At 63.3% G+C, this 188,014-nt stretch carries 175 protein-coding genes, 4 tRNA genes, 2 rRNA genes, 3 pseudogenes and 1 riboswitch (2 of these 185 running past the window's edge); of the genes and pseudogenes, 122 read left to right on the forward strand and 62 right to left on the reverse strand.

The window, feature by feature from the left end; translation table 11 throughout:
• The 7 genes from hisD to IVB19_RS03025 all read left to right on the forward strand — a co-directional run.
• On the forward strand, nucleotides 1-864 hold the 3' portion of the coding sequence (gene hisD, locus IVB19_RS02995; RefSeq protein WP_204512533.1) for a histidinol dehydrogenase. It extends 432 nt beyond the left edge of the window; 864 of the gene's 1,296 nt are visible here — the last part of the coding sequence; its start codon lies off the left edge, out of view; its stop codon occupies nucleotides 862-864.
• Complete coding sequence (locus IVB19_RS03000; protein WP_204512532.1) at nucleotides 861-1,358, forward strand: UPF0262 family protein; 498 nt, start codon at nucleotides 861-863, stop codon at nucleotides 1,356-1,358. Before hisD ends, IVB19_RS03000 begins: the two co-directional genes overlap by 4 nt.
• A 5-nt stretch (nucleotides 1,359-1,363) precedes the next feature.
• Nucleotides 1,364-1,831, forward strand: coding sequence for an arsenate-mycothiol transferase ArsC (locus IVB19_RS03005; protein WP_018453112.1), 468 nt, complete (start codon nucleotides 1,364-1,366; stop codon nucleotides 1,829-1,831).
• A gap of 156 nt (nucleotides 1,832-1,987) precedes the next feature.
• Entirely contained in the window at nucleotides 1,988-2,617 is a 630-nt protein-coding gene (locus tag IVB19_RS03010) for a Maf-like protein (RefSeq protein WP_007597557.1), read from the forward strand.
• A gap of 155 nt (nucleotides 2,618-2,772) precedes the next feature.
• On the forward strand, nucleotides 2,773-2,955 hold the full coding sequence (gene yacG, locus IVB19_RS03015; protein ID WP_007597555.1) for a DNA gyrase inhibitor YacG: 183 nt from the start codon (nucleotides 2,773-2,775) through the stop codon (nucleotides 2,953-2,955).
• A 185-nt stretch (nucleotides 2,956-3,140) separates the two neighbouring features.
• Nucleotides 3,141-3,216 (forward strand) — tRNA-Phe (locus IVB19_RS03020).
• 184 nt (nucleotides 3,217-3,400) lie between these two features.
• A complete protein-coding gene (locus IVB19_RS03025) occupies nucleotides 3,401-3,649 on the forward strand; it encodes a hypothetical protein (protein WP_247821035.1) in 249 nt (82 codons plus the stop codon).
• 13 nt (nucleotides 3,650-3,662) lie between these two features.
• On the opposite strand, the gene IVB19_RS03030 is transcribed toward IVB19_RS03025, so the two are convergent.
• Nucleotides 3,663-4,805 carry a helix-turn-helix transcriptional regulator gene (locus IVB19_RS03030; RefSeq protein ID WP_018453114.1) on the reverse strand — a complete coding sequence of 381 codons (1,143 nt, stop codon included), beginning with the start codon at nucleotides 4,803-4,805 and terminating at the stop codon, nucleotides 3,663-3,665.
• A 625-nt stretch (nucleotides 4,806-5,430) separates the two neighbouring features.
• Here IVB19_RS03030 and IVB19_RS03035 point away from each other — a divergent pair.
• The 3 genes from IVB19_RS03035 to IVB19_RS03045 are packed head-to-tail and all read left to right on the forward strand — an operon-like array spanning nucleotide 5,431 to nucleotide 8,117.
• Nucleotides 5,431-6,105 carry an FABP family protein gene (locus IVB19_RS03035; protein WP_018453115.1) on the forward strand — a complete coding sequence of 225 codons (675 nt, stop codon included), beginning with the start codon at nucleotides 5,431-5,433 and terminating at the stop codon, nucleotides 6,103-6,105.
• Nucleotides 6,106-6,124: 19 nt separating this feature from the next.
• The gene (locus IVB19_RS03040) at nucleotides 6,125-6,835 is read left to right on the forward strand and encodes a RibD family protein (RefSeq protein WP_026232465.1); all 711 of its coding nucleotides are present in this window, start codon (nucleotides 6,125-6,127) and stop codon (nucleotides 6,833-6,835) included.
• A gap of 10 nt (nucleotides 6,836-6,845) precedes the next feature.
• On the forward strand, nucleotides 6,846-8,117 hold the full coding sequence (locus IVB19_RS03045; RefSeq protein ID WP_018453117.1) for a flavin monoamine oxidase family protein: 1,272 nt from the start codon (nucleotides 6,846-6,848) through the stop codon (nucleotides 8,115-8,117).
• 58 nt (nucleotides 8,118-8,175) lie between these two features.
• On the opposite strand, the gene IVB19_RS03050 is transcribed toward IVB19_RS03045, so the two are convergent.
• Complete coding sequence (locus IVB19_RS03050) at nucleotides 8,176-8,496, reverse strand: hypothetical protein (protein WP_018453118.1); 321 nt, start codon at nucleotides 8,494-8,496, stop codon at nucleotides 8,176-8,178.
• Nucleotides 8,497-8,766: 270 nt separating this feature from the next.
• On the opposite strand from IVB19_RS03050, the pseudogene IVB19_RS03055 reads away from it, so the two are divergent.
• Nucleotides 8,767-8,894, forward strand: a pseudogene (locus IVB19_RS03055) (oleate hydratase); the annotation flags it as partial.
• A gap of 38 nt (nucleotides 8,895-8,932) precedes the next feature.
• Here the strand turns inward: IVB19_RS03055 and IVB19_RS03060 are convergent.
• From IVB19_RS03060 to IVB19_RS03075, 4 genes are all read right to left on the reverse strand, one after another.
• Nucleotides 8,933-9,523, reverse strand: a complete 591-nt coding sequence (locus tag IVB19_RS03060; protein ID WP_018453119.1) for a hypothetical protein — start codon at nucleotides 9,521-9,523, stop codon at nucleotides 8,933-8,935.
• A gap of 196 nt (nucleotides 9,524-9,719) precedes the next feature.
• A complete protein-coding gene (locus IVB19_RS03065) occupies nucleotides 9,720-11,033 on the reverse strand; it encodes a tetratricopeptide repeat protein (protein WP_247299245.1) in 1,314 nt (437 codons plus the stop codon).
• Nucleotides 11,034-11,046: 13 nt separating this feature from the next.
• Entirely contained in the window at nucleotides 11,047-12,057 is a 1,011-nt protein-coding gene (locus tag IVB19_RS03070; RefSeq protein WP_247821036.1) for an aldo/keto reductase, read from the reverse strand.
• Between the two features lie 280 nt (nucleotides 12,058-12,337).
• On the reverse strand, nucleotides 12,338-12,763 hold the full coding sequence (locus IVB19_RS03075; protein WP_026232466.1) for a PaaI family thioesterase: 426 nt from the start codon (nucleotides 12,761-12,763) through the stop codon (nucleotides 12,338-12,340).
• A 66-nt stretch (nucleotides 12,764-12,829) separates the two neighbouring features.
• On the opposite strand from IVB19_RS03075, the gene IVB19_RS03080 reads away from it, so the two are divergent.
• Both IVB19_RS03080 and IVB19_RS03085 read left to right on the forward strand, forming a co-directional pair.
• A complete protein-coding gene (locus IVB19_RS03080; RefSeq protein WP_018453122.1) occupies nucleotides 12,830-13,459 on the forward strand; it encodes an NUDIX hydrolase in 630 nt (209 codons plus the stop codon).
• 70 nt (nucleotides 13,460-13,529) lie between these two features.
• Nucleotides 13,530-14,744 (forward strand): hypothetical protein, encoded by a 1,215-nt coding sequence (locus tag IVB19_RS03085; protein ID WP_018453123.1) that lies wholly within the window; start codon nucleotides 13,530-13,532, stop codon nucleotides 14,742-14,744.
• A 159-nt stretch (nucleotides 14,745-14,903) separates the two neighbouring features.
• Here the strand turns inward: IVB19_RS03085 and IVB19_RS03090 are convergent, their stop codons facing one another.
• Nucleotides 14,904-15,206, reverse strand: coding sequence for a hypothetical protein (locus IVB19_RS03090; protein ID WP_026232467.1), 303 nt, complete (start codon nucleotides 15,204-15,206; stop codon nucleotides 14,904-14,906).
• 194 nt (nucleotides 15,207-15,400) lie between these two features.
• Between IVB19_RS03090 and IVB19_RS03095 the strand changes: the two genes are divergently transcribed.
• The 5 genes from IVB19_RS03095 to IVB19_RS03115 all read left to right on the forward strand — a co-directional run bounded on the left by IVB19_RS03095 (nucleotide 15,401) and on the right by IVB19_RS03115 (nucleotide 20,459).
• On the forward strand, nucleotides 15,401-15,880 hold the full coding sequence (locus IVB19_RS03095) for a hypothetical protein (protein WP_018453125.1): 480 nt from the start codon (nucleotides 15,401-15,403) through the stop codon (nucleotides 15,878-15,880).
• Between the two features lie 162 nt (nucleotides 15,881-16,042).
• Nucleotides 16,043-16,990, forward strand: coding sequence for a TAXI family TRAP transporter solute-binding subunit (locus tag IVB19_RS03100; RefSeq protein ID WP_018453126.1), 948 nt, complete (start codon nucleotides 16,043-16,045; stop codon nucleotides 16,988-16,990).
• Nucleotides 16,991-17,151: 161 nt separating this feature from the next.
• On the forward strand, nucleotides 17,152-19,263 hold the full coding sequence (locus IVB19_RS03105; RefSeq protein ID WP_018453127.1) for a TRAP transporter permease: 2,112 nt from the start codon (nucleotides 17,152-17,154) through the stop codon (nucleotides 19,261-19,263).
• A complete protein-coding gene (locus IVB19_RS03110) occupies nucleotides 19,260-19,637 on the forward strand; it encodes a DUF1850 domain-containing protein (protein WP_198293337.1) in 378 nt (125 codons plus the stop codon). Before IVB19_RS03105 ends, IVB19_RS03110 begins: the two co-directional genes overlap by 4 nt.
• 15 nt (nucleotides 19,638-19,652) lie before the next feature.
• Nucleotides 19,653-20,459, forward strand: a complete 807-nt coding sequence (locus IVB19_RS03115) for an SDR family NAD(P)-dependent oxidoreductase (RefSeq protein WP_204512522.1) — start codon at nucleotides 19,653-19,655, stop codon at nucleotides 20,457-20,459.
• A gap of 159 nt (nucleotides 20,460-20,618) precedes the next feature.
• Here the strand turns inward: IVB19_RS03115 and IVB19_RS03120 are convergent, their stop codons facing one another.
• Both IVB19_RS03120 and IVB19_RS03125 read right to left on the reverse strand, forming a co-directional pair.
• A complete protein-coding gene (locus IVB19_RS03120) occupies nucleotides 20,619-21,389 on the reverse strand; it encodes a hypothetical protein (RefSeq protein ID WP_018453130.1) in 771 nt (256 codons plus the stop codon).
• Nucleotides 21,390-21,467: 78 nt separating this feature from the next.
• Nucleotides 21,468-23,045: a cation:proton antiporter gene (locus IVB19_RS03125; RefSeq protein WP_018453131.1), complete on the reverse strand. Its 1,578-nt coding sequence runs from the start codon at nucleotides 23,043-23,045 to the stop codon at nucleotides 21,468-21,470.
• A 95-nt stretch (nucleotides 23,046-23,140) separates the two neighbouring features.
• Here IVB19_RS03125 and IVB19_RS03130 point away from each other — a divergent pair, with 95 nt between their 5' ends.
• The 4 genes and pseudogenes from IVB19_RS03130 to IVB19_RS03145 all read left to right on the forward strand — a co-directional run bounded on the left by IVB19_RS03130 (nucleotide 23,141) and on the right by IVB19_RS03145 (nucleotide 27,908).
• Nucleotides 23,141-23,899 (forward strand): tetratricopeptide repeat protein, encoded by a 759-nt coding sequence (locus tag IVB19_RS03130; protein WP_018453132.1) that lies wholly within the window; start codon nucleotides 23,141-23,143, stop codon nucleotides 23,897-23,899.
• 133 nt (nucleotides 23,900-24,032) lie between these two features.
• A pseudogene (locus IVB19_RS03135) lies at nucleotides 24,033-25,417 on the forward strand (tetratricopeptide repeat protein).
• 143 nt (nucleotides 25,418-25,560) lie between these two features.
• Nucleotides 25,561-27,483, forward strand: a complete 1,923-nt coding sequence (locus IVB19_RS03140; protein WP_247821037.1) for a propionyl-CoA synthetase — start codon at nucleotides 25,561-25,563, stop codon at nucleotides 27,481-27,483.
• Between the two features lie 164 nt (nucleotides 27,484-27,647).
• Nucleotides 27,648-27,908, forward strand: a complete 261-nt coding sequence (locus IVB19_RS03145) for a hypothetical protein (RefSeq protein WP_018453135.1) — start codon at nucleotides 27,648-27,650, stop codon at nucleotides 27,906-27,908.
• A gap of 119 nt (nucleotides 27,909-28,027) precedes the next feature.
• Here IVB19_RS03145 and IVB19_RS03150 read toward each other — a convergent pair whose 3' ends face one another.
• The gene (locus tag IVB19_RS03150; protein WP_007597507.1) at nucleotides 28,028-28,723 is read right to left on the reverse strand and encodes a DUF1013 domain-containing protein; all 696 of its coding nucleotides are present in this window, start codon (nucleotides 28,721-28,723) and stop codon (nucleotides 28,028-28,030) included.
• A 253-nt stretch (nucleotides 28,724-28,976) separates the two neighbouring features.
• On the opposite strand from IVB19_RS03150, the gene ispH reads away from it, so the two are divergent.
• Genes ispH through rnhA form a run of 3 tightly spaced genes read left to right on the forward strand, consistent with a single transcriptional unit; the run spans nucleotide 28,977 to nucleotide 31,396 of the window.
• Nucleotides 28,977-29,945: a 4-hydroxy-3-methylbut-2-enyl diphosphate reductase gene (ispH, locus tag IVB19_RS03155; protein WP_007597506.1), complete on the forward strand. Its 969-nt coding sequence runs from the start codon at nucleotides 28,977-28,979 to the stop codon at nucleotides 29,943-29,945.
• A 6-nt stretch (nucleotides 29,946-29,951) separates the two neighbouring features.
• The gene (locus tag IVB19_RS03160; RefSeq protein WP_018453137.1) at nucleotides 29,952-30,935 is read left to right on the forward strand and encodes a homoserine kinase; all 984 of its coding nucleotides are present in this window, start codon (nucleotides 29,952-29,954) and stop codon (nucleotides 30,933-30,935) included.
• Nucleotides 30,932-31,396, forward strand: a complete 465-nt coding sequence (gene rnhA, locus IVB19_RS03165; RefSeq protein ID WP_018453138.1) for a ribonuclease HI — start codon at nucleotides 30,932-30,934, stop codon at nucleotides 31,394-31,396. The genes IVB19_RS03160 and rnhA overlap by 4 nt, the downstream gene beginning before the upstream one ends.
• Nucleotides 31,397-31,565: 169 nt before the next feature.
• On the opposite strand, the gene IVB19_RS03170 is transcribed toward rnhA, so the two are convergent.
• The 6 genes from IVB19_RS03170 to IVB19_RS03195 all read right to left on the reverse strand — a co-directional run bounded on the left by IVB19_RS03170 (nucleotide 31,566) and on the right by IVB19_RS03195 (nucleotide 39,185).
• Entirely contained in the window at nucleotides 31,566-32,051 is a 486-nt protein-coding gene (locus IVB19_RS03170; RefSeq protein WP_018453139.1) for a peroxiredoxin, read from the reverse strand.
• Between the two features lie 107 nt (nucleotides 32,052-32,158).
• Nucleotides 32,159-32,713 (reverse strand): DUF924 family protein, encoded by a 555-nt coding sequence (locus IVB19_RS03175; protein ID WP_018453140.1) that lies wholly within the window; start codon nucleotides 32,711-32,713, stop codon nucleotides 32,159-32,161.
• 15 nt (nucleotides 32,714-32,728) lie between these two features.
• Entirely contained in the window at nucleotides 32,729-34,414 is a 1,686-nt protein-coding gene (locus IVB19_RS03180) for a long-chain fatty acid--CoA ligase (RefSeq protein ID WP_018453141.1), read from the reverse strand.
• Nucleotides 34,415-34,604: 190 nt separating this feature from the next.
• Nucleotides 34,605-36,050, reverse strand: a complete 1,446-nt coding sequence (locus tag IVB19_RS03185) for a D-alanyl-D-alanine carboxypeptidase family protein (protein ID WP_085361117.1) — start codon at nucleotides 36,048-36,050, stop codon at nucleotides 34,605-34,607.
• A gap of 202 nt (nucleotides 36,051-36,252) precedes the next feature.
• On the reverse strand, nucleotides 36,253-38,049 hold the full coding sequence (locus tag IVB19_RS03190; RefSeq protein WP_018453143.1) for a glucan ABC transporter ATP-binding protein/ permease: 1,797 nt from the start codon (nucleotides 38,047-38,049) through the stop codon (nucleotides 36,253-36,255).
• 89 nt (nucleotides 38,050-38,138) lie between these two features.
• The gene (locus IVB19_RS03195) at nucleotides 38,139-39,185 is read right to left on the reverse strand and encodes an ABC transporter substrate-binding protein (RefSeq protein WP_018453144.1); all 1,047 of its coding nucleotides are present in this window, start codon (nucleotides 39,183-39,185) and stop codon (nucleotides 38,139-38,141) included.
• A gap of 227 nt (nucleotides 39,186-39,412) precedes the next feature.
• On the opposite strand from IVB19_RS03195, the gene IVB19_RS03200 reads away from it, so the two are divergent.
• The 7 genes from IVB19_RS03200 (at nucleotide 39,413) to IVB19_RS03230 (ending at nucleotide 44,919) form a co-directional block, all read left to right on the forward strand.
• Nucleotides 39,413-39,784 carry a hypothetical protein gene (locus IVB19_RS03200; RefSeq protein ID WP_018453145.1) on the forward strand — a complete coding sequence of 124 codons (372 nt, stop codon included), beginning with the start codon at nucleotides 39,413-39,415 and terminating at the stop codon, nucleotides 39,782-39,784.
• A 121-nt stretch (nucleotides 39,785-39,905) separates the two neighbouring features.
• Nucleotides 39,906-40,310, forward strand: coding sequence for a phosphoribosyl-ATP diphosphatase (hisE, locus tag IVB19_RS03205; RefSeq protein ID WP_007597487.1), 405 nt, complete (start codon nucleotides 39,906-39,908; stop codon nucleotides 40,308-40,310).
• A gap of 45 nt (nucleotides 40,311-40,355) precedes the next feature.
• Nucleotides 40,356-40,958, forward strand: coding sequence for a YqaA family protein (locus IVB19_RS03210; protein WP_085385485.1), 603 nt, complete (start codon nucleotides 40,356-40,358; stop codon nucleotides 40,956-40,958).
• A gap of 45 nt (nucleotides 40,959-41,003) precedes the next feature.
• Nucleotides 41,004-41,540 (forward strand): hypothetical protein, encoded by a 537-nt coding sequence (locus tag IVB19_RS03215; RefSeq protein ID WP_018453147.1) that lies wholly within the window; start codon nucleotides 41,004-41,006, stop codon nucleotides 41,538-41,540.
• Nucleotides 41,541-41,570: 30 nt separating this feature from the next.
• Nucleotides 41,571-42,971, forward strand: coding sequence for an aspartate ammonia-lyase (locus IVB19_RS03220; RefSeq protein WP_018453148.1), 1,401 nt, complete (start codon nucleotides 41,571-41,573; stop codon nucleotides 42,969-42,971).
• A gap of 150 nt (nucleotides 42,972-43,121) precedes the next feature.
• The gene (locus tag IVB19_RS03225) at nucleotides 43,122-44,090 is read left to right on the forward strand and encodes an NAD(P)H-dependent flavin oxidoreductase (protein WP_018453149.1); all 969 of its coding nucleotides are present in this window, start codon (nucleotides 43,122-43,124) and stop codon (nucleotides 44,088-44,090) included.
• Between the two features lie 55 nt (nucleotides 44,091-44,145).
• A complete protein-coding gene (locus tag IVB19_RS03230) occupies nucleotides 44,146-44,919 on the forward strand; it encodes a thioesterase family protein (RefSeq protein WP_247299252.1) in 774 nt (257 codons plus the stop codon).
• Between the two features lie 10 nt (nucleotides 44,920-44,929).
• On the opposite strand, the gene IVB19_RS03235 is transcribed toward IVB19_RS03230, so the two are convergent.
• The gene (locus tag IVB19_RS03235) at nucleotides 44,930-46,492 is read right to left on the reverse strand and encodes an AMP-binding protein (RefSeq protein ID WP_018453150.1); all 1,563 of its coding nucleotides are present in this window, start codon (nucleotides 46,490-46,492) and stop codon (nucleotides 44,930-44,932) included.
• Between the two features lie 108 nt (nucleotides 46,493-46,600).
• On the opposite strand from IVB19_RS03235, the gene IVB19_RS03240 reads away from it, so the two are divergent.
• From IVB19_RS03240 to IVB19_RS03255, 4 genes are all read left to right on the forward strand, one after another.
• Nucleotides 46,601-47,575: an NAD(P)H-dependent flavin oxidoreductase gene (locus tag IVB19_RS03240; RefSeq protein WP_018453151.1), complete on the forward strand. Its 975-nt coding sequence runs from the start codon at nucleotides 46,601-46,603 to the stop codon at nucleotides 47,573-47,575.
• A gap of 137 nt (nucleotides 47,576-47,712) precedes the next feature.
• Nucleotides 47,713-47,961 carry a hypothetical protein gene (locus IVB19_RS03245; protein ID WP_018453152.1) on the forward strand — a complete coding sequence of 83 codons (249 nt, stop codon included), beginning with the start codon at nucleotides 47,713-47,715 and terminating at the stop codon, nucleotides 47,959-47,961.
• Between the two features lie 132 nt (nucleotides 47,962-48,093).
• Nucleotides 48,094-48,804 (forward strand): hypothetical protein, encoded by a 711-nt coding sequence (locus IVB19_RS03250; protein ID WP_018453153.1) that lies wholly within the window; start codon nucleotides 48,094-48,096, stop codon nucleotides 48,802-48,804.
• Between the two features lie 86 nt (nucleotides 48,805-48,890).
• A complete protein-coding gene (locus tag IVB19_RS03255; RefSeq protein WP_018453154.1) occupies nucleotides 48,891-49,604 on the forward strand; it encodes a hypothetical protein in 714 nt (237 codons plus the stop codon).
• Nucleotides 49,605-49,710: 106 nt separating this feature from the next.
• On the opposite strand, the gene IVB19_RS03260 is transcribed toward IVB19_RS03255, so the two are convergent.
• Complete coding sequence (locus IVB19_RS03260) at nucleotides 49,711-49,935, reverse strand: cysteine rich repeat-containing protein (RefSeq protein ID WP_018453155.1); 225 nt, start codon at nucleotides 49,933-49,935, stop codon at nucleotides 49,711-49,713.
• 235 nt (nucleotides 49,936-50,170) lie between these two features.
• Here IVB19_RS03260 and IVB19_RS03265 point away from each other — a divergent pair, with 235 nt between their 5' ends.
• On the forward strand, nucleotides 50,171-50,452 hold the full coding sequence (locus IVB19_RS03265) for a hypothetical protein (RefSeq protein WP_026232471.1): 282 nt from the start codon (nucleotides 50,171-50,173) through the stop codon (nucleotides 50,450-50,452).
• A gap of 116 nt (nucleotides 50,453-50,568) precedes the next feature.
• Here the strand turns inward: IVB19_RS03265 and IVB19_RS03270 are convergent, their stop codons facing one another.
• The gene (locus IVB19_RS03270; protein ID WP_247299254.1) at nucleotides 50,569-52,506 is read right to left on the reverse strand and encodes an ATP-binding protein; all 1,938 of its coding nucleotides are present in this window, start codon (nucleotides 52,504-52,506) and stop codon (nucleotides 50,569-50,571) included.
• Complete coding sequence (locus tag IVB19_RS03275) at nucleotides 52,503-53,186, reverse strand: response regulator (protein WP_018453158.1); 684 nt, start codon at nucleotides 53,184-53,186, stop codon at nucleotides 52,503-52,505. Before IVB19_RS03275 ends, IVB19_RS03270 begins: the two co-directional genes overlap by 4 nt.
• A 404-nt stretch (nucleotides 53,187-53,590) precedes the next feature.
• Between IVB19_RS03275 and IVB19_RS03280 the strand changes: the two genes are divergently transcribed.
• Complete coding sequence (locus IVB19_RS03280; protein WP_247337574.1) at nucleotides 53,591-55,399, forward strand: caspase family protein; 1,809 nt, start codon at nucleotides 53,591-53,593, stop codon at nucleotides 55,397-55,399.
• 32 nt (nucleotides 55,400-55,431) lie between these two features.
• Here the strand turns inward: IVB19_RS03280 and IVB19_RS03285 are convergent, their stop codons facing one another.
• Nucleotides 55,432-55,875 carry a hypothetical protein gene (locus tag IVB19_RS03285; RefSeq protein WP_204512507.1) on the reverse strand — a complete coding sequence of 148 codons (444 nt, stop codon included), beginning with the start codon at nucleotides 55,873-55,875 and terminating at the stop codon, nucleotides 55,432-55,434.
• A 300-nt stretch (nucleotides 55,876-56,175) separates the two neighbouring features.
• Here IVB19_RS03285 and IVB19_RS03290 point away from each other — a divergent pair, with 300 nt between their 5' ends.
• Nucleotides 56,176-58,008: a caspase family protein gene (locus IVB19_RS03290; RefSeq protein ID WP_247821038.1), complete on the forward strand. Its 1,833-nt coding sequence runs from the start codon at nucleotides 56,176-56,178 to the stop codon at nucleotides 58,006-58,008.
• A gap of 65 nt (nucleotides 58,009-58,073) precedes the next feature.
• Here IVB19_RS03290 and IVB19_RS03295 read toward each other — a convergent pair whose 3' ends face one another.
• Nucleotides 58,074-58,307, reverse strand: a complete 234-nt coding sequence (locus IVB19_RS03295) for a hypothetical protein (protein ID WP_026232472.1) — start codon at nucleotides 58,305-58,307, stop codon at nucleotides 58,074-58,076.
• A gap of 236 nt (nucleotides 58,308-58,543) precedes the next feature.
• Here IVB19_RS03295 and IVB19_RS03300 point away from each other — a divergent pair, with 236 nt between their 5' ends.
• The 5 genes from IVB19_RS03300 to IVB19_RS03320 all read left to right on the forward strand — a co-directional run bounded on the left by IVB19_RS03300 (nucleotide 58,544) and on the right by IVB19_RS03320 (nucleotide 64,245).
• The gene (locus IVB19_RS03300) at nucleotides 58,544-59,209 is read left to right on the forward strand and encodes a response regulator transcription factor (RefSeq protein ID WP_018453161.1); all 666 of its coding nucleotides are present in this window, start codon (nucleotides 58,544-58,546) and stop codon (nucleotides 59,207-59,209) included.
• On the forward strand, nucleotides 59,206-60,627 hold the full coding sequence (locus tag IVB19_RS03305) for a sensor histidine kinase (protein WP_018453162.1): 1,422 nt from the start codon (nucleotides 59,206-59,208) through the stop codon (nucleotides 60,625-60,627). The genes IVB19_RS03300 and IVB19_RS03305 overlap by 4 nt, the downstream gene beginning before the upstream one ends.
• A gap of 87 nt (nucleotides 60,628-60,714) precedes the next feature.
• Complete coding sequence (locus tag IVB19_RS03310) at nucleotides 60,715-61,791, forward strand: ABC transporter substrate-binding protein (protein WP_085350789.1); 1,077 nt, start codon at nucleotides 60,715-60,717, stop codon at nucleotides 61,789-61,791.
• Between the two features lie 271 nt (nucleotides 61,792-62,062).
• Nucleotides 62,063-63,370: an MFS transporter gene (locus tag IVB19_RS03315; RefSeq protein WP_018453164.1), complete on the forward strand. Its 1,308-nt coding sequence runs from the start codon at nucleotides 62,063-62,065 to the stop codon at nucleotides 63,368-63,370.
• A 77-nt stretch (nucleotides 63,371-63,447) separates the two neighbouring features.
• Nucleotides 63,448-64,245: a substrate-binding domain-containing protein gene (locus tag IVB19_RS03320; protein ID WP_018453165.1), complete on the forward strand. Its 798-nt coding sequence runs from the start codon at nucleotides 63,448-63,450 to the stop codon at nucleotides 64,243-64,245.
• 120 nt (nucleotides 64,246-64,365) lie between these two features.
• Here the strand turns inward: IVB19_RS03320 and IVB19_RS03325 are convergent, their stop codons facing one another.
• Complete coding sequence (locus IVB19_RS03325; RefSeq protein WP_143273402.1) at nucleotides 64,366-64,545, reverse strand: hypothetical protein; 180 nt, start codon at nucleotides 64,543-64,545, stop codon at nucleotides 64,366-64,368.
• 36 nt (nucleotides 64,546-64,581) lie between these two features.
• On the opposite strand from IVB19_RS03325, the gene IVB19_RS03330 reads away from it, so the two are divergent.
• From IVB19_RS03330 to gabD, 14 genes are all read left to right on the forward strand, one after another.
• A complete protein-coding gene (locus IVB19_RS03330; RefSeq protein ID WP_026232474.1) occupies nucleotides 64,582-65,901 on the forward strand; it encodes an MFS transporter in 1,320 nt (439 codons plus the stop codon).
• A 62-nt stretch (nucleotides 65,902-65,963) separates the two neighbouring features.
• Nucleotides 65,964-67,001, forward strand: a complete 1,038-nt coding sequence (locus tag IVB19_RS03335; protein WP_018453168.1) for an isocitrate/isopropylmalate dehydrogenase family protein — start codon at nucleotides 65,964-65,966, stop codon at nucleotides 66,999-67,001.
• Between the two features lie 4 nt (nucleotides 67,002-67,005).
• Complete coding sequence (locus tag IVB19_RS03340; protein WP_018453169.1) at nucleotides 67,006-68,328, forward strand: MFS family transporter; 1,323 nt, start codon at nucleotides 67,006-67,008, stop codon at nucleotides 68,326-68,328.
• A 75-nt stretch (nucleotides 68,329-68,403) separates the two neighbouring features.
• Nucleotides 68,404-70,062, forward strand: a complete 1,659-nt coding sequence (locus IVB19_RS03345) for an acetolactate synthase large subunit (RefSeq protein ID WP_018453170.1) — start codon at nucleotides 68,404-68,406, stop codon at nucleotides 70,060-70,062.
• A gap of 73 nt (nucleotides 70,063-70,135) precedes the next feature.
• A complete protein-coding gene (locus IVB19_RS03350; protein WP_143273907.1) occupies nucleotides 70,136-70,504 on the forward strand; it encodes a phasin family protein in 369 nt (122 codons plus the stop codon).
• Between the two features lie 41 nt (nucleotides 70,505-70,545).
• Nucleotides 70,546-72,600, forward strand: coding sequence for an acetate--CoA ligase (acs, locus tag IVB19_RS03355; RefSeq protein WP_240543312.1), 2,055 nt, complete (start codon nucleotides 70,546-70,548; stop codon nucleotides 72,598-72,600).
• The gene (ppa, locus tag IVB19_RS03360) at nucleotides 72,597-73,124 is read left to right on the forward strand and encodes an inorganic diphosphatase (RefSeq protein ID WP_018453173.1); all 528 of its coding nucleotides are present in this window, start codon (nucleotides 72,597-72,599) and stop codon (nucleotides 73,122-73,124) included. The genes acs and ppa overlap by 4 nt, the downstream gene beginning before the upstream one ends.
• A gap of 21 nt (nucleotides 73,125-73,145) precedes the next feature.
• Nucleotides 73,146-73,760, forward strand: coding sequence for an adenylate kinase (locus IVB19_RS03365; protein ID WP_026232477.1), 615 nt, complete (start codon nucleotides 73,146-73,148; stop codon nucleotides 73,758-73,760).
• On the forward strand, nucleotides 73,757-74,929 hold the full coding sequence (locus tag IVB19_RS03370) for an iron-containing alcohol dehydrogenase (protein ID WP_018453175.1): 1,173 nt from the start codon (nucleotides 73,757-73,759) through the stop codon (nucleotides 74,927-74,929). Before IVB19_RS03365 ends, IVB19_RS03370 begins: the two co-directional genes overlap by 4 nt.
• Before the next feature lie 21 nt (nucleotides 74,930-74,950).
• Nucleotides 74,951-75,625, forward strand: a complete 675-nt coding sequence (locus tag IVB19_RS03375) for a poly(R)-hydroxyalkanoic acid synthase subunit PhaE (protein ID WP_039798611.1) — start codon at nucleotides 74,951-74,953, stop codon at nucleotides 75,623-75,625.
• Nucleotides 75,622-76,743, forward strand: a complete 1,122-nt coding sequence (gene phaC, locus IVB19_RS03380) for a class III poly(R)-hydroxyalkanoic acid synthase subunit PhaC (protein ID WP_018453177.1) — start codon at nucleotides 75,622-75,624, stop codon at nucleotides 76,741-76,743. The genes IVB19_RS03375 and phaC overlap by 4 nt, the downstream gene beginning before the upstream one ends.
• Nucleotides 76,743-78,665, forward strand: a complete 1,923-nt coding sequence (locus IVB19_RS03385; RefSeq protein ID WP_247821039.1) for an acyl CoA:acetate/3-ketoacid CoA transferase — start codon at nucleotides 76,743-76,745, stop codon at nucleotides 78,663-78,665. Before phaC ends, IVB19_RS03385 begins: the two co-directional genes overlap by 1 nt.
• A gap of 4 nt (nucleotides 78,666-78,669) precedes the next feature.
• Nucleotides 78,670-79,596, forward strand: coding sequence for an alpha/beta fold hydrolase (locus IVB19_RS03390; RefSeq protein ID WP_085361111.1), 927 nt, complete (start codon nucleotides 78,670-78,672; stop codon nucleotides 79,594-79,596).
• A 62-nt stretch (nucleotides 79,597-79,658) separates the two neighbouring features.
• Nucleotides 79,659-81,137 (forward strand): NADP-dependent succinate-semialdehyde dehydrogenase, encoded by a 1,479-nt coding sequence (gene gabD / locus IVB19_RS03395; protein WP_247821040.1) that lies wholly within the window; start codon nucleotides 79,659-79,661, stop codon nucleotides 81,135-81,137.
• A 239-nt stretch (nucleotides 81,138-81,376) separates the two neighbouring features.
• Here the strand turns inward: gabD and IVB19_RS03400 are convergent, their stop codons facing one another.
• Entirely contained in the window at nucleotides 81,377-82,255 is an 879-nt protein-coding gene (locus IVB19_RS03400; RefSeq protein WP_018453181.1) for a GNAT family N-acetyltransferase, read from the reverse strand.
• Nucleotides 82,256-82,526: 271 nt separating this feature from the next.
• Between IVB19_RS03400 and IVB19_RS03405 the strand changes: the two genes are divergently transcribed.
• The 3 genes from IVB19_RS03405 (at nucleotide 82,527) to IVB19_RS03415 (ending at nucleotide 85,521) form a co-directional block, all read left to right on the forward strand.
• A complete protein-coding gene (locus IVB19_RS03405; RefSeq protein WP_018453183.1) occupies nucleotides 82,527-83,450 on the forward strand; it encodes a 2-hydroxyacid dehydrogenase in 924 nt (307 codons plus the stop codon).
• A gap of 14 nt (nucleotides 83,451-83,464) precedes the next feature.
• Complete coding sequence (locus IVB19_RS03410; protein ID WP_018453184.1) at nucleotides 83,465-83,821, forward strand: cupin domain-containing protein; 357 nt, start codon at nucleotides 83,465-83,467, stop codon at nucleotides 83,819-83,821.
• 242 nt (nucleotides 83,822-84,063) lie between these two features.
• On the forward strand, nucleotides 84,064-85,521 hold the full coding sequence (locus tag IVB19_RS03415; RefSeq protein ID WP_018453185.1) for an NAD-dependent succinate-semialdehyde dehydrogenase: 1,458 nt from the start codon (nucleotides 84,064-84,066) through the stop codon (nucleotides 85,519-85,521).
• Nucleotides 85,522-85,759: 238 nt separating this feature from the next.
• Here the strand turns inward: IVB19_RS03415 and IVB19_RS03420 are convergent, their stop codons facing one another.
• Nucleotides 85,760-86,449: a haloacid dehalogenase type II gene (locus tag IVB19_RS03420; protein ID WP_018453186.1), complete on the reverse strand. Its 690-nt coding sequence runs from the start codon at nucleotides 86,447-86,449 to the stop codon at nucleotides 85,760-85,762.
• A gap of 316 nt (nucleotides 86,450-86,765) precedes the next feature.
• On the opposite strand from IVB19_RS03420, the gene IVB19_RS03425 reads away from it, so the two are divergent.
• Complete coding sequence (locus tag IVB19_RS03425; protein WP_247821041.1) at nucleotides 86,766-88,142, forward strand: aspartate aminotransferase family protein; 1,377 nt, start codon at nucleotides 86,766-86,768, stop codon at nucleotides 88,140-88,142.
• A 93-nt stretch (nucleotides 88,143-88,235) separates the two neighbouring features.
• On the opposite strand, the gene IVB19_RS03430 is transcribed toward IVB19_RS03425, so the two are convergent.
• Both IVB19_RS03430 and IVB19_RS03435 read right to left on the reverse strand, forming a co-directional pair.
• Nucleotides 88,236-88,712: an Lrp/AsnC family transcriptional regulator gene (locus IVB19_RS03430; RefSeq protein WP_018453188.1), complete on the reverse strand. Its 477-nt coding sequence runs from the start codon at nucleotides 88,710-88,712 to the stop codon at nucleotides 88,236-88,238.
• 115 nt (nucleotides 88,713-88,827) lie between these two features.
• Nucleotides 88,828-90,153, reverse strand: coding sequence for an NAD(P)/FAD-dependent oxidoreductase (locus IVB19_RS03435; RefSeq protein WP_247299260.1), 1,326 nt, complete (start codon nucleotides 90,151-90,153; stop codon nucleotides 88,828-88,830).
• A 386-nt stretch (nucleotides 90,154-90,539) separates the two neighbouring features.
• Between IVB19_RS03435 and IVB19_RS03440 the strand changes: the two genes are divergently transcribed.
• From IVB19_RS03440 to IVB19_RS03485, 10 genes are all read left to right on the forward strand, one after another.
• Nucleotides 90,540-90,728, forward strand: a complete 189-nt coding sequence (locus tag IVB19_RS03440; RefSeq protein ID WP_018453189.1) for a hypothetical protein — start codon at nucleotides 90,540-90,542, stop codon at nucleotides 90,726-90,728.
• Between the two features lie 103 nt (nucleotides 90,729-90,831).
• Nucleotides 90,832-92,535 carry an ABC transporter ATP-binding protein gene (locus IVB19_RS03445; RefSeq protein ID WP_247821042.1) on the forward strand — a complete coding sequence of 568 codons (1,704 nt, stop codon included), beginning with the start codon at nucleotides 90,832-90,834 and terminating at the stop codon, nucleotides 92,533-92,535.
• The gene (locus tag IVB19_RS03450; protein ID WP_085361104.1) at nucleotides 92,532-94,196 is read left to right on the forward strand and encodes a peptide ABC transporter substrate-binding protein; all 1,665 of its coding nucleotides are present in this window, start codon (nucleotides 92,532-92,534) and stop codon (nucleotides 94,194-94,196) included. Before IVB19_RS03445 ends, IVB19_RS03450 begins: the two co-directional genes overlap by 4 nt.
• Nucleotides 94,197-94,268: 72 nt before the next feature.
• Complete coding sequence (locus IVB19_RS03455) at nucleotides 94,269-95,219, forward strand: ABC transporter permease (RefSeq protein WP_018453192.1); 951 nt, start codon at nucleotides 94,269-94,271, stop codon at nucleotides 95,217-95,219.
• Between the two features lie 37 nt (nucleotides 95,220-95,256).
• Nucleotides 95,257-96,135, forward strand: coding sequence for an ABC transporter permease (locus IVB19_RS03460; RefSeq protein WP_026232479.1), 879 nt, complete (start codon nucleotides 95,257-95,259; stop codon nucleotides 96,133-96,135).
• Between the two features lie 153 nt (nucleotides 96,136-96,288).
• The gene (locus tag IVB19_RS03465; RefSeq protein WP_026232480.1) at nucleotides 96,289-97,599 is read left to right on the forward strand and encodes an NAD(P)/FAD-dependent oxidoreductase; all 1,311 of its coding nucleotides are present in this window, start codon (nucleotides 96,289-96,291) and stop codon (nucleotides 97,597-97,599) included.
• An 87-nt stretch (nucleotides 97,600-97,686) separates the two neighbouring features.
• Entirely contained in the window at nucleotides 97,687-99,114 is a 1,428-nt protein-coding gene (thrC, locus tag IVB19_RS03470; protein WP_247360895.1) for a threonine synthase, read from the forward strand.
• A gap of 450 nt (nucleotides 99,115-99,564) precedes the next feature.
• Nucleotides 99,565-100,350 carry a GNAT family N-acetyltransferase gene (locus tag IVB19_RS03475; protein ID WP_018453197.1) on the forward strand — a complete coding sequence of 262 codons (786 nt, stop codon included), beginning with the start codon at nucleotides 99,565-99,567 and terminating at the stop codon, nucleotides 100,348-100,350.
• Nucleotides 100,351-100,361: 11 nt separating this feature from the next.
• Nucleotides 100,362-101,555 carry an alanine racemase gene (locus IVB19_RS03480; protein WP_198293338.1) on the forward strand — a complete coding sequence of 398 codons (1,194 nt, stop codon included), beginning with the start codon at nucleotides 100,362-100,364 and terminating at the stop codon, nucleotides 101,553-101,555.
• 83 nt (nucleotides 101,556-101,638) lie between these two features.
• A complete protein-coding gene (locus IVB19_RS03485; protein ID WP_018453200.1) occupies nucleotides 101,639-103,096 on the forward strand; it encodes an aldehyde dehydrogenase family protein in 1,458 nt (485 codons plus the stop codon).
• A gap of 146 nt (nucleotides 103,097-103,242) precedes the next feature.
• Here IVB19_RS03485 and IVB19_RS03490 read toward each other — a convergent pair whose 3' ends face one another.
• Nucleotides 103,243-104,115 carry a LysR family transcriptional regulator gene (locus IVB19_RS03490; protein ID WP_026232483.1) on the reverse strand — a complete coding sequence of 291 codons (873 nt, stop codon included), beginning with the start codon at nucleotides 104,113-104,115 and terminating at the stop codon, nucleotides 103,243-103,245.
• A gap of 74 nt (nucleotides 104,116-104,189) precedes the next feature.
• Between IVB19_RS03490 and IVB19_RS03495 the strand changes: the two genes are divergently transcribed.
• The 5 genes and pseudogenes from IVB19_RS03495 (at nucleotide 104,190) to IVB19_RS03520 (ending at nucleotide 109,273) form a co-directional block, all read left to right on the forward strand.
• On the forward strand, nucleotides 104,190-105,257 hold the full coding sequence (locus IVB19_RS03495; protein ID WP_026232484.1) for a four-carbon acid sugar kinase family protein: 1,068 nt from the start codon (nucleotides 104,190-104,192) through the stop codon (nucleotides 105,255-105,257).
• The gene (gene pdxA / locus IVB19_RS03500; protein ID WP_026232485.1) at nucleotides 105,254-106,258 is read left to right on the forward strand and encodes a 4-hydroxythreonine-4-phosphate dehydrogenase PdxA; all 1,005 of its coding nucleotides are present in this window, start codon (nucleotides 105,254-105,256) and stop codon (nucleotides 106,256-106,258) included. The genes IVB19_RS03495 and pdxA overlap by 4 nt, the downstream gene beginning before the upstream one ends.
• Nucleotides 106,258-107,292, forward strand: a complete 1,035-nt coding sequence (locus IVB19_RS40325) for a cupin domain-containing protein (RefSeq protein WP_345946341.1) — start codon at nucleotides 106,258-106,260, stop codon at nucleotides 107,290-107,292. The genes pdxA and IVB19_RS40325 overlap by 1 nt, the downstream gene beginning before the upstream one ends.
• A pseudogene (locus IVB19_RS03515) lies at nucleotides 107,261-107,605 on the forward strand (cupin domain-containing protein); the annotation flags it as partial. The gene IVB19_RS40325 and the pseudogene IVB19_RS03515, both read left to right, overlap by 32 nt.
• 345 nt (nucleotides 107,606-107,950) lie before the next feature.
• Nucleotides 107,951-109,273: an NAD(P)/FAD-dependent oxidoreductase gene (locus IVB19_RS03520; RefSeq protein WP_018453207.1), complete on the forward strand. Its 1,323-nt coding sequence runs from the start codon at nucleotides 107,951-107,953 to the stop codon at nucleotides 109,271-109,273.
• Between the two features lie 101 nt (nucleotides 109,274-109,374).
• Here the strand turns inward: IVB19_RS03520 and IVB19_RS03525 are convergent.
• Nucleotides 109,375-109,459: transfer RNA gene (locus IVB19_RS03525), tRNA-Leu, on the reverse strand.
• A 154-nt stretch (nucleotides 109,460-109,613) separates the two neighbouring features.
• On the opposite strand from IVB19_RS03525, the gene IVB19_RS03530 reads away from it, so the two are divergent.
• Nucleotides 109,614-110,153 (forward strand): disulfide bond formation protein B, encoded by a 540-nt coding sequence (locus IVB19_RS03530; protein WP_018453208.1) that lies wholly within the window; start codon nucleotides 109,614-109,616, stop codon nucleotides 110,151-110,153.
• Between the two features lie 3 nt (nucleotides 110,154-110,156).
• Here IVB19_RS03530 and IVB19_RS03535 read toward each other — a convergent pair whose 3' ends face one another.
• Nucleotides 110,157-111,242, reverse strand: a complete 1,086-nt coding sequence (locus tag IVB19_RS03535; protein ID WP_085350767.1) for an AbrB family protein — start codon at nucleotides 111,240-111,242, stop codon at nucleotides 110,157-110,159.
• Between the two features lie 98 nt (nucleotides 111,243-111,340).
• Nucleotides 111,341-111,625 carry a PsiF family protein gene (locus tag IVB19_RS03540; RefSeq protein ID WP_018453210.1) on the reverse strand — a complete coding sequence of 95 codons (285 nt, stop codon included), beginning with the start codon at nucleotides 111,623-111,625 and terminating at the stop codon, nucleotides 111,341-111,343.
• A gap of 202 nt (nucleotides 111,626-111,827) precedes the next feature.
• Between IVB19_RS03540 and IVB19_RS03545 the strand changes: the two genes are divergently transcribed.
• The gene (locus IVB19_RS03545) at nucleotides 111,828-112,319 is read left to right on the forward strand and encodes a hypothetical protein (protein ID WP_085361101.1); all 492 of its coding nucleotides are present in this window, start codon (nucleotides 111,828-111,830) and stop codon (nucleotides 112,317-112,319) included.
• A 47-nt stretch (nucleotides 112,320-112,366) separates the two neighbouring features.
• Here IVB19_RS03545 and IVB19_RS03550 read toward each other — a convergent pair whose 3' ends face one another.
• A complete protein-coding gene (locus tag IVB19_RS03550) occupies nucleotides 112,367-112,915 on the reverse strand; it encodes a TetR/AcrR family transcriptional regulator (RefSeq protein ID WP_018453212.1) in 549 nt (182 codons plus the stop codon).
• A gap of 109 nt (nucleotides 112,916-113,024) precedes the next feature.
• Here IVB19_RS03550 and IVB19_RS03555 point away from each other — a divergent pair, with 109 nt between their 5' ends.
• The 3 genes from IVB19_RS03555 to IVB19_RS03565 all read left to right on the forward strand — a co-directional run bounded on the left by IVB19_RS03555 (nucleotide 113,025) and on the right by IVB19_RS03565 (nucleotide 114,691).
• A complete protein-coding gene (locus IVB19_RS03555; protein ID WP_018453213.1) occupies nucleotides 113,025-113,453 on the forward strand; it encodes an acyl-CoA thioesterase in 429 nt (142 codons plus the stop codon).
• 3 nt (nucleotides 113,454-113,456) lie between these two features.
• Nucleotides 113,457-113,933, forward strand: a complete 477-nt coding sequence (locus IVB19_RS03560; RefSeq protein WP_018453214.1) for a PaaI family thioesterase — start codon at nucleotides 113,457-113,459, stop codon at nucleotides 113,931-113,933.
• A gap of 98 nt (nucleotides 113,934-114,031) precedes the next feature.
• Complete coding sequence (locus IVB19_RS03565; protein WP_026232486.1) at nucleotides 114,032-114,691, forward strand: DsbA family protein; 660 nt, start codon at nucleotides 114,032-114,034, stop codon at nucleotides 114,689-114,691.
• A 77-nt stretch (nucleotides 114,692-114,768) separates the two neighbouring features.
• Here IVB19_RS03565 and IVB19_RS03570 read toward each other — a convergent pair whose 3' ends face one another.
• From IVB19_RS03570 to IVB19_RS03580, 3 genes are all read right to left on the reverse strand, one after another.
• Nucleotides 114,769-114,975, reverse strand: a complete 207-nt coding sequence (locus tag IVB19_RS03570; RefSeq protein ID WP_018453216.1) for a hypothetical protein — start codon at nucleotides 114,973-114,975, stop codon at nucleotides 114,769-114,771.
• An 82-nt stretch (nucleotides 114,976-115,057) separates the two neighbouring features.
• On the reverse strand, nucleotides 115,058-116,128 hold the full coding sequence (locus tag IVB19_RS03575; protein WP_018453217.1) for an alpha/beta hydrolase family protein: 1,071 nt from the start codon (nucleotides 116,126-116,128) through the stop codon (nucleotides 115,058-115,060).
• 28 nt (nucleotides 116,129-116,156) lie between these two features.
• Nucleotides 116,157-117,128, reverse strand: a complete 972-nt coding sequence (locus IVB19_RS03580) for a S1C family serine protease (RefSeq protein ID WP_018453218.1) — start codon at nucleotides 117,126-117,128, stop codon at nucleotides 116,157-116,159.
• Nucleotides 117,129-117,411: 283 nt separating this feature from the next.
• Between IVB19_RS03580 and IVB19_RS03585 the strand changes: the two genes are divergently transcribed.
• From IVB19_RS03585 to IVB19_RS03610, 6 genes are all read left to right on the forward strand, one after another.
• Nucleotides 117,412-118,830 (forward strand): M20 family metallopeptidase, encoded by a 1,419-nt coding sequence (locus IVB19_RS03585; protein WP_018453219.1) that lies wholly within the window; start codon nucleotides 117,412-117,414, stop codon nucleotides 118,828-118,830.
• Between the two features lie 261 nt (nucleotides 118,831-119,091).
• Entirely contained in the window at nucleotides 119,092-120,882 is a 1,791-nt protein-coding gene (locus tag IVB19_RS03590; RefSeq protein WP_026232487.1) for a peptide ABC transporter substrate-binding protein, read from the forward strand.
• A 28-nt stretch (nucleotides 120,883-120,910) separates the two neighbouring features.
• Nucleotides 120,911-121,870, forward strand: a complete 960-nt coding sequence (locus IVB19_RS03595) for an ABC transporter permease (RefSeq protein ID WP_007597394.1) — start codon at nucleotides 120,911-120,913, stop codon at nucleotides 121,868-121,870.
• Nucleotides 121,836-122,753, forward strand: coding sequence for an ABC transporter permease (locus IVB19_RS03600; protein ID WP_007597392.1), 918 nt, complete (start codon nucleotides 121,836-121,838; stop codon nucleotides 122,751-122,753). Before IVB19_RS03595 ends, IVB19_RS03600 begins: the two co-directional genes overlap by 35 nt.
• Complete coding sequence (locus IVB19_RS03605) at nucleotides 122,753-123,748, forward strand: ABC transporter ATP-binding protein (RefSeq protein WP_085350758.1); 996 nt, start codon at nucleotides 122,753-122,755, stop codon at nucleotides 123,746-123,748. Before IVB19_RS03600 ends, IVB19_RS03605 begins: the two co-directional genes overlap by 1 nt.
• Complete coding sequence (locus IVB19_RS03610) at nucleotides 123,745-124,713, forward strand: ABC transporter ATP-binding protein (RefSeq protein WP_007597389.1); 969 nt, start codon at nucleotides 123,745-123,747, stop codon at nucleotides 124,711-124,713. Before IVB19_RS03605 ends, IVB19_RS03610 begins: the two co-directional genes overlap by 4 nt.
• A gap of 24 nt (nucleotides 124,714-124,737) precedes the next feature.
• Here IVB19_RS03610 and IVB19_RS03615 read toward each other — a convergent pair whose 3' ends face one another.
• The 3 genes from IVB19_RS03615 to IVB19_RS03625 all read right to left on the reverse strand — a co-directional run bounded on the left by IVB19_RS03615 (nucleotide 124,738) and on the right by IVB19_RS03625 (nucleotide 127,735).
• Nucleotides 124,738-125,385, reverse strand: a complete 648-nt coding sequence (locus IVB19_RS03615; RefSeq protein WP_026232488.1) for an HAD family hydrolase — start codon at nucleotides 125,383-125,385, stop codon at nucleotides 124,738-124,740.
• Between the two features lie 65 nt (nucleotides 125,386-125,450).
• Nucleotides 125,451-127,355: a sensor domain-containing diguanylate cyclase gene (locus IVB19_RS03620; RefSeq protein ID WP_018453223.1), complete on the reverse strand. Its 1,905-nt coding sequence runs from the start codon at nucleotides 127,353-127,355 to the stop codon at nucleotides 125,451-125,453.
• A gap of 158 nt (nucleotides 127,356-127,513) precedes the next feature.
• Nucleotides 127,514-127,735: a dodecin gene (locus IVB19_RS03625; protein ID WP_018453224.1), complete on the reverse strand. Its 222-nt coding sequence runs from the start codon at nucleotides 127,733-127,735 to the stop codon at nucleotides 127,514-127,516.
• 302 nt (nucleotides 127,736-128,037) lie between these two features.
• Between IVB19_RS03625 and IVB19_RS03630 the strand changes: the two genes are divergently transcribed.
• Nucleotides 128,038-129,039, forward strand: coding sequence for a glycoside hydrolase family 16 protein (locus IVB19_RS03630; RefSeq protein ID WP_018453225.1), 1,002 nt, complete (start codon nucleotides 128,038-128,040; stop codon nucleotides 129,037-129,039).
• A 72-nt stretch (nucleotides 129,040-129,111) separates the two neighbouring features.
• Here the strand turns inward: IVB19_RS03630 and IVB19_RS03635 are convergent, their stop codons facing one another.
• From IVB19_RS03635 to IVB19_RS03670, 8 genes are all read right to left on the reverse strand, one after another.
• Nucleotides 129,112-129,669 carry an HNH endonuclease gene (locus IVB19_RS03635; RefSeq protein WP_007597381.1) on the reverse strand — a complete coding sequence of 186 codons (558 nt, stop codon included), beginning with the start codon at nucleotides 129,667-129,669 and terminating at the stop codon, nucleotides 129,112-129,114.
• 214 nt (nucleotides 129,670-129,883) lie between these two features.
• A complete protein-coding gene (locus IVB19_RS03640; protein WP_018453226.1) occupies nucleotides 129,884-130,861 on the reverse strand; it encodes a peptidyl-alpha-hydroxyglycine alpha-amidating lyase family protein in 978 nt (325 codons plus the stop codon).
• 52 nt (nucleotides 130,862-130,913) lie between these two features.
• Nucleotides 130,914-132,701 carry a flavin-containing monooxygenase gene (locus tag IVB19_RS03645; RefSeq protein WP_247299277.1) on the reverse strand — a complete coding sequence of 596 codons (1,788 nt, stop codon included), beginning with the start codon at nucleotides 132,699-132,701 and terminating at the stop codon, nucleotides 130,914-130,916.
• A 253-nt stretch (nucleotides 132,702-132,954) separates the two neighbouring features.
• Nucleotides 132,955-133,584 (reverse strand): general stress protein, encoded by a 630-nt coding sequence (locus tag IVB19_RS03650; protein WP_018453227.1) that lies wholly within the window; start codon nucleotides 133,582-133,584, stop codon nucleotides 132,955-132,957.
• Nucleotides 133,585-133,596: 12 nt separating this feature from the next.
• Nucleotides 133,597-133,917 (reverse strand): hypothetical protein, encoded by a 321-nt coding sequence (locus IVB19_RS03655; RefSeq protein ID WP_026232489.1) that lies wholly within the window; start codon nucleotides 133,915-133,917, stop codon nucleotides 133,597-133,599.
• A 179-nt stretch (nucleotides 133,918-134,096) separates the two neighbouring features.
• Nucleotides 134,097-135,605 (reverse strand): acyl-CoA synthetase, encoded by a 1,509-nt coding sequence (locus IVB19_RS03660; RefSeq protein ID WP_018453229.1) that lies wholly within the window; start codon nucleotides 135,603-135,605, stop codon nucleotides 134,097-134,099.
• A 22-nt stretch (nucleotides 135,606-135,627) separates the two neighbouring features.
• On the reverse strand, nucleotides 135,628-136,812 hold the full coding sequence (locus IVB19_RS03665) for an ABC transporter substrate-binding protein (RefSeq protein ID WP_018453230.1): 1,185 nt from the start codon (nucleotides 136,810-136,812) through the stop codon (nucleotides 135,628-135,630).
• Between the two features lie 33 nt (nucleotides 136,813-136,845).
• Nucleotides 136,846-137,820 carry an NAD(P)H-dependent flavin oxidoreductase gene (locus IVB19_RS03670; RefSeq protein ID WP_018453231.1) on the reverse strand — a complete coding sequence of 325 codons (975 nt, stop codon included), beginning with the start codon at nucleotides 137,818-137,820 and terminating at the stop codon, nucleotides 136,846-136,848.
• Nucleotides 137,821-137,997: 177 nt separating this feature from the next.
• Here IVB19_RS03670 and IVB19_RS03675 point away from each other — a divergent pair, with 177 nt between their 5' ends.
• Nucleotides 137,998-138,885 carry a LysR family transcriptional regulator gene (locus IVB19_RS03675; protein WP_018453232.1) on the forward strand — a complete coding sequence of 296 codons (888 nt, stop codon included), beginning with the start codon at nucleotides 137,998-138,000 and terminating at the stop codon, nucleotides 138,883-138,885.
• Between the two features lie 98 nt (nucleotides 138,886-138,983).
• Here the strand turns inward: IVB19_RS03675 and IVB19_RS03680 are convergent, their stop codons facing one another.
• Nucleotides 138,984-139,637, reverse strand: coding sequence for a DNA-3-methyladenine glycosylase family protein (locus IVB19_RS03680; RefSeq protein WP_085361089.1), 654 nt, complete (start codon nucleotides 139,635-139,637; stop codon nucleotides 138,984-138,986).
• 223 nt (nucleotides 139,638-139,860) lie between these two features.
• Here IVB19_RS03680 and gluQRS point away from each other — a divergent pair, with 223 nt between their 5' ends.
• Together gluQRS and IVB19_RS03690 are read left to right on the forward strand one after the other, a co-directional pair.
• Nucleotides 139,861-140,733 carry a tRNA glutamyl-Q(34) synthetase GluQRS gene (gluQRS, locus tag IVB19_RS03685; RefSeq protein WP_026232490.1) on the forward strand — a complete coding sequence of 291 codons (873 nt, stop codon included), beginning with the start codon at nucleotides 139,861-139,863 and terminating at the stop codon, nucleotides 140,731-140,733.
• Nucleotides 140,734-140,837: 104 nt separating this feature from the next.
• The gene (locus IVB19_RS03690) at nucleotides 140,838-142,139 is read left to right on the forward strand and encodes an ATP-binding protein (protein ID WP_026232491.1); all 1,302 of its coding nucleotides are present in this window, start codon (nucleotides 140,838-140,840) and stop codon (nucleotides 142,137-142,139) included.
• Here the strand turns inward: IVB19_RS03690 and IVB19_RS03695 are convergent.
• Nucleotides 142,066-142,959, reverse strand: a complete 894-nt coding sequence (locus IVB19_RS03695; RefSeq protein ID WP_026232492.1) for a YihY/virulence factor BrkB family protein — start codon at nucleotides 142,957-142,959, stop codon at nucleotides 142,066-142,068. The two genes, IVB19_RS03690 and IVB19_RS03695, sit on opposite strands and share 74 nt — an antisense overlap.
• Nucleotides 142,960-143,163: 204 nt before the next feature.
• Between IVB19_RS03695 and IVB19_RS03700 the strand changes: the two genes are divergently transcribed.
• From IVB19_RS03700 to IVB19_RS03725, 6 genes are all read left to right on the forward strand, one after another.
• Nucleotides 143,164-143,358, forward strand: coding sequence for a twin transmembrane helix small protein (locus IVB19_RS03700; protein WP_018453237.1), 195 nt, complete (start codon nucleotides 143,164-143,166; stop codon nucleotides 143,356-143,358).
• Between the two features lies 1 nt (nucleotide 143,359).
• Nucleotides 143,360-143,932: a cob(I)yrinic acid a,c-diamide adenosyltransferase gene (locus tag IVB19_RS03705; RefSeq protein WP_018453238.1), complete on the forward strand. Its 573-nt coding sequence runs from the start codon at nucleotides 143,360-143,362 to the stop codon at nucleotides 143,930-143,932.
• Nucleotides 143,933-144,056: 124 nt separating this feature from the next.
• Nucleotides 144,057-144,806: an electron transfer flavoprotein subunit beta/FixA family protein gene (locus IVB19_RS03710; protein WP_018453239.1), complete on the forward strand. Its 750-nt coding sequence runs from the start codon at nucleotides 144,057-144,059 to the stop codon at nucleotides 144,804-144,806.
• The gene (locus IVB19_RS03715; protein ID WP_018453240.1) at nucleotides 144,806-145,750 is read left to right on the forward strand and encodes an electron transfer flavoprotein subunit alpha/FixB family protein; all 945 of its coding nucleotides are present in this window, start codon (nucleotides 144,806-144,808) and stop codon (nucleotides 145,748-145,750) included. The genes IVB19_RS03710 and IVB19_RS03715 overlap by 1 nt, the downstream gene beginning before the upstream one ends.
• A gap of 192 nt (nucleotides 145,751-145,942) precedes the next feature.
• Nucleotides 145,943-146,824 (forward strand): 3-hydroxybutyryl-CoA dehydrogenase, encoded by an 882-nt coding sequence (locus IVB19_RS03720; RefSeq protein ID WP_018453241.1) that lies wholly within the window; start codon nucleotides 145,943-145,945, stop codon nucleotides 146,822-146,824.
• A 148-nt stretch (nucleotides 146,825-146,972) separates the two neighbouring features.
• Nucleotides 146,973-147,167 (forward strand): hypothetical protein, encoded by a 195-nt coding sequence (locus IVB19_RS03725; protein ID WP_007615312.1) that lies wholly within the window; start codon nucleotides 146,973-146,975, stop codon nucleotides 147,165-147,167.
• Between the two features lie 11 nt (nucleotides 147,168-147,178).
• Here IVB19_RS03725 and tlpA read toward each other — a convergent pair whose 3' ends face one another.
• Nucleotides 147,179-147,868 carry a thiol:disulfide interchange protein TlpA gene (gene tlpA, locus IVB19_RS03730; RefSeq protein WP_026232493.1) on the reverse strand — a complete coding sequence of 230 codons (690 nt, stop codon included), beginning with the start codon at nucleotides 147,866-147,868 and terminating at the stop codon, nucleotides 147,179-147,181.
• 106 nt (nucleotides 147,869-147,974) lie between these two features.
• On the opposite strand from tlpA, the gene argH reads away from it, so the two are divergent.
• The 3 genes from argH to lysA all read left to right on the forward strand — a co-directional run bounded on the left by argH (nucleotide 147,975) and on the right by lysA (nucleotide 151,046).
• Complete coding sequence (gene argH, locus IVB19_RS03735) at nucleotides 147,975-149,372, forward strand: argininosuccinate lyase (protein WP_018453243.1); 1,398 nt, start codon at nucleotides 147,975-147,977, stop codon at nucleotides 149,370-149,372.
• Nucleotides 149,373-149,466: 94 nt separating this feature from the next.
• Nucleotides 149,467-149,757, forward strand: a complete 291-nt coding sequence (gene lptM / locus IVB19_RS03740) for an LPS translocon maturation chaperone LptM (protein WP_007615309.1) — start codon at nucleotides 149,467-149,469, stop codon at nucleotides 149,755-149,757.
• 23 nt (nucleotides 149,758-149,780) lie between these two features.
• Nucleotides 149,781-151,046, forward strand: coding sequence for a diaminopimelate decarboxylase (lysA, locus tag IVB19_RS03745; RefSeq protein WP_018453245.1), 1,266 nt, complete (start codon nucleotides 149,781-149,783; stop codon nucleotides 151,044-151,046).
• Between the two features lie 56 nt (nucleotides 151,047-151,102).
• On the opposite strand, the gene IVB19_RS03750 is transcribed toward lysA, so the two are convergent.
• Complete coding sequence (locus IVB19_RS03750; RefSeq protein WP_026232494.1) at nucleotides 151,103-151,621, reverse strand: SRPBCC family protein; 519 nt, start codon at nucleotides 151,619-151,621, stop codon at nucleotides 151,103-151,105.
• A 182-nt stretch (nucleotides 151,622-151,803) separates the two neighbouring features.
• Here IVB19_RS03750 and IVB19_RS03755 point away from each other — a divergent pair, with 182 nt between their 5' ends.
• A complete protein-coding gene (locus IVB19_RS03755; protein ID WP_018453247.1) occupies nucleotides 151,804-152,502 on the forward strand; it encodes a winged helix-turn-helix transcriptional regulator in 699 nt (232 codons plus the stop codon).
• A gap of 131 nt (nucleotides 152,503-152,633) precedes the next feature.
• Nucleotides 152,634-152,960 carry a DUF1330 domain-containing protein gene (locus tag IVB19_RS03760; protein ID WP_018453248.1) on the forward strand — a complete coding sequence of 109 codons (327 nt, stop codon included), beginning with the start codon at nucleotides 152,634-152,636 and terminating at the stop codon, nucleotides 152,958-152,960.
• A 400-nt stretch (nucleotides 152,961-153,360) separates the two neighbouring features.
• Here the strand turns inward: IVB19_RS03760 and IVB19_RS03765 are convergent, their stop codons facing one another.
• Both IVB19_RS03765 and IVB19_RS03770 read right to left on the reverse strand, forming a co-directional pair.
• Nucleotides 153,361-154,257, reverse strand: a complete 897-nt coding sequence (locus IVB19_RS03765; RefSeq protein ID WP_018453250.1) for an NAD(P)-dependent oxidoreductase — start codon at nucleotides 154,255-154,257, stop codon at nucleotides 153,361-153,363.
• Nucleotides 154,258-154,474: 217 nt separating this feature from the next.
• Nucleotides 154,475-154,858: a carboxymuconolactone decarboxylase family protein gene (locus IVB19_RS03770; protein WP_007597318.1), complete on the reverse strand. Its 384-nt coding sequence runs from the start codon at nucleotides 154,856-154,858 to the stop codon at nucleotides 154,475-154,477.
• Between the two features lie 166 nt (nucleotides 154,859-155,024).
• Between IVB19_RS03770 and IVB19_RS03775 the strand changes: the two genes are divergently transcribed.
• Both IVB19_RS03775 and IVB19_RS03780 read left to right on the forward strand, forming a co-directional pair.
• Nucleotides 155,025-156,971, forward strand: coding sequence for a TIGR02302 family protein (locus IVB19_RS03775; RefSeq protein WP_018453251.1), 1,947 nt, complete (start codon nucleotides 155,025-155,027; stop codon nucleotides 156,969-156,971).
• Nucleotides 156,959-158,122 carry a DUF4175 family protein gene (locus tag IVB19_RS03780; RefSeq protein WP_085350740.1) on the forward strand — a complete coding sequence of 388 codons (1,164 nt, stop codon included), beginning with the start codon at nucleotides 156,959-156,961 and terminating at the stop codon, nucleotides 158,120-158,122. Before IVB19_RS03775 ends, IVB19_RS03780 begins: the two co-directional genes overlap by 13 nt.
• A 135-nt stretch (nucleotides 158,123-158,257) precedes the next feature.
• Here the strand turns inward: IVB19_RS03780 and IVB19_RS03785 are convergent, their stop codons facing one another.
• Together IVB19_RS03785 and IVB19_RS03790 are read right to left on the reverse strand one after the other, a co-directional pair.
• Nucleotides 158,258-158,632 carry a response regulator gene (locus IVB19_RS03785; protein WP_018453253.1) on the reverse strand — a complete coding sequence of 125 codons (375 nt, stop codon included), beginning with the start codon at nucleotides 158,630-158,632 and terminating at the stop codon, nucleotides 158,258-158,260.
• Nucleotides 158,633-158,691: 59 nt separating this feature from the next.
• Nucleotides 158,692-159,564, reverse strand: a complete 873-nt coding sequence (locus tag IVB19_RS03790) for an MJ0042-type zinc finger domain-containing protein (protein ID WP_026232495.1) — start codon at nucleotides 159,562-159,564, stop codon at nucleotides 158,692-158,694.
• Between the two features lie 191 nt (nucleotides 159,565-159,755).
• On the opposite strand from IVB19_RS03790, the gene ftsE reads away from it, so the two are divergent.
• From ftsE to IVB19_RS03810, 4 genes are all read left to right on the forward strand, one after another.
• The gene (ftsE, locus tag IVB19_RS03795; protein WP_008135325.1) at nucleotides 159,756-160,415 is read left to right on the forward strand and encodes a cell division ATP-binding protein FtsE; all 660 of its coding nucleotides are present in this window, start codon (nucleotides 159,756-159,758) and stop codon (nucleotides 160,413-160,415) included.
• Nucleotides 160,408-161,376 (forward strand): cell division protein FtsX, encoded by a 969-nt coding sequence (locus tag IVB19_RS03800; RefSeq protein WP_007597308.1) that lies wholly within the window; start codon nucleotides 160,408-160,410, stop codon nucleotides 161,374-161,376. Before ftsE ends, IVB19_RS03800 begins: the two co-directional genes overlap by 8 nt.
• Before the next feature lie 277 nt (nucleotides 161,377-161,653).
• Nucleotides 161,654-162,358, forward strand: a complete 705-nt coding sequence (locus tag IVB19_RS03805) for a YdcF family protein (protein WP_018453256.1) — start codon at nucleotides 161,654-161,656, stop codon at nucleotides 162,356-162,358.
• A 33-nt stretch (nucleotides 162,359-162,391) separates the two neighbouring features.
• A complete protein-coding gene (locus IVB19_RS03810; protein ID WP_085361285.1) occupies nucleotides 162,392-163,165 on the forward strand; it encodes a lysophospholipid acyltransferase family protein in 774 nt (257 codons plus the stop codon).
• On the opposite strand, the gene IVB19_RS03815 is transcribed toward IVB19_RS03810, so the two are convergent.
• Entirely contained in the window at nucleotides 163,162-163,773 is a 612-nt protein-coding gene (locus IVB19_RS03815) for a gamma-glutamylcyclotransferase (RefSeq protein WP_018453258.1), read from the reverse strand. The genes IVB19_RS03810 and IVB19_RS03815 overlap by 4 nt on opposite strands.
• Before the next feature lie 110 nt (nucleotides 163,774-163,883).
• Here IVB19_RS03815 and IVB19_RS03820 point away from each other — a divergent pair, with 110 nt between their 5' ends.
• From IVB19_RS03820 to IVB19_RS03840, 5 genes are all read left to right on the forward strand, one after another.
• Nucleotides 163,884-165,068, forward strand: a complete 1,185-nt coding sequence (locus IVB19_RS03820; protein WP_018453259.1) for a DUF2125 domain-containing protein — start codon at nucleotides 163,884-163,886, stop codon at nucleotides 165,066-165,068.
• Between the two features lie 242 nt (nucleotides 165,069-165,310).
• The gene (locus tag IVB19_RS03825; RefSeq protein ID WP_247299294.1) at nucleotides 165,311-166,654 is read left to right on the forward strand and encodes a GDSL-type esterase/lipase family protein; all 1,344 of its coding nucleotides are present in this window, start codon (nucleotides 165,311-165,313) and stop codon (nucleotides 166,652-166,654) included.
• 190 nt (nucleotides 166,655-166,844) lie between these two features.
• A complete protein-coding gene (locus IVB19_RS03830) occupies nucleotides 166,845-167,072 on the forward strand; it encodes a hypothetical protein (protein ID WP_018453261.1) in 228 nt (75 codons plus the stop codon).
• A gap of 299 nt (nucleotides 167,073-167,371) precedes the next feature.
• Nucleotides 167,372-168,067, forward strand: a complete 696-nt coding sequence (locus IVB19_RS03835; protein ID WP_240543318.1) for a hypothetical protein — start codon at nucleotides 167,372-167,374, stop codon at nucleotides 168,065-168,067.
• A gap of 5 nt (nucleotides 168,068-168,072) precedes the next feature.
• A complete protein-coding gene (locus IVB19_RS03840; RefSeq protein ID WP_245288367.1) occupies nucleotides 168,073-168,726 on the forward strand; it encodes a hypothetical protein in 654 nt (217 codons plus the stop codon).
• Nucleotides 168,727-168,840: 114 nt separating this feature from the next.
• On the opposite strand, the gene IVB19_RS03845 is transcribed toward IVB19_RS03840, so the two are convergent.
• The 3 genes from IVB19_RS03845 to IVB19_RS03855 are packed head-to-tail and all read right to left on the reverse strand — an operon-like array spanning nucleotide 168,841 to nucleotide 171,754.
• Nucleotides 168,841-169,779: a prephenate/arogenate dehydrogenase family protein gene (locus IVB19_RS03845; RefSeq protein WP_018453262.1), complete on the reverse strand. Its 939-nt coding sequence runs from the start codon at nucleotides 169,777-169,779 to the stop codon at nucleotides 168,841-168,843.
• A complete protein-coding gene (locus IVB19_RS03850) occupies nucleotides 169,776-170,870 on the reverse strand; it encodes a pyridoxal phosphate-dependent aminotransferase (RefSeq protein WP_026232497.1) in 1,095 nt (364 codons plus the stop codon). The genes IVB19_RS03845 and IVB19_RS03850 overlap by 4 nt, the downstream gene beginning before the upstream one ends.
• Nucleotides 170,871-170,905: 35 nt before the next feature.
• Nucleotides 170,906-171,754: a chorismate mutase gene (locus IVB19_RS03855; RefSeq protein ID WP_026232498.1), complete on the reverse strand. Its 849-nt coding sequence runs from the start codon at nucleotides 171,752-171,754 to the stop codon at nucleotides 170,906-170,908.
• A 204-nt stretch (nucleotides 171,755-171,958) separates the two neighbouring features.
• Nucleotides 171,959-172,038, forward strand: a riboswitch (SAM riboswitch).
• A 90-nt stretch (nucleotides 172,039-172,128) separates the two neighbouring features.
• On the opposite strand from IVB19_RS03855, the gene metX reads away from it, so the two are divergent.
• Nucleotides 172,129-173,331 (forward strand): homoserine O-acetyltransferase MetX, encoded by a 1,203-nt coding sequence (gene metX / locus IVB19_RS03860; RefSeq protein WP_018453265.1) that lies wholly within the window; start codon nucleotides 172,129-172,131, stop codon nucleotides 173,329-173,331.
• A 12-nt stretch (nucleotides 173,332-173,343) separates the two neighbouring features.
• Complete coding sequence (metW, locus tag IVB19_RS03865; protein WP_018453266.1) at nucleotides 173,344-174,006, forward strand: methionine biosynthesis protein MetW; 663 nt, start codon at nucleotides 173,344-173,346, stop codon at nucleotides 174,004-174,006.
• 51 nt (nucleotides 174,007-174,057) lie between these two features.
• Here the strand turns inward: metW and IVB19_RS03870 are convergent, their stop codons facing one another.
• Nucleotides 174,058-174,921, reverse strand: coding sequence for an alpha/beta fold hydrolase (locus IVB19_RS03870; protein ID WP_018453267.1), 864 nt, complete (start codon nucleotides 174,919-174,921; stop codon nucleotides 174,058-174,060).
• A gap of 199 nt (nucleotides 174,922-175,120) precedes the next feature.
• Here IVB19_RS03870 and IVB19_RS03875 point away from each other — a divergent pair, with 199 nt between their 5' ends.
• A complete protein-coding gene (locus IVB19_RS03875; RefSeq protein WP_018453268.1) occupies nucleotides 175,121-175,960 on the forward strand; it encodes a TIGR02594 family protein in 840 nt (279 codons plus the stop codon).
• Nucleotides 175,961-176,072: 112 nt separating this feature from the next.
• On the opposite strand, the gene IVB19_RS03880 is transcribed toward IVB19_RS03875, so the two are convergent.
• Nucleotides 176,073-176,861 carry an MOSC domain-containing protein gene (locus tag IVB19_RS03880; protein ID WP_018453269.1) on the reverse strand — a complete coding sequence of 263 codons (789 nt, stop codon included), beginning with the start codon at nucleotides 176,859-176,861 and terminating at the stop codon, nucleotides 176,073-176,075.
• Between the two features lie 257 nt (nucleotides 176,862-177,118).
• Here IVB19_RS03880 and clpB point away from each other — a divergent pair, with 257 nt between their 5' ends.
• Nucleotides 177,119-179,758 carry an ATP-dependent chaperone ClpB gene (gene clpB, locus IVB19_RS03885; RefSeq protein WP_018453270.1) on the forward strand — a complete coding sequence of 880 codons (2,640 nt, stop codon included), beginning with the start codon at nucleotides 177,119-177,121 and terminating at the stop codon, nucleotides 179,756-179,758.
• Between the two features lie 100 nt (nucleotides 179,759-179,858).
• Here clpB and IVB19_RS03890 read toward each other — a convergent pair whose 3' ends face one another.
• Both IVB19_RS03890 and IVB19_RS03895 read right to left on the reverse strand, forming a co-directional pair.
• Nucleotides 179,859-181,478: an NHL repeat-containing protein gene (locus IVB19_RS03890; protein WP_085350725.1), complete on the reverse strand. Its 1,620-nt coding sequence runs from the start codon at nucleotides 181,476-181,478 to the stop codon at nucleotides 179,859-179,861.
• A gap of 158 nt (nucleotides 181,479-181,636) precedes the next feature.
• Complete coding sequence (locus IVB19_RS03895) at nucleotides 181,637-183,700, reverse strand: M23 family metallopeptidase (protein ID WP_018453272.1); 2,064 nt, start codon at nucleotides 183,698-183,700, stop codon at nucleotides 181,637-181,639.
• Between the two features lie 1,030 nt (nucleotides 183,701-184,730).
• Between IVB19_RS03895 and IVB19_RS03900 the strand changes: the two genes are divergently transcribed.
• The 4 genes from IVB19_RS03900 to IVB19_RS03915 all read left to right on the forward strand — a co-directional run.
• Nucleotides 184,731-186,219, forward strand: a 16S ribosomal RNA gene (locus IVB19_RS03900).
• A gap of 188 nt (nucleotides 186,220-186,407) precedes the next feature.
• Nucleotides 186,408-186,484: transfer RNA gene (locus tag IVB19_RS03905), tRNA-Ile, on the forward strand.
• Nucleotides 186,485-186,517: 33 nt separating this feature from the next.
• Nucleotides 186,518-186,593: transfer RNA gene (locus IVB19_RS03910), tRNA-Ala, on the forward strand.
• A 405-nt stretch (nucleotides 186,594-186,998) separates the two neighbouring features.
• A 23S ribosomal RNA gene (locus tag IVB19_RS03915) occupies nucleotides 186,999-188,014 on the forward strand; it runs 1,857 nt beyond the window's last position.
• The 16S and 23S rRNA genes sit together here with 2 tRNA genes alongside, the layout of an rRNA operon.

Consider the following 188,014-nt stretch of genomic DNA (forward strand, 5'->3'; position numbering starts at 1 on the left):
AATGCGGTGCCGGCAAAGGTCGCCGGCGTGACGCGTCTCGTCATGGTGGTGCCCTCGCCCGACGGCAAGCTCAATCCGCTGGTGCTGGCGGCGGCAAAGCTTGGCGGCGTCACCGAGATCTATCGCGTCGGCGGTGCGCAGGCGGTGGCCGCGCTCGCCCATGGCACCGCGACGATCGCGCCCGTCGCCAAGATCGTCGGCCCCGGCAATGCATATGTCGCCGCGGCAAAGCGGCTGGTCTTCGGCAAGGTCGGCATCGACATGATCGCCGGTCCCTCCGAGGTGCTCGTCATCGCCGATGACACCGGCAATGCCGACTGGATTGCCGCCGACCTGCTGGCCCAGGCTGAGCACGATGCCAGCGCGCAGTCGATCCTGATTACCGCTTCCGCGCGCCTTGCCGCCGATGTCGAAAAAGCCGTCGAGGCGCAGTTGAAGACGCTGCCGCGCGCCGTGATCGCCAGCGCCTCGTGGGCCGATTTCGGCGCCATCATCATGGTGAAGAACCTCAACGACGCCATTCCGCTCGCGGATGCGATTGCCGCCGAACATCTCGAGATCATGACGCAAGATCCCGACGCGCTCGCCGCAAAAATCCGCAACGCCGGCGCCGTGTTCCTCGGGCCGCATACGCCGGAGGCGATCGGGGACTATGTCGGCGGCTCCAACCATGTGCTGCCGACGGCGCGCTCGGCACGATTCTCGTCGGGGCTCTCGGTGCACGATTTCCTCAAGCGCACCTCGATCCTGAAATGCGGCCCGGATCAGCTGCGTGCGCTGGGACCAGCCGCGATGATTCTCGGCAAGGCGGAGGGGCTAGATGCCCATTCGCGCTCGATTGGATTGCGCCTCAATTTGTCATGACCCAGCCGCCCGAACAGGACGACTCGACCAATCGCATCGTCGGCGTCACGCTCGACGAGGACTCGATCGGCCGTTCCGGGCCTGACATCGAGCATGAGCGCGCGATCGCGATCTACGATTTGATCGAGCAGAACCTGTTCGCGCCGGAGGGCGCCGACGGGAAGGGGCCGTTCACGCTGCATATCGGGATCACCGGCAGCCGGCTGATGTTCGACATCCGTCGCGAGGACGGCACGCCCGTGGTCGCGCATCTGTTGTCGCTGACGCCGTTCCGGCGGATCGTGAAGGACTATTTCATGATCTGCGACAGCTACTATCAGGCGATCCGCACGGCGACGCCGGACAAGATCGAGGCCATCGACATGGGCCGCCGCGGCATCCATGACGAGGGATCGCGCACGCTGCAGGAGCGCTTGAAGGGCAAAGTGCGGATCGATTTCGAGACCTCGCGCCGGCTGTTCACGCTCATTACCGTTCTGCACTGGAAGGGTTAAGCGCGATGGCGGGTCCGCCACGCGCACGCGATCCGCAATCGGTGCTGTTCGCTTGCGCCATGAACAGCGTGCGCTCGCCGATGGCCGAGAGCCTGCTGCGGCACATGTTTCCGCAAGGGCTCTACGTGAAATCGGCCGGCGCCAGGCGCGGCGAACTCGATCCGTTCGCGGTGTCCGTGATGGCCGAGCTCGGCCAGGACATCTCCGCCCACAAGCCTCAGACCTTCGAGGAACTGGAGGATTGGGAGGGGTTGAATTTCGACCTGATCATCACGCTGTCGCCGGAGGCGCATCACAAGGCGCTGGAGCTGACCCGCACGCTTGCCGCCGACGTCGAGTATTGGCCGACGCATGATCCCACCACCATGGAAGGCAGCCGCGACCAGAAGTTGGCTGCCTATCGCGACGTCTGCGACCAGCTCCTGCTGCGCATCCGCCGGCGGTTTTCGAAGGTGGGCGCGGCGAACGGGTAGCATTCGGCGCCCGTAACACCCGCGTCACAGACTGCAGGCACACGCATCCTGTACCCGTCGAATCAGTAAAGTCCGGGTTCCCGGGTTGTGAAATCAGCCCCCGTCCGATAGGTTCCGCGCGCAATTCACCCCCTGCTTCATTCCCCAAATCACCTGATGCTCGGCCGCCCCAAATTCGTTCTCGCCTCCGGTTCGCCGCGGCGCCTGTCGCTGCTCAACCAGGCCGGCATCGAGCCGGACGCGCTCCGGCCCGCCGACGTCGACGAGACGCCGAAGCGAGGCGAGCTGCCGCGCGCCTGCGCCAACCGGCTCGCGCGGGCCAAGGCGGATGCGGCGCTCAAATCGGTGCAGCTTGACGACGAGCTGCGCGGCGCCTTCATCCTCTCCGCCGACACGGTGGTGGCGGTCGGCCGCCGCATCTTGCCCAAAGCCAACCTCGTCGACGAGGCCGCGCAGTGCCTGCGGCTGCTGTCGGGTCGCAACCACCGCGTCTACACCGCGATCACCCTGGTGACGCCGCGCGAGGCCTTCCGCCAGCGCCTGGTCGAGACCCGCGTCCGCTTCAAGCGCCTCTCGGAGGACGACATTCAGGCCTATATCGGCTCCGGCGAATGGCGCGGCAAAGCCGGCGGCTACGCGGTGCAGGGCATCGCCGGCTCCTTCGTGGTCAAGATGGTGGGGTCCTACACCAACGTGGTCGGCCTGCCGCTCTACGAGACCACCACGCTGCTGGGCGGCGAAGGTTTCCCGATCCGCTTCGGCTGGCTCAACGCCACCGCCGTCTGAGCCGAAAAGCCGCTCCTGCAAAAATCGCGAAAACAACCCCATGCACAGTAGAATTGCCCCGCGGAAATCTGGCCGGGACGCCTGCGCTTCCGCCGGAGGAACCCCTTTGGCGACGGGCTCTTGAACTCTCTCACCTCGTGTAAGCTGAGCACCCTATGGACGACCAGGTGAAAAAGCCCGCAAGCCCCCTCAAAACCTGTCCGATCTGCGGCAAGCCGCAGTCCGAGGCCACCCGCCCGTTCTGCTCCTCGCGCTGCCGCGACGTCGATCTGAACCGCTGGCTGAAAGGCTCCTATGTCATTCCCGGCCGGGATGACGAGGCAGACGGAGAGGAATAACCCTGTTCTATCAAGCATTTAAATTGTCGATGCACCGCTACGCGGCGTTGCCTCCGAGCCACGTCCTGCCTTGTGCACAGCCGGGCCACGCCCCGCGAAGCCATCGGCGAAGCGTGGGTGGACAGGCAGCCTTCAGCCCACTATAAACCGCCCGCTCGATGGGCTTTGGCCCCTCTTTGGAGCACGCCCAGGTAGCTCAGTTGGTAGAGCATGCGACTGAAAATCGCAGTGTCGGTGGTTCGATTCCGCCCCTGGGCACCATTTTCGCTCTCCACGGGCAACATCTTGCCCAGCGCCAAGCCTTGAGCGCCAAGCCTTGACCAGCCGGCTCGCGCAGCAATCCGTTCCGGAACCAGATCGCGCCCGCCGTTGCTGGCACTCTGCTTGCTCAGCCAGGACCAAAGTCTGGCCTTGGAAGAGAGGCCGTTTCAGGTTGAGGCAAGTGATGCAAGAAATGTCCCGTTCTGGTGCTGCCGGCGAACTCCGGCTCGATGCGTTGGTCGCCGATTTGTGGTGGCGCGTTAGACTCATCAACACCGACATTCTCGAGGAAGAGGCGAGAGCAGGGGTGTTTGACGTGCTTCAGCCGACCTATCCGCTTCTTGCGCTGAATCTTCGCGCGCGACGCGACAATTTGGTCTCGCCGATCGGCGTGCTCGAGCAGCGTGCGCGATCAACGTCGGAAGCGGCTTGAGCGCGGTCTTCTGTTACACCGGGAACGTCAGCGATTTCGCGAGCCTGACCAGATCGACCTGGCGCCGGCAGCCCGTCTTTTCGAAGACGTGAATGAGATGGCTCTTCACGGTGCTGACGGAAACGCGGAGCAAGGCCGAGATTGCGTCTCGTGTGTGTCCCTCGCAGATGAGCTCGAAGATGCGAATCTCGGCCGGCGTCAGGTCATAGAGCTGGTTGAGCGCATCGTGAAGCAATCGCGGCGGCCCGGAGGCTGACGTCACGAACACGGCGGCAGCGGCGCTCTGGATCAGACCGGATCGTGTGTGGCTGCGTCGCAGCGGCAGAACGTGGATGACGAGAGGCTCACCGCTTTGGCGAGGGATCGGGATGCCGATGCCTTTTTGCCCGAGCGTCGCCTCGTCCTTTGCCGCCTGCGCGACGGCTGATTGCAATGTGGCCGTGCTCGCCGCGGATTGAACCGCGATCCTGCCATGCCTTGCCACGATCGGATCGCCGGCCGCGAGCATCGCCGCGGCTGCGGCGTTGGTGTGAACGATCTTCGAATCCTCGTCGGCCAGGACGACGCCCACCGTCAGGGCCTCCACCGTCGCCGCGAATGTGTTGGCTTCCACCGCCTTCATGTCGAACAGATTGCTGATCGTCACGGCGCGGCGGATGTGAGGCGCCAGAAGGCGCAATCCGTCGACCTGCGCATCGTCGATCCGGCCTGCCGACTCATGCTGGCTGAATATCGCATTTCCAACCATCGTCCTGTCGCGAACGAGGCCGACGGCAACGGCGTCGAACAGGCCCCTGGGCATGGCCCATTCGCGATAGTAGCGGTTGCTGGAAATAACGTCCGGCCGGACGGCTTGGGATTGAACGACCGGCTCGCCGAGCGGGTATTGCCGAATGCGTTCGGCGCCGCCCCAGAGCTCGATGATGTCGGGGCCGTAGCCGACCCCGTTCTGGGCCATCTGGGCCAGGTCGGACCCGGAGACCGCATTGACGACGGCCTTCATGTTGGTGAGGCTGGCGACCGAGAGCGCGCCGGTGGCAAAGCCGAACTGGGCGCAGATCTGATCTAGAACTTCGGTCCAGCCTTCCGGCGCGATCACACAATCATAGACACTGCCGATGAGGTCCGAGAACTTCTCGACCGAAGCCTGCTGCATTCCAAACCACTCACTTGAAAATAACGGACGTCACGTGAACGCTAGTTTAGGAGTGGCTTCGTCGCCTATGGTGTATTTCACAATCCTGAGGTGATCTTATCATCGTGATTCCGTGGCGCAAACGGGAACACCGAACACAAATGCTTATGACGCTCTCCTGGGCAGCTGCCATGATTTTCACGAATTACGGAACGTCAACGCCTTGGCTGCATAAGCCCGACGCTCGGGTGTCTGATTAAAACTGCGGCAGATTCGACGTCGATTGCAAAATCTACCTTGTTGTCAGGTAGCTCGCAGTGATCCACCAAGCGAAAGGCAGAACTCCATGCACAACTCCATCCAGCGATCGCATTGGCGACGTGGTTACACCCTCGAGCGCGACGACGCATCGTCTGCGACCATCGCGACCAGCCCATCGTGGGCGACCATCGCAATCAACCCATCGTCCGGGACCACCGCCACTAAGCGTCCTGGCGACGGAGCCGAACTGAGGAGGTTCGGCTCCGCTTCGCGTCATGCATCGTCTGCGCGTGGCGCCTATGTCCATTCGCGATTGTGAGGCTGGAGAACGAGCCACGCCCGCGCTCTCATGCTATTGCTGCCTCGCAACGACGCGAGGACACCCATGCTCCCCCTTCCCGCCGATATCTTCACCGAGCCCGAGGACGTCTCGCCCGACGGACTTGCCAATCTCGGCCCGCTCCGCCGTCTCGCCGGTGTCTGGCAGGCCGACAAGGGTATCGACATCAATCCGAAGGCCGAGGGGCCGGAGCGGCGGACCTTCATCGAGCGCATCCGGATGGACCCGATCGATCCGCAGGCCAACGGGCCGCAGCTGCTCTATGGGCTGCGGTATCACATCCACATCAACACGCCCGAGGAAGACATCACCTTCCACGACCAGGTCGGCTACTGGTTGTGGGAGCCCGCGACCGGGTTGATCATGCAGACGCTGGCGATTCCGCGCGGGCAGGTGCTGCTGGCGTCGGGCAAGGCCGGGCCGGGCGACAAGGAGATCTCCGTGACCGCCAAGCGCGGCGACACCGCTTACGGGATCTGCTCGACTGATTTTCTGGAACAAGCGTTCCGCACCGATGCTTACCGCTGCGACATCACCTTCAACGACGACGGCAGTTGGACCTATCTGATCCAGACCGAGTTGTTCGTGCACGGCGCGCCGTTCAACCATCGCGACACCAACACGCTGAAACTCATCGCGCCGCCAAAGCTCAATCCCCTCGCTTTGATCGTGAACGATCGCGCCACGGGGAATGAGAAGGGCAATGAGCCGGCTGCCTGAGCGCGGCCCGGAGATACGCATGAAGCCTTACGTCATCTGCCTGATGCATTCGAGTCTGGACGGCCGCACCCATCCGAGCCGCTGGCGCCCGAAGGGGGCAGGAACGGACTGGTTCGAGAAGATCCACGACGAGCTCGGCGGCGACGCCTGGGTGATCGGCCGCATCACCGGCTCGGAGTTCGCCAAGGGCGATGCCTATCCCACGACGGCGGACGCGAAATTTCCGCGCGAAAACTGGTTTGTGCGACGCGACGCGAAAACCTATGGCGTCGTGCTCGATGCGCAGGGCAAGATCGGCTGGGGCCGCTCCGATATCGGCGGCGATCCGATCGTCGTCGTGTTGACCGAGAGCGTCGCCGATTCGCATCTCGCGGGGCTCCGCGGCGAGGGCGTGTCCTATATCTTTGCCGGCAAGTCCGAGATCGACCTCGCGCTGACGCTGGACATCCTCAACCGCGAGCTCGGCGTGAAGCGCCTGCTGGTGGAGGGCGGCGGTGTCGCCAACGGCGCGTTCCTGCGTGCCGGCCTGATCGACGAGTTCAACCTGATCCTCAGTCCCGCGATCGACGGTGCCAAGGGCGCGCCCTTCGTGTTCGATTCCACGGACTCGGACGGCGACCGGCGCGCACCGCTGAGCGCGATGACGCTGGAGAGCACGCGGGATCTCGGTGGCGGCGTCCTGCTGCTGCGTTATCTGATCCAGAACGATCCGCAGGCCGTGGGCAAGTAACAGCACCGAGATGTCGGCAACATCCGAGCATATCGTCATTGTCGGTGCCGGCGCGGCCGGTCTGATGGCGGCGCGCGAGCTGGCGCGCGCGGGCAGGACCGTGACAATCCTGGAGGCGCGCGAGCGCTGCGGCGGCCGCATCCACCCGCTGCCTGCTTCGGAGTTCGGCTACCCCGCCGACGGCGGCGCCGAATTCGTCCACGGCGAGGCGCCGGTCACGCGCGCGTTGCTGCGTGAAGCCGGGCTGTCCCTACAGGAGATCGAGGGCGAGCGATGGGGCTTTGACGGCGCTGACATCGTGCGCGAGGATCGCCACGATCCGCATCAGGCTGAGCTGCACGCCGTGGTCCGGGAATTGAACGACGACCTCACTGTCGCCGATTTCCTGCGCCGGCATTTTGCCGGGGATGAGCATGCGCGGCTGCGCCATTCGATCGAGCGAATGGTTGAGGGCTATGATGCGGCCGATCCCGAGTCCGCCTCCACGCTGGCGCTGCGCGAGGAATGGATGGCTGGCGGGCACTCTCCGCAGGCGCGCATCAAGGGCGGCTATGGTGGGATGATCGACTTCCTGGCAGCCGAGTGCCGCAAGCTTGGCGTGACGTTTCGCTTCGGCTGCGTGGTGTCGGCGATCGAGGAGGAGGGCGGCGCGATCGTCGTTCGCTGTGTCGGCGGCGACGTGCAGGGCTGCGATCGCGTGATCATCACCGTTCCGTTGCCGTTGTTGCGCGAGATCGGGCTGCCGAGCCGCGCGCGCGCGAAGGCGGCGGCGGCCGACGATATCGGCTTCGGTAACGTGATAAAAATCCTGCTGCGCTTCAGGCGGCCATGGTGGCGTGAGCGCAAGGAAGAGCTCGCGGACATGGCCTTCCTTTTGTCCGACCAGGCCATCCCGGTGTGGTGGACGCAATATCCGAACCGGCATCCCGTGCTGACCGGATGGTTCGGCGGCCCGCGCACGGCAGCGCTGTCGCGTCTCGACCCGCAAGCGCTGATCGATACCGGGCTCGATTCGCTTGCGATCGTCTTTGGCCTGTCGGGCCAGGACCTCGCACGCGAACTCGTCATCGCGGTCGCGACAAACTGGGCGCACGATCCCTACGCCCGCGGCGCTTATTCCTGGGCGACGCCGCGAACGCGCGAGGCGCAAACGATCCTTGCGCGCGCCGACGGTCCGGTGCTGTTCTCCGGCGAGGCGCTCTATCGCGGAGCCGACATGGGTACAGTCGAAGCGGCGCTGGCGAGCGGTCAACAGACGGCGGGGATAATCTTGCGGGAATAGGCTGACGAGCAAAGAAAGGCCCGCGTTTCGCGAGCCCTTCGTCTTGCTGCCTTTCGTCTTACCAGCGGCTGCCGCCGAAGCCGAACGTCACGCTGGGACCGCCGCCGCCGTAATATCCGTACGGTCCACCGCCGTAATAGCCGTGGTGCCGCGGATAATAGCCGTAGCTCCGGTAGTGCGGACGATGAAATCCGTGATGGTGGTGAGGACGCCAGTGATGGCGATAGCCGTGATGGTGGTGCCTGTGCTGCGCGCTGATATCGGTTGACTGGGCGGCTGGCGCGTTCTGTTTCGCACTTGAATGATTGGCCGCGTTCGCCGCGGATCCGCCGACAAGCGCCGCAGCACCGACGGCCATCGCGACAAAGAGATACTTCATGTCATCACTCCGGTTGAATGTCGTGTGACAACACATGGTCATCCGGCACGTTCCGGCCAGTGCGGGCGTCGAAACGACGCAGTTACATTGGTCCGGTTCGCGCGGCTGCGTGCGTCTCTTGAGATCTATTGTCGCATCACCGGCGTGATCGCAACTCTGCCATCACTCTGCCGCGAATGACGCAATCACGTCATCGGTGGTGACGATGCGCGCGAATTCGTCGGTGAGCAATCTCGGCTTCGACACACAGCTGGTGCGCGGCCATCTGAATTCGACCCTGGCGTCTTCGAGGATGCGATCTGCATTCCCTGCCGCATGCCCTACATCACCAGCATGTTCATGCCGCGCAGCGCGGCCGACCGCTGCCGGTGCCCAGGAATTCCGTCAATCTCGCCTTCTTCGCGACGCTGGAAAGGCGTTCACGTAACGGATGGAGCTATTTGAACGGATCCTGGATCGACGGCGCCGACTGCCTGATGCGGCGCACGCTCACCGGCGTGCCGTCGGAGACGAACAGGAGTTCGTACTTCCGGCCCTCGCTGTCGGTCGCGGAGCAGGTGACGTCGTTCACCTTCTTGGCGGCGAAATTGCCGGTCTGGCGGCAGAGGCCGGTGGAGGTCTGCTCGGCCGGCACCGGCAGCCCGTCGACCTTGGGGCGGTCCTTGGAGTTGAGCAGCATGCGGTCGATCGGCAGCTCGTAGGAATTGTCGTCGGCGCGCTTGCCGTTCTCGCCGGAGAACGACACGACGTGATTGTCATCAGCGGGATCGTCGACCGCGACCGTGAAATTGACCCGGCCCTTGTCACCATGAGCGTAGGCGACCGTCTTGCAGGGGAAGGTGCGGCCGGCAACCTTCAACGTCTTGCAGTGGCCGGACATCAGCGCCAGCAAGTCGATAAAGGCGGTCTGTTGCCCGGGCGGATTGTTGACGGGAATCGGCGCGGAAGACTCGGCAAAACAAGGGCTTGCCAAGAGGACCAAGGTGGCGACGAGGGCAGCAGCGAGGATGGGGCGGCAGAGGCGCATCGGAAGGCTCACATGCCAGGGAACGACCGAAAAGTCCCGTCGGATAACCAGCGAACCGTAAATTGGTTGCGATCCCGTTTGTTCTGCCGGACTCGTCTGAAATACCACCGCGCCACCCCAACGGCAATTCGCCCATATCGCCCAACCCATTCCCGGCCAGCACTTGCCGTCAGGCCGGTGTTTTTTTCGTGGCGGGCTACCCCATAGCCGCCCGCCAGCGCGTATCGCGCAAGGATGGGCGGCGGTGCAGGCGGGCGTCGAGCAGGGCGCGGGCGCGCGGCAGGTCGCCGCTGCGCATGAGGGCAACGACAAAAGTGTCCTCGATCAACTCGCGCTGGGCGTGGCTGCCGCCGAGACGCACGACCTCGTCGAGGACCGGCGCGAGCATTTGCACGCATGCCGCGTAATCCTCGTCCGCAAAGGCTGCCAGCGCGCGGCAGACCGCCGGCACGACGGGGCCGGCCGGCAGCTTGCCATCGGCGAGCCGCTGCTCGATCGCGGTCAACCGCGCGACAAGCGCCTCGCGATTTTGCGTTGCGGCTGCGAACAGTGCCATGTGGATATCGGCGAAGGGCAGGCTCGATTTCGGAAACAGTCTTTGCGCGGTGGCATCGGCTTCGACCCAGAGCGCTCTCGGCACGACGTGGCCGTAAGCCGACAGGCGCCAGAGCAGTGACGCACCGTCGGTGACGAGATTGAGCGGCGGCGCCTGTGTGGCCTTTGGCTGCAGCACATCGGCATAGATCGCGAGCGCCCGCGCGGCATCGCCATGCTCCAGCGCGCCGAGCGCCTGATGCCAGCGGATGTGGCCGTGCAAGATCCCGGCGCGGTCGTAACAGGGGATCCAGTCGTCGACGAGCCGGTCGGCCGCTTCGATCGAACCGTCCTCGAACATCGCATGCAGCACGGCGTGCACGGCATGGGCATTCTGCCGGCGCAGCTCGAAGCCGCGCTCGGTGACACCGCGGCCGCGACTGACATTGCCGTTCTCGGTCATCGCCCAGCCGTACATGGTGAGGAACCACCAATCCTCGCCATAGTCATGCGCGACGCGCTCGCACAGCTCCTGCCGGGCGCGGTCGTGATCGGCCATGCCGGAGAACGCGAACAGGCCGAAGGCGCCGAGCGGCAGCGACAGCACCAATGCATCGCGCGGCCACGCCTCGACGTGCTTCATCGTCGCCGCGATTGCCTCGGGCAGCCGGCCCTCAATTGAAAGCGCCAGCGTCTCGACATGCGAACGCTCGCGTTCCGTGCCGCGTGTCGCCACGAGCTCACGGGCGAGTGCCGCCTTCTGCCGTGCCAGATCGCCTTGCTGATAGAAGCCATGCAGGCGGGCGCGGGCGATATGGGCCAGCGCAAAATCCGGATCGGCCGCAATCGCGCACTCCAAGGTTTCCGCCGTGCCGGTCCAGCCCGCGAGCATGAGGTCGACGCCTTCGCGATAAGCGGACGCCGCCTTGGGCGAAGAGGTAGAGAGCGGCAGGCCGTAGCGATCTTCGAGGGCCATTCTTGTCTCCGGCTCAGGCCGTCCGCGCGCGACGTCCTTCAATCGGATAGGCCGGGTCGTTGTAGCCTGGCGTCGAGGGATGACCCGGCACGACCAGTCTGTCGATCAGCGCCTCGTCCTCGGCGGTGAAGCGATAGTCGAGCGCGCCGGTATAGCCGTCCCATTGCTCCTCGGTGCGCGGGCCGGCAACGATCGAGGAGACAAAGGCGGAGTTCAGCACCCAGGCGACCGCGAACTGGCCTGCGGTGATGCCATTTTTCTCGGCGTGGGCCTTGATCTCCTGCGCCAGCTGGAGCGATTCCGGCCGCCATTCGGTCTGCATCATGCGGGTGTCATTGCGGCCCGCGCGCGTCTCCTTGTCGGGAGCCGCGTCGGGCGTGTATTTGCCGGTCAGCACGCCGCGCGCCAGGGGGCTATAGGGCACGATGCCGAGGCCGTAATAGGAGCAGGCCGGGAAGAGCTCGACTTCGGGCATGCGATTCATGGCGTTGTAATAGGGTTGGCTCACCGCGGGCCGGTCGATGCCGAGCCGGTCGCAGATGTTGCAGATTTCGGCGACGCGCCAGGCGCGGTAGTTCGAGACGCCGAAATAGCGCACCTTGCCGGCGCGGATCAAATCGCCCATCGCGCGCACCGTCTCCTCCAGCGGCGTCGAATGGTCTTCCTTGTGCAGATAATAGATGTCGATGTGGTCGGTGCCGAGCCGCTTCAGGCTCTCATCCGCCGCTTGCAAGACCCAGCGTCGCGACAGGCCGACACGGTTGGGATCGTCGCCCATGGGATTGGCGAGTTTCGTGGCCAGCACCCAGGCGTGACGGTTGTTGCCGATGGCGCGTCCCACGACCTGTTCGGATGCGCCCTTGGAATAGGCGTCGGCGGTGTCGATGAAATTGACCCCGGCCTCGTGCGCCTTCGCGATGATCCGCTTTGAGGTGGCTTCATCGGTCGGCCCGCCGAACATCATGGTGCCCAAGCAGATCGGCGACACTTTCAGGCCGCTGCGGCCGAGTTGGCGGTATTGCATGGGCGCGTCCTTGCTGCTTCTTCTGGCGACAGCATAACCGTCTCACTCCGTCATTGCGAGCGCAGCGAAGCAATCCAGAGATGCGTCTGCGGCGGCAGTCTGGATTGCTTCGCTGCGCTCGCAATGACGCGGTTGGCGGAGATGCTTGCTACGCTCTCAGCTGTCATCGCCCGGCTTGACCGGGCGATCCAGTATTCCGAGAGGGCTGTAGTTCAATCGAGAAGCCGCGGCGTACTGGATTCCCCGCCTGCGCGGGGAATGACAGCGGTGGGTATCGCTCCTACCCCGGCCCCTTCAAGATCTTGAACACACCATTGGCCATCACCACGCAGCGGCCGTCCACCGTCACCTCGGTGCTCATGAAGATCAGGCTGCGGGTCGAGCGCACCACGCGCGGGCGGGAGATCAGGATGTCGCCGATCTGGCCGGCTTCGACGAAATGTGTGTCGAGCTGCACCGTCGCCATGAACTCCTTGCCCGAGACATAGCGGGCAGTCATGCCGCAGGTACGGTCCGCGAACGTCATCATCACGCCGCCCTGGACCATGCCGCGGCGATTGTGGTGCTTGTCCTCGGTCGCAAGTGCGAATTCGTACTGGCCGTCGACCTTGCGCTCCCACAATGGGCCGATCAGGTGCATGAAGCCCGTGGTCTCCAGGATGGTCCAGCCGTCTGCTTTCAGCCTCGCGGCGGTCTTGTTGGTCATGTCGTCCATTTCCTGAGCGGGTCGTGCGATCTCGTTTCATCGGGGCCGGACGTGGTGTAGTCAAGCATGATGAGACCGTTCGACGATGCCACACGGCGGAATATCGCGGCTGCCTGTGCGGCCTTCACGCGGCTGCCGGAGGATGAGGCGCCGGCGGCGTTGAAGCGTGCCGCTGTGGTGATTGCGCTGACCGCAGCCAGCGAGCGCGATGACACGGCGTTCCTGCTCACGCTGCGCGCATCGCATCTGCGCGCCCATCGCGGCCAATGGGCTCTTCCCGGCGGACGCTGCGATGCCGGCGAGACGCCGGTCCAGGCGGCACTGCGCGAGCTCGACGAGGAGCTTGGCCTGCGCCTCACCGGCGCGGAGGTGCTCGGCACGCTCGATGACTATCCGACCCGCTCCGGTTATCTGATCACGCCGGTCGTGGTCTGGGCCGCCGATAGTGCCGCGATCAAACCAAACCCGGACGAGGTCGCCTCCGTCCATCGCATCGCGCTTGCGACGGTCGAGCGCGCCGACGCCTTCGATTTCGTCGCGATCCCCGAGAGCACGCGCCGTGTGATCCGTTTCCATCATCAGTCGAGCTTGATTCACGCACCGACGGCGGCCCTGATCTACCAGTTCCGCGAAGTGCTGGCAGGACGGCACACCCGCGTCACCGAGCTGGAACAGCCGGTATTCGCCTGGAAATGATGCGAGGGGCGAAAACGAGGTAAACGGCGCGTTAACGTGACAGTTACCGGATGCCTGCTAAGAGGGCAGCATGCATCAATCGATTCGAAATGCCGTGAGACTGGTTCCACTCGCGCTCGTCCTGCTCGCGCCTGCCGTGCGCGGCGGCGAATCCGACGCGCTGCCGCCGGCCGTCCGCAATGCCAATGCCCAGCTGTTGTCGCAGTTCTTTGCGCAAGGCGGCGTGTCGCCCGCCGTGCTGGAATATCGCCGCAAGCTGCAGGAGTATCAGGCGGCGCGCGCGGCCTTTGACGAGGAAGCCGGCGCCTATTGGAGTCAGATCTCCGAGAAGCGGAAAGGCCGTAATGCCAAGCGGCGCAGCGGGCAGCAGGTCACGCTCGACGATTACGTGCTGGAGCATCCGCCGCTCTATAACGGGCCGAAACGGCCGGTGAATCCGGAGCCGGAGGAAACCCCGGACCGCCCGACGAAAAAGCCGATCCCGGTGGTCGCCGATCTGCTGCGCGCGGCGCAGGAGCTTTATCAGTTCACGCCACAGCGGCCGGCCAACGAAGTCGAATTCAAGCGCGTCTATGCACGCTACGCGCTGGCCTCGGGGCTGACGCGCGAGCAGGCGGTGCGGGTCTACGCGTTCGAGACCGGCGGCACCGGCAGTTACGACGTGCAGGCGGGAATCGAACATGGCGGCAAGCGCGCCATTTCGACCGCGATGGGCTACAACCAGCTGCTGACGACCAACAGCGTCGAGCTGCTGGCCGAGCAAGGCCATGAATTCATCCGCGCTCTCTCTGACAAGGTGGCGCGGACCTCAGGCCCGGCGCGTCAGTCGCTCGAGCACAAGCTCACTGTGCTCAAGAAAATGGTGGCGCACGCCAAGTCGGTGCCCGACACCTGGTCGGAGCACGAGAAGATCGGCAACACCGCGCAGGGCTGGGCCATGCATGCCATGGTGCTCGACATCGATATCGGGCCGATGCTGCAGACTCACAAGCTGCTCACCTCGGTGCTGTTCGCGCGTGCCAAGGGCTACAACCGCCCGCTCAGCGCGGCCGAGCTCGAGATGATGAACCTCACCGGCGACGGCACCGGCCTCGACATGGTGACAATGCCGCAGGTAATGCGCGAGCAGGTGCCGACTTCGAACTTCTTCCAGCGCGGCGGCTACGAGCGTAACCCGGTCGCGATCCGCCACAACACGGTGGCGAAGCTGCTGGCGGTGACGGATACGAGGATGGACAGCAACAGCAACAACGCCGGCGCGCGCGAGCTGGCGGGGGCGTTTTAGGCGGCGTCGTCCGGCGAAGGCCGGGACCCATTACCACAGGGCATAGTTTGGGAGGACGGTCGTTCGGTACTGCGGCCGTACGCAATCGAGGGATCACGCGGTATGGGTCGCGGCCTTCGCCGGGACGACAGCAGTGTGTGGCGTCGCCGCGACCTCGCCCTACTGATCCGACCCGAACTTGAACTTGCCGTCGCCTTCCAGATACGGGCCGCTGCGCATGTAGAGCTGGCCGTTGTGGCCGAGGAAGAACAGCGTGCCCTTCGGCACCTTCTTGGCGCCCTTCAGAAGTTCGCCGGCATTGCTGGTGCCCATCTTGTAGGAGAAGGTCTTGCCGTCCTTGTCATAGGCGTAGCCGGTGTCGGGCTTGAGCTCCCAAGGTGTTGCAGCGGTCTGCGCCAATGCGGGTGCAGCGAACGCGCCGAGCACGGCCGTCACCAAAAATATCCTTGTCGAAAATGCCATCACCCTATCCTCCCCATCGAGGCTCCCGGCTTGAACAAATCACGAACGGCGCTTCCAGGTCAATTTGCGAAAGCGCCGCAGCGCATCACGTCTTGCCGAGCAGTTTGTGATTTTCCCTTCGTCCCCGCGCGACTATGTTCCGCTTTCCGTCTAGAACGCAATTCGACAAAAACATTGGGTAGGGGATGATTCGAATGAACCTCGTCATTAAAGCTTGCTGGGCCGCCGGCCTGTTGCTGACGGTGCTCGCGCCGGCCGCCCGTGCCGATGATTACCAGCTCAGCCACAACCAGAGGATCTCGTGCAGCCGCGGCCTGGCCCCGGGCAAGCTGAACACCGCGACCTGCAAGTCATACACCTACCTCTTCAACACCAAGACCTCGGAATATTTCCGTTGTCAGGTCTCGCTGGCGCTGACCCGGGACAACAAGGAAGTCATCAACGTCCAGACCGACGGCGGCTGTACCAAGAAGCCGCGCATCTTCGACACCGACGGCCATTACGATTTCGACGCGACCGAGACCGAGCCGCCGAACACCAATTCGTTCTTCGGCCCCGGCGGCTACTCGGTGTGGGCCGCCGACGTCGGCGCGCAGAAGGTGCGCGGCTGCATCATCATCTCCTCCGGCCTCGGCTCCGACATCTCCAAATGCCTGGACATGACCTTCCAGTGAGGGGCTGACCAGACCTGGCTGCGCCACCTCGCCGCACCTGGCGAGTTCCCCAAAAATCGAACCAGCACAGCCATTTACTGCAGTCCTGTTTTGACTTTTGGATGGGTTGACCCGCCCCCCTCATCCGGCCAACTTCCGGCCGGTTTGGGGAGTAGAAAGATCATGAAACGAACGATTTTCGGCGTGGCCGCGGCTCTTGCTCTGGCGGCCTCGGCACCTTGCGCGCAGGCGCAATCCTTTATCAATGTGCTGACCGGTGGCACCTCCGGCGTCTACTATCCGCTCGGGGTCGCGATCGGGAAGATCTACGGCGACAAGATTCCTAACGTGAAGACGCAGGTGCAGGCCACCAAGGCGTCGGTCGAGAATCTGATCCTGCTCCAGCAGGGTCGCGGCGAGATCGCGTTCACGCTGGGTGACTCGCTGAAAGCGGCCTGGGATGGCGACGAGGAAGCAGGCTTCAAGTCCAAGCTCGACAAGCTGCGCACGATCGGCGCGATCTATCCGAACTACATCCAGATCGTCGCGACTGCCGAGAGCGGCATCAAGACGCTTGCGGATCTCAAGGGCAAGAGCCTGTCGGTCGGCGCGCCGAAATCGGGCACGGAGCTGAATTCGCGCGCCATCCTGGCGGCGGCCGGCATGAGCTACAAGGATCTTGGCAAGGTCGAGTATCTGCCGTTTGCCGAATCCGTCGACCTCATGAAGAACCGCCAGCTCGGCGCGACGCTGCAATCGGCCGGGCTCGGCGTGGCCTCGCTGAAGGATCTGTCGACCTCGAGCCCGATCGTGGTGGTGTCGGTGCCGAAGGAGACCGTCGACAAGATCGGCCTGCCCTTCATCGCGGCGACCATTCCCGCCAACACCTACACCGGGCAGGACAAGGACGTGCCGACTGCGGCGGTGGTCAACTACCTCGTCACCAGCTCGGCGGTGTCGGACGATCTCGCCTACCAGATGACAAAACTGGTCTACGAGTCGCTGCCCGAACTCGCCAACGCGCATGCGGCCGGCAAGGAGATCAAGCTCGAGACGGCCGCCAGCGGCAGCCCGGTTCCGCTGCACCCCGGCGCGATCCGCTATTACAAGGAAAAGGGGCTGATCAAGTAACGTCGGCCTCGTTATCGGACGTCATGGCCGGGCTTGTCCCGGCCATCCACGTTCTAAGGCCAGGCGAGAAAGATCGTGGATGCCCGGGACAAGCCCGGGCATGACGGCGCGGATGGACCGTGCCAATGCTATAAGCGCTCGACGATTGGGGATGGGTTGAAATGCTGGAGAAGGCAGAGGGCGCTCAAGAGCCCATCAAGGTCGAGTTCGACAATTTCGAGCACGGTTTTCCGGAAGGCTTTGGCCCGGGCTGGTGGGGCACGCTCGCCTACTGGATCGGCATCGCCTTCGCGATCTTCCAGCTTTATGTCGCGGCCTTCAATTATCTGCCGAGCCAGGTGGTGCGCGGCGTCCATGTCGGCTTCCTCATTCTCCTCACCTTCGGCCTGATCGGCAACTTCACCGCCAAAAGCGATTTCGGCCGCGCGATCGGCTGGCTGATCGGCGGCATGGGCTTTCTGTGCGGGCTCTATCAATGGATCTTCTATGCGGATCTGATCGCACGTGACGGCGATCCGACGCGCCTCGATCTGGTGGTCGGCACGCTGCTCGCCGTCCTGATCTTCGAGGGCACGCGGCGGCTGATGGGCGCAGCGCTCCCGCTGATGTGCGGCGCCTGTCTCGTCTACTGGTTCTTCGGCCAGTATCTGCCGTCACCGCTCAACCATCGCGGCTATGATTTCGACCAGATCGTCACGCATCTGTCGTTCGGCACCGAAGGTTTTTACGGCGTGCCGATCTACGTCTCGGCGACCTACATCTTCCTGTTCATCCTGTTCGGCTCGTTCCTGGAGCGCGCCGGCATGATCCAGCTCTTCACCGACGTTTCTCTTGGGTTATTCGGCAGGACCCGCGGCGGCCCGGCCAAGGTCGCGGTGTTCGCCTCGGGCATGATGGGCACGATCTCCGGCTCCGGCGTCGCCAACGTCGTCACCGTCGGCCAGTTCACGATTCCGCTGATGATCAGGTTCGGCTATCGCCGCGCGTTCGCGGCCGGCGTCGAAGCGACAGCGTCGATGGGTGGGCAGATCATGCCGCCGGTGATGGGCGCGGTCGCCTTCATCATGGCAGAGACGCTCGGCGTCCAATATTCTGAGATCGTGAAGGCGGCCGCGATTCCCGCGATGCTCTATTTCGCCTCCGCCTTCTGGATGGTGCATCTGGAGGCCGGCAAGCACGGGCTCACCGGCATGAAGCGCTCGGAGATTCCGAGCGCCTGGAAGGCCCTGGTGACGCGCTGGTATCTCGTGCTGCCGCTCGCGGCGCTGGTCTACATGCTGTTCGAAGGTTTTACGCCGCTCTATGCCGGCAGCATGGGCCTCGCGCTCACAGTGGCGCTGATCCTTGGCACCGCCATCACGACAGGCGCGTCTTCGATGGCGATCCGCTATGTCTTCTGGATCGGGCTCGCGCTCGTCGTCGCGGCGCTCTCGCGCGACGGCCTTCAGATCGTGCCGGTCGCAGGCGTCGTCGTCGCGCTGATCGTGATCACTGCGTTCGTGCGTGGCGGATTTTCCGCCCTGCGCGCCTGCCGCGATGCCTTGGCTGAAAGCGCCAAATCCGCGATCACCGTCGGCATGGCCTGCGCCATCGTCGGGGTCATCATCGGCATGATGTCGCAGACCGGCGTCGGCACCATCTTCGGCGGCTGGGTGATCGGTCTCGGCGAGAAGAGCCTGTTCCTGGCGCTGATCATGACCATGCTGCTGTCGATCCTGCTCGGCACCGGCATCCCGACCATCCCGACCTACATCATCACGGCAGCGCTCGCGGCGCCCGCGTTGGCCAAACTGGGTGTGCCCCTGATCGCAAGCCACATGTTCGCGTTCTATTACGGCATCATGGCGGACCTCTCGCCGCCGGTGGCGCTGGCCGCGCTTGCCGCAGCACCGATCGCGAAGGAGAATCCGGACAAGATCGGCTGGGAGGCGATGCGCATCGCGCTCGCCGGCTACGTCATCCCCTTCATCTTCGTCTATTCGCCGGCGCTGATGCTGCAGGGCGGCGATCCCATGGCGGCCAAGCTCGGCTTCTACGGCGCGGTGGCATTGGCGACTGTCAAGGCGCTGGTGGCGATCGCGCTGTTCGGCATGGTCGCGATCGGATTCCTGTTCACGCGCCTGACGTTCCTCGAACGTTTGGTCGCGCTCGGTGCCGCGCTGTGCCTGCTCGGCGACTTCCCGTTCAGCGACACCGCGGGCTTCCTGCTCGCCGCTGCGATCGTGCTGTGGCAGTGGCGGCGGCGGCCGCCGGCGCCGGTCGAGGCGGTGTGAGCCTCTGCCTCGTCACAGCCTCAGGCCTGAAGGCGCTGGCGCTGTCCGCGTTCACACTGGTGTGGACGCATTCGATCGCGAAGGTCGACTGGCAGGAAGACTGGCGCGTCACCCCCGCCGGGCTCGAACTGGTGCAGGCACGCGTGAAGGGCACCGGCCCCGGCATGGAGCCGCCGCCCGAGGCGCGCCTCGTCGACGGCTGGTTTCAATGGAGGCCCGCGCGCGCGCCGATGCCGGAGGTCGTGCTGGGCAATTCGGACGCGGCTGGCGAATGGCGGCTATGCCATGACGGCAAGTGCCGGACGTTGTCCGAGATTGTCGGTCATCCCATTGGTGCTAACGTCACAAAGATGATCGTCTGCAAAGAACAATAATAAGGGAGACACGCGATGGGTCGGCTCAAGGGCAAGGTTGCGATGGTGGTGGGTGCCGGCTCGATCGGGCCTGGTTGGGGCAACGGCAAGGCCACCGCGGTCACCTTTGCCCGCCAGGGTGCGCAGGTGTTTTGCGTCGATCGCAACGGCGCGGCCGCCGAGGAGACCGCGAAGATCATCGCGGACGAAGGCGGCCAGGCGAGCGCGTTCACGGCCGACGTCTCGCATGCGCGCGAGGTCGAGGCGATGGTCGCGGCATGCCTCAAGGCCTACGGCCGCATCGACGTGCTCGACAACAATGTCGGCATCGCCGAGATGGGCAGCGTGGTCGAAGTGACCGAGGAAAGCTGGGACCGGGTCTTCAGCGTCAACCTCAAGAGCGCCTATTTCGCCATGAAGCACGTCATCCCCGTGATGGTGAAACAGGGCGGTGGCTCGATCATCAACATCTCCTCGATCGCTTCGATCCGCCACATGGGCATCTCCTACGTCACGTACGGCACCTCGAAGGCGGCGATGAACCAGATGACCCGCACCACCGCGATCGAGTTCGCGCGCCACCATGTCCGCGTCAACGCGATCCTGCCCGGCCTGATGAAGACGCCGATGGTGGAACATTCCGCAGGTCTTGCGAACAGCTATGCCAAGGGCGATGTTGAAGCGATGTGGCGGGCGCGCGATGCGCAAGTGCCGATGGGCCACATGGGCGACGCTTTCGACGTCGCCAACGCCGCGCTGTTCCTGGCCTCGGACGAAGCGAAATATGTGACGGGCATCGAGCTCGTGGTGGACGGCGGGATCACGTGCAAGGCGGGGGCCTAGGCGTCGTTCCGTGTTCGCCGTCGTCCTGGACAAGCGAGCGTAACGAGCGCTGATCTAGGACCCATAACCCCAGGGAGAAGTTTGACGAAGGCTGGCGGCTCCGGCTACTTCAACATTCGGCATTCGGGGTAATGGGTCCTGGCTTTCGCCAGGACGACATCATTGCGCCAGCGCCAGAATCCCGCCGGCGAATGAATGCCATGCCGCCGTTTCGCTGATCGGCCAGTTCAGCACCTTCACCGCCAGCAGCGCGAGCGTGCCGGTGATGTAGACTGGATGCACTCGGCCCGCGGTGCGCCAGTCGCGTACCATGGCGACGACGAGCAGCAGCGAAGCGACCATCGCGGGCGCGATGGTGACGGGCACCGGCGGCGGCCCTGGCGGTCCCGAAGGCGCGAGGAAAGTGAGAAACCAGCGCGCGATCGCGGCATCGAGGATGGAGACCGCCGCGAGCAGCATCAGGCGTTTGTGAATCTCCGGCTTTCGCGTGTTCATGATCGCGAGCACGAATACACCAGCGAAGAACGCGATCCCGCTCATCGGCACGATCGAGAAGGCGATGCCGGCCTCTTTCTGGCCGAGCGCCGCGGAATGCTGCATCACATGGACGGAGGCGAGGAAGCCGAAGATCGTCATCGCGGTCGCGAGCGAAACGCCGGCTATGCCGAGCGCACGGTGATTGACCATGCGGCCTGAGGCGGCGAGCCACGTCTGGATCACGAAATAGAGAGACCAGGTGAAGAACAACAGGCCGTGGAAATGAATGACGGGGCTTGCGGACAATGTCCGGTTCGCGAGCGGCACAAAATAGGTCGGTGCGAAGCCGAGAAAGGCGGTGGCCGCGCAGGCCAGTGCCATGTGGAGATAGAAATATCGTGCGGGCGACGCATCTCGCGCGCGCACACGACGGTCGTCGATCAGGGTCGTCATGAGGGATGAGTCTGGAGAGGCGGCGTTTGGTTCAAACCCCTAGCCACCTGTGCAGGGCGCTTGTCGGGATGACGAAATCTAACCCCCCGCGCTCAGTTCCGCGCGATCGAGCTCCTCCTCGATCCTGTGAAACGCGTCGTCACCGATCACCTCGGTGGCCCGGAGGTCGAAGATCGATTTTCGCGCGGCTTCGATGGCGCGGCGGCGCAGCGGATCGGCGGGCAATTCGCCGTTGGTGATGCCACCATGGGGATCGTCGTCGGCCTGCATCAGGATGGCACGATATTCGAGCCGCAGGATTTCGGCTTCCTCCGACGGATCGTCCTCGATCGCGTCGAGCGCCGCGCGATAGGCGACGGCGCGGGCGCGCGCGACCTCGATGCCGACGGGATTGTCGTCCTTGAGGCCGAACGCCAGGATCAGCGGCCGCAAGGTCAGGCCCTGCACGACCAGCGTGCCGAGCACGACCGCAAACGCCGAGAAGACGATGAAGTCACGATGCGGAAAGTTTTCCGGCAAGGCAAAGGCGGTGGCGAGCGTGACGAGGCCGCGCATGCCACACCAGGAGATGATGAGGCCGCCCTTGGCGGAGGCGACCTGCTTCGGATCCTTGGGGTGATAGATCCCGTGCGCCACCAGCGTGCGCAGCGTCGTGCGGTAGAGCGTGACCCAGGCCAACCGGACCAGGACCACGGTGAGCAGGATCCAGGCGGCGGCCAGGCAATAGTCCCAGCGCACGTCCGCGTCCAGCCGCGTCCAGATCGGTCGCATCTGCATGCCGATCAGCATGAACGCGAGCACGTTGAGCACGAACACCATCGTATCCCACACCGCGTAGGACGGCACCCGCAACCGCGCCGGCATGCGAGCGGGTGCAGCGCGTGCCATCGTGATGGCGTACACGACGATGGTGAGGATGCCGGAGAGGCCGAGATGTTCAGCGCCGATCCAGACCATGAAGGTAGTGGCGAATTGCATGATGATCGAACTGGGAGCCTCCGTGATCCGCACGATCACCAGTGGCATGACTCGCGCGGCGAGATAGCCGGCAACGACGCTGCCGACCAGGGCCAGAGCCATGGTTGGCGCGACCTGGCTCCATGCCAGATGCTCGGTGGCGGTCGCTCCGACGGCGATGCGATAGATCAAGAGCGCGGTCGCGTCGTTGAGCAGGCTCTCGCCTTCCAGGACCTTCACCATGCGGTGAGGCAGCTTCACCTGGCTCAGGATCGCGACCGCGGCGGCCGCGTCCGGCGGGGCCACGATGGCGCCGAGCGCAACCGCGGCGGCCCAGGGCATATCAGGCATCAGCCGGTGCGCGACGTAGGCCACAGCGGCCGTGGTCAAGCCGACCGCGGCGACGACGAGGGTGGAGACCGGAACCCAATTGTTGCGGAGATCGCGCAGCGAGGTGTCGAAGGCGGCATCGAGCAGGACCGGTGCGACAAAAAGAGCCAACGCCAGGTCGGGCTCCAGCGTCCAGGACGGGCTCGACGGCACAAAGGCGATCAGTGCGCCCCCGATTGCGAGAAAGGTCGGGTAGGGGACCTTGATCCGCCGCGCCAGCGCCGATAATGCAACGGCGCCGAGCAGAAGCACGATGATCCATTCGAATGTCGACACGTTGATCCCCGAACCCGATTTGAGCGGCGCCACAAGCTAGCACCAATCCGGTCGTATGATGGATGGTGCAGCCCCAAGGCAAGACCTCAAGGCGGACCTTAACTCAAGACTTTCCAACTGTGGCGAGCATGCGTTTTCTCATTCAATGGTCCGGCGCCGGGTTGCTCTTTGCGCTCTCGTTCGTTGCGGCTCATGCTGCGACCGGCGGCGAGCCGGCCGCGGTGCCGCAGGTCGACATCGCGCCGTGCCTCGCGGCTGCCGCAGCCGACGACATCGACAAGGCCGCCACGGCCTGCGCCGCCGTGATCGACAACGAGAAGACGGCGAAAGGGGACCTGATCAAGGCGCTGATCGCGCGCGGCGGGCTTTATGCGCGGCACGACCAAGTCGACCGCGCGATCGCCGACGACAGCCGCGCGCTGGAGCTCGATTCCGGTCTCGCCGATATCTTCAACGCGCGGGGCGAACTCTGGCTAAGGAAGGGCGACAAGCCCAAGGCGGTGCAGGATTTCGGTGCGGCGTTGAAAATCGATCCGAACCACGAGAAGGCCAAGCCCAATCACAAGGCGATGGCGCGCGAGATCGAGCGGATCGGCGCGCAGATGGCAGTCGCGGGCAAGCCCAGTTTCATTTGCAAGGGTGTGCGCCGTCCCGTCGAGAAGGCGATCTGCGCCAACCGCGAGCTCGCAGATCTCGACCGCGAGATCTTTGCCGCCAACGCGCGCGTGTTGCGCGAAGCCCGCAATGCAGGCGAAGCGAAGGCGCTTCAACGCGAGCAGGACGATTTCATCGCCGGCCGCAACGCCGGGTTCGGCCGGCCGGGGTACGATTTGAAGAAGGCGATGCAGGAGCGGCTGCAGCGGCTCAACGGGGTGGACGGGTATTGAGGCTCCTCGTCTCGCTCGTAAGAGCGGGACGAAGGAGGGAAGGGATCGGTGCGCCGCTGGCACGCCTCGATTTGAACCGATTCTTTGGCTGCCGCGACAATGGTGAAAGCCTGATGTCCCGGAGCCCTATGCCATGTGCGGCACGCATCCTTCCGCGCAAATGCTCTCGTTTGCAAAAATCTCGTTTCGCTCGCTCCTGCTCAGCGCGGCAATGAGCGTCGTTCTCGTCGCCCCTGCTTCGGCCGGCGTCGATTGCGTAATCGGGAGCAAGGCCGCTCCGGCTGAGCTGATCCCGGCCTGCAGCGCCATCATCGACCAGGCCTCGAATCCATCCCTCGATCGCGCCGCGGCATTGCTGGTGCGCGCCGACGCCAATGCGCGAACCTCGGGCGCCCTCACGCAGGCGCTGCGAGATATCGATCGCGCCATCGCACTCGATGGCAAGAACGCAAAAGCCTGGCGCCTGCGCGGTGATCTCCTGCGCGAGGCCGGCGGCGATCTCAACCGCGCCGCGGCGGACCTCAGCAAGGCCATCGAGCTCGATCCGCAGGATTCGGAATCTTACGAGCTGCGCGGCGTCGTCTACACCAACCAGCACCGGCTCGACCGCGCGCTTGCCGATTACGACCAGGCGATCAGGCTGAAGCCTGACAATGCACAGGCCTGGTCCGACCGCGGCGTGACCTATTATCTCGGCGGCGACAACGAGAAGGCGATCCGCGATCTCAGCGAGGCGTTGCGCCTCGATCCGAACCGGCCGCGCAGCTACACCAATCGTGGCGCCGCCTACAAGAAGCTCGGCCAGCTCGACAAGTCGGTTGCCGACGACGGCGAGGCGATCCGGCTCGATCCGAAAGTGCCCGAATATTACGACAATCGCGGGCTGGCGCTGGCCGCGATGGGGGAGTACGACAAGGCGATTGCCGATTACGATCAGGCGCTCCGGCTGGCACCGCGGCCGAATTTCTTCACAAACCGCGGCGATTCCTACCACCTGAAGGGCGAGCTTGGCGCGGCGCTGAGCGATTACGAGGCCGCGCTGAAACTCGATCCGAATTTCGCGCTGACCTACAACAACCGCGCCGTGCTCTACAAGAAGATGGGCGAGCGCAAGAAGGCGCTGGCCGACTACGAGACCGCGCTGCGGCTCGATCCCGGCAACGACAATGCGGCCGGCGGCCGCCGAACCATGATCGCGGAGATCGCGAAATTCGGCGGCGAGCCGCTGCGGCCGCTCGCGGCGAATTCCGGCAATGGCCCGTCGTTCGATTGTGCCACCGCGAAGCGCGAGGTCGAGAAGGTGATTTGTGCCGATCCGCAGCTGGGGGTGCTCGATCGCCAGATCGCCGAGACCTACGAGCGCGTGCTGAAATCGGCCGGGTCCCGCTTGCCGGCGGCCTCCGTCGCACCCAGCGCGATTTCCTCACCACCCGCAATACGAGCTTCGGCCGCCCCGGCTATGATCTCAGGAAGGTCATGCAGGAGCGGCTGCAGCGGCTGAATGCGATGGATAGCTGAGCATTGTTCTTTTCAGCTTGAACCGCGGCCCGTTCCCGGGAAAATACCCCTCAAACAAGGCCGGTACTTGATCCCTGTCATGGCGGGACGTCTGTCCTGCAACAAGGTCAAGGCCGGGCGAATAAGGGAACGGGAGCGCGGGAATGAACGTCCGAGGAAACATCGACGGAAAAAGTCTCTATCACGAGGTTTATGCGCGCTCGCTGGCTGACCCCAAGGGCTTTTGGGCCGAGGTGGCCAAGGAGATCGACTGGATCGAGCCACCGAAAAAGATCTTCGATCCCTCGCAAGGCGTCTACGGCCGCTGGTTCAGCGGTGGCGTCGTCAACACCTGCTACAACGCGCTTGACCGTCAGGTCGAACGCGGCCGCGCCGACCAGGTCGCGCTGATCCATGATTCGCCGCTGGCAAATAGCGTCACCAAATTCACCTACGCCGAACTGCTGGCCGAAGTGCAGGCGCTTGCCGCCATCATGCAGGATTTTGGTGTCGCCAAGGGCGATCGCGTCATCCTGTATATGCCGATGGTCCCCGAGGCCGTCGTCGCGATGCTCGCCTGCGCGCGCATTGGCGCGGTGCACTCCGTGGTGTTCGGTGGCTTTGCCGCGAAAGAGCTCGCCACCCGCATCGACGATGCGCAGCCAAAGTTGATTCTGTCGGCGAGTTGCGGCATCGAGCCCGGCCGGATCGTGCAGTACAAGCCGCTGCTCGACGAGGCGATCAGGCTTGCGGGGGCAAAGCCGAAGGCCTGCATCGTGCTGCAACGTCCGCAGCTCGTCTGCGCCCTCACGCCCGGCCGCGACTATGATTGGGCGGGCCTGCGCCGCGAGGCGATGAACGACGGCAAGAAGGCGCCTTGTGTGCCCGTCGCCGCTACCGATCCGCTCTACATCCTCTATACGTCAGGCACGACCGGCATTCCCAAGGGTGTCGTGCGCGACAATGGCGGCCATCTCGTCGCGGTGAAATGGTCCATGTTCAACCTTTATGGCGTCAAGCCGGGCGAGGTCTGGTGGTGCGGCTCCGACATCGGCTGGGTGGTCGGCCACAGCTACATCGTCTACGGCCCGCTGCTGCATGGCGCGACCTCGATCATGTATGAGGGCAAGCCGGTCGGCACGCCCGATGCCGGCGCGTTCTGGCGCGTGATCAGCGAGCACAAGGCCGTCGCCTTCTTTACTGCGCCGACCGCGTTCCGCGCGATCCGGAAAGAAGATCCGGAAGGAAAATTCATCCGGCAATACGACCTCTCGACGTTCCGCACGCTGTTCCTGGCCGGCGAGCGCGCCGATCCGCCGACGGTGGAATGGGCGGAGCAGCAGTTGAAAGTGCCTGTGATCGACCATTGGTGGCAGACCGAAACCGGCTGGTGCATCGCCGGCAATCCGGTTGGCTTAGGTCAGCTGCCGGTGAAGCACGGGTCGCCGACGGTGCCGATGCCGGGCTATCAGGTCGACGTGGTCGACGAAGCGGCAAAGCCGGTCGGTCCGAACACCATGGGTTCGATCGTCATCAAGCTTCCGATGCCGCCGGGCTGTCTGCCGACGCTGTGGAATCAGGACGAACGGTTCAAGGAAGCCTATCTCACCGAATTCCCCGGCTACTACAAAACGTCGGATGCCGGCTACAAGGACGACGACGGCTATGTCTTCGTCATGGGCCGCACCGACGACATCATCAACGTCGCCGGCCATCGGCTCTCCACCGGCGGCATGGAGGAGATCCTGGCTTCGCATCCCGATGTCGCTGAATGCGCCGTGCTCGGCGTCAAGGACGCGATCAAGGGCGAGGTGCCCTGCGGCTTCCTGGTGCTCAAGGCGGGTGTGAAACGGGCCCCGGCCGAGATCGAGAAGGAGATCGTCGCGCTGGTGCGCGACAAGCTCGGTCCCGTTGCCGCGTTCAAGCTCGCCATCACCGTCGGCCGCCTGCCCAAGACGCGATCCGGAAAGATCTTGCGCGGCACGATCAAGAAGATCGCAGATGGTGAAGCTTGGACCATGCCGGCGACGATCGAGGACCCCAAGGTGCTGGACGAGATCGGCGATGCGCTGAAGGGGCGGGTGTGAGGTTTGCAATGGGGCTTGAATAGGCCGCATTTTTCCGCTCAATCCTCATCCTGAGGACCTGGCGCGCGTCTCGAAGGATGAAAGGCCCCGCTGCGGCAGCTTGGCCTGCATGGTTCGAGACGCCCGCTGCGCGGGCTCCTCACCATGAGGATGAAGGGCCTGCCATGAATTCGAAGCCGTTTCTAGCGATTGCATTTGCGGGCCTCATTCTCTCCGCCTGCTCCGCGCGCTACCAGACGCCGGTGGCGATGGGCGGCGATGATGACGACGCGGTCTGCCAGAGCCGCGGCTATGCGGCCGGATCGCCCGAATACGTGGCGTGCCGCAAGGACCGCGACGTCCAGCGCAGTTCCGCGACCACCCGCGCCGACCGCCGCCAGCGCGACCTCGGCGAATACATGCTGAACCATCCGGACCGGCCATAAAGGCTGCGCTGCGCCGCTGCGCTCGCAATGACGAGGTTGCTGAAGCTTCTTGCGTCAGACTAAAAACGCGGCGAGTTTCCCCGCCGCGTTTGCATTCGATGACGACTGAAGTGGAAGGATTACTCCTCCTCCTGGTCCTGCTTCTTGCCGCCGAGCGTCTTCAGCTTGGCGAACACAGCATCGACGTTGAGATCGTCGCTGGACCTCTCCGCGGGTTCGTACTCGTCCTTCTTGGTGGTTTCTGAGGCCGGCAGCAAAGTGGCGCCGCCATAGGCTGCGTCGATCGGCTTTTCCTTCGCCGCGCGCGCGACCTCGAAATCGAGCTCGATCTGCGAGCAGAGGCCGAGGGTGACGGGATCGATCGGCGTCAGCTGGGAGGTGTTCCAGTGGGTGCGATCGCGGACACTCGCGATCGTACTCTTGGTCGTGCCGACCAGGCGCATGATCTGGGCGTCCTTGAGCTCGGGATGGTTGCGCAGCAGCCAGAGGATGGCGCTCGGGCGTTCGTGGCGGCGCGAGACCGGGGTGTAGCGCGGGCCCTTGCGCTTGGGCTGCGGCGGCAGCACCACCTTGCTCTCCTGGAGGCGGAGCCGGTAGTCCGGGTTGTTCTCGCCCTTCTCGATTTCCTCGCGGGTCAGCTGGCCATTGGAAAGGGGATCCATGCCCTTGATGCCCTGGGCGGCGTCGCCATCGGCGATCGCGCGCACCTCGAGGGGGTGCATTTTGGTGAAATCGGCGACCTGATCGAAGGTCAGCGCGGTATTGTCGAGCAGCCAGACGGCGGTCGCCTTGGGCATCAGAGGTGCGTTGCTCATGGCAAATCTCCTTTGTGCTTCGCCCACCCCTTTGGAGGCGAAACCGGTGGTCATCAGCGATGACTGGGAATTCGCGCTATATAAGCCCGGAGGGGCTAGCCACGCAATGGTTCTGCTATAGATAGTGCCTTGACAGCGCCCGAAAGGGGGCCCAATTCCCTCTGAAGTCTCTGTAAGACCGTACCCAAGCCCTGTTCATCCATCGACCGCTTCCCGCCCATTTGGCGAGGTGATTCGGTCCCGAGATCGCTCAATGTCAGCCAAACCAGACCTCAAGATCGTGCTTTGTTCTCCCCGTGGCTTCTGCGCCGGGGTGGTCCGGGCGATCGACACCGTGGAACGGGCGCTCGATAAATACGGCGCCCCCGTCTATGTTCGCCACGAGATTGTGCACAATAAATACGTCGTCGATGGGTTGAAGAAGAAGGGCGCGATCTTCGTCGAGGAACTCGCCGAGATCCCGGAAAACACCACCGCGCCGGTGGTGTTCTCGGCCCATGGCGTGCCGAAATCGGTCCCGGCCGACGCCACCTCCCGCAATTTGTTCTCGCTGGATGCGACCTGCCCCCTGGTCACCAAGGTGCACCGCGAGGCCGCGATCCATTTCAAGCGCGGCCGCGAGATCTTCCTGATCGGGCATTCCCATCATCCGGAGGTGGTGGGCACGCTCGGCCAGCTCCCGACCGGCGCCGTGACCCTGATCGAGACTGCCGAGGACGCCAAGACCATCGCCCCGAAGGACCCGAACAACCTCGCCTTCGTGACCCAGACCACGTTGTCGATCGACGACACCGCGGAGATCGTGGCGCTCCTGAAGGAACGCTTCCCGAACATCAACGGGCCGCACAAGGAAGACATCTGCTACGCCACCACCAACCGCCAGCTCGCGGTGAAGAAGGTGGCGCCGGTGGTCGACGCCCTGATCGTGGTCGGTGCGCCGAACTCGTCGAACTCGCAGCGCCTGCGCGAAGTCGCCGAACGCGAGGGTTGCCCGATCGCCGTGCTGGCGCAGCGCGCCACCGAAATCGACTGGAAGCGGTTCGAGAACATCACCAGCCTCGGCATCACCGCGGGTGCCTCGGCACCGGAAGTGATCGTCGAGGAGATCATGGACGCGTTCGCCGAGCGCTTCACGCTGCATGTGGAGACGGTCTCGGCCGCGGAAGAGAACGAGTTCTTCCCGCTGCCGCGCCAGGTGCGCCCCGAAGCCGCCGCCGAGTAGACGTTCATGGCGGTCTACACCGACGTTGCCGCCGACGAGCTTGCGGACTTCCTCAACCAATACGATCTCGGCGAGTTGCTCTCCTACAAGGGCATCGCCGAGGGCGTCGAAAATTCCAACTTCCTGCTGCATACGACCAAGGGGTCGTTCATCCTCACGCTCTATGAGAAGCGCGTGGCGAAGAACGATCTGCCGTTCTTCCTCGCGCTGATGACGCATCTTGCCGAGCACGGCGTCAACTGCCCGCTGCCGGTGAAGGGAACGGACGGCGAGGCGTTGCGCGAGCTGTCGGGCCGGTCGGCCGCGATCATCACCTTTCTCGAAGGCGTCTGGCCGCGCAAGCCGAACGCGGTCCATTGCGCCGGCGTTGGCGAGGGGCTCGCCAGGATGCATCTGGCCGGCGCGAATTTCGCGATCAGGCGTGCGAACGCGCTGTCGGTCCCGGGCTGGCGGCCGCTGTTCGATGCCGCATCACACCGGGCCGACGAGGTGCAGCCCGGCCTGCGCGCGTTCCTGAGCCAAGAGCTCGACTACCTCGAGAGCGGGGTCTGGCCGACGCTTCTGCCCGAAGGCGTGATCCACGCCGACCTCTTCAACGACAACGTCTTCTTTCTCGGCGACAAGTTGTCAGGGATCATCGACTTCACTTTCGCCTGCAATGACTGGCTCGCCTATGATGTCGCGATCTGCCTCAACGCCTGGTGCTTCGAGCCGGATCATTCCTTCAACGTCACCAAGGCGCGGGCCTTCCTCAATGCCTATGGCCGCGTGCGAAAGCTGTCCGAGCCGGAAGAGGCAGCGCTGCCGCTGCTCGCGCGCGGCGCTGCGATGCGCTTCCTGCTGACGCGGCTGGTCGACTGGCTCAACGTTCCGCCCGGCGCGCTGGTTCGGCCGAAGGATCCGCTGGAATATGTCCGCAAGCTGCGCTTCCACCAGAGCGTTTCCAGCGTGCGCGACTACGGGCTGATGCCGTCGGGGCTGGTGGCGTGAGCGAGCTTCCGATTGTCACGATCTACACCGACGGCGCCTGCTCGGGAAATCCGGGGCCCGGCGGCTGGGGCGCGATCCTGAAGTTCGGCGACAAGGAAAAAGAACTGAACGGTGGTGAGCGCCACACCACCAATAACCAGATGGAATTGATGGCGGCGATCTCCGCGTTGGAAGCGCTGAAGAAGCCGTGCACGGTCGATCTCTATACCGACAGCCAATATGTCCGTCAGGGCATTACCGGCTGGATCCACGGCTGGAAGCGCAACGGCTGGCGCACCGCCGACAAGAAGCCGGTGAAGAATGTCGAGCTATGGCAGCGCCTGGATGCCGCGCTGAAGGCCCATGACGTGCGGTGGCACTGGGTCAAAGGTCACGCAGGCCATCCCGAGAACGAACGCGCCGACCAGCTCGCGCGCGACGGGATCGTGAAGGCGCGGTTGCAGCAGAGGCTGGCGGAGTAGGCGCGCGGTCGGCGCTCCTTCCTCATGCTCCGCCGTCATCGCCCGGCTTGACCGGGCGATCCAGTACGCAGCGGCCTCTCGATTCAACAACAACTGCTCTGGAATACTGAATGCCCCGCTTTCGCGGGGCATGACAGAGTCGTTTGTGGCTGAAAGCGGCGTCTAAAGCTTACAGCTGCCCGAGCAGCGTATCGCCGCCGGACACCTCGACCTTGCCGGGCATCGCCTCGAGGTTCAGCTTCTTGACCACGCCGTCCTCGACCAGCATCGAATAGCGCTTGGAGCGGATGCCGAGACCGTTGCCGGAGGCGTCGAGCTCCATGCCGATCGCCTTGGTGAAGTCGGCATTGCCGTCGGCGAGGAAGATGGCCTCGTCGCGCTGGTCGGTATCGCGCTTCCAGGCGTTCATGACGAAGGCGTCGTTGACGGAGACGATGGCGATGGTGTCGACGCCCTTGTCCTTCAGGGCGTAGGCGTTGAGGAAAATGCTCGGCAGATGCATCTTGTGGCAGGTGCCCGTATAGGCGCCGGGCACCGCGAACAGCGCCACTTTCTTGCCCTTGAAGATGTCGTCGGTGGTCTTCACCTGCGGGCCTTCGGCCGTCATCACGCGGAATTTCGCCTCGGGCAGTTTGTCGCCAGTCTGGATCGCCATCGTCAGTCTCCCTGAAAATCGGTCCCGCTTTTTAGACCGTGCGGCGGCGCTGCACAATGTTGCCGGTAGGGCAGGCGGTGAGGGCGGGACCCTTCACCGTTATGTCATCAGCCGGCGAACCCGCCGCCGTCGAGGAAGGCCTGCTCGTCCGGGGTGGTGTCGCGGCCGAGCAGATGGTTGCGGTGGGGGAAGCGGCCAAACCGCCGGATGATGTCGGCGTGCTCACGCGCGTATTTCAGATTTTCGGCATTGTCGGTGTTTTGAAACAGCGCGACGCAGTGCAATTGGTCGGGCAGGTGCTCGGAATGCATGAAGGGCAAATAGAGGAATTCGAGCAGGACCGGATCGATCCTTTGATCTGCGCCCCGCGCAATGGCGCGGCGGGCGACGTCGCGCGCCAGCGCATCGCTGGCAAAGGCCTGCGACGTGCCGCGAAACATGTTGCGCGGAAACTGGTCGAGCACGATGACGAGCGCGAGTGCGCCCTCATCGGTCGCCTCCCATGACGAGAGTTCGCCGGCGACCGCCTTCTGCCACAGCGCGAGAAAGCGGCGCCTGATCTCCGCGTCGAATGCGTCGTTGCGCTCGTACCAGGCATCGCGGCCGGCCTCGCGCCAGAAGGCGAGGATGCCGGCCGGACTGATGTTGCCGTCGTCGGTCATGAACGAAAGAGGCGCTTACGCCGCCTCCGCCTTCTTCTCGTCGCGCAGCTGCCGCCGCAGGATCTTGCCGACATTGGTCTTCGGCAGGTCGGTGCGGAATTCGATGTGCTTGGGCACCTTGTAGCCCGTCAGCTGCTCCTGGCAGAACTTGACCAGGGCCTCCGCCGTGAGGTTCGGGTCCTTCTTGACCACGAACGCCTTCACCGCCTCCCCCGACTTGGAATCGGGAATGCCGATGACGGCGCATTCGAGCACCCCGGGGTTGCTCGCGATCACTTCCTCGATCTCGTTCGGATAGACGTTGAAGCCGGAGACCAGGATCATGTCCTTCTTGCGGTCCACGATCTTGGTGTAGCCCTTCTCGTCCATGATGCCGATGTCGCCGGTGCGGAAATAGCCGTCCGCGGTCATCACCTTGGCCGTCTCCTCCGGCCTGTTCCAGTAGCCCGACATCACCTGCGGGCCCTTGGCGCAGATCTCGCCGGGCTGGCCGAGCGGCATCTCGTTGCCGTCGTCGTCGCGGATCGAGATCCAGGTCGAGGGCACGGGGATGCCGATAGTGCCGTTGAACTCCGGATTGGTCGTGGTGTTGCAGGTCAGCGTCGGAGATGTCTCCGACAGGCCGTAGCCTTCGGCGATGGAGCAGCCCGTGATGGCCTTCCACTGCTCGGCGACGGGGCGCTGCACCGCCATGCCGCCACCGTTCGAGATCTTCAGCTTGGAGAAGTCGAGCTTTTTGAAGTCGGGATGATGCATCAGGCCGTTGTAGAGCGTGTTCACGGCAGGGAAGTTGTTGACCTGGTACTTCGCCAATTCCTTGATGAAGCCCGGGATGTCGCGCGGATTGGGGATCAGGAGATTGCAGCCGCCGGCGCGCACCGCGAGAAGGTAGCAGGCTGTCAGCGCGAAGATGTGATAGAGCGGCAGCGCGCAAACGACCATGAGTTGATCGACATGCGGCGGCGCGGCCATCGCCGGCTGCAGCCAGGCGTCGTTCTGCAGGACGTTGGCGACGATGTTGCGATGAAGCAGGGTGGCGCCCTTGGACACGCCGGTGGTGCCGCCGGTATATTGCAGGAAGGCGACGTCGCCGGGTGACAGCTTCGGCTTGTTGAAGGCCAGAGAGCGGCCGGCGGAGATCGCGTCGTTGAAGGACACCGCGCCCGGCAGCGACCATGCCGGCACCATCTTCTTGACGCGGCGGACGACCAGATTGACGATCACTCCCTTGAAGCCGAGCAGGTCGCCCATGCTGCCGACGATGACGTGCTTGACTTGCGTCTTGGCGATCACCTGCTCGACGGTGTGGGCGAAGTTCTCGAGCACGATGATGGCTTCGGCGCCGGAATCCTTGAGCTGGTGCTCGAGCTCGCGCGGCGTGTAGAGCGGATTGACATTGACCACCGCGAAACCGGCGCGCAGCACGGCTGCGGTCGCGACCGGATATTGCAGCACGTTCGGCATCATGATCGCGACGCGGGCGCCGCGTTGCAGGCCGCGCCCTTGCAGATAGGACGCCATCGCCAGCGACATCTGGTCGAGGTCGCGATAGCTGATCGACTTGTCCATGCAGATGAACGCCTTGCGGTCGGCGAACTTGGCGAAGCTCTCCTCCAGGAGGTCGACCAGCGATGAATATTGCGTCGGCTCGATATCGGCGGGGACGCCGGGCGGATATTGCTTAAGCCAGATGCGCTCCATGGAAACTCCCCTCATTGACCAGAGCCCGTTGTGTCTCGGGCTTGCCTCGTTGCCGTCAGTATCGAGCCTGCCGGAACGGGTGGCAAGCGGTCGAGGCTTAGGACAAACGTCAGGGAGTGGCTACCGGAATCCTTGCAAATGGCGCTGCCGCAACTGCGAAGTGCGGCGCGGTCTCGCCTCGCGTCGGCTGTTAACTGTTGTTGGCGGGCTTGGCGGGCTTGGTCGCGGCCTTGGGCTTGGCGGGCTTGGCCGCCTCGCCGCTCACCGCAGGCTTTGCCACCGCATCGGGCTTGGCTGCGGCATGCTTGGTACCGGCCGGCTTAGCTGCGGACTTGCCGTCGGCCGGCTTTGCGGCCGCCGCCGTCTTGGCATCGGGCTTCGCCGCCGCCGTCTTGGCATCCTTCGGCTTGTCTGCCGCGTCGGGCTTTTTGGCGACGCGCGACTTCTTGCCACGCGGCTTTGGCGTGGCCTGCTGGTCGGCATCGGCCGCGACCGCCGCGATCAGGGCGGTCCCGGTGCGGGTCGGACCGGTATACACCAGCACGGGCTCGGCCGCCGCCGGGGCCGAGGCCATCAGCTCGGAGGCCTTCATCAGAGGCGGCTGAAGCCCGGCCGTGAAGAAGGTGACTTGGGCTTCGCCGCCGGTGGCCGAGGCGGACCCGGACGTGCCGCCATTGGCCGCGATCAGCGCGTCGTCATCGTCGCTGGCCGGCCGCTTGCGATGGCCGCCGCACATGTCGTCACGCAGGTTCGGCGGCGAGGCGTCGACCGGGACCAGCTTGTCAACGGTGCCGAGCGAGGGGCGGAGCCAGGTGAGATTATCTTGCGAGAAGCCGCGCTCCAGCAGCTGCGCCGCCTTCACCGCGCGCGCGGTCCCGGAGTTGGCGCCCAGCACGACGGCGATCAGCCGGCGGCCGTTGCGGGTGGCCGACGCGACGAGATTGTAGCCGGAGGCGCAGATGAAGCCGGTCTTGAAACCGTCGGCGCCGGGATAGCGGCCGATCAGCTTGTTGAAATTGCCGGTGACGCGCTTGCCGAAGCGGATTGCCGGAATGTGCACGAAGTACTCGTACTCGGGCAGGTCGCGCAGGAACGAGCGCGCGAGAATGCCAAGATCCCGCGCGGAGGTGATCTGTCCGTCGGCGGGCAGGCCGTTCGGATTGACGTAGCTCGTCTGCGTCATGCCGAGCTTCTGCGCCGTGTCGTTCATCAGCGCCGAGAAACCATCGATCGAACCGCCAACGCCTTCGGCGAGCACGACGGCCATGTCGTTCGCCGATTTCACCATCATCATCTTGAGCGCGTTGTCGACGGTAAGCTGCGTTCCCGGGCGAAAGCCCATCTTCGAGGGCGACTGCGAGGCTGCCGTCGGCGAAACCGTGAGCAGTGTGTCGAGTGTGAGCTTGCCGTCCTTGACCGCCTTCAGCGTCACATAGGCGGTCATGATCTTGGTGACGGAAGCCGGATACCAGGGAATGGTCGCGTTCTCCGCCTGCAGCACCTTGCCGCTATCGGCCTCGATCAGGAGCAGCGCTTCGGCGCTCGCCGCGCGCGGCGCGAGCAACGCGGCACACGCGAGTGCCGCGGCGAACAGGTTGAACAGGGATTGACGAAGCAGCGGGCGAAGAGCGTGCACTATCCGATTCCGGTCCTTGGAGACCCGCCGGTTCCGGTCGGCTCTCGTGATCTGATGTTCGGTTCTGAAATCCAGCGCCGCCGCTTGCGGCGCCGCAAACCTATACCGGCTGGTGCGTCGGGAATAGGGGCATCAGCCGGGTATTCCGCAATGAAATGGGCCGAATTTCGACGATACGATGGGGACTTGCCAAGGCGGCTTGTTAAGGCGACTTGGCGGCCGTCGCGGCAGCCTCAGCCGCTGTCACGCTGGCCCGTGCGTTCTCCTGAACCATGAATTGAGCCCTGGCGAGGTCGGCGAAATGGCCGCCTTTGGCCACGAGTTCATCGAAAGTTCCGCTTTCGATCACGCGCCCGTTCTCGAACACCAGGATACGCGTGGCATTGCGGATGGTGGAGAGACGGTGGGCGATCACGAAGGTGGTGCGGCCCTTCATCACTTCGTCGAGAGCGGTATTCACCTTGGCCTCGGTGACGGCGTCGAGTGCGCTCGTCGCCTCGTCCAGGATCAGGATCGGCGGATCCTTCAGCAGTGCACGTGCGATCGACAGCCGCTGGCGCTCACCACCCGACAGCATCCGGCCCCGCTCGCCGGCATTGGTCTCGAAGCCGCCGCTGCGCTCGATGAATTCGAGCGCCTGCGCGCGCTCCGCCGCCTTGCGCATCTCGGCCTCGGTGGCGTCCGGCTTGCCGACGCGCAAATTCTCCGCGATCGAGCGGTTGAACAGCAGCGCCTCCTGAAAGACCACGCCGATGTTCCGCCGCAGCGATGTCAGCGTCACCCCGCGCACGTCCATGCCGTCGATCCTGATGAAGCCGGACTGCGGATCGAAGGCGCGATGCAGCAGCGCAATCGCCGTCGACTTGCCGGCGCCCGTCGCGCCGACCAGTGCGATGGTCTGGCTGGGAAGCGCGGTGAAGGAGAGGTCCTCGACCGCCGGCCGCTTGCCGTCATAGGAGAAGGTGACGTCGTTGAATTCGACGAGGCCGGAGAGCCGACCCGCATCGATCGCGTCGTGCCGGTCGTGCACCGCAGGAACCGCATCGAGCACGTTGAAGAACTCGCGCAGGCGCGGGGCTTCCATGAACACGTTGTTGATGAAGCTCACGACCTGCTCCAGCTTCTGGATCAGAAGCGTCGCGAAGCTCACGAACATGACGATCTCGCCGACAGAGGTCAGCCCCTGGTCGTGCAGCGCGATGCCGAAAGTGAAGATCGCGAGCACGGTGATCGTGGTGGAGGCGCGCGTGATGACGGTGACGAGTGCCCACCACGACAGCACCGGCATTTGCGCCGCTAGCAACTCGTCGGCGACGGAGCGCAGGCCCTTCACCTCGGATTCGACGCGGACGAAACTCTGCACCAGCGCGACGTTGCCAAGGGCGTCGGACGCGCGCGCGGAGAGCTCGCTGTAGTGCTCCTCCACCTCCATCTGCATGCCGAAGGTTCTGCGCACCACGAAGGTGGTCAGCGCGGTGAAGACGATGCAGAGCACGAACAGCAGGATTGCAAGCCGCCAGTTCAGGTAGAGCGATAGCGGCAGCAGCACCACGACCGAGAGGATCGCGGCAAAATGCTCTCGAAAGAAGCCGACCCATAACCGCCACAGCGCATCTGTGCCGTTCAGCATCACCTTCATCAACCGGCCCGAATGGGTGCCCGAATGGAAGGTCAGAGGCAGCTGCAGGATGTGCTCGAAATAGTCCGTCAGGACCGCCTGCCGCTGGCGGTGGGAGAGCCGGTCGGCCTGCAACGCTACGACCGCGCTGCAGACGATGGTGAACAGTCCGAACGCGACCCATGCAACCAGGAACGGCCAGGCCGAGTTGGAGCCTGCGACCGTCTTGCCGGAGAGCACATCGACGATCCGGCCGAACAGCACCGGTTCGGCGAATTGCGAGCCCGCAAGCAGGAGATTGACGACCGCAAGCAGCCAGCCCAGCCGTGCCTCCTTACCGAGCAGCTCGAGAACGCGGGTGTAGAGGCGGAGAATGGGCATGGGCGAGGAGCTCGGGCGGCTGGAACGGAGTGAGCGCATACTCTAATCAGGGATCGCCCGTGAGATATAGCGGAAGCTGTCGGTTTTGCTCAGTTGATCAACCGCCCTGCAACTGGCGGCAAGAACCCGCTGTCGAAGATGTCGCCCGCCGCCGGCCGGTTGCGGAATTTGAAATCCTGCCCGATCTGGTCGATCGCGCGATCCATGCGCGCCGGGTCGATGTCGCCGAGGCCGTTGCGACGGACCTCGTCCGTCAGGATGTTGTCGACGAGGACGGTGCGCAGCCGCTCCAGCTCAAGATCGCGATCGCCGCCGTCGATGCGGCTCGCGGCTTCGTCCGCCGCACGCGCCGGGTCCTTGACGGTCGCGTTGATGCCGGCGATCAATGCGCGGACGAATCCCTTCACGGTGTCCGGCTTGGCCGCGGCGAAAGCCGGGTTGACCACGACGGCAAAGCCATAGGCCTCGCAACCATAATCGGCATAGCGAAGCGCGACGAGATCGCCGCCTGGCACGCCGCGGTCGCGCAGGTTCACTGCCGAGAGATAGCTGAAGCCGGCGACGGCATCGACCTGTCCCGCGGAGAGGATCGGCTCGCGCACCGCGGCGCTGATCTTGTGGAATTTCACGTGAGCCGTGTCGATGCCGTTCTGCTGCGCCAGCGCCGGCCACAGCCGCATCGACAGATCGCTATCGGCAACGCCGACGGTTTTGCCGTCCAGGTCGGGCAGGAGGTGGATGCCGCGGCTCCTGCGGGCGACGATCGCGTAGGGCGCGCGGTTGAACAGCACGAATACCGCCTTGACCGGGGTCGCATCCTTGTCGCGGAAGCGGATCAGCTCGTTGATGTCGACGAGCGCGAGCTCGCTGTTGCCCTTGGCGACGCGCGCAAGCGCCTCCGGCGATCCGGCCGCGCTGCTGAAGGAGACGTTGAGACGTTCGGCGCCGAAGCTGCCGTCCTTGGCGGCAAGAAAGAACGGCGCCATGCTCGCATCGATCGGGCGGTCGAAGGTGAAGTGGATCGCAATGGAGGGCACGACGGTCTCGGCCGCGGTAGCATCGCGCGCAGTCAGCACCGCAAGCGAGATTGCAGCGGCCAGCAGACCGCGAAGAGCAATTGTCGTGAATTCGAACATCAGTCGCGCCGGTCCGGTGTTGTTATGGCTTGGTGACGCTCGGAGCGCCGGCTGGCGACAAGCTTGTTCGCGCCAACATGAACGGCGGATGAGCGGCGGTTGCGTCACGATCACGCAACCCCGTTCAGCTTGTGTTGGGGTTGGGGAACCCAACATGGGATGCGGGTGTTTGAGAGACACGAGCCTGTCATCAGGCACCATTCGAGGTCCCAAGGAGGGTCCAGGACATGTTTGACAGATTTTCAGGATTTGCCGGCCGTAAGGCCGTTCTCGCTACCGCCGCGGTGCTGGCGCTGACCGCAATAACCCCGACCGCTTCCTACGCGGGCGGCCGTCATTGGCATGGTGGCGGCGGTGGCGCGGCGGCTGCTGCAGCGTTTGCCGGCATCGTCGGCACCGGTCTTGCGATCGCCGCGACCCGCAACGCCTACGCCTATGACGATGGCCCCTATTATGGCGGCCCCGCCTATTACAGCGGCCCTGCCTATTACGGCGACGGCCCGTATTACGGACCCGGCCCGAACTACCAGTATCAGCGTTACGGCGGCACGGCTCCGTCGGAGCTCTGCGGCCAGGGCCACCGCACCAACTGCTACTAGTTTTGGCCACAACAAAAGGTTGACCACAAACGGGCCGTCGTGCTTGCCGCGGCGGCCCCTTTTTGGGCTCTACTATCGCGCGTTAACGCGCTGGCCATGGGTTTAGAGTAGCGTCGCGTACATGAGTGATTCGCTTGAGCGGCTATATCTGGCTGTGCTCGCGGCCAGGGACCTTGATCCGGCAACATCGCGCACAGCGCGGCTGTTTCAGCGCGGCCCGTCAAAAATGGCGAAGAAGCTGGCTGAAGAGGCCATCGAGGTCGTCATCGACGCGGTCAACGGCGATAGCGAAGCCGTGATCCGGGAAAGCGCAGATCTACTCTACAATCTGACCGTGCTCTGGGCCTCGGCCGGCGTGCGCCCCGAGGACGTCTGGCGCGAGATGACGCGGCGTGAAGACATGCTCGGCATCGCCGAGAAACTGCCGAAGTCGGCTATGAAACTGCCCAAAGTTGCGTCACCGCGTGTCGCCGCCAGGCGGCCAATCGTCGCGCTCGAAGGCCGCACCGCGCGCAAGCGCCACTAGTATTGGCACAAATCGGTCCCATCTCGGCATGGACAAATCCGTCCCATGGTGCTTCATCGCGGCGCCATGCTGAAACGTATTTACGACTGGTGCATCGACGCCGCTCACAAGCCTTACGCGCTCTGGATCATGGGCGCCGTGGCTTTCGCTGAAAGCTCCTTCTTTCCCGTCCCGCCGGACGTGATGCTGATCCCGATGTCACTGGCGCGCCCGCAACGCGCCTGGGTCTATGCGGCGATCTGCACTGCGACGTCGGTGCTGGGTGGCCTTCTGGGCTACGCTATCGGTGCGCTGCTCTTCGACTCGGTCGGCCATTGGCTGATCGAAGTCTATGGCCTCGGCGGCAAGGTCGACGCCTTCCGCGCCTCCTATGCCGAATGGGGCGCCGTGATCATCCTGCTCAAGGGCCTCACGCCGATCCCCTACAAGCTCGTGACCATCACGTCCGGCTTTGCCGGCTACAATCTCGGGCTCTTCATCCTGTGCTCGATCGTGGCGCGTGGCGGGCGCTTCTTTATCGTGGCGATCCTGCTAAACCGCTACGGCGACTGGATCCGGATCAAGATCGAGAAGCATCTCGGATTGGTGGTGGCAATCGGCGCCGCGGTGCTCGTGCTCGGCTTTGTCGTCGCAATCAAATTGATCTAACGCCCAAGGCGCTTTGCCACCGCGCCTCGTTCGGCTACGGTTGCCATGATGCTTCGATCCGGCAATCCGGTCCTGCGACTGGGCACGCTGACATTTGCGGCGCTTTCGGTCCTGCTCGCTGCCGGCGGTACCGGATGGCCGCAATCCGCACCGCCGGCGCTCGGCTTGCAGGAGCAAGGACCGCAGGCCGCACCGGCGCCCTCGACAGCTCCTTCGTCGCCGCCGGCGCACGAGGAAAACCCCGGGCTGATCAACGAAATGGGCAAGCTGTTCGAAAAGCTGCCCTCGATCCTGCCGCCGATCAAAAGCCCGAGCGAGACCATGAACGATTTGTCGCGCCTGGCGAAGCCGTCGACCATGGTGTCGGGACGCGTGGCCTGTCCGGCCTCGTCGAACGGCGCGCCCGACTGCAAGCTCGCCGCCGACAAACTCTGCCAGAGCAAGGGCTACACGGAAGGCAAGAGCCTGAATGCCGACTCCGCGGAAAAGTGCTCGGCCAAGGTTCTGATCCCGGGCAGGCAACGCAAACCGGATGACTGCCGCACTGATACCTTCGTCACCAGCGCGCTGTGCCAGAACTGAGGACGTCGCGCGAGCAAGCAAGGAGCGCCCATGAGCCGCACGGAGCAGGACTTCCTCGGACAGCGTGAGATCGCCGACGACATCTATTACGGCGTCCAGACCATCCGCGGGAAGGAGAACTTCCACATCACCGGCATTCCGATGAACCAGGAGCCTTACTTCGTGAAGGCGCTTGGTTACGTCAAGAAGGCCGCCGCCATGGCCAACCGCGATCTCGGCGCGGTGGACACCAAAGTCGCGGAAGCCATCATCGTGGGCTGCGATCGCGTCATCGCCGGCGATATGATGGACCAGTTCGTCACCGACTTCATCCAGGGCGGGGCCGGCACCTCCACCAACATGAACGCCAACGAGGTGATCGCCAATCTCGCGCTGGAATCGCTCGGCTTTGCCAAGGGCGACTACCAGCACGTCAGCCCTAACGATCACGTCAATTACGGCCAGTCCACCAACGACACCTATCCGACCGCCTTTCGGCTGGCGCTGATCCTGCGGCTCGAGAGCTACATGACGGCGCTGCGTCAGCTCCAGGAGGCGTTCTTCGCCAAGGGCAGGGAGTTCGAGCGCGTGCTGAAGATGGGCCGCACCCATTTGCAGGACGCGGTGCCGATGTCGCTCGGCGCCGAATTCCGCGGCTGGGGCACCACCATGGGCGAGGAGGTCGATCGAATCTCCGAGGCCCGCGCGCTGCTGCGCGAGATCAATCTCGGCGCCACCGCGATCGGCACCTCCGTCACCGCGGCGCACGGCTATCCCAAGCTCGCGGTCCGGCATCTGAGCGCGCTCACCGGCGTCGACTTCATCCTAGCAGGCGATCTCGTGGAGGCGACGTCGGATACAGGCGCCTATGTGCAGCTCTCCGGCGTGCTCAAGCGCACCGCGAGCAAGCTGACCAAGATCTGCAACGACATCCGCCTGCTCGCCTCGGGCCCGCGTGCCGGCTTCAACGAGATCAACCTGCCGCAGCTTCAGCCGGGCTCCTCGATCATGCCCGGCAAGGTCAATCCTGTCATCCCCGAGGTCGTCAACCAGACTAGCTTCCTCGTGATCGGGCTCGACACCACCGTGACGCTCGCGGCGTCCGCGGGTCAGCTCCAGCTCAATGTGATGGAGCCGGTGATCTCGTTCGCGCTGTTCTTCTCGATCCGCACCATGGAGCGCGCGGTCAACAGCCTGCGTGAGAATTGCGTCGTCGGCATCACTGCCAACGAGGAGCACACCCGCAACATGGTGCTGAATTCGCTCGGTATCGTCACGGTGCTGAAGCCGCTGCTCGGCTACAAGGAATGCGCCGAGATCGCGCGCGAGGGCTACAAGAGCGGCAAGTCGCTGCATCAGATCGTCGTCGTCGAGCGCAAGCTGCTGACCCAGGAGAAATGGGACGAGATGTTCTCGTTCGAGCGGCTGATCAATCCGGATTTGCTTGCGTGATGTCGTCGGTCCGCGCTGAATTCCGCGGCTTGGAATTGCGGTAACGGCGTCCCTCCACGGCGCTAAAACGCAATACTTGACAGTGGAAAGATTGCCTTGTTGGTATGGCTCCCAACTTCGATGTGACCGCCAACAGAGGATCGTCTCGCAATGTCCATGCCTGCCTTGTTCAAGGGACGCCTGTCGATCCCCGTGATCGGTTCGCCGCTCTTCATCATCTCGGTGCCCGATCTCGTGATCGCGCAGTGCAAGGCGGGCGTGGTCGGCTCGTTTCCGTCGCTGAACGCGCGGCCGCCGGAGCTGCTTGACGAGTGGCTGGCGCGCATCACCGAAGAGCTCGCGGCCTATGATCGCGCGCATCCCGACAAGCCGTCGGCGCCGTTTGCGGTCAACCAGATCGTGCACAAGTCGAACAACCGGCTCGATCACGACATGCAGCTTTGCGCCAAGTACAAGGTGCCGATGATTATCTCCTCGCTCGGCGCACGCGAGGAGCTCAATCAGGCCGTGCACGGCTGGGGCGGCATCGTCTTCCACGATGTGATCAACCAGAAGTTTGCGCACAAGGCGATCGAGAAGGGCGCCGACGGCCTGATCCTGGTCGCCGCGGGCGCCGGCGGCCATGCCGGCACGATCTCGCCATTGGCGTTCGTCGCCGAGACGCGAAAATGGTTCGACGGCCCGATCGCGCTGTCGGGCGCGATCGGCAACGGCAAGGCGATCCGCGCCGCGCGCATACTTGGCGCCGACTTTGCCTATATCGGCTCGGCCTTCATCGCCACCAAGGAAGCCAATGCCGTCGACAAATACAAGGAGATGATCGCGGGCGCGACGGCTGACGACATCGTCTATTCCAACCTGTTCACCGGCGTGCACGGCAACTATCTGAAGCCGTCGATTCTCGCCGCCGGTATGGATCCGGAGAACCTGCCGACGTCAGATCCCTCCAAGATGAACTTCGGCACCGACGCCTCCGGCGAGCGCGCCAAGCCAAAAGCCTGGAAGGAAATCTGGGGTTCGGGCCAGGGCGTCGGCAGCATCGACGGCATCGTGCCAGCCGCCGAAATGATCGCGCGCTTCAAGAAGGAATACGACGAGGCGGTCGATCCGCCGTTGTGAACTTCGCCGGGACGACAGCTTTTGCTCAGCACCGAATGTGCATCACGGAGAAACGATGCCTCCCATCTACCGCATCGACGGCGACAGCGTCGTCACCAGCCCGGATGCCGCGGGCCCGTGGGACCGGCGTATGCAGCACGGTTCGGCGCCGGCCGCGCTGGTGACGTGGGCGGCTGAGCGCATTCCGACGCCAGTTGCAATGGACATCGCGCGCGTCACCATCGACCTGATGCGCCCGGTGCCGGTGGCACCACTCACGATCGCGACCGAGATCTTGCGCGAGGGCCGCAAGATCCAGCTCTGCGGAGTCAAGCTGCTCGCCGACGGCGTCCAGGTGGTCGGCGCCACCGTGCTCAAGATCAAGCGCCAGGCGCTGACGCTGCCCGAGCACGTCAAGGCGCTGCCGGTTACGCTGCCGTCGCCGGAGGACTCGCTGCTCGAGGACGGTCATGCCGCTACCAGCCCGTTCGTACGTTCAGTCTCGATGCGCGCTGCGCGCGGCCGCTTCGGGCAAGCCGGCGCCGGCGCGATCTGGTTTCGCGTCGACCATCCCCTGATCGCGGGCGAACCGCTCTCCCAGGCGACGCGCGCCGTGGTCGCGGCCGATTTTTCCAACGGCACCGCCTCGTCGCTCGATTTCCGCGCCTGGACCTACATCAACGCTGACCTCACCGTGAGCTTTGCGCGCCAGCCGGTCGGCGAATGGATCCTGCTCGACGGTGATTCCTGGATCGGCCCCGATGGTGCCGGGCTTGCGATGTCGCGGCTCGCCGACCGGCAGGGCTATTTCGGCCGAGCCGTGCAAAGCCTGGTGATCGAGAAGCGGTGAGGCACCTTATCTATCCCACCATCCGGCCCCGCCCGCTCCAAAAGCTCGCGCGCAGCATCTTCTTGTCGACCTTGCCGACGCCGGTCATCGGGAGTTGCTTGACGAACTGGATCTGCTTCGGTGCATGAGCCGAGCCTTTTCGCGTCTTCACCAGATTGATCAGTTCATCGGCGTCAGGTTTTGCGCCTTCGCGCAGGACGACGACAGCGGTCACGGCCTCGCCCCATTTCTCGTCGGGGATGCCGACGACCGCAACCATGGCCACATCGGCGTGCTGTGACAGCACGTCTTCGATTTCCCGCGGAAAGATGTTGAAGCCGCCGGAGACGATCATGTCCTTCTTGCGGTCGAGGATGAACATGTAGCCGCGATCGTCCTTACGAGCGATGTCGCCGGTGTGCACCCAGCCGTTCTTGAGCGTCTCGGCGGTGGTGTCGGGCCGCTTCCAGTACTCCGCCATCGCATGCGGAGCGCGCACGCAGATTTCGCCGGCCTCGCCCGTCTTCACCTCCTGGTCGTTGTCGTCGAGGATCTTGACCTCGCACGCCGCGATCGGGAAGCCACAGGACAGGAACAGTTCGGGCGTTTTGGGATCGTGATCCGCCTTGCGCAGCACCGAGATTGGGTAGCATTCGGTCTGGCCGTAGAGCTGCGAGAACACCGGCCCGATCCGTTCGATGCCCTCGACCAGCCGGCTCGGCGACATCGCGGAGGCGCCGTAGAGCACCAGCTCGAGCGAGGAGAGGTCGGTCCTGCTCAATGCGGGATGATCGAGCAGCACATAGACCATGGTCGGCACGAACAGCGTGAAGTTGATGCGCTCGCGTGCGATAGTCCCCAGCACCGCCTCGGGATCGAAACCCTTCAGCATGTGCACGGTGCCGCCCCGCATCAAGGTCGGTAGCACTTTCGTGCCGGCGACATGGCTGATCGGTGCCACCGCGAGGTAGCGCGCGCCATCGGGAATCTCGAAGTCGGCGAGGATCGCGGCCGCGGCTCCGGCATTTTCGCGGTGGTAGCGCAACGCGCCCTTGGATTTGCCGGTGGTGCCACCGGTGTAATTCAGCGTGGAGAGGTCGTCGGGTCGGGCGAGGCAATGCGCGCTGGCATGGCCTTCGATCTCGATCGCCTGCAAGAGATCGACGCCATAGTTGGCCGGTCCCGTGGTGAACACCGCCTTGAGCCAGGTCGCCTGCGCGGCGAGCTCGCCGCCGCGATCGTGGAAGGCGGCCGCATCGACCACCAGCACCTCGGCCTCGGAATCCTCGAGCTGGAACATCTGGTCTCCCGGCGATCCCAAAGGATGCAGCCAGGTGACGCAGAGCCGCGACAATTGCGCGGCAACGCCGGCGCACCAGGTGTCGGCGCGGTTCGCGGTGAGGAAGGCGACCCGCGCGCCGGGCTGCAATCCAAGCCGCATGAACACGCCCTGGATGCGCCCGATCAGGTCGATGGTGCCCTGATAGCTCAGCGATCCGCCGGGCCACGCGAACGCGGTTCGGCCCGGATAGCGCGACAGCGCCCGCAGCGCCTGCGCGCAAGTCGGGGACGATGCATGGAGCGGATCGGACATATGTTTCCTCGCTGCTTTGTTATCGGCTTCCGGCGTGCCAATGTTTACCGCGACGCTAGCACAGGGAATGCGGGATGGAACGACTAAGCCCGCGCGAGGGAGGCACGCGTGACGTCAGATCGGCTGCAACATTTCCACGGTCGTCTCGCCCTGCCGCTGATTGCCGCGCCGATGTTTCTGGTGTCGGGCGTCGAGCTCATGGTCGCGGCCTGCCGCAACGGCGTGATCGGCAGCTTCCCCACCGCGAATTGCCGTAGCACCGAACAACTCGATGAATGGCTCACCGACATCGAAGCGCGGCTGCGGCGGCATGAAGATCAAACCGGCCGAAAGGCCGCGCCGCTTTGCCCAAACCTGATCGTGCACCGCTCCAATGCACGGCTGGAGCAGGATCTCGCCGTGTTGCTGCACCACAGGCCGGAGATCGTCATCACCTCGGTCGGCTCGCCCACGACGGTGCTCAAGCCGCTGCACGACGTCGGCGCATTGGTGCTTGCGGATGTTGCCTCGATCCGCCACGCCGAACGCGCGGCGGAAGCAGGTGCCGACGGGCTCGTGCTGCTTACCGCCGGCGCGGGCGGGCAAACCGGCTGGCTCAACCCGTTCGCCTTCGTCCGCGCGGTGCGTGCGTTCTACGATGGCATCATCGTGCTCGCGGGGGGCATCAGCGACGGCCACGCATTGCGCGCGGCCGAAGTGCTCGGCTGCGATCTCGGCTACATGGGTACGAAGTTCATCGGGACGCGGGAGAGCATGGCGGATGAGCGTCACAAGCAAATGCTGGTCGACGGCAGCGCGGACGACATCTTGCTGACCACCGCGTTCACGGGCCTGCAGACCAGCATGCTCAAGCCGTCGATCCTGGCAGCCGGTCTCGACCCCGACGATCTGCCGGCGCGCGGTGCAATCGACGTCGGCAAGGACATCGAAGTCAACGCGCGCGAGAGCCGCCCCGAGCGCTGGCGCGATATCTGGAGCGGCGGGCATTCGATATCGGGTGTAACCGAAGTGATGGAGGCCAACGATCTCGTCGCGCGGACGGTCGCGGAGTATCGAGAGGCGGGTGGCCGCCTCTCCCCGTAAAAACCGGAGACCGACAGGGCCCGTCCCCTCCATCACAGTTAGTCGAGCGCTCCTTAGAAGCGGTCACTTAACGGCAGATTAACCATCGATCGCCCAGAATCCCCTCAGGCGCCAATCAGGACCGAGAGGGACAGGCGATGGACTTCGACTTTCTCAACGCCAAGACGGCGGCTTCGCTGGACGAAATTCGCGTTCGCGTGGCCCATGCGCTGGCCCGCCACCCGCTGTGCCGCAATGTTCGCTTCGACATCGTCAGCGTCCCCCGCACCCGCCGGGGCGGCAATTGGACGGTGGCGCTGCAATCGGTCGAGCCGCGTGGAGTCTGGGAGGCCTCGGAGATCGTGGCCGACATCCAGGACGCTTACGATCTGGCGCTAGCTGCTTGATTTTGTTGACCTTTCCAGATCATGTCGCCGCAGTCCGCGCGATTGCCGCCGCGATGGCACGGTTAAGCCTTAATTTTCGCCCAGTTTGCGGGCAGTGATCACGTGGACTTGAAGCCGGTTGCGGAGAGACGTTTGTCGAAAGCCATCACCATCGTCGTGTTGACCTGCTTCCTCGTCCTCGGCGCCGCCACCACCGCCATTCTCGGCCGCGATAGCGTGCCCAGCGTCAGCGCCGAAATGATCACGCAGGCGCCGGCGCCCAAGCTGCTTGCAACCAATCGGGCCGCCAAGGCCGACCGTCTGGTTCCGACGCTGGCGCTAGCCTCGGCCGCCATCGACCCGGTTCAGGTTCCGGCGGACAAGCTCTCGCAAATGCCCGTGCTGACCGAGCCGCTGCGTCAGGCGTTTGCCGCCGCCACGCCATCCGATTTCCCGATGCCCAAGGCGAGCGTGAACGAGGCTCCGGCCGCTGCAGAGATTCCTGCCGTCGAAGTCCCGGCCAAGCCGAAGGTCGTCGCCAAGCCGCAGCCGCAGAAATCCTATTCGCTGTTGTCCGACGTACAGATTGCGGGCATCAGGGACCGTCTGAAGTTGTCGTCGTCGCAGGAATATTACTGGCCGTCGGTCGAGACCGCGCTGCGCAACGTTGTCCGCAAGATCTCGGCAAACAAGCTGTCCAATCCGAACGTGCAGGGCGTGCCGATCGATCCCAATTGCGACGAGGTCCAGCAGTTGAAGTCGGCCGCGATGCCGCTGCTGTTCCAGCTGCGTGACGACCAGAAAGAGGAAGTGCGCAAGCTCGCCCGCATCATTGGGCTCGAGAAGGTGGCGCAGCAGATCTGACGCGCAAGTTCCTTCCGGAACTGCGGCTATATCGGGAACATCCTGCAATTGACAAGCGTTGCCCGCTCCAAAGAGGGAGTGGACCAATGCGCGCCTCGACAGCCTATTTCGTCGGTGCAGGAACCATCGTCGCAGCCATCGCCATTGGTCTCGGCGGCGGCATTGTCGCCGGCAATATCATGAATCCGGTCTCGCCCAAGCAGGGGCCTGATACCAGCAAGATCGCGCAGCGCGCTGACGCCAAGCCCGCCACGACGGAAGCGCCATCCGAGCGCCTGCAATATCTCACCGGCTCGCAAGCCTTCGGCGCCATGGTCGCCGCGCCAGCGCAGGCCGAAGCCAAATCCGACGCCAAGGCCGAGTCCAAGCCTGAGGCAAAGTCCGAAGCGGTGAAGCCCGACACGCAGACCACTCAAGCCAACGCTGAACAGCCAGCGCAACAGCCTTCGCAGGCGGCAGCGGTGGAGCCCCCGAAACCGCCACCGGCGTCGCCTCCGCAAGTCGCAAAGCCTGCCGAGCGGCAAGCATCGACAGAGCCGTCATCCTCATCCGACAACGCCTATGCCAAGGCCAGGGATTCTGACGTCAAGCGCGCCACGTCTGAACGGCGCCGGACGGAGCGCCGTGAGCGCTGGGCCGAGCGCCGCCACTACGATTTCCGCGATCCGCGTGGGATGCGCGACCGCACCGATTGGGACGACGTCGCGCGCAACATCCGCGAAGATGCCGATGCGCGCGAGGTCCCGAGCAGGCCGCGCGGCGGCTTTCCGCAGATCAGGCTATTCGGCGACGACGATTAGCGTCCATCCTCGCCGTCGTGCGCGCGCCCGACCTATGACCGGCGCATCGACGTCTATGGCCTGACGGCTTTGACGCCGCCGAGATTTGTGTTGTGGACGCGAGCACTCACCCGCCGTGTGACTCCACGACCTTGCGGCAGCCGTCCGAAAGCTTCGACTTGTTCTCGCGCAGGCAGGCATTCATCTGTGGCGGCTTGCCGATATGTTCGGCGCAGAATTTGTTCGCGTCGCTTCGGCAGGTCATCTGCTCCTGCGGCGTCGGACCGGATTGCGCAGCGGCGGTCTGGGCGGTAGCGGCGAGCAGCAGCACGGCAAGAACCGAGATCTTCATAAAACACCTCCTTGGGAATGTCGTTGGTCCCGCCTGGGATCAAGCGGGCCGGACCATCTCGCGAGCGCCGGGCGCAGGTCCATGCCATGTTCATGGCATCGGCCAGCCCCTCCCGCCGCCGTACCCCCATTTTCATGGCATGTATCAGCGCGCCGTCTTTTGTCATTCAGGCTGCACGTCGGCCGCGAGACCCGGTGATTGCATCGGGACGCCGAACGGGAAGCAGGAGAGCAAGATGTCGAAAAGAGCGGGAGCGCTGAGCGCCGGGCTGACAATTTTGGCGCTGGCAGGTGCGGCGACGGTCTCGCTGGGCACGAGCCCGGCGCAGGCGGTGGTCTATTGCAAGACGGTCGGCATACCCAAGGGCTGCGTGGTGCGGCCGAGAGCGGCAGTGGTCGCTGCGCCGGCCGCCGCAGTCGCGGTCGCGACACCCGGGGTCGGTGCGCCCGGTGTCGGCGTGCGCGCGGGCACGCCGATGAATCGCGGTGGTCCGGTCAATCGCGTCGGCGTGCGCTGAGAAAGACGAAAGAGTTCGGGCGAAGGAGCATTGCGGACGAACCCCCGTCTTCCGCAGGCAAATCATCCGGCCCGTCCCTCTCTCCGCGCGTCCCACACGTTCGGAGAGGGGGCTTTTCAGCCGACGGCGGCACCGCTGTCGGGGAAAATCTGCGGCAATTGCAGCCGCACGCGCGTGCCTGAGGAATCCGAGCTCAGATCGAGCATCGCCCCGCAGCGCGCGGCACGGCTCCTCATGTTGCGAAGCCCCCGCGCGGTCTGGCCCGCGTCGGTGGCTCTGCCGCTGCCGACCGGCGCAGAACCGTTCGCAAAGCCCTTGCCATCATCCGCGACCTTGATCACACCGAACGGCCCCTGACCTTCGTCGACCGTCTCGATGGTGACCGCGATGCGGCGGGCCTGTGCGTGCTTGACCGCATTGGTCACGGCCTCGTCGAGGATGCGCACGATCTGGATGACATGCCATGGCCTGAGCTCGGGATGCAGCGGCAGCCCCTGCGGCGTGGCCACGTGCCAGTCGAGCGCGATGTCGTGCGGTCGCAATTGCGCGGTCGCTCGCTCGCGCCAGGAGCCGAGTGCGAGCATCAGGTCGCCGCCGATGTCGTCCATGGAGTCGATGACGAGGCGGAGGTCCTTCAGCGCCGCACGGGCAGCGTCGGTGATGGTCGCGCCCTCGTGCCCGCGCTCGGACAGTGCCACGATGCTGATGAGCTGGCCGCCGAGGCCGTCATGCAGGTCGCGCATCAGCCGCGTGCGCTCATTGGCGAGCGCGGCTGCCCTTGCGCGCTCCTCCTCGCGGGCAAAGCTCGCCTTCAGCCGCTCCTCGGCCTCACGTACGCGCGTCACGAGCTGGTCGGCAAAGCTGTCGACCTGGTTCAGCGCGCGCGCGAACCGCCAGGTCAAGCCGGCGCCGATCGCGACCAGCATCGCCGAGTAGGACAGGCGCGAGAGGAAGATGCGCTCGTCGGTCACGATCTCGAACACCGACAGCATGTCGTGGACCCAGCAGATCAGCACGATGGTCACCGCGCAGCCGAGCGTGAAGCTTGCCGCGTCCTGCCGCCGCACCACCGCGGCAGCGGTGACGCAGGCCATCAGGAGCAGGCAGAGACCGACGGTCGGAATGCCAAGCAGGAGAAACAGAATGCGCGGCAGCGGCGGGCCGGCGATCAGTCCGACGCCGAACACGACGAGCCCCGGCGCGAACAGCAGCATGCCGTAGCGCGGCCAGCGCCAGCCGAAGAACAGCACGCCGAAGACGACGACCAGGGCGCTCTCGATCGGTGCGGACGCGAGCAATACCGCGGCGAGCCGGGACGTGTTGAGGGGGGGCACCGGTGGCGGCGCAAAGGCCTGCACTACGCCGAGTACCATCGCCACGGCCAGCACGCCGTAAACCGGCTCGCGGCGGCGCATCAGCCACATGATCGCCAGGATGACGGCGAGGATCGACTGCCAGGCGGAGAACACCACGGGCAACGTGACGAACATCAGCGTGCGTGTCTCGTAGGCCGGCCGCAAGGCCGCATCCAGCCCGACATAGACGGTGTCGAGAAAGCCCTTGAGCGGTCCCCAAACCAACAGCCGTACCGCGATCTCGTTCGTGCCCTCGCGCAGCAGCGAGGACGGGATCGCCCCGATTTGCGGAGTGTTGCGGTCGGGTCGGTTGGCGTTGGCATCGCGTCGGGAATCCAGGATGACGACGCCGTTGATTGAGACTTCCACCGCGTTGCTGAAGCGCGGCAGGAATACCGACCATCCCGACGCGACATCGCCGCGGCGGAACGTGAAGGCGCCGGTGTAGAGCGGCGGGTCGGCCAGGGAATAGCGTGACGACGTGAAATGCGGCAGCGTCACGGGACGTGCCACGCCGTCCTCGCGCAGCGAGAATTCGCTCAGCGCAAAGTCGTCGGGGTCGCTGGGCTGGAGCAGCCGCAGCCCGAGGACGGTCGCGACCACTATCAGCGCCTGCAGCAGCAGATAGGGCACGAGACGCGAGACCAGCAGCCGGCGCCGCCCGGGTTTGACCGGTGCCTTGGCCACGATCTCGCTCACAGCTTGATCAGGCCCTGCTGCACCGCTTCGAACACCGCTTCGCTGCGGGTGTGCACTTCGAGCTTGCGATAGATGTTCTTGATGTGGCCGGGCACGGTCTGCCGGGACAGGCCGAGATGGCTTGCGATCTCGGCGTAGCTGAAACCTTTGGCAATGCCCCAGAGGATGTCGATCTCGCGTGGGGTGAGCCTTGCGGTGTTGAGCGCGGGGCCCGGCGGAGGCTCGGCCGCATTCTGCGCGGAACCTTGCGTCCTGCGCACGATGAAGCGGGCGATCGAGGCCGAGATCGGCGAATGGCCGGCGACAAGATCGCGCACGGTGGTGGCGATATCAGTGGGGAACGCATCCTTCAGGAGATAGCCGGTGGCGCCAACCGTGATCGCGGAGATCACACTTTCTTCGTCGCCGAGCGCCGAGATCACCATGATCTCGGTGTCGGGAAAGCGTTGCCTTGTCTCGCGGATCAGCTCGACGCCGTGGCCGTCGGGCAGCCGCAGATCGGTGAGCAGCACGCGCGGCACAGCCGCGCTCAGCGCCGAACGAGCCTCTCCCAGCGTACCGGCGCTTCGCACCTCGTAGCCGGCCTTGACCAGCGCGTCCTGGAGCCGCCAGCAGGTCGGCGCGTCGTCCTCGACGAGGAGGATGGTGATGGCTTCACCCGTCTCGCCCTGTTCGGTCATGATCATCGTCGTCCTGCACCGCGTGTCCCCCGCGGCGCAGGGCCAAGTTTAGCCGCGGTGCGGGCGCCGCGACACCCATAATCATGGGGGCGCAAGGCATCGGTCTGGCGTTCCCGACGCGATGCCTACTGCTTCGTCGCACTGGCTCGTCCGGCGGCATGGGCGGGCCCGGCAGTCGCTGCACCAGATGCGCGGTACCGGCATTGTTCTTGTAGAACTGCTGATACGGCTCCTTGATCAGGTCGAGCTTCGTCGGCCGCAGTCATGCCGCCGTAGGTTTGGCCTGACGCCCACGGCGGCACCGGGAAGTGAGATAGGCCACAGACGGGTTGACTTACGGGAGGAGACCCTCGAAATCATCCCGGAGCCAGCCTAGGGCTCCTTGACGGAATGAAGCCTGCACCATGGTCGGATTGATCCTCCCGGCTCCGATGTCACGCCTGCAGCGTCTGGCCGGCCGTGTTGCGCTGGCGATTGCTCTGATGCTGGCAGCGGCGACGACCGCGCAGGCCGACAAGCGAGTGGCGCTGGTCCTTGGTGTGTCCAACTACCAGAGCGTCGCGCGGCTGGCCAATCCCGACAGCGACGCGGCCGCCATCAGCGACGTGTTCAAGCGGATGGGGTTCGATATCGTGGAGCTTCGCCGCGATCTCGGCGTCATCGAGATGCGGCGGGCGGTGCGCGATTTTGCTGCGGTTGCCGCGGATTCCGACATGGCCGTGGTCTATTACGCCGGTCACGGCATCGAGGTGAACGGCGCGAACTTCCTGATTCCGGCAGATGCCAGGCTGCAGAGCGATTTCGACGTCGAGGACGAGGCGGTCCCGCTGGACCGGATTCTCCAGGCGATAAATCCGGCGAAGCGGCTGCGGCTCGTCATCCTCGATGCCTGCCGCGACAATCCATTTGCAGAGCGGATGACACGCAGTGTCGCCACGCGTTCGATGGGCCGCGGCCTCGCCAAGATCGAGCCCGCCACGGCGGATACGCTGATTGCGTTCGCCGCCAAGGCCGGCGCGGTCGCCGGCGACGGCGACGGTGCGCACAGCCCGTTTGCGACCGCGCTCCTCAATCATTTGGCGACACCGGGCCTCGACCTTCGCCTGACGCTTGGCCGGGTTCGCGACGAGGTGCTCAAGAGCACGGGGCGGCGGCAGGAGCCCTTCGTCTACGGATCGCTCGGCGGCGACACCGTGGCGCTGGTGCCGCTGATTGCCCCAAAGGTCGATCCGGACGCGGAGTCCCAGCGAGACTACGAATTTGCGGCGCAGATCGGCACAAGGGAGGCGTGGACCTCGTTTCTCGGCGTTCACGGTAGCGGCCCCTACGCTGTGTCTGCTCATGCGGCCCTCGACAAGCTGGATGCGGCGGAGAAGGCCCGTGAAAAGGCAGACCTGCTGAGGCGGCAAGCCGAACAGCAAGCCAGGCAGAAGAACGAGGATGTCAAGAAGCAGATCGAGGAGCAGGCTGCGCGCCAGGCCGAGCAGGCGAAGCTCCAGGTCTCAGAACAGGCCCGGCGCGATCTGGAGAAGGAGCGCCAACGCATCGCCGAGCAGGCCAAGCGCGAGCTCGACGATGCCCGGCGGCAGGTTGCGGAGGCGCGCCGGCAGGCGGAGGATGCGGCCCTTCAGGTCGAGCAGGCAAAGAAGCAGGCCGCGCTGGACGCGCAGCAGCAGATCGAGGCCGCAAGGCGCGAACAGGAACAGCGCGAGCGGGAGCGACAGGCCACACTCGCCGCGCTAACTCCGCCGGCTGCGCCTGCCCCTGCGTCGGTTGTCGTGCCGGCAATGGATCCGGCGGATATTGCACGCCTGCTCCAGGCCCATCTGAAGCGCGTCGGCTGCGATCCCGGGACCACCGACGGTGCCTGGACGGCGCCGTCGCAAAAGGCGCTCGACAATTTCAACCGAAACGCCGGCACCAGATTCGACGTCAAAGTTGCCAGCCTCGATGCGCTCGATGCGGTGCGCGGCCGGCCCGATCGTGTCTGTCCGCTGGTGTGCGCCAAGGGACAAAAGGCAGAAGGCGATCGTTGCGTCCAGATCGTCTGCGACGGCAATGACGTGCTGGATGCCCAGAGCACGTGCCGCCGGCGTCCCGATCCGCCGCCGCAGAAGCCAAAGGCGGTATCGCGCCAGGAGCCGAGCCCGCGCGGTCGCGCACGTCCGTCCGGCGGAGCCGATTCATGCGGAGGCAGCTGTGAGGGTGATTGAGACCGGTGCCGAGAGCACGGTGCTTCGGCAGCTCACAGGCTGGGAACGACGTTGACGTTGACTTTCAGATTCAGGAACGTGCGCTTGCCGGCGCCGTCCTCGAAGTAGAGTCTGCTCTCGAAATGGTCGCTGCCGGTAAAGCCGGAATTCGGCCGGTACACAGCCTTCGTCGAGTTGACCAGGCTGTAAGATCCGTTCGCCGGAGAGACGACGACGTCCTGGCCCACGAACGGACCCAGGGATTGGAAATTGAACCCGCAACCGCGGTCTTGCGCGACCCGCATCGGGATGACGACATTACAACCCTGGCAGATGTTGAAATGCGGGCGACGGCAAGCTGCGTTGGCATTCAAGCCGTGGGCGTTTCCGTAGCTCTTGTAGCCCGGGCGCATCTTGTCGGCGCTCGCAGTGCCGGAAAGAAGCAACGAGGCGCTGGTTACAATCGACAATACAACTGTCATGAAAGGACGGATCATTCTGAAAACCCCTTGGCGGCCAACGAAGCAAAAGCGATTTATGCCGACATAGAAGCTCAAGCGCCCCGGGGAGGCAAGTATCTGCGGAAGGTTGCTGGACAGCTTCCCAATGCCATGCCCCTTCCACTATCATTTCGAACAGGGAGTCGCCCGGCAGGACACTGCGCGGCGGCAACCGTCTCGCCTGACGGCCGGGCCTGATGTGTGATCGATGGCACAGACCCGAGGGCGGACCGCTATCGAAATAGTACTCATATCGATTGCAGCCACATTGCTGACGCGTGGAGCGAAGCCTGCATCATGATCCGATTGAGCCCTTCAGTCCCGATGTTGCGTTCAAGCCGGTTGGTCTGCCGGCTTGCGCTGTCGATGTTGTGGATGCTGGCGGCGGCGACGACCGCGCAGGCCGACAAGCGAGTGGCGCTGGTCCTTGGTGTGTCCAACTACCAGAGCGTCGCGCGGCTGGCCAATCCCGACAACGACGCCGCCGCCATCAGCGACGTGTTCAAGCGGATGGGGTTCGATATCGTGGAGCTTCGCCGCGATCTCGGCGTCATCGAGATGCGGCGGGCGGTGCGCGATTTTGCTGCGGTTGCCGCGGATTCCGACATGGCCGTGGTCTATTACGCCGGTCACGGCATCGAGGTGAACGGCGCGAACTTCCTGATTCCGGCAGATGCCAGGCTGCAGAGCGATTTCGACGTCGAGGACGAGGCGGTCCCGCTGGACCGGATTCTCCAGGCGATAAATCCGGCGAAGCGGCTGCGGCTCGTCATCCTCGATGCCTGCCGCGACAATCCGTTTGCAGAGCGGATGACACGCAGTGTCGCCACGCGTTCGATGGGCCGCGGCCTCGCCAAGATCGAGCCCGCCACGGCGGATACGCTGATTGCGTTCGCCGCCAAGGCCGGCGCGGTCGCCGGCGACGGCGACGGTGCGCACAGCCCGTTTGCGACCGCGCTCCTCAATCATTTGGCGACACCGGGCCTCGACCTTCGCCTGACGCTTGGCCGGGTTCGCGACGAGGTGCTCAAGAGCACGGGGCGGCGGCAGGAGCCCTTCGTCTACGGATCGCTCGGCGGCGACACCGTGGCGCTGGTGCCGCCGGTTGCACCGCCGATCGATCCGAACGCGGGAGCCCGGCGGGATTATGAGCTTGCGGCGCAGGCCGGCACCAAGCAGGCCTGGCTTTCCTTTCTCGCCGTTCATGCCACCGGCATCTATGCCAACTTTGCGCATGCGGCGCTCGACAAGCTCGAGGCCGCAGAAAAAATCAGCGAAAACGCCGATGCCGTACAGCGGCAGGCCGAGCAGCAGGTCCGGCAGAAGAGCGACGATTTCAGGAAACAGATCGAGGAGCAGGCGGCGCGTGAGACGGAACGGGCCACGCAGCAGATCTCCGAGCAGGCCCGGCGCGATCTGGAGAAGGAGCGCCAACGCATCGCCGAGCAGGCCAAGCGCGAGCTCGACGATGCCCGGCGGCAGGTTGCGGAGGCGCGCCGGCAGGCGGAGGACGCGGCCCTTCAGGTCGAGCAGGCGATGAAGCAGGCCGCGCTGGAGGCGCAGCAACAGATCGAGGCGGCGAAGCGCGAGGCAGACCGGCGCGAGAAGGAGCGCCAGGCTACGCTTGCCGCTCTGACCCCGCCCGCCGCGCCCGCTGCTGCTCTCGCCGTGGCGCCGACTAGCGTGCCAGCGATGGATCCTGCGGACATCGCCCGCTTGCTCCAGGCGCACCTGAAGCGTGTCGGTTGCGATCCCGGTGCGGCCGATGGCGCCTGGACTGCACCGTCGCAAAAGGCGCTCGACAGCTTCAACAGATATGCCGGTACGAAATTCGACGTGAAGGTCGCAAGCCTCGACGCGCTCGATGCGGTGCGCGCCCGGCCCGATCGCATCTGCCCGCTGGTTTGTGCGAGGGGGCAAAAGGCGGTTGGCGACCGCTGCGTCCAGATCGTCTGTGACAACAAATTCGTGCTGGACGCCCAGGGCGTGTGCCAGCGGCGTCCCGATCCGTCGCCCCAGAAACCAAAGGCGGTGTCCCGCCACGAACCGAGCCCGCGCGCGCCGTCTGCTCCGGCCAGCAGCGAGGGCGGCAAATGTCATACCTATGGCGGAAAACAGTACTGCCAGTGATGCGGCGTTGCTCGCCCTGGGTTGACGGGGTGGCGAGATCCTCGCGTCCGTCCAGGATGGCCCCTCTACGAAGCCTCTGCCCGCGGCGGCGGATATCGCCGGGCCAGCGCCGACAACGGCAAGTGTCGCTCGCCCTCAGGTAGCTCGAGATAGGCGAGCACGAGCGGCCGTTTCCAGTCACCGACGCCGAAATCCATCGCCATCCATTTCTGCGGTTCGGGGCCCTCAAGACCGCGCACCCAGACGAAATAGCGGGGGAGATCGTCGGCTTCCGTTTCCGTCACGCGTCTCCTGGCCATCAAAGCTGCTCGCTGTATCGTTACGTGTTGCCACACGATGTGGGGACTGGCCTGGCAAAGTCGAACCGTCGAGGGAGGGGATGCCGGGAAGCACGCGGCCCTCTCCTGGCGAAGTGTCCGAAGGATGCGAGCCGTACATCCGCGAGGAAGCTCCGATTTGATCTTTCGATACTGTCCTTCTAGCCTCACGGTGACGTCTCCCGCGCACGGGTGGTGCGAACGCAAGGGTTTGTTCAGTGAGGATTCTGATTGTCGAGGACGATGCCGCCATGGCGCGCGGCCTTGCCGAGCGGCTCAAGCTGTCCGGGTTCGCCGTCGATATCGAGTCTGACGGGGCTTCGGCGGCGCAGACCGCCTTGCTGGAACCCTACAGCCTCATCATTCTGGACATCAACTTGCCGAACGTGTCGGGTTTCGGCGTCCTGCACAAGATACGGCAAGCCGGGTCGACCGTTCCGGTCATGATTCTGACTGCCCGTTACGCGACCGGCGATAAGGTCAGCGGGCTCGATCTCGGCGCCGACGATTATCTCTCCAAGCCATTTGATATCGCCGAATTTGATGCCCGCGTTCGCGCGCTCGTGAGAAGGGGACAGGGGCTTCCAAATCCAACCTTGATCTGTGGCCCGCTCGCGTTCGACCGCGCCGCGGGCACGATTACACTGAGCGGCCGGCCGCTTGAATTGCGACGGCGCGAGTTTGCCGTGCTGGAAGTGCTGATGACCCGCGCCGGCAAAGTCGTCTCCAAGGAGCGCCTGATCGCGGAGGTATTTGGCTTCGACGAGGCGGTAGCGCCGAACGCGGCGGAACTCTATGTTGGTCGCGTTCGCCAGAAACTCGGTCCTGACGGGCCGCGGATCCGAACCGTCCGCGGGCTAGGCTATCTGCTGGAGGTACAGTGATCGCCACCTGGCGGCCGTCGTTGAGGCGAACGCTCCTCACCAATCTGGTGGCGCCCGCCATTGTATTGGCGATGGTGCTTGGAATCGGCGGTATGTTGCTGATCCAGCGCGTTGTGCAGACAGTTCATGACCGGTTGCTCGATGGGTCGGTTCTCGCCATCGCCGAACGCGTCGGCGTGGAAGATGGCGAACTGACGGTCGACTTGCCGCAGGTTGCGCTCGGCATGCTGGAAAGCCAGTCGCACGACAGCATCTATTACAGCGTGACTTACCTCGGCGAATTGATCACCGGTTACAAGGATCTTCCACTATCCGGCTTCGATCGATTGAAGGCTGGCGAAACCGGCCATCGCGATGGCGCGTATCGCGGCAAAACGGTTCGTATCGGCGCGCAGGCGCGGCAGGTCTACGGCAGGCCGGAGCTGGTCCTCGTCGCAGTGGCCGAAACGGTGCAGGCGCGCCGCGTCGTCGAACGTGAAATGCTGATCGGACTGGCGATGCTCGAGGCCGGGTTGATTAGCCTCATCGCTTGCCTCGGCTGGTACGCCGTCGATCGAGGCCTGAGGCCGCTTGGCGAACTCAAGCAAGAAATCGACGCGCGCGGTATTCAGGGCGGTCCAAATCTCAGTCCGCTCGACCTTTCCCGGGTGCCGCAGGAAGCTTTAGCACCGGCGCTCGCGGTAAATTCCCTGCTACAGCGGCTGGATCTGGCCATCGGACTGGTGCGCCGATTCACAGCCGATGCCTCGCATCAGATGCGAACCCCATTGGCGATACTGCGGACGCATCTCGATCTGGTGCGACGCCTGGGGTCGGAAACGCCGGCGGGCCAATCTGCCCTCGACGAGGTCGATAACGCCATCAACCGCCTTGAACGGCTGCTCGGGCAGCTCGTGACACTGGCACGGGCCGACGAGCAGAACATTGCGCAACCGGCCGCGGAGAACGTTGACCTGAATGAGGTCGCCTTCAATGTCCTGTCGGAGCGTGCCCCACAGGCTTTCGCGAACGACATCGACGTCCAGTTCGATCGATCCGACTGTCCCGCGGTCATCGCCGGCAATACGGTCCTGATTGGCGAATTGCTGGCAAACCTGATCGACAATGCGATCCGCTACAACCGCCCCGGGGGGATGGTCCTGGTTCGCGCGGTTGTTGACGCCACGACCGCGCGAATTGAAGTCGAGGATACCGGTCCGGGAATTCCGGAGGCCCATCGGGCCCGCGTTTTCGAGCGTTTTTATCGGATTCCGATGGCGAACGGCCCTGCAGGCAGTGGTCTTGGACTAGCCATCGTGAAAGCCTTGTCGGACCGTCTCGGGGCCCAAATCGTGCTTGCACCTGGCCCGGAAGGCCGGGGTCTGCGGGTTTCCGTGAGCTTTCCTCTTGCCAAGCGTGATGGTGAAAGCTCAAGTTGAGGCCGGATTGTGCGCTGCCGTACGAATGGCTGCGGTCCTGAACAAACTGAAGTCCGCAAAGCGGCTCATGGACGAGGAAACGTCACGATGGCGGCTGCCAAAGCCTTGGCCTTGTGCGTTGGGATCTTGCTGACGTGGCCTGCCATGTCGGAGCAGGCGCAGCTCGGCCCTCTCAAAGGGCAAGCATCCGCTATCGCCGGAGCTCGAGAGCAGCTCAACATCGTATCGACGACCCAGGACGCGGACGTCGCCGACTTGCTTGCCGATTTCCGGGCAAGTCATCCGGACATCGAGATCGTCCATACAAAGATCAACTCGAACGATATCTACAATCAAGTCGTGGATCCCTCGACCTCCAGCGCAGCACCCGGAGACATTGTCTGGAGCTCCGCGATGGATCTGCAGATCAAGCTCGTCAATGACGGCTATGCTCAACCCTATGTCTCGAAGGAAATTGCGCATATCCCGGATTGGGCCATCTGGAAAGACGAAGCCTATGCCATCACGGCGGAGCCGATTGTCATTGTTTATAACAAGAACCTCGTTGCGGAGTCCGATGTACCCCGAACCCGCACTGACCTGAAGAGCCTTCTAAGCCGAAAGCCTGACATCTATCGAGGTAAGATCGCAACCTATGACCCGGAGCAGAGCGGGACCGGTTTCCTGTTCATCACGCGCGATGCCGGAATCACCAGGACAACGTGGGATTTGGTCCGTGCGTTTGGCAGCGCCGGTATCAAGCTCTATTCGACCACCGGAACGGTGCTTGATCGGATTTCATCCGGCGAACATCTGCTCGCCTACAATATGATAGGGTCTTACGCGATCGAACGGGCCAAGGAAGATGCCTCTATCGGAATCGTGTTTCCTGCCGACTACATCACCTTGATGTCGCGAATAGCCTTTATACCCGTCACCGCGCCCCACCCGGAATCCGCGAAATTGTTTCTTGATTACCTGCTTTCAGAACGCGGCCAGAAATTTCTCCTGGCCCGGTCAGTCGGTCCTGTGCGCCTCGGTCTCGGCGCGGAAGGCGTGATACCTGCGGATCGCAGCGGCGCAGTCAAGCCGATCCATATTGGTGCAGAATTGCTCACCTATCTCGATCAATCGAAACGAGCGAGCTTCCTCAAAGAGTGGCGCCGCGCGTTGCAGGATCGATAGAAATCCAGGGATCTGGATTTCAGACGGAATAACATCCGAGAGAAGCCCCCCATATCTGCCGGCTCATCAAGCGCGTCGTCTTCAAACCGATTTTCTTGCGGAGTGCGGCAGCGACAGGTTGGTGACAGGCAGCTGATATACGATGAGGCAGCAATCGTAGCTTGAACGATCGCTCCTCGCGTATCGGTCAATCCGGCCGCGATCAAGTTTGCAACACCTGCAAGACGGGTGAACAAGACAAAAAAACATAAACGATAAAAGGGAGGACGGCATGACGGTTACCACCGGACAGTCGAAGCTTGGCATGGTGCTCCGCGTCACCAGTGGCAACTTTCTTGAGATGTTCGACTTCTTTCTGTCGGGCGTCTACGCGTCGTACATCGCCAAGGCATTCTTCCCACTCGAAAATGAATACGCGTCACTGCTGCTGACCTTCGTTGCGTTTGGCGCAGGCTTTCTGATGCGCCCGCTCGGCGCCATCATCCTCGGCGCCTACGTGGATCGGATCGGCCGGCGCCAAGGCCTGATCGTTACACTGTCGATCATGGCTGCCGGCACGGTGCTCATCGCGTTCGTGCCAAGTTACGCAACCATTGGCATATTGGCCCCGATCCTCGTCTTGATCGGACGCCTGCTGCAAGGCTTCTCGGCTGGCGTCGAGCTTGGTGGGGTTTCCGTCTATCTCTCGGAAATGGCCACACCGGGAAAGAAGGGTTTTTACGCCAGCTGGCAATCGGCAAGTCAACAGGTCGCGATCATCGTCTCGGCCTCGCTGGGTTTCGCTCTCAATGCATGGCTTGCACCGGCGCAGCTTGACGATTGGGGCTGGCGTATTCCGTTCTTCATCGGCTGCCTGATCGTTCCTTTCGTATTCTTCATTCGACGCTCGCTGCAGGAAACCGATGAATTCCTGGCGCGGAAGCATCATCCGACACCCCGCGAGATCTATCGCTCCATCCTCGCAAACTGGAGCATTGTGCTTGCCGGGATGATGATGGTGATCATGACCACGGTGTCGTTCTACCTCATTACCGTCTACACGCCGACATTCGGCAAATCGGTCCTCAAGCTGACCGCGGCCGATGGCCTGATCGTGACGATTTGCGTGGGAATATCGAACTTCATCTGGCTTCCCATCATGGGCTCGTTGTCCGATCGGATTGGTCGTCGGCCGATCCTCATCGCCTTTTCGACTTTGGCATTTCTGACTGCATATCCCGCGCTTTCCTGGTTGGCCGCAGGCCCGACGTTCCCGAAGATGCTGACGGTCCTACTTTGGTTGTCTTTCATCTACGCCAGCTACAACGGCGCGATGATCGTCGCATTGACCGAAGTCATGCCGGTGGGTGTGCGAACGTCGGGATTCTCCCTCGCATATAGTCTGGCAACGACGTTCGGCGGGTTTACGGCAGCGATCTGCACCTGGCTGATCGCTGCCACTGGTGACAATGCGTCGCCGGGATATTGGATGAGCGCGGCAGCGCTCTGTGGTCTGGCCGGGACGTACCTCGTTTACAGGCCGCAACAACGACGCGCGCTATCCGGCGCCAATTCGGTCGAGACGGTGATAGGGACGTGACCACCAAAGTGCTCGATGACGTCGACCGTCATCGAGCAAGCACAGTCCTCGAATAATTGCATCGAAGGAAATTGCCGATGAGCGTGACGATCGTCGTGCGCAGGCGAGTTGCGCTAAGCTTGCTGATTGTCTTGGCGGCCGCGGCTGGAATCGCCAAGGCGTCCGAAGTCAGGGTCATGATCTCGGGAGGCTTGGCGACGCCTTATAAGGAGCTCGTACCGCAATTTGAACGCGCGACGGGAAATACGGTCGTCACGGCCTATGGCCCCTCGATGGGAACGACGGAGAACGCCATCCCCGTGCGACTGGCACGCGGCGAGGCGGCGGACGTGCTCATCATGGTCGGCGACGCGCTTGGCGAGATGATCGAGCAGGGCAGGGCGGTCAGAACCAGCCGCGTCGACCTGGTACGCTCGCCGATCGGGATCGCGGTACGCGCCGGAACGCCAAAGCCTGATATCGGTACTCCTGACGCATTGAAGCAGGCACTGTTGAACGCGAAGTCAGTTGCATACTCCGACAGCGCCAGCGGCGTCTATGTGGGCACCGAGCTGTTCAAGCGTCTCGGGATCGCCGCCGAGATGAAGGACAAGGCCAAAATGATTCCGGCGGAGCCGGTCGCGAGTGTTGTTGCACGCGGTGACGCCGAACTCGGCTTTCAACAGATCAGTGAACTTCTGCCGATCGCTGGAGCCGACCTTGTCGGGCCGCTCCCGCCAGACGTCCAGAAAATCACGATCTTTTCTGCAGGCATAACCTCCGGTGCCAGTCAGCCGGAAGCCGGACGGGCTCTGATTGCCTTCCTCGCTTCCGCTGCTGCTGCTCCGGCCCTGAAAAAAGCGGGTCTCGATCCCTTTGCAGCATCGGAGAAATAGACCGCTTCAGATCTGCGCGAGGCGGACGATTCCAGCGAAGGGGGACTTGATAATGAAGCAGTATCTCAACAGCTTCGGCGCACGCCAGACACTTGTCGTCGGTGCAAAGAGCTACGCCTACTATTCGCTTGCCGCAGCGGAAAAGAATGGCCTTCCCAGCATCTCCAGAAGCTCGCGATCGAGATCCGCGAGTCCGATGGTGCGAATAAGGCCATCATACCCTTGACCTGCCGCATCGATACGCTCGACGAGCTCGAATATTTCCGCAACGGCGGAATTTTTCAATACGTCCTGCGCCAACTCGCTGCCTGACCGTCAACCCGAAACGAGGACGCCATGCCAACGAATTCCGCGCCGCTACCGAGGATCGAAGCGGAAACCATGCGCCGCATTACATGGCGCCTGCTTCCGTTTTTCATGGTGTGCTATTTCATTTCATACGTTGACCGCGTCAATGCCGGGTTTGCGGCCCTGCAAATGAACAAGGATCTGGGCCTGACGCAGGCTGCCTTCGGGGCGGGCGGGGCGCTGTTCTATATCGCCTACATTCTTTTCGAGGTCCCCAGTAATCTGGCGATGCAGAAAGTTGGCGCGCGGATCTGGATCGCGCGCATTATGATCACATGGGGGATAGTCGGTATTCTCTCCGCTTTTGCGGTAGGGCCGATTACTTTTTATCTGAGCCGCTTCTTGTTGGGTGCAGCGGAGGCCGGGTTCTTTCCTGGTGTGATCCTGTATCTGACCTTCTGGTTTCCGGCGGCCTATCGCGCACGGATCGTTGCGGTTTTCATGGTGGCGATACCGCTATCGAGCTTTTTGGGATCGCCAATATCCGGCGCTTTGCTGGCGATGGATGGCGTGCTCGGCCTTCGTGGTTGGCAATGGCTTTTCATCGTTGAAGCCATTCCGGCCGTCCTGCTCGGCCTGGTCTCGTTCTTCGGGCTTCCGAACAAACCCGCTGATGCAAAATGGCTCGAGCCGGAGGCGCGCAATTGGCTCGACGCGCGCCTGCAGTCGGAACGATCGATGGCGAAGCAGGTCGGCCACATGTCGCTGTGGCAAATTCTGACCAACAAATATGTGCTCATCCTCGGTTTGATCTATGCGGGAAGCTCGGCCACGAGCAACGCGTTGTCGCTGTGGCAGCCTCAGATCGTGAAATCGTTCGGGATGTCCAACATGGAGACCGGCTTCCTGAATGCCATCCCATTTGGCATCGCCTCCGTTGCGATGATCTTTTGGGGAAGATATTCGGACAGGTCGAACGCCCATGCCCAAAACACCGCAATACCACTTGCGTTATGCGCAACGGCGCTGCTTGCGACCATGCTCACGAGCTCATTACCCGTGACGCTTGCTATTCTGAGCGTGGTCTTGATCGGTAATTATTCGATCAAGGGACCATTCTGGGCCCTGGCGACTGGGACACTCTCTCCGGCAACTGCTGCGGCCGGAATTGCCGGCATCAATACCCTGTCGCACATCGGCACTTCTGGCGCGGTGTGGCTGCTCGGCGTCATTAAGGAGGCGACGGGTAGCTTCCCCATGGCCTTGATACCGCTGGCTTTGCTTCAAATCGCCGGGATCATCGCGGTGCTTTGGATCAGCAAGCAGGAAACGCTACCCGCCACCTCCGCCGCAAGCCCCGTACATTGAGTGCAAGGCAGCATGTCTGACATTCACAAAACCCCGCGGCTCTCATCTTCGAGGACATAGTAATGCCTGCTCAATCCAAAACGAAGCGGCCCGCTACGCTCATTCCAGGCGATGGTATCGGCCCCGAGATCGTGAAATCGGCCGTCGACATTCTCGAAGCGCTCGGCTCTCCATTCGAATGGGACATCCAGCAGGGTGGCCTGGCCGCGATCGAGGAAAGCCGTGATCCGCTGCCGCAGGCGACGCTGGACAGCATCCGACGTACGCGGCTCGCCCTGAAGGGCCCGCTAACGACGCCGGTGGGGGGAGGATTCCGCTCGATCAATGTTCGTCTGCGCGAAGAATTCGGCCTTTACGCCAATTTGCGGCCGGTTCGAAGCATGGTTCCCGGAGGACGATTCGACGAAATCGATATCGTGCTGGTGCGCGAGAACCTCGGCGGGCTCTATGTCGCTTTCGAACACTATATTCCAATTGGGGAAGATCCGCACGCGGTCGCCATTTCGACCGGGGTCAATACGCGTGAAGGATCGCGCAAGATCATCGAATTCGCATTCGACTACGCGCTCAAGAACGGTCGCAAGAAGGTGACCGTCGTGCACAAGGCCAACGTGCTGAAGGCGCTGACCGGCATCTTTCTCGAGGTCGGTCACGAGGTTGCAAAGAAGTACGAGGGCAGGGTCAAGATGGACGATCGCATCGTCGATGCCACGGCGATGCAGCTCGTCATGAATCCCTGGCAGTTCGACGTCATCGTCACTACCAATTTGTTCGGTGACATCCTGTCGGATCAGCTCGCCGGTCTGGTCGGCGGCCTCGGCATGGCGCCCGGCGCCAACATCGGTCCGGATGCGGCGATCTTCGAGGCCGTGCACGGCTCGGCACCGGATATTGCCGGCAAGGGAATCGCCAATCCGCTCGCTTTATTGCTGGCGGTCGGGCTGATGCTGGAGCACATTGATCAGCCTGATCTCGCAAACCGTCTTAGAACGGCAATTGATCAGGTCTTGCGCGAGGACGGCGTTCGCACGCCCGATCTGGGCGGCAAAGCGTCCACTGGCGACTTCACTCAAAGCATCATCCGTCGATTGGGAGGGTAAGCAAATGACCGCTGTTGCTGCATCGCACCCGGCAATCCCCGCTGACAGCACGGCGCAAAAGCTGTCGCGTATCAAGGCGATTGTGGCTGCGTCGTCCGGAAATCTGGTCGAGTGGTACGACTTCTATGCTTACGCATTTACCTCGATCTATTTCGCGGCGGCGTTCTTCCCGTCTGGCGACCAGACCAGCCAGTTGCTGGCGACGGCCGGCATTTTCGCCGTAGGGTTCTTCATGCGGCCGCTCGGTGGCTGGCTGTTCGGCTGGATCGCCGATGCGCATGGCCGCAAGAATTCGATGGTGCTGTCGGTGCTGCTGATGTGCGCGGGATCGCTGATGATCGGAATGCTCCCCACGTACCAAACAATCGGCGCCGCGGCGCCGGCGCTCCTACTGTTTGCGCGCATGGCACAAGGCCTGTCGGTCGGCGGGGAATATGGAACGGCGGCAACTTATATGAGCGAGATTGCCGGCAAGGGCAACCGCGGGTTCTATTCGTCATTCCAGTATGTCACGCTCATCGGCGGGCAACTTCTCGCACTCCTCGTTGTCGTGGTTCTGCAGCAAACCTTGTCGCTCGACGAGCTGAAGGAATGGGGATGGCGGGTGCCTTTCCTGTTCGGCGCCGTCGCGGCCGTTGTGGCGTTGTATCTCCGCCGCTCGTTGCAGGAGACGGCCTCGGCGGAGACCATGCACCGCAAGGAGGCAGGTTCTCTCTCCGGCCTCTGGCATCATAAGCGCGCGCTGCTGATCGTTCTCGCATTCACGATCGGCGGATCGCTATTTTTCTATACGTTTACGACCTACATGCAGAAATTCCTGGTCAACAGCGTGAAGCTGGATGCCAAGACGGTCAGCTCGATCATGACCGCTGCCCTGATCGCCTTCATGCTGCTGCAACCGGTGTTCGGGGCGCTATCGGACAGGATCGGCCGGCGCAACAACATGATCCTGTTCAGCGCATGCGCTACCCTCGCTGCGGTGCCGCTATTGATGGCATTGTCCAGCACCACCAACGTCTACGCCGTTTTTGGCCTGATCATGATCGGTCTTGTGATTGCGTGCTTCTATACCTCGATCAGTGGCGTCGTGAAGGCCGAACTGTTTCCGCCCGAGGTGCGCGCCCTAGGCGTCGGACTTCCCTACGCGATTGCCAATGCGATGTTCGGCGGAACGGCGGAATATGTTGCATTGTCGCTGAAATCGTCCGGATACGAAACCCTGTTCTTCTGGTACGTCGCGGCGATGGCGCTGGTCGCCCTGGTCGCGTCGCTCTGGATGCCGGATACGCGGACGCGAGGCTATCTCGACGGCGATGGCCGGATCTGAACTGAAACACGACGGCCCCGTCATGCCTGCGACGGCGTCCGGAGAGCATTGAATTCGAATGGGAGAGACGCGCTGATGGCCAAGGGATCAGATTTGTTGGTTGCCGCACTCGAGAACGAGGGCGTCGACCGAATTTTCGGCGTTCCCGGCGAGGAGAACCTCGATGTCGTGGAAAGCTTGCGCAACTCGTCGATCAAGCTGATCCTGACACGCCACGAGCAGGGCGCGGCCTTCATGGCCGCGACTTATGGACGGCTGACCGGCAAGCCCGGCGTGTGCATCACCACGCTTGGCCCTGGCGCATTGAACCTGACGACTGGCGCCGCCTACGCGCTGCTCGGCGCCATGCCCATGATCATGCTCACGGGCCAGAAGGGCATCATGAGCAGCCGACAGGCCAAATTCCAGATCGTCGATGTGGTTAGCGCTTTCAAACCGTTGACCAAGCTGTCGCTCCAGATCGTCAGCACAAGCGGCATTCCGACAATCGTTCGCGATGCCTTCCGGATCGCCATGGAAGAGCGTCCGGGTCCGGTTCTTCTGGAACTGCCCGAGGACATCGCGGGCGAGGAATCCGAAGACGTCGCGATGGTGGCGCCGCATCCGATCGAGATCCCGGTCGCCCATCGTGCCTCGCTGGATCGCGCTGCCGACATGATCCTCAAGGCCAAGCGGCCCTTGATCATGCTCGGCGCCGCCGCGTCCCGGCCGCGCAGCACGGCCGGCATCGGCGGCTTCGTCCGCCGCACGAAAATTCCGTTCTTCACCACACAAATGGGCAAGGGAACGGTACCCGGCGGCAGCAACCTCTACATGGGGACGGCTGCACTCAGCGAGCGCGATTACGTTCATGAAGCGGTCGACCGAGCCGATCTGATTATTGCCATAGGTCACGACACCATCGAAAAGCCGCCCTTCATCATGGGCCCCAAAGGTCCTCAAGTCATCCACGTCAGCTACACGCCGGCCAACGTGGAGCGGGTCTACTTTCCGCAGTGCGAAGTGGTCGGCGATGTTGGACCGAGCCTGGAGTTGCTGGCCGATCGTCTCGAGGGGCGGCTGCATCATGCCGGCGCGCTGTTAAGCCTTCGCGAAAGTATCCTGGCCCGGATCGGCGATCGCGCGACCGAGGACCGTTGGCCCCCGACGCCGCAACGCATCGTGCACGATGTGCGAAAGGTCATCCCTGAAGACGGCGTCGTCGCGCTGGATAACGGGATGTACAAGATCTGGTTCGCCCGCAACTACCGCACCTATGTGGCGAACACGCTGCTGCTGGACAATGCCCTCGCGACAATGGGCGCCGGGCTGCCATCCGCCATGATGGCGGCGATGCTGCATCCGGAACGCCGCGTGCTCGCGGTCTGCGGCGACGGCGGCTTCATGATGAATTCGCAGGAGATGGAAACCGCGGTTCGCCTTAAATTGAATCTCGTCGTGCTGATCCTGGAAGATTCGGCCTATGGCATGATCCGCTGGAAACAGGCGGTCGATAGTTTCCCGGACTTTGGCCTCACGTTCGGGAATCCGGATTTCGTCAAATACGCCGAGAGCTACGGCGCGAAAGGCTCGCGGGTCGAAAGCACGGATTCGTTGATTCCGACGCTCGAAAACGCTTTCAAAGGTGGCGGTGTGCACCTCGTCGTCGTGCCGATCGACTACAGCGAAAATACCCGCGTGCTCGTGGATGAACTTCGCGAGAAGCTGAAGCAGGTTATTGAGCCGACCGTGTGAGCCGTCGGCGAGGGCCGATTGATGAGCTGAGCTGAAATTGGCGTGGTCGCAAGCGCCGGCAATGGAGAGTGCAATGAGTGAGCAGATCAACGAGCAGGCTGAGAAGATGCGGGAAATGGCGCAGACCACGCTGGACAAGGCGAAAGAGGCTGTGTCGAAATACATAACCGAATCCCAGAAGTTGAGAGAGAAGGCCGATTCCAGCGTTCGCTCAACCTATTCGGCGGCGAAGGAGATGAACGAAAGAGCCGTCGCGTTCGCCGAGGAAAATGTGGCTTCGGGCTTCGAGCTTGCGCAACGGCTGTTGCATGCCAAGGACCCGCAGGAAATGGGTGCAGTTTATCAGAGCCATCTCAAGGAGCAGATGGAAAAAATGAACGCGCAGTTTCGCGAGCTTGCAAGTGCAATGAACCAGCCGTCGACTGTTGACCTGAATAAGTAGCGCCGGTCGCCTCAGAGCGAAATCAAATCGCTGATCACAGGATGTTGCCTGCACGCGTTCCGAGCGCGGACGATGCATCATCCGATCAAGACAATCGCATCGCAGTGCGTCGGGGAGGCTCCAAGGTGGGCACGGAAAAGTCAGATACGCTGATCCATGACGTGCCGGCCGGCTGGGCACGGCGGGCTCATGCTGACGCTGCGAAATACAGCAGCATGTATGCTTCGTCGGTGTCGACGCCGGATGCTTTCTGGGCGGAGCATGGCAAGCGGATCGACTGGATCAAGCCGTTCACGAAGGTGAAGAATACCTCCTTTGCGCCCGGCAAGGTCTCGATCAAGTGGTTCGAGGACGGCACCACGAATGTGGCGATGAACTGCATCGACCGGCATCTTGCCCGGCGTGCCGGTCAGGTCGCGATCATCTGGGAGGGCGACGATCCCGCCGAATCCAGGCACATCACCTACGCGGAGTTGCACGATCAGGTCTGTCGTTTCGCGAATGTCCTGAAAAGTCACGGTGTGAAGAAAGGCGACACCGTCACGATCTACCTGCCCATGATTCCGGAAGCCGCCTATGCCATGCTCGCCTGCGCGCGAATCGGGGCGGTCCATTCCATCGTGTTCGGCGGGTTCTCGCCGGATGCCCTGGCCGGACGTATCGAGGGCTGCCAGTCCAAAGTCCTGGTCACCGCCGATGAGGGGCTGCGCGGCGGGCGCAAGGTACCGCTGAAGGTCAATGCCGACGATGCGCTGAAGAAGGTGGCCGGCATCGTGAAGACGATGATCGTGGTCAAGCGCACCGGCGGTGGCATCGACTGGGTCGACGGCCGCGACGTCTGGTACGCGGACGAGGTGGCAAAGGCCTCGGCCGACTGCGCGCCGGTCGAAATGAACGCGGAGGATCCGCTATTCCTTCTTTACACGTCGGGTTCAACCGGTGCTCCAAAGGGCGTCGTTCACAGCACGGGTGGCTATCTCGTTTTTGCGTCGATGACGCACCAGTATGTGTTCGACTATCACGACGGCGACATCTACTGGTGCACCGCCGATGTCGGCTGGGTCACCGGCCACAGCTACATCGTCTATGGGCCGCTGGCCAACGGCGCGACCACGCTGATGTTCGAGGGGATCCCGAACTATCCCTCAACATCGCGCTTTTGGCAGGTCGTCGACAAACACAAGGTCAACATCTTCTACACCGCGCCGACCGCGATCCGTTCGTTGATGGGTGCGGGGGAAGAGCCGGTCAAACAGACCAGCCGTGCGTCGCTGCGCTTGCTCGGCTCGGTGGGCGAGCCGATCAATCCGGAAGCGTGGGATTGGTATCACCGCGTGGTCGGCGATGGACGTTGTCCGATCGTCGATACCTGGTGGCAGACCGAGACAGGCGGCATCTTGATCTCGCCGCTTCCCGGCGCGACGGCTTTGAAGCCCGGTTCGGCAACCCTGCCGTTTTTCGGAGTGATGCCGGAAGTGGTGGACGCAAGTGGTGCCGTGCTGACCGGCGCATGCGAAGGCAATCTCGTCATTGCCGATTCCTGGCCAGGCCAGATGCGCACGGTCTACGGCGACCACGAGCGCTTCATGCAGACCTACTTCGCGACCTATCCGGGCAAGTATTTCACCGGCGATGGCTGCCGGCGCGACGCCGACGGCTACTACTGGATCACCGGCCGCGTCGACGACGTCATCAACGTATCCGGTCATCGCATGGGGACAGCCGAAGTCGAAAGCGCGCTCGTCGCACATCAGAAGGTTTCCGAAGCCGCTGTTGTCGGTTTTCCGCACGACATCAAGGGGCAGGGCATCTACGCCTACGTCACCTTGATGTCGGATGCGGAGCCCTCCGGAGAGTTGCGCAAGGAACTAGTGGCCTGGGTCCGCAAGGAGATCGGACCGATCGCCGCACCCGATGTCATTCAGTTTGCGCCGGGCCTGCCCAAGACCCGCTCTGGAAAGATCATGCGTCGTATTCTGCGCAAAATCGCCGAGGACGAAGTCGGCGCGCTCGGGGACACCTCAACCCTGGCGGATCCGGCGGTGGTCGATGATCTCATCAAAAACCGCCATAGCCAAAAGGCGGCGCGGAAATGAATATCGACGCGATTTCGATCGGCGACAATCCCCCGGAGGACGTCAATGTCATCATCGAGGTTCCGATCGGCGGTGAACCGATCAAATACGAAATGAACAAGGCGGCGGGCGCGCTGTTCGTCGACCGCTTCCTGTATACGCCGATGCGCTATCCCGGAAATTACGGCTTCGTTCCGCACACGCTTTCGGACGATGGGGATCCGATCGACGTGCTCGTGGCCAATTCGCGGCCGATCGCTCCTGGCGCCATAATCAATGTGCGGCCGATCGGCGTGCTCAAGATGGATGACGAGGGCGGCGGCGACGAGAAGATCATCGCCGTGCCGATGCCGAAACTGACGATGCGCTACGCACACGTCAACGGGATCGCCGACATGCCGCAGATCGCGATCGAGCAGATCCAGCACTTCTTTGAACACTACAAGGATCTGGAGCCGGGGAAGTGGGTGAAGGTGATCGGATGGGGCGACAGTGCCGAAGCGCGCCGGCTGATCGTCGAGGCCATCGCGCGGGCAAAGAGCTGAAACCGAGATATGGGCAATGATATGAGACTGGTTCTGTTGGGGCCGCCAGGCGCAGGTAAGGGCACGCAGGCGACGAGGATCGTCACTCGATTTGCGATCCCGCAATTGTCGACCGGCGACATGCTGCGCCAGGCGGTTGCGGAAGGCACGGCTGCGGGATTGCGCGTCAAGCACATCATGGATCGGGGTGAACTTGTGCCCGACGACGTCGTGGTATCGGTGATCGCTAATCGTATCGACCATTCCGATGCGGTAAGCGGCTTTATCCTTGACGGCTTCCCGCGCACGGTCGCGCAGGCCGAAGCGCTCGATCAGGAACTCGCCACCCGGGGCATCAAGCTCGATGCGGTGCTTGAGCTCGAGGTCGACGAAGATGCGCTGCTCGACCGCATCAAAGGGCGCGCCGACGATGCGGCAAGCCGAGGCGAGCCGGTGCGCCGCGACGATAATCCCGAGGTCTTCAAGACCCGGCTCGGCGTTTATCGCGAGCAAACCGCGCCGGTCACGGAATACTACCGGTCGCAGGGACTGCTCAACGTCGTCGACGGTTTGCAGCCGATTGACGCCGTGACCGAACAGCTCGCCGCGGCGCTTGCGGCAGTAACGTCCGATCAGATCAGGAGTGATGTCAGATGAAAGCGTTTACCTTCCAGGCACCCCCCAACATCCTGTTCGAGGCAGGCGCATCGAAAAAGCTGGCGGAGTTGGTCGCTGGATACGGGGCAAAACGTGTTCTGCTGGTCACGGATAAGGGCGTACGCAATGCAGGCCTGACCAGAAACGCCGAGGCTGGCCTGGTTGCCGGCGGCTGCGAACTGACGATATTCGAAGATGTGGAGGCGGATCCGCCGTCGCATATCATCGAGCGGGCGGTCGCACTGTGTCGTGACAAGGACATCGAGCTGGTTGCCTCAATCGGCGGCGGCAGCGCGCTCGATACCGCGAAGTTGGTGGCCTATCTGGCCAAAACGCCTGATCGCCTCGAAGATATCTACGGCGTCGGCCTTGCCAAGGGCGAACGCCTTCCGCTGCTGCTGGTGCCGACAACGGCCGGAACGGGCTCGGAGGTGACCCCGATTGCGATCGTCACCACGCCGACGACCGAGAAAAAGGGCGTCGTTGCGCCCCGCCTGCTCCCGGACTGGGCGATCCTCGATCCGGAGCTGACGCTCGGCCTGCCGCCGCATGTCACCGCGGCGACCGGCATCGACGCCATGGTCCATGCGATCGAAGCCTATACCAGCAAGCACCGGAAGAATCCGATGTCGGACCAGTTGGCACGGCAGGCTCTCGCCCTGCTGTCGGCGAATGTCCGGACGGTCTGTGCGGACGGATCTAATCTCGAAGCGCGGTCGCAAATGCTGCTGGGTTCGATGCTGGCCGGCATGGCGTTCGCCAATTCCCCGGTCGCCGCCGTGCACGCGCTGGCCTATCCGATCGGCGCGCTGTTCCACGTGCCGCATGGCCTGTCGAATGCCTTGGTGCTGACCCAGGTGCTGCGGTTCAATTTGCCGGAGGCGGAAGGCCTCTACGCCGAACTGGCGCCGATCGTCGATCCCAAATCGGAAGGAATGAGCGTCAGCCAGCGGGCACGGCTGTTCGTCGATGCGATCGCGGCGATCTGCCGGGATTGCAACGTGCCGGCCTCGCTGGCCGATGTCGGCATTGCGAGGGGCGACCTGAAGAAGCTCGCCGAGGATGCGATGAAGCAGACGCGGCTTCTCGTGAACAATCCGCGGGAATTGAGCTTCGACGATGCGCTGGCGATCTACACCGAGGCGTTCGGCAACCGCGCGGCGGCCTGAGCGGCACAAAGAGTGAGCAGCATGAGCGAGAACGACAAATCGGCTTCCGCTGATTCCGATCCCGGCCTCGAATGGGCGAAGCTGTGGCAGACGATGGCCGAATCCTCGAACCGCATGGTCGAGGCGTGGTCGGGGTCGATGGCACCGTTCATGCTGGCGCGTCTGTCGGAAAAGCCGGGTGGTTTTGGCGACGGCAACGAACTGTCGGCAGCGATCGAGCGGATGGCGCAGGGGCCGCGGCTGGCCGACGTCTGGGACATCGACCGGAAAATGGCGTTGGCCTTTGGGGCCTGGATCGAGATGCGCCAGCGGCTTGCGAGCTACAATGCGGTTGCTGCCGCTCCATGGCCTGAAGCGTCGAAGCGGTTTTACGAGACGATGTCCGCCACCGGTAGCGATGGCTCCCCGCATCCGGAGTGGCGCGAGGCGTTCGCCAAATGGAGCGAAATCTCCAACGAGGAACTGATCCGGAATCAGCGCACCGACGGCTTCTTGCAAGCTCAGAAGGAACTGCTGCAGGCGGGATTGAAGTTACGGAGCCGGCAGGATGATGTCGCTGAGGCCGCGTCAGCCATGTTGGGGCTGCCGACCCGCAAGGATTTCGACGACGTGACGCAGCAATTGACCGAACTCCGCCGAGAAGTCCGTACGCTCGCCCGCCAGATCCGCGACCAGAAGAGCGAAGCCGCACGATGAGCGATCAGGAGAACCAAACCTCGCGCTTCGCCCGGGACATGGCGGCCAACGCCGAGAAGATGTTCAAGGCGACACAGTTGATCGCCAATACGCGGGATGAAGACGTCGCCATCGGCACGACACCGAAGCATCTCATGATGCGCCGCGACAAGGTCGAGCTGTTCCATTATGAGCCGATGGCGGAAGCGACGGCGAAGACGCCCGTCCTTTTGGCCTACGGCCTGATCGGGCGGTATACCATGGCTGATTTACAGCCTGACCGCTCGCTGGTGCGCAGCCTTCTCTCAAAAGGGCTCGATCTCTGGCTGATCGACTGGGGCCAGCCGGGCCGAACCGAGCGATGGCTGAAAATTGATGATTACGTCGATGACTACATCGATGCCGCAGTCGACCGCATCGCGCAGGAAACCGGCCATGACAAGATCACGCTGCTCGGCATCTGCGAAGGCGGCGTCTTTACGACGTGCTACACCGCTCTGCATCCGGAAAAGGTCAAAAATCTCGTCATCACCATTACCCCAATCGACTTCCATGCCGATGTCAAGGACAAGGCCGCGCACCACGGCTTCCTCAACCTTTGGACCCGCAGCCTCGATCCTGATGACATCGACAAGCTGGTCGATACTTACGGCGTGCTGCCGGGCGAGTTCATGAGCTCGGTGTTCTCGATGATGACGCCGATGCGCTCACTGACGAAATACAATGTCGATCTCATCGACGTCGTCGATGACGAGGCCAAGTTCATGAATTTCCTCCGCATGGAAAAGTGGCTCGCGGACCGTCCGCATCATCCTGGCGGAGCGGCGAAGCAGTGGCTGAAGGATCTCTACCAGGAGAACCGCCTGGTCGATGGCAGCTTTGAACTGTCCGGCCGTCGGGTCGATCTGAAGTCTATCACGGCTCCCGTGCTGAATGTTTTTGCGTTGGATGACCATATCATTCCGCCGGACTGCTCGCGCGCGCTCGGAGCGAAGATAGGCAGCACGGATTACACCGAAATTCCGCTGCCCGGCGGCCATGTCGGCCTGTTCGTCTCCAGCAAATCGCAGGGCAAGCTGAGCCAGAGCATTGCCGACTGGCTGGTCGCCCGCGACGCCAATCCCGGAAGTGAAGCCTGATGCGCAACAAGATCGTCGACGCCGCCGAGGCGGTTGCCATCATCCGTTCCGGTGACACCGTCGCCTCGTCCGGCTTCGTCGGCGTGGGAACGCCCGATGAAATCATCAAGGCGCTGGAGCGGCGTTTCGTGCAGACCGGAGAGCCGCGGGACCTTTCGCTGGTGTTCGCGGCGGCGCCGGGAGACGGCGCCGATCGCGGCCTCAACCGCCTGGCGCATCCCGGCCTGATCAAACGCCTGGTCGGCGGACATTTCGGCCTGGTTCCGAAGCTCGCCCGGATGGCGGTCGACAATCACGTCGAGGCCTATAACTTGCCGCTCGGATGCGTATCGCATCTGTTTCGTGAAATTGCGGGGCGCAAGGCCGGGCTTCTCTCCAAGGTCGGGCTCGGCACCTTCGTCGATCCGGCCAATGGTGGCGGAAAGCTGAATGCGCGCACCACCGAAGAGCTGGTGCGGATGATCGAAATCGACGGCGAACAATGGCTGTTCTACAAGGCATTTCCCATCAACGTTGCGATCATCAGAGGTACCACCGCCGACCACAACGGCAACATCTCGATGGAAAAAGAGGCGTTGACCCTCGACAATCTGGCGCTGGCAACGGCCGCCAAGAACTGCAAGGGATTCGTCATCGCGCAGGTGGAGCGCATCGCCGCCTCCGGCTCGCTCAATCCGCGTCACGTCAAAATTCCGAGCGTCTTGATCGACTGCGTCGTCGTTGCGCAGCCCGAAAACCATGTCCAGACCTATGCCACGGGTTACAACGGAGCATTTTCGGGCGAATTGCGCGCGCCGGCCGATCGCAATGTTCCGATGGCGCTGGATAACCGCAAGATCATTGCGCGCCGCTGCGCCCTGGAATTGCCGATGGGCGGCGTGGTCAATCTCGGCATCGGCATGCCGGAGGGAGTCGCCTCGGTTGCCGCCGAAGAAAAGCTGTTCGACTTTGTGACGCTGACTGCCGAGCCCGGCATCATCGGCGGTATTCCGCAAGGCGGTCTCGATTTCGGTGCTTCGATCAATGCAGAATCGATCATCGACCAGAACCAGATGTTCGATTTCTACGACGGCGGCGGGCTCGATCTGGCCTGTCTCGGCATGGCTCAGGTCAATGGCCGCGGCGACGTCAACGTCAGCCTGTTCAATGGCCGTCTGGCCGGCGCCGGCGGCTTCATCAACATATCCCAGAATGCGCGCCGGCTGATCTTCGCAGGCACCTTCACCACCGGTGGGCTCAAGACGTCGGTCGTGGATGGTCAGCTCAAGATCCTCAGCGAAGGCAAGTCCTCGAAATTCATCGACAAGGTGGATCAGATCACGTTTTCGGGCCAGCTTGCCGCAACCAACAGGCAGCCCGTTCTCTATGTGACGGAGCGATGCGTGTTCCGCCTCACTCCCGAGGGTCTCGAACTGATCGAGATCGCGCCGGGTATCGATATGGAGCGCGACATTCTCGCGCTCATGGGCTTTCGGCCCATCATCCGCGCGCCGAAATCCATGGATGTTTCGCTGTTCAGCGAGGCCCTGATGCAGCTCGACGACCGGCTGCTCAATCGGCCGCTGGCGGAGCGGCTGTCGTACGATGCCGATCGCAACACGCTTTTTCTCGGACTTGACGGCTATCGGGTCCATAGAGATGCCGACGTCGAGGTAATCCGGGCGTCGATCCTCGAACTCTTCCATCGTGTCGGACGCCGGTTTTCCACAGTCGTCAACTACGATTCGTCTTACATCGCTCCCGACATGACGGAGAAATGGTTTTCAATGGCCGCCGAGGTCGAGCGGACCTGCTACGATCATGCCTCGCGCTACACCACCAGCGCATTCATGCGCCTGAAGCTCGGCGACGCGCTGGCCCGCCGCGACGTCGCGCCGCATATCTTCGAAACCTCGGCCGACGCCCACCGGTTTGTCGAATAGACCGATGGGGCTGAAATCCACCGAGTTGCGCCCCACGGACTGGCCTGAAGGACGGCAGAGGGCGCCCGACCGCACCGGATCGGTGCGCGGGCTGACCCGGCGCAGCTTCCATCGTATCGCATTCACGGATTGGGGGCCCGCGCCCGCGGTGCGGCCGGTGCTCTGCGTCCATGGCTTGACCAGAAACGGCCGGGACTTCGATCACCTCGCCGCAGTTCTCGCAATGGCAGGGCGGCAGGTCGTCTGCCCGGACTTGCCGGGCCGCGGACAAAGCGAACGGCTGCACGACAGCAGCGACTATGCCTTGCCGCAATATTGCAGCGACATGACCGTGTTGATGGCAGCTCTTGGTGCAACGGAGATCGATTGGGTTGGAACGTCGCTGGGCGGCTTGATCGGGATGGTGCTGGCTGCCCTTCCGGGCAGTCCGATCCGTCGCATCGTCATCAACGACATCGGACCCTATCTGCCCTGGACCGGATTGCTTCGTCTCGGTGCCAATCTCAACGAGGCGCCCAAATCGTTTGAGACGATCGAACAGGCCGAAGGCTACTACCGGCGGGTTCTGGCGCCTTTCGGGCGATTGGAGGATGTGCACTGGCGGCATCTGACAACGCATAGCGTGGCCTGGAGCGTGGAGGGGCGCTGCTTCAAGCCGCTGTGCGATGCGAACATCGCTCAGGCCTTTCGAAACCCTTGGCACTACAGCGTCGATCTCTGGAAATACTGGGATGCGATCGATGTCCCCATTCTGGTCATACGCGGGCAGCAATCGGATTTGCTTTCCGAAGGCGTCCTCAAGGACATGATGCGGCGCAATCGCAATGTCCGCGTTCACACCGTCGCGGACTGCGGGCATGCGCCGGCCCTGATCGCTGACGAACAGATCGAGGTCGTGACGCAGTTTCTGAGCGGCCACGACTCCACTTAGCGCTGAATGCTTCATGCCGAACTGCATTATAACGTGTTAATTCCAACCTGGCTGTCTTCATCATGGCTTCGAAACTCACGCTCAAAGATCCGACCCTGTTGCGCGATGCCTGTCCGGTGGCAGGTGCGTGGGTAGCCGCCGATAACGGCGCCACCATCACGGTCGATAATCCCTCGACCGGCGCCGTGGTCGGACATGTCCCCAACATGGGGATGGCCGAGACCCGGCGGGCGATCGAATTCGCCAACGCTGCGCTACCGGCGTGGCGAGCCCGTACCGCGAAAGAGCGCGCCGTGATCCTGCGACGCTGGTTCGATCTGATGATGGCGAACCAGGACGATCTCGGTGCGATCATGACGGCGGAGCAGGGCAAGCCGCTTGCTGAAGCCAAGGGCGAGATCGCCTATGCCGCAAGCTTCGTCGAGTGGTTCGGCGAGGAAGCAAAACGCGTCTATGGCGATACGATCCCGGGGTTCACGGCCGACCGACGCATCATCGTGCTAAAGCAGCCGATCGGCGTTTGTGCCGCAATCACCCCGTGGAATTTTCCGGCCGCGATGATCACGCGCAAGGCGGGCCCGGCCCTGGCGGCGGGTTGCACCATGGTCGTCAAGCCGGCAAGCCAGACACCACTGTCCGCGCTGGCGCTTGCGCTGCTGGCGGAGCGGGCAGGCGTCCCTCAAGGTGTGCTGTCCGTCATCACAGGTTCGGCGTCGGCGATCGGCGGCGAAATGACCTCCAATCCGATCGTACGCAAGGTGACATTCACGGGTTCGACCGAAATCGGCAAGAAGCTGATGGCGCAGAGCGCGTCGACGGTGAAGCGGACATCGATGGAGCTCGGCGGCAACGCGCCGTTCATCGTCTTCGACGATGCGGACATCGATGCCGCGGTCAAGGGCGCGATGGATTCGAAATACCGCAATGCCGGCCAGACCTGTGTTTGCGTCAATCGCTTCCTTGCGCAGGACAAGATCTACGATTTGTTTGTCTCGCGTCTGGCTGAGGCGGTTAGTGCGTTCAAGATCGGTGACGGGTTCGAGCCCGGCGTCGCGATTGGTCCGCTGATCGACATCGCCGCCGTGGAGAAAGTCGAAGAGCATGTTTCCGATGCGGTTTCCAAGGGAGCGCGCGTCGCCATCGGTGGGAAGCGCCATGCGCTTGGCCGCACGTTCTTTGAACCGACGGTATTGGCGGACGCCACGCCGGACATGTTGATCTTCCGGGAGGAAACTTTTGGCCCGGTCGCGCCCGTATTCCGCTTCAAGACTGAAGAGGAAGCGATCCGCCTTGCGAACGATACCGAGTTCGGACTTGCGGCCTATTTCTACGGCCGCGATATCGGACGGGTCTGGCGCGTTGCCGAAGCGCTCGAGTACGGCATCGTCGGTATCAACGAAGGCCTGATCTCGACCGAGGTTGCACCGTTCGGCGGCGTCAAGGAGAGCGGCAACGGCCGTGAGGGTTCGAAATACGGCATCGAGGACTATCTGGAAATCAAATACCTCTGCATGGGTATCATCCAGAGTTCGGCCACTTGAGCGGCTGCCGGCATCGCGGAACAACGCATGGGCGGAAACCGTTTCGGGCCGTAGCTTGAATGGGGAGGGAGCGGCCACGTAGGGAATAGTCGCAACATTCAGCGGTTTAGTTTTGTTGCTCGGAATATCGAAATTCGCCGCGAAAATTTTTCTGACACTCCGGAATCGAAGTTGCCGAATAAGTGGTCGTTATCATTTATATTCGTGGGACAGGCGCCACTAACAATTCGCTTCACAGCTCAGCTCAACGCGTGAGCGGCCAATCCGTAGACCCACGGCTCGTTTTCCTTTCGGTTGAGGAATCGCCGCCCCTTGGACATGGTTGTGACCGTCTCGCTGATCGCGAGGCGGCTCTGCTGAAGATAGTCAGCAAACAGGCCCGTTTGCTCCCGGGTATCGACGCGGGCGAAACGGCCGGTGAGATCCTTAAGATGCACGGCCGTGAGATGGATCGCGTCATAATCATTGCTGGCGACAATGGGACCGATCACGTGACCACGCCCGAATTCGCGCTTCATGGAGTAGCCGACGGTCTTGCCGTCGCGGCGCAGTACACAGATTGACGCACCTTCCGAAAGCAGAGCAAGCAGCTCCCGGCGGCTCGTGCCGAATGCGCGCTCATCCAGCGCCGCAATCTCATTGAGAGTTTCGGCTGACGCCGACCTCAATTCGCCATCCAGAACTGATGTCGGTGGAAGGGGTGATACGATCTCTCCCTGCCACTGATACACGACCGCTTCCTTGGTGAAGCCCAGCGACAGATAAAGATGATAGGCAGCATCGGTCGAGTTCAGGGCAAGACTCCGATCCTCGCACCGTTCGAACACCTGTTCCATCAGCCATCGGCCGGTACCTTGTGCTTGGGTGCGCGGCGATGTGAGTACCAGGCCGATGGTGGCGAATTCGTGTCCGTGGGGGAACCACATCGCACTTCCGAAAACGCGCCCGATGCCGTCAACAGCGACGATGCCCTGACCGGCGCGGCGCAGGAAATCCCAGTCCTTTGGCCGATGCGGCCAGCCGACGGCAATCGAGAGCGCGTGGAGCAGCTTCACATCAACGTCTCGAATGTCGCGCGCGACCAATTCGAAGGACTTCAGGCGTACGGATCGTCCCATCTCAGTTCATTCCTTCGCGGAATGCCAACGTCTATGGCTTGTCGTGCTTTAGCTGCCCAGTTGCGACAGCAGACGTGTTTGCCGCAGCATTGCACGGAAAGCCAGCAGGTTTCACCTGTTTTGGTGCAAGTGTTCGAAATGTTCGGCATATAGCGCACCGATATTCGGCAGAGAAAGCTTCTGCTTGCCGCTAGGCTGTAGATGCCCGGCGAGCTCGCTGCGCGCCAACAAGTCATCGAGCATCTCGCCGCGTGACACGAAGGGTCCCTAGATGGGGTTTCTTTTCAATTCCGATGCCGCTCGGGGCGCAATTTTCCGCCAGATATTTGCGCGCGAGCTCCCCGATCTTGAATTCTACCAGGGTAGGAAAAGCATCGACCCGGAAAAGGTGCGGTATCTGCTGACCTGGAACGTGCCGGACGACGTCTCGCGTTATCGCAATTTGGAGGTGCTCTTTTCGATCGGTGCCGGAGTCGACCAGTTCGTGCCCGAGATCATACCCGATCATGTGATGCTGGTGCGTATGGTCGAGGATGGCATCATACGCATGATGCAGGAATACGTCGTGCTTGGCGTGCTGGCGCTCCATCGCGAGATGCTCGCATATCGGGAGCAGCAGAGAAGGGGCGAGTGGCAAGATATTGTCACTCCACAGGCGACCGAACGCCGCGTGGGTTTCCTGGGCGTTGGGATGCTGGCGCAAGCGGCAATCGATCGCCTCAAGCCCTTTGGATTTTCCCTTGCCGCATGGAGCCGCAGCAAAAAGGTAGTCGAGGGCGTCACCTGCTTTCATGGCGACGATCGGCTAGGCAGTTTCCTGAGAGGAACGGATATTCTCGTCTGTCTTCTGCCCCTGACGGAGCAAACCCGCGGCCTCCTGAACGCAAAACTCTTCTCGCTTTTGCCGATGGGAGCGCGACTGCTGCATCTCGGCCGCGGCCCGCAGCTCGATCAGGCCGCACTCATCGAGGCGCTCGACAGCGGCCGCCTCGCGGCAGCTATGCTCGATGTCACTGACCCCGAGCCGCTGCCGGAAGGCCATGCGCTCTGGGCACATCCGAAGGTCATGATAACGCCGCACATCGCATCCGTGACGCAACCGCATACGGCGGCACAATCCGTCGTAGAAAACATCAGGCGCCACCGCGCGGGAAAAAATCCGATCGGGCTTGTCGATCGAACACTCGGCTATTAACCAGGGATAATGCCATGTCACTTCTGATTACTATCGATACCAATCCGGACTTCGCACCAAAGAACACCTTGCCTGCTCCGGAACGACTCATTTCGGGCAATCCATCCTTCAAGACCTGGGCGCAGGACGCCTCCAAAGCCGAGAAGGTGCTGACCGGCGTCTGGGAAGCAACGCCCGGCGAGACCCATTCCATCAAAGGCACCACTTACGAGTTCTGCCACATCATCTCGGGTCTCATCGAAATTGAGGAAAAGGGTGGTGAGACCAGGACTTACCGCGGCGGCGACAGCTTCGTGATGAAACCGGGCTTTGTCGGCGTCTGGCGCACGATCGAGACCGTGCGAAAGATCTACGTCAGCGCTTATGACTGAGCGCAATGCTCAGAGCGGTCGAAATCTGGCTTGGCAGAACAATCGACTTTCAAAGTCGCGCCTGACCGGCTTCAGCGCCGTCAGGCAATTCTCGATGAAAAAATGCGGTGTGCGGCCTTTATTGCTCAAATGAGCCGGCTTTGCTCGCCAGTCGCAAATCCAAGAGCGTTCTCGTAGTGCAGACCTGCTCGGTTGGCAAGCAGGAATGGCGGAGTTGGGCCCGAAGGCAAAGGAACATGTAGATGATTGCATTGAAGGACAAGGATCTGTTTCGCCAGCAAGGGCTGATCGGCGGCAATTGGCGAGATGCGAGCGCGAAAGCCACTGCCAATGTCATTGATCCTGCCAGCCAGAACGTCCTTGGTACCATCCCCGATATGGGGCGTAACGAGACTGCGGCTGCAATCAACGCTGCGGCTGATGCGTTCAAAGCTTGGAAGAAGACTACTCATGCAGAACGCGCGGCACTTTTGGAGCGTTGGTATGAGCTGATGCGGCAGCATGAGCAGGATCTGGCGCTCTTGCTGACTCTGGAACAGGGTAAGCCGCTTGCTGAATCGCTCGGAGAAATCCGCTATGGGGCATCCTTCGTAAAATGGTTTGCGGAAGAGACACGCCGGATCAACGGATCGACCATCCCTTCACCCACTGCCGATCGCCGCATTCTGGTGCTGAAAGAGCCGGTAGGCGTCTGCGGGATCATCACCCCCTGGAACTTTCCTAACGCCATGATCACGCGCAAGGTGGCACCTGCGCTTGCTGCGGGCTGCACCGTGGTCATCAAGCCATCTGAATTTACGCCATTTTCGGCGCTCGCGATCGGCGTTCTTGCGCAGCGGGCAGGGATCCCGGCGGGCGTGATTAATATCGTGACGGGCATGCCCGCGGAAATCGGCCAGGAACTGATGGACAATGAAACTGTCCGCAAGATCTCGTTTACCGGGTCGACTCGCGTCGGCGCATTGCTGATGAAAGGCGCCGCCGCCAACATCAAGAAGCTCAGCCTCGAGCTCGGCGGCAACGCGCCGTTCATCGTCTTTGATGATGCCGATGTTGACCGGGCCGTCGAGGGCGCGATTGCGTCGAAGTTTCGTAATGGCGGACAGACCTGCGTTTGCTCCAATCGCATTCTGGTGCAATCCGGCGTTTACGATGCCTTTGCGAAAAGGCTCGCCAGCCGGGTCGCAAAAATGAAGGTCGGTGCCGGCACCGAAGAAGGTGTCGAAATCGGACCAATGATCAATGGCGCGGCGATAGAAAAGATCAAGCGGCACGTCACAGACGCCCTGGACAAAGGCGCGAAGATCATCTCGCAGAGCGAACGTATGCCGGAAGGTCGGCAGTATGCGCGCCCCGTCGTGCTCGGTGAGGCAACGACTGACATGCTCTTGGCCTCAGAAGAGACGTTCGGACCAGTCGCGCCGCTTTTCCGCTTCGAGACGGAGGACGAAGCGATCGCGATCGCGAACGGCACGCCCTTCGGCCTTGCCGCCTACTTCTACACTGAAAACCTCAAGCGCTCGTGGCGCGTTGCCGAGGCGCTGGAATTCGGCATGGTGGGCCTGAACACCGGCCTGATCTCGACCGAGGTCGCGCCGTTCGGCGGTGTAAAGCAGTCCGGGCTGGGGCGCGAAGGATCCCAGCTCGGGATAGATGAATATCTTGAGATCAAAACGCTTCATGTCGGCGGATTGGAATAAGGGGGCGATTCCTGGTTTCAGGAGAGGAATCGAAGGGTTCTCCGATTTTGCGGCGGACCGCATCCGCGCGACAACACCATGATGCCTCGACAGCGAAGTAACACAATTCTGTCGGATGAGTAGTTCGAACACAGAAAAAGGGAGCGGTTGAACCGCCCCCTTTATTCATCACGCAACAGTCTCTACTGAAATTTTCGAAGGTCTACGTGCCGCGAAAGAGCCCGAAAAGGATACGCCTTCACGCACTTCTTCGAAGGGGCTCCAAGCCGACTGCGGCGGCGAGCCCGCCGATGTCAGCGACCTCAGTGTATTCATAGAAGGGATTCGCGGGCTCATGACCGCGGTTCACCCACACCTTGCTCTTGATGCCCAGGTCGTAGGCTGTCATCAGGTCGTAGCGGAAGGAGGATGAGACGTGGGTGATATCTTCCGGACCGCAGCCAAGCTTGTCCAGCATGTATTCAAAGCCTTTCATGTGCGGCTTGTAGGCGCCGGTTTCCTCGGCCGTGATGACCGTGTGGAAGGGCGCGCCGAGCTTCTCGACGTTCGACATGATGAGGTTCTTCATGGAATTCGACAGGATGACCAGCGGAATCTCCCTGGCAACTTTGGCCAGACCCGCCGGGACGTCGGGGTGTGGACCCCATGTGTGGATCTCTTCATTGATGCGCTGGGCATCCTCCGGCCGAAATACGACACCGTTGCGCTTGCACGCGCGCTCTACCGAATTATGCACGACCTCGAAGTATGGCTTCCACGCGCCAAGAACTTCGTCCAGGCGATAGGCGGCGAAATCCTTGATGAAACTTGCCATCGTCGTGGCAGAAAGCTGGGAGCCGTAGACTCGCCTTGCCGCACCGGCCATGTCGAAATTCGTCAGCGTGCCGTAGCAATCGAAAGTGATATATTTCGGTCGGAACTCGGTCATGTCGTGGTATCCTCCAATCCTCTCGGCACCGCGTGCCAGTACGACAAGCATCATAATGAGCATCGCGTAAGATAAAGCGCCGCTTTCGCTGGAGCCGGAAGCAGATTGTGTCGTATCGGCTCGAAGCCTTGGCAGAGAGTTGCGCCAAGCAACCTTTCGAGTTGAACAGCACCGCCACGCGGCGGACGCCGCCGCGGTATAAGATGCGGCGTCGATCAAAAACGAAAGTCAAAACTCCTTTGGCTCAGGCGCAGCTTGGGAGGAACTGCTGTCGTCGATATCCTACTTTGCGTTTCGGGTTGATATGGAGGCCGAAATGTTGAGCAATTCGCTGATCGAGCTGGACCGCGCACATCTGGTTCACCCGGTCTCATCCTATCGCGGTCACGAGGCCTTGGGTGTGCGGGTGTTAAGATCAGCGAAGGGCGCGACCCTGACCGATGCATCGGGACATCAATTGCTCGACGGGTTTGCTGGTCTGTGGTGTGTCAACGTCGGGTACGGACAAGAGAGCATCGTTGAAGCTGCCACGAAGCAGTTGCGCGAGCTGCCTTACGCGACGGGCTATTTCGGGTTGGGCTCCGATCCGGCCATCCGGCTGGCCGCCAGGTTGGCCGAATTGGCGCCTGGCGATCTGAACCATGTTTACTTCACGCTAGGTGGCTCCGATGCCGTCGACAGCACAATCCGATTTATTCGGTACTATTATCATGCCAAGGGTACGCCGCAGAAGGATCAGTTCATTTCCGTCGAGCATGGCTACCACGGATCGTCGACGGCAGGGTCCGGCTTGACCGCGATCCCCGCCTTTCATGCGGGCTTTGGGGTACCTTATAGCTGGCAGCACAAAATTCCGTCGCACTATACCTATCGTAATCCTGTCGGTTCCCATCCTCAGGCTATCATTGCTGCGTCGGTCGCGGCCCTGCGAGCCAAGATCGCCGAACTTGGCGCAGATCGCATTGCGGCTTTTTACGTCGAGCCAATTCAGGGATCAGGGGGTGTCCTCGTGCCACCGCCATCTTGGTTGAAAGCCATGCACGCCGTTTGCAAGGAGAACGATATTTTGTTCGTAGTCGATGAGGTCATCACTGGCTTTGGTCGTGTCGGCCCATTTTTCGCCTGCGAAGAAGACGACGTCGTGCCGGATTTCATGACCACCGCAAAGGGTCTGACGTCGGGCTATGTGCCGATGGGAGCCGTTTTCATGTCCGACCGCGTCTACAACACGATTGCGGACGGAGCCGGCAAGACGGCCGTCGGCCACGGCTACACCTATTCCGCGCATCCCGTCAGTGCAGCGGTCGGGCTCGCGTGCCTGGATCTTTACGAAAATGGCTTGTTGGCAAACGGCCGAAAGGCGGGGCACCGCCTGATGGAAGGCCTTCGCGCGCTTGCCGATCAACCACTTGTCGGCGATGTCCGTGGTCGCGGCATGCTGGCCGCAATCGAGCTCGTCACGGACAAGGAGCGCAAGACGCCCCTGCCGGCGGAAGCTGACGCCGCGCGCCGCATATTCGACCGCGCATGGGACAACGGTCTCGTCATCCGCGCCTTTGCCCAGGGCGTGCTGGGTCTTGCGCCCCCGCTCTGCTGCACGGATGCGGACATCGACGGCATCATCGAACGAACTCGCATGACGCTCGACCAAACCCTCGAAGACAGGGACGTCCGCGCGGCGATGAAAGGATAATCACTGCGCCTGTCATTCCGAGGCCAGAAAAAGCCTGAGCCGTAGCGCCGGCCCGGCGATCTGCCCATGCTCCCCGGGGTGGAGGATTGTTCTTCAGCTATTGAATATGCTTTCGAGAGGCAGATGGGATTTCACGATCGGGGACTTCAGCACGACAAAACTGAAGTATTTGTCGATTCCGATATCCATCTCGACGAGACGTTCCATCAGCGCTTGATATTCGCTGATTCCCGCTGTGATAAACTTCACCAGGTAGTCATATCCGCCCGAAACCAGATGACATTCGACGACCGAATCTATCTTTTCGATGGTCGTGAGAAAGCGCGCGAAATCGATCTGGCGATGATTTTTGAGCGTGATCTCGGCGAACACAGTCAGAGTTTGTCCGAGCTTGGAGACGTCGATCTGGGCGGAATAGCCGGTGATGAAGCCCTCCGTCTGGAGCCTCTTGACGCGCATCAGGCACGGGCTCGGGGAAAGGTTTATCAGCTCTGCGAGCTCGACGTTGGAAGTCCGCCCGTTCTTCTGCAGTTCGCATAAAATCCTGATGTCGATCTTATCGAGCTTCATAGGCAATGCCATGAGATGGGAGCCATAGCGGCGTCAAGGCTTTGAGGCTTCAGCGTCATACGCACTGTCATAGCACCAACCAGCATCCTTTCCCACCGGGCGGAGAGATTGCTTTTCAGAACTCGGCGACCTTGCCCCAGGCACCCGTTTTCAGCCGCTCCGGCCTGTATGGACGCGGGTCGACGATCGGTGCAGTACCAGTAATGATGTCCGCCATCAGGTGCCCTGCGCCGGGACCAATCCCGAAACCGTGTCCGCTGAACCCGGCCGCAAGGATAAAGCCCGGAATCGCCCCCACCTCACCGATGGCGGGAACGCCATCCGGTGTGCTGTCAATATAGCCGGCCCAGACATTGGAGATTGCGACGCGACGGAGTTCAGGCAGCAATTCGCAAGCTCTTTTATGTGTCAGCCGAATCTGCCGCATGTCGGGACGGGGATTAAGTGTCCGGTTCAGCTCCATCGGGGTCGTCTCATCGAGCGCCCACTTCGCCAAGGATTCATGACCTTGGCGCATGCCCTCGAATGCTCCAGGGGCGAGACTGCGCCAGCGGCGAGCAAACATCGGCACGAATTCGCGGGCGAACCTGAATTGCTGCGGCGTTGGATCGACTCGCGCGCGCCCGCTTATCGCCAGCGTGTACCCGCCGCTGCTACGCCGCGTGAGCGACACGACTGCAGTGTGCAGGGCGTCGGGCAGACCCGCCGCGCCAGGAGCCACGGCGAGAATGGACTGGCGCACGGACGCCTGTGGGAAGCGAATGCCGAGCTGGTTGCAGAACGAAGAGGCCCAGGCCCCTCCTGCCATGACCACCGTGTTGGTCCGGATTGTGCCCATTTCGGTCACCACGCCGTTCACCCGGCCGGCACGGAGCTCTATGCCGCGAGCGGCGCAGTGCTGGTGCACCGTGCCGCCCGCCGTCATCATCGCACGCGCGACCACGGGCACAGCCTTCGAAGGGTCTGCCGTTCCGTCGGTTGGAGAGGAGACGCCGCCTTTCCATTTGCGGCCCGTCGCTTTGCCTCTCTCGCTAGCTTCGTTCGTGCTCAACATGTGTGTCGTAACGCCGACCGTCTTTGCAAAATCGCGCCATTTCGCCCAGCAGGTCAGCTCATTCTCGTCATTCGACAGATAGAGAAGCCCGCAGCGGCGGAAGCCCGTGTCTTCCCCGGTCTCCTGTGCTACTCTCTCCCAAAGATCGAGACTCTTGGTGGCGATCGGTAGCTCGCGTGCGTCGCGATTCTGTTGACGGCACCATCCCCAATTGCGACTGGACTGCTCGGCGGCGACACGCCCCTTCTCTAGCAAGGCGACCTTAACGCCGCGGCGGGCGAGATAGTAAGCCGTGAACACGCCCACCACGCCGCCGCCAATGACGACGACGTCAGCCTCTTGAGGCAGAGACGGGCTTGATTCAATATGGATGAGCGGCGCACTCATGAAGCGAGGACTCCCGGCGTTTGACCTATCGTAGCTGAGCATTCGCGGCAGGTGCTCTGCGGGAATTTGTGATTAGACGGAATATTCTGCGGTTTGCCGACTACTGTTCAAGCTATTATTGCGAGAACACGTTGCTCGCGCCCACCTCATTCGCCAAAGCACCAGGGCATCAGGCGTTGAGCGCGTGCAGCCGTGCCGTGCACAAGGCAGGCCGCCTGAGAGTTCTCTCGTCGCGGCGCAGACTGAAATGCCAGATGGCACTTCGTTTTCAGAACTTCCTGCTGCCCATACGGCGCGTTTCGGCGACTCTGGGGTGATTGAAGCAGTCAAACTCGCGAATGCCGGGTCAATGTCGATCAGTGGCAGAAGTTCTAAAGGGACGCTGGATGAGCCTTGTCCAGGAACAGACCTCCACAAGAGCAATCAAGCTGGATGGGACTGTTAGCTCCACGAACTTCGATTCAGTGATCGAGTTGGCCGCTCGTCCGATGTTTTGGCTTGAGCGACAGCTTTTTCCTGTCGAGCACCAAGCTTTGAATCATGTCGCACTCTCCGAACAGGGAATGGCAAAATGAGCGGCGAATTTTCGACCTGTCCGATCGTCGCGGCGGCAACAATGGCCGAAGAGCCAATCCGCAGCAGAATGACCCAACGCCGTTGAAAGGGGAGACTGTTCAAATGGCCTCTGCCTCTCAGGCTGTAGCTTCGGAAGATGTGGCACTCTCGGTGCGCGAACTGACCGTGAGCCTGCCGGCCGGGATGGAGCGGGCTCACGCCGTCGAGAACGTCTCCTTTGATCTGAAGCGGGGTCAGATACTGTGCATCATTGGAGAGTCCGGATCGGGCAAGTCGGTCACAGCCAATGCGATCATGGGGCTTCTGCCCAAGGCGATACGTGTTGCCTCGGGTTCGATCGACCTGAATGGGACCGACATCGTAGCCATCTCGCCCGATAAGCTCCGCAACCTTCGCGGCCGCGTCGTCTCGATGATCTTTCAAGATCCGCTCTCAGCGCTCAATCCGCTGATGACCGTGGGCGCGCAGATCGAGGAAGTGATGGCAGCGCACGACGTTGGGACCGCGAAATCCCGTCGCAGCCGCGCCATAGACTTGTTGGTTGAGGTCGGCCTTCCCGATCCGCAACTCATGTATCACCAGTATCCATTCCGGCTTTCGGGCGGGCAACGGCAGCGGGTGATGATCGCCATGGCTCTGGCTCTTGAGCCCGCGATCCTGATTGCGGACGAGCCGACGACCGCCCTCGACGTGACGACGCAGGCGCAGATCCTCAAACTGATCCGCGACATTCAGCGCCGCAAGGGAATGAGCGTGATGTTCATCACCCATGACTTTGGAGTCGTGGCGGAGATTGCCGATTCCGTTGTGGTGATGGAGAAGGGTCATTGCGTGGAGCAAGGCAGTGCCGAGCAGGTGCTCAAGTCGCCCAGTCACCTCTATACGCGCCGCCTGATCGCGGCCGTGCCGCACCTGACCGGCAAGGACCGCAATCCCTTGGAAGCCGCCGACAGGGCGTCAATCCTGAAGGTCGAGTGTCTGGTCAAGACCTATCGTAGCGGCAGTGCGCTTTTCCGTACGCAGCGCATCGTGCCTGCGGTCAATGGTGTCTCGTTCGATCTCACGCAGGGCCGCACGCTAGGCGTTGTCGGAGAAAGCGGTTCGGGCAAATCGTCGCTCGGGCGGCTGCTGATCAAGCTCATGGAGAGCGACGGTGGCTCGATTTTCTTCGAAGGCCGCGACGTCGCCCGGCTTACCGAGGCCGAGTTTAGGCCGCTAAGGCCAAAAATCCAGATGATCTTCCAGGATCCTTTTGCGTCGCTCAACCCGCGCTCGACGGTCGGGCAAATTCTCACAGTCGGGCCGGTCGCGCATGGCGTGCCGCACAGAGAGGCTGGTGAGCGGGCGCGGGAGCTTCTGTCCCATGTCGGCCTGGATTCAGGCGCCTTCGACCGCTATCCGCACGAATTTTCCGGCGGTCAGCGCCAGCGCGTCGGCATCGCCCGTGCGCTGATGTTCAAACCACAACTGCTGATCGCCGACGAAGCCGTCTCCGCGCTTGATGTCTCGATCCAGGCCCAAATCCTGAAGCTGCTGGATCAGATTCAGCGGGAGACCGGCGTCTCGATGATCTTCATCACGCATGATTTGCGCGTTGCCAGCCAGATTTGCGATGAGATCGCCGTCATGCATCGAGGACAGATCATCGAACGCGGACCGCCGTCGCAGATCTTCCTGGACCCGAAATCCGCCTACACGCGCGAGCTCGTCGCTGCCATCCCCGGCAAGCAGCCAAGGGGCGCTCGCGCGCTCGCGGGAGTCAATGAATACCGGCGGGACACAGCCAAGAACGAGGAGAGGTCATGACGGAAGCCTATTTTGACTCGAGCTATTCACGGCGCAATGCACTTCGATTGATGGTGGCCGGGGCTGCCGGCCTCGCTGCACCAGGCCTGTTGGGTACGCCCGCCTTCGCTCAGAAGGCCCCCGCCAAACCGAGCGGTCGCATCGTCGTCGGACTTGGACAAGAGCCGACCGTCTTCAATCCGCTGATGGCGCACATTGAAGTCGATGATGGTGTGCATTTCTCGGTTTTCGACGCGCTCTTCCGGATCGACCCAAAGGGTGAGATTGAGCCCAACCTTGCCGTCGAAGTACCGAACCAGAAGAACGGCGGCATTTCGGAGGACGGCCTCAAATGGCGCATCCGTCTGCGTGACGGTGTGCGCTGGCACGACGGCAAACCCTTCACGGCCGAGGATGTGAAATTCACCCTCGAACTGATCACCAATCCCGCCTTCCGGAGTTGGCGCACAGCTGGCCATGCCCTCGTGCGCGACATCACGGTGATCTCGCCCACGGAGATCTCGTGGCGAATGGAACAGGTTTTTGCGCCTTATCTTTCGTTCCTGACCGAAACCTTCATCGTGCCCAAGCACATCCTCGAGAAGGAGGCCAATCCAAACAACGCCGCCTTCAACCAGGCGCCGGTCGGCACCGGCGCATTCAAATGGGGTAAGCGGGTTGCAGGCGATCATCTCGAACTCGTGGCTAACCCCGAATATTTCGGAGAAGGCCCACACATCGAGAAGCTGATCTTCAAATACATTCCCGATCTCACCGTCCTCTACACTCAGTTCAAGAGCGGTGATGTGGACCTGATGGGGCAGCCGTACATCACAGCTGATCATTACGAGGAAGCCAAGGCGCTGGCGAACCGAGTGGTGACACTGGTCCCAAAGGCTTCATTCGAGTCCTTTTACCTGAATTTGGAGCGTCCACAGTTCAAGGAACTTGCAGTCCGTGAGGCGCTCTACGCAGCCATCGACAAGGAATCGATCATCCAGGGGCTCTATTACGGCGTGCCGACTCCGACGGAGACCTTCATGCCGAGGCAGTCCACCTACTATAACCCCAATCTTCCGGCACACGCATACAATCTGGACCGCGCGCGCCAGATCCTCGACCAAGCCGGCTGGGCGCCCGGGCGGGATGGCGTTCGTGCCAAAAGCGGCGTCCGTCTGTCCTTTGCCAGCTCGACCACGTCAGGCGATCCGCTTCGCGAGCAGGTGCAGCAGTTCTTGCAGCAGACATTTGCTCAGTTGGGCGTCGAGATGAAGATATCGAACTTGCCCGCCGCGGTGATGTGGGGCGAGTTCTGGCAGCAATCGCAATTCGATTCCGTGATCGTCGGCAGCACGTATCTGATCGGCGCCGACCCGGACGTGACCAATCGCTTGCACTCGCGTGCGATTGCAGCGAAGGGCGGGCGTGGTTCGAATAATGCGCAGTATTCAAATCCAGAGGTCGATGCCTTGCTCGACCAAGGCGCTCGCAGCTTCGATCCGGACGCGCGGCGCTCGATCTACCGTCGCGTACAAGAGCTCGTTCGCCGCGACCTGCCCTTCCTGCCGCTGTACCAGACCAATTCGGTCCAGGGTAACAAGAAGGGCATTTCCGGCGTCGTGCCGAACGTCAACACGCGCACCGAATCCTGGAACGCGCTGGCTTGGTCTTGGGCGAGTTGACGTATCGCCGCCCGAGGCCCGTATAGGCGCAGGGCGGCGCCTAGGCGCTGTCAAGCTAACATGGAGACTCGAATGCCCGGGTTCCTGCTTAATCGCTTTTCGCAAAGCATCGTGCTGTTGGTGATCGTCTCGATCATCGGCTTCACGGTGCTCAACTTCATGCCGGGCGGTCCTCTCGCGCAGTTCGGGCTGGATCCCGGCATGACCCAGAAGGACATTGAGCGACTGGCAGAGCAGCTCGGGCTGAACCGGCCGTTGTGGATTCAGTATTTTGATTGGGCCTGGCGGTTGGTTCAGGGCGACTGGGGTCACTCTTTCCGCGACGGAACGCCGGTGCTGGCGGTGATTGGGCGTCACCTCTTCGCTACGCTGCTGCTGATGGGGACTTCCACGGCACTGGCCATCGCCCTTGGTTCCTGGATCGGGATCCGCGGTGCCACCCACCGCTATTCCCTGTTCGATTATTGCGCGACGATTGGCGCCATGGTCGCGCTGTCGGTCCCGACCTTCTGGTTCGGCCTCGTCGGCATCTATATCTTCACGTTGAAGCTCGGTTGGGTGCCTGCAGGGAACATGTACACGATCGGCGACGGATCGGTGCTGGACTACTTGCATCACCTGATCTTGCCAAGCTTGGTGTTGTCGCTGGTCCATGTCGCGGTCTGGAGCCGCTACATGCGCACCGCGACCCTTGATGCGCTGAGCCAGGATTTCGTCAAGACGGCTCGTGCCAAGGGCCTAAGTGAGCGCCGCATCCTGCTGAAGCATGTCGTCGGCAATGCGCTGTTGCCGATGATCACCCTGGCTGGGGTGCAGTTGCCGAGCATTCTGACCGGCGCGTTGGTCACTGAGACCATCTTTACCTGGCCGGGAATGGGGCGGCTGTTTCTCGACAGCCTCGGCTACAGTGACTATCCGATGGTCATGGGGCTGTTGATATTCTCAGCCATCCTTGTCGTGCTGGGCAATCTCGTCGCAGACATCCTTGTCGCACTCGTCGATCCGCGCATTCGTCTCAGCTGAAGACGCCGGTTCGTGCCGTCAACAGGAGTCCCCCGTTATGACTGACATCTCCGCCCACCTCCCTCCAATTCGCTGGTGGCACAGCCGCGGGGTGCGCCGGTTCATGCGACACCATCTGGCGCTGCTCGGGTTCGCGATGATCGCCCTGCTCGTGTTGGCGTGCGTCGTGGGCCCCTACGCCTTGCCTTACGATTCGCTCTATATAGATCTGCGCGCCCGCTTTGCTCCTCCCTTGAGCGGTCATCATTATTTCGGCACCGACCCGTTGGGGCGAGACTTGGCCGTGCGACTCTTGATGGCCGGGCGTGTCTCGCTACTGGTGGGATTCTCCGCGATGTTGTTGTCAACGCTGATCGGAACGCTCGTCGGCGTGACCGCAGGCTATCGCGGGGGCTGGATCGGAGCCGCGCTGATGCGCACGGTGGATGGCTTTCTTTCCTTCCCCTCGATTTTCCTCGTGCTGGCGTTGGCCGCGACGCTCCGGCCCAGCCCGATGATGATCACTGTCATCATTGCTGTCACGAGCTGGATGGAGGTTGCCAGGATCGTCGAAGCCGAGGTCCGTTCGCTGCGCGAGCGCGAGTTTGTCCAGGCCGCGCGCATGGTCGGTCTGAGCGGCAGGCACATCATGCTTCGCGAAATTCTGCCCAATGCCACGGGTCCGATCATCGTGGCCGCAAGCCTCACCGTCGCCCGTGCGATTCTTCTGGAGGCCTATATCAGTTTCCTTGGTTACGGCATCCAACCACCGCTGCCCAGCTGGGGCAATCTGCTCAACGGCGCCCAGCAATATCTGGCCAGCGCTCCCTGGCTTGCCATCATTCCAGGCGCTGCGATTACGATCGCAGTGACCAGCTTCAACTTCATCGGCGACGGGCTGCGCGATGCGCTTGACGTTAGAGATGACCACATTTGACGGCTTGAGCCCAGGTGGCAGGCAGCGGACAGCGTTGAAGGCTATCCAGCAGAACCTCTTGATAGCGTAGACGTCGCAAGCATCGCGTTGGCTGATCAGAATCCGTCTTGTCAGTAATCCAAGGCCACTTTTAACACACGAGAAGTCAGCGACATGCACGAGCCCAGAGCCGCAGAGAAGGACACGCCCTATTGGTGGGAAGCCGCACCACTTAGGTCGCTGCCTCAACAGACTCTTCCCAAGAAACTTGACGTGCTGATCGTGGGCGCTGGCTATGCCTCTCTTTCGGCCGGGCTGGTGCTGGCGCGCGAGGGACGCTCGGTTGCGGCCTTTGACGCGATGAGTCCGGGCGAGGGAGCCTCGACGCGCAACGGTGGAATAACCAGCGCGAGCATACGGCCGGATTACGCCGCGATCTCCCGACGCTTCGGCGCAGACAAGGCGCTGGCAATCGAGGCGGAAGGCAAGATCGCCCGCGAGTTCCTTTACGATTTCATCAAGACCGAGGGGCTTGCCTGCGATTTCCAGCTGGTCGGGCAGTTCAAGGGCGCGTTCGGATATGAGCAGTACGACACGATGGCGCGTAGCGCGGAAGTATTAGCGAAGAGGCTGCGGATCGAGTCTCACGCCGTACCTTATGCCGAGCAGCACAGCTACATCGGCACCGATGTCTACCGGGGTGGAACAGTCCGGATGGATATCGGAGGGCTACAACCGGCGAAGTTTCACGCTGAACTGCTTCGCGTGGCGCTCGCTTCGGGCGTCGCGGTTCATGCGGATACGCCCGTCATCTCCATCGAGAGAGATGGTTCCGGATTCCGTATCGTGACCTCGGCCGGTTCGGTGCAGGCGCGTCAGGTGCTGGTTTGCACGAATGGCTATACTGATAGCGCCGTTCCCTTCCTGCGCCGCAGGCTGGTCCCGGTTCGCAGCCGGATCATTGCAACCGAGGAGCTCGCACCTGACGTCATGGCGCGGCTGATGCCCAAACGCATGATGATGACCGAGAACCGCCAGGTCGGGTTCTATTACCGCCCATCGCCCGACGGCAAACGTATCCTGTTAGGGGGGCGCGACAGCTCTCGTGTCGGTAACCCGGTGGCTCCAAAGCTCCTGCTGCGCAAGGGGTTGGTGAACCTTTTCCCCGAACTCGAGAATGTTCACCTTTCGCACAGCTGGTTCGGCAATGTGGCGATGAATCGCGACATGCTCCCGCGCATCTTCGAAGAGGACGGTGTGGTTTATGCCACTGGCTTCTGCGGTTCAGGCGTCGTCTGGGCGCCTTGGATCGGGATGCACGCGGCCCACAAGCTGATCGGAAACCACGAACGGGCGCGCACCGCCTTTGACTTCCGTCCGCCGGACTCCATCCCGCTCTATCGTGGCGATCCCTGGTTCATGCCCGCCATGATCTGGGGATATCGGATGCAGGATCGTTTTGCGCTGTGGCGCGACCGCCGCTGACGGCTGGAAACTCCATCGGGCATTCCCAAAGGTACAACTCAGGTCATGGAGCTGGCGGCACTGCCGCCTCTCGAAAGAAGAGCATCGATGCACTACGTATCCACGCGCGGACATTCAGGTCGCAGACAGTTCTGCGAAACATTGCTTGAAGGCCTCGCCGAGGATGGCGGGCTGTACGTACCTGAGACCTACCCGCGTGTGGACGCCGCTACATTGGATGCGTGGCGTGCCTTGTCCTATCCCAGCCTGGCCTTCGAGGTCCTGTCGCTCTACGTCAGCGATATTCCGCCCGCTGACCTGAAGGCAATCTGCGAAAAGACCTACACGCCCGAGATCTTTGGAACCTCGAGCATCGTTCCGCTTCGAAAGCTCGAGACGCGGCTTTACCTCCAGGAATTGTCGAACGGTCCTACGCTGGCGTTCAAGGACGTGGCCATGCAGTTGCTCGGCAATCTGCTCGAGTACGAACTGGCACGGCGGCACGACGAATTGAACATTCTTGGGGCGACCAGTGGCGACACCGGGAGCGCTGCGGAATACGCAATGCGCGGCAAGAAAGGGGTGCGGGTCTTCATGATGTCGCCCCTCGGACGGATGAGCTCCTTTCAGCAAGCTCAGATGTTCAGCCTGCAGGACGACAACATCCACAACATCGCCATAGATGGCGTGTTCGACGACTGCCAAGACATCGTCAAATGTGTGTCCAGCGATCTGGAATTCAAACGACGATATAAGATAGGTGCGGTGAATTCGATCAACTGGGCCCGACTGGTCGCGCAGGTCGTCTATTACTTCTCCGGCTATTTTCAAGTCTCCGAAGGGAGGTCAGCAGGCGTTGACTTTTCCGTGCCTTCAGGAAACTTCGGAAACATCTGCGCTGGTCATGTTGCGCGCATGATGGGACTTCCAATATCCCGTCTCGTCCTTGCGACCAACGAAAACGACGTGCTCGACGAGTTTTTCCGCAGCGGCATTTATCGCGTCAGAAGCCGAGCTGACACGCTTGAAACATCGAGTCCTTCCATGGACATCTCCAAGGCGTCAAATCTCGAGCGTTTCGTGTTCGACTTGCTCGGTCGCGACGCCCGTCGGACGAAATCGCTGTTTGAGAACCAACTTTGGGAATGCGGTTCGTTTGACCTCAGCGGTGATCCCAGCTTCGTAACGGCGGCGGCGCGTTTCGGATTCCGCAGCGGCAGGAGCACTCATGCCGATCGACTGGCGACGATCCGTGACACGTGGGAGCGCTACAACACAATGATCGATCCTCACACTGCGGATGGTGTGACGGTCGGGCGCATGCATGCGAGCCCCGAGACGCCGATGCTTGTGCTCGAAACTGCACAGCCAATCAAATTCGCTACGACGATCAAGGAAGCGTTAGGCCGGCAACCAGATCGTCCGCAACGGTTCGATGGACTAGAAGGGCTGCCGAGGCGAGTCAAAGTCCTTCCCCCGAATGCACAAGCTATAAAGAACTACATTGCGGACATCACGCAGGGTGCAACCTGTTGAAGGGTCGATTCCGGATCGAAGAGTGTTTCAGCCGTGGCTGTATTTACGGTGCTGTCACCCGACGAGGTCGCAGCGTTCGTTCAAGCGCGCTATCGGAGCGATCCGCGGTTGATGCCCGGTATCGTTCCGGGCCATCGGATGCCGGAACGGGATCGCGCTGCGGCGTGGCGAGACGCTGACAGCACATCGTCCCTTCTATCGGATCATCAATGCAATTCCCTGCCGAACTCTGCGTCAGCCTGATCGCGTAATGCTGTCGCAGCCAAGATACGCTGCAATTCGCGGGAACATCGTCAGATGGACCTCGCCGTGTCAGGCACTGACGATTAGTCCGCTAACCCAAGCATGAGACGTCGACGCATCATGGCAACCGAAGCTACCCAAGCCGGAGAACGCGAGATTGAAGACGTGGCCCTAGTCCCTTTCGCGAGAGCGCATCTGAAAGGTGCCTTGAAGCTCTCGCAGGAGATGTCTTGGCCGTATCTGCTCAAGGATTGGGAATTTGCGCTGCAGCTTGGCCGCGGTTTCGTGGTGACGAGTGCGGGTGCTGTGGTGGGGACCGCGCTGTGGTGGCCTTACGGCGACACCCATGCTTCCGCCGGAATGGTCATCGTCTCGAAAGCCGTTCAGGGACGGGGGTACGGGGCCCGGCTGATGGACGCGCTGCTCGCGGCGGCACGACCACGAATCGTCACGCTGAATTCGACCGCCGAAGGCCTTGCGCTTTACGCACGCCGCGGCTTCGCCAGCATCGGCATGCTGCACCAGCATCATGGCGTTCCTGGCCAGGGCCGCGACATGCCGCCGGTCGGAAACGTCAGAGCGATGGTTCCGTCGGACTTCGAGGCCATAGTCGGTCTCGATCACGAGGCCACCGGCTGGATGAGGCGCGAGATGCTGAACCGGCTGATCGAGGTCGGTTGCGGCTATGTCCTGCTGCGTGACGGCATACCCCGCGGCTACGCCATTTCCCGTCTCTTCGGCCGCGGGCATGTCATCGGCCCTGTGATCGCCGAAAGCCCGACCGATGCGCGCGCATTGATCGAGGCCGCGCTCGCGCCCCTCGGGAGTGTTTTCGTCCGGATCGACACCTCCGCCTCCTCGCAACTCGGTGACTGGCTTGGAAACATCGGCCTGCAGAAGGTCAGCGACGCCACCACCATGGTCTTGGGGACGCAGATGCCATGGACCGGGCCGGCGCGCACGTTCGCGGTCGCCAACCAGTCGTTCGGCTAGGAGACCTTGAGATGCAACGCCCCGATATGCGCCGGACGGATAGCCAGAACGCCGCGCCACGCGAGATAACCGCGACGGTCGGCGCACTGGCGACGCCGGCCCTCCTGCTCGACAAAGACCGGCTGGATCGCAATCTCGCCCGTCTGTCCTCTCGTATGGCCGCGGCTGGCGTCGTGCTGCGCCCCCATATGAAAACCGCGAAATCCATCGAGGTTGCCCAGCGCGCCTATCCCTCCGGGCCGGGGCCGATCACGGTCTCCACCTTGGCGGAGGCTGAGTACTTCGCGCAGTACGGTTTCCGTGACGTGACATATGCCGTCGGCGTGGCACCGCACACCGCTGAAAGGGCGATGCGTCTCCGCAAAGCCGGCGTTGACCTTAAGGTGCTGCTCGATTCGCCTGAACAGGCGGCGATGTTGGGCACGGCAGCGCGTGCCGCCGGCGTGACGCCCTCCGCCTTCATCGAGATCGACTGCGACGGCCATCGCGGCGGGCTGACCGCCACCGATCCCAAGCTCATCGCCGTCGCGGCGGCCCTGGCCGAGGCCGGCGTCACGCTCGCCGGCATTCTCACCCATGCCGGCGAATCCTACAGCCTTTGCTCGTCCGATGCCCTCGTCGCGGCCGCAGAGAACGAAAGGGCCGTGGCCGTGGCGGCCGCGGAGACATTGCGGGCGGCGGGGCATGAATGCCCGGTCGTAAGTGTCGGTTCGACGCCGACCGCCCATTTCGCCGAAGGCCTGACCGGCGTCACGGAGATGCGGGCCGGCGTCTACATGTTCTTCGATCTGGTGATGCACGGCGTCGGTGTCTGCACGACCGACGACATCGCGATCTCGGTTCTCGCCACCGTCATCGGCACGAAGCCGGAGAAGGGATGGATTTTGGTCGATGCGGGCTGGATGGCACTGTCACGTGATCGCGGCACCGCGGCGCAGCGGGTCGACCAAGGTTACGGTCTCGTCTGCGATCTGTCCGGCCAACTCTATCCGAATCTGATCGTCGCGCAGGCGAGCCAGGAGCACGGCATCCTCGCCATAAGGTCCAGATCGGCTGCAGCCCTCCCGCATATCCCGATCGGCGCGAAGGTCAGGATTCTGCCCAATCATGCCTGCGCGACGGCGTCACAGCACGAACTTTACAATGTCATCTCGGCGGGAAGTGACGCAATCGAAGCTCAGTGGCCGCGGATGCGCGGCTGGTAGATCTGAAACAGAATCGGGCGGCGATTTGCGCATGCCCAGCTTCCGCTGGTCGGCGTCTATTACCGGATCAAGGATCGCTTCCAATGACCTCGGCCGTTCGACACCTGACGGAAGCCGGCTTCCTCGGCAAATTTTACATCGACGGAGAATGGCGGAAGCCGACAGGGTTGGCGACGGCGATCGTCGTCAATCCGGCGATCGAGCAGCCGGTCGCAGAAATCGCGCTCGGCGATGACGAGGATGTAGACTGCGCGGTCGTAGCCGCGAGAAAAGCCTTTACCGGCTGGTCCCGTAAGCCGGCTGCCGAGCGGGCGGCGCTGCTCGACCGGGTTCACGGTTTGCTTCTCGATAGACTGGAGCTGTTTGCGCAGGCCATCACGTGCGAGATGGGGGCCGCCATCACTTACGCGCGCCGCGCCCAGGTGCCGCTCGCTGCCGAACATATCCGCGTCGCGCGTGACAATCTCGCGACCTATCCGTTCATCGCCACGCGCGGCAGCACCGCGATTATGCGCGAGGCAATCGGCGTCTGTGGTCTTATCACCCCCTGGAATTGGCCCCTCTACCAGATTACGGCCAAGGTCGCTCCGGCGCTGGCAGCTGGCTGCACGGTGGTGTTGAAGCCGAGCGAACTTTCGCCGCTGAGTGCCCTGTTGTTCGCCAAGGTGATGGACGATGCCGGCTGTCCGCCCGGCGTCTTCAACCTCGTCAACGGGACAGGTCCAGTCGTGGGGACCGGTCTGGCGTCGCATCCGCAAGTCGACATGATCTCGATCACCGGCTCGACGCGGGCAGGCGTTCTCGTCGCGCAAGCAGCGGCGCCCACCGTCAAGCGCGTCGCACAGGAGCTCGGCGGCAAGTCACCGAACATCATCTTGCCGGATGCGGATTTGAGCCGGGCTGTTCCGCTCGGTGTCGCCGCCGCCTTCCGCAATCTCGGCCAATCCTGCAGCGCACCGACGCGTATGCTTGTGTCCCGCTCACAGATGGCAAAGGTCGAGATCCTGGCGGCGGCGGCCGCTTCTGAATTGGTGGTCGGCGATCCGCTTGCGGAAAGCACGACCCATGGTCCGATCGCCAACCCGCCGCAGTTCGAGCGTATCCAGGCCATGATCGGCATCGGCCTGGAGGAAGGCGCCAAGCTTGTCATTGGCGGGCCGGGGCGGCCCAACGACCTTCAGGTCGGCCTCTATGCGCGGCCGACCATCTTCTCGAACGTCAATCGCGACATGAGAATTGCGCAGGAGGAGATCTTCGGCCCGGTGCTGTCGATCATTCCCTACGATAGGGTCGACGAGGCGGTCGAGATTGCCAACGATACCGTCTACGGCCTCGGCGCGCATGTGCAGGGCACGGATATTGAAACGATGCAGGCGGTCGCCGGGCAGATCCGGTCTGGTCAAGTTCATCTCAACTATCCCGACTGGGACCCGAACGCACCTTTTGGCGGATACAAGCGTTCCGGAAACGGCAGGGAATACGGCCGCGAGGGCATGGAAGAATATCTCGAGACCAAGGCCGTTCTCGGATTCTATCGATGAAATTCATCTCGGAAAGCGAATCGGCTTCCGCTGACGCGGAAGTGTTTCCGGCGGTGATCGCACACGCGTCGAATCGACGAACACCTTCTCAAGTCGGGTTCAACGCCTGATAGCGCCGAGCCCTTGAGGAGCGCGAAGTTGAATCATTAGATCAGATTGCACTGTTCCTGCAGCCATGAAGCAAGATAGTTCGCTTTCCCAGACAGTTCAGTTTCTCCCGCCCAGATGAGGCCATAGTGGCTTTCGTCCGGATCGAAACCGGCAGGTGCGATGAGCCGCCCTCTATCTACGTCGTCCGTTGCAAGGACCCGCGGGCTGAGGGCAACGCCCAATCCCGCCAATGCTGCTTCGACGATGAGGAAGTGGTGATCGTAGAAGCGTATCTCCGCGGGGCGCCGCACCGACGGGTGGGTGGAAAGCCATCGCGACCAAGCGTCCGCCCGAGTCTTCGAACCTAGGGCGATGTAGTTTCCTGAGGCAAACACCGCTGCGAGCTGAGGGCTCATGACCGGTCCTACCCTTTCAGGAAAAAGGCGCCGGACGTGCCACGCCTCTGGGAGCGCAAAGTCGAGCCGACGTATAGCCAGATCGATCCGATCGCGGCGAAACTCGACGGGGCCGCCGGCGACTGACAGATGTAGAGCGATGTCGGGATGGACGGCCTGAAAGCTTGCAAGCCGTGGAATAAGCCAGCGCATAGCGACTGAAGGCTCGCATGAGAGAACGAGGGAGTTCTGCTGTGCGTTGGCAGCACGCAAGCTCTCAACGGTTGTCGCCAGCTCGGTGAAGAAACGGCCGAGTGTGAGGTTGAGCACTTCTCCAGAGGCAGTGAGACTCAAGCCACGTCCGCTTTTTTCGAAGAGTTTGAAGCCAAGGTCTTCCGACAGTTTGGTGATACGGCGACTCACAGCCCCATGGGTCAAGGCAAGGCTGTTCGCGGCAAGCCGAACCGACCCCAGCCGCGCAGCGGTCTCGAACGCACGCAAGTCGTCCAATGAAGGTATTTCTGATCGCCTCATTGGTGATCTCATATCACCAATGTAGCGCAAAAAATATCGCTTTTTATGTTGAATTTGCTTAGCATAATTGATCCATGCGAACCAATGGCGAATACACAATCGGTATCCTAGCCGACGACCTGACCAGCGCCGCCGATGGGGCCGGTCCGTTTGTCGAGCGCGGTTTGCGAGCCGTTGTCGGCCGACGCCGGCTGCCGCACCAGGAGGCCACGATTGTCGCCGTTGATAGCGGATCTAGATCAGTGCCGGTTTCGCAAGCGGCGCGGCGGCAGTCAGAACTTGCCGAGCAGCTCGCTTCGCGGGTTGTCCTCTACAAGACCGTCGACTCGACTCTTCGCGGGCACGTGACGGCCGAGATGGAAGCGGCCTTCACCGTAAGCGGCCGCAAGATGCTGGTCTTTGCACCTGCGTTCCCTGGCGCTGGGCGTACAACCGTCGACGGCGTTCAGCTTGTGGACGGCATTCCTGTAACGGAGACCGAATACGGTCGCGACCCCGTCCATCCGGCGCGACATTCTCGGCTGGCTGAGCTCGTTCCGGCCTCCATCGGAAGCGTCGTCATCCTTGATGCTGCAACACAGGCCGATCTCGACAAACAAGTTGCGGCCCTGCCGGATCCGGAGTCGATCCTATGGGTGGGCTCTCCGGGCATGGCCCTTGCCCTGGCGAAGCGTCTTGCGCCGCTTGCGGTTGCGTCGGACGTGACCGCCGCGGTTAGTGGCGACATTCTTGTTGCGATCGGCAGCGCCAATCCGCGCAGCCATCGTCAGGCCGACTGCATCGCAATGGAGCCTGGAATCGCTCTGCTGCAGGCTCCGATCGAACGGATGAATGATCCCGGATCCGTCCTGCGCGACATTGCTCAAAATGCGGCTCGACGGCTGGCCGACGAGCGTTTCGATATGGTGATCGCCACAGGCGGGGACACCATGGAGGCGATTCTGGACGGCCTGGACATTTATGAGTTCGAGATCCTGCAAGAGCTCGAGCCAGGCTTTCCGCTTGGCCGCACGTCCCTCGGAGATGGACGAGAGCTGCTGATCGCCATGAAGGCAGGCGGCTTTGGCGACGACGATACGCTGCGTCGTGCGATCACGCGGCTCCGCCTTGGCACCTCGGTATCAGAACTGGTTGTATCATGACCCAATCCGCTCCCCTCGCCGTCACAATGGGCGATGCCTCCGGCATCGGCCCGGAGATCGTGGCGAAGACATTGGCCAAAGCCGGCGAAGGCACGGTCGTATTCGGCAGCTACGTCGTGATGGAGAATATCGTCCATCGTCTGGGTCTCGAGCTGACGGTCAGGCGTATCGCCCGACCTGAAGAGGCGCGCTCTGAGCCGCGGTCCATCGAAGTCGTCGAGGCGACGCAAATCATCGCGCCGCCTCCGCTCGGGAGCGTCAGCGCCATGTCCGGCCAAGCTTCCTTCGATGCCATCGTCGCCGCCGTCGCGGCAGCCAAGGCCGGCAAGGTCAGCGGCATCGTCACCGCACCGATCAACAAGGAAGCGATGGCAAGCGCGGGCATTCGCTATCCCGGGCACACCGAAATCCTCGCCGACTATGGTGGTGCGGAGCGCGTTGCGATGATGCTGGCCAACGATGATATCCGCACGGTTCTCGTCACCATCCACATGTCGCTGCGCAAAGCCATCGACCAAGCGGATTTCGATGCCCAGATGTCGGCGATCCGGCTCGCAAATGAGGGCGGCAAGGCCCTCGGGATCGCGGCGCCGCGCATTGCAGTGGCAGGGCTCAACCCCCATGCCGGCGAAGGTGGTCTCTTCGGCGACGAAGAAATCCAGATCATCCGGCCTGCGATCGAAGCGGCCCGCGCCGAGGGCATCGACGCCAGTGGCCCCTGGCCCGGGGACACTGTCTACATGCAGGCCCGCAAGGGCCGCTTCGATGTGGTCGTGGCCCAATATCACGATCAGGGCCTAATTCCGGTGAAATATCTCGGCCTCGAAAAGGGTGTGAACATCACGCTCGGCCTGCCGTTCGTCCGTACAAGCCCTGATCACGGCACGGCATTCGACATTGCGGGTCGAGGCATCGCCGACACCGGCAGTCTCGAGACCGCGCTGGCTTACGCGCGAAGGCTCGTCGCCGCGCAAATTAAGACCAAAGAAGGGGTAGTCTAATGGGCCTTCGCTTTATCTTCATGCTCACGCGCAACGATCGCACCGTCGGGGACGCCTCTGAACAACTCAAGACCGCCCTGAGGCTTGGCGTTCGCCACATCGGTTTCAAGGACATCGGCCTGCCGATTGATCGACTCAAAGTTCTCAACCGGGTCATCAAGGCAGACGGCGCCACCTCCTATCTCGAAGTCGTCTCACTCGACCGGCAAAGTGAGATCGTTTCGGCGAAAGCGGCGGTTGAAATCGGCGTCAACGTCTTGCTCGGCGGCACACATGTTGACGACGTGTTGCCGATCCTTGCTGGCACCGGCATTCAATACTGCCCCTTCCCGGGTCGCATCACCGGTCATCCGAGCGTGCTCGAAGGGAGCATCGAGGAGATCGTTGAGAGCGCCCAGGCGCTCGCCGTGCGGGAGGGCGTGTATGGCCTCGACCTGCTCGCCTATCGCTCCAAGGAAGACGTCCCGGCCCTCATCAAGGCGGTGTGCGCGGCGGTGCCCAAGCCCGTCTATGTGGCCGGCTCGATTGATACGCCTGAGCGGATCGCCATCCTGAAGGACGCAGGAGCCGCCGGCTTCACTATCGGCACGGCCGCGTTGGACGGCAAGTATCCGGCCGACGACAAGGACGTCGCTCGCCAGCTTGGGGCCATCATCCGTGACGTGGCCGCTCTGAACCGGCATCTCTCGCCGCTCCACAAGAAGAACCTGGCCAGCTCGTTCGGGCAGCTCAAGGAGACTTGGTCTCCGAAGATCGCGGGTCAGATTAACGACATGCAGATCAAGCTCGCCAAGTTCGCGGGCGAGTTCGCCTGGCGCTTTCACAGGAGCGGTGACGAACTCTTCCTGGTGCACAAAGGCCGCCTGCTGATGAAGTTTCGTGATCGGGACGAGATCATCGAGCAAGGCGAGTTCATCGTGGTCCCGCATGGGGTAGAGCATTGCCCTGTCGCGCTGGACGACGTCTGCGAGGTCGTGCTGCTCGAACCCGGCACATCCATGGATGCCGGCACCGCTCACGACCTCGAAGGCTAGACCGTCTGCCTGCGATCGGAGCAAACGCTTGACGCCGTCGACCGGCCTTCGCCGGTCCGGCCTCGATGACCTCAGGACCTGGGAGCAGGACTCCTCCCGCGCCGACTCGGTGAAGACCGGAGTCTGGGAAGCCACGCCTGGCGAGAACCGCTCGATCAAGGGCGAGACCTTTGAGTACTGCCACATCCTTTCCGGCGTGGTGGAGCTGACCGAGGAAGGCAAGGAGCCTCGCATTTTCCGCGCCGGCGACAGCTTTGTGATGAAACCCGGCTATGTCAGCGTATGGAAGACGATCGAGACAGTGCGGAAGATGACTTCGGGCGCCGAAATGGGCTTTGCCGCCGCGCTGGTGCCTTCTCGACGCTCGTGGTTCAGGACATCACTCGTCCCGGTGTCGCCGAGCCAATCGCGACGGTCTGGGTCCATTTTTCTGGGGCATCGAAAAGCGGTCCAGTCTCCGTGGACAAGCAGGTCGCGCCGCCGTTGCGCCGAACTGGGACGATCGCGCTTGAGCAGCTCGTATCGCTCAAGCGCTCAAAAACCCGAACATCTTGCGAAGTCCTAGATGATTTCAGCACATTCTATCGGGCGCCTGATGCGATGAAGGGTTGATCGGAATTTTGCTTCCGCGTTCTTGGCAGCCGAGGTTCGTTGGAACATGTCGCCCCATGTCGAGCGCATTCACAGCGATGAGCGTCTCCCGGCCGAGGCCGATGTCGTCATAGTCGGCGGCGGTATCCTCGGCGCTACGGCCGCCTATTACCTGGCGAAGCGCGGCCTCTCTGTGGCGCTCCTCGAGAAGGGTCACGTCGCCTGTGAACAATCGAGCCGAAACTGGGGTTGGTGCCGGCAGCAGAACCGCGATCGCCGCGAACTGCCACTCTCGGTGATCTCTATGCGGCTGTGGGACGAGCTCACGCGCGATATCAATCGGGACCTCGGATTTCGGCGCTGCGGACTCGTCTATGCGACCCACGACGAGGCTGTGCTCGCCGGCTGGGAAAGGTGGCGCGAGGTCGCCAGGGAGTACGACGTCGACACCCGCGTGCTGAGCCGGGCGGAGGTGGCCGAGCGCGTCCCCGAAGCGCGCGACAAATGGGTCGGCGGGACCTATTCGGCTCGGGACGGCAAGGCCGAACCTGCGCTCGCCGCGCCGGCTATCGCCGAAGGGGCCAGAATTCTGGGCGCCACGATCCACCAGGGATGCGCCGCGCGGGCGCTCGACTTGGCCAATGGCAAGATTGCAGGCGTGCACACGGAGAAGGGCTATATCAGAACCAGCGCGGTGCTTTGCGCCGCCGGCGCCTGGTCCTCGCGCTTCCTTCGGCCGCTCGGGATCAGTTTTCCCCAAGCGAGCATCCGTCAGACCGCGCTGCGTTCCACCCCGACAATCAACATAGGCGAGGCGGTCTCCACACCCTACTGCACGATCACGCGTCGACTGGACGGCAGCTATACGCTTGCGATCAGCGGCAAGGCGAACCTCGAAATCACGCCCCAGGCTATCCGGTACAGCCGGGAATTCATGCCGCAGTTCTTGCGTCGCCTGAAGAACGTCAGGATTGGCGTCGGCCAATCGTTCGTTTCGGGGCCGGATTCAATGACGGCGCTGCTGACCAACGACGATCGGATCTTCGAACAGAATCGCGTGCTGGATCCTCCGCCCTTGAAATGGCTGGTGAGCCAAGTGGTGGCGAGTGTCCGGAAAACCTTCCCCCAACTCGGCGAAATAAAGCTCGGTAGCGCTTGGGGCGGCTTCGTCGATTGCACGCCGGATGCAGTGCCTGTCGTGTCGAAGGTGGACCGGGTGGAAGGCCTCGTCCTCGCAGCGGGCTGCTCGGGTCACGGCTTCGGTTTGGGCCCGGGCCTTGGCTATCTGGCCGCACAGCTTCTCGTCAACGACACTCCTTGCGTCGATCCCGCACCGTTCCGGCTGTCGCGTCTGACCGATGGCTCGAAGCTGGACATCTCGGCCATCTGAAGATCGAGCCGGAAGTCGGGCCTGACGCGTACCGAGCAACGCCAGGTTTGGAGTACTGCGGATGGTTGCGGACGATTTAGAACGGGCTTGAACAGCCTAGTTGGTGCCCCTGGCCGGAATCGAACCAGCACTCCTTGCGGAACTCGATTTTGAGTCGAGCGCGTCTACCAGTTCCGCCACAGGGGCCCTCGGTCGGCCCTAGGCGGGCGTCGCGAAGCCGGCGGACTATAGCCATGGACCAAGCGGGGTCAACCCGCGCCAAAGTGATCCGGGCCGTTCTCGACAGCCGCATGAGCCGGGGTTACAGCCTTGGAAAGCGACCCATCGAAAGGAGGCTGCCGTGACAACCCAGAGTGCCGCAATACCTGCGTTCAAACCGGCGGCCACGACCCCTGCGCTGGCCGCTTCGCTCGCGGTCGCGCTGACGGCAGCCGCGACCATCGCGGGCGCCTGGTTCTTCCAGCTGGTGCTCGGGATTGTGCCCTGTCCGCTCTGCCTGGAGCAGCGCTACGCCTATTACCTCGTGATCCCGCTCGGCCTGCTCATCGCACTCGCGGCGCGGGGCGGTGCGCCGAGACCGCTGCTGCTCGCGGGCCTGGCGATCCTTGCGCTCGCGAGCATCGCCAATGCCGGGCTCGGCACCTATCATTCCGGCGTCGAATGGGGCTTTTGGAAGGGACCGACCGACTGCTCCGGTCCCGTCGTCAATCTCGGCAGCGCCACCGACCTGCTGTCGCGGCTCGACACCGTGAAGGTGGTCCGCTGCGACGAGGTGCAGTGGCGCTTCCTCGGCCTCTCGCTTGCCGGCTACAACGTGCTGATCTCGCTCTTGATGGCTGCGATCGCCGCGTGGGGATTCGTTGCGACGGTGAAGCGCTGAGGCTCAATCATCCACATCGTCCTGCGTCCGGCCGAACAGGTGCACAATGCCCGGCGTCGCGATCGTCACGAAGACGAAGCGCGAGAGGTGATGTGCGCCGACGAAGATCGGATCGATGTGCAGCGTCAGGGCCAGCGCCAGCATGGCGTCCATCGCGCCCGGTGCGTAGGCGACCACGACGTCGGAGAATTTCACCTGCGTGGTGAGCGCCACGATGCCGACGAAGATCGCGGAAACGGCGATGGCGATGGCAAACGAGCCCAGTGCCGCGTTGATGTGGCCGGCGAGCGTCTTGATCCTCATCCGCGCGAAGCGGCTGCCGATCAGGGCGCCGATGCCGACCAGCGCCACGCCGCGTACCCAGTCCGGCAGGCCGCCCTCGACCCAACCGGCGCCATGCAGCACGCTTGAGCCGATCATCGCACCGAACATCCAGCTCGCCGGAAACCTGATCAGCCGCAGGAGGAGTGCCGCGGCCAGCGAGGCCGCGACCAGCTCGACGAGGTCGAGCGGCGAGGCGATCGTCGTCGTCAGCGATGGCGCGACGGAGGGCGCGACGCCGGCGAACGCCAGCACCATCGGCAGGGCCGCGGTGAGGATGATGACGCGCATGGTCTGCACCACCGCGATGCCCGGCAGGTCGGCGCCGCGCTCGACCGCCAAAATCGTGATCTGCGACAGCGCGCCGGGGCTGCCGGCGAGGAAGGCCGAGGTGCGGTCCCAGCCGTGAATGCGCTGGAGATAATAACTGGAGCCGAAGGTCGAGCAGAAGGTCGCGAGCGCGAGCAGCCCGATGGTGAGCGGATAGGCACTGACCTGTTGAAGCAGGTGGCGAGAGACGACTGATCCTAACGAAATGCCGAGCAGCACCAGCACCGTCTGGGTCAGGATCGGCGGCAGCGTCAGCTGGCGACCGGCGATCGCGGCGATCCCTACCGCGATCATGGAGCCCGAGATCAATCCCCCCGGAAGGCCCGCGAGCAGAAACACGAGGCCCCCGGCGGTGCCAATGACGAGCGTTTCCACCGTGCTCAACATCTTGGCACGGCTCGGCCATTCGAACGGCAGGGAGGCGGTGATTTGCTTCACACCACCTTATCGCAAATCAACAAGAGGCGCACAATTGCGGCCACGTCATACCGCAATGCGCGCGCCTCTCGCCGAAGCCGCGAGCAGGGGGGAAGGATTTACTTCTTCTCCGCAGCCGGCGCGGCCATGCCGGCCTTGGCGGTCTTGATGCATTCGGAGCGGAATTTCTTGCGCTCCTTGCCGTGCAGGCCCTTGGCGTCGGCCTGCTTGGAGCATTCGAGCGACTCGGCCGAGTGCTCCTTCGGTGCCTTCTTGTCCATGGGGGCGGCGGTTGTGGTTTTGGTGTCGGTCTTTGCTGCCGGCGCGGCGGTCTGCGCGAAGGCGGTGCCGGTGGCGAGCAGGGAGGCGAGAGCGACGACGGCGAGGCGAGATGTGAGGGTCATGGTGCTGCACTCTTCTTGCGGGAATTGCGAAGGGCGCGAAAGTCGGCTGGCGTTGCTGAACGCGACATGAATAATTGGAACGTGGAGGATCACTATATTTTGGCGGCAGCAGCCATCGCTTCCTTGTCGCGGGCGGGCGGCACGCTAGGATAGCAATCCTCGGTTCACTTCCCTCGGGGGAAGATCAAGGAGGAGACCAAGGATGACCATTCAATCAAAGTTGCTATGTGCAGTTGCGCTGTCGGGCTTTGCCGCGCTGGTGGCAAGTGCGCCGGCGCAGGCGCTGACCTCGCAGGAGTGCAGCGCGAAATACCAGGCCGCCAAGAAGGACGGGTCGCTCGGCACCACGAAGTGGAATGACTTCCGCAAGGCCCAGTGCGGCGCGGACGCGACGCCAGCGGCTGCGCCGACCGCGGCCGCTCCTGCTGCGCCCGCCGCTCCCGCCGAGCCGAAGCAGGCGAAGAAGGAGGCCGCCCCGGCTGCTGCCCCGACCCTGCCGGCCGGCCCCGCGATCTATCCGAACGCGGTCGATCCGAAATACGCCAAGGAGACCCCCGGCAAGGGGCGCCTGCACACCTGCGTCGACCAGTACAACGCCAACAAGGCCACCAACGGCAATGGCGGCATGAAGTGGATCGAGAAGGGCGGCGGCTATTACAGCGAATGCAACAAGAAGCTGAAGGGCGCCGCCTGACGCTTCAAGACGACGCAGAGGCCGGAGCCAAGCTCCGGCCTCTTGCTTTAATCCAGGAGCTTCTCGGCCGATTTTGCCACGAGCTGCGATCGCTTGCGCGGGCCGCGCTCGACGAACAGCAGGCTCTGGCCGAAGATGAAGCAGTAGAACAGGAAGGCCTGCGCTTCGGCTGCCTCGGTATCGAGGCCGGTCGCGCGATAGAGTTCGGCGACGTGCTTCAGCCGCGCGGCGTCCACGTTCGCCACCGCTGCCGCGGCGCCCTCGTCCGAGCGAGCCCATTGCCGGATCGCAAGCTCGATTGCCATCCCGTCCGGATTGAGCCGCTCCGAATAGAGCTGGATCACCGCCCGCAGCCGTTCACGGGGCTCTTGGCCATCGAGACTCGTTTGCTGCGCGATCGCCGTTGAGCGCCCCTCGCGCCAGCGTTCCAGCATGGCACCGAGCAGTGCGGCACGGTCGGCGAAGCGGCGGTAGAAGCCGCCCTTGGTGACGCCCAGATTCTTGGCGAGCACCTCGACCCGAACCCCCTCGACTCCCGATCGGGCGAGCTCGGTGAGCCCTGCCTCGACCCAGACATCGCCTTTGCCGTCACTCATGCAGGCAGCCTCGCCGATTCTTGATACGGTGCCGTATTGCTAACGCGGGAGGAGGTTGATACGCTACCGTATCGACAATCAAAGGCAGAAAAGGCCAGGGAGAATTGCGATGGAGCAGGAGGCGACCTATCGCGGCACGGTCTATCCATGGCAGTGCGATCACGTCGGCCATATGAACATCATGTGGTATGTCGGCAAATTCGACGAGGCCAACTGGAATCTGTTCGCTCGCCTCGGGCTGACGCCGAGCTATCTGCGCGGCTCCGGCCGCGGCATGGCCGCCGTGCAGCAGAACATCACCTATAAGCGCGAGCTGCGCGCCGGCGACATCGTCGAGATCCGCAGCCATCTGCTTGAGATCCGCGACAAATCGATCCGCTTCCGGCACGACATGACCAATGCCGAGACCGGCGAGATCGCCGCGTTCTGCGAGATCACGGGCGTGCACATGGACCGGAGCCAGCGCAAATCGGTGCCGTTCACGGATGCCATCCGCGAGGTGGCCTTGAGGCACCTCGCCGAGAAGGCGGAGGCCTGAGCCATGGCTGCATATGAGCCGAAGAACCCGGGCTATCGCGCGGCTGGCATCGCCATGTTCGACGGCCAGCCGGCGATGCACACGCTCGGTATCGTGATCGTCCGCCTTGCGCCGGGCGAGGCTGAATTAGCCATGCTGCATTCGCCGGCCCTCACACAGCAGAACGGCTTTGTCCACGCCGGCATCATTACCGCAGGCCTCGACAATGCCTGTGGTGTCGCCGCCTTCACCCTGATGCCGCGCGAGGCCGATATCCTCACCGTCGAGTTCAAGACTACGCTGCTCGCGCCGGCACGGGGCGAGCGTTTCGTCTTCAAGGCAGAGGTGGTCAAGCCCGGCCGCACGCTGACCTTTTGCGAGGCCAGGGCGTTTGCCGAGCACGAGGGCAAGGTCACGTTGATCGCCACGATGACCGGCACGCTGATGGCAATGCTGCCCCGCGTTGCCGCTTCCCAAGCGCCGGCCCCGATACCGGCATAGCGTGGCGATGACATCGGCGCCGCGACACTCTATATGACCTGTAACAATTCCCAGTCTCGGACCGTATCCACGGAAATGGGACCGAAATGGAACGAGATATGGCTGGATTCAGGAATAAGAGCCTTGTGCCGACGCGGCGCGCGGCGCTGACGCTGATTGGAGCGGGCGCCCTTGTCGCCGGTGGGATCACCGCGGCGCGGGCGGCAACCGACGAAGACGAGGTGCTGACCGAAGCCAAGGTGCTGCGCGATCCCGACGTTCCCGTGGCCGGCAATCCCGACGGGAATATCAGCATCATCGAATGGTCCGACTATAACTGCCCCTATTGCCGCAAGCTCGAGCCCGAGTTGCGTCAGGTCATCCAGGACGACGGCAAGGTCCGGCTGGTGATGAAGGACTGGCCGATTCTCGGTCCGGTTTCGGTCACGGCCGCGCGGACCGCGCTGGCGGCGAAATTCCAGGACAAATACCACCAGGCCCATGACGCCATGATGGGCGTCAGCTCGCGCCTGACGGAGCCGCGCATCAACGAACTGCTCGCGGCGGCCGGCGTCGACATGGATCGGTTGAAGCGCGATCTCGCCGATCACGCCAAGGACATCGACGCCGTGCTCAAGCGCAACAACGAGCAGGCCGAAGCCTTCGGTTTCCGCGGCACGCCGTCCTTCATCGTCGGCAAATACCGCGTGCCCGGCGTGCTCAGCATGAACGAGTTCGAGCAGGTCATCGCCGACGCCCGCAAGGCCAAGATGAACTGAGCCGAGCGATATTCACCGCGCAATACGAAGGCGCCGCCGCGGACCCGCGACGGCGCCTCATTCATGATACCACATCGTTACTTGGAGGAGATGCGGACCCAGTCCTTGTGCGCGCGATCGCGCAGCGCGTCCCAATCGGCTTTGGCGACATCCCAGTTTACGATGGTGCGATTGGTCGTCGCGACCTCGCCATGAGCAACCGACGACGTCTGCATGGAGTCATAGACATACACGCCGCAGGCAAGCAGCAGCGCGCCCAAAATCATTCCAAGAAACATCCGCATGGCGAAACCTCCGATGACGGGCGATAACGTCGGCCCGGATCGATTGTTCCGCGGCAGTAGGGCGCAGGGAAGGAGAGGTTGTTCATTCTCCATTCAGCCACTGCACCAGCTCCGCGTTGATCTCGCGAGGATAGGTGTGGCTGAGGTCGTCGATCTCGCGATAGGTGACGTCGGCGCCGGCGGCGGCGAGGGCCGCCTGCGTCTGCCGCGCGGTCTGCACCGGAAACATCCAGTCGAGCTTGCCGTGCGCGATGAAGATCGGCAGGCGCTGCAGACGCGCAGCGTCAGCCATTTCGACCCTCAGCGGATGGAAGGTCGCCGACACCGGCGCGAGATGCGTGAAGGGCGAGGCGCCGTCGAGGCCGGTGACATAGCAGAAGGTGCCGCCGTCGCTCATGCCGGTGAGCAGCATGCGCGAGGCGTCGATGGTCCAGCGGCTGCGCACGGTTTCGAGAATGCGCATGAGGTTGGGCGTGTCGGAATCGTCACCCATCAGCGCCCAGGTTGGGCCGGTCGCGGTCGGCGCCACCAGGATCGCACCAAGACTGCGGGCATCGCGCAGCCAGCTCCACAGGAAACCGCGGCCGTTGCCGCTGCCGCCGTGCAACGCCATCACCAGCGGCATGGCGCGATCGGGCGTATAATATTCGGGCACGTAGACCGAAAAGCCACCGCGGCTGCCGGGCTCGTTGTGATCGTGGATGATGCCGGTGTGCGCGTCCGCGCCGGCTTCGAGCCGCGACAACAGGTCGGCATTCTCGCGATTCGCGGCGTTGAGGAAGAAACTGCTGACCGGCGGAAACCGCACGGCCAGCGGATAGAGTGCCTCCTGCGCGCGCGGCACATGACGTAGTGCGCGGAAGACCGCGACGAGGTCGCCATTGCCACGTTCGACCTCGCGCAGGCCGGCAAAGGCGGCGAGCGTCTCGTCGCAGGCACGATCGAGCCGCTCGCGCAGTCCGGTGAACTCCTCCGGCCATTCTCGGATTGCCGCGCGCGCCGTTTGCAACGCCTCGTCGGGAGCGCCAATCGCATTCATCACGGAGCCGAAGGCCGGCGGGTGCAGGTTGCGCTGAAAAAAGGCGAGCGCCTCCAGCGCATTGAGCAGCGGCGGCAGCACGGCCACGATATCGTCAACGACGGCCTCGCTCATCGTCGCTTCCTTGCGTCAGTTCTGATCGTCAGTGCAGCTTCGGCGCCTTCAAGAGCTTGTAGCGATCGGTCGAGGTCACCGTGACGTCGAAGGTGACGCCTTCATGATGTACCGTCAGCGGCACGTCGACGCCGGCAGCGCCGAGGCCCCACAGCTTCTTGTAGAAGCCGGTTTGGCTCGTGACCTTCTCGCCGTCGACCGCGAGGATGACGTCGCCGGTCTTGAGCTCGGCACGGGCGGCGGGACCATTGGCGGAGATCCCGATCACAACCACGCGGTTGTCGATCTCGGTCGAAAACAGTCCGAGCCACGGCCGTGCCGGCTTGTTGACGCGGCCGAATTTGCGCAGATCGTCCAGGATCGGTTTCAACAGGTCGATCGGCACGATCATGTTGACGTGCTCGGCCTTGGCCTCGCGCTCGCGTTCGAGCTGCAGCGAGCCGATGCCGATCAGCTCGCCGCGCTCGTTGAGGAGCGCCGTGCCGCCCCAATTCGGGTGCGCGGGATGGGTGAAGATGGCCTCGTCCAGCAGATATTCCCAGTAGCCGGCGAATTCCTGCTTGGCCACGATCTGGCTCGCGACCGAACGCGTGCGTCCGCCGGCGCCGCCGACCACGACGCGGTCGCCGAGCCGGGTCTCGGCCGAGATCCCGAGCGGCAAGGGGGCGACATCGAGCTGGCCGAGCGCCTGCACCAGGCCAAAGCCGGTGACGGCATCGAAGCCGAGCACATGTCCCTCCACTACGCGCCCGTCTCCGACATGCAGCCACACCGACTCTGCTTCGGTGATGAGGTAGCCGATGGTGAGCACCAGCCCGTCGTCGATCACGACGCCGTTGCCGGCGCGTTCAGTCCCCAGTGTCTCGGCGCTGAAGGCGTCCGGCGGGATGATGGCATGCAGGCCGACGACGGAGGCGAGCGCGCGGTCGAGATCGAAACCGTAATCGCTCGCACGCGGCTGATTGGCCGGTGGCACTCTCCATTCGGTCAGGGCGGGCATGGAGTTCTCCTGGCTGAGAGCATCGCTCCGCCGATTAGCGGAACGACGCGCGAAGCACGGATAATTTAGGCCGGAGGAGGCCGTCTTGAAAGCCTCGTTCCCCAACTATTCCCGAGGCACCGGATGAAATCTTTGAAAGGCGCGGGAAGGCTTGATGCACGGTCGGTCGAGCGGGCCTCCGGCATTGGCCGCATGGCTGCTGTCCGGCGAGGTGCTAGGCGCGGTACAATGAAGCTGCTAACCATTGCCGCTTCGTTTGACCGAGGGATCACGGGGCCGAAGCATGGACAACCGCAGCGACATCTGGCGTGGCATCGACACGATCAAGGCACGTTTCATCGACCTCAGCGACAAGGTCTGGGGCATGCCCGAAGTCTGCTACACCGAGGCGCGATCCGCCGCCGAGCATCTCGCCGAGTTGCGTCATCAGGGTTTCCGCATCACCGAGCAGGTCGCGGGCATTCCGACCGCGGTGATGGGCGAATGGGGCGAGGGCGGACCGGTCATTGCCTTCATGGGGGAATATGACGCGCTCCCGGGCCTGAGCCAGGAGGCCGGCGTCGCGGAGCATCGTCCGGTCGAGACTGGCGGCCACGGCCATGGCTGCGGTCACAATCTGCTGGGTTCCGCAGCTCTCCTCGCCGCGACGGCGGTGAAGGACTGGCTTGCCGAGAACAAGGTGCCGGGCCGCGTGCGCTATTACGGCTGCCCCGCGGAGGAGGGCGGCGCGGCAAAAGCCTTCATGGTGCGCTCCGGTGCATTCGAAGACGCCGACATCGCCATCACCTGGCATCCGCACAGCTTCTGGGAAGTCGCGGTGACGCCGTCACTCGCCAACACCCGCGCCGATTTCATCTTCACCGGCCGTACCTCGCATGCGGCGGCCTCGCCGCATCTCGGCCGCTCCGCGCTCGACGCCGTGGAGCTGATGAATGTCGGCGTGAACTATATGCGCGAGCACATGCCGAGCGACGCGCGCGTGCACTACGCGCTGCTCGACACCGGCGGCATCGCCCCGAACGTGGTGCAGGCGCATGCGCGCGTGCGCTATTCGATCCGCGCCCGTGATCTGCCCGGCATGAACGAGCTGGTCGGACGCGTGAGCAAGATCGCGGACGGCGCGGCGCTGATGACCGAGACCAAGGTCGAGATGAAGATCATCTCCGCGGTCTCCAACATCCTGCCGAACACGCCGCTGGAGCAGGCGCTGCATCGGGTCATGGAAGAGCTCGGACCGCCGCATTTCGACGACGTAGACAAGGGCTTTGCCACGGAGATCCGCGCAACGCTGAGCGACAAGGACATCGAGTCGGTCTATTACGCGATCGGCATGGAGCCGACCGACCGGCCGCTGGCTGACTTCCTGGTGCCACTGGATGCCAAGCGCAATCCGCTGGTCGGCTCGACCGACGTCGGCGACGTGAGCTGGGTGGTGCCGACCGTGCAGGTCCACGCACCCACGGTTGCAATCGGTACGCCCTTCCACACCTGGCAGGTGGTCGCGCAGGGCAAGAGCGCGCATGCGCACAAGGCCATGGTGCAGGCCGCCAAGGCGATGGCCGGCATCGGTATCAAGGCGCTGACGGACCCGGAGCTGATCAAGGCTGCCACGGCTGACCTCCAGAAGCGGACAGCCAAGACGCCTTACGTCTGTCCGCTGCCAGACCACGTCGCGCCGCCGCTCGACATGTCCGTGGCGTAGAATTTCGCCTCGATACTTCGTCTGATGCGGCGATCAAATTTTCTGCAGTGCAGCGCGGAATTCAGCGTGTTTTGATGCTGGATTGCCGATCGGATGGGCTGCGGAATATGGTTTTGCCCAACAGACAGTCAGAAGACCGTTTGCATACACACGGTCGCAGTTGACGCGCACCCCATTCGGTGTGCCATCTACCGCCAGCCAAGCCCGGTGGTCGCCTCGCGCGACCGCCTGCATCCATACGGGAACCAGACGGGGACAACCATGCTGGATAAACAACTGCGTTCGATGATCGGTGACGTGAAGGACGGGCGGATGGATCGCCGCGGCTTCATTCAGCGTCTTGCCGCCGTGGGTCTCACCGCGCCTTTGGCCAACCAGATTCTCGCCCTTGGCGGCGTCGCCATGGCCGAGGGCGCCTCGACCTACAAGCCGACCAAGCGCGGCGGCGGTGGCGCGCTCAAGCTGCTGTGGTGGCAGGGGCCGACCCTGCTCAATCCGCATTTCGCCACCGGCACCAAGGACCAGGACGGCGCGCGTCTGTTCTACGAGCCGCTCGCCTGTTGGGATCCCGACGGCAACATGAAGCTGGTCCTGGCCGCCGAAATTCCCTCGATCCAGAACGGTGGCCTCGCCGCCGACGGCAAGTCGGTGACCTGGAAACTCAAGCCCGGCGTCAAATGGCATGACGGCACGCCGTTCACGGCCGACGACGTCGTCTTCAACTGGGAATATGCCAAGGATCCGGCGACCTCCGCACTGACCATCGCGACGCTCCGCGACATCACCGTCGAGAAGGTGGACGACCTCACGGTCCGCATCCTGTTCAACAAGCCGACGCCGTTCTGGGCCGACGCTTTTGTCGGGGCTCCCAATACCATCATCCCGAAACATCTGTTCAAGGACTATATGGGGTCCAAGTCGCGGGAGGCGCCGACCAACCTCTCGCCGGTCGGTACCGGCCCCTACAAGTTCGTCGAGTTCAAGCCGGGCGATCTTGTCCGCGGCGTGATCAATCCCGATTATCACATGGCCAACCGCCCCTATTTCGATTCGATCGAGATGAAGGGCGGCGGCGACGCCGTCTCTGCCGCGCGCGCGGTGATCCAGACTGGCGAATATGATTTCGGCTGGAACATTCAGGTCGAGGACGACGTGCTGCTGCGCCTGGAGAAGGGCGGCAAGGGAAAAACCGTCTACGCCGTCGGCGGCGACACCGAATTCATCGCGCTGAACTTCACCGATCCCAACACCGAGGTCGATGGCGAACGCTCCTCGATAAAGACCAAGCACCCGCTGTTTTCTGATCCAGCGGTGCGCAAGGCGCTCTCGCTGCTGATCGATCGCGAATCGGTCAAGAAGGCCATCTACGGCCGCGCCGGCCGCACCACCGCCAACTTCCTCAACGGGCCCGAAAAATTCGTGTCCAAGAACACCTCGTGGGAGTTCAGCGTCGAGAAGGCCTCGAAGATCCTCGACGACGCCGGCTGGAAGCCGGGCGCCGACGGCATCCGCGAGAAGGACGGCAAGAAGCTGAAGCTCCTCTACCAGACCGCGATCAACGGGCCGCGCCAGAAGACGCAGGCCATCGTCAAGCAGGCCTGCCAGAAGGCGGGTATCGACGTCGAGCTGAAATCGGTCGTCGCCTCCGTGTTCTTCTCCTCCGACGTCGGCAATCCCGACACCTATTCCAAGTTCTACGCCGACATGGAGATGTTCCAGATCCCGCTGAGCCAGCCCGATCCGTCGCAGCACATGCGTCGTTACCTTTCGAACCTCGTCGCCACCAAGGAGAACAAGTGGCAGGGCACCAACTTCCCGCGCTGGGTCAACAAGGAGTACGACGCGACCATCCTGGCCGCCGACGGCGAAATGGATCCGGTCAAGCGCGCGGCGCTCTACATCAAGGCCAATGATCTCATGTACCACGACATCGTTTTCATCCCGGTGCAGCACCGTCTGAAGGTCGAGGCGGCCGCCAACAATCTGCGCCCGGTCGTTTCCGGCTGGGCCAACGAGACCGACAATTTGTTCGACTGGTACCGCGAAGAATGATCACGCACGCCTAGAGCGGTCCTTCTTCATGAGCCAGTATGTCCTGCGTCGCCTCCTGATCGCGATTCCGAGCCTGCTCGGAATTTCGCTCGTGCTGTTCGTCGTGCTCGCACTCGCCCCGGGCGATCCCTTCTCCGAGCTAGCGACCAATCCGAACGTGCCGCCCGAAGTCGCTCTCGCGCTTCGGGCGAAGTTCGGCCTCGACGATCCGATCTACCTTCGTTACCTGCACTGGCTCAACGCCATGCTGCACGGCGACTGGGGTTTCTCCTTCGTCAGCCGGATGAACGTGGACACGCTCATTCTCCAGCGACTGCCAACGACGCTGTACGTGATCGGCTCGGCGCAGATCCTTGCGCTCCTGATCGCGATCCCGGTCGGGGTCTACGCCGCGACGAAACCTTATTCGCTGTTCGACCAGGTCGCCAACACGCTCGCCTTTGTCGGCTTCTCGCTGCCGACCTTCTTCACCGGCATCCTGTTCATCCTGATCTTCTCGGTCACGCTGGACTGGCTGCCTTTCGTCTACACGACCGACATCAAGGGCACGGGGATTCACTGGGTGCTGGAGATGATCCGTCAGGCGATCATGCCGGTGGCGGTGCTCGGCCTGTTCCAGGCTGCGTCGATGACGCGTTTCGTGCGCTCGGCGATGCTCGACGTGATCCGGCTCGACTACGTCACCACCGCGCGCGCCAAGGGCATCGGCCAGAGGCGGGTGATCATCAAGCATGTGATGCGCAACGCGATGATCCCGGTCGTCACGTTGATTGCGTTGCAAATCCCGGCGGTGTTCGGCGGCGCCATCGTCACCGAGCAGATCTTCCGCATCCCCGGCATCGGCTCGCTGCTGATCTCCTCCATCCTTTCCAACGACACGCCGGTGGTGATGGCCGTCACCTTCGTCTTTGCGTGCCTGGTCGTGCTGTTCAATCTCATCGCGGACGTTCTTTATGGCTGGCTTGACCCTCGCATCTCCCTCCGCTGAGCGGCGCGTCTACTCGCCCTGGCGCGAGACGTGGCGGCGCTATAGCCGCCACAAGCTTGCCGTGGTCAGCGCGTTCCTGCTCCTCGTTCTGATCCTGGCGGTGGTGGTCGGCCCCTTTATCTGGCGGGTCAAGATCGACGACATCGACATCGTGGCGGGCATGCAGGGGCCGTCGCTGGCCCATCCCTTTGGCACCGACGATCTCGGGCAGGATATCCTCGCCCGCATGATCTATGGCGGGCGCATCTCGCTCGCGGTCGGTCTCGCCGCGATGCTGGTCTCGGTCTTTGTCGGTGTGCTGATCGGCGCGCTCGCCGGCATGTCGCGCGGCGCGCTCGGCCATGGGCTGATGTGGCTCACCGATCTCTTTTTGTCGCTGCCGCAATTGCCCCTGCTGCTGCTGCTGATCTATCTCTTCCGCGACGGGCTGAAGGCAGCGTTCGGCCCCGAGGGCGGCATTTTCATCCTGATCGTGCTCGTGATCGGTGGCTTGCGCTGGATGCCGGTCGCCCGCCTCGTTCGCGCCCAGTTCCTGTCGATCCGCGAGAAGGAATTCGTCGAAGCCGCGCGCGCTCTCGGAGCCAGCCCGGTACGGCAGGTGGTGCGCCATATCCTGCCCAATGCGCTCGGTCCGGTGATCATCGCCGGCACCATCGACGTGGCCGCAGCCATCATCGCGGAATCGACGCTGTCCTTCCTCGGCCTCGGCTTCCCGCCGGATACGCCGACCTGGGGCCGGCTGCTTTATGACGCGAAAGACTTTCTCGACATCGGCCCGCACTGGGCGCTGTTCCCGGGCGGCGCGATCTTCATCGCAGTGGTCGCCATCAATTTTATCGGCGACGGCCTGCGTGACGCGCTCGATGCGCGGCGGGTGATCTGATGGCGCCGCTGCTCGAGATCAAGGGACTGAAAACCCACTTCTCCACCGACGACGGCATCCTCCAGGCGGTCGACGGTGTCGACATCTCCATCAACCGCGGCGAGACGCTCTGCGTCGTCGGCGAATCCGGTTGCGGCAAGACCGTCACCGCGATGTCGATCCTGAAGCTGATCGCGATGCCGCCGGGCCGCATCGCGGCAGGCGAGATCATCTTCGAGGGCCGCGATCTCGTGCCGCTGACGAGCAGTCAGCTCGACGAGATCCGCGCCAAGGAGATCGGCTTCATCTTCCAGGAGCCGATGACCTCGCTCAATCCGGTGCTGACCATCGGCGAGCAGATCGCCGAAAGCCTGCGCCGCCATGAGAATGTCACCAGGAAACAGGCGCTCGATCGCACCATCGAGATGCTCAAGCTGGTGCAGATTCCCAACGCCGAAGGCCGCGTGCACAACTATCCGCATCAGTTCTCCGGCGGCATGCGCCAGCGTGTGATGATCGCGATGGCTCTCGCCTGCAAGCCGAAACTGATCATCGCCGACGAGCCCACCACGGCCCTCGACGTCACTATTCAGGCGCAGATCCTCGACCTGCTCCAGGACATGAAGGAACGCTTCGGCATGGCGGTGATGCTGATCACCCATGCCATGGGCGTCGTCGCCGAGACCGCGCAACGCGTCGTCGTGATGTATGCCGGCAAGGTGGTGGAGGAGGCGCCCGTCGACGACCTCTTTGGCAATCCCGGCCATCCCTATACCCAGGGACTGATCCGCTCGATCCCGCGCATCGATCTCGCCAGCGAGCACAAGGTGCGGCTGGAGGCGATCGGCGGCTCGGTGCCGATCCTGATCAATCCGCCGGTCGGCTGCCGCTTCGCTCCGCGCTGCCGCCACGCCATGAGCGTCTGCACCGAGAGGGAGCCGCTGCTGCGCGAGATCGCGCCCGGCCACCGTATGGCCTGTCATCTGGGAGATACGCAGTTGGGAGGCGCAGCATGACCGAGCCCCTGCTCCGCGTCAGCGGCCTGAAGAAATATTTTCCCGTGCATGGCGGCCTGTTGTCGCGCCAGGTCGGCAGCGTTTATGCCGTCGATGGGGTCTCGTTCTCGGTCAACCGCGGCGAGACGCTCGGCCTCGTCGGCGAATCCGGCTGCGGAAAGTCGACGACGGGACGCTGCGTGCTGCGCCTGATCGAACCGACCGACGGCGAGGTCGTGTTCGACGGTCAGGATGTCCGCCAGCTCGGCGGCAACGATTTGCGCGCGATGCGGCGGAACATGCAGCTTGTGTTCCAGGACCCGTTCGCCTCCCTCAATCCGCGCATGACGGTCGGCGCCATCCTCGGCGAAGCCCTCGTCATCCATAAGCTCGGCTCATCCGCCAAGGAGCGTGAGGATCGCGTCGCGAGCCTGCTGGTGAAGGTCGGGCTCAAGGCCGAGCACATGCGCCGCTATCCGCATGAATTCTCCGGCGGTCAGCGCCAGCGCATCGTGATCGCGCGTGCGCTCGCGGTCGAGCCGAAACTGATCGTCTGCGACGAACCGGTGTCTGCGCTCGACGTCTCGATCCAGGCGCAGGTCATCAACTTGCTGGAAGATCTCCAGGCGGAGCTGAACCTCACCTATCTCTTCGTTGCGCACGATTTGTCGGTGGTCGAGCACATCTCCGACCGGGTCGCGGTGATGTATCTTGGCCGTATCGTCGAGCTCGCCAAGGCCAGCGACCTCTACCGCAATCCGCAGCATCCCTACACGAGGGCGCTGTTATCGGCGGTGCCGGTGCCCGATCCCAAGCTCAAGCGCGAGCGCATCCGCCTCAAGGGCGACGTTCCGAGCCCGATGAAGCCGCCGTCGGGCTGCCACTTCCACACCCGCTGTCCTATCGCCCAGCCGCGTTGCGCGGAAAGCGCACCGGAGCTGAAGGAGGGAGCAGGCGGGCACTTTGTGGCGTGCCATCTCGCCTGACGCCGGGAAAAGCGGATCGCGCATTCATGCGTGAAGCAGGCCGTGCTCCGACAGGGCCCGCCTGAAAGCCTCAACCGAGGTGTGGTGATGCGCGAACAGGCCCGCCTCTCGCGCACCGGCGACATTGGCCATGAGATCGTCGACGAACAGGACGTTCTCCGGTTTGACGTCGAGCTCCGACAGACAGAGGCGGAAGCAGCGCGGGTCCGGCTTCGCCGTCTTGAACCGGGCCGAGGCGTAGATTCGCGAGCCGAACAGCGGTGGCAATTCCGGCAGCAGCGCTGCGATATGGTCGGCGACCAGCGTCGTGTTGTTGGTCAGGACGGCAATGTCGACGGTTTGACGCAAGCTGCCGACAATCTCCAGCATGGCACGATCGGCCTGCATTGAACGGCGTCGCGCCTCGATCCACTCGTCCAGTGACAGCGGATAGCCGATGCGGTCGCCGAAACCCCGCAAATAGTCCGCGGCATCGAGTGTGCAGGAATCGCCGAGCAGCTCGAAGCCGCTGTCCCAGATCGCCTTGTGGACGGATTCGCTCGTGGTCCCCGCAACCTTCGCCAGCCATGCGACACGCTTTGCCGTGTCGTAGTCGCAGAGGACATTGTCCATGTCGAAGAGGACGAGTTTGATTTGACCGGTCACCGCAGCACTCTCGGATTGGCCGAACATCCGGCCGTGATCCAAGCCATACCGCGCTGGAGCGCAGGCAACAAATCGGGCCAGCGGTCGATCCGTCACGCGCTCCTGGCGGGCCAGGGAACGACCTGTCCCGACATCACCAGCCGGTCACGGCCGTTGTCCTTGGCGGCGTAGAGCGCGCGGTCGGCGGCGCCGACCAGCGTGCTGCAGTCCGCCGTGGTTTGGGACGGCAGACTCGTCGCGCCGCCAACGCTTGCGGTCACCAGGCGCGAGGGGGGACTTTGCGCATGCGGCATGGCGAGATCGTGCAGAGCCTTGCGAATCCCTTCGCCGACCTCGGCGCAGCCCTCGGGACCGGTGTTCGGCAACAGCACGGCGAATTCTTCGCCACCGTAGCGCGCCGCGACGTCGGCCTGGCGCTTGGTGTGGGTTGATAGGATCCGGCCCAGCGCGCGCAGGCATCCGTCGCCCGCCAGATGCCCGTATTGGTCGTTGAACTTCTTGAAATGATCGACATCGATCAGCAGGAGCGAGAGCTGCGTGCCATCGCGCCGGGCCCGGGCCCATTCCTCGGCGAGGCGCTCGTCGAACGCGCGCCGGTTGACGAGTCCGGTGAGGCCGTCGGTCGTTGCAAGCGAGGCGAGCTTGTCCTGAAGATCCTTCTGCTCGGTGATGTCGCGCACCACCGCGACGACGCCGTCGATCTCACCGCTGTCCGACGCCAGGGTCACGTGCAACGCCGCCTCCGCCCAAATCTCGCCCTTGTCGCGATGACGGTGGCGATAGACGAACCGCGTCTCCTCGGCCTCGCCATTCTTAAGCGCGGCGATAGCCTGCTCGACCCGCTCCATGTCGTCGGCGTGAATGCCGGCCAGGGCCGAGGTGGATAGCAGCTCGTCGGAGGACCAGCCCGTGATGCGTACGCACGAGGGGGAAACGTAGAGCAGCCGGTTGTCCAGCCCGATCCGGGTCACCATGTCGCTGGATTGCTCGGCCAACAGGCGGAAGTTTGCTTCGTTGACGACGAGGGCCTGGGCCGTGCGCTGCCGCTGTACGAGCTGACGGACCAGGTAGAAGCCGATCACCGCGATCAGCAGCACAAGGCCGAGGACGAAGGTGGTGCGCGCAGCCGCGGCTTGCCGCCACGGCGCCAGCACGTCGTCCCGCGACTTGCTCGCCAGCACCATTAGGGGATAGCGGCTGCTGCGTTGGTAATAGCTCAGCCGCTGGACGCCATCGAGCGGCGACTTGAAATAGTAGACTGCTGCGGCGGGGCGACTTTCCCATCCCTTGAACAAGGGCGCATTGGACAGGTCGCGTCCGACAAAGGCGCCACTGTCGTCGCGGCTGCGCGCCAGCATGATGCCGCTATCGTTGAGCAGCGATGCCGAGCCGTTCGTACCGATGTCGAACCGCTCGTAGAACTTGACGAAATAGCCGACGTCGATCGTGAGCAGGGCAACGCCGGCGAAGCCGCCGTCGGCATCGTTGATCCGGCGGGACGCGGTGACGACCCATTGGCCCCCGGCTCGACTCTTCACGGGCGGTCCGATCAGCGTGCCCATCTCCGGCGAGTGCCGATGACGCTGGAAATATTCGCGGTCGCTGTTGTTGAGCTTGGAGAAGTCGAGCCGCTCGGTCGTGGCAAGCCACTGCCCGCTCGCGTCATAAACGAAGATGCCGCGGATCCGGTCCGATGATTTTCGTGTCGGCAGATAGGCCTGAAGCTTGGTGATCGTGTCCGGACCCGTCCCGTCGATTTCGAGCCGGTGGACCAGGCCTACGAGGATTGTATCAACGAGTTCGAAGGTGTCGTCCGCGTGCTGGATCAGCGAATGCGCCAGATTGGCGACGTCGATCTCGGCGTTCTTGAGATCGGCATTGCGTGTTTCCCATTCACGCCAGGCGCTCAAGCCGAGGATGGCGAAGCAGGTCAGGATGACGAAACCCGCTGCCCAGAGCGGAAGGCGCGTCTTTCCGAGTTCGCGGCCCGTGGTCATCAGGCTTGCTCCATTTCGGCGCAAACCTCTCACTTTGGCCTTAACGGGCTGTTGCAACTTCCGTGCGGATTGTGCGCTTCCGGTCGGAACAATCCTCGACAATTGACGGGCTATCGTCGAGCTAACCAGGCTGACCCCGCGCGCCGGGCCTTTCTGCCTCACTCATCCAGCGTGAAGCCGACCCGCAGCGTCACCTGGTAGTGGCGCACGGCACCGTTCTCGATATGGCCGCGCGTTTGCACCACCTCGAACCATTTCATCTCGCGAACGGTCTTTGCGGCCCGGCTGACCGCGTTCTTGATCGCATCCTCGATCGACGTCTCGGACGATCCGACCAGTTCCAGGATCTTGTAGACGTGATCCGTCTCGCTTGTGGCCATGACTATTCTCCCCTCGTGCTGTGGCGGGACCGGATATGTCTGTCGCGGACAACTGGCGCCCGCGCGACATCCGGCCTCGACTCTGAACGGATGCCGGCGCCCCGAGTTCCGTCCCGGCAGGAGCCTGCCGCTCGCCTTCCGAGCGCTGCCTAGGCGTCCCAATTTTTCTAAGTGCACGAAAATCTGGATCGCGTGTGCAAGCGGCGCTCCTGAATTGGCGCGCGGTCGCCGGCCCGCTCTTGCCGGTTCCGATATGAGTAAGCTAACCTTGGCCTTTCCTCTGGCGTCTTCGAAGTGCGGTGATGATCGAGCGTTGGACGAGGGGCGCTCTGGCTGCGATCGGTCTCTGCGTTGTGCCCGCGCCGGCCATCGCGCAGGACGATCTCGACGGTGCCCCGATGAGCATGTCGCTGCAGGTCACGACCGATCCCTCCACCATCGAGTGCCGTCGGCTGGAGAAGGTCAATCCGGCCTCGCTGGTCTTCTTGCCGCTACGCCGGACCTTCAACGAGGATTTTGACGAGCATCCGCTGGCAAACGGACGCTGGGTGCCGCATTACGCCGGCGGCGCGGCCTGGCCGGAGGCGCGTTACTGGGGCGGCGACGGCTCCGACTTCAAGCGCAAGACCAGCGCCAATGGCGAGCAACAGATCTATGTCGATCCGCGCTATGCGGGGCGCAACGCGGCGCCGCTCGGGCTCGATCCGTTCAAGGTCAAGGACGGCGTGCTGTCGATCGTCGCCAGCCGTACCCCGCCGGGGTTGAAGCCGGTGCTGTTCGACAACGAGTACATCTCCGGGATACTGACGACCCAGGGCACGTTCGCGCAGAAGCACGGCTATTTCGAGATCCGCGCCAAGGTGCCGGTCGGGCACGCAGTGTGGCCGGCGTTCTGGATGCTGGCGGATGACGGTGGCTGGCCGCCGGAGGTGGACGTGCTGGAAGGCCGCGGCGAAAAGCCGGGCGATCTCGTGATGACGACGCATTGGCGGATTCCCTCGACCCAGAAGATTCAGTCCTGCGGCTTCGACTTCGCGGTCGGCGACGCGTCGAGCGCATTCCACACTTACGGTGTGCTGTGGGAGGAGGATCGCCTGGTCTATTTCATCGACCGCAGACCGGTGTCCGACATCAAGGTGCCGATCGGTTTCGACGATCCCATGTACATGATCGTCAATCTCGCGATCGGATCCAAATTCTTTCTCGGCGTCGGTCCGGTCGACGCGGAGTCGCCGCCTACCGTCGCATTCGAGATCGACCGGATTTCCGTCTATCAGATCGATCTGGAGCAGGCGCGCAGATAGAAGCTCGCTGATCTCTCCCGGCGTTGGGCGGCGCGAGTCAACGATGGATTGCCGAGGGCCTGCACGCCGACGTTACGGATCCAGCTCCGTATCCCAGTAGAGATAATCCAGCCAACTGTCGTGCAGATAGTTCGGCGGGAACAGGCGGCCGTTACGGTGGAGCTGGTGCACGGTCGGCGCGAAGGCGTGCTGGCGTGGAAACATCTTGGCCTGCACCGGCGTCAGATTGCCCTTGCGCAAATTGCAGGGGGAGCACGCCGCGACCACGTTCTCCCAGGTGGTCTGGCCGCCTTTGCTGCGCGGGATGATGTGGTCGAAGGTGAGGTCTTCGGGCGAGCCGCAATATTGGCAGGCGAAACGATCGCGCAGGAAGACGTTAAATCGGGTGAAGGCAGGGTGGGTGGTCGGCTTGACGAAGGATTTGAGCGAGACGACGCTCGGCAGCTGCATTTGCAGCGTGGGGCTATGGACCGCCTGATCGTAATGCGCGACGATGTTGACGCGGTCGAGGAATACCGCCTTGATCGCGTCCTGCCACGACCACAAAGACAGTGGGTAGTAACTCAGCGGCCGGAAGTCCGCATTCAGCACCAACACCGGCCAATGGCCTTGCGAGACATGTGCGTTCAAGTAACGCTCCTGGCCTCCAATGTACGCTGCGAAGCAGCACGTAACTGACATACTACATGCAGCGTGACGGGATTGTGAAGCCCGTTGAGCGACTTATTCCGGCACAAGCAATGCGGCCGGGGGGTGGCAAAGCGCGCAAAACGCTGTGATTTCCAAGTCCGAGGCCGTTGAGGCAGCGTCATCCTGACAGCGCGACGTGGATGTGCCGAGGCAGCTACTCCCGCACGCGCTCCAGCTTCTGCAAACATCGCGTCGCGCGCACCACGGCCGGCATCTCCTCGTCCGGAAAGCTGGTCTTCCAGTCGGTGACGCCGACCTCGCCGACATAGATGTCGCCCCTGGAATCCAGTGCGATGCCGTGCGGCGCCAGGAACTTGCCGCTCGCAACGCCCGGGCCTTCCTCGCCACCGAGCCGCGCGATGCGGTTGCCCTTGGCGTCCACGATCGAGAGCCGCGGGCCGAGATTGGGCACCTTGCGGTTGACGGCCAGGCCAGGGCCGAGTTCCCCGATGACGAAGGTCGGGCTCTTAGCCCCACCGCAACAGCATAGCGCACAAGGGCGGTGCAGATTGTTCCACTGCGTCTCGTACTTGCCGTTGCCGTCGAACACCTGCACGCGGTGGTTCTCGCGGTCGGCGACATAGACAAAGCCGTCGGCGTCGGTGGCGATGTTGTGCACGATGTTGAACTGGCCGGGATCGGTGCCGGGTTCGCCCCAGCTTGTCATCAGCTTGCCGCCGGGCGTGAATTTGTGCACGCGCGCATTGCCATAGCCGTCGGAGACGTAGATTTCACCCTTCGGCGACAGCGCGGTGTGGGTGCAGCGGTGGAAGGGATCGCCGCTCATGAACGGCGACGGTTTCTCGGGGATGCCGATCGTCAGCAGCACCTTGCCGTCGGTGGTGCACTTGCGCACGGTGTGGTCGCCGTCATCGGTGCAATAGAGATTGTCGTCGGCATCGATGTGCAGGCCGTGGGCGCGCGAGAACAGGCCTTCGCCCCAACTTCGCAAGAAATTGCCCTCGCGGTCCAGCACGACCATCGGATGGGCCCCGCGGTTGAAGACGTAGACGCGGTCCTTGCTGTCGACCGCGACCGAGGCGACGTCGGTGAGCTGCCATCCGTCCGGCAGCTTTGCGAAGTTTTCAACGACGCGGTAGCGGTGCTCGCCGGTGCCGAGAATGGCTGGCATGAATTCTCCTCTTGTTCGTTATCGTGGTGCGACACTGCTTCTACGGTGTTGTTCAAGCGGTGCTCGCCGCTGCCGCTCCAGCCTGCCCCAAAATCCCTTCCTCGATCGCCTTGATCTGCAGCGCCAGATATTTCGAGTTGATCCGGCATTGCGCGAGGCTGCCGGCGATGAACCAGAGGCCGGGCTGCCTGGTGCGCGTATACATGTTACGCAGCTCGAGGCCGTCGCCAAAGCCCCAGATCGGGCCGACCCGGTCGGCGACGGCGTCGCCGAACAGTTTCTGCACCAGATATTCCTGTGTCTTGTAACCGGTCGAGAGCACGATCAGGTCGGCCGAAAGGGTTGTGCCGTCCTTCATGCGAACGCCCTCGGTGACGAAGCTCTCGATGTCGGAAAACTGCCTGAGCTTGATCGCGCCCTCGATGATGAGGTTGGAGCAGCCGACATTGAAATAATAGCCGCCGCCACGGGTGAGATATTTGAACTGCCAGCCGGTGCCGGCCTCGCCGAAATCGAGCTTGAAGCCGACGCGCCGCAACCCGTCGAGCAGTTCCTTGTCGAGCTCCTTCGACTGCTCCGTCAGCATCACATGGGTCTTTTTCGCGAGCGGTGTCGGCATCGAGGTCGCGATCAGATCGTTGTCCTCGAGCGTGCCCTCATTGTAGGTCGCATAAGCGAGTTGGGCCGACGGCTCGATATTGGTGACGAGCGTAGGTGAACGCTGCACCAGCGTCACTTCGGCACCACTGGAGTGAAGATCCTGCGCGATGTCGTGGCCGCTATTGCCGGTGCCGATGACGATGGCGCGTTTTCCTGTCCAGGTCTCGCCGTCCTCGTAGCGGCTCGAATGCAGCAGCGTGCCCTTGAAGTTATCCAGGGTCGGAATGACAGGCACATTGGCGATGCCGCTGACGCCGGTCGCCATCACCACATGGCGCGGGTGCATGATACGCTCACTGCCGTCGGTGTGCCGCAGTGTGACGGTCCAGTGGTCTTTCGCATCGTCGTAGGCGCCGCCCTCGAATTCGGTTCCGGTCCAGAAGTTCAGCTCCATCGCCTCGACGTAAGCTTCGAACCAGTTGGCGAGCTTGTCCTTGGGGATATAGGTCGGCCAGCTCGGCGGAAACGGCATGTAGGGCAAATGATTGACCTGCACCTGGTTATGCAGGGTCAGCGCGTGGTAGCGCTTGCGCCAATTGTCCCCGATCCGTGCCTCGCGATCGACGATCAGGGTGTCGATGTTCAACTGTTTCAGCCGCGCCGCGATCGCGAGCCCGGCCTGGCCGCCGCCGACCACCAGCACGGCGGGATCGCGATCGGCGTAGTCGCGCGAGCCGTTGCGCAAGTCCAGCCAGTTCGGTCCACGGAAGTCGCGCGAATAGGCCTGGCCGCGCGGCCGCGAGGTGCCGAGCTGCTCCTCGAAGCCCTTGAGCTCGTCGAGCGCGGTGAGGAGCGTCCACGCTTTCAGGCGGTCGCCGTCGGTGGCGTCGGGCACAAGCCTGACGATGCCGCTGCCGCGCCCCAGTGCGGTTTCGAAATTGAAGATCACCTCGATAGTGTTGGTCCCGGCACGCGTCACCCAGCGCGGTGGCGCTCGGTTCGGCGCAATCTTGAAGCTGCCCGGCGCAGCCTTTGCCGCGAGCGTTGTCAGCTCCCGCTTGATCGAGTCGCCGCCGCCGATCGTTTGCAGGTTCCAGCTTAGTGCCAGCACATCGCGCCAATAGCTGTCGGCGAGGAAAAGACGATCCAGCGCAGCGCTATCGGCTGCGCCCAGCGTTAGCTCGACCTCATCGAGCCAGGCTTGCGCGGATGCGACAATGTCCTTGGTCCTGTCCAGCATGCGCGACCTCGTGCCGTCTCCGCGGCGTTTCCTCTACGGTCGAAAGCTATACTGTTTCGCAGACGGCCAATAGCCGATTACCCGAGCAGTGAGAACATGTGGCCCTGCTTCAGCGGAATGCGCTCGTTGAGAGAGACCTGCGGCACCCTCGTGGTGTTCGAGGAGGGGCACGCGAAAAAGGCTCCACCTTGGTGGAGCCTCCCTCGCGCTCTTGGGATTCACTGCCGCTGGCGTGGCGGCGAGCGGAACATCCCTACCTCACCCGCGTGCCGGCGCCGTACAGCTCACGCTCACGGCCGACATCGTCGGGTGACAACGGCGGGCTTGCGGCATCGAAGCCGTTCCAGCCGGATTTTTGCCAGGCGGCGCTCCGTTCCTGCAGGTTCACGGCCTTCTCGTGCAGAAGGGCATCGAGACGTGTGCTGTCCTGGTCGGGTACCCGCGCCGATACCAGCGTTCCGCCGCGACGGACGCCCTCCGCGTAGCGCGACGCATCATCCTTGGAGACGCCGGCTTCGGTCAGCGCGCCAACGATGCCGCCCGTCGCGGCGCCGGCCGCGGCACCAACTGCGGTCGAAGCCAGCCATCCGGCGGCAACCACCGGTCCGAGTCCCGGAATGGCCAGCAGGCCGAGTCCGGCAAGCAGGCCGGCCGCGCTTCCGAGGCCTGCGCCGATGCCGGCACCCGTGCCGGCACCTTCGGCGCGATCGTCGACGCCGTCGCGATCACGGTCAACCTTGCCGGTGGAGGAGCCGTACCAGTTATCGGAATTGTTCGCGACGATGCTGATGTCGGAGTGCGGCACGCCCGCGGCCTCCAGACGCCTGACCGCACGTTCCGCATCCGAATAGGTGTCATAGAGTCGAGAAATAGTGGTCGTCATGTTTCATCCTCCTTACTTGGCGGGGTTCACGTTGCCCTGGAAATCGACGCTCACGTCCGCCTTGGTCCCGGCCTTGTCGGCCTTGCCGCGCCAGACGCCGTTGTCGTCCTTTTGCAGTCCGGAAACATTGGAATAACCCGCGCCCTCGATCTTCGACTTCGCCTGGCCCTCGGTGAAGCTGTTGCGGCCCGCGACCGGTGCGTTGGAGTTGTTGTGATCAGAGCTGTTGACGGCGTTGTTGCCCGGCCCGCTCTGCGCAGGCTGTGACTGTGCACTGACAGGCGCTGATCCGAGCAGCAGCAGAGCTGCGGCGAGCATGGTGAGACGAGACATTTTTTATTCTCCGGCTGTTGATTGTGCCGGTCGACAACAGGCGAGATTCGAATTGGTTGCTCTTCCATTTGCGACGGAAGCGCGCGTCTTCAATCTGCCGAATATTGGAGAGGCGCAGGAACGATTGCCACTCGTTCCCGTTTATGCGGTCCCGCACTCTCGGACGGCGTTGCCTGTCCTCACATCGTCCAATAGGGCTCCCGCAGCTTGCGCTTGAGAATCTTTCCCGTGGCCTCGCGCGGCAGCGCGTCACGGAATTCGACGTCCTTTGGCACCTTGAAATTGGCAAGCCGCCCGCGCAGGAACGATCGGACGGCGTCGGCCGAGAGCTCGGCATCCGATTCAGGCTCGACAAAGGCGCACAGCCGTTCGCCGAATTCCGCGTCGGGGATGCCGAACACGGCACAGTCGCGCACGCCGGGCATTCCGATCAGCACGTTCTCGATCTCGGCGGGATAGATGTTGACGCCGCCGGAGATCACCATGTCGCGCTTGCGATCGCACAGGAACAGATAGCCGTCCGCGTCGAGATAACCGACGTCGCCGACGCTGACCAGGCCGTCACGGCCGGCTTCGGCCCTTGCCTGCGACCTGCCGTGATAGTCGAAATCGGGCACTGACGTCTGGCGCATGTAGATTTCGCCGACTTCGTTTGCACCGCACGGGCTGCCGTCATCGCGGAAGATCCTGACGATGCCGCCTTCGATGGGGCGGCCGACCGTGCCAGGCTTCTTCAGTGCTTCCTCGGCCGAGTGCCACACCGGGATCCCGGTCTCGGTGGAGCCGAAATATTCGTTGATGACCGGTCCCCACCAGTCGATCATGGCGCGCTTGACGTCCGGCGGGCAGGGGGCGGCGCCGTGCACGACGAAACGCAGCGACGACAGGTCGTAGCGCTGCCTGACCGCTTCGGGCAACCGCAGCAGCCGGACGAACATGGTCGGTACCATGTGAATGTGCGTGACGCGGTGGCGCTCGATCAGCGCCAGCAGCTCCTCGGCATCGAACCGCGCCTGGAGGATGATGGTGCAAGCGCTGCGGAACGCCAGCATGCCGTAGGAATGCGGCGCCGAGTGATACATCGGGCCGTTGATCAGCACGATTTGGTCTTCCCGCGGCTTGATGCCATAGGCGATCCCGCCCACGCGTTCGGAGGCGGCCGCCTGTTCGGGCTGCATCGGCATGCGCCGCACGCCCTTCGGCATGCCCGTGGTGCCGGATGTATAAATCATCGCTGCGGCCCGCCGCGGCGGCTCCTGCGCTTGCGGATGGTCGTCGCGCCAGCGGTCCCAATCGGTCAGTCCCACCGGGATCTCGGTCAGTTCCCCAGGGATCGAAAAGGTCGCTGCGAGTTCGGGCGGCGTCGCGACGACCAGGAGAAGGACATCCGCCGGTACGCCGTCGCGGATCTGCGGCAGCAAATCCGCGTGGCAGACCAGGATCTTCGCCCCGCTGTCGGCCAGGATGTAACGGACCTCCTCGGCCTTCAAATGCCAGTTGATCGGCACCACCGGACTGCCCAGCGCGGCCGAGGCCGCAACCACCTCGAACAGAGCGAAATCGTTGCGCAGCATCATCGCGACCGGCGCGGCCTCGGCAAGCCCCAGGGCGCGGAAGCCGCTCATCGCCCGCCTGATCCGAGCCCGGATGTCGTCATAGCTGATCTGGCGTTCGCCGCTGATGATCATGGCGTCTCCTCATCCCGCTCGTCTAGCGATCATCCAGCACGTCGCCGAAGCCGACCCAGCTCTTGCCATTGAAGCGCCGGAGCTGAAGCTGCTGGAACGGCAGATAGTCGTCGGGGCCGGTCGTAACCGCCATTCCCGGCAGCAGCAGCGGCAGCTTCACATCCTTCAACGAGGCCGCCTGGCGCATGATGTTGTCGCGGCTGATATCATCCTTGCACCCCTTCAGCACCGTCATCAGCAGCGTGGCATAGTGATAGCCCGCGGCGTAGTTGGAGTTGGAGAGGTCCGCGGCCGGCATGTAGCGCTTCATGAAGGCGAAGTATTCCTTCACGCCGGGATCGTCGACCCATTGCGGGTCCATCGTGTCCTTCTGATTGCTCGACGAGATCAGGCCGACCGCGTTGTCGAGCCCTGCCGGTTCCAGGAAAGAGATCGACGACGCCGAGGTCGGCACGAAGAACAGCTCCGGCTTCCAGCCGATCTCGGCCACGCCCTTGACCATTTGCGAGGTGAACTTGCCGAGCACGACGCCGAACAGCACGTTGGCGCCCGAGGCCTTCAAGGTCGAGAGTTGCGAGCTGATCGTCGGCGCGCTGGTCTCGTAGCTCGCTTCCGCGATGATCATGCTTGCGGCCTTAGGCCCGAGCGCTCGCTTGAAGCCGGCGACATAGTCGCGGCCGAAATCGTCGTTCTGCGAGAGGATCGCGATCCTGGCGTTGGGCTTGGCCTGCAAAATGTATTTGGCATAGACCACGCCCTCGGATTCGTAGGCCGCCATGCCCGGCATGGTCCACGGGTTCTTCTGCGGATCGGCCCATTTGGTGGCGCCGGAGAGCACGAACAGCTGCGGCACTTTCTTGGCGTTGAGATAGCGCTGCACGGCGCTGTTGGTGGCGGTGCCGAGCGAGCCGAACATCATCAGCACCTCTTCTTGCTCCACCAGCTTGCGGGTCTGCTCGACGGTCTTCGGCGGCGAATAGGCGTCGTCCAGCGTGATGAACTTGACCTTGCGGCCGTTGATGCCGCCTTCGGCATTGACCTTCTCGAAGAACGCTTCCTGCGTCCGTCCGATCGCGCCGAAGCCGGAGGCCGGGCCGCTGTAGGGCAGGGTCTGCCCGATGCGGATCTCGTCGCTGCCTTCGGCATGGGCGCTGCCGCCGGCGAGCATCAGCAACGACATCCCGATCAGTGCGGCTGCCAGCTTCATGGTGTCCTCCCGTTTTATTGTCGGTCCGAGACGTCAGGCGCTGACGCGCATCAGGAAATCCTGTCGGGCCTGGTCGAATTCCCGTTTCATCCGGTCGACGAGCTCGGCGACCGGCGGCGCGTCGGCGATCTGGCCGATACCCTGGCCCGAGCCCCAGATGTCGCGCCACGCCTTGGACTTCATGTTGCCGCCGGAGCCGAAATTCATCTTCGTCTTGTCGGCCGCCGGCAGATTGTCCGGATCGAGCCCGGCCGCGGCGATCGAAGGCCCGAGATAGTTGCCGTGCACGCCGGTGAAGAGGTTGGTGTAGACGATGTCATGCGCGGTGTGCTGCGTCAGCGCCGACTTGTAGGCTTCGTCAGCGTTGGCTTCCTTCGTCGCGATGAAGCGCGTGCCCATATAGGCGAGGTCGGCGCCCAGCGTCAGCGCGGAGGCGATCGCGAAGCCGTCGCTGATTGCGCCCGACAGCAGGATCGCACCGTCGAACCATTGTTTGACCTCGCGTACCAGTGCGAAAGGCGAGAGCGTTCCTGCATGTCCTCCAGCGCCGGCGCAGACCAGGATCAGACCGTCGACGCCCTGCTCGGCGGCCTTGCGCGCGTGCTTGACGTTGATGACGTCGTGGAACACGAGGCCGCCGTACGAGTGTGCGGCCTCGACGAGCTCGGCGGGCGGTCGCAGCGAGGTGATGATGATGGGCGCCCTGTGCTTCACACAGGTCTCCATGTCCTTCATCAGCCGGTCGTTGGAGGCGTGGCAGATCTGGTTGACGGCGTAGGGTGCGACCTTCTTGCCGGGATTGCGCGACTTGTATTCGCCGAGTTCGTCCTCGATGCGGCTCAGCCATTCGTCGAGCTTTTCCACCGGACGGGCATTGAGTGCCGGAAACGAGCCGACCACGCCGGCCTTGCACTGGGCGATCACCAGCTCAGGGCCGGAGACGAGGAAGAGCGGCGAGCCGACCACGGGCAGCTCGAGCGAATCCTTCAAGAGAGCGGGCAGCGCCATGATGTCCTCCCGGAAACGCAGCCCGCCGGCAGGCGGATGACGAGGCGTTTCCTTCTTTGATTGTCGCGGGCGAGTTGCCGCCCATGTTTCATTTGACGTCATTATAGGGGTTGGAGTGGGGCCTCTTATCGTTCAATATTGAACGGACGACTTTTCAGATTTGAACAGAGGCCGCTCATGGACTGGGACCTTTGCAAGACCTTCCTCGCGGTCGCCGATACCGGCAGCTTCACCGGCGCGGCGCGCCGGCTGCACAGCAGCCATCCCACCGTCAGCCGCAAGATTGCGGCGCTGGAAGCCCAGCTCGGCACCAGGCTGGTGGCGCGTGCCGCCGACGGCCTTGCGCTGACGGCGGATGGACGGACGCTGCGCGAGCACGCCGAGGTAATGGCGGCGGCCGCGCTGCGGGCGGAGACGGCAGTCTCGGCCGGAGGGCATAAGGCGCGCGGGACCGTCAAGCTATCGATCGGCGCAACGCTGGCCTCGCATTGGCTGATGCCGCGCCTGCCTGCGTTCCTGCGCGCGCACGATCACGTCCAGCTCGAGATCATCACCCATCCGTTTCCGGCGAGCGTGCGCCGGCGCGAGGCGGACGTGGTGTTGCGGCCCTTCGACAGCGGCGAGGAAAATCTGGTCGGCCGCAAGATCGGCCGTCTCGGCACGGGATTCTACGCCTCGCGCGGCTACGCCGGCGGGCGGTCCTTGCCGGAACGGCGCGGCGAGTGGAAGGGGCACAGCGTCATCGGTTTCGCCGATCAGACCTCCAATCTCCAGCTTGCGCGCTGGAGCGACGTCGTCACGCGTCAGGCCTGGGTGGTGATGCGCTGCTCGTCCCAGGGCGACATGCTGGCGGCGGTCCGCGCCGGACTCGGAATCTCCGCCCTGTCGTGCTTTGTCGCCGAAAGCTATCCCGATCTTGTGCGTGTCGCGCCGCAGAAGCTCGCCAGCGTGGCGGACCTGTGGCTGCTCGCCCATCCCGACCTCGTCGAACTGCCGGCAGTGCGGGCCGTCATCGACTTCGTCGCCGATTGCGCCCGGACCGATCGCGTCGGGCTGCGGGGCTAGAGCGTGTTCGAGCGAAGTGGACACCGGTTCGCGTCAAGAAAACGCGTCAAAACAAAACACTAGAGCCCCGTTCCGATTCCATCGGAACGGAACTAGCTCTAGGTTGATCCCGCGATGACGCCTTCGCGTTTTTTCACCGCGCGATAATAGCTCCACCACAGATGTGCCGCCGCTCCGCGCAGGGGGCGCCAGGGTTCGGCGAGCGGCGCCATCTGCTTCTCCGTTGGCCGCGCCTGCAAGCCGAGCCCGATGCGGATGCCTTCCTGCACGGCGAGGTCGCCGGCCGGCCAGGCGTCGCCATGGCCGAGGCAGAACAGCAGATAGACGTCCGCGGTCCAGGGTCCGATGCCGGGCAGTGCGATCAACGTGTGATGCGCGGCATCAGCGTCTTCTTCCGCGAGCACGTCGAGGTTCAGCCGTTCTGCGGTGATCTCGCGCGCGAGATGTTTCAGCGTCTTGATCTTGGCGGCGGACAGGCCGAGCCGCCCCAGCCGGTCGGTGCGGGCGCGGCGGACAGCCTCGTGGTCGAACGGATCGAACGCGGCGGACAACCGTCCCCAGATCGCCGCGGCGCTCGCAGTCGAGAGCTGTTGCCCGCAGACGATGTGGGCAAGCCCCGCAAAACCCGGCTCGCGCCGCCGCAACGCCGGCATGCCGGCAGTCGCCAGCACTGGCTTCAGGCGCGGATCGCGCTTGACCAGCGCGTGGACGGCCTCTTCGAGATCGGATTGGGTTTCGAGGTGGATGGTCATGGCAATCGTCAACTCTCTCCGGCGTCATGGCCGGGCTTCCACCCGGCCATCCACGTCTTTCCAACGTGCATCATTGTTAGCACGGCTGGTGATCATCGCATTCTCGGGGACCTTGACACGATCGGTGCGCCGCTCCGAAGAACGTGGATGGCCGGGACACAGGCGAGCGGAAGCGACGCCATCCGTCTAGACGGCTATGCCCGGCCATGATGAGTTCCGAAGCATGTCGCCACCCGTTTTCCGATTTGCCCCCAGCCCGAATGGCTACCTGCATCTCGGCCACGCTTATTCCGCGCTGCTCAATTCCGACCGCGCGCGCGAGACCGGTGGGCGGCTGTTGCTGCGGATCGAGGACATCGACGCGACGCGTTGCCGGCCGGAATATGAGACAGCGATCTACGAAGACCTCGCCTGGCTCGGCATCGCCTGGGAGACGCCGGTGCGGCGGCAGTCGGAGCATCTCGATGCGTATCGGACGGCGCTGGACAGGCTCTTGGCGCTCGGCCTGGTCTATCCAGCCTTCGAAAGCCGCGCCGAGATCGCAAGGCTGGTTAAGGCGCGTGAAGCGGATGGGCCGTGGCCGCGCGATCCCGACGGCGTGCCGCTCTATCCCGGCGCCGCCAGATCGCTGTCCGCGGACGAGCGCGACCGCCTCATCGACACCGGTGCGCCTTACGCGCTTCGGCTCGACATGGCAGCCGCCTGCCGCCGCGCTGTGGGCCTGAGCTGGAACGAACTGGGCGAGGGGCCGGATGGTGAGCGTGGCGTCGTCCCGGCGCGGCCAGAAGCCTGGGGCGACGTCATTGTGGCCCGCAAGAAGACGCCGACGAGCTACCATCTGTCCGTTGTTGTCGACGATGCGCTCCAGGACATCAGCGAGATCGTGCGGGGCCAGGACCTGTTCCACGCCACTTCGGTCCACCGTCTGCTTCAGGTTCTGCTCCACCTGCCCGAACCCGTCTACCGCCACCACGGGCTACTTCGCGACGAGCGCGGCCGGAAGCTGTCGAAATCAACCAGCTCGACCGGCCTTCGTGAACTGCGCGCCGGCGGCGCCACGCCGGCCGGTATCCGCCGGTTGGTGGGATTAGGTTAAGTTTCTCTGGGGGTTAGCCAAACGGCGCCGTGACTCCGGGTGTTCCGCCGTGCCATGCTCGCCTGACAGCGCGGGGTTCGAAGGGGATACTTCGAAGGGGAGTTATGGCGGCGAAAACGCGCGCAGCGCGCACTACGGGGACGTCCAAGCGAGTGGCTCGGAAGCGCTCCGGGCCGACTGCCCGGTTGCGCAAGCGCAGCACCAAGCGGGTCGAGCTGGACGTCGTCCAAGCCGCGCTTGCCGCCTTTGCCCATGAGGTCCGCACCCCCCTGACCGGCATTCTCGCGATCAGCGACCTGCTCGCGACTTCGGATCTCGGGGAACGGGAAAGACGCTGGGCCGACACGATCAAGGCCGGGGCCGAGCATCTGGCGAACCTTGCCACCCTGTTCGTCGATGCCGCCCGAAGTGGCAAGGGGACCGGGAAGGGGGTCGGGGGTGGAAGCTCGCTGCGGCAGGATTTGTTCGACCTGCGGACGCTCGCCCGCAACGCCGGCGATTCGCTGGCCGGTCGCGCCGCGGCCAAGGGTCTCCAGGCTGAGGTCGATATCTCGGAGAAGCTGCCGGGGCTGGTGGTCGGTGATCCCGTCCGCCTGCGCGCCGCGCTCGAGAACCTGATCGACAATGCCGTGAAATTCACCGAGCACGGCGGCGTGGCGCTCACGGTCGCGCCTTGGCGTTCCGTCAAGAGCAAGGACAAGACCAAGAGCAAAGGCAAAGCAAAGGGCAAAGGCAGCGTCGGTGTCGCCTTCGCGGTGTCCGACAGCGGCATCGGCCTCACCATGGCCGAGATCAAACGGCTGTTCCGGCCGTTTACCCAAGCCAATGTCACCATTGCCTCGCGCTTCGGCGGCGCCGGACTGGGCCTGTCGTCGGTGAAGCAACTGGCGCGCGCGATGGGCGGCGACATCACGGTCGCGCCTCGGCCCGGCGGTGGCGCCACCTTCACATTGACGGTGTCGGTGTGTGCCACGGGATCGGGCAAGTCCCGCAAGTCGAAGGGCGAAGCCGAGATGGATGCGGTTCCGGCGCTGCGCTTGCTCAGCGTCGAGGACAATCCGTTCGGCCGCGTTGTGCTCAACACCATCCTGACCGAACTCGGTCATCATGCCGAGTTCATCGGGCGCGGCGAGGACGCGGTGAACCGGCTCGCGCAGGGCGCCTTCGACGCGGTGCTGATGGATATGGTGCTGCCGGGCATCAATGGCGTCGAGGCGATCAGGCGGATCCGCACCATGGCGACGCCGCTGGCTCAGATCCCCATCATCGGGGTGTCAGGTCGGGGCGAAGATGAAGTCGCCTCACGCGAGGCCGGCGCCGACGCCTTTCTGGTCAAGCCTGTGTCTCCGCGGGCGCTAGCGACTGCGCTGCTTGCAGCGACACGCCGTGAGGAAGCCGCGACTTGATGATCGCGGCGTTGAGCTCGCCGCCGTAAACGAAGATCGCGGCGATGAAATACAGGAACACCAGCGCGATGATCACCGAGGCGAGCCCCGCATACATCGTCACGTAATTATTGGCGAAGCGCGCCAGATATTGCCCGAACACGATGCCCGAGATCAGCGACGCCACGATGGTGAAGACGATGCCGGGCAGGATCTGGAGGAACCGGCGCCGTCCCGCCGGCAGCCAGGTATGCAGGATCATCAGCGCCACCACCAACGCGCCAACGGTGATGCCGTAGCGCAGCCAGGTGAGGATCCTCTCGTTGGATTCAACGAACAGCGGGATGTGCGCACGCGCGGCCTCGATGAGCAGCGGCCCGAGCACGATCAGGAATGCCATGGCGAGCGCGGTGAAGGCCGCAATCAGCGTGTAGGCGATCGATTCCAGCCGTAGCCAGTACCAGGGCCGCATCTCCACGACCGCATAGGCGCGGTTCAGTGCGACCCGCAGCGCCTCGACGCCGTTGGAGGCGAAGTAGACCGACAGCACCGCGCCGATGGTGAATAGGCCGGTGCGGGTCGTGGTCAGCACGTCGTGGACTTCCCCCGAGATCGAATCCGCGACCTGCTTGGGCCAGACCTGGAGCATGAGGCTCGCAGCCTGATCGGCGAGTTCCTTGGAGCCGAAGAAGCCGGCGAGCGATGTCAGGACGATCAGGAACGGGAATAGCGCCATCAGCGTCGACAGCGCGATGTGGCTCGCGATCGCCCAGCCGTCATCGGCGAGGAACGTGTAGAACGCGTCCATTACGACAAGGTAGATGGTGCGGATTGCCTTCACGCACCACCTGCACTGCTGTTGCTGCTTCCGCTTCCCGCGCGCGGGAAACGCATTCCGACCTCTCCCCGCAGGCGGGGATAGGTCAAGAGGATAGGCAATTGGCGCAAATCCAGATTCATCCAGCTAGCTTCTGATATTATTGGCTTAAAAGCCAGATCGGGAACGCCATGGCGGACCGGCGCGGAGGGTGTTATTTACCCTCGAATGGCATCTCTCCTGAGTACTTTCATCCTGCCGATTGCGGTCGGCGCCGTGGCGTTGGTGCTGCTGCTCGGTCTCATCAACATGATGCGCGGCGGCTCGCCCAACACCTCGCAGAAGCTGATGCGCTGGCGCGTGCTGCTTCAGTTCGTGGCGATCGTCATCGCGATGGCCGCCGTGTGGGCGATGGGGCGTTAACATGGTCGTGCTCAACCGCATCTATACGAAAACCGGTGACGACGGCACGACAGCGCTCGGCTCGGGCGAGCGCCGGCCGAAATACGATCTGCGCATCGAGGCCTATGGGACTGTCGACGAGACCAATGCTGCGATCGGCGTGGTCCGGCTTCACACCGGGGATGCGCCCGAGCTCGACGCGATGCTTGGCCGCATCCAGAACGATCTGTTCGACCTCGGCGCGGACCTCGCGGTGCCCGAACGTGAGGGCAAGGCGGAGCGGCTGCGGGTGGTGGCAAGCCAGGTCGAGCGGCTCGAGCGCGACATCGACGCGCTCAACGACAAGCTGGCACCTCTGACCTCCTTCGTGCTGCCGGGCGGCACGCCAGCCGCCGCCTACCTCCATGTCGCCCGTACGATTTGCCGCAGGGCGGAACGCGTGATGGTGGAACTGGCGGCCCGGCCGGAAGAACCTGTTGGTGCCGCTGGCATCCAGTATATGAACCGCCTGTCGGACTTCCTGTTCGTGGCCAGCCGCGCGGTCAACGAAGACGGCGCCGGCGACGTGCTCTGGGTTCCGGGCCAGAATCGCTGACCCATTGGGCCGCGCATTTCTGGGCGCCAAAATTAGACCCCTTCGCGCGTTGACCGGGCCGGATCAGGCCTTTAGGTTCCGCGCCAGTTGATAACCCCCTCCCAGATTGAGTGAAAGAGGATCGATGAAGGTCTTGGTGCCGGTAAAGCGGGTGGTCGATTACAACGTCAAGGTCCGCGTCAAGAGCGATGGATCGGGTGTTGAACTCGCCAACGTCAAAATGTCGATGAACCCGTTCGACGAAATTGCGGTCGAAGAAGCGCTGCGCCTGAAGGAAGCCGGCAAGGCGACCGAAGTCGTGGTGGTCTCGATCGGACCGGCGCAGGCGTCGGAAACGATCCGCACCGGTCTCGCCATGGGCGCCGATCGCGGCATCCTGGTGAAGGCCGAGGGTGCGGTCGAGCCGCTCGCGGTCGCCAAGATCCTGAAGAAGATTGCGGACGAAGAGCAGCCGGGCCTCATCATTCTCGGCAAGCAGGCGATCGACGACGACAGCAATCAGACCGGCCAGATGCTGGCCGCGCTGCTCGGCTGGTCGCAGGCGACCTTCGCCTCGAAGCTCGAGGTCGAAGGCAGCGACTTCAAGGTCACCCGCGAAGTCGACGGCGGCTTGCAGACCGTGAAGCTGAAGGGACCGGCGATCGTCACCACCGATCTCCGTCTCAACGAGCCGCGCTACGCCTCGCTGCCGAACATCATGAAGGCCAAAAAGAAGCCGATTGCGGACAAGACTGCCGCCGATTATGGCGTCGATCTCACCGCGCGCCTCGAGGTTCTCAAGACGACCGAGCCGGCGGGCCGCAAGGCGGGCGTCAAGGTCAAGGACGTCGCCGAGCTGGTGTCGAAACTCAAGAACGAAGCCGGGGTGCTCTGATGACGACGCTTCTGATTGCCGAACACGACAATGCGTCGCTCAAGGATGCGACCAACAAGGCCCTGACCGCGGCGGCCGCGCTCGGCGCGGACGTCGAGGTTCTGGTGGCCGGCGAGAACGCCAAGGCCGCGGCGGACGCCGCCGCAAAGCTCGCCGGTGTGAAGAAGGTGCTGCTCGCCGACGGCGCGCTTTACGCGCACGATCTGGCCGAGCCACTGGCCGCGCTGATCGTCTCGCTGGCGCCGTCCTATGACGCCATCGTCGCGCCCGCGACCTCGCGCTTCAAGAACGTGATGCCGCGCGTCGCGGCCCTGCTCGACGTCATGCAGGTCTCGGAGATCACCAAGGTGATCGCCCCCGACACCTATGAGCGCCCGATCTACGCCGGCAACGCCGTCCAGACGGTGAAGTCGAAGGACGCCAAGAAGGTCATCACGGTGCGCACCTCCACCTTCGCCGCAGCGGGTGAAGGCGGCAGCGCGTCGGTCGAGAGCGTCGCGGCGGCGGCCGATCCGGGCCTGTCGTCCTTTGTCGGCGAGGAGGTCGCGAAGAGTGACCGTCCCGAGCTGACCTCGGCCAAGATCATCGTCTCCGGTGGCCGCGCCATGCAGAGCCGCGAGAACTTCGCAAAGTACATCGAGCCGCTCGCCGATAAACTTGGCGCCGGTGTCGGCGCTTCGCGTGCGGCGGTGGATGCGGGCTATGCGCCGAACGACTGGCAGGTCGGCCAGACCGGCAAGGTCGTGGCCCCCGAGCTCTATGTCGCGGTCGGCATTTCCGGCGCGATCCAGCATCTGGCCGGCATGAAGGACTCCAAAGTGATCGTCGCGATCAACAAGGACGAGGACGCGCCGATCTTCCAGGTCGCTGATTACGGCCTGGTCGCCGACCTCTACCAAGCGGTTCCGGAGCTGACGGCCGAACTCGGCAAGCTCGGCAAGTAAAACGCGCTAAACACCGGCCGGAGCTATAAACTCCGGCCGGTGTTGCTTTTTGAGGCGTTTTCTTTGGCGCGGGACACGCCTTCGAAGCGATCCAATCTAGGTTTCGAGGCCGGGTTCTGATTAAATCAGACCTCCCGGCTCAGGGGGATAGGCAGGCGCGGTTGATAGCGCGCCGTTCCGGTGGATGACATTATGGCGGCAGTAATCAAGAAGGTCGGCGTGATCGGCGCGGGGCAGATGGGCAATGGCATCGCGCATGTCGCTGCGTTGGCCGGCTTCGACGTGGTGCTCAACGATATTTCGACCGACCGCCTCAAGTCAGGCATGGCCACGATCAACGGCAATTTGACGCGCCAGGTCTCCAAGAAGGCCGTCAGCGAGGACGACAAAGCCAAGGCGATGGCGCGTATCGTAGCCGGCGAGAAGCTGGACGATCTCGCGGACTGCGATCTCGTGATCGAGACCGCCGTCGAGAAGGAAGAGGTCAAGCGCAAGATTTTTCACGATCTCTGCGCTGTGTTGAAGCCCGAGGCGATCGTCGCTTCCGATACTTCCTCGATCTCGATCACGCGGCTGGCCGCCGCCACTGACCGGCCCGAACGCTTCATCGGCATTCACTTTATGAATCCGGTGCCGTTGATGGAACTGGTGGAGTTGATCCGCGGCATCGCCACCGACGACCAGACCTTCGAGGCGTCAAAGGAATTCGTAGGCAAGCTCGGCAAACAGGTCGCGGTCTCCGAGGATTTCCCGGCCTTCATCGTCAACCGCATCCTGCTGCCGATGATCAACGAGGCGATTTACACGCTGTACGAAGGCGTGGGCAACGTCGAGGCGATCGACGCGGCGATGAAGCTCGGCGCGCACCATCCGATGGGCCCGCTGGAGCTCGCTGATTTCATCGGCCTCGATACCTGCCTGTCGATCATGCAGGTGCTGCATGAGGGCCTCGCCGACTCCAAGTACCGCCCGTGCCCGCTGCTGGTGAAATACGTCGAGGCGGGCTGGCTCGGTCGCAAGACCCAGCGCGGTTTTTACGACTACCGCGGCGCCAAGCCGATTCCGACGAGATAAGGGGTTTCGTGCCGGGACATTGCGCAGCGCGTTAGCGATACGCAGCAGAGCCGGGAGACGGAGAAAGCCTACCTTACGGCGACTCGCGACAATTCATGTCCCGTTAACCGCCCGCCTCTAGGTTACCGCCGGTACGAGGGTTTGCGTAATGGACATGATGGCGATGGTCAGCAGCATGCTGGCCTCTCAGCAAGGCGCGCTGCAGTCGAATATCTCGGCGACGCTGATGAAGCAGAACGCGGATGCGGAGAAATCCACCGTCCTGACGCTGCTCGGCGCCGGACAGCCCTCGCTTGCCAATGTCGGCGCTGGCGTCGGCAGCAACCTCAACGTCACCGCCTAAAACATCATCGCTTAGAACGACGCTGCGGCTTTGCCCGTCGCAGCCCGGATCAGCTTGAGCGCATCCTCGCTCGCCCATTCCGCCGGCCCCGCGATCGTCGCGATCTCGCAGCCTTGAGGATCGACCAGCACCGAGGTGGGCATGCCCAAGGCCCGGCCTATCGCCTTAAGATCCTGAAAAACCTTGGCTTTCTGATCGCTGAAATAGCCGAGCCTGATGAGATTGGCCTCTTTCAGAAACGTCTTGGGCTTCTCGGGGTCGCGGGTGTCGATATTGATCGCCACCACCTCGAAATTCGGGCCCGAAAGTTTGCCCTGGAGCTCGTCCAACGCCGGCATTTCCTTGCGGCAGGGCACGCACCAGGTGGCCCAGAGGTTCACCAGCAGCGTCTTGCCGCGGAAATCCGACAGCTTCTTCGGCCTGCCGTCGGCGTCCTCGAAGGCCAGGTCCGGCAGCTTTAGCGGTGCGGTCGCCATGGTCAGCGCCGCCACCTCGCCATGGGCAAGCGGCGCGATCTTCTGTGCGGTGTTCACCGCGGCCCGGCAGGCGGGATCGCCGGAGGGGGCCCGGCCCAGGCCCAGCCCGTACAGCGCGGCAAAGCCAGCCAGGCCCCCGACCACCACGGTGGCGATGACCACGGGGATACGGCGCGTGGCCGACCGTGCTGTCCTTTGGTCGAGCCTGTCGTTGGGGTCGAGCATATCGTTTGTCATCCGGTCGCAGATATGGCTATCAGAGGCCTCTTAATACGGCTGGCAGCCGTCAGCAAACGTGCGGCGGCCACAGGCAAGGCGTGAGCAGGGGATCATGAGCAACAAGATGTGGGGCGGCCGGTTCTCGGAACGTCCCGACGAGATCATGGAAGAGATCAACGTCTCCATCGACGTCGATCGTCACCTCTTTGCCCAGGACATTGCCGCGTCCAAGGCCCACGCCGCAATGCTGGCCGCGCAGGGCATCATCACGGACTCTGATGCGAAAAATATCGGCAAGGGTCTAGACACGATTTTGTCAGAGATCGGCAAGGGCGCCTTCGAATTCAAGCGCGCGCTCGAGGACATTCACATGAATGTCGAGAGCCGCCTGTCCGAGCTGATCGGCCCTGCCGCCGGCCGCTTGCACACCGCGCGCTCGCGTAACGACCAGGTCGCGACCGATTTCCGTCTCTATGTCCGCGATGTCCTCGATGAGACCGACGCCTCGCTCGCCGCGTTCCAGCAGGCGCTGGTCGAGCGCGCGCTGGAGCACGCCGGAACGGTCATGCCGGGCTTCACGCATCTGCAGACCGCGCAGCCGGTGACCTTCGGCCACCATCTGCTCGCCTATGTCGAGATGGCCGCGCGCGATCGCGGCCGTTTCCAGGACGCGCGCAAGCGGCTGAATGAGTCCCCGCTCGGAGCTGCAGCGCTCGCCGGTACCTCGTTCCCGATCGACCGTCACGCCACGGCGAAGGCGCTCGGTTTTGACCGTCCGATGGCGAACTCGCTCGATGCGGTCTCCGATCGCGACTTCGTGCTGGAGACGCTGTCGGCGGCCTCGATCTGCGCCGTGCACATGTCGCGCTTTGCCGAGGAGATCGTGATCTGGACCTCGCCGCTGGTCGGCATGATCCGCCTCAGCGACAAGTTCACCACGGGATCTTCGATCATGCCGCAGAAGCGCAATCCTGACGCCGCCGAGCTGGTGCGCGCCAAGACCGGCCGCGTCATCGGCGCGCTCAATGGGCTGCTGATCGTCATGAAGGGCCTGCCGCTCGCCTATCAAAAGGACATGCAAGAGGACAAGCAGGGCGCCATGGAAGGCTTCGCCGCGCTGTCGCTCGCGATCCGCGCCATGACCGGCATGGTCCGAGATCTCGTGCCTGATGAAGCGAAGATGAAGCTTGCTGCAGGCGAGGGCTACGCCACCGCGACCGATCTTGCCGACTGGCTGGTGCGGACGCTGAAGATGCCGTTCCGCGAGGCCCATCACGTCACCGGCCGCATCGTCGCGAAAGCCGCCGAGGGCGGCGTGGCGCTGCACGAGCTGCCGCTGAGGGAGATGCAGGCAATCGAAGCGAAGATCACGAAAGACGTGCTTGGCGTGCTCTCGGTCGAATCGTCGGTGAAGAGCCGGACCAGTTTCGGCGGTACCGCGCCGAAGAACGTGGCATCGCAGGCCAAGGCCTGGCTGAAGCGGCTGGAAAAAGAGCGAAAATTGGGCTGAGGAGCAAAATTTCGCTTATGTTTCATGGTCATCCGGGTCTCGCCAGAGCGCGCCAATCTCTGTATGGTGCGCCGCGCGTAGTGGGGATTTCGTCGTGACGTCAAAGTTTCGCCCGGCCGGCTCGGGGTGGGCCATCATTGTCTTGAGCCTGACGGCGCTCGCGCTTGCCGGCTGTGGCCGCAAGGGCCCGCTGGATCTGCCGCCGACCGCCTCCAGCGCGTCAACGGCCAACGTCGCGCCGCCGACCGATACCGAGACCGAAGCCCAGAAGACGCCGAGCGTGTTCAACCCCACCTATGGCGCGGACGCCGCACCGGCGGCGACCAAGGGCAGGAAGAAACCGTTTATCCTCGACCCGCTCCTGGACGAAAGACCCAGCCGATAGGCTGGGGCAACTGAGCCAACGCCATGAATCATTTTGACTATCGCAACGGCGTGCTGCACGCCGAGGCGGTGAACCTGTCCGAGCTGGCTGCAACCGTCGGCACGCCGTTCTATTGCTATTCGACCGCGACGCTCGAGCGGCACTATCGCGTTTTCACCGACGCCTTCGCGGGCGAGAAGGTGCTGGTCTGCTACGCCATGAAGGCAAATTCCAACCAGTCGGTGCTGCGCACGCTGGCCAGGCTCGGCGCCGGCGCGGACGTGGTGTCCGGCGGCGAATTGAAGCGCGCGCTGGCCGCCGGCATTCCAGCAAGCAAGATCCTGTTCTCCGGCGTCGGCAAGACGGAAGCCGAGCTGCGCGCTGCGCTGGCGGCCGACATCCTCTGCCTCAATGTCGAATCCGAGCCCGAGCTCGAGCTGCTGTCGCGCCTTGCGACCGAGACCGGGAAGACCGCGCGGATCTCGATCCGTGTCAATCCTGACGTCGATGCCGGCACGCATGCGAAGATTTCGACCGGCAAGTCCGAGAACAAGTTCGGCATCCCGATCGCGCATGCCCGCGAGGTCTATGCCCGCGCCGCGAAGCTGCCGGGCATCGAGGTCACAGGCACCGACGTGCATATCGGCAGCCAGATCACCGACCTCTCCAAGATGGAGATCGCGTTCCGCATCCTCTCCGAATTCGTGCAGACGCTGCGTGCCGACGGCCACAACATCTCGCATGTCGATTTCGGCGGCGGTCTCGGCATTCCCTATTACATGGACCGCGAGGCGCCGCCGGCGCCCGACGCCTATGCCGCGATGGTCAAGCGCGTCAGCCACAATCTCGGCTGCACGCTGATGTTCGAACCGGGCCGCATGATCGTCGGCAATGCCGGCATCCTGGTCGCCAAGGTGATCTATGTGAAGCACGGTGACGGCAAGAATTTCGTCATCATCGACGCCGCCATGAACGATCTGATCCGCCCGACGCTGTACGAGGCCCATCACGACATTCTGCCGGTGACGCAGCCTGCGACGGGGGCCGCGACCATCATGGCCGACGTCGTCGGCCCGGTCTGCGAGACCGGCGACTATCTCGCACTCGATCGCACGCTACCGACGCCAAAGCCCGGCGACCTCATCGCCATCATGACCGCCGGCGCCTACGGCGCAGTGCAGGCCGGCACCTACAATACGCGGCCGCTGGTGCCCGAAGTGCTGGTGAAGGGCGACCAGTACGCGGTCGTGCGTCCGCGCATCGAGGTCGAGCAATTGATCGCGATGGATACGCCGGCGCCGTGGCTATGAGGCTGTGATTGTCCACGATGAGCGCAGCTAGCGCTGCGCCCATCGCTGCATTGACCCTACTTCTTGAACCGGTCCCTGATTGCGGCGAGGCCGGAATCATAGACGCCGCCGAGGGCATCGACCGCTTCCTTCTCCCGCCCCGGGTCGGGCGTGTAGATGCCGGTCCATGTCACCACCGATGCGCCTTCACCCTTTGCCGTGACCTTGATGGTCGACTTGTACTGGCTCACCGGCAGTGGGCTCGACAGGAACGCGTAGGAATAGCTGTAGTCTTTGTCGTTCCGCGCAGTCTGCGTCTCCACGAACGAGGCCTTGCCGTCCCTGGTGACGAGCGTCCGGGTTGGCGGCGACTTGCCGTCCGCAATGCACTGCCCCACCGGCGGCAGCCAATCCTTGATCGCGCAGAACGGCCCGATGACGGACCACACCTCGGCCGCAGCACTGCTGACCTCGATGCTCCTCGTCAGATTGGCTGCGGACGCCGGCATGACGCCGACGCCCAGGCCGAGGGTGCAAATCGCGGCGCTGCGAACCGAAACGAGCAATCTGGAAGCCGTTGAATCGTATTTCTTCATGGTAATCTCCTGTGTCCGGCGGGCCGCGATTGCGGCGGCCGGCTTGCCAATGCCGGTCGAATAGACGCTCACCACGGTCCGCGGCCAGTTCAGAGAATGAATCGCTGCTGATACAGAAACTGAACTAGGAAGCCGCGCGCCGCGGCCCTAAGGTTGCGCCTTCGCTTGTCACGGAGGCCCGCATGACCATCGGCAGCTACAGGCAGTTCTGTCCGGTCGCGATGGCGGCCGAGATATTGTGCACGCGCTGGACCGTCGTGCTGCTACGTGAACTCGTCGCCGGCTCGACCCGGTTCAACGAGTTGCGCCGCGGCGTTCCCCGCATGTCGCCTGCGCTGCTTTCCCAGCGCCTCAAGGAACTCGAAGCTGCAGGCATCATCATCCGCCAGCCGTCGGCTTCCGAGCGCGGCGTGATCGAGTATCAGCTGACCGCTTCCGGACGCGAACTCGGCCCCATCGTCGAGGCGTTCGGCATCTGGGGCCAGCGCCGCATCGAGTCGGATCTGTCGCTTCAGCATCTCGATGTCCAGCTGTTGATGTGGGACATGCGGCGGAATTTGAACACGACGCCGATGCCGACCCGCCGCAGCGTGCTGCAGTTCGCGTATCCGGAATTACCTTCGACGCAGCGATTGTGGTGGCTGATCGTCGATCCCGACGACAGTGTCGACCTCTGCTCGATTGATCCCGGTTTCGACGTTGACCTTTACGTGTCGGTTGATCTGCGCACCATGACGGCGATCTGGATGGGACTCGATTCCGTGCGGGCGGCCGCCGCAAGCCGGCGGATGCTGCTCACCGGCGATCGGCAGCTTGCCGCGGCCATGCAAAGTTGGCTCGGCCTTAGCCCGTTCGCCAAGGAACGCAAGCTGGCGAGCTGATCCAGGGCGGCGCAATTCAGTATTTGTATCGCCCCGCTACAGTTCCCGTACTGGCAAGTCCGCGCCGTGTTCTGGCACCAAGTGATGCCCGCCCTTCAACGCGGAGCTGAACTCGAGCCAGGAGACACGACATGACAGCGTATCTGATCGCGGACATCAAAGTGACTGACGGAAAGTGGGTGCCGGACTACGCCGCGTCCGTCCACGAGCTGGTGCACAAGCATGGCGGCAAGTATCTTTCCCGCAGCGGCAATGTGAAAACTCTTGAAGGTGCCCCTCTCGACACATCGCTGATCGCGATCATGTCTTTTCCCACGGCGAAAGCGGCGGAGTCCTTCGTTACTGATCCCGCCTACGGCCGATTCGCGGCAGCGCGCAGGGGCGGCAGCGAGAGCCGCTTCCAGTTGATCGACGATACGGACTTGGCCGGCACGATCCCCTATCTCGCCAAGGCTTGAACTGCGTCTTCGTCAAAAACCCGGCCGCAGGCGCAGACGTGCCCGGCCAACACAGGAGATCGAATGAACGATTCACTCGCCGGCGCCGGCCTGCTTCGCATGCTTTTCGTAGCTTGCAGCGTGGCCTTCGTGCTCGGACTCTCCGGCGTCGCGTCGGCCCGGGTCACACGGTGCGACATTACGTGGGTCAGCTGCAACAATACCTCTGCGAAATGCTCGAGCGAGAGACGGTGCATGCGCAGGTGCGACGAGAAGTATATCAAATGCAGCGGGGGCTCGGCCTCCCTGCAACTGGAGCAGCCGATCGACCTTCCGGAACTTGGCAGACGCCGCTCGTAGCAGATCGATCCAAGGAGGACAGCGCAGCGCCGGTCGTCGGCGCTGCGCTGTCGTGTTGGCGCTAGCCGGGTGGCCTGCCGCCCACCACAACGCCCGCCCTCTTCTCGATCGGCTTGATCGCCGCGGTGAAATCGGACTCGGCGCCTTCCGTGCTGATGACCGTCTCCCACAACCGGCAGACCGCCTCCGCGACCTCCATCGACAGGCCGAGCTGCTTCATCTCCTCCAGCGCCAGCCGCACGTCCTTCACCATCAATCCCGTGGCGAAGCCGAAGTCGAAGCTGCGCGGCAGCACCGAGCGCGGAAACTTGTCGCGGCTCGCGGTGTTCATGCCGGAGCCGGCATTGATGACGTCGATCATCACGGCGGGATCGAGCCCCGCCTTGACGCCCATCACCACCGCTTCCGAGGTCGCCACGATCGCGGTGGCCGACAAGAAGTTGTTGGCGAGCTTCATGGTCTGCGCCGCGCCGGGCTTCTCGCCAATGAAGAACACTTTCCCGATGACGTCGAGCGCGGGCTTGAGCAGCTCGAACTCGGTCTTCGGCCCCGAGACCATTACCGCGAGAGTGCCTTTCTCGGCGCCGCCGACGCCGCCGGAAACTGGGCAATCGATCTGCACGATGTCATGCTTGGCGAGCAGGCCGTGAATCTTCACCGCCATCGCTGAGCCGACGGTGGAGAGATCGACGAAGCGTTTGACGCGGCTTCCCTCGATCACGCCGTTCGGCCCCGTCGCAACCGCGAGCGAAGCCTGCAGCGAAGGCAGGCTCGCCATGACGGTCTCGACCTGGTCGGCGACGTCCTTCGGCGACGTCGCCGCAGTGGCGCCGCGCGCCACCAGCTTGTCGACGACCTCCTGGCGCGTGTCGAATACGACGAGCCGGTGGCCGGCCTCGATCAGCCGCCGTGCCATCGGGAAACCCATATTTCCGAGGCCGATGAATCCGATGTCCATGGTGTTTCCTTGTGGTGATTATTCGTTGTTGTTGATCGGCCCGTATCCATCCTCGGTGTCTTCCTGGCGAAAGCCAGGACCCATTACCCCAGGGAGACGTTTTGGCGCGAAGTGGCAACTCCGAGTGCCCGTAACCACACCTGCCAGTGGCTATGGGTCCGGCTTTCGCCAGGACGACATGGGGACGTCGCGTCCCCGTCCTTCACGCCGGCACCCCTCACGCCTTGCCGTCGATCTCCGCGAACACCTCGCGCGCGATTCGAAAACTGTCAACCGCGGCCGGCATGCCGCCATAGATTGCGACCTGCATCAGGATCTCGCGGATCTCGTCGCGGCTGACGCCGTTGGTGAGTGCACCCTTCAGATGCGCGCGGAATTCGTGCTGACGATTGAGGATCGCGATCATCGCGATGTTGAGCATGCTGCGGGTCTTGCGCGGCAGCTCCTCGCGGCCCCACACCGTGCCCCAGCAATATTCGTTGAGCATCTCCTGGAACGGACGGTTGAAGTCGTCGACGGTCTTCAGGGCGTTGTTGACATAGGCCTCGCCCAACACTGCTTTGCGGACTTCCAGGCCCTTGTCGTGCATCTTCTTGTCCATGGTGTTTCCTTTGTTTTCCTTGGCTGTCGGCGCGGAAATTACGGGGTTGCGGCGGGCCAGTCACGTCCTCGTGTTATGCGGGAAAAGGGGTGTCTCCCGTACAGGAACGGATGCCTCAGTGCTGCCGTTGTGGTACGCTTCTCTACCGGGCAACCTGGAGAGTTGATTGAACGGCGTCACCCCCGACCCGTCAGACCCGATCCGCGATGGCGACGCTCTGTCGCGGCTGAAGCTGGCGCAAGCCCTGCAGCGGGCCACTTATGCCATCGCGTGGGAGCGTGCCTGGCCAAATTTGGCGCGGCTTCTCACCGTCGTCGGTCTGTTCCTGGTGGTGTCCTGGGCCGGCCTCTGGCTGGCGCTGCCGTCCATTGCCCGCGCCATCGGTCTCGTCGTTTTCGCCGGCGTCGCGATTGTCACCCTGTTCCCGTTGAGTCGCTTCCGCTGGCCGAGCCGCGAGGAGGCGCTGGCCCGACTCGACCGCGGCTCCGGCATCCGTCACCGGCCGGCCACCACGCTGACGGACACGCTGAGCTCGCAGGACCCGGTTGCGCAGGCCTTGTGGCGGGCGCAGCGTGAGCGCACGCTGGCTTCGATCAAGCGCATCCGCGCCGGTCTGCCGAAGCCCCGGCTCGCTCTGCATGATCCCTGGGCGCTGCGCGCGCTGGTCATGGTGATGCTGGTTGCGACCTTCTTCGCTGCCGGCGACGAGCGTGCGATGCGGCTCGGGGCCGCCTTCCACTGGAACGGCGTGCTGGCCCCGACGAATGTTCGCGTCGATGCCTGGGTCACGCCGCCGCTCTACACCGGCAAGCCGCCGGTCATTCTGTCGGCCGCGAACAAGGAGGCCGCCGCGCTGCCGGCCAGCGGTCCGCTTGCCGTTCCCGCCGGCTCGACCCTGATCGTTCGCTCCTCCGGCGGCAGCCTTGATGTTGTCGTCTCCGGCGGCCTCAAGGAAGTAGCGCCCACCGAAGCCGCGCCCAAGGGCACCAACGAGAAGCATTTTGCCATCAGCGGCGACGGCACCGCGCATGTCCGCGCGCCCTCCGGCCAGCCGCAATGGGCGTTTGCGGCAACGCCGGACCGCGCGCCGACGATCGCGCTGGCCAAGGATCCCGAGCGCCAGGCCCGTGGCGGACTCCAGCTCACCTACAAGATCGAGGACGATTACGGCGTCACCGGCGCCGATGCGCAAATCGGCCTGCGTGCCGCCGATACCAAAGATGGTGTCAAGGATGGCAGCAAGGAGGCCGACACCAAGGCCGCCGCGCGGCCGCTATTCCAGCCGCCGCAATTCCCGCTCGTGCTGCCGAATGCGCGCACCCGCAACGGCGTCGGTCAGACGGTGAAGGACCTCAGCGAGGATCCCTATGCCGGTGCCGATGTCACGCTGACCCTCACCGCCAAGGACGAGGCCGGCAACGAGGCCAAGAGCGAGCCCTTCAACATGCGCCTGCCCGAGCGGCTGTTCACCAACTTGCTCGCGCGCGCGCTGGTCGAGCAGCGCCGCATCCTGGCGCTCGACGCCAACAAGAATTCGGATGTCTACGCCGCCCTCGACGCGCTGATGATCGCACCCGAATTGTTCACGCCGGATGCGGGCTGCTATCTCGGCCTGCGCAGTCTGGCGCTGCAGCTGGAAGCCGCCCGCACCGACGACGCGCTGCGCGATGTAGTGGGAAGCATGTGGGCGTTCGCGGTCACCATCGAGGACGACGGTGTCGCCGGCAGCGTCAACGCCGCGCTGCGCTCGGCTCAGGACGCGCTCAAGCGGGCGCTGGAACGCGGCGCCAGCGAGGACGAGATCAAAGCGCTGACGCAAAAGCTTCGCGAGGCGATGGCCGGCAAGGTGCGCGATCTCGCCCGGCGCGCCGAGCAGAATCCGCTTGGACCCCGGCAGCCTTTCCCGGCAGAGGTTCAGCTCATCCTCGACAAGGCGGTCGAGCTGCGACAGAAGACCCAGCATGCCAAGCCCGAGCAGCTCGAAGAGCTGGCGCAGCAGCAGGACGTCTTGCGCCAGCAGCTGCAGGCCTATCGGAAGTCGGCGAACAGCCGGGCGAAGGGGGGCGAGGACGGCGCCAATCAGTTTACGCGGGACCGGAAATGCGGAAGCTAGCGCGCGTGCCAGTCGTGAAGGCGATCTCGATCGCCTGTCTTGCCCTCCTCCTGGGAGGCTTCCCCGCTGCCGTCTCGGCCCAGCAGGACCAGGATCCCGATGCGCTGCTCGATAGCGCGGAAAAGGCGATGCAGGAGTCCGGCGACAGCCTCAGGCAAAAGGAGTCCGGACGGAGCCTGAACAATCAATCCGATGCGATTCAGAAGCTCGAGGACTACAAGCGCGCGACGGAAAAGAGCCAATCCTCCAATCGCGATCGTTCCGTCATCACGCAGCGCGATCTCGACGAGCTGTTGAAGCAGATCGAGAAGGCCGCGAAGGAAGGCAATCGCGAGGCGGCCCAGCGCCTGCTCGAGCAGCTCGCGCAGATCATGGAAAACCTCCAGATGGCGCAGCCCGGGCAATCCGGCGACAGCGACATGGAGCAGGCGCTCAACGAGCTCAGCGACATGATCCGCAAGCAGCAGCAATTGCGCGACAAGACTTTCAAGCAGGGGCAGGATTCCCGGCGTGAGCGCTCGCGCGGCAAGCAGCAGGGCGACCAGTCGATGTCGGATCTCCAGCAGGATCAGCAGTCGCTGCGCGACCGCCTGAAGAAGCTGCAGGACGAGCTCGCCAAGCGCGGCCTCACGCAGAAGGGGCAAAAGGGCCAGAAGAGCCAGGGCCAGAAGGGGCAAAAGGGTCAGCAGGGCGAGCAGGGACAGCCGGGCCAGGATGGCGATCAGGACGGTGACCAGGGCGATGACGACGGCAGTCTGGACGCCGCCGACGGGGCCATGGGCGATGCCGGCTCGCAGCTCGGCGAAGGCAATTCGGATGGTGCCGTGGACTCGCAGGGGAAAGCTCTCGAGGCCTTGCGCAAGGGCGCGCAGAAGATGGCCGAGGCGATGCAGCAGGGCGATGGCGACGGGCAGGGCGATGGCCCCGGCAACCGGCCCGGTCGTCAGCAGAGCGGCGGCAATCAGACCGATCCGCTCGGTCGCCCACTTCACGGCCGCGATCTGAGCGACGACTACACGGTCAAGATCCCCGGCGAGATCGACGCCCAGCGCGTCCGCCGCATCCTCGAGGAGCTCCGCCGCCGCTTGGGGGACAGCTCGCGCCCGCAGATCGAGCTCGATTACATCGAGCGGCTGCTGAAGGATTTTTGAGTTCTCTGTCATTGCCCGGCTTGACCGGGCGATCCAGTACTCCGACACGGTTGTGATTCAATCGAGAGGCTGCGGCTACTGGATGCCCCGGTCAAGCCGGGGCATGACAGCGGAATACGTGGCGCCCCGACGCCGCTACCCCTTCTTCGCCGCCAGCGCGTCCGCCACCGCCGTGCGGATGTCGGCGACCGAGAACGGCTTGGTCACGACGTCATGCACCAGCGCATTGAGGTTCGAGGCGCGCTCGCGCTGGTCGGCAAAGCCGGTCATCAGCAGAATGGTCAAATCGGGGAAATCGCGTGCGACGGAAAGCGCCAGCGCGATGCCGTCCATCACCGGCATCTGGATGTCGGTGAGCAGCAGGTCGAACCTGCCGTCCGCGCGCGTGAGGATCTCCAGCGCCTCGGCGCCGTCTTGCGCGGTGACGATCTCGTGGCCGTCCATGGCGATGGCGCGCGCCACCAGCTGGCGCATCGAATCCTCGTCGTCGGCGATCAGGATCTTGGACATGAGACCAACCTTGGGATCAATCTCGCCACCAACTTTGCCTGCGAGACCTGCGAAATCGATTATACGCTGCCGCCGGCGATGTCGCGCCGGTTGAAGAAGCGAACGTCGATATTGCGGCCCTCCGGCGGCGGCGAGGCCAGGCGCGAGCGGAAGAAGGCGCGCTCGCCGGGCTGTAATACGGTCTGTTCCAGAACGGCGTTCCAGGCGTAGATTTCCGCGCCTTGCGCGTCGCGCACTGCGAAGCGCAAGCGGGGAATGTCGAGCGGCTTCTTGCCCTGTCCCACGATCACGCCCTCGATCACCAGCACCTGCTTACCGTCTACTGTCTCGCTGGAGAGCTTGACGTCCTTGAAGGCGAGTGCGCGCAGGTTAACTTCGAGGCCGACCATCCTGTAGAAGGCTGCCGTCTGCGGCAGCAGCCGCACCATGTCTCCGCGCCAGATCACCAGCGCCAGGACCAGCGCGCCCATGGCGGCGCAGGCGGTCGGCAGGCCGAAATGGGATTTTCGCGGGGCCGCCGGACGGCGCACTCGCGCGCCGCGGCGACGGCCGAACAGGCCACGGAACCAGGACTGGTGCTGTTCGCCGCCGACTTCCTCCTCAACGGATCGGGCGGCCGCGGACCATTCGTCCTCGGTGTCGGCGGCTTCCTGGTCCGGCCAGTCGCTGGCGATCGAGGGGCTGTCAACGACAGGCGCGTCAGCGGCTCCGTCGTCCTGGGCATAGGAGTTCCATTGCTCGGCGAGATCGGCCTGGTCGTCGGCCCGGCTGGCCGCGGCCATGGCCGGCACAGATGCCTCCTCGATGGCATCCTCGGCATGGGCGACCCACGTTTCCTTGCAACGGGAACAGCGCACGGTCCGGCCGTTCGCCCCAAGGCTCGCGGGCTTGATGGCGTAGGATGTCGTACAATGAGGGCAGACGATATGCATGGACGAGCCTTGATGCATGGACAAGTCTTGATCGTGACACGGTCGTGGAGAACCGAGACGGAAAGATGCTACCAATTATGCTACAGGACGACCGTTAACGAACCGGAAACCATAACGGCCGCAAAACCCGCGGATCGCGTGTGGCGGAGCACAGCCGTGCGGCCCGCGGCCTCTCTCGAACGGAGCTGAGCTTGGTTCGGTTCGAAAATGTCGGATTGCGTTACGGCCTGGGGCCCGAGGTCCTGCGCGACCTCAACTTCCAGATCCCGGCGCATTCCTTCCAGTTCCTCACCGGCCCGTCCGGCGCCGGCAAGACCTCGTTGCTGCGCCTGTTGTTCCTCTCGCATCGCCCGACGCGGGGGCTCGTCAACTTGTTCGGTCACGACATCTCGCAGCTCGGCAAGGACGAGATCGCAGACTTGCGCAAGCGCATCGGCATCGTGCTCCAGGATTTCCGCCTGCTCGATCACATGACGACCTATGAAAACGTGGCGCTGCCGTTCCGCGTGATGGGCCGCAGCGAATCGAGCTACCGCAAGGAGGTCATCGATCTCCTGAAATGGGTTGGGCTCGGCGAGCGCATGGACGCGCTGCCGCCGATCCTGTCCGGCGGCGAAAAGCAGCGCGCGGCAATCGCGCGCGCCGTGATCTCGCGGCCGCAGCTGCTGCTGGCCGACGAGCCAACCGGCAGCGTCGATCCGACGCTCGGCCGCCGCCTGCTGCGGCTGTTCATCGAGCTCAACAAGTCAGGCACCGCCGTCATCATCGCCACCCACGATATCGCCCTGATGGACCAGTACGAGGCGCGACGCTTCGTGCTGCACCAGGGACGGCTGCACGTCTATGAATAGGCCCGACGAGCGCGGCGTGCTGGTCGATCTCGGGCAGGAGGGGCCGCCGCTTCCGGCCCGGGCGCGCAATATGTCGCCGATCGTGCCGCGCGCCTCGATCCACGGCCGCGCGCTGGTCGCCGTTGTCGCCATCATGACCTTCCTGGCCTCGATGACGACCGGCACGGTGCTGCTGGTGAGCGCCTCCGCCGCCGAATGGCAGTCGGATGTCGCGAGCGAGATCACCATTCAGGTCCGGCCGCAGACGGGCCGCGATCTCGAACGCGACACCGCGGCGGTGACCGAGGCCATGCGCGCGCAAGCCGGCATCGTCGAGGTCAAGCCGTTCACGAAGGACGAGAGCGGCAAGCTACTCGAGCCCTGGCTCGGCACCGGGCTGTCGATGGACGATCTGCCGGTCCCGCGCATGATCATCGCGCGCGTGCAGCCCGGCACGGCGCTCGATCTCGGCGCCTTGCGCGCCCGCGTGACCCAGGTGGCGCCAAGCGCCAGCGTCGACGATCACCGCGCCTGGATCGAGCGCATGCGCTCGATGACCAACGCCACCGTGCTCGCCGGTCTCGGCATCCTCGCGCTCGTCATCGTCGCCACCATCATCTCGGTGTCGTTCGCAACCCGCGGCGCCATGGCGGCGAACCGTCCGATCGTCGAGGTGCTGCATTTCGTCGGCGCCGGCGACCGCTACATCGCCAACCGCTTCCTGCGTCATTTCCTCAGGCTGGGGCTGGAGGGCGGCGTGATCGGCGGCGGCGCCGCCATGCTGGTGTTCGGCTTCTCCGAGTCGATTGCAGGCTGGTTTTCGGGCACTCCCGTCGGCGACCAGTTCGCCGCGCTGCTCGGCACCTTCTCGCTGCGGCCATCCGGCTACATCGTGCTCGCGGTGCAGGCCGTGCTGATCGGCGCCATCACCGCGGTCGCCTCGCGCCAGACGCTGTTCGCGACGCTGAATGATGTCGATTGAGATGGTTTTCTTCCTTCTCCCCTTGTGGGAGAAGGTGGCGCGAAGCGCCGGATGAGGGGTTCTATCCACGTGCACGAACGTCGAGGCGAGTTCGCGGAGACATACCCCTCACCCGTCTCGCCGCTATCGCGGCGAGCCACCCTCTCCCACAAGGGGAGAGGGGAAAGCTGGTTCGCGGCCCCAGCGCTTCGCCACATAGTTTGAGGCCGACAAACCGGACTCCACTTCGCCTCAAAACGTCCTAAAATCACCTCTGGGAAGGGATCACCGACATCGCATGAGCGCGCCGACCGCCGATCGATCGCCGAAACTGCCGCGCGGGTGGCTGCGCGCGGCCGTGATGTCGACGATTGCGCTCGCCTTCGTCGGCGCGGCGGCGGGCTTTATTGCGTTTCTGTCGCAATTGCGCGGCGCCGAGATCGCGCCGGACCGCAAGGCGGACGGCATCGTGGTGCTCACCGGCGGCTCCTCGCGGGTGTCGGATGCGATGGAGCTGCTCGCTGCCGGCTACGGCAGGAGGCTCCTGATCTCCGGCGTACACCCGACCTCGACGGCGAGCGACATCTCCCGGACGCTGCCGGAGAACCAGTCTTTCATGCGTTGCTGCGTCGATCTCGACCGCACCGCGGTCTCGACCCGCGGCAATGCCGCGGAAGCGCGGCGCTGGGCCGCGGGACGCGGCTTCAAATCGCTGATCGTGGTCACCTCGAACTATCATATGCCGCGCGCGCTGGTGGAATTCTCGCATGCGATGCCGGAGGCGACACTGATCCCGTTCGTGGTGGTCGGCGACAAATGGCGCGACGAGCCGTGGTGGACCTCGGCGTCCACTTTGCGGCTGCTGCTGTCGGAATATGTCAAGTATATCGCGGCGGAGGTCAGGGTGCGGCTGGAGGATTTCGGGATTGACCTTTCGCCCGAGATGTCGGAGCAGCCTTCCGGGCTGCAGGCGAAGCGGCCCGCCACCGCACAGGCCAATTGATCGGCAACTGATCGGCAATTGATCGGATCCTCGATGTTCTTGATTTTCCTGCGATCGCTCGTGTTCAACGTGCTGTTCTACACCGTGCTGGTGTGCCTCGCGATCGTGGCGCTGCCGACCTTCGCATTGCCGCCGCGCGCCATGCTCACGGTCGCGCAATGGTGGGCAAAGGCGACGCTGTTTCTGATGCGGGCTGTCTGCAACATCAAGGTGGAATTCCGCGGCCTCGAAAAGATCCCGAGGGGACCATTGGTCGTTGTGGCGAAGCACCAGTCGTTCTGGGAGACGTTCGTCTTGCCGGGCTTCTTCGACCGTCCGATTTTCATCCTCAAGCGTCAGCTCATGCAGATCCCGGTGTTCGGCCAGTTCCTGGTCAAGACCGGGATGATCGCGATCGACCGCAATGCCGGCGTCAAGGCGCTGCTGGACATGACGCGGCGGGCGCGGGAGGCGGTGCGCAGCGGCGGGCAGCTCGTGATCTTTCCCGAAGGCACGCGCCGCGCCCCGGGCGCGCCACCGGACTACAAGAGCGGCTTCGCGCAGATCTATTCGTCCTGCGGCGCGCCGTGCCTGCCGATCGCGCTCAATTCCGGCCTGTTCTGGCCGCGCCGCACCTTCATGCGCTATCCCGGCACGCTGGTGGTGGAATTCCTCGATCCGCTGCCGCCGGGCTTGCCCAAGGACGAGTATCTCTCCCGTGTGCAAACGGTGATCGAAGACGCGACCGGTCGCCTCGTCGAAGCGGGCCGCAAGGAGCAGGAGCAGCTGATCGGCTCGGCGCCGAGCTATGCGCCGTTGGAGAGCTAGCGGTTTTCCCGATCGTCCGCCGGAGCCGGCGCGTGCGGAGAATGCGCATCACCATGCAGCATCATGGCAAGCTGATGCAGCTGCGCATCGCGAAAGCCTTCGGCCTCGATCGCCTTCACCGTCGCAGTCACGTAGTCGCGGTTGGCGCCGGACTGGCCGTGGCCCTGGAGCACGTGGCGATGCTGGTCGGTGAGCGACAGCCGACCGGCATATTGCACATGGCCGCGGTCGACGACATAGGCGAGCGCGGAGACGCGCTGCCGCGCATCGTTCTCCAGCCACACCGAGCGCATGACTTCGCGATAGACCGACGTCACCTGCTCGCGCGCGCGCAGATAGGCGACGACGTCGGCGCGGTTCTTTTCGGCGACGCGGAAGGCGATGCCGCGGCAGGCGCCGCCGCGGTCGAGGCCGAGCACCAGACCCGGCTTCTCCGGCGTGCCACGGTGGACGAAGGAATAGACACAGAGCGCGCGGTGCTCGCCGACCAGCCGCGCGGGGACGCGCTCCTCGAATTCGAAACCCGGCCGCCACATCAGCGAGCCGTAGCCGAACACCCAGAGGTCGCCTTTGGCTGTGGTGACGGAGGGGAGGGTGATTTCCGACATTTCGGGCACGGCTACCAGAACCGCGCTCCCAAGCGAAGCGAATTCTCCGCCTTTCGGAGCACGCCAACCTCGCTTACATTTGACAAAATCAGGGGTCAAAGGGTCGCCGCATGTCCGATATGACCGTTGCCGCACGCCGGCGCTCCCGCTGGGGCCTTTTCATCGCCCCTGTCATCCTCCTGATCCTCGCGGTGGCGTGGAGCTGCTTCTGGTTCTATGCGGCGTCGCAGGCCGAAATCGCCGCCGATGCCTGGCGCGCGCAGGAGGCCAAATCCGGCCGCGTCTATGATTGCGCCAAGCGCTCGATCGCGGGCTTCCCCTTCCGCTTCGAGGTCCGGTGTTCGGGCGCCAGCGTCGCCCTGGTGTCGCAGAACGCCAGCAAGACGCCGTTCACGGCGAAGCTCGACAACATCCTGGTCGTCGCCCAAGTCTACGATCCCAAGCGCGTCATCGCCGAATTTACCGCACCCGCGACGCTCACTGACGGCGTCACGCAGAGCACCTTCGTGGTGAACTGGAGCAAGGGTCGCAGCAGTGTGGTCGGCCTGCCCGCCGTGCCGGAGCGCGCTTCCATCGTGTTCGAGGAGCCGACCGTCAATCGTGTCGACGGCAGCATGCAGGTGCCGCTCGCGCGCGCAAAACAGGTCGAGCTGCATGGACGCCTTGCGGATGGATCTCCGTCCGATCATCCCGTGATCGAGACCGTGCTCCAGATCGCGCAGGGCAGCGTCCAGGGCGTTCATCCGCTGCTCGCCGAGCCGTTCGAGGCCGACACGCGGGCGAAGATCACCGGACTGTCCGATCTCACGCCAAAGCCGTGGCCGCAGCGCTTCCGCGAGATCCAGGCCGCCGGCGGCCATATCGAGATCGTGCAGTCCCGCATCCAGCAGGGCGAGATGATCGCGGTTGCGGCCGGCACGCTCGGGCTCTCGGCAAACGGCCGCCTCGATGGCGAATTGCAGATGACCGTGACGGGCCTGGAGCGCGTGATCCCCGCGCTCGGCATCGAGAAGATGCTGCAGGAGGGGGTGCCGCAGGCGACCCTCGATCGCGTCGCGCCCGGCGTGAAGTCGCAGGACCTCAACAATCTGTTCGGTGCGCTCGACCGTGCCGTTCCCGGCCTCGGCAAGGTCATCAAGCAGAACGCCAATGCAGGCGTTGCCGCCGGCATCAATTCGATCGGCACCGAGAGCACGCTGGAAGGCAAGAAGGCTCGCAGCTTCCCGCTGAAGTTCGTCGACGGCGCCGTGCTGCTCGGCCCGGTCAAGGTCGGCCAGATCCCGCCGCTGTATTAGGTCGTGAATTCATAAACCTGCCGGGCGGACAGCTCGGTCCGTCTGATGCGTTCGAAACTGTGAACAGATCGTTTCTGCGAAGAGCTTCTTGTCGGCGCCGGTGACGCAACCTGCGAGGTCCTCTCCTGCGTCGGGCGAGGAGTGCGACAGTGCGTCTGGACAGGTAGCGTTCTGCCGCCCTATTGAAGACCAACTGACGGCTCTAAGGCCGCGCCCAAATTATCTGGGGTTCGGGGGAAACAATGCGCGCGTTGAATTGTCTCGTGGCAGCATCGCTGCTCGTTGCCTCGCTTCAGACCGCAACCGCAAAGGATAGCGAACATTGGGTGGTGTCCTGGACGGGCGCGGTTCAGGGCCCATACCCCGTCGGCAATCCGTCAGCCCAGCCCGAACAGAAATTCGCGTTTCCCGAGCCTGCGGCCGGTGCGCGGGACCAGACCTTTCGCCTGATCGTGCGGCCGGATATCTGGGGCCGTCAGGCCCGCATCCGGCTCAGCAACGCCTTCGGCACCAAACCCGTCACGTTTGACGGCGTTTACGTCGGCCTGCAGTCGGGCAGTGCCGCGTTGATCCGCGGCTCCAACATTCCGGTTACGTTCGCCGGCACGGCTTCCGTTACGGTGTCGCCGGGGAATTCGGTCTGGAGCGATGCGATCGCGCTGCCGTTTGCAAAGCGGCCCGATGACCTCGCCGGCCGCCGGCTTGCGGTCAGTTTTCATGTCGCCGGCCAGAGCGGCCCGATGACCTGGCACGCCAAAGCGCTGACCACCTCCTATGTCAGTGCGCCCGGCGCCGGCGCGAAGGGCGCCCTGGAAGACGAGGCTTCCTTCCCCTATGCGACTGCGTCATGGTTCTTCCTCGATGCGATCGAGATGACTGCGCCTGCCGATGCCTTCGCCATCATGGCGTTTGGGGATTCGATTACCGACGGGACCGCCTCAACCATGAATGGCGACGATCGCTGGCCCAACGTGCTGTCGCGTCGCCTGAAGGCAGTCTACGGCAACAAGGTTGCCGTAGTGAATGGCGGCATCGGTGGCAACCAAATCGCAGGCCCGGCCGAATATGGTCCCGACAAACCGTACGCGGGCGGCCCCGCTTCGGGCCAGCGGCTCGAGCGTGACGTGCTGTCGCTGTCCGGCATATCGAGCCTGATCTGGCTGGAAGGTATCAACGATTTCAGCAAGAACGGCAATTTTACCGCCGACCAAGTCATCGCCGCGATGAAGGATCGTGTCGCGAGGCTACGTGCGAAATGGCCGCAAGCCCGGATCATCGGCGCCACCGTCGTTTCGGCATTGGGTAGCACCAGCGCGGCACATGGTTTTCCCGAGCAGGATGACAAGCGCAAGGCGCTCAACGCATTCATCCGTAGCTCGGGGACATTCGACGGTGTAATCGATTTTGATCGGGCGACGCTCGATCCGGCCTCGGGTGGCCTCAAGCCGGAGTTCGTTCCCGAAAGCACGACTGGTGGCGCCGGCGACAAGCTTCATCCCAACCGCACCGGATATCTGGCGATGGGACAGGCCATCGACCTCGAGCTGTTCAAGCCGGGAAAGATTAGCCGTAGCGCGAAGCAGTAGGATGGATTCAGAGTCTCCTCTCTCCATTCATCGCCCTCAGCTGTCGTAACTCCCTCCATGCGGGTTACGAGCTGAACTCACGGCCGCTTCGCCGGATCGTGATGACCGGCCGGGAATGCCGAGCCGCAAACTCCGCTCTCTCTCCATGTCGGCCGCACGATGATGCGGTCGCCCAGGCAGGAGAGATATCATGACCAAGTCCAGGCTGTTCATTGCCGGTATCGCCATCTCGACCACGCTCGCGACGCCCGCGTTTGCGCAGTGGCAATGGCAGTTGCAGGAGCCGGCAGCATACGCCTCGATGTATCCGAACGGTGATCGCAACGTCTCGAATCCGACGACGCGGGAGACGATGGCCTTCGTCCCCTCGCCGAAATCACCGCGCCCAATGGTGATGCGCGCGACCAAGGGCAAATAGCCGCCATCCACCACTTGCCCGTCGCGAACTGGGCCCGGTCATGTCCCGGCCGGGCCCAATGCGCGTTGCCTTGAACGAGGCCTCGAAAAGTTGCCTTGGACAATCGCGACAGTCGCGCGTGCGGATCGACAGCCAACGAAAATATTCCGAACAGGATCGTCAGGAAAACGTGATGCACAAGATGCACGGCGCCGCGAATAACCGCAGCCGCATTCAAATCACTCCACACCAGGGAAGCATGCATGCGCCGGAGATGGCGCGCGGAATCCAATCCGCTTCCCAAATGGAGGAAGCTTCAAATGCGGATCATCAATTGCGGACTGATGCTGGGTATTCTCGCTGCCTGTTCAGGGCAGGCGCATGCCGACGACAATGTCACAACCGAAATCCACTCGCTGAAGGCGAAGCTGAAGGAGCTCCAGCAGCGCGTGGACTCCGAGGCGCGCAAGACGCGACAGGGTGAAGCGCAGGCGAAGGCCGTTCAGTTACCAGCAAGTTACAAGGCGCTCGCCGCCGATCCATGTGCGGCCGGCAAGGTCTGCTACAAGGGCGTGACGTTGACCTTCGGTGGCTGGGTCGATCTCACCGGCGTCTACCGCTCGCGGAATCTCGCTTCCGATACCGGCTCGGTCTACAACTTCATCCCCTATCAGCAGAGCCGCAACTTCAACATCCCGGAAACGCGCTTCTCGGCACGCCAGAGCAGGTTCTCGGTGCTGGCCGAGGGCAATGCCGATGCCGACACGCACCTCGCGGGTTATGGCGAGATCGATTTCGAAGGTGCGGCTCAGACGGCGAGCTCGGTTGCGACCAACTCGTTCAATCCGCGCATGCGGCAGCTCAGCCTGGAACTGGACCGCAGCGATCTCGGTCTTCACTTCCTCGCCGGGCAATCCTGGTCGCTGAACGCGCCGACCAAGTCCGGCATCGATCCTCGTGGCGTCGATGCGCCCGGCGTGATCGACTTCGAATCCGTTCCGGGATTTCTTGCCTGAATCAGGTGCCCGACGTCACGGTCAAGGCCGCCTGGGACCCAAGGCTCGGGCCCTATAAGTTGCATGTCGAGGGGTGGGCGCTCTACCGCCAGCTGTTCGACCGTTTCAACAACGCCAACCACCCCTACGACACCGGAAGCTTCGGCGGACACATCTTCGTCGAGCTGATTCCGAAAACCCTCGATCTTCAGCTCTATGGCTCGCACGGCGTGCTGGGCCGCTTCACGGCAACACCGTTCGCCGACGCGGCGGTGGCGCAGGACGGCACCCTCCTCCCGCTGACGATCACGGCGGCCGCCGTCGGCCTGATCTGGCACGCGACGCCCAGCCTCGATGTCTACTCCTATGCAGGCCTCGAAAAGGCCAAGGCGAATTTCGCCAATGTTGGAACGGTGCCGTTCGGCTACGGCAATCCGCTCTACAACAACACCGGCTGCTTCACCGAAAACTCGGCGGGCGCGACCTGCAACGGCAACACCAGGGAGGTTCGGCAGATCACGGCCGGGATCTACGACACCATCTACCAAGGCAATTTCGGCACGCTCAAAGCCGGCCTGCAATATTCCTACACGCAACGGTTCGCGTTCGCCGGCGTCGGCGGCGCGCCGAAGACCGACGACAACGTCGTCATGACGCAGATCCGGTACTACCCATTCTAGTCACGGAGCCACGCAGGCTCGTAGCCCGGATGGAGAGAAGCGCGATCCGGGAATCCTGCCTCAAGCGACGGAAGTCCCGGATTACGCCTGCGCTCCATCCGGGCCACTTCGGTGCTACGGCTTGTTGCCGAGCTGCGCATGCGGCCGGCCGAAATCGGGCGCGGCCGAATCCTGGCCGATTTCGACAATGCCGCGGCGGATGGCGCGGGTGCGGGTGAAGTGGTCGAACAGCGCCTCGCCATCGCCGCGGCGGATTGCGCGGGTGAGCTTTGCCAGATCCTCAGTGAAGGTGCCGAGCATCTCCAGCACGGCTTCCTTGTTGGCGAGGAAGACGTCGCGCCACATCGTCGGATCGGAGGCGGCGATGCGCGTGAAGTCGCGAAAGCCGCCGGCGGAGAACTTGATGACCTCTGACTCCGTCACCTGCGCCAGCTCGTCGGCGGTGCCGACGATGGTGTAGGCGATCAGATGCGGCAGATGGCTGGTGATCGCGAGCACGAGATCATGATGATCCGGCGTCATGATCTCGACCTTGGCACCCATCGCCGCCCAGAACGCGCGCAGGCGATCGGTGGCAGCCGCATCAACGCCCTCCGGCGGGGTGAGGATGCACCAGCGGTTGATGAAGAGCTCGGCGAAGCCGGAATCGGGACCCGAATGCTCGGTGCCTGCGACGGGATGCGCCGGCACGAAATGGACGCCTTCCGGCAGGTGCGGCGCCATATCCCTGACGATGGCGCCCTTGACCGAGCCGACGTCGGAGATGATCGCGCCGGGTTTGAGATGCGCGGAGATCTCCTGCGCCACCGGGCCGCAGGCGCCGACGGGAATGCAGAGGATGACGAGATCGGCGTCCTTCACGGCTTCCGCATTGGTCGCGACGACCTGATCGACGATGCCGAGCTCCATCACGCGTGCGCGCGTCTTCTCCGAGCGCGCGGTGGTGACGATCTCGGAAGCCAGACCCTGGAGCTTCGCGGCGCGTGCGATCGAGCCCCCGATCAGGCCGAAGCCGATCAGCGCGACGCGCTGGAAGTGCGGGGTCGCGCTCATCGTCCGGCCATGAAGTCGCGCAGGCCCTCGACGACGAGGCGGTTGGCCTCCTCGGTGCCGATGGTCATGCGCAGCGAATGCGGCAGGCCGTAGTTCTTCAAGCCGCGCAGCACCAGCCCGCGCTTGGTGAGGAAGGCGTCGGCTGCGTCCGAGGTCTTGCCCTCGGTCGGGAAGTGGATCAGCACGAAATTGGCGACGCTCGGCGTCACCTTCAGCCCGAGCTTGCCGATCTCCTCGGCGAGCCAGTTGCGCCAGGTCTCGGTGAAATGCTTCGACATGGCCTGGTGCGCTGTGTCCTCGATCGCGGCAACGGCGGCGTACATGGCCGGCGTCGACACGTTGAAGGGACCCCGGATGCGGTTGACCGCGTCGATGATGTGCTCGGGGCCGAACATCCAGCCGATGCGCAGCGCCGCAAGACCATGGATCTTGGAGAAGGTGTGGGTCACCACCGTGTTTTCGGTGGTCGCGACCAGCTCGATCCCCATCTCGTAATCGTTGCGCGAGACGTAGTCGCAATAGGCTGCGTCCAGCACCAGCAGCACGTGCGAGGGCAGGCCGGCGCGCAGGCGCTTGACCTCGTCGAACGGCACATAGGTGCCGGTCGGATTGTTGGGGTTGGCGAGCCAGACCAGCTTTGTCTTCGGCGTCACCGCCTTGAGGATGGCGTCGACATCGCAGGTGAGGTTCTTCTCGGCCGCGATGACATTCTTCGCGCCGACCGCCATGGTCGCGATCGGATAGACCAGAAAGCCGTGCGTGGTCGAGATCGCCTCGTCACCGTGGCTGAGATAGGTGTGGGCGAGCAGGTTGAGGATCTCGTCCGAGCCGGCGCCGCAGATGACGCGGTTGGGATCGAGCCCGAAGGTGCGCCCGATTGCTTCGCGCAGCACGCGCGAGGTTCCTTCCGGATAGTCTTCCAGATGATCCGCCACCTGCTTGAACGCCTCGATCGCCTTCGGCGAGGGCCCGAACGGCGTCTCGTTGGCCGAGAGCTTGAACACCTTGCGGCCAGGCTCTGCCACCGGGGTCTTGCCGGGCGTGTAGGGCGCAATATCGAGAATGCCGGGATTCGGCACGGGGCGGGACATCTTCAACTCCGGAGTGGGCTTAAGCGGTTCGCGACTTACGATTTCGACCCGGTCGGGGGCACCGTATAGCGCGTTGCGTGGCTGCCGACGAGGGCCGTGGAGCGCACCGAGGCCCCCGCTTCGATCAGGGCAGCCTTGATCTTGTCGATGCTGCTTGTCGCGGTGACCGAGACCAGCAGCGCGGCGCCGTCGAAGGCGGTGTCGGGCACCGCCACGATCTCGGCGAGCGGCGACAGGGCGCGCGCGACCTCCGCATTCCACCCAGAGACGCGTACGCTGAAGGTCTCGACCTCCGTCACCAGCGCGCTGTCGGCGACGCGCGAGACCGCGAACACGGGCAACGCCGCCGGATGGTCGGCGCGCTCGACGAAGGGCAGCCGCGCGATGATCTTTGGCGCGCCAGCTTCTTCCAGCGACAGCCACCACGGCGTGCGGCTCGAGGTCGCCGAGACCAGCGCCAGATCGCCCTTGGACTTCGCGACGGCCTCGACCGCCGCCTGCGCGCTGAAATGCGCGACGTAAGGCACGGTGAAGCCGAAATGGAATCGCGCGGAATCGCGCATGGCCGGCTCGCTCGCCGAGATGTCGGCGTGGACCGAGAACGGGGCCTGGACATAGGTGAAGGTCGCGATGATGACGCGCCAGATGCTCTCGACCGTGTCGAGCGGCAGGATGCCGCGATGACGCTGCACGAGGTCGCGCATCATGGAGGCCTCGCGTGCCGGGCGGAACGCCGAGCCGACCTCCTGGGTCTGCTTCACCTGGATCAGGCGGTCGATGATGTCGCCGCGTTGCATCAGCAGGCGATGCATGCCTTCGTCGATCGCGTCGATCTCCTTACGCAATTCCTGGAGTGATGGTGGCGCGGGCGGACGTTGGGACATGTCTGACAGGTGCTGCTGAGAGGCTTTCCAATGCGGATCAGTCGAGCCGTCACCGCTGTGATGGATATCCTGATTAGGCAGTCGGGGCTGCGAAAGCAAAGAGAAATGCAAAGAGAAATCGGGCCCTTTCCGCCCGTGGCGCGACAGGCGAATTTGGCTGATCCGGGCCGTGACTTGACGAAAACCGTCCAAGACGGTAGTTTTTACCCGTTCCGTGGTCATTTGAGCCGGCCGGCTTGCAGCCACGTTAAAAAACTCGCTAAACAGGCCGGGGACGCTTTCGATCCCGGCCGAACCTATCGTTCAGGCCGGGTTTTTCATGGCCTGATGTCAATGCGGTCACTTCTACGATCGCAAACGAGGTCGATGGTCAGATGGTTGGCGTCCAGTCCATTCCGAGTCCCGCGATCACCGCCGACGAGCGGTCGCACGAGGTGGATCATCCGAGTTCGCACGTCGCGCAGTTCGGCTCGGAGCAGCCGCTGCGGCTCGACTGCGGGGTCGATCTCAGCCCGTTCCAGATCGCCTACCAGACCTACGGCGAGCTGAATGCCGATCGCTCCAACGCGATCCTGATCTGCCATGCGCTGACCGGCGACCAGCACGTCGCCAACGTGCACCCTGTCACCGGCAAGCCCGGCTGGTGGGAGACCTTGGTCGGCCCCGGCCGGCCGCTCGATCCCAACGAATATTTTATCATCTGCTCCAACGTGATCGGCGGCTGCATGGGCTCGACCGGCCCGGCCTCGATCAATCCCGCGACCGGCAAGGTTTGGGGGCTCGATTTCCCCGTCATCACCATCCCCGACATGGTGCGCGCGCAGGCGATGCTGATCGACCGGCTCGGCATCGACACGCTGTTCGCGGTCGTCGGCGGCTCGATGGGCGGCATGCAAGTGCTGCAATGGACTGCGGCGTATCCGAGTCGCGTGTTCTCCGCGCTGGCGATTGCCTGCTCGACACGACACTCGGCGCAGAACATCGCGTTCCACGAGCTTGGCCGTCAGGCGGTGATGGCCGACCCCGACTGGCACCATGGCGGCTATGCCGATCGAGGTATCCATCCGCATCGTGGCCTCGCTGTCGCCCGGATGGCGGCGCACATCACCTATCTCTCCGACGCCGCGCTGCATCGAAAATTCGGGCGGCGCATGCAGGACCGCGAGCTGCCGACTTTCTCTTTCGACGCCGACTTCCAGGTTGAGTCCTATCTGCGCTACCAGGGCTCGTCCTTCGTCGAGCGCTTCGACGCCAACTCCTATCTCTATCTGACCCGCGCGATGGACTATTTCGACATCGCCGCCGACCACGGCGGTGTGCTGGCGAAGGCGTTCGCGGGAATCCAGACCCGCTTCTGCGTGGTCTCCTTCACCAGCGACTGGCTGTTCCCGACCTCGGAATCGCGCGCGCTGGTGCACGCGCTGAATGCGTCGAGCGCGCGGGTGTCGTTCGCCGAAATCGAGACCGATCGCGGTCACGACGCCTTCCTGCTCGACGTGCCCGAATTCCTTGATATCTCCCGCGCCTTCCTGCAATCGGCAGGCAAGGCGCGCGGGCTCACCGCCAATAATGCTTAAGGACGGCTAGTCATGTCTGTACAGGAAGCGTTGCCGCTGGGCGGCCTTGCGACCGGGCAGCCCGGTGATTTTCGCGCGGACCATGTGCTGGTGGCCAACATGGTCAAGCCGGGCTCGAAGGTGCTCGACGTCGGCTGCGGCGAGGGCGACCTGCTCCAACTGCTGGAAACCCGCGGCGTCGACGGCCGCGGCATCGAGCTGTCGCGCGAGGGCGTCAACCGCTGCGTCGCCAAGGGTCTTGCGGTGGTGCAGGGCGATGCCGACACCGACCTCGTGAATTATCCGGATGACGCCTTCGACTACGTGATCCTGTCGCAGACGTTGCAGGCGACGCGGCAGCCGAAAGTGGTGCTGGAGAATTTGCTGCGCATCGGCCGCCGCGCCATCGTGTCGTTCCCGAATTTCGGCTTCTGGAAGATGCGGCTCCAGCTCCTGATCGGCGGCCACATGCCGCGCACGGAGAACCTGCCGGCAAGCTGGTATGACACCGCCAACATCCATTTCTGCACCATCAAGGATTTCGTCGAGCTCTGCGACGCGATCGACGTCAAGATGGAACGTGCCGAGGCGCTCGACCTCTACGGCCGTCCGCTGCGGCTGCGGATGCCTTGGTGGGTGTGGAATCTGTTCGGCGAGCAGGGCGTGTTTCTGCTGACGCGGGGCGGCAGGAAGTAGGCCGGCCCGTTACCCCATCTACGCGACCCAGTACCTGGTGACGCCTTCGCGCTAATGCGCCGCCAGTGACCTCGGGTCGCGCACCGGCCATCTTCCCGCTTCCACCAGCGTGACGAACCGTTCCACCGTTTCGTTGAACAGCGCTGGCTCTTCGAGATTGAGGACGTGGCCGGACTTTGGAAACATGGCGAGCCCTGCCGCCGGCAGATGCTTCTTCAGAAACAGGCTTGCGCCCACGCACGGATCGTCCTCGTCGCCGCAGATGATGAGTGCCGGCGTCGTGGCCGCTCTGATCGCGTCCGTCATCGTAAAGATCGAGGGACGGCCGGCCTGGAAGCCGCGCATCGTCCGCGCTGATCCCTTGGCGTCGTGCCGCGCCAGGGCGGCATAGAAATCGGCGTGACCGCGCGGGTCCTTCACCAGGAAGGGAATCCGGCTCGGCGCCTCGCGCGTGACTTTTGCGACTTCGGCTGAGCCGAGCATCTCGAATTGCTCCGCGTTGGCGCGGCACTGCTGGCGCCAAGCGTCGAGGTTCTCGATCTCCGAGCCCGAGCCGACGCCGGCGAGCGTCATCGACAGCGCACGTTGGGGCGCGTTGAGCCCGATCTGGAGCGACGAATAGGCGCCCATCGAGAGGCCGACGAAGTGCGCGCGATCGATCTTCAGATGATCGAGCACCGCGAGCGCATCGGTGTAGAAATGCGTGTAGCGGTAGACCTCGCCATCAGGCACGTCCGATGGCGTGTAGCCGCGTGCGGAATAGGTGATGCAGCGATGGCCGCGCGAGAAGTAGCGCATCTGCGGCTCCCAATTGGTGTAGTCGGCCGCGAATTCGTGCAGAAAAATAATCGGCGTGCCCGTGCCCGCTTCTTCGAAATAGAGTCGACAATTGTCCTTCGTGAGGGCGTGAGGCATCCGGTTTTCTCCCTGAGGTGGCTGCGGCTTTGGAATGCCGTCCTGCGGTCAGCGCATACGATGGTAGCACTTATTAATCATCGTCCAAATTCTTAGGGGCCGCGTCTTGTTCTCGCCACATCAGGATACTGATACAGCCCGCGGATGTCGGCCACCGCACGGGCCGACGGGGAAGTGGGGTGTCAACGAAGGATGAAGAATGTTCGAGTTGTTTGCGTCTCGCCTGTCGCGCTGTGTCGTTGCGCTGGCTGTTTTCTTCGCGGCGTTCGCCGCCTTCACTTCTCCGGCGTCAGCACGACCTCATCGTCATAGCGCAGAGCGGCACGCTTACGCGCATCACGCCAGCAGACATCATCATTACCGGCATGCACGCGGCTCGCGCTTCGAGCGCGGCGCGGCGCAATTGCAGGCGAACGGCTTCGGCAACACCTTCGCCAGCTATGATCCGAACGCCAATAGCGGCGGCATCGCCATAAGCGGCAGCGCTGGAACGGCTATGAGCGGCAGTGGTGGAATGGCCATGAGCGGCAGCCGTGGAATGGCCATGAGCGGCAACGCTGGAATGGTTACCAGCGGTGAGATGACCACGCGCGCCAGCCGTCGAATTATGAGGCGTGGAGGTGGGATAGCCACTAACGCGAATGACGGCGGCATGGCCAATAGCGCGACGAGCGGCGGCGGCTTCGGCGGTGGGTCGGGCCTCGTGTCCGAGGCACGCCGCTATGTCGGCGGCAATCCGACCGGTCGCGGTAGCCTGTGGTGCGCGCGCTTCATGAACATGGTGCTCGAAAAGACCGGTCATCGTGGCACCGGCTCCGACATGGCGAATTCGTTCGCGCATTACGGCACGCGCGTGTCCGGTCCGCAGGTCGGCGCCATCGCAGTGATGTCGCGTGGTGGCCGGGGCGGTCATGTCGGCATCATCACCGGTGTCGACGCGCAGGGCAATCCGATCATGATCTCCGGCAACAACGGCAACCGCGTTCGCGAAGCACCGGTCTCGCGCGGCCGGATCTATGCGTATGTGATGCCGAACTGACGGCCGTCATTGCGAGGAGCGAAGCGACGAAGCAATCCAGACTGTCTCCGCGGGCGCATTCCTGGATTGCTTCGCTTCGCTCGCAATGGCGGAGCGGGGCCAGCGCGCAGCGTCACACCAGCTTCGGCTGTTCCAATGCAACCGCGTCGCCCACGCCGATGTCGCCTTCAGCGATCACCTCGGCATAGATGCCGCAGTCCATGTGGCCGAGATTGCTCGAGAGCGTGGCGGGGATTTCGAGATCGCGCTTGGCGGTATCAGGGTCGACATTGGTGGCCGGGCAGCGCTTGATGCGCTTGACCACTTGCAGCCGGGCCTGTCCGATCGCGAGCGTCTGGCCGACGAGGTCGAGCTCGGACCAGGCCGGCCAGCCCTTCACGTAGAGATTGGCGCGGAAGCGTAGCGGGTGGACGGCGGCGCCGCCGAGCATGGTCTCGAGCGCGCGGACGCTGTCGAGATTGATGATGGACACGACCTTGCGGGCGACGTCTGAAAAGCTGTGGTCGCGGCCGGACAGGATCTTGGGCGGGCCCTTCAGCTCCGGCTGAAAATTTTCCCTGAAATAGTCCTCGATGGCGGCGCGCCCGGCGGCGGTCTCGAGATCGCCGCTGGCGACGATCTGGCCGTCCTTGCGGATGGTCAGGCAATTGGTCGCGTCCTCGAACCGGCTGTCGAGCGAAGCTAGCCGCTCATTCCGCGCCAGCATCAGGAACTGGATCTTCGGCTTCCACTGCGGTGCTTCCGGATCGAAGCCGCTCGGGCCGTTCTCGATGGCGTAGCGGCGGTCGGCGGGCAGGGTCTGGCCGGCTCGCAGGGAGACGCGGGGCAGGGCCTCCGGCGTCAGGCCCTTGATCGGGTAGCGGTAGAGCCCGGTGATCTCGGCGGTCTGGCTGATTGTCATTGCGCTGGGTGTCATGCCGCTACTTAGGGGATTCGGCCCACCGGCGCCAAGCGGGCGGATCCGCGCACGAAATTGTGAACTCGCCTCTTCCGGTCCGAGGCCTCGCTTCCCACATCTGGGTCAGGCCGGCGCCAGCGCCGGCTGATAACGACCGTTGCCGGTTGAGAAACGTCAATGCGGTAATCGGAAACCCAATGAAGATGCCGTTTGGAGTGCCTTTGAGGGCTCCAGGGGCAGGCCGAGGGAAAGACCACGAAATGAACATCGAAAAATATACCGAACGCTCCAGAGGCTTCGTCCAGTCCGCGCAGTCGCTTGCGGTGCGCGAAGGGCACCAGCAGTTTTCGACCCTGCACGTCCTGAAGGTGCTGCTGGACGACAATGAAGGCCTCGCTGCCGGCCTGATCGACCGCGCCGGCGGCAATTCCCGCGCAATCCTGAAGGCGACCGAGGACGCCCTGAACAAGGTGCCGAAGGTCTCTGGCGGCGGAGCCGGCCAGATCTATCTGGCGCCCGAACTCGCGCGCACCTTCGACGCCGCCGAAAAGGCTGGCGAGAAGGCCGGCGACAGCTTTGTCACCGTCGAGCGGCTGCTGCTCGGCCTGGCGCTGGAGAAGACCAGCGAGGCGGGCGCGATCCTGGCCAAGGGCGGCGTCACCCCGCAAAACCTCAACGCGGCGATCGAAGCGCTGCGCAAGGGCCGAACGGCGGACTCCGCCACGGCCGAGAACGCGTATGACGCGCTGAAGAAATATGCCCGCGACCTCACTCAGGCGGCGCGCGACGGCAAGCTCGACCCGGTCATCGGCCGCGACGAGGAGATCCGCCGCACGATCCAGGTGCTGTCGCGCCGGACCAAGAACAATCCCGTCCTGATCGGCGAACCCGGCGTCGGCAAGACCGCCATCGCCGAGGGCTTGGCGCTGCGCATCGTCAACGGTGACGTGCCGGAGAGCCTGAAGGACAAGAAGCTGCTGTCGCTCGACCTCGGCTCGCTGATTGCAGGTGCAAAATATCGCGGCGAGTTCGAGGAGCGGCTGAAGGCCGTGCTGCAGGAGGTGACCGGGAGCGATGGTAATTTCGTCCTGTTCATCGACGAGATGCACACGCTGATCGGCGCTGGTAAGGGCGATGGCGCGATGGACGCGTCCAATTTGCTCAAGCCTGCGCTCGCCCGCGGCGAGCTGCACTGCATCGGCGCCACCACGCTCGACGAGTACCAGAAGCACGTCGAAAAGGACGCGGCGCTGGCGCGGCGATTCCAGCCGATCTTCGTCAGCGAGCCCTCGGTCGAGGATACGATCTCCATTCTGCGCGGGCTGAAGGACAAATACGAGCAGCACCACGGCGTGCGGATCACCGATTCCGCGCTGGTCGCCGCCACGACCCTGTCCAACCGCTACATCACCGACCGCTTCCTGCCGGACAAGGCCATCGACCTCATGGACGAGGCGGCCGCGCGGCTCAAGATGCAGGTCGATTCCAAGCCGGAAGAGCTGGATTCGATGGATCGGGAAATCATCCGGCTGAAGATCGAACAGGAAGCGTTGAAGAAAGAAAGCGATGCCGGGTCGAAGAGCCGCCTGCAGACGCTGGAGAAGGAGCTGGCCGATCTCGAGGAGAAGTCCGCGGCGCTCACCGCACGCTGGAGCGCGGAGAAGAACAAGCTCTCCGACGCTCAGAAACTGAAGGCCGAGCTCGACGGCTTGCGGGTTGAACTTGCCAACGCACAACGGCGCGGTGAATTCCAGAAGGCCGGCGAGCTGGCCTATGGCCGGATCCCCGAATTGGAAAAGCAGCTTGCGGAGATCGAGGCCAAGGAGAACTCCGGCGAGATGATGGAGGAGGCGGTCACCGCCAACCACATCGCGCAGGTGGTCTCGCGCTGGACCGGCGTGCCCGTCGACAAGATGCTCGAAGGCGAGAAAGACAAGCTCCTGCGGATGGAGGACTCGCTCGGCAAGCGCGTCGTCGGCCAGGCCGAGGCCGTGCGTGCGGTCGCGACCGCCGTTCGCCGTTCGCGCGCGGGGCTGCAGGACCCGAACCGGCCGACCGGCTCGTTCATGTTCCTCGGGCCCACCGGCGTCGGCAAGACCGAGCTGACGAAAGCGCTCGCCGAGTATCTGTTCAACGACGAGACCGCGATGGTCCGCCTCGACATGTCCGAGTACATGGAGAAGCACTCGGTCTCGCGGCTGATCGGCGCGCCTCCGGGCTATGTCGGTTATGACGAGGGCGGTGCGCTCACCGAAGCGGTGCGGCGCCGGCCCTACCAGGTCGTGCTGTTCGACGAGATCGAGAAGGCGCATCCCGACGTGTTCAACGTGCTGTTGCAGGTGCTCGACGACGGCCGCCTCACCGACGGCCAGGGCCGCACCGTCGACTTCCGCAACACGCTGATCATCATGACCTCGAACCTCGGTTCGGAGTTTCTGGTGAACCAGCCGGAGGGCGAGGATACCTCGGCCGTGCGCGAGCAGGTGATGGGCATGGTGCGGGCGCACTTCAGGCCAGAGTTCTTGAACCGCGTCGATGAGATCATCCTGTTCCATCGCTTGCAGAGGAGCGAGATGGGCCGGATCGTCGAGATCCAGTTCGCACGGCTGCAAAAGCTTTTGATCGATCGCAAGATCGTGCTGACGCTCGACGCTGCGGGCCGCGACTGGCTCGCCGCCAAGGGCTGGGATCCCGCCTACGGCGCACGGCCGCTGAAGCGCGTGATCCAGCGTCACGTCCAGGATCCGCTCGCCGAGATGATCCTGGCCGGCGACGTCAAGGACGGCGACAACGTTGCGATCTCCTCCGAAGGCAACGTGCTGACCTTCAACGGCAAGGCGCCGCAGACCGCGGAGATCGCCCAGTTCGAGGCGCCGGTGTCGAAGCGGAAGCTGAACTGATCGTCGGCATTCGAAGCCTGAAGCAACAAGCCGCCCCGGAGATGTCAACCTCTCCGGGGCGGTTTGTTTTGCGGGTTGTTGGCGAACTTACTGCGGCGACCTATTTCTTCGTGAGCTTGTAGATCGCGTTCTCGATGTCAGAAGAGAAATAGATCGTGCCGGATTCCCCGATGCCGACGCCTGTCGGAATGTGCGTCGGCAGTCCTCCGGGTGCACCCACGAGGCCGATTGGAAGATTGGCCGCGATCTCGGTAACCGTGCCGGTCTCCGGCACGATTTCGATCAACCGTTTGGCGCCGACCTCCGCTACGATCAGCTTGCCGTCTCTGGCGCGGGCGATGCCTTCGGGCATTTTCAGGTCCTTGGCGACGACTGTCTTTTCGCCGTTGCTCTCGATCATCGAGATCACGCCGGAAAAGGCTTCGGTGAGATAGACCTCGCCACGCGATCCAGCGACGAGCCCGACCGGGCCCTCGAGGCCGCCGATCAGTGTGGTGCGATCCTTGCCGTGCTCGCCGCTGACGCGGACCAGCGATTTGGTGCCGAACTCGGCCACCAGGATGCTGCCGTCCGCGAGCACGAGCGCGTCGTGCGGCGCCTTGAAGCCGTGCAGCATGTCGCGGGTGGCCCCGGTCTTGCCGTCGATCACCTGCACCGTGCCGGTGAACCAGCTCGATAGGACCACATCGTTGCCCTTCGCCGTTGCGCTCATCGGATATTCGAGCGTGACGCCGGCGGCGTGCATGCGCGCCTTCTCGGTGACCTCGCCGGTCGCGCCGTCCACCGTGCGATAGGCGAACACGTCGGCGACGTGGATCGTATCCTTGCCGTTCTCTGACGTGACGCCGATGCCGCCGGGCAAGGCGAGCTTGCCGATGATCACCTGCCGCGCCTGGCCGGTCGCCGGATCGACCTCCTGGATGCCGTTATCGGCCATGTTGGAGACGTAGATTCGGTCCTTGTCGTCGATCGCGAGATTGTCCAGCGACGGCTTCAATTGTGCGACCATGGTCTTGGCGCCCGACTTGGGATCGACCCGAACGAGCTGGCCGAGCGCGGTGTCGACTACCCAGAGATCGCCCTTGGAATCGAAGTTCACCGCGGCCGGGACCTTGAAGCCGTCCGCGACGACGGTCAGCTCGGCCTTGTCGACGTCGACCTTTGCGACCTGTCCCTTGAACCAGAGCGGACCGTAGAGCTTGTCGTCGGGACCGAACTCGAAGCCGTTGAGGCCGCCCATCTTCTCCATGATCTGGCGCGGCGGTTTGACGCCCTCGACGTCGATCTCATAGAGCGTGTCGCCGAGGAAGACGGTGGTGGCGTACAGCCTGCCGTCCTTGCGGAAGGCGAGCGAGTTGATGCCGGGAAGGCCTGAAGCGAGTTTCTTGATCGGGCCGTCGCCCTTGCGCGAATAAAGATCGCCGGCCAGGAATCCGGTCCAGGCCATGGTGCCGTCGGGGGCGAATGCGATGTCGTCGGCCATTCCGATCGGGGCGGGGATTGCAACCTTCGCGCTACCGCCGGGGATGTCGACCTCGTAGAGCGCCGCGCCCGCGACGCTGCCGGCAAACAGATGGCCGGCCTTGTCGATCGCAAGCCCGTGCACGCCGTGGAACGCCGAGCCCGGAACGAGCTTGGTGACCTCCCAGTTTTCGGCCGAAACACTGGTAGCGGAGACGACCGCAGCGACGAAGGCTGCGCAGGCGAGCCTGTTCTTCATGGCGAGACCTCCCGTTTTTTGGAAAGTATTCGCTCCTCATGCCGCTTTGGCAAACGAAACTTGACGTTGTGATGCGGCCAAGCCGGGCCCCGCGCGACGTCGTCAAATCCGGCTCGTGCTTGAATATGTCCGGCCGATCTCGGCCCGGTTCGCCGGCTTTACCTGTTGGTGACCTGCAACGGACCGCCGGTGGCGTCCGACATCCGGGCGATGGCACCGGCGCGGCCGCTCATCATGCCGTCGAGCCGGTCGCGCTCCTTCTCGAAGCCGGCCAGCATCGGGCCTTCCAACGAGCGGCCGCGCGGCAGTTTCACACGCAGCGGATCGACGAAGCGGCCGTTGACCAGGATTTCGTAGTGGACGTGCGGGCCGGTCGACGCGCCGGTCGAACCGACGAAGCCGATCACCTGGCCCTGCCGCACCTTCTTGCCGGGCTCCATGCCCTTGGCGAAGGCCGACATATGGCCATAAGCGGTCTCGTAGCCGTTGTTGTGCTTGATGCGGATGTATTTGCCGTAGCCGCCCTCGGGGCCGGCCTTCTCGATCACGCCATTGCCGGAGGCGAAGATCGGCGTGCCGTAGGAGGTGGCCCAGTCGACGCCGGTATGCATCTTCACATAGCCGAGGATGGGGTGACGGCGGCCGCCGAAGCCGGAGCGCATGATGGCGTTGTTGACGGGCTTGCGCACCAGGAACTTCTTCGCGCTCTTGCCGGTCTCGTCATAGTAATCGACGACGCCGTCATCGGGGCTCTGGTAGCGGTAGTATTTCTTGGTCTCGCCGCCGAGCGTCAGCGAAGCGAACAGCACGTCGTTCTTTTCGCTCGCGGTCACGCCTTCGTCTTCGCCGGCGTAGAACACGTCGAATGAATCGCCCGGCGCCACCTTGCGCTGGAAATCGACGTCGTAGGAATAGATCTTGATCATGTCGTCGATGACGGGCATCGGCACTTTGTTGCGCATCGCGGTCTCGTAGATGCTCTGGTAGAGCCGCACGCCCGTGCCGTCATCCTCGTCATCGTCGTCGCTGTTGGCGTTCGCCGCCGCGTCGGCGACGGTGTTCATGCTGGAGACGTCGACCGCGACGTATTTGCCGAGATCGGACAGCGCCGCGATCGCCTCGACCATGGTCTCGTTGGCGATGACGACGCGGTAGGGCTGCAGGCGGGCGCCGGGGCTTGCGGGCGCCATCAGGATCCGCAGCTTCTCGCCTTCCTTCAGGCCGCCGTCGCGGCCGCGCGGCCCAAGCGTCGCGGTGATCGCCTTGATCTCCTCGGCCGTGGCGCCGAGATCGCGCAGCACGCCGGCGACGCTGTCGCCCTTCTTGACCACGTGGACGCGTTCGCCGTTGGGATTGCCGCCGGTGATCTGCTCTTTGGTCTTCGGCAGCAGCGTGACGTTTTCCGGCACCACGCGCGTCTCGAAGCCGGCATAGGGATCGGACGGCGACACTTCGGTGGCGTAGGCGCTTCTGATATCGGACGGGCCGGTCGCGCCGGAGACGTCGGCCGCAGCATTGGAGAGCGCGGCGTAGCGCACCCCGCCATTGCCGCGCCAGTTGGCGGCATCGCGGACCCGCATCAGGATGTCGTCGAGCGCCACCACTGCGGAAATCTTGGCTTTCGGCAGCACCTGGGAGAGGTCCTTGGTGACGAACGAGACCTCGGCGTCGGGTTCGACGGCTTCCGGATTGTTGGGATCCTCGGATGCCGCCTTCGGATCGGATCCGACATCGGTGAGAAGGCGCTGGGCGTTGAATGGCGGGATCTTCGCCGACAGATCGCTCGTCGTCATCGACAGATTGCCGGCAATCCGGATGAAGGGACGCACCCGCATCACGTCGCGGTTGCCGACGCGGGCGACGGTCGAGACGCGCACGATGTTGCGCGAGGCCGTGGATTCGCTCGGCGGCGGCAGGCGGTCGCTCTTGTGCAGCGTGGCGGTGCGGTCGGCTGCGCCGAATGCGCCGCGCAGCGCGCCTTCGACGCGCTCCGGCACCTTGGCGAAGGTCATCTCGCCGTCGAGCGAAGCGAAAACGGCGCCGCCGATCAGGGCTGCGCCGCAAAGTCCGGTTAGAATCGTCCCGCTGAACCATTGCACCGAGACGCGGCGGCGATCGATGACGGCGGCTTCCGAACCATCGACGGACAGCGGCGGCTCGTGGCCGAGATCGATGATCCCGGTCTCACGCCCGTAAGCGCCGCGTGACGTCCTATGGTTCAACCCAAGTCCCCCAATCAACGATCCGAGAGCCCGATTTCGAGCAGCCCCGTTTCGAGCAACCCTGTTTCGAGCCCCTCCTTGAGCCGCCCTCTTCGGGGCGTCTCTGGAAAAGGCAAGCCGCATAGGCGTCCGCGGTCAGAAGGCCCAGATGTCGGACCGGCCGAATTTACGAACAGCTAAGCGGAAAAAGATCTCTCGATGTGTCTCGAATGTCTGAAGAAGGCCGCTTCATCGTATGATCGCCTTCCTCTGACCCCACACAAACCGCCGGCAGCCCCCACTGGCATCCCTGCGATTCAAGCTTTGTCTGTACCAGAACGCCGGGGGATTGTGGCTCAAGTACGGCGCCTAATATGGAAAAGTTTCCCGAACGGCCGGGCGTCAGGGGCCTTCCAGGGACGAGCGATCCAAGTCGCGTCCAAGTCGCCTCATGCCGCCTCCGGAGCCCTCTCGAGCCCAAACTTTTTTTGAGTTTTTTCTCCGCGCCGGCGCGATCCAGCCGCTCACCGACTTTCTAACCTGCTGTAATCGCGTGGATTTTTCGAACAATCCACCGTGCGACGATTTTCTGACAATGGTCGTTGACAACCCCGATGGGCGGGGCCTATAACCCGACCACTGAGCGCGGCGCCGCCGGGTCACTGACCAAGGCGAGCGAACGCGCCACTGATGCTCCTCACCTTGTTGAGTGACACAACAGTCGACGTAAGTCGATTGGAGTTCATCCATCGTCGGTAAGGGTGTCGGAACCCTTCCTCTCTGGAAGGTTGGGACCTCCTGGTCCCGGGCTGTTTGACAAGTGAAGATGAAGAAAGAGAAACGTGGACGGCGGAGTCCTTGCGCCTCTCGGATACTGAAGAGCTTCGGCTTTTGAGTTCTGAGAGGGGACGAAAGACTTCGGCGGTACACGTTTTAAGGTTACACCATCGTTGCCAGCGATGTGAATCGCGGGCAGCTCATCGACTTCGGTCGATGAAAAATGGTGGGACCTCGTCAAAACGTTGTGATCAGCCGGTTCAAAGTTCAAGTCCAACTTGAGAGTTTGATCCTGGCTCAGAGCGAACGCTGGCGGCAGGCTTAACACATGCAAGTCGAGCGGGCGTAGCAATACGTCAGCGGCAGACGGGTGAGTAACGCGTGGGAACATACCTTTTGGTTCGGAACAACACAGGGAAACTTGTGCTAATACCGGATAAGCCCTTACGGGGAAAGATTTATCGCCGAAAGATTGGCCCGCGTCTGATTAGCTAGTTGGTGAGGTAATGGCTCACCAAGGCGACGATCAGTAGCTGGTCTGAGAGGATGATCAGCCACATTGGGACTGAGACACGGCCCAAACTCCTACGGGAGGCAGCAGTGGGGAATATTGGACAATGGGCGCAAGCCTGATCCAGCCATGCCGCGTGAGTGATGAAGGCCCTAGGGTTGTAAAGCTCTTTTGTGCGGGAAGATAATGACGGTACCGCAAGAATAAGCCCCGGCTAACTTCGTGCCAGCAGCCGCGGTAATACGAAGGGGGCTAGCGTTGCTCGGAATCACTGGGCGTAAAGGGTGCGTAGGCGGGTCTTTAAGTCAGGGGTGAAATCCTGGAGCTCAACTCCAGAACTGCCTTTGATACTGAGGATCTTGAGTTCGGGAGAGGTGAGTGGAACTGCGAGTGTAGAGGTGAAATTCGTAGATATTCGCAAGAACACCAGTGGCGAAGGCGGCTCACTGGCCCGATACTGACGCTGAGGCACGAAAGCGTGGGGAGCAAACAGGATTAGATACCCTGGTAGTCCACGCCGTAAACGATGAATGCCAGCCGTTAGTGGGTTTACTCACTAGTGGCGCAGCTAACGCTTTAAGCATTCCGCCTGGGGAGTACGGTCGCAAGATTAAAACTCAAAGGAATTGACGGGGGCCCGCACAAGCGGTGGAGCATGTGGTTTAATTCGACGCAACGCGCAGAACCTTACCAGCCCTTGACATGTCCAGGACCGGTCGCAGAGATGTGACCTTCTCTTCGGAGCCTGGAACACAGGTGCTGCATGGCTGTCGTCAGCTCGTGTCGTGAGATGTTGGGTTAAGTCCCGCAACGAGCGCAACCCCCGTCCTTAGTTGCTACCATTTAGTTGAGCACTCTAAGGAGACTGCCGGTGATAAGCCGCGAGGAAGGTGGGGATGACGTCAAGTCCTCATGGCCCTTACGGGCTGGGCTACACACGTGCTACAATGGCGGTGACAATGGGACGCTAAGGGGCAACCCTTCGCAAATCTCAAAAAGCCGTCTCAGTTCGGATTGGGCTCTGCAACTCGAGCCCATGAAGTTGGAATCGCTAGTAATCGTGGATCAGCACGCCACGGTGAATACGTTCCCGGGCCTTGTACACACCGCCCGTCACACCATGGGAGTTGGTTTTACCTGAAGACGGTGCGCTAACCCGCAAGGGAGGCAGCCGGCCACGGTAGGGTCAGCGACTGGGGTGAAGTCGTAACAAGGTAGCCGTAGGGGAACCTGCGGCTGGATCACCTCCTTTCTAAGGATGGTTCTTCAGAAGCTTGCTTCTATCGAACCGTTTTAGAAACATCAGTGGCCAACGGTCGTCAGGATCGTTGAGCTGCATTGGCGGGATTTCGCCGTCTTCGTTTCTCTTTCTTCGCGGACGAACACGCGCTGGGGCTGCAACCTTGCAGAATCCCTGGTCCTTGACTGGATATGCGTTAGGGGCTTGTAGCTCAGTTGGTTAGAGCGCGCGCTTGATAAGCGTGAGGTCGGAAGTTCAAGTCTTCCCAGGCCCACCACACTCATCGAGTGAGCATTCGTCTTCTGGTTACGGGGCCATAGCTCAGCTGGGAGAGCGCGTGCTTTGCAAGCATGAGGTCGTCGGTTCGATCCCGTCTGGCTCCACCAGATGGTTTGATCACCGGCTGCTCATACCGTCGTCCGCGAAACATCACTTCGCACTTACTAGTCCGGATGGACAGTAAGCTGCGTGATTTCTGACATCGTAAAGAGGAGATCGATCCGAGTTGGATCGGGCAACAAGTAATTGTTGCGCGATACTTCATTATCTCCGGATCATTTCGGCGCTCGTGCGTCTTCCATTGTAGCTCACAAGGCTGCTTTGAAAGACAAGCGAGTTGTAAATGATCCTTTTAGCGAAGCTTGACCGCCTCGCTATCGGAACGATCTTACGAAGCAAGCTGGTCTTTCTAATCATTGTCCGGCTGCAGATAGCGTTCATCGAGGGCGCGTGCCGCAAGGTAGTTCTGCAGACAACATTCTGCCGAGTGTGTGGACATTGATAATGAGAGCAATCAAGTGCCTTAAGGGTGTTCGGTGGATGCCTTGGCGCTGAGAGGCGATGAAGGACGTGCTACGCTGCGATAAGCCGTGGGGAGCTGCGAAGAAGCTTTGATCCATGGATTTCCGAATGGGGAAACCCACCTTCGATAGCCGGAACTCCAAGACCTCAGTCGAAAGACTGTGGTGTGGGGTTCGAACAGAAATGTGAGATGCCTAGGCCTTTAGATTTCGATCGAAGAGGTTTTGGATTTCCGGTTATCAAAAGAAGGTATGAGACTTCTGAATACATAGGAGGTTTCAAGCAAACCCAGGGAACTGAAACATCTAAGTACCTGGAGGAAAGGACATCAACAGAGACTCCGTTAGTAGTGGCGAGCGAACGCGGACCAGGCCAGTGATACATCAAAGACAATCGGAACCAGTCAGGAAAGCTGGGCCTTAGAGGGTGATAGCCCCGTACGAGTAATGCGATGATGTATCCATGAGTAAGGCGGGACACGTGAAATCCTGTCTGAACGCGGGGGGACCACCCTCCAAGCCTAAGTACTCCTCAGCGACCGATAGTGAACCAGTACCGTGAGGGAAAGGTGAAAAGCACCCCGACGAGGGGAGTGAAATAGACCTGAAACCGGACACCTACAAACAGATGGAGCCCAAGATACGTTCTGGGTGACATCGTACCTTTTGTATTATGGGCCAGCGACTTAATTTAACGAGCAAGCTTAAGCCGATAGGCGAAGGCGTAGCGAAAGCGAGTCTGAATAGGGCGTCAAGTTCGTTGTATTAGACCCGAAACCTAGTGATCTAGCCATGAGCAGGTTGAAGGTGAGGTAACACTCACTGGAGGACCGAACGGGTGTCTGTTGAAAAAGACTCCGATGACTTGTGGTTAGGGGTGAAAGGCCAATCAAACTGGGAAATAGCTGGTTCTCCGCGAAAGATATTTAGGTATCGCCTCGGATGAATACCTCAGGGGGTAGAGCACTGGATGGGCTAGGGGGACTTACCGTCTTACCAAACCCAAC

Source organism: Bradyrhizobium sp. 187, from assembly GCF_023101005.1.
In the GTDB taxonomy this organism is placed as follows: Bacteria; Pseudomonadota; Alphaproteobacteria; order Rhizobiales; family Xanthobacteraceae; genus Bradyrhizobium; species Bradyrhizobium canariense_D.

Bases quoted from the DNA above. Each gene is read 5' to 3' on its own strand.
- IVB19_RS03000 (WP_204512532.1), top strand. From the start codon at position 861: ATGACCCAGCCGCCCGAACAGGACGACTCGACCAATCGCATCGTCGGC.
- IVB19_RS03005 (WP_018453112.1), top strand. From the start codon at position 1,364: ATGGCGGGTCCGCCACGCGCACGCGATCCGCAATCGGTGCTGTTCGCT.
- IVB19_RS03010 (WP_007597557.1), top strand. From the start codon at position 1,988: ATGCTCGGCCGCCCCAAATTCGTTCTCGCCTCCGGTTCGCCGCGGCGC.
- yacG (WP_007597555.1), top strand. From the start codon at position 2,773: ATGGACGACCAGGTGAAAAAGCCCGCAAGCCCCCTCAAAACCTGTCCG.
- IVB19_RS03025 (WP_247821035.1), top strand. From the start codon at position 3,401: ATGCAAGAAATGTCCCGTTCTGGTGCTGCCGGCGAACTCCGGCTCGAT.
- IVB19_RS03030 (WP_018453114.1), bottom strand. From the start codon at position 4,805: ATGCAGCAGGCTTCGGTCGAGAAGTTCTCGGACCTCATCGGCAGTGTC.
- IVB19_RS03035 (WP_018453115.1), top strand. From the start codon at position 5,431: ATGCTCCCCCTTCCCGCCGATATCTTCACCGAGCCCGAGGACGTCTCG.
- IVB19_RS03040 (WP_026232465.1), top strand. From the start codon at position 6,125: ATGAAGCCTTACGTCATCTGCCTGATGCATTCGAGTCTGGACGGCCGC.
- IVB19_RS03045 (WP_018453117.1), top strand. From the start codon at position 6,846: ATGTCGGCAACATCCGAGCATATCGTCATTGTCGGTGCCGGCGCGGCC.
- IVB19_RS03050 (WP_018453118.1), bottom strand. From the start codon at position 8,496: ATGAAGTATCTCTTTGTCGCGATGGCCGTCGGTGCTGCGGCGCTTGTC.
- IVB19_RS03060 (WP_018453119.1), bottom strand. From the start codon at position 9,523: ATGCGCCTCTGCCGCCCCATCCTCGCTGCTGCCCTCGTCGCCACCTTG.
- IVB19_RS03065 (WP_247299245.1), bottom strand. From the start codon at position 11,033: ATGGCCCTCGAAGATCGCTACGGCCTGCCGCTCTCTACCTCTTCGCCC.
- IVB19_RS03070 (WP_247821036.1), bottom strand. From the start codon at position 12,057: ATGCAATACCGCCAACTCGGCCGCAGCGGCCTGAAAGTGTCGCCGATC.
- IVB19_RS03075 (WP_026232466.1), bottom strand. From the start codon at position 12,763: ATGACCAACAAGACCGCCGCGAGGCTGAAAGCAGACGGCTGGACCATC.
- IVB19_RS03080 (WP_018453122.1), top strand. From the start codon at position 12,830: ATGATGAGACCGTTCGACGATGCCACACGGCGGAATATCGCGGCTGCC.
- IVB19_RS03085 (WP_018453123.1), top strand. From the start codon at position 13,530: ATGCATCAATCGATTCGAAATGCCGTGAGACTGGTTCCACTCGCGCTC.
- IVB19_RS03090 (WP_026232467.1), bottom strand. From the start codon at position 15,206: ATGGCATTTTCGACAAGGATATTTTTGGTGACGGCCGTGCTCGGCGCG.
- IVB19_RS03095 (WP_018453125.1), top strand. From the start codon at position 15,401: ATGAACCTCGTCATTAAAGCTTGCTGGGCCGCCGGCCTGTTGCTGACG.
- IVB19_RS03100 (WP_018453126.1), top strand. From the start codon at position 16,043: ATGAAACGAACGATTTTCGGCGTGGCCGCGGCTCTTGCTCTGGCGGCC.
- IVB19_RS03105 (WP_018453127.1), top strand. From the start codon at position 17,152: ATGCTGGAGAAGGCAGAGGGCGCTCAAGAGCCCATCAAGGTCGAGTTC.
- IVB19_RS03115 (WP_204512522.1), top strand. From the start codon at position 19,653: ATGGGTCGGCTCAAGGGCAAGGTTGCGATGGTGGTGGGTGCCGGCTCG.
- IVB19_RS03120 (WP_018453130.1), bottom strand. From the start codon at position 21,389: ATGACGACCCTGATCGACGACCGTCGTGTGCGCGCGCGAGATGCGTCG.
- IVB19_RS03130 (WP_018453132.1), top strand. From the start codon at position 23,141: ATGCGTTTTCTCATTCAATGGTCCGGCGCCGGGTTGCTCTTTGCGCTC.
- IVB19_RS03140 (WP_247821037.1), top strand. From the start codon at position 25,561: ATGAACGTCCGAGGAAACATCGACGGAAAAAGTCTCTATCACGAGGTT.
- IVB19_RS03145 (WP_018453135.1), top strand. From the start codon at position 27,648: ATGAATTCGAAGCCGTTTCTAGCGATTGCATTTGCGGGCCTCATTCTC.
- IVB19_RS03150 (WP_007597507.1), bottom strand. From the start codon at position 28,723: ATGAGCAACGCACCTCTGATGCCCAAGGCGACCGCCGTCTGGCTGCTC.
- ispH (WP_007597506.1), top strand. From the start codon at position 28,977: ATGTCAGCCAAACCAGACCTCAAGATCGTGCTTTGTTCTCCCCGTGGC.
- IVB19_RS03160 (WP_018453137.1), top strand. From the start codon at position 29,952: ATGGCGGTCTACACCGACGTTGCCGCCGACGAGCTTGCGGACTTCCTC.
- IVB19_RS03170 (WP_018453139.1), bottom strand. From the start codon at position 32,051: ATGGCGATCCAGACTGGCGACAAACTGCCCGAGGCGAAATTCCGCGTG.
- IVB19_RS03175 (WP_018453140.1), bottom strand. From the start codon at position 32,713: ATGACCGACGACGGCAACATCAGTCCGGCCGGCATCCTCGCCTTCTGG.
- IVB19_RS03180 (WP_018453141.1), bottom strand. From the start codon at position 34,414: ATGGAGCGCATCTGGCTTAAGCAATATCCGCCCGGCGTCCCCGCCGAT.
- IVB19_RS03190 (WP_018453143.1), bottom strand. From the start codon at position 38,049: ATGCCCATTCTCCGCCTCTACACCCGCGTTCTCGAGCTGCTCGGTAAG.
- IVB19_RS03195 (WP_018453144.1), bottom strand. From the start codon at position 39,185: ATGTTCGAATTCACGACAATTGCTCTTCGCGGTCTGCTGGCCGCTGCA.
- IVB19_RS03200 (WP_018453145.1), top strand. From the start codon at position 39,413: ATGTTTGACAGATTTTCAGGATTTGCCGGCCGTAAGGCCGTTCTCGCT.
- hisE (WP_007597487.1), top strand. From the start codon at position 39,906: ATGAGTGATTCGCTTGAGCGGCTATATCTGGCTGTGCTCGCGGCCAGG.
- IVB19_RS03210 (WP_085385485.1), top strand. From the start codon at position 40,356: ATGGTGCTTCATCGCGGCGCCATGCTGAAACGTATTTACGACTGGTGC.
- IVB19_RS03215 (WP_018453147.1), top strand. From the start codon at position 41,004: ATGATGCTTCGATCCGGCAATCCGGTCCTGCGACTGGGCACGCTGACA.
- IVB19_RS03220 (WP_018453148.1), top strand. From the start codon at position 41,571: ATGAGCCGCACGGAGCAGGACTTCCTCGGACAGCGTGAGATCGCCGAC.
- IVB19_RS03225 (WP_018453149.1), top strand. From the start codon at position 43,122: ATGTCCATGCCTGCCTTGTTCAAGGGACGCCTGTCGATCCCCGTGATC.
- IVB19_RS03230 (WP_247299252.1), top strand. From the start codon at position 44,146: ATGCCTCCCATCTACCGCATCGACGGCGACAGCGTCGTCACCAGCCCG.
- IVB19_RS03235 (WP_018453150.1), bottom strand. From the start codon at position 46,492: ATGTCCGATCCGCTCCATGCATCGTCCCCGACTTGCGCGCAGGCGCTG.
- IVB19_RS03245 (WP_018453152.1), top strand. From the start codon at position 47,713: ATGGACTTCGACTTTCTCAACGCCAAGACGGCGGCTTCGCTGGACGAA.
- IVB19_RS03255 (WP_018453154.1), top strand. From the start codon at position 48,891: ATGCGCGCCTCGACAGCCTATTTCGTCGGTGCAGGAACCATCGTCGCA.
- IVB19_RS03260 (WP_018453155.1), bottom strand. From the start codon at position 49,935: ATGAAGATCTCGGTTCTTGCCGTGCTGCTGCTCGCCGCTACCGCCCAG.
- IVB19_RS03265 (WP_026232471.1), top strand. From the start codon at position 50,171: ATGTCGAAAAGAGCGGGAGCGCTGAGCGCCGGGCTGACAATTTTGGCG.
- IVB19_RS03275 (WP_018453158.1), bottom strand. From the start codon at position 53,186: ATGACCGAACAGGGCGAGACGGGTGAAGCCATCACCATCCTCCTCGTC.
- IVB19_RS03280 (WP_247337574.1), top strand. From the start codon at position 53,591: ATGGTCGGATTGATCCTCCCGGCTCCGATGTCACGCCTGCAGCGTCTG.
- IVB19_RS03285 (WP_204512507.1), bottom strand. From the start codon at position 55,875: ATGATCCGTCCTTTCATGACAGTTGTATTGTCGATTGTAACCAGCGCC.
- IVB19_RS03290 (WP_247821038.1), top strand. From the start codon at position 56,176: ATGATCCGATTGAGCCCTTCAGTCCCGATGTTGCGTTCAAGCCGGTTG.
- IVB19_RS03295 (WP_026232472.1), bottom strand. From the start codon at position 58,307: ATGGCCAGGAGACGCGTGACGGAAACGGAAGCCGACGATCTCCCCCGC.
- IVB19_RS03310 (WP_085350789.1), top strand. From the start codon at position 60,715: ATGGCGGCTGCCAAAGCCTTGGCCTTGTGCGTTGGGATCTTGCTGACG.
- IVB19_RS03315 (WP_018453164.1), top strand. From the start codon at position 62,063: ATGACGGTTACCACCGGACAGTCGAAGCTTGGCATGGTGCTCCGCGTC.
- IVB19_RS03320 (WP_018453165.1), top strand. From the start codon at position 63,448: ATGAGCGTGACGATCGTCGTGCGCAGGCGAGTTGCGCTAAGCTTGCTG.
- IVB19_RS03330 (WP_026232474.1), top strand. From the start codon at position 64,582: ATGCCAACGAATTCCGCGCCGCTACCGAGGATCGAAGCGGAAACCATG.
- IVB19_RS03335 (WP_018453168.1), top strand. From the start codon at position 65,964: ATGCCTGCTCAATCCAAAACGAAGCGGCCCGCTACGCTCATTCCAGGC.
- IVB19_RS03340 (WP_018453169.1), top strand. From the start codon at position 67,006: ATGACCGCTGTTGCTGCATCGCACCCGGCAATCCCCGCTGACAGCACG.
- IVB19_RS03345 (WP_018453170.1), top strand. From the start codon at position 68,404: ATGGCCAAGGGATCAGATTTGTTGGTTGCCGCACTCGAGAACGAGGGC.
- IVB19_RS03350 (WP_143273907.1), top strand. From the start codon at position 70,136: ATGAGTGAGCAGATCAACGAGCAGGCTGAGAAGATGCGGGAAATGGCG.
- acs (WP_240543312.1), top strand. From the start codon at position 70,546: ATGTTGCCTGCACGCGTTCCGAGCGCGGACGATGCATCATCCGATCAA.
- ppa (WP_018453173.1), top strand. From the start codon at position 72,597: ATGAATATCGACGCGATTTCGATCGGCGACAATCCCCCGGAGGACGTC.
- IVB19_RS03365 (WP_026232477.1), top strand. From the start codon at position 73,146: ATGAGACTGGTTCTGTTGGGGCCGCCAGGCGCAGGTAAGGGCACGCAG.
- IVB19_RS03370 (WP_018453175.1), top strand. From the start codon at position 73,757: ATGAAAGCGTTTACCTTCCAGGCACCCCCCAACATCCTGTTCGAGGCA.
- IVB19_RS03375 (WP_039798611.1), top strand. From the start codon at position 74,951: ATGAGCGAGAACGACAAATCGGCTTCCGCTGATTCCGATCCCGGCCTC.
- phaC (WP_018453177.1), top strand. From the start codon at position 75,622: ATGAGCGATCAGGAGAACCAAACCTCGCGCTTCGCCCGGGACATGGCG.
- IVB19_RS03385 (WP_247821039.1), top strand. From the start codon at position 76,743: ATGCGCAACAAGATCGTCGACGCCGCCGAGGCGGTTGCCATCATCCGT.
- IVB19_RS03390 (WP_085361111.1), top strand. From the start codon at position 78,670: ATGGGGCTGAAATCCACCGAGTTGCGCCCCACGGACTGGCCTGAAGGA.
- gabD (WP_247821040.1), top strand. From the start codon at position 79,659: ATGGCTTCGAAACTCACGCTCAAAGATCCGACCCTGTTGCGCGATGCC.
- IVB19_RS03400 (WP_018453181.1), bottom strand. From the start codon at position 82,255: ATGGGACGATCCGTACGCCTGAAGTCCTTCGAATTGGTCGCGCGCGAC.
- IVB19_RS03405 (WP_018453183.1), top strand. From the start codon at position 82,527: ATGGGGTTTCTTTTCAATTCCGATGCCGCTCGGGGCGCAATTTTCCGC.
- IVB19_RS03410 (WP_018453184.1), top strand. From the start codon at position 83,465: ATGTCACTTCTGATTACTATCGATACCAATCCGGACTTCGCACCAAAG.
- IVB19_RS03415 (WP_018453185.1), top strand. From the start codon at position 84,064: ATGATTGCATTGAAGGACAAGGATCTGTTTCGCCAGCAAGGGCTGATC.
- IVB19_RS03420 (WP_018453186.1), bottom strand. From the start codon at position 86,449: ATGACCGAGTTCCGACCGAAATATATCACTTTCGATTGCTACGGCACG.
- IVB19_RS03425 (WP_247821041.1), top strand. From the start codon at position 86,766: ATGTTGAGCAATTCGCTGATCGAGCTGGACCGCGCACATCTGGTTCAC.
- IVB19_RS03430 (WP_018453188.1), bottom strand. From the start codon at position 88,712: ATGAAGCTCGATAAGATCGACATCAGGATTTTATGCGAACTGCAGAAG.
- IVB19_RS03435 (WP_247299260.1), bottom strand. From the start codon at position 90,153: ATGAGTGCGCCGCTCATCCATATTGAATCAAGCCCGTCTCTGCCTCAA.
- IVB19_RS03440 (WP_018453189.1), top strand. From the start codon at position 90,540: ATGAGCCTTGTCCAGGAACAGACCTCCACAAGAGCAATCAAGCTGGAT.
- IVB19_RS03445 (WP_247821042.1), top strand. From the start codon at position 90,832: ATGGCCTCTGCCTCTCAGGCTGTAGCTTCGGAAGATGTGGCACTCTCG.
- IVB19_RS03450 (WP_085361104.1), top strand. From the start codon at position 92,532: ATGACGGAAGCCTATTTTGACTCGAGCTATTCACGGCGCAATGCACTT.
- IVB19_RS03455 (WP_018453192.1), top strand. From the start codon at position 94,269: ATGCCCGGGTTCCTGCTTAATCGCTTTTCGCAAAGCATCGTGCTGTTG.
- IVB19_RS03460 (WP_026232479.1), top strand. From the start codon at position 95,257: ATGACTGACATCTCCGCCCACCTCCCTCCAATTCGCTGGTGGCACAGC.
- IVB19_RS03465 (WP_026232480.1), top strand. From the start codon at position 96,289: ATGCACGAGCCCAGAGCCGCAGAGAAGGACACGCCCTATTGGTGGGAA.
- thrC (WP_247360895.1), top strand. From the start codon at position 97,687: ATGCACTACGTATCCACGCGCGGACATTCAGGTCGCAGACAGTTCTGC.
- IVB19_RS03480 (WP_198293338.1), top strand. From the start codon at position 100,362: ATGCAACGCCCCGATATGCGCCGGACGGATAGCCAGAACGCCGCGCCA.
- IVB19_RS03485 (WP_018453200.1), top strand. From the start codon at position 101,639: ATGACCTCGGCCGTTCGACACCTGACGGAAGCCGGCTTCCTCGGCAAA.
- IVB19_RS03490 (WP_026232483.1), bottom strand. From the start codon at position 104,115: ATGAGGCGATCAGAAATACCTTCATTGGACGACTTGCGTGCGTTCGAG.
- IVB19_RS03495 (WP_026232484.1), top strand. From the start codon at position 104,190: ATGCGAACCAATGGCGAATACACAATCGGTATCCTAGCCGACGACCTG.
- pdxA (WP_026232485.1), top strand. From the start codon at position 105,254: ATGACCCAATCCGCTCCCCTCGCCGTCACAATGGGCGATGCCTCCGGC.
- IVB19_RS40325 (WP_345946341.1), top strand. From the start codon at position 106,258: ATGGGCCTTCGCTTTATCTTCATGCTCACGCGCAACGATCGCACCGTC.
- IVB19_RS03520 (WP_018453207.1), top strand. From the start codon at position 107,951: ATGTCGCCCCATGTCGAGCGCATTCACAGCGATGAGCGTCTCCCGGCC.
- IVB19_RS03540 (WP_018453210.1), bottom strand. From the start codon at position 111,625: ATGACCCTCACATCTCGCCTCGCCGTCGTCGCTCTCGCCTCCCTGCTC.
- IVB19_RS03545 (WP_085361101.1), top strand. From the start codon at position 111,828: ATGACCATTCAATCAAAGTTGCTATGTGCAGTTGCGCTGTCGGGCTTT.
- IVB19_RS03550 (WP_018453212.1), bottom strand. From the start codon at position 112,915: ATGAGTGACGGCAAAGGCGATGTCTGGGTCGAGGCAGGGCTCACCGAG.
- IVB19_RS03555 (WP_018453213.1), top strand. From the start codon at position 113,025: ATGGAGCAGGAGGCGACCTATCGCGGCACGGTCTATCCATGGCAGTGC.
- IVB19_RS03560 (WP_018453214.1), top strand. From the start codon at position 113,457: ATGGCTGCATATGAGCCGAAGAACCCGGGCTATCGCGCGGCTGGCATC.
- IVB19_RS03565 (WP_026232486.1), top strand. From the start codon at position 114,032: ATGGCTGGATTCAGGAATAAGAGCCTTGTGCCGACGCGGCGCGCGGCG.
- IVB19_RS03570 (WP_018453216.1), bottom strand. From the start codon at position 114,975: ATGCGGATGTTTCTTGGAATGATTTTGGGCGCGCTGCTGCTTGCCTGC.
- IVB19_RS03575 (WP_018453217.1), bottom strand. From the start codon at position 116,128: ATGAGCGAGGCCGTCGTTGACGATATCGTGGCCGTGCTGCCGCCGCTG.
- IVB19_RS03580 (WP_018453218.1), bottom strand. From the start codon at position 117,128: ATGCCCGCCCTGACCGAATGGAGAGTGCCACCGGCCAATCAGCCGCGT.
- IVB19_RS03585 (WP_018453219.1), top strand. From the start codon at position 117,412: ATGGACAACCGCAGCGACATCTGGCGTGGCATCGACACGATCAAGGCA.
- IVB19_RS03590 (WP_026232487.1), top strand. From the start codon at position 119,092: ATGCTGGATAAACAACTGCGTTCGATGATCGGTGACGTGAAGGACGGG.
- IVB19_RS03595 (WP_007597394.1), top strand. From the start codon at position 120,911: ATGAGCCAGTATGTCCTGCGTCGCCTCCTGATCGCGATTCCGAGCCTG.
- IVB19_RS03600 (WP_007597392.1), top strand. From the start codon at position 121,836: ATGGCTGGCTTGACCCTCGCATCTCCCTCCGCTGAGCGGCGCGTCTAC.
- IVB19_RS03605 (WP_085350758.1), top strand. From the start codon at position 122,753: ATGGCGCCGCTGCTCGAGATCAAGGGACTGAAAACCCACTTCTCCACC.
- IVB19_RS03610 (WP_007597389.1), top strand. From the start codon at position 123,745: ATGACCGAGCCCCTGCTCCGCGTCAGCGGCCTGAAGAAATATTTTCCC.
- IVB19_RS03615 (WP_026232488.1), bottom strand. From the start codon at position 125,385: ATGTTCGGCCAATCCGAGAGTGCTGCGGTGACCGGTCAAATCAAACTC.
- IVB19_RS03620 (WP_018453223.1), bottom strand. From the start codon at position 127,355: ATGACCACGGGCCGCGAACTCGGAAAGACGCGCCTTCCGCTCTGGGCA.
- IVB19_RS03625 (WP_018453224.1), bottom strand. From the start codon at position 127,735: ATGGCCACAAGCGAGACGGATCACGTCTACAAGATCCTGGAACTGGTC.
- IVB19_RS03630 (WP_018453225.1), top strand. From the start codon at position 128,038: ATGATCGAGCGTTGGACGAGGGGCGCTCTGGCTGCGATCGGTCTCTGC.
- IVB19_RS03640 (WP_018453226.1), bottom strand. From the start codon at position 130,861: ATGCCAGCCATTCTCGGCACCGGCGAGCACCGCTACCGCGTCGTTGAA.
- IVB19_RS03645 (WP_247299277.1), bottom strand. From the start codon at position 132,701: ATGCTGGACAGGACCAAGGACATTGTCGCATCCGCGCAAGCCTGGCTC.
- IVB19_RS03650 (WP_018453227.1), bottom strand. From the start codon at position 133,584: ATGACGACCACTATTTCTCGACTCTATGACACCTATTCGGATGCGGAA.
- IVB19_RS03655 (WP_026232489.1), bottom strand. From the start codon at position 133,917: ATGTCTCGTCTCACCATGCTCGCCGCAGCTCTGCTGCTGCTCGGATCA.
- IVB19_RS03660 (WP_018453229.1), bottom strand. From the start codon at position 135,605: ATGATCATCAGCGGCGAACGCCAGATCAGCTATGACGACATCCGGGCT.
- IVB19_RS03665 (WP_018453230.1), bottom strand. From the start codon at position 136,812: ATGAAGCTGGCAGCCGCACTGATCGGGATGTCGTTGCTGATGCTCGCC.
- IVB19_RS03670 (WP_018453231.1), bottom strand. From the start codon at position 137,820: ATGGCGCTGCCCGCTCTCTTGAAGGATTCGCTCGAGCTGCCCGTGGTC.
- IVB19_RS03675 (WP_018453232.1), top strand. From the start codon at position 137,998: ATGGACTGGGACCTTTGCAAGACCTTCCTCGCGGTCGCCGATACCGGC.
- IVB19_RS03680 (WP_085361089.1), bottom strand. From the start codon at position 139,637: ATGACCATCCACCTCGAAACCCAATCCGATCTCGAAGAGGCCGTCCAC.
- gluQRS (WP_026232490.1), top strand. From the start codon at position 139,861: ATGTCGCCACCCGTTTTCCGATTTGCCCCCAGCCCGAATGGCTACCTG.
- IVB19_RS03690 (WP_026232491.1), top strand. From the start codon at position 140,838: ATGGCGGCGAAAACGCGCGCAGCGCGCACTACGGGGACGTCCAAGCGA.
- IVB19_RS03700 (WP_018453237.1), top strand. From the start codon at position 143,164: ATGGCATCTCTCCTGAGTACTTTCATCCTGCCGATTGCGGTCGGCGCC.
- IVB19_RS03705 (WP_018453238.1), top strand. From the start codon at position 143,360: ATGGTCGTGCTCAACCGCATCTATACGAAAACCGGTGACGACGGCACG.
- IVB19_RS03710 (WP_018453239.1), top strand. From the start codon at position 144,057: ATGAAGGTCTTGGTGCCGGTAAAGCGGGTGGTCGATTACAACGTCAAG.
- IVB19_RS03715 (WP_018453240.1), top strand. From the start codon at position 144,806: ATGACGACGCTTCTGATTGCCGAACACGACAATGCGTCGCTCAAGGAT.
- IVB19_RS03720 (WP_018453241.1), top strand. From the start codon at position 145,943: ATGGCGGCAGTAATCAAGAAGGTCGGCGTGATCGGCGCGGGGCAGATG.
- IVB19_RS03725 (WP_007615312.1), top strand. From the start codon at position 146,973: ATGGACATGATGGCGATGGTCAGCAGCATGCTGGCCTCTCAGCAAGGC.
- tlpA (WP_026232493.1), bottom strand. From the start codon at position 147,868: ATGCTCGACCCCAACGACAGGCTCGACCAAAGGACAGCACGGTCGGCC.
- argH (WP_018453243.1), top strand. From the start codon at position 147,975: ATGAGCAACAAGATGTGGGGCGGCCGGTTCTCGGAACGTCCCGACGAG.
- lysA (WP_018453245.1), top strand. From the start codon at position 149,781: ATGAATCATTTTGACTATCGCAACGGCGTGCTGCACGCCGAGGCGGTG.
- IVB19_RS03750 (WP_026232494.1), bottom strand. From the start codon at position 151,621: ATGAAGAAATACGATTCAACGGCTTCCAGATTGCTCGTTTCGGTTCGC.
- IVB19_RS03755 (WP_018453247.1), top strand. From the start codon at position 151,804: ATGACCATCGGCAGCTACAGGCAGTTCTGTCCGGTCGCGATGGCGGCC.
- IVB19_RS03760 (WP_018453248.1), top strand. From the start codon at position 152,634: ATGACAGCGTATCTGATCGCGGACATCAAAGTGACTGACGGAAAGTGG.
- IVB19_RS03765 (WP_018453250.1), bottom strand. From the start codon at position 154,257: ATGGACATCGGATTCATCGGCCTCGGAAATATGGGTTTCCCGATGGCA.
- IVB19_RS03770 (WP_007597318.1), bottom strand. From the start codon at position 154,858: ATGGACAAGAAGATGCACGACAAGGGCCTGGAAGTCCGCAAAGCAGTG.
- IVB19_RS03780 (WP_085350740.1), top strand. From the start codon at position 156,959: ATGCGGAAGCTAGCGCGCGTGCCAGTCGTGAAGGCGATCTCGATCGCC.
- IVB19_RS03785 (WP_018453253.1), bottom strand. From the start codon at position 158,632: ATGTCCAAGATCCTGATCGCCGACGACGAGGATTCGATGCGCCAGCTG.
- IVB19_RS03790 (WP_026232495.1), bottom strand. From the start codon at position 159,564: ATGCATATCGTCTGCCCTCATTGTACGACATCCTACGCCATCAAGCCC.
- IVB19_RS03800 (WP_007597308.1), top strand. From the start codon at position 160,408: ATGAATAGGCCCGACGAGCGCGGCGTGCTGGTCGATCTCGGGCAGGAG.
- IVB19_RS03805 (WP_018453256.1), top strand. From the start codon at position 161,654: ATGAGCGCGCCGACCGCCGATCGATCGCCGAAACTGCCGCGCGGGTGG.
- IVB19_RS03810 (WP_085361285.1), top strand. From the start codon at position 162,392: ATGTTCTTGATTTTCCTGCGATCGCTCGTGTTCAACGTGCTGTTCTAC.
- IVB19_RS03815 (WP_018453258.1), bottom strand. From the start codon at position 163,773: ATGTCGGAAATCACCCTCCCCTCCGTCACCACAGCCAAAGGCGACCTC.
- IVB19_RS03820 (WP_018453259.1), top strand. From the start codon at position 163,884: ATGTCCGATATGACCGTTGCCGCACGCCGGCGCTCCCGCTGGGGCCTT.
- IVB19_RS03825 (WP_247299294.1), top strand. From the start codon at position 165,311: ATGCGCGCGTTGAATTGTCTCGTGGCAGCATCGCTGCTCGTTGCCTCG.
- IVB19_RS03830 (WP_018453261.1), top strand. From the start codon at position 166,845: ATGACCAAGTCCAGGCTGTTCATTGCCGGTATCGCCATCTCGACCACG.
- IVB19_RS03835 (WP_240543318.1), top strand. From the start codon at position 167,372: ATGCGGATCATCAATTGCGGACTGATGCTGGGTATTCTCGCTGCCTGT.
- IVB19_RS03845 (WP_018453262.1), bottom strand. From the start codon at position 169,779: ATGAGCGCGACCCCGCACTTCCAGCGCGTCGCGCTGATCGGCTTCGGC.
- IVB19_RS03850 (WP_026232497.1), bottom strand. From the start codon at position 170,870: ATGTCCCGCCCCGTGCCGAATCCCGGCATTCTCGATATTGCGCCCTAC.
- IVB19_RS03855 (WP_026232498.1), bottom strand. From the start codon at position 171,754: ATGTCCCAACGTCCGCCCGCGCCACCATCACTCCAGGAATTGCGTAAG.
- metX (WP_018453265.1), top strand. From the start codon at position 172,129: ATGGTTGGCGTCCAGTCCATTCCGAGTCCCGCGATCACCGCCGACGAG.
- metW (WP_018453266.1), top strand. From the start codon at position 173,344: ATGTCTGTACAGGAAGCGTTGCCGCTGGGCGGCCTTGCGACCGGGCAG.
- IVB19_RS03870 (WP_018453267.1), bottom strand. From the start codon at position 174,921: ATGCCTCACGCCCTCACGAAGGACAATTGTCGACTCTATTTCGAAGAA.
- IVB19_RS03875 (WP_018453268.1), top strand. From the start codon at position 175,121: ATGTTCGAGTTGTTTGCGTCTCGCCTGTCGCGCTGTGTCGTTGCGCTG.
- IVB19_RS03880 (WP_018453269.1), bottom strand. From the start codon at position 176,861: ATGACAATCAGCCAGACCGCCGAGATCACCGGGCTCTACCGCTACCCG.
- clpB (WP_018453270.1), top strand. From the start codon at position 177,119: ATGAACATCGAAAAATATACCGAACGCTCCAGAGGCTTCGTCCAGTCC.
- IVB19_RS03890 (WP_085350725.1), bottom strand. From the start codon at position 181,478: ATGAAGAACAGGCTCGCCTGCGCAGCCTTCGTCGCTGCGGTCGTCTCC.